This is a genomic window from Candidatus Sneabacter namystus (genome assembly GCF_008189685.1).
In the GTDB taxonomy this organism is placed as follows: domain Bacteria; phylum Pseudomonadota; class Alphaproteobacteria; order Rickettsiales; family Rickettsiaceae; genus Sneabacter; species Sneabacter namystus.
The window spans coordinates 173,015-403,700 of the sequence record NZ_CP043312.1 but is presented as its reverse complement, the minus strand read 5'-3'; the positions used below and the strand labels follow the sequence as shown (position 1 = coordinate 403,700).

At 34.4% G+C, this 230,686-nt stretch carries 230 protein-coding genes, 9 tRNA genes, 1 rRNA gene, 1 other RNA gene and 2 pseudogenes (2 of these 243 cut by a window edge); 100 read left to right on the top strand and 143 right to left on the bottom strand.

Annotation, left to right across the window (positions count from 1 at the left end; genetic code table 11):
* On the top strand, positions 1-240 hold the 3' end of the coding sequence (locus FZC37_RS01925; protein WP_216363366.1) for an ABC transporter permease. 483 nt of this gene lie to the left of the window's left edge; only the last 240 of its 723 coding nucleotides appear in the window; its start codon lies off the left edge, out of view; it ends in the stop codon at positions 238-240.
* Positions 241-358: 118 nt separating this feature from the next.
* On the opposite strand, the gene FZC37_RS01920 is transcribed toward FZC37_RS01925, so the two are convergent.
* The 4 genes from FZC37_RS01920 to FZC37_RS01905 form a co-directional block, all read right to left on the bottom strand.
* Positions 359-919, bottom strand: a complete 561-nt coding sequence (locus FZC37_RS01920; RefSeq protein ID WP_148952043.1) for a GNAT family N-acetyltransferase — start codon at positions 917-919, stop codon at positions 359-361.
* Between the two features lie 33 nt (positions 920-952).
* Positions 953-1,870, bottom strand: a complete 918-nt coding sequence (gene mraY / locus FZC37_RS01915; RefSeq protein WP_216363363.1) for a phospho-N-acetylmuramoyl-pentapeptide-transferase — start codon at positions 1,868-1,870, stop codon at positions 953-955.
* 63 nt (positions 1,871-1,933) lie between these two features.
* The gene (locus tag FZC37_RS01910; RefSeq protein WP_148952041.1) at positions 1,934-3,313 is read right to left on the bottom strand and encodes a UDP-N-acetylmuramoyl-tripeptide--D-alanyl-D-alanine ligase; all 1,380 of its coding nucleotides are present in this window, start codon (positions 3,311-3,313) and stop codon (positions 1,934-1,936) included.
* Between the two features lie 7 nt (positions 3,314-3,320).
* Entirely contained in the window at positions 3,321-4,088 is a 768-nt protein-coding gene (locus FZC37_RS01905) for a lysophospholipid acyltransferase family protein (RefSeq protein ID WP_246120972.1), read from the bottom strand.
* A gap of 269 nt (positions 4,089-4,357) precedes the next feature.
* Here FZC37_RS01905 and dnaE point away from each other — a divergent pair, with 269 nt between their 5' ends.
* Both dnaE and FZC37_RS01895 read left to right on the top strand, forming a co-directional pair.
* Entirely contained in the window at positions 4,358-7,789 is a 3,432-nt protein-coding gene (gene dnaE, locus FZC37_RS01900; RefSeq protein ID WP_216363360.1) for a DNA polymerase III subunit alpha, read from the top strand.
* Positions 7,786-8,115: a frataxin domain-containing protein gene (locus tag FZC37_RS01895; protein WP_148952039.1), complete on the top strand. Its 330-nt coding sequence runs from the start codon at positions 7,786-7,788 to the stop codon at positions 8,113-8,115. The genes dnaE and FZC37_RS01895 overlap by 4 nt, the downstream gene beginning before the upstream one ends.
* Positions 8,116-8,142: 27 nt before the next feature.
* Here the strand turns inward: FZC37_RS01895 and ssb are convergent, their stop codons facing one another.
* Complete coding sequence (ssb, locus tag FZC37_RS01890; RefSeq protein WP_148952038.1) at positions 8,143-8,586, bottom strand: single-stranded DNA-binding protein; 444 nt, start codon at positions 8,584-8,586, stop codon at positions 8,143-8,145.
* Positions 8,587-8,781: 195 nt separating this feature from the next.
* Between ssb and uvrA the strand changes: the two genes are divergently transcribed.
* From uvrA to FZC37_RS01860, 6 genes are read left to right on the top strand one after another with little or no spacing between them, the layout of a single operon-like run.
* Positions 8,782-11,598 (top strand): excinuclease ABC subunit UvrA, encoded by a 2,817-nt coding sequence (uvrA, locus tag FZC37_RS01885; protein ID WP_148952245.1) that lies wholly within the window; start codon positions 8,782-8,784, stop codon positions 11,596-11,598.
* 29 nt (positions 11,599-11,627) lie between these two features.
* Positions 11,628-11,933, top strand: coding sequence for an AtpZ/AtpI family protein (locus FZC37_RS01880; protein ID WP_148952037.1), 306 nt, complete (start codon positions 11,628-11,630; stop codon positions 11,931-11,933).
* Positions 11,914-12,642, top strand: a complete 729-nt coding sequence (locus tag FZC37_RS01875; RefSeq protein ID WP_148952036.1) for a F0F1 ATP synthase subunit A — start codon at positions 11,914-11,916, stop codon at positions 12,640-12,642. The genes FZC37_RS01880 and FZC37_RS01875 overlap by 20 nt, the downstream gene beginning before the upstream one ends.
* Before the next feature lie 33 nt (positions 12,643-12,675).
* Complete coding sequence (locus tag FZC37_RS01870; RefSeq protein WP_148952035.1) at positions 12,676-12,900, top strand: F0F1 ATP synthase subunit C; 225 nt, start codon at positions 12,676-12,678, stop codon at positions 12,898-12,900.
* A gap of 32 nt (positions 12,901-12,932) precedes the next feature.
* Positions 12,933-13,370, top strand: coding sequence for an ATP synthase F0 subunit B (locus FZC37_RS01865; RefSeq protein WP_148952034.1), 438 nt, complete (start codon positions 12,933-12,935; stop codon positions 13,368-13,370).
* A 14-nt stretch (positions 13,371-13,384) separates the two neighbouring features.
* Positions 13,385-13,852, top strand: coding sequence for a F0F1 ATP synthase subunit B family protein (locus FZC37_RS01860; protein ID WP_148952033.1), 468 nt, complete (start codon positions 13,385-13,387; stop codon positions 13,850-13,852).
* Positions 13,853-13,864: 12 nt separating this feature from the next.
* On the opposite strand, the gene rnpB is transcribed toward FZC37_RS01860, so the two are convergent.
* From rnpB to FZC37_RS01825, 7 genes are all read right to left on the bottom strand, one after another.
* An RNA gene (gene rnpB / locus FZC37_RS01855) (RNase P RNA component class A) lies at positions 13,865-14,258 on the bottom strand.
* A 60-nt stretch (positions 14,259-14,318) separates the two neighbouring features.
* Positions 14,319-14,930: an ATP-dependent Clp protease proteolytic subunit gene (locus tag FZC37_RS01850; protein WP_148952032.1), complete on the bottom strand. Its 612-nt coding sequence runs from the start codon at positions 14,928-14,930 to the stop codon at positions 14,319-14,321.
* A 53-nt stretch (positions 14,931-14,983) separates the two neighbouring features.
* Positions 14,984-15,571 carry an OmpH/Skp family outer membrane protein gene (locus FZC37_RS01845; RefSeq protein ID WP_148952031.1) on the bottom strand — a complete coding sequence of 196 codons (588 nt, stop codon included), beginning with the start codon at positions 15,569-15,571 and terminating at the stop codon, positions 14,984-14,986.
* An 8-nt stretch (positions 15,572-15,579) separates the two neighbouring features.
* Positions 15,580-16,086, bottom strand: a complete 507-nt coding sequence (locus FZC37_RS01840; protein ID WP_216363359.1) for a MotE family protein — start codon at positions 16,084-16,086, stop codon at positions 15,580-15,582.
* Positions 16,079-16,507, bottom strand: coding sequence for a hypothetical protein (locus FZC37_RS01835; protein ID WP_148952029.1), 429 nt, complete (start codon positions 16,505-16,507; stop codon positions 16,079-16,081). The genes FZC37_RS01840 and FZC37_RS01835 overlap by 8 nt, the downstream gene beginning before the upstream one ends.
* 26 nt (positions 16,508-16,533) lie before the next feature.
* Entirely contained in the window at positions 16,534-17,481 is a 948-nt protein-coding gene (locus tag FZC37_RS01830; RefSeq protein ID WP_148952028.1) for a FliM/FliN family flagellar motor switch protein, read from the bottom strand.
* A 12-nt stretch (positions 17,482-17,493) separates the two neighbouring features.
* Positions 17,494-17,988, bottom strand: a complete 495-nt coding sequence (locus FZC37_RS01825; protein WP_148952027.1) for a flagellar basal body-associated FliL family protein — start codon at positions 17,986-17,988, stop codon at positions 17,494-17,496.
* Positions 17,989-18,123: 135 nt separating this feature from the next.
* On the opposite strand from FZC37_RS01825, the gene FZC37_RS01820 reads away from it, so the two are divergent.
* From FZC37_RS01820 to FZC37_RS01795, 6 genes are all read left to right on the top strand, one after another.
* On the top strand, positions 18,124-18,921 hold the full coding sequence (locus FZC37_RS01820) for a flagellar hook-basal body protein (protein WP_148952026.1): 798 nt from the start codon (positions 18,124-18,126) through the stop codon (positions 18,919-18,921).
* A 72-nt stretch (positions 18,922-18,993) separates the two neighbouring features.
* Positions 18,994-19,794 (top strand): flagellar hook-basal body protein, encoded by an 801-nt coding sequence (locus FZC37_RS01815; protein WP_148952025.1) that lies wholly within the window; start codon positions 18,994-18,996, stop codon positions 19,792-19,794.
* Positions 19,795-19,837: 43 nt separating this feature from the next.
* The gene (gene flgA / locus FZC37_RS01810; RefSeq protein ID WP_172619335.1) at positions 19,838-20,524 is read left to right on the top strand and encodes a flagellar basal body P-ring formation chaperone FlgA; all 687 of its coding nucleotides are present in this window, start codon (positions 19,838-19,840) and stop codon (positions 20,522-20,524) included.
* Positions 20,525-20,631: 107 nt separating this feature from the next.
* Complete coding sequence (locus FZC37_RS01805) at positions 20,632-21,312, top strand: flagellar basal body L-ring protein FlgH (protein WP_148952023.1); 681 nt, start codon at positions 20,632-20,634, stop codon at positions 21,310-21,312.
* Positions 21,313-21,435: 123 nt separating this feature from the next.
* A complete protein-coding gene (locus tag FZC37_RS01800; protein ID WP_148952022.1) occupies positions 21,436-22,689 on the top strand; it encodes a hypothetical protein in 1,254 nt (417 codons plus the stop codon).
* A 107-nt stretch (positions 22,690-22,796) separates the two neighbouring features.
* Positions 22,797-23,357, top strand: a complete 561-nt coding sequence (locus FZC37_RS01795; RefSeq protein WP_148952021.1) for a 50S ribosomal protein L25/general stress protein Ctc — start codon at positions 22,797-22,799, stop codon at positions 23,355-23,357.
* Positions 23,358-23,408: 51 nt separating this feature from the next.
* Here FZC37_RS01795 and FZC37_RS01790 read toward each other — a convergent pair whose 3' ends face one another.
* Together FZC37_RS01790 and FZC37_RS01785 are read right to left on the bottom strand one after the other, a co-directional pair.
* Positions 23,409-23,846: an NUDIX hydrolase gene (locus FZC37_RS01790; protein ID WP_148952020.1), complete on the bottom strand. Its 438-nt coding sequence runs from the start codon at positions 23,844-23,846 to the stop codon at positions 23,409-23,411.
* Between the two features lie 35 nt (positions 23,847-23,881).
* Positions 23,882-25,060, bottom strand: a complete 1,179-nt coding sequence (locus FZC37_RS01785) for a hypothetical protein (RefSeq protein ID WP_148952019.1) — start codon at positions 25,058-25,060, stop codon at positions 23,882-23,884.
* Between the two features lie 81 nt (positions 25,061-25,141).
* Between FZC37_RS01785 and FZC37_RS01780 the strand changes: the two genes are divergently transcribed.
* From FZC37_RS01780 to FZC37_RS01760, 5 genes are all read left to right on the top strand, one after another.
* On the top strand, positions 25,142-25,867 hold the full coding sequence (locus FZC37_RS01780) for a nucleoside monophosphate kinase (protein ID WP_148952018.1): 726 nt from the start codon (positions 25,142-25,144) through the stop codon (positions 25,865-25,867).
* A gap of 5 nt (positions 25,868-25,872) precedes the next feature.
* The gene (locus tag FZC37_RS01775) at positions 25,873-26,478 is read left to right on the top strand and encodes an HIT family protein (RefSeq protein ID WP_148952017.1); all 606 of its coding nucleotides are present in this window, start codon (positions 25,873-25,875) and stop codon (positions 26,476-26,478) included.
* On the top strand, positions 26,475-27,614 hold the full coding sequence (locus tag FZC37_RS01770; protein ID WP_281286386.1) for an aminotransferase class V-fold PLP-dependent enzyme: 1,140 nt from the start codon (positions 26,475-26,477) through the stop codon (positions 27,612-27,614). Before FZC37_RS01775 ends, FZC37_RS01770 begins: the two co-directional genes overlap by 4 nt.
* Before the next feature lie 76 nt (positions 27,615-27,690).
* Positions 27,691-28,152, top strand: coding sequence for an AraC family transcriptional regulator (locus FZC37_RS01765; RefSeq protein WP_148952015.1), 462 nt, complete (start codon positions 27,691-27,693; stop codon positions 28,150-28,152).
* Positions 28,153-28,743: 591 nt separating this feature from the next.
* Positions 28,744-29,517 carry a hypothetical protein gene (locus FZC37_RS01760; protein ID WP_148952014.1) on the top strand — a complete coding sequence of 258 codons (774 nt, stop codon included), beginning with the start codon at positions 28,744-28,746 and terminating at the stop codon, positions 29,515-29,517.
* A 94-nt stretch (positions 29,518-29,611) separates the two neighbouring features.
* Here the strand turns inward: FZC37_RS01760 and FZC37_RS01755 are convergent.
* Positions 29,612-31,118, bottom strand: a 16S ribosomal RNA gene (locus tag FZC37_RS01755).
* Positions 31,119-31,559: 441 nt separating this feature from the next.
* Between FZC37_RS01755 and FZC37_RS01750 the strand changes: the two genes are divergently transcribed.
* On the top strand, positions 31,560-33,167 hold the full coding sequence (locus FZC37_RS01750) for a hypothetical protein (protein ID WP_148952013.1): 1,608 nt from the start codon (positions 31,560-31,562) through the stop codon (positions 33,165-33,167).
* A gap of 59 nt (positions 33,168-33,226) precedes the next feature.
* Here FZC37_RS01750 and trxB read toward each other — a convergent pair whose 3' ends face one another.
* The 12 genes and pseudogenes from trxB to def form a co-directional block, all read right to left on the bottom strand.
* Positions 33,227-34,153 carry a thioredoxin-disulfide reductase gene (gene trxB, locus FZC37_RS01745; RefSeq protein WP_216363379.1) on the bottom strand — a complete coding sequence of 309 codons (927 nt, stop codon included), beginning with the start codon at positions 34,151-34,153 and terminating at the stop codon, positions 33,227-33,229.
* 38 nt (positions 34,154-34,191) lie between these two features.
* Positions 34,192-35,067, bottom strand: a complete 876-nt coding sequence (locus tag FZC37_RS01740; RefSeq protein ID WP_148952011.1) for an alpha/beta fold hydrolase — start codon at positions 35,065-35,067, stop codon at positions 34,192-34,194.
* Positions 35,048-35,626 (bottom strand): inner membrane-spanning protein YciB, encoded by a 579-nt coding sequence (locus FZC37_RS01735; RefSeq protein ID WP_148952010.1) that lies wholly within the window; start codon positions 35,624-35,626, stop codon positions 35,048-35,050. The genes FZC37_RS01740 and FZC37_RS01735 overlap by 20 nt, the downstream gene beginning before the upstream one ends.
* Before the next feature lie 56 nt (positions 35,627-35,682).
* Positions 35,683-36,846, bottom strand: a complete 1,164-nt coding sequence (dnaN, locus tag FZC37_RS01730; protein WP_148952009.1) for a DNA polymerase III subunit beta — start codon at positions 36,844-36,846, stop codon at positions 35,683-35,685.
* A gap of 47 nt (positions 36,847-36,893) precedes the next feature.
* Positions 36,894-38,255, bottom strand: coding sequence for a chromosomal replication initiator protein DnaA (gene dnaA, locus FZC37_RS01725; protein ID WP_148952008.1), 1,362 nt, complete (start codon positions 38,253-38,255; stop codon positions 36,894-36,896).
* Positions 38,256-38,412: 157 nt separating this feature from the next.
* Positions 38,413-40,404, bottom strand: a pseudogene (locus FZC37_RS01720) (FtsK/SpoIIIE family DNA translocase); the annotation flags it as partial.
* 57 nt (positions 40,405-40,461) lie between these two features.
* The gene (gene radA / locus FZC37_RS01715) at positions 40,462-41,814 is read right to left on the bottom strand and encodes a DNA repair protein RadA (RefSeq protein ID WP_148952006.1); all 1,353 of its coding nucleotides are present in this window, start codon (positions 41,812-41,814) and stop codon (positions 40,462-40,464) included.
* An 80-nt stretch (positions 41,815-41,894) separates the two neighbouring features.
* Positions 41,895-41,968: transfer RNA gene (locus FZC37_RS01710), tRNA-Arg, on the bottom strand.
* Between the two features lie 2 nt (positions 41,969-41,970).
* Positions 41,971-42,058, bottom strand: a tRNA-Ser gene (locus FZC37_RS01705).
* A gap of 104 nt (positions 42,059-42,162) precedes the next feature.
* Positions 42,163-43,062, bottom strand: coding sequence for a protein translocase subunit SecF (secF, locus tag FZC37_RS01700; protein ID WP_172619333.1), 900 nt, complete (start codon positions 43,060-43,062; stop codon positions 42,163-42,165).
* A 50-nt stretch (positions 43,063-43,112) separates the two neighbouring features.
* The gene (fmt, locus tag FZC37_RS01695; RefSeq protein WP_148952004.1) at positions 43,113-44,033 is read right to left on the bottom strand and encodes a methionyl-tRNA formyltransferase; all 921 of its coding nucleotides are present in this window, start codon (positions 44,031-44,033) and stop codon (positions 43,113-43,115) included.
* Positions 44,034-44,041: 8 nt separating this feature from the next.
* Positions 44,042-44,533 carry a peptide deformylase gene (gene def / locus FZC37_RS01690; protein WP_148952003.1) on the bottom strand — a complete coding sequence of 164 codons (492 nt, stop codon included), beginning with the start codon at positions 44,531-44,533 and terminating at the stop codon, positions 44,042-44,044.
* Between the two features lie 169 nt (positions 44,534-44,702).
* Here def and xth point away from each other — a divergent pair, with 169 nt between their 5' ends.
* Entirely contained in the window at positions 44,703-45,494 is a 792-nt protein-coding gene (xth, locus tag FZC37_RS01685) for an exodeoxyribonuclease III (protein ID WP_148952002.1), read from the top strand.
* Here the strand turns inward: xth and FZC37_RS01680 are convergent.
* From FZC37_RS01680 to fliF, 8 genes are all read right to left on the bottom strand, one after another.
* Entirely contained in the window at positions 45,469-46,275 is an 807-nt protein-coding gene (locus tag FZC37_RS01680) for a metal ABC transporter permease (RefSeq protein ID WP_148952001.1), read from the bottom strand. The genes xth and FZC37_RS01680 overlap by 26 nt on opposite strands.
* The gene (locus FZC37_RS01675; protein ID WP_172619332.1) at positions 46,265-46,930 is read right to left on the bottom strand and encodes a metal ABC transporter ATP-binding protein; all 666 of its coding nucleotides are present in this window, start codon (positions 46,928-46,930) and stop codon (positions 46,265-46,267) included. Before FZC37_RS01675 ends, FZC37_RS01680 begins: the two co-directional genes overlap by 11 nt.
* A 121-nt stretch (positions 46,931-47,051) precedes the next feature.
* Positions 47,052-47,399: a 50S ribosomal protein L20 gene (gene rplT / locus FZC37_RS01670; RefSeq protein ID WP_148951999.1), complete on the bottom strand. Its 348-nt coding sequence runs from the start codon at positions 47,397-47,399 to the stop codon at positions 47,052-47,054.
* A 36-nt stretch (positions 47,400-47,435) separates the two neighbouring features.
* A complete protein-coding gene (gene rpmI, locus FZC37_RS01665) occupies positions 47,436-47,636 on the bottom strand; it encodes a 50S ribosomal protein L35 (RefSeq protein WP_148952244.1) in 201 nt (66 codons plus the stop codon).
* A gap of 90 nt (positions 47,637-47,726) precedes the next feature.
* Positions 47,727-47,981 carry a FliM/FliN family flagellar motor switch protein gene (locus tag FZC37_RS01660; protein WP_148951998.1) on the bottom strand — a complete coding sequence of 85 codons (255 nt, stop codon included), beginning with the start codon at positions 47,979-47,981 and terminating at the stop codon, positions 47,727-47,729.
* Between the two features lie 12 nt (positions 47,982-47,993).
* Positions 47,994-48,593 carry a FliH/SctL family protein gene (locus FZC37_RS01655; RefSeq protein ID WP_148951997.1) on the bottom strand — a complete coding sequence of 200 codons (600 nt, stop codon included), beginning with the start codon at positions 48,591-48,593 and terminating at the stop codon, positions 47,994-47,996.
* 36 nt (positions 48,594-48,629) lie between these two features.
* Complete coding sequence (locus FZC37_RS01650; RefSeq protein WP_148951996.1) at positions 48,630-49,637, bottom strand: flagellar motor switch protein FliG; 1,008 nt, start codon at positions 49,635-49,637, stop codon at positions 48,630-48,632.
* Between the two features lie 3 nt (positions 49,638-49,640).
* Positions 49,641-51,209, bottom strand: coding sequence for a flagellar basal-body MS-ring/collar protein FliF (gene fliF, locus FZC37_RS01645; RefSeq protein WP_148951995.1), 1,569 nt, complete (start codon positions 51,207-51,209; stop codon positions 49,641-49,643).
* Between the two features lie 194 nt (positions 51,210-51,403).
* Between fliF and FZC37_RS01640 the strand changes: the two genes are divergently transcribed.
* Entirely contained in the window at positions 51,404-52,273 is an 870-nt protein-coding gene (locus FZC37_RS01640; RefSeq protein WP_148951994.1) for a ParB/RepB/Spo0J family partition protein, read from the top strand.
* Between the two features lie 18 nt (positions 52,274-52,291).
* Here FZC37_RS01640 and FZC37_RS01635 read toward each other — a convergent pair whose 3' ends face one another.
* The 4 genes from FZC37_RS01635 to trmD are packed head-to-tail and all read right to left on the bottom strand — an operon-like array spanning position 52,292 to position 54,608.
* Positions 52,292-52,954 (bottom strand): hypothetical protein, encoded by a 663-nt coding sequence (locus FZC37_RS01635; RefSeq protein ID WP_148951993.1) that lies wholly within the window; start codon positions 52,952-52,954, stop codon positions 52,292-52,294.
* Positions 52,955-52,976: 22 nt separating this feature from the next.
* Entirely contained in the window at positions 52,977-53,492 is a 516-nt protein-coding gene (gene ppa, locus FZC37_RS01630) for an inorganic diphosphatase (protein ID WP_281286404.1), read from the bottom strand.
* Entirely contained in the window at positions 53,485-53,856 is a 372-nt protein-coding gene (rplS, locus tag FZC37_RS01625) for a 50S ribosomal protein L19 (RefSeq protein ID WP_148951991.1), read from the bottom strand. The genes ppa and rplS overlap by 8 nt, the downstream gene beginning before the upstream one ends.
* Before the next feature lie 56 nt (positions 53,857-53,912).
* A complete protein-coding gene (gene trmD, locus FZC37_RS01620) occupies positions 53,913-54,608 on the bottom strand; it encodes a tRNA (guanosine(37)-N1)-methyltransferase TrmD (protein ID WP_148951990.1) in 696 nt (231 codons plus the stop codon).
* Positions 54,609-54,659: 51 nt separating this feature from the next.
* Between trmD and lgt the strand changes: the two genes are divergently transcribed.
* Complete coding sequence (gene lgt, locus FZC37_RS01615; RefSeq protein WP_148951989.1) at positions 54,660-55,451, top strand: prolipoprotein diacylglyceryl transferase; 792 nt, start codon at positions 54,660-54,662, stop codon at positions 55,449-55,451.
* Positions 55,452-55,470: 19 nt separating this feature from the next.
* On the opposite strand, the gene FZC37_RS01610 is transcribed toward lgt, so the two are convergent.
* The 7 genes from FZC37_RS01610 to pdhA are packed head-to-tail and all read right to left on the bottom strand — an operon-like array spanning position 55,471 to position 62,028.
* Positions 55,471-56,232 carry a hypothetical protein gene (locus FZC37_RS01610; protein WP_148951988.1) on the bottom strand — a complete coding sequence of 254 codons (762 nt, stop codon included), beginning with the start codon at positions 56,230-56,232 and terminating at the stop codon, positions 55,471-55,473.
* A 10-nt stretch (positions 56,233-56,242) separates the two neighbouring features.
* On the bottom strand, positions 56,243-56,659 hold the full coding sequence (locus FZC37_RS01605) for an ExbD/TolR family protein (protein ID WP_148951987.1): 417 nt from the start codon (positions 56,657-56,659) through the stop codon (positions 56,243-56,245).
* A 3-nt stretch (positions 56,660-56,662) separates the two neighbouring features.
* Complete coding sequence (gene tolQ / locus FZC37_RS01600; RefSeq protein WP_148951986.1) at positions 56,663-57,337, bottom strand: protein TolQ; 675 nt, start codon at positions 57,335-57,337, stop codon at positions 56,663-56,665.
* Positions 57,338-57,374: 37 nt separating this feature from the next.
* Positions 57,375-58,760, bottom strand: a complete 1,386-nt coding sequence (gene lpdA, locus FZC37_RS01595) for a dihydrolipoyl dehydrogenase (RefSeq protein ID WP_148952243.1) — start codon at positions 58,758-58,760, stop codon at positions 57,375-57,377.
* Positions 58,761-58,778: 18 nt separating this feature from the next.
* Entirely contained in the window at positions 58,779-59,981 is a 1,203-nt protein-coding gene (locus FZC37_RS01590; RefSeq protein ID WP_148951985.1) for a 2-oxo acid dehydrogenase subunit E2, read from the bottom strand.
* A 42-nt stretch (positions 59,982-60,023) separates the two neighbouring features.
* Positions 60,024-61,010: a pyruvate dehydrogenase complex E1 component subunit beta gene (locus FZC37_RS01585; protein WP_148951984.1), complete on the bottom strand. Its 987-nt coding sequence runs from the start codon at positions 61,008-61,010 to the stop codon at positions 60,024-60,026.
* 46 nt (positions 61,011-61,056) lie between these two features.
* Positions 61,057-62,028, bottom strand: coding sequence for a pyruvate dehydrogenase (acetyl-transferring) E1 component subunit alpha (gene pdhA, locus FZC37_RS01580; RefSeq protein ID WP_148951983.1), 972 nt, complete (start codon positions 62,026-62,028; stop codon positions 61,057-61,059).
* A 113-nt stretch (positions 62,029-62,141) separates the two neighbouring features.
* Between pdhA and FZC37_RS01575 the strand changes: the two genes are divergently transcribed.
* The 3 genes from FZC37_RS01575 (at position 62,142) to FZC37_RS01565 (ending at position 64,703) form a co-directional block, all read left to right on the top strand.
* Entirely contained in the window at positions 62,142-62,426 is a 285-nt protein-coding gene (locus tag FZC37_RS01575; protein ID WP_148951982.1) for a hypothetical protein, read from the top strand.
* 156 nt (positions 62,427-62,582) lie between these two features.
* Positions 62,583-63,089 (top strand): OmpA family protein, encoded by a 507-nt coding sequence (locus tag FZC37_RS01570; RefSeq protein ID WP_148951981.1) that lies wholly within the window; start codon positions 62,583-62,585, stop codon positions 63,087-63,089.
* A gap of 213 nt (positions 63,090-63,302) precedes the next feature.
* Positions 63,303-64,703: a hypothetical protein gene (locus FZC37_RS01565; RefSeq protein ID WP_148951980.1), complete on the top strand. Its 1,401-nt coding sequence runs from the start codon at positions 63,303-63,305 to the stop codon at positions 64,701-64,703.
* A 136-nt stretch (positions 64,704-64,839) separates the two neighbouring features.
* Here the strand turns inward: FZC37_RS01565 and FZC37_RS01560 are convergent, their stop codons facing one another.
* The 4 genes from FZC37_RS01560 to argS all read right to left on the bottom strand — a co-directional run bounded on the left by FZC37_RS01560 (position 64,840) and on the right by argS (position 67,603).
* A complete protein-coding gene (locus FZC37_RS01560; RefSeq protein ID WP_148951979.1) occupies positions 64,840-65,652 on the bottom strand; it encodes a biotin--[acetyl-CoA-carboxylase] ligase in 813 nt (270 codons plus the stop codon).
* A gap of 37 nt (positions 65,653-65,689) precedes the next feature.
* Positions 65,690-65,764, bottom strand: a tRNA-Val gene (locus FZC37_RS01555).
* 5 nt (positions 65,765-65,769) lie between these two features.
* A tRNA-Pro gene (locus FZC37_RS01550) sits at positions 65,770-65,846 on the bottom strand.
* 44 nt (positions 65,847-65,890) lie between these two features.
* Entirely contained in the window at positions 65,891-67,603 is a 1,713-nt protein-coding gene (gene argS, locus FZC37_RS01545; protein ID WP_148951978.1) for an arginine--tRNA ligase, read from the bottom strand.
* A 91-nt stretch (positions 67,604-67,694) separates the two neighbouring features.
* Between argS and erpA the strand changes: the two genes are divergently transcribed.
* Entirely contained in the window at positions 67,695-68,015 is a 321-nt protein-coding gene (gene erpA, locus FZC37_RS01540) for an iron-sulfur cluster insertion protein ErpA (RefSeq protein ID WP_148951977.1), read from the top strand.
* Between the two features lie 11 nt (positions 68,016-68,026).
* Here erpA and tsaD read toward each other — a convergent pair whose 3' ends face one another.
* The 4 genes from tsaD to yajC form a co-directional block, all read right to left on the bottom strand.
* Positions 68,027-69,061, bottom strand: coding sequence for a tRNA (adenosine(37)-N6)-threonylcarbamoyltransferase complex transferase subunit TsaD (gene tsaD / locus FZC37_RS01535; RefSeq protein WP_148951976.1), 1,035 nt, complete (start codon positions 69,059-69,061; stop codon positions 68,027-68,029).
* A 57-nt stretch (positions 69,062-69,118) separates the two neighbouring features.
* Entirely contained in the window at positions 69,119-69,409 is a 291-nt protein-coding gene (locus FZC37_RS01530) for a hypothetical protein (protein ID WP_148951975.1), read from the bottom strand.
* 210 nt (positions 69,410-69,619) lie between these two features.
* Positions 69,620-71,035 carry a protein translocase subunit SecD gene (gene secD, locus FZC37_RS01525; RefSeq protein WP_148951974.1) on the bottom strand — a complete coding sequence of 472 codons (1,416 nt, stop codon included), beginning with the start codon at positions 71,033-71,035 and terminating at the stop codon, positions 69,620-69,622.
* 99 nt (positions 71,036-71,134) lie between these two features.
* The gene (gene yajC, locus FZC37_RS01520) at positions 71,135-71,557 is read right to left on the bottom strand and encodes a preprotein translocase subunit YajC (protein ID WP_148951973.1); all 423 of its coding nucleotides are present in this window, start codon (positions 71,555-71,557) and stop codon (positions 71,135-71,137) included.
* A 281-nt stretch (positions 71,558-71,838) separates the two neighbouring features.
* On the opposite strand from yajC, the gene FZC37_RS01515 reads away from it, so the two are divergent.
* The 3 genes from FZC37_RS01515 (at position 71,839) to yidD (ending at position 74,315) form a co-directional block, all read left to right on the top strand.
* A complete protein-coding gene (locus tag FZC37_RS01515) occupies positions 71,839-73,269 on the top strand; it encodes a TolC family protein (RefSeq protein ID WP_172619331.1) in 1,431 nt (476 codons plus the stop codon).
* Positions 73,270-73,327: 58 nt separating this feature from the next.
* Entirely contained in the window at positions 73,328-73,948 is a 621-nt protein-coding gene (rpsD, locus tag FZC37_RS01510) for a 30S ribosomal protein S4 (protein WP_148951971.1), read from the top strand.
* Between the two features lie 106 nt (positions 73,949-74,054).
* Complete coding sequence (yidD, locus tag FZC37_RS03165) at positions 74,055-74,315, top strand: membrane protein insertion efficiency factor YidD (RefSeq protein ID WP_148951970.1); 261 nt, start codon at positions 74,055-74,057, stop codon at positions 74,313-74,315.
* Between the two features lie 25 nt (positions 74,316-74,340).
* Here yidD and rpsP read toward each other — a convergent pair whose 3' ends face one another.
* The 9 genes from rpsP to xseB form a co-directional block, all read right to left on the bottom strand.
* On the bottom strand, positions 74,341-74,673 hold the full coding sequence (gene rpsP, locus FZC37_RS01500; protein WP_148951969.1) for a 30S ribosomal protein S16: 333 nt from the start codon (positions 74,671-74,673) through the stop codon (positions 74,341-74,343).
* Positions 74,674-74,684: 11 nt separating this feature from the next.
* Positions 74,685-74,855 carry a 50S ribosomal protein L33 gene (rpmG, locus tag FZC37_RS01495; RefSeq protein WP_148951968.1) on the bottom strand — a complete coding sequence of 57 codons (171 nt, stop codon included), beginning with the start codon at positions 74,853-74,855 and terminating at the stop codon, positions 74,685-74,687.
* A gap of 83 nt (positions 74,856-74,938) precedes the next feature.
* Positions 74,939-75,871, bottom strand: coding sequence for a S49 family peptidase (locus FZC37_RS01490; protein WP_148951967.1), 933 nt, complete (start codon positions 75,869-75,871; stop codon positions 74,939-74,941).
* A 63-nt stretch (positions 75,872-75,934) separates the two neighbouring features.
* Positions 75,935-76,768: a rod shape-determining protein MreC gene (locus FZC37_RS01485; RefSeq protein ID WP_148951966.1), complete on the bottom strand. Its 834-nt coding sequence runs from the start codon at positions 76,766-76,768 to the stop codon at positions 75,935-75,937.
* A gap of 8 nt (positions 76,769-76,776) precedes the next feature.
* Positions 76,777-77,817 (bottom strand): rod shape-determining protein, encoded by a 1,041-nt coding sequence (locus FZC37_RS01480; protein WP_148951965.1) that lies wholly within the window; start codon positions 77,815-77,817, stop codon positions 76,777-76,779.
* A gap of 131 nt (positions 77,818-77,948) precedes the next feature.
* On the bottom strand, positions 77,949-78,641 hold the full coding sequence (locus tag FZC37_RS01475) for a flagellar motor protein MotB (RefSeq protein WP_148951964.1): 693 nt from the start codon (positions 78,639-78,641) through the stop codon (positions 77,949-77,951).
* A gap of 34 nt (positions 78,642-78,675) precedes the next feature.
* On the bottom strand, positions 78,676-79,542 hold the full coding sequence (locus FZC37_RS01470) for a motility-associated protein (RefSeq protein ID WP_148951963.1): 867 nt from the start codon (positions 79,540-79,542) through the stop codon (positions 78,676-78,678).
* A gap of 29 nt (positions 79,543-79,571) precedes the next feature.
* A complete protein-coding gene (locus tag FZC37_RS01465; protein ID WP_216363358.1) occupies positions 79,572-80,021 on the bottom strand; it encodes a nucleoside deaminase in 450 nt (149 codons plus the stop codon).
* A 29-nt stretch (positions 80,022-80,050) separates the two neighbouring features.
* Positions 80,051-80,308 (bottom strand): exodeoxyribonuclease VII small subunit, encoded by a 258-nt coding sequence (xseB, locus tag FZC37_RS01460; RefSeq protein ID WP_148951962.1) that lies wholly within the window; start codon positions 80,306-80,308, stop codon positions 80,051-80,053.
* A 306-nt stretch (positions 80,309-80,614) separates the two neighbouring features.
* Here xseB and FZC37_RS01450 point away from each other — a divergent pair, with 306 nt between their 5' ends.
* On the top strand, positions 80,615-81,631 hold the full coding sequence (locus tag FZC37_RS01450) for a hypothetical protein (protein WP_172619330.1): 1,017 nt from the start codon (positions 80,615-80,617) through the stop codon (positions 81,629-81,631).
* A 12-nt stretch (positions 81,632-81,643) separates the two neighbouring features.
* Here FZC37_RS01450 and FZC37_RS01445 read toward each other — a convergent pair whose 3' ends face one another.
* From FZC37_RS01445 to dksA, 3 genes are all read right to left on the bottom strand, one after another.
* Positions 81,644-82,288 (bottom strand): phosphatase PAP2 family protein, encoded by a 645-nt coding sequence (locus FZC37_RS01445; protein ID WP_148951959.1) that lies wholly within the window; start codon positions 82,286-82,288, stop codon positions 81,644-81,646.
* A gap of 21 nt (positions 82,289-82,309) precedes the next feature.
* On the bottom strand, positions 82,310-83,023 hold the full coding sequence (locus FZC37_RS01440; RefSeq protein WP_148951958.1) for a flagellar biosynthetic protein FliR: 714 nt from the start codon (positions 83,021-83,023) through the stop codon (positions 82,310-82,312).
* 64 nt (positions 83,024-83,087) lie between these two features.
* Positions 83,088-83,522: an RNA polymerase-binding protein DksA gene (dksA, locus tag FZC37_RS01435; RefSeq protein ID WP_148951957.1), complete on the bottom strand. Its 435-nt coding sequence runs from the start codon at positions 83,520-83,522 to the stop codon at positions 83,088-83,090.
* Between the two features lie 173 nt (positions 83,523-83,695).
* Here dksA and rimM point away from each other — a divergent pair, with 173 nt between their 5' ends.
* Positions 83,696-84,199 (top strand): ribosome maturation factor RimM, encoded by a 504-nt coding sequence (rimM, locus tag FZC37_RS01430; RefSeq protein WP_148951956.1) that lies wholly within the window; start codon positions 83,696-83,698, stop codon positions 84,197-84,199.
* A 24-nt stretch (positions 84,200-84,223) separates the two neighbouring features.
* Here the strand turns inward: rimM and FZC37_RS01425 are convergent.
* A tRNA-Arg gene (locus FZC37_RS01425) sits at positions 84,224-84,298 on the bottom strand.
* Between the two features lie 258 nt (positions 84,299-84,556).
* On the opposite strand from FZC37_RS01425, the gene FZC37_RS01420 reads away from it, so the two are divergent.
* Genes FZC37_RS01420 through lepA form a run of 3 tightly spaced genes read left to right on the top strand, consistent with a single transcriptional unit; the run spans position 84,557 to position 89,922 of the window.
* Positions 84,557-86,077: an acyl-CoA carboxylase subunit beta gene (locus tag FZC37_RS01420; RefSeq protein ID WP_246120992.1), complete on the top strand. Its 1,521-nt coding sequence runs from the start codon at positions 84,557-84,559 to the stop codon at positions 86,075-86,077.
* Between the two features lie 26 nt (positions 86,078-86,103).
* A complete protein-coding gene (locus FZC37_RS01415) occupies positions 86,104-88,098 on the top strand; it encodes an acetyl-CoA carboxylase biotin carboxylase subunit (RefSeq protein ID WP_148951954.1) in 1,995 nt (664 codons plus the stop codon).
* Positions 88,099-88,128: 30 nt separating this feature from the next.
* A complete protein-coding gene (lepA, locus tag FZC37_RS01410) occupies positions 88,129-89,922 on the top strand; it encodes a translation elongation factor 4 (RefSeq protein WP_148951953.1) in 1,794 nt (597 codons plus the stop codon).
* On the opposite strand, the gene tsaB is transcribed toward lepA, so the two are convergent.
* The gene (gene tsaB / locus FZC37_RS01405; protein WP_148951952.1) at positions 89,923-90,597 is read right to left on the bottom strand and encodes a tRNA (adenosine(37)-N6)-threonylcarbamoyltransferase complex dimerization subunit type 1 TsaB; all 675 of its coding nucleotides are present in this window, start codon (positions 90,595-90,597) and stop codon (positions 89,923-89,925) included.
* Between the two features lie 22 nt (positions 90,598-90,619).
* Positions 90,620-91,945, bottom strand: coding sequence for a signal recognition particle protein (locus FZC37_RS01400; protein WP_172619329.1), 1,326 nt, complete (start codon positions 91,943-91,945; stop codon positions 90,620-90,622).
* A 182-nt stretch (positions 91,946-92,127) separates the two neighbouring features.
* Here FZC37_RS01400 and FZC37_RS01395 point away from each other — a divergent pair, with 182 nt between their 5' ends.
* Positions 92,128-93,345, top strand: a complete 1,218-nt coding sequence (locus FZC37_RS01395; RefSeq protein ID WP_148951950.1) for an aspartate kinase — start codon at positions 92,128-92,130, stop codon at positions 93,343-93,345.
* A gap of 37 nt (positions 93,346-93,382) precedes the next feature.
* Here FZC37_RS01395 and FZC37_RS01390 read toward each other — a convergent pair whose 3' ends face one another.
* A complete protein-coding gene (locus FZC37_RS01390) occupies positions 93,383-94,510 on the bottom strand; it encodes an acyl-CoA desaturase (RefSeq protein WP_216363356.1) in 1,128 nt (375 codons plus the stop codon).
* A gap of 464 nt (positions 94,511-94,974) precedes the next feature.
* Between FZC37_RS01390 and rnhA the strand changes: the two genes are divergently transcribed.
* Together rnhA and rmuC are read left to right on the top strand one after the other, a co-directional pair.
* Positions 94,975-95,403 (top strand): ribonuclease HI, encoded by a 429-nt coding sequence (gene rnhA / locus FZC37_RS01385; protein ID WP_148951948.1) that lies wholly within the window; start codon positions 94,975-94,977, stop codon positions 95,401-95,403.
* A gap of 28 nt (positions 95,404-95,431) precedes the next feature.
* Positions 95,432-96,688: a DNA recombination protein RmuC gene (gene rmuC / locus FZC37_RS01380; protein WP_148951947.1), complete on the top strand. Its 1,257-nt coding sequence runs from the start codon at positions 95,432-95,434 to the stop codon at positions 96,686-96,688.
* Here rmuC and FZC37_RS01375 read toward each other — a convergent pair.
* Both FZC37_RS01375 and FZC37_RS01370 read right to left on the bottom strand, forming a co-directional pair.
* Positions 96,685-97,122 (bottom strand): hypothetical protein, encoded by a 438-nt coding sequence (locus FZC37_RS01375; protein WP_148951946.1) that lies wholly within the window; start codon positions 97,120-97,122, stop codon positions 96,685-96,687. The genes rmuC and FZC37_RS01375 overlap by 4 nt on opposite strands.
* 86 nt (positions 97,123-97,208) lie before the next feature.
* A complete protein-coding gene (locus FZC37_RS01370) occupies positions 97,209-99,722 on the bottom strand; it encodes a baseplate megatron protein TIM-barrel domain-containing protein (protein ID WP_148951945.1) in 2,514 nt (837 codons plus the stop codon).
* A gap of 116 nt (positions 99,723-99,838) precedes the next feature.
* On the opposite strand from FZC37_RS01370, the gene FZC37_RS01365 reads away from it, so the two are divergent.
* The 4 genes from FZC37_RS01365 to FZC37_RS01350 all read left to right on the top strand — a co-directional run bounded on the left by FZC37_RS01365 (position 99,839) and on the right by FZC37_RS01350 (position 104,520).
* The gene (locus tag FZC37_RS01365) at positions 99,839-100,378 is read left to right on the top strand and encodes an RsmD family RNA methyltransferase (protein WP_148951944.1); all 540 of its coding nucleotides are present in this window, start codon (positions 99,839-99,841) and stop codon (positions 100,376-100,378) included.
* Positions 100,379-100,519: 141 nt separating this feature from the next.
* On the top strand, positions 100,520-102,403 hold the full coding sequence (gene dnaK / locus FZC37_RS01360) for a molecular chaperone DnaK (RefSeq protein ID WP_148951943.1): 1,884 nt from the start codon (positions 100,520-100,522) through the stop codon (positions 102,401-102,403).
* A gap of 133 nt (positions 102,404-102,536) precedes the next feature.
* Positions 102,537-103,649, top strand: a complete 1,113-nt coding sequence (gene dnaJ / locus FZC37_RS01355; protein WP_148951942.1) for a molecular chaperone DnaJ — start codon at positions 102,537-102,539, stop codon at positions 103,647-103,649.
* Between the two features lie 4 nt (positions 103,650-103,653).
* Positions 103,654-104,520 (top strand): uracil-DNA glycosylase, encoded by an 867-nt coding sequence (locus tag FZC37_RS01350; protein WP_246120986.1) that lies wholly within the window; start codon positions 103,654-103,656, stop codon positions 104,518-104,520.
* Positions 104,521-104,536: 16 nt separating this feature from the next.
* Here the strand turns inward: FZC37_RS01350 and der are convergent, their stop codons facing one another.
* The 10 genes from der to FZC37_RS01300 all read right to left on the bottom strand — a co-directional run bounded on the left by der (position 104,537) and on the right by FZC37_RS01300 (position 113,663).
* Positions 104,537-105,835 (bottom strand): ribosome biogenesis GTPase Der, encoded by a 1,299-nt coding sequence (gene der, locus FZC37_RS01345; RefSeq protein ID WP_148951941.1) that lies wholly within the window; start codon positions 105,833-105,835, stop codon positions 104,537-104,539.
* A gap of 25 nt (positions 105,836-105,860) precedes the next feature.
* Positions 105,861-105,932: transfer RNA gene (locus tag FZC37_RS01340), tRNA-Lys, on the bottom strand.
* An 80-nt stretch (positions 105,933-106,012) separates the two neighbouring features.
* On the bottom strand, positions 106,013-107,371 hold the full coding sequence (locus FZC37_RS01335; RefSeq protein WP_148951940.1) for a magnesium transporter: 1,359 nt from the start codon (positions 107,369-107,371) through the stop codon (positions 106,013-106,015).
* 109 nt (positions 107,372-107,480) lie between these two features.
* Positions 107,481-108,944 carry an Asp-tRNA(Asn)/Glu-tRNA(Gln) amidotransferase subunit GatB gene (gene gatB / locus FZC37_RS01330; protein ID WP_148951939.1) on the bottom strand — a complete coding sequence of 488 codons (1,464 nt, stop codon included), beginning with the start codon at positions 108,942-108,944 and terminating at the stop codon, positions 107,481-107,483.
* Between the two features lie 12 nt (positions 108,945-108,956).
* Positions 108,957-110,408, bottom strand: coding sequence for an Asp-tRNA(Asn)/Glu-tRNA(Gln) amidotransferase subunit GatA (gatA, locus tag FZC37_RS01325; RefSeq protein WP_148951938.1), 1,452 nt, complete (start codon positions 110,406-110,408; stop codon positions 108,957-108,959).
* A gap of 56 nt (positions 110,409-110,464) precedes the next feature.
* Entirely contained in the window at positions 110,465-110,776 is a 312-nt protein-coding gene (locus FZC37_RS01320) for an Asp-tRNA(Asn)/Glu-tRNA(Gln) amidotransferase subunit GatC (protein ID WP_148951937.1), read from the bottom strand.
* A gap of 31 nt (positions 110,777-110,807) precedes the next feature.
* Positions 110,808-111,455 (bottom strand): hypothetical protein, encoded by a 648-nt coding sequence (locus tag FZC37_RS01315; protein WP_148951936.1) that lies wholly within the window; start codon positions 111,453-111,455, stop codon positions 110,808-110,810.
* 3 nt (positions 111,456-111,458) lie between these two features.
* Positions 111,459-111,908 carry an SsrA-binding protein SmpB gene (smpB, locus tag FZC37_RS01310; protein WP_148951935.1) on the bottom strand — a complete coding sequence of 150 codons (450 nt, stop codon included), beginning with the start codon at positions 111,906-111,908 and terminating at the stop codon, positions 111,459-111,461.
* Positions 111,886-112,806, bottom strand: coding sequence for a 4-hydroxy-tetrahydrodipicolinate synthase (gene dapA, locus FZC37_RS01305; protein ID WP_148951934.1), 921 nt, complete (start codon positions 112,804-112,806; stop codon positions 111,886-111,888). The genes smpB and dapA overlap by 23 nt, the downstream gene beginning before the upstream one ends.
* A gap of 23 nt (positions 112,807-112,829) precedes the next feature.
* Positions 112,830-113,663 carry an aminotransferase class IV gene (locus FZC37_RS01300; RefSeq protein ID WP_172619328.1) on the bottom strand — a complete coding sequence of 278 codons (834 nt, stop codon included), beginning with the start codon at positions 113,661-113,663 and terminating at the stop codon, positions 112,830-112,832.
* Between the two features lie 247 nt (positions 113,664-113,910).
* On the opposite strand from FZC37_RS01300, the gene uppS reads away from it, so the two are divergent.
* The 4 genes from uppS to FZC37_RS01280 are packed head-to-tail and all read left to right on the top strand — an operon-like array spanning position 113,911 to position 116,313.
* Positions 113,911-114,660, top strand: a complete 750-nt coding sequence (gene uppS, locus FZC37_RS01295) for a polyprenyl diphosphate synthase (RefSeq protein ID WP_148951932.1) — start codon at positions 113,911-113,913, stop codon at positions 114,658-114,660.
* A complete protein-coding gene (locus FZC37_RS01290; RefSeq protein ID WP_148951931.1) occupies positions 114,648-115,319 on the top strand; it encodes a phosphatidate cytidylyltransferase in 672 nt (223 codons plus the stop codon). Before uppS ends, FZC37_RS01290 begins: the two co-directional genes overlap by 13 nt.
* Complete coding sequence (locus FZC37_RS01285) at positions 115,316-115,657, top strand: FtsB family cell division protein (RefSeq protein WP_148951930.1); 342 nt, start codon at positions 115,316-115,318, stop codon at positions 115,655-115,657. The genes FZC37_RS01290 and FZC37_RS01285 overlap by 4 nt, the downstream gene beginning before the upstream one ends.
* Complete coding sequence (locus tag FZC37_RS01280) at positions 115,654-116,313, top strand: ribonuclease D (RefSeq protein WP_148951929.1); 660 nt, start codon at positions 115,654-115,656, stop codon at positions 116,311-116,313. Before FZC37_RS01285 ends, FZC37_RS01280 begins: the two co-directional genes overlap by 4 nt.
* On the opposite strand, the gene hscB is transcribed toward FZC37_RS01280, so the two are convergent.
* The 5 genes from hscB to FZC37_RS01255 form a co-directional block, all read right to left on the bottom strand.
* The gene (gene hscB / locus FZC37_RS01275; protein WP_148951928.1) at positions 116,310-116,822 is read right to left on the bottom strand and encodes a Fe-S protein assembly co-chaperone HscB; all 513 of its coding nucleotides are present in this window, start codon (positions 116,820-116,822) and stop codon (positions 116,310-116,312) included. The genes FZC37_RS01280 and hscB overlap by 4 nt on opposite strands.
* 51 nt (positions 116,823-116,873) lie before the next feature.
* Positions 116,874-117,221: a HesB/IscA family protein gene (locus tag FZC37_RS01270; protein WP_148951927.1), complete on the bottom strand. Its 348-nt coding sequence runs from the start codon at positions 117,219-117,221 to the stop codon at positions 116,874-116,876.
* Positions 117,202-117,597, bottom strand: coding sequence for a Fe-S cluster assembly scaffold IscU (gene iscU / locus FZC37_RS01265; protein ID WP_148951926.1), 396 nt, complete (start codon positions 117,595-117,597; stop codon positions 117,202-117,204). The genes FZC37_RS01270 and iscU overlap by 20 nt, the downstream gene beginning before the upstream one ends.
* A gap of 77 nt (positions 117,598-117,674) precedes the next feature.
* On the bottom strand, positions 117,675-118,886 hold the full coding sequence (locus FZC37_RS01260; RefSeq protein ID WP_281286403.1) for an IscS subfamily cysteine desulfurase: 1,212 nt from the start codon (positions 118,884-118,886) through the stop codon (positions 117,675-117,677).
* Between the two features lie 69 nt (positions 118,887-118,955).
* Positions 118,956-120,062 carry a cysteine desulfurase family protein gene (locus FZC37_RS01255; RefSeq protein WP_148951925.1) on the bottom strand — a complete coding sequence of 369 codons (1,107 nt, stop codon included), beginning with the start codon at positions 120,060-120,062 and terminating at the stop codon, positions 118,956-118,958.
* A gap of 229 nt (positions 120,063-120,291) precedes the next feature.
* On the opposite strand from FZC37_RS01255, the gene FZC37_RS01250 reads away from it, so the two are divergent.
* The 4 genes from FZC37_RS01250 (at position 120,292) to FZC37_RS01235 (ending at position 122,760) form a co-directional block, all read left to right on the top strand.
* Positions 120,292-120,993 (top strand): alpha/beta hydrolase, encoded by a 702-nt coding sequence (locus FZC37_RS01250; protein ID WP_148951924.1) that lies wholly within the window; start codon positions 120,292-120,294, stop codon positions 120,991-120,993.
* A 40-nt stretch (positions 120,994-121,033) separates the two neighbouring features.
* Positions 121,034-121,615: a nucleotide exchange factor GrpE gene (locus FZC37_RS01245; protein WP_148951923.1), complete on the top strand. Its 582-nt coding sequence runs from the start codon at positions 121,034-121,036 to the stop codon at positions 121,613-121,615.
* Between the two features lie 2 nt (positions 121,616-121,617).
* Positions 121,618-122,646, top strand: a complete 1,029-nt coding sequence (locus tag FZC37_RS01240) for a hypothetical protein (protein ID WP_148951922.1) — start codon at positions 121,618-121,620, stop codon at positions 122,644-122,646.
* Positions 122,647-122,669: 23 nt separating this feature from the next.
* Positions 122,670-122,760 (top strand) — tRNA-Ser (locus tag FZC37_RS01235).
* 17 nt (positions 122,761-122,777) lie between these two features.
* On the opposite strand, the gene FZC37_RS01230 is transcribed toward FZC37_RS01235, so the two are convergent.
* Both FZC37_RS01230 and FZC37_RS01225 read right to left on the bottom strand, forming a co-directional pair.
* Entirely contained in the window at positions 122,778-123,578 is an 801-nt protein-coding gene (locus FZC37_RS01230; protein WP_148951921.1) for a glycosyltransferase family protein, read from the bottom strand.
* A 24-nt stretch (positions 123,579-123,602) separates the two neighbouring features.
* Positions 123,603-125,666, bottom strand: coding sequence for a S9 family peptidase (locus FZC37_RS01225; protein ID WP_148951920.1), 2,064 nt, complete (start codon positions 125,664-125,666; stop codon positions 123,603-123,605).
* 245 nt (positions 125,667-125,911) lie between these two features.
* On the opposite strand from FZC37_RS01225, the gene FZC37_RS01220 reads away from it, so the two are divergent.
* Positions 125,912-126,502 carry a hypothetical protein gene (locus FZC37_RS01220; RefSeq protein ID WP_148951919.1) on the top strand — a complete coding sequence of 197 codons (591 nt, stop codon included), beginning with the start codon at positions 125,912-125,914 and terminating at the stop codon, positions 126,500-126,502.
* Here FZC37_RS01220 and FZC37_RS01215 read toward each other — a convergent pair.
* From FZC37_RS01215 to rpoZ, 4 genes are read right to left on the bottom strand one after another with little or no spacing between them, the layout of a single operon-like run.
* The gene (locus FZC37_RS01215; protein WP_148951918.1) at positions 126,494-128,011 is read right to left on the bottom strand and encodes a UDP-N-acetylmuramate--L-alanine ligase; all 1,518 of its coding nucleotides are present in this window, start codon (positions 128,009-128,011) and stop codon (positions 126,494-126,496) included. The genes FZC37_RS01220 and FZC37_RS01215 overlap by 9 nt on opposite strands.
* Before the next feature lie 34 nt (positions 128,012-128,045).
* Positions 128,046-128,432: a holo-ACP synthase gene (gene acpS / locus FZC37_RS01210; RefSeq protein ID WP_148951917.1), complete on the bottom strand. Its 387-nt coding sequence runs from the start codon at positions 128,430-128,432 to the stop codon at positions 128,046-128,048.
* Positions 128,401-130,533, bottom strand: coding sequence for a TGS domain-containing protein (locus FZC37_RS01205; RefSeq protein WP_148951916.1), 2,133 nt, complete (start codon positions 130,531-130,533; stop codon positions 128,401-128,403). The genes acpS and FZC37_RS01205 overlap by 32 nt, the downstream gene beginning before the upstream one ends.
* Positions 130,534-130,541: 8 nt before the next feature.
* Positions 130,542-130,955 (bottom strand): DNA-directed RNA polymerase subunit omega, encoded by a 414-nt coding sequence (rpoZ, locus tag FZC37_RS01200; protein ID WP_148951915.1) that lies wholly within the window; start codon positions 130,953-130,955, stop codon positions 130,542-130,544.
* A gap of 172 nt (positions 130,956-131,127) precedes the next feature.
* Between rpoZ and polA the strand changes: the two genes are divergently transcribed.
* The 3 genes from polA (at position 131,128) to murA (ending at position 136,144) form a co-directional block, all read left to right on the top strand.
* Complete coding sequence (gene polA / locus FZC37_RS01195; RefSeq protein WP_148951914.1) at positions 131,128-133,749, top strand: DNA polymerase I; 2,622 nt, start codon at positions 131,128-131,130, stop codon at positions 133,747-133,749.
* A gap of 130 nt (positions 133,750-133,879) precedes the next feature.
* Complete coding sequence (locus FZC37_RS01190; protein ID WP_148951913.1) at positions 133,880-134,704, top strand: substrate-binding periplasmic protein; 825 nt, start codon at positions 133,880-133,882, stop codon at positions 134,702-134,704.
* A 105-nt stretch (positions 134,705-134,809) separates the two neighbouring features.
* Positions 134,810-136,144, top strand: a complete 1,335-nt coding sequence (gene murA, locus FZC37_RS01185) for a UDP-N-acetylglucosamine 1-carboxyvinyltransferase (protein ID WP_148951912.1) — start codon at positions 134,810-134,812, stop codon at positions 136,142-136,144.
* A gap of 21 nt (positions 136,145-136,165) precedes the next feature.
* On the opposite strand, the gene FZC37_RS01180 is transcribed toward murA, so the two are convergent.
* Genes FZC37_RS01180 through rpsF form a run of 6 tightly spaced genes read right to left on the bottom strand, consistent with a single transcriptional unit; the run spans position 136,166 to position 138,721 of the window.
* Positions 136,166-136,561, bottom strand: coding sequence for a hypothetical protein (locus tag FZC37_RS01180; RefSeq protein WP_148951911.1), 396 nt, complete (start codon positions 136,559-136,561; stop codon positions 136,166-136,168).
* On the bottom strand, positions 136,558-137,028 hold the full coding sequence (locus FZC37_RS01175) for a flagellar basal body rod protein FlgC (protein WP_148951910.1): 471 nt from the start codon (positions 137,026-137,028) through the stop codon (positions 136,558-136,560). Before FZC37_RS01175 ends, FZC37_RS01180 begins: the two co-directional genes overlap by 4 nt.
* Entirely contained in the window at positions 137,018-137,416 is a 399-nt protein-coding gene (locus FZC37_RS01170; protein ID WP_148951909.1) for a flagellar basal body rod protein FlgB, read from the bottom strand. Before FZC37_RS01170 ends, FZC37_RS01175 begins: the two co-directional genes overlap by 11 nt.
* Entirely contained in the window at positions 137,413-137,973 is a 561-nt protein-coding gene (gene rplI, locus FZC37_RS01165) for a 50S ribosomal protein L9 (protein WP_148951908.1), read from the bottom strand. The genes FZC37_RS01170 and rplI overlap by 4 nt, the downstream gene beginning before the upstream one ends.
* 37 nt (positions 137,974-138,010) lie before the next feature.
* Positions 138,011-138,280, bottom strand: a complete 270-nt coding sequence (gene rpsR, locus FZC37_RS01160) for a 30S ribosomal protein S18 (protein WP_148951907.1) — start codon at positions 138,278-138,280, stop codon at positions 138,011-138,013.
* Between the two features lie 33 nt (positions 138,281-138,313).
* Positions 138,314-138,721: a 30S ribosomal protein S6 gene (gene rpsF, locus FZC37_RS01155; protein WP_246120991.1), complete on the bottom strand. Its 408-nt coding sequence runs from the start codon at positions 138,719-138,721 to the stop codon at positions 138,314-138,316.
* A gap of 289 nt (positions 138,722-139,010) precedes the next feature.
* Between rpsF and FZC37_RS01150 the strand changes: the two genes are divergently transcribed.
* From FZC37_RS01150 to FZC37_RS01135, 4 genes are read left to right on the top strand one after another with little or no spacing between them, the layout of a single operon-like run.
* Entirely contained in the window at positions 139,011-139,991 is a 981-nt protein-coding gene (locus FZC37_RS01150) for a hypothetical protein (protein ID WP_148951905.1), read from the top strand.
* Positions 139,988-140,809, top strand: a complete 822-nt coding sequence (gene rsmA / locus FZC37_RS01145) for a 16S rRNA (adenine(1518)-N(6)/adenine(1519)-N(6))-dimethyltransferase RsmA (protein WP_172619326.1) — start codon at positions 139,988-139,990, stop codon at positions 140,807-140,809. The genes FZC37_RS01150 and rsmA overlap by 4 nt, the downstream gene beginning before the upstream one ends.
* Positions 140,806-141,186 carry an HIT domain-containing protein gene (locus tag FZC37_RS01140; RefSeq protein WP_148951903.1) on the top strand — a complete coding sequence of 127 codons (381 nt, stop codon included), beginning with the start codon at positions 140,806-140,808 and terminating at the stop codon, positions 141,184-141,186. Before rsmA ends, FZC37_RS01140 begins: the two co-directional genes overlap by 4 nt.
* A 7-nt stretch (positions 141,187-141,193) precedes the next feature.
* Entirely contained in the window at positions 141,194-142,177 is a 984-nt protein-coding gene (locus FZC37_RS01135) for an aspartate-semialdehyde dehydrogenase (RefSeq protein ID WP_148951902.1), read from the top strand.
* Positions 142,178-142,204: 27 nt separating this feature from the next.
* Here FZC37_RS01135 and FZC37_RS01130 read toward each other — a convergent pair whose 3' ends face one another.
* Positions 142,205-143,581 (bottom strand): peptidylprolyl isomerase, encoded by a 1,377-nt coding sequence (locus FZC37_RS01130; RefSeq protein WP_148951901.1) that lies wholly within the window; start codon positions 143,579-143,581, stop codon positions 142,205-142,207.
* Positions 143,582-143,764: 183 nt separating this feature from the next.
* On the opposite strand from FZC37_RS01130, the gene secG reads away from it, so the two are divergent.
* Complete coding sequence (secG, locus tag FZC37_RS01125; RefSeq protein WP_148951900.1) at positions 143,765-144,046, top strand: preprotein translocase subunit SecG; 282 nt, start codon at positions 143,765-143,767, stop codon at positions 144,044-144,046.
* Here secG and terL read toward each other — a convergent pair whose 3' ends face one another.
* The 5 genes from terL to FZC37_RS01100 all read right to left on the bottom strand — a co-directional run bounded on the left by terL (position 144,047) and on the right by FZC37_RS01100 (position 150,234).
* Entirely contained in the window at positions 144,047-145,453 is a 1,407-nt protein-coding gene (gene terL / locus FZC37_RS01120; RefSeq protein ID WP_148951899.1) for a phage terminase large subunit, read from the bottom strand.
* A complete protein-coding gene (locus tag FZC37_RS01115; RefSeq protein WP_148951898.1) occupies positions 145,434-145,703 on the bottom strand; it encodes a hypothetical protein in 270 nt (89 codons plus the stop codon). The genes terL and FZC37_RS01115 overlap by 20 nt, the downstream gene beginning before the upstream one ends.
* Positions 145,704-145,710: 7 nt before the next feature.
* Entirely contained in the window at positions 145,711-146,874 is a 1,164-nt protein-coding gene (locus tag FZC37_RS01110) for a phage portal protein (protein WP_246120985.1), read from the bottom strand.
* A 102-nt stretch (positions 146,875-146,976) separates the two neighbouring features.
* Entirely contained in the window at positions 146,977-148,359 is a 1,383-nt protein-coding gene (locus FZC37_RS01105) for a sigma-54-dependent transcriptional regulator (protein WP_148951897.1), read from the bottom strand.
* Positions 148,360-148,392: 33 nt separating this feature from the next.
* On the bottom strand, positions 148,393-150,234 hold the full coding sequence (locus FZC37_RS01100; protein WP_148951896.1) for a sensor histidine kinase NtrY-like: 1,842 nt from the start codon (positions 150,232-150,234) through the stop codon (positions 148,393-148,395).
* A 224-nt stretch (positions 150,235-150,458) separates the two neighbouring features.
* Here FZC37_RS01100 and bamA point away from each other — a divergent pair, with 224 nt between their 5' ends.
* From bamA to FZC37_RS01080, 4 genes are all read left to right on the top strand, one after another.
* Positions 150,459-152,843: an outer membrane protein assembly factor BamA gene (bamA, locus tag FZC37_RS01095; RefSeq protein ID WP_148951895.1), complete on the top strand. Its 2,385-nt coding sequence runs from the start codon at positions 150,459-150,461 to the stop codon at positions 152,841-152,843.
* 51 nt (positions 152,844-152,894) lie between these two features.
* Positions 152,895-153,308, top strand: a complete 414-nt coding sequence (locus tag FZC37_RS01090) for an SH3 domain-containing protein (RefSeq protein WP_148951894.1) — start codon at positions 152,895-152,897, stop codon at positions 153,306-153,308.
* A 41-nt stretch (positions 153,309-153,349) separates the two neighbouring features.
* Positions 153,350-153,937 (top strand): hypothetical protein, encoded by a 588-nt coding sequence (locus tag FZC37_RS01085; protein WP_148951893.1) that lies wholly within the window; start codon positions 153,350-153,352, stop codon positions 153,935-153,937.
* Positions 153,938-154,011: 74 nt separating this feature from the next.
* Positions 154,012-154,473 carry a lysozyme gene (locus FZC37_RS01080; protein ID WP_148951892.1) on the top strand — a complete coding sequence of 154 codons (462 nt, stop codon included), beginning with the start codon at positions 154,012-154,014 and terminating at the stop codon, positions 154,471-154,473.
* Between the two features lie 42 nt (positions 154,474-154,515).
* On the opposite strand, the gene FZC37_RS01075 is transcribed toward FZC37_RS01080, so the two are convergent.
* Positions 154,516-154,590 (bottom strand) — tRNA-Asn (locus FZC37_RS01075).
* Positions 154,591-154,666: 76 nt separating this feature from the next.
* Positions 154,667-155,989 (bottom strand): cell division protein FtsZ, encoded by a 1,323-nt coding sequence (gene ftsZ / locus FZC37_RS01070; protein ID WP_148951891.1) that lies wholly within the window; start codon positions 155,987-155,989, stop codon positions 154,667-154,669.
* Positions 155,990-156,289: 300 nt separating this feature from the next.
* On the opposite strand from ftsZ, the gene FZC37_RS01065 reads away from it, so the two are divergent.
* Entirely contained in the window at positions 156,290-156,961 is a 672-nt protein-coding gene (locus FZC37_RS01065; protein WP_148951890.1) for a superoxide dismutase, read from the top strand.
* Positions 156,962-157,007: 46 nt separating this feature from the next.
* Here the strand turns inward: FZC37_RS01065 and FZC37_RS01060 are convergent, their stop codons facing one another.
* The 3 genes from FZC37_RS01060 to rpmF are packed head-to-tail and all read right to left on the bottom strand — an operon-like array spanning position 157,008 to position 159,022.
* Positions 157,008-157,817 carry a 2,3,4,5-tetrahydropyridine-2,6-dicarboxylate N-succinyltransferase gene (locus FZC37_RS01060; protein ID WP_148951889.1) on the bottom strand — a complete coding sequence of 270 codons (810 nt, stop codon included), beginning with the start codon at positions 157,815-157,817 and terminating at the stop codon, positions 157,008-157,010.
* A 55-nt stretch (positions 157,818-157,872) separates the two neighbouring features.
* A complete protein-coding gene (locus tag FZC37_RS01055; protein ID WP_281286402.1) occupies positions 157,873-158,811 on the bottom strand; it encodes a beta-ketoacyl-ACP synthase III in 939 nt (312 codons plus the stop codon).
* Between the two features lie 22 nt (positions 158,812-158,833).
* Complete coding sequence (gene rpmF / locus FZC37_RS01050; RefSeq protein WP_148951887.1) at positions 158,834-159,022, bottom strand: 50S ribosomal protein L32; 189 nt, start codon at positions 159,020-159,022, stop codon at positions 158,834-158,836.
* A gap of 101 nt (positions 159,023-159,123) precedes the next feature.
* Between rpmF and FZC37_RS01045 the strand changes: the two genes are divergently transcribed.
* Both FZC37_RS01045 and tsf read left to right on the top strand, forming a co-directional pair.
* Positions 159,124-159,597 carry a hypothetical protein gene (locus FZC37_RS01045; RefSeq protein WP_148951886.1) on the top strand — a complete coding sequence of 158 codons (474 nt, stop codon included), beginning with the start codon at positions 159,124-159,126 and terminating at the stop codon, positions 159,595-159,597.
* Positions 159,598-159,660: 63 nt separating this feature from the next.
* Positions 159,661-160,527 (top strand): translation elongation factor Ts, encoded by an 867-nt coding sequence (gene tsf / locus FZC37_RS01040; RefSeq protein ID WP_148951885.1) that lies wholly within the window; start codon positions 159,661-159,663, stop codon positions 160,525-160,527.
* A gap of 19 nt (positions 160,528-160,546) precedes the next feature.
* Here the strand turns inward: tsf and FZC37_RS01035 are convergent, their stop codons facing one another.
* From FZC37_RS01035 to rpmH, 6 genes are all read right to left on the bottom strand, one after another.
* Positions 160,547-161,149, bottom strand: a complete 603-nt coding sequence (locus FZC37_RS01035; RefSeq protein WP_148951884.1) for a ribonuclease HII — start codon at positions 161,147-161,149, stop codon at positions 160,547-160,549.
* A gap of 14 nt (positions 161,150-161,163) precedes the next feature.
* Positions 161,164-161,877 (bottom strand): RsmE family RNA methyltransferase, encoded by a 714-nt coding sequence (locus FZC37_RS01030; protein WP_148951883.1) that lies wholly within the window; start codon positions 161,875-161,877, stop codon positions 161,164-161,166.
* Positions 161,878-161,882: 5 nt separating this feature from the next.
* Complete coding sequence (murJ, locus tag FZC37_RS01025; protein WP_148951882.1) at positions 161,883-163,424, bottom strand: murein biosynthesis integral membrane protein MurJ; 1,542 nt, start codon at positions 163,422-163,424, stop codon at positions 161,883-161,885.
* A 92-nt stretch (positions 163,425-163,516) separates the two neighbouring features.
* A complete protein-coding gene (rpsB, locus tag FZC37_RS01020; protein WP_148951881.1) occupies positions 163,517-164,218 on the bottom strand; it encodes a 30S ribosomal protein S2 in 702 nt (233 codons plus the stop codon).
* 207 nt (positions 164,219-164,425) lie between these two features.
* Entirely contained in the window at positions 164,426-164,779 is a 354-nt protein-coding gene (gene rnpA / locus FZC37_RS01015; RefSeq protein WP_172619325.1) for a ribonuclease P protein component, read from the bottom strand.
* Between the two features lie 5 nt (positions 164,780-164,784).
* Complete coding sequence (gene rpmH / locus FZC37_RS01010; RefSeq protein WP_148951879.1) at positions 164,785-164,919, bottom strand: 50S ribosomal protein L34; 135 nt, start codon at positions 164,917-164,919, stop codon at positions 164,785-164,787.
* 309 nt (positions 164,920-165,228) lie between these two features.
* Here rpmH and dnaG point away from each other — a divergent pair, with 309 nt between their 5' ends.
* Both dnaG and rpoD read left to right on the top strand, forming a co-directional pair.
* On the top strand, positions 165,229-166,977 hold the full coding sequence (gene dnaG / locus FZC37_RS01005) for a DNA primase (RefSeq protein ID WP_148951878.1): 1,749 nt from the start codon (positions 165,229-165,231) through the stop codon (positions 166,975-166,977).
* Between the two features lie 21 nt (positions 166,978-166,998).
* The gene (gene rpoD / locus FZC37_RS01000; protein ID WP_148951877.1) at positions 166,999-168,846 is read left to right on the top strand and encodes an RNA polymerase sigma factor RpoD; all 1,848 of its coding nucleotides are present in this window, start codon (positions 166,999-167,001) and stop codon (positions 168,844-168,846) included.
* A 14-nt stretch (positions 168,847-168,860) separates the two neighbouring features.
* Here rpoD and FZC37_RS00995 read toward each other — a convergent pair whose 3' ends face one another.
* From FZC37_RS00995 to FZC37_RS00980, 4 genes and pseudogenes are all read right to left on the bottom strand, one after another.
* Positions 168,861-168,989: a ribosomal protein bL36 gene (locus FZC37_RS00995; protein ID WP_148951876.1), complete on the bottom strand. Its 129-nt coding sequence runs from the start codon at positions 168,987-168,989 to the stop codon at positions 168,861-168,863.
* A 252-nt stretch (positions 168,990-169,241) separates the two neighbouring features.
* A pseudogene (gene ftsH, locus FZC37_RS00990) lies at positions 169,242-171,020 on the bottom strand (ATP-dependent zinc metalloprotease FtsH); the annotation flags it as partial.
* A gap of 56 nt (positions 171,021-171,076) precedes the next feature.
* On the bottom strand, positions 171,077-172,420 hold the full coding sequence (tilS, locus tag FZC37_RS00985) for a tRNA lysidine(34) synthetase TilS (protein ID WP_148951874.1): 1,344 nt from the start codon (positions 172,418-172,420) through the stop codon (positions 171,077-171,079).
* Between the two features lie 24 nt (positions 172,421-172,444).
* The gene (locus tag FZC37_RS00980) at positions 172,445-174,502 is read right to left on the bottom strand and encodes a ComEC/Rec2 family competence protein (RefSeq protein ID WP_148951873.1); all 2,058 of its coding nucleotides are present in this window, start codon (positions 174,500-174,502) and stop codon (positions 172,445-172,447) included.
* A 160-nt stretch (positions 174,503-174,662) separates the two neighbouring features.
* On the opposite strand from FZC37_RS00980, the gene FZC37_RS00975 reads away from it, so the two are divergent.
* From FZC37_RS00975 to rpsT, 13 genes are all read left to right on the top strand, one after another.
* The gene (locus FZC37_RS00975) at positions 174,663-175,004 is read left to right on the top strand and encodes a hypothetical protein (RefSeq protein WP_148951872.1); all 342 of its coding nucleotides are present in this window, start codon (positions 174,663-174,665) and stop codon (positions 175,002-175,004) included.
* Complete coding sequence (atpH, locus tag FZC37_RS00970; RefSeq protein ID WP_148951871.1) at positions 175,001-175,537, top strand: ATP synthase F1 subunit delta; 537 nt, start codon at positions 175,001-175,003, stop codon at positions 175,535-175,537. Before FZC37_RS00975 ends, atpH begins: the two co-directional genes overlap by 4 nt.
* Before the next feature lie 12 nt (positions 175,538-175,549).
* Positions 175,550-177,079, top strand: a complete 1,530-nt coding sequence (gene atpA, locus FZC37_RS00965) for a F0F1 ATP synthase subunit alpha (RefSeq protein ID WP_148951870.1) — start codon at positions 175,550-175,552, stop codon at positions 177,077-177,079.
* A 17-nt stretch (positions 177,080-177,096) separates the two neighbouring features.
* The gene (locus FZC37_RS00960; RefSeq protein WP_148951869.1) at positions 177,097-177,915 is read left to right on the top strand and encodes a F0F1 ATP synthase subunit gamma; all 819 of its coding nucleotides are present in this window, start codon (positions 177,097-177,099) and stop codon (positions 177,913-177,915) included.
* Between the two features lie 19 nt (positions 177,916-177,934).
* On the top strand, positions 177,935-179,347 hold the full coding sequence (gene atpD, locus FZC37_RS00955) for a F0F1 ATP synthase subunit beta (protein ID WP_148951868.1): 1,413 nt from the start codon (positions 177,935-177,937) through the stop codon (positions 179,345-179,347).
* 19 nt (positions 179,348-179,366) lie between these two features.
* Positions 179,367-179,756: a hypothetical protein gene (locus tag FZC37_RS00950; RefSeq protein ID WP_148951867.1), complete on the top strand. Its 390-nt coding sequence runs from the start codon at positions 179,367-179,369 to the stop codon at positions 179,754-179,756.
* 127 nt (positions 179,757-179,883) lie between these two features.
* A complete protein-coding gene (gene secY / locus FZC37_RS00945; protein ID WP_148951866.1) occupies positions 179,884-181,161 on the top strand; it encodes a preprotein translocase subunit SecY in 1,278 nt (425 codons plus the stop codon).
* A 1-nt stretch (position 181,162) separates the two neighbouring features.
* On the top strand, positions 181,163-181,795 hold the full coding sequence (locus tag FZC37_RS00940) for an adenylate kinase family protein (RefSeq protein ID WP_148951865.1): 633 nt from the start codon (positions 181,163-181,165) through the stop codon (positions 181,793-181,795).
* 166 nt (positions 181,796-181,961) lie between these two features.
* Complete coding sequence (gene rpsM, locus FZC37_RS00935) at positions 181,962-182,345, top strand: 30S ribosomal protein S13 (protein WP_148951864.1); 384 nt, start codon at positions 181,962-181,964, stop codon at positions 182,343-182,345.
* A 43-nt stretch (positions 182,346-182,388) separates the two neighbouring features.
* Positions 182,389-182,781 carry a 30S ribosomal protein S11 gene (gene rpsK / locus FZC37_RS00930; RefSeq protein WP_148951863.1) on the top strand — a complete coding sequence of 131 codons (393 nt, stop codon included), beginning with the start codon at positions 182,389-182,391 and terminating at the stop codon, positions 182,779-182,781.
* A gap of 33 nt (positions 182,782-182,814) precedes the next feature.
* Positions 182,815-183,834 (top strand): DNA-directed RNA polymerase subunit alpha, encoded by a 1,020-nt coding sequence (locus tag FZC37_RS00925; RefSeq protein WP_148951862.1) that lies wholly within the window; start codon positions 182,815-182,817, stop codon positions 183,832-183,834.
* 8 nt (positions 183,835-183,842) lie between these two features.
* Positions 183,843-184,262, top strand: coding sequence for a 50S ribosomal protein L17 (rplQ, locus tag FZC37_RS00920; RefSeq protein WP_148951861.1), 420 nt, complete (start codon positions 183,843-183,845; stop codon positions 184,260-184,262).
* A gap of 21 nt (positions 184,263-184,283) precedes the next feature.
* Entirely contained in the window at positions 184,284-184,589 is a 306-nt protein-coding gene (gene rpsT, locus FZC37_RS00915) for a 30S ribosomal protein S20 (protein ID WP_148951860.1), read from the top strand.
* Between the two features lie 49 nt (positions 184,590-184,638).
* Here rpsT and FZC37_RS00910 read toward each other — a convergent pair whose 3' ends face one another.
* Positions 184,639-185,616 (bottom strand): ABC transporter ATP-binding protein, encoded by a 978-nt coding sequence (locus FZC37_RS00910; protein WP_148951859.1) that lies wholly within the window; start codon positions 185,614-185,616, stop codon positions 184,639-184,641.
* A 69-nt stretch (positions 185,617-185,685) separates the two neighbouring features.
* Between FZC37_RS00910 and obgE the strand changes: the two genes are divergently transcribed.
* Positions 185,686-186,678, top strand: a complete 993-nt coding sequence (obgE, locus tag FZC37_RS00905) for a GTPase ObgE (RefSeq protein WP_148951858.1) — start codon at positions 185,686-185,688, stop codon at positions 186,676-186,678.
* Here obgE and FZC37_RS00900 read toward each other — a convergent pair.
* The 3 genes from FZC37_RS00900 to FZC37_RS00890 form a co-directional block, all read right to left on the bottom strand.
* Positions 186,665-187,312 (bottom strand): cell division protein FtsQ/DivIB, encoded by a 648-nt coding sequence (locus FZC37_RS00900; RefSeq protein WP_148951857.1) that lies wholly within the window; start codon positions 187,310-187,312, stop codon positions 186,665-186,667. The genes obgE and FZC37_RS00900 overlap by 14 nt on opposite strands.
* Positions 187,313-187,452: 140 nt before the next feature.
* Positions 187,453-188,445 carry a D-alanine--D-alanine ligase gene (locus FZC37_RS00895; protein WP_148951856.1) on the bottom strand — a complete coding sequence of 331 codons (993 nt, stop codon included), beginning with the start codon at positions 188,443-188,445 and terminating at the stop codon, positions 187,453-187,455.
* Positions 188,435-189,919 carry an Npt1/Npt2 family nucleotide transporter gene (locus FZC37_RS00890; RefSeq protein WP_148951855.1) on the bottom strand — a complete coding sequence of 495 codons (1,485 nt, stop codon included), beginning with the start codon at positions 189,917-189,919 and terminating at the stop codon, positions 188,435-188,437. The genes FZC37_RS00895 and FZC37_RS00890 overlap by 11 nt, the downstream gene beginning before the upstream one ends.
* 170 nt (positions 189,920-190,089) lie before the next feature.
* Between FZC37_RS00890 and FZC37_RS00885 the strand changes: the two genes are divergently transcribed.
* Positions 190,090-191,607 (top strand): YifB family Mg chelatase-like AAA ATPase, encoded by a 1,518-nt coding sequence (locus FZC37_RS00885; RefSeq protein WP_172619324.1) that lies wholly within the window; start codon positions 190,090-190,092, stop codon positions 191,605-191,607.
* Here FZC37_RS00885 and FZC37_RS00880 read toward each other — a convergent pair.
* The 8 genes from FZC37_RS00880 to nth all read right to left on the bottom strand — a co-directional run bounded on the left by FZC37_RS00880 (position 191,604) and on the right by nth (position 200,927).
* Entirely contained in the window at positions 191,604-192,065 is a 462-nt protein-coding gene (locus FZC37_RS00880) for an NrdR family transcriptional regulator (RefSeq protein ID WP_148951854.1), read from the bottom strand. The two genes, FZC37_RS00885 and FZC37_RS00880, sit on opposite strands and share 4 nt — an antisense overlap.
* An 11-nt stretch (positions 192,066-192,076) precedes the next feature.
* The gene (gene pnp / locus FZC37_RS00875) at positions 192,077-194,323 is read right to left on the bottom strand and encodes a polyribonucleotide nucleotidyltransferase (RefSeq protein WP_148951853.1); all 2,247 of its coding nucleotides are present in this window, start codon (positions 194,321-194,323) and stop codon (positions 192,077-192,079) included.
* A 156-nt stretch (positions 194,324-194,479) separates the two neighbouring features.
* On the bottom strand, positions 194,480-195,715 hold the full coding sequence (gene hisS / locus FZC37_RS00870) for a histidine--tRNA ligase (RefSeq protein WP_216363376.1): 1,236 nt from the start codon (positions 195,713-195,715) through the stop codon (positions 194,480-194,482).
* Positions 195,716-195,729: 14 nt separating this feature from the next.
* Entirely contained in the window at positions 195,730-197,100 is a 1,371-nt protein-coding gene (locus FZC37_RS00865) for an APC family permease (protein WP_148951851.1), read from the bottom strand.
* Positions 197,101-197,295: 195 nt separating this feature from the next.
* Positions 197,296-198,411: a tRNA 2-thiouridine(34) synthase MnmA gene (gene mnmA / locus FZC37_RS00860; RefSeq protein WP_148951850.1), complete on the bottom strand. Its 1,116-nt coding sequence runs from the start codon at positions 198,409-198,411 to the stop codon at positions 197,296-197,298.
* 12 nt (positions 198,412-198,423) lie between these two features.
* Positions 198,424-199,653: a serine hydroxymethyltransferase gene (glyA, locus tag FZC37_RS00855; protein ID WP_148952237.1), complete on the bottom strand. Its 1,230-nt coding sequence runs from the start codon at positions 199,651-199,653 to the stop codon at positions 198,424-198,426.
* Positions 199,654-199,657: 4 nt separating this feature from the next.
* Complete coding sequence (locus tag FZC37_RS00850) at positions 199,658-200,305, bottom strand: alpha/beta hydrolase (RefSeq protein WP_148951849.1); 648 nt, start codon at positions 200,303-200,305, stop codon at positions 199,658-199,660.
* Entirely contained in the window at positions 200,292-200,927 is a 636-nt protein-coding gene (gene nth / locus FZC37_RS00845; RefSeq protein ID WP_148951848.1) for an endonuclease III, read from the bottom strand. The genes FZC37_RS00850 and nth overlap by 14 nt, the downstream gene beginning before the upstream one ends.
* Positions 200,928-201,037: 110 nt before the next feature.
* Between nth and grxD the strand changes: the two genes are divergently transcribed.
* From grxD to FZC37_RS00825, 4 genes are all read left to right on the top strand, one after another.
* Positions 201,038-201,394 carry a Grx4 family monothiol glutaredoxin gene (gene grxD, locus FZC37_RS00840; RefSeq protein WP_148951847.1) on the top strand — a complete coding sequence of 119 codons (357 nt, stop codon included), beginning with the start codon at positions 201,038-201,040 and terminating at the stop codon, positions 201,392-201,394.
* A 115-nt stretch (positions 201,395-201,509) separates the two neighbouring features.
* A complete protein-coding gene (dapF, locus tag FZC37_RS00835) occupies positions 201,510-203,039 on the top strand; it encodes a diaminopimelate epimerase (protein ID WP_148951846.1) in 1,530 nt (509 codons plus the stop codon).
* A 6-nt stretch (positions 203,040-203,045) separates the two neighbouring features.
* Positions 203,046-204,317 carry a tRNA (N(6)-L-threonylcarbamoyladenosine(37)-C(2))-methylthiotransferase MtaB gene (gene mtaB / locus FZC37_RS00830; RefSeq protein ID WP_148951845.1) on the top strand — a complete coding sequence of 424 codons (1,272 nt, stop codon included), beginning with the start codon at positions 203,046-203,048 and terminating at the stop codon, positions 204,315-204,317.
* On the top strand, positions 204,314-205,318 hold the full coding sequence (locus FZC37_RS00825; protein ID WP_148951844.1) for an NAD(P)H-dependent glycerol-3-phosphate dehydrogenase: 1,005 nt from the start codon (positions 204,314-204,316) through the stop codon (positions 205,316-205,318). The genes mtaB and FZC37_RS00825 overlap by 4 nt, the downstream gene beginning before the upstream one ends.
* 1 nt (position 205,319) lies before the next feature.
* On the opposite strand, the gene FZC37_RS00820 is transcribed toward FZC37_RS00825, so the two are convergent.
* The 5 genes from FZC37_RS00820 to pth are packed head-to-tail and all read right to left on the bottom strand — an operon-like array spanning position 205,320 to position 210,478.
* Positions 205,320-205,790: a transcription antitermination factor NusB gene (locus FZC37_RS00820; RefSeq protein ID WP_148951843.1), complete on the bottom strand. Its 471-nt coding sequence runs from the start codon at positions 205,788-205,790 to the stop codon at positions 205,320-205,322.
* Between the two features lie 2 nt (positions 205,791-205,792).
* Positions 205,793-207,910: a glycine--tRNA ligase subunit beta gene (glyS, locus tag FZC37_RS00815; protein WP_148951842.1), complete on the bottom strand. Its 2,118-nt coding sequence runs from the start codon at positions 207,908-207,910 to the stop codon at positions 205,793-205,795.
* The gene (locus FZC37_RS00810) at positions 207,903-208,781 is read right to left on the bottom strand and encodes a glycine--tRNA ligase subunit alpha (RefSeq protein ID WP_148951841.1); all 879 of its coding nucleotides are present in this window, start codon (positions 208,779-208,781) and stop codon (positions 207,903-207,905) included. Before FZC37_RS00810 ends, glyS begins: the two co-directional genes overlap by 8 nt.
* Positions 208,782-208,827: 46 nt before the next feature.
* Positions 208,828-209,913: a redox-regulated ATPase YchF gene (ychF, locus tag FZC37_RS00805; RefSeq protein WP_148951840.1), complete on the bottom strand. Its 1,086-nt coding sequence runs from the start codon at positions 209,911-209,913 to the stop codon at positions 208,828-208,830.
* Complete coding sequence (gene pth, locus FZC37_RS00800) at positions 209,903-210,478, bottom strand: aminoacyl-tRNA hydrolase (protein WP_148951839.1); 576 nt, start codon at positions 210,476-210,478, stop codon at positions 209,903-209,905. Before pth ends, ychF begins: the two co-directional genes overlap by 11 nt.
* An 85-nt stretch (positions 210,479-210,563) precedes the next feature.
* Here pth and thrS point away from each other — a divergent pair, with 85 nt between their 5' ends.
* The 7 genes from thrS to gltX all read left to right on the top strand — a co-directional run bounded on the left by thrS (position 210,564) and on the right by gltX (position 218,573).
* Positions 210,564-212,450, top strand: a complete 1,887-nt coding sequence (thrS, locus tag FZC37_RS00795; RefSeq protein ID WP_148951838.1) for a threonine--tRNA ligase — start codon at positions 210,564-210,566, stop codon at positions 212,448-212,450.
* An 84-nt stretch (positions 212,451-212,534) separates the two neighbouring features.
* On the top strand, positions 212,535-213,089 hold the full coding sequence (gene infC, locus FZC37_RS00790; RefSeq protein ID WP_148951837.1) for a translation initiation factor IF-3: 555 nt from the start codon (positions 212,535-212,537) through the stop codon (positions 213,087-213,089).
* A gap of 180 nt (positions 213,090-213,269) precedes the next feature.
* Positions 213,270-215,135: a tRNA uridine-5-carboxymethylaminomethyl(34) synthesis enzyme MnmG gene (mnmG, locus tag FZC37_RS00785; protein ID WP_148951836.1), complete on the top strand. Its 1,866-nt coding sequence runs from the start codon at positions 213,270-213,272 to the stop codon at positions 215,133-215,135.
* Positions 215,125-215,802, top strand: a complete 678-nt coding sequence (locus FZC37_RS00780) for a 4-hydroxy-tetrahydrodipicolinate reductase (RefSeq protein ID WP_148951835.1) — start codon at positions 215,125-215,127, stop codon at positions 215,800-215,802. Before mnmG ends, FZC37_RS00780 begins: the two co-directional genes overlap by 11 nt.
* A 155-nt stretch (positions 215,803-215,957) precedes the next feature.
* Positions 215,958-216,524, top strand: a complete 567-nt coding sequence (gene efp, locus FZC37_RS00775; protein WP_216363374.1) for an elongation factor P — start codon at positions 215,958-215,960, stop codon at positions 216,522-216,524.
* The gene (locus FZC37_RS00770) at positions 216,525-217,211 is read left to right on the top strand and encodes an FIG domain-containing protein (protein WP_148951833.1); all 687 of its coding nucleotides are present in this window, start codon (positions 216,525-216,527) and stop codon (positions 217,209-217,211) included.
* Between the two features lie 9 nt (positions 217,212-217,220).
* Entirely contained in the window at positions 217,221-218,573 is a 1,353-nt protein-coding gene (gene gltX, locus FZC37_RS00765) for a glutamate--tRNA ligase (RefSeq protein ID WP_148951832.1), read from the top strand.
* Here gltX and FZC37_RS00760 read toward each other — a convergent pair.
* The 4 genes from FZC37_RS00760 to FZC37_RS00745 form a co-directional block, all read right to left on the bottom strand.
* A tRNA-Met gene (locus tag FZC37_RS00760) sits at positions 218,571-218,642 on the bottom strand. The genes gltX and FZC37_RS00760 overlap by 3 nt on opposite strands.
* Before the next feature lie 49 nt (positions 218,643-218,691).
* A complete protein-coding gene (gene rpsI, locus FZC37_RS00755; RefSeq protein WP_148951831.1) occupies positions 218,692-219,093 on the bottom strand; it encodes a 30S ribosomal protein S9 in 402 nt (133 codons plus the stop codon).
* 3 nt (positions 219,094-219,096) lie between these two features.
* Positions 219,097-219,567 carry a 50S ribosomal protein L13 gene (gene rplM, locus FZC37_RS00750; RefSeq protein ID WP_148951830.1) on the bottom strand — a complete coding sequence of 157 codons (471 nt, stop codon included), beginning with the start codon at positions 219,565-219,567 and terminating at the stop codon, positions 219,097-219,099.
* A gap of 290 nt (positions 219,568-219,857) precedes the next feature.
* Positions 219,858-221,318, bottom strand: a complete 1,461-nt coding sequence (locus tag FZC37_RS00745; protein ID WP_148951829.1) for a POT-type proton-dependent oligopeptide transporter — start codon at positions 221,316-221,318, stop codon at positions 219,858-219,860.
* A 143-nt stretch (positions 221,319-221,461) separates the two neighbouring features.
* Between FZC37_RS00745 and FZC37_RS00740 the strand changes: the two genes are divergently transcribed.
* From FZC37_RS00740 to aspS, 5 genes are all read left to right on the top strand, one after another.
* A complete protein-coding gene (locus FZC37_RS00740) occupies positions 221,462-222,325 on the top strand; it encodes a YgfZ family protein (protein ID WP_148951828.1) in 864 nt (287 codons plus the stop codon).
* Between the two features lie 18 nt (positions 222,326-222,343).
* Positions 222,344-223,777 (top strand): replicative DNA helicase, encoded by a 1,434-nt coding sequence (locus tag FZC37_RS00735; protein WP_148951827.1) that lies wholly within the window; start codon positions 222,344-222,346, stop codon positions 223,775-223,777.
* A gap of 126 nt (positions 223,778-223,903) precedes the next feature.
* Positions 223,904-225,121, top strand: coding sequence for an MFS transporter (locus tag FZC37_RS00730; RefSeq protein WP_148951826.1), 1,218 nt, complete (start codon positions 223,904-223,906; stop codon positions 225,119-225,121).
* A complete protein-coding gene (locus FZC37_RS00725) occupies positions 225,115-226,464 on the top strand; it encodes a sodium:solute symporter family protein (protein ID WP_148951825.1) in 1,350 nt (449 codons plus the stop codon). The genes FZC37_RS00730 and FZC37_RS00725 overlap by 7 nt, the downstream gene beginning before the upstream one ends.
* Before the next feature lie 6 nt (positions 226,465-226,470).
* Positions 226,471-228,231 carry an aspartate--tRNA ligase gene (gene aspS, locus FZC37_RS00720; protein WP_148951824.1) on the top strand — a complete coding sequence of 587 codons (1,761 nt, stop codon included), beginning with the start codon at positions 226,471-226,473 and terminating at the stop codon, positions 228,229-228,231.
* 9 nt (positions 228,232-228,240) lie between these two features.
* Here the strand turns inward: aspS and FZC37_RS00715 are convergent, their stop codons facing one another.
* Positions 228,241-228,747: a DUF2155 domain-containing protein gene (locus FZC37_RS00715; protein WP_148951823.1), complete on the bottom strand. Its 507-nt coding sequence runs from the start codon at positions 228,745-228,747 to the stop codon at positions 228,241-228,243.
* Between the two features lie 4 nt (positions 228,748-228,751).
* Positions 228,752-230,686, bottom strand: the 3' portion of a protein-coding gene (locus tag FZC37_RS00710; RefSeq protein ID WP_148951822.1) for a hypothetical protein. The gene runs 450 nt beyond the window's last position; only the last 1,935 of its 2,385 coding nucleotides appear in the window; its start codon lies beyond the right edge, outside the window; the stop codon is at positions 228,752-228,754.

The window sequence follows — 230,686 nt, the reverse complement described above, 5'->3', positions numbered from 1 at the left end:
TTATGGTTTTTGGGAGGTTTTCAATTCTCATGGGAAGCAATACTTAAGACTTCAAAGTGGTTCGCATATATTAACCTGCTTAACCCATATTTTCACGAAGCTGAAATGTTTCGCTCCAGCCTATTAGAAGGAAAATTTGTACCATTTTCACTTTCTATTTCAGTAACAGTGATATACTCCATTTTGTTTTGGTATATAGCCAAAAGGCAATTTAAGAAAAAACTAGATTTGCCGCACTAAGTCTAAAAACCAAAATTAATCTTAAAACGCTACAACCAAAAATAAGTCGTGATCTTAAACTTACGCACCGCGCATATACTCAAACGATAAAATGCTAAATTCTAAAAATATATCGTTTTTAATTCAGTATTATAGCGTACGTATGAGAATCTTTGTGTTCTCCTTGAACTAACTCACTTTTCCTATGAGTTCCCTCTTTTTCAAAGCCAAATTTTTCCAGAATTTTGATCGCCCTATCGTTACCAGAAACAACAGAGGCCTGTACACGCACCAATTCCATTTGGTGAGCGAATTCTAATACGTGTTTAAATGCAGTTCTTATAAAACCTTGTCCCCAGAGTGACTTATCAAGGTCAAAATGCACTATTCCTATTCTATTTATGAATGATATATAAGAAAAACCAATAGTGCCTATAAGTTTGTCTGTATCCTTAAGGCTAATACCCCAAGTACAGCCCTTTTTTTTCAAAAATAGATCTCTCAAGTAAGACAACGTAGAATGAGAAGCAGCTAATGATTCTGGTATCAAATAAGTAGGAAGATACTTCATTACCTCATCATTTGTCATATATCTTAAATATGACAATGCATCGTTATCTCTCAAATCCCTTAGAAAAAATTTCTCCTCCTCATAAAAAGGAACATTGCCTCTAGAAAACACATCTTTTGCTGCATCCATACTTACAAACCTATTCGAGCTAATATAAAGAACCTACATTGTAACAGAAGCGCCAAAAACTGCAAATACGAAGGCGGCAATCCAAAAGCCTATTACAATTTTTCTTTCTTCGATGCCCTTTTTTTCAAAATGATGATGCAAAGGAGACATCAAGAATATCCTCTTACCCGTATACCTGAAATATATAATCTGTATTATCACAGAGGCAGTCTCAATAACAAATATGCCACATACGATTATCATAGCAAGCTGATTTTGAGTAATTATACTAAGAGCCGCTATCCCACCACCAAGTGACAAGCTTCCACAATCACCTAAAAATATTTTTGCAGGGCTGTAATTAAACACTAAAAAGCCAAAACAACTACCTATATAAGAGGAAAATATAATAGCCTCTTCCCTACTTATAAAATTTATTCCGTGGTGGCTACATGCTATTACTATTAGCGATGAGAAAGAAAAAATCACAGGGAGTGTAGCAAGGCCATCTAACCCGTCAGTAATATTTACAGCATTTGCAGAAGATACAATAGCTCCAATAGACAAAAACAACGTCATAACGCCAAAATCAACAGAGCAGCCTAAAAAAGGAACATAACAAAATGTGCTAAAAGCATCATCATATACTCTTAGCAAAATACAAAACGTAAAAGCAACTACTATCTGTATAACAAATTTAGATCTTGCAGAAAGACCAGCAGCTCCACGAGTGTAATACTTTCTTACATCATCATACAACCCTAATAAAAACAGAGTAAAAAATATCCCTAATACAAAAAATACCCTTACGTTGTAATGTTTGCATAAAAATGCATATACAATGAAAGCAGATAAAAAAACTATAACACCACCTAAATTAGGAACAGCCGACTTGCTGCGATGATGTTCTAAATAATTTCTTACATTAGGATAAAACTTAAGCCTGCGCAAAAGAAGTATCCAAGGATACATTAAACACACGCATAGCAAAAAACTTATGACAATTGATGTAAAAAATTTTGTCATACTAATTTGTTACAAAATAGAATCTCCAGATCGATTCAAATATAGTACAACTTTTTCCATCTGAAGTTTTCTTGAACCTTGTACTAATACCAAATCACCATCTTGCAAAAAGTTTTCAATTAACTCTAGATGGCTACTAAAATCGTCCAGATATAGCAATCTCAAATCTTCTGGTAAAGCCTCATACAAAACTTTAGCATATTTACCAATAACTATAACCTTGTTTATTTCTGCGTTTAAAATTTCTTTTTGCAAGCCAAGATGATAAGTATCTGTATGCTTTCCTAATTCTAACATATGTCCTAATATGAGTACTTTTCTTGAAACAGAAGTAAAATGTGACAATGACAACAAATTGGCCTTAACAGATAAAGGACTAGCATTATATGATTTATCCATCAAAAAGAAGCTTTTATGATTTCTTTTTACTAAAAGTACTTTGCCTCTTTTTTCTGGAACCTGAAAATTTTCTATAGCATCAACAGCTTTTGTCATATTAGAGCCTTCCAATTTTGCACATAAAAGTGCGGCTAATGCGTTATATACTTGAAATTCTCCATATAGTGGTATATTTATTTCAAATGTATCTTCTAGTACCCTAATTTTTACTACGGATCCTTGATTGTTTATTTTTGCGTCGATAATTTGTGCATCAGCATTTTTAGATTTTCCAAACCTAAATATTTGCAATTTTTTGTACAACGCTCTTTCTTCCAACTGTTGTATACACTCAGATTTCACAGGCAAAATAGCTTGGTCATGTGGAGACATATAATCAAAGATTTCTGATTTTGCCTCTGCAATATCTTTTATATTACAGAAATTACCTATATGGCATGGACCAATATTTGTAATAATGGAAATGTTAGGTTTTACATAAGAAGACAGATTATGTATCTCTCCCTTATTATTCATACCTAATTCAAAAACTGCTTTTTGTGCTTTCAATGATAATGAAGCAAGATTAATTTTAACGCCCAAAGCATTGTTGAAATTTTTATGTGAAATGAAAGAAAAAAACTCTTTTTGAAAAATCTCTCCTATCATGTCCTTTACTGTTGTTTTTCCACAACTACCAGTAACCGCAATTACTCGCCCCGTATAGCAATTTCTCTTATACTCAGCCATTTTTGTAAGTGCTTCATAAGAATCATCTACAAAAATAATTTTCTCTTGTGGTAAGTCTAGAGAATATTTCCTCTCTACTATACAACCACTAGCACCTTTTATAAGAGCATCTTTAGCATGCAAATATCCTGGAGAAGTGCCTGTTGACAAAGCAATAAAAAGATCTCCTGATTCAATATCTTTGCTATTAAATTTTATACAATTACCTTGTACTGATGTACGTACTCCTAGCGCTTTATAAAAATCATCCTGAGACCACATGCTACCCCTAACAAAACTTTTTTGATGATTCTTGCTTTTCTACTAATAGATTTTTGTGATAGCTCATAGATTCAAAAATTCTATCTGTCACAGTACGTACATCTAACCCTTGAGTCTGCTCTGGGTATATTACATCTACAATTCTCACCTCAATTGTCCCAGGACGTTTTATTGATATACCAGGCGGCCAATATAACCCTGCATTATGAACCATAATTACAATAGGGACCTTTGCTGACAATGCCACCTTAACACCACTTGGTTTAATTTTTACCGTTCTATATGGAGAAATTCTACCAGCTTCAGGAAAAATAACTAACCATAGACCCTGTTGAATTTTTTTTAGCCCACCCTCCAGAATGCTTTTAACAGAGCTAGAGGTTTTTCTATCAATTGCTATAGGGTCTAACATCTTAAGGCTAAAACCAAAAAAAGGAATTTTAAATAATTCTTTTTTTATAACCCAAGAATGTTTTGGAATAATCACCTGCATGAACAAATTTTCCCAAAAAGACTGGTGATTCGATAATACGACAGATGGAACCTTTGGCAGTTTCTCTAAACCATAAACACTGTAGTTCAACCCACATATCCATTTGGCAGAAGCTATAAATATACGAGAAAAAGCTTCAGCCATAGCATACCTTACCCCATAACTACTTCCACATAACTTAGCGGGTATGGCAACTAATACCAAAATTACGTTGCTCACTACCACAACGCAATAAAAGAAAAACACCCTGATATTCCAGAAGACTTTTTTGATCAAACTCACTTAAATAATGACCATACTGTACTTAACTACTTATCTCTAAACACGTTAACACATCTTCATAACGCGCATAAACAAAAACACAACAAACCGGATTCTATACTTGTATAAGATCTTGGTCAAGAACATCAAAACAATCTATTCTTTCTCTAATAACACTTTTCAAGAGACAAAACTACTACTAGCGCTTACTCATTACTTAGTTAGTTACGAATTCTGTAATAAGTGTTAAGTTATAAATCTGTAATAACATGAGTGATTATAGATATAAAATGAAAAAATTTATACATCTTAAAGTTCAAAGTGGTTATTCATTACTTGAAAGTATCGTAAGAATCGACGACTTAGTAGATCTTGCATGTTTAAATAAGATGCCAGCCCTCGGATTGGTTGATAAAGGAAACATGTTTGGAGCTTTGGAATTTTCAGAAAAGGCAAGCAAAAAAGGTATTCAACCAATACACGGAACCATTGTAAAAGTACATTTTTTGAACAACAAAAAACACATATCAGAACTTGTATTGATAGCTAAAAATGATATTGGATATCAAAATTTACTACATTTAGTAAGTGAATTTTGTGTAACAGAAAATCACACCTCATTACCTTTTAGTGAAATAGAAAAATGTAAAAGCGGGCTAATCATATTATCAGGATACACCAAAGGGTTAATAGGAAAGCTAGTATTAGAAAACAGATATTCTCTTGCTATCGAATTAGCATCTAAGATGCAATCTACCTTTGGTGATAACTTTTATTTTGAAATTTCACGTCATGGCTTCAAAGATGAATGCATAGAAACTCAATATCTGCAAATAGCACGTGATCTACAAATACCGGTAGTTGCTACAAATGAGGTACTTTTTCTACACAAAGATATGCATGATATACACGAAATCTTCCTACGTATTCAACATTTTTCCCCTGACGAAAAAAAGGTTTTATACGCCAAAAATTCTTACTTCAAAACAGAAGAGGAAATGGAAAAGCTCTTTTATGATTTACCAGAAGCCCTAGAAAATTCTGTACTAATTGCAAAACGTTGCAGTGTTAGAGCAACAACAAGAGACCCAATATTACCATCTTTTCAAGATAACGTTGACGAAAAAGAGATAATAAAAACATTATCTAGAGATGGACTTGTACACAGGTTATCAAAAATCACTCCTGACAAAGCAAACTTGTTATCAGATAACAAACAATATTTTGAAAGGCTGGAATATGAGCTTTCTGTTATTTGTGAAATGGGATTTGCCGGATATTTTTTAATAATATCTGATCTTGTTCAATGGGCCAAAAAGGAAGGTATTCCTGTAGGTATAGGTAGAGGATCTGGAGTTGGTTCTGTTGTTGCATGGAGTTTATTAATAACAGACCTAGATCCGATTGAATTTGGCCTGATATTTGAACGGTTCTTAAACCCTCATAGAATCTCTATGCCTGATTTTGACATAGATTTTTGTCAAAATAAAAGAGAGAAAGTAATACAATACGTACAAAATAAATACGGAAAAAAAAGAGTAGCTCACATAATCACGTTTGGAAGCTTACAGGCAAAGGCTGCAATAAAAGACATCGCAAGAGTGTTGGGATTAGACTTTCACATAGCAAATAAAATAACTGAATTTATACCATTTAGTGCTGTTAATCCTGTTACTTTAAAAAAAGCTATAGAGAAAATCCCCCAGCTACAGTCATTGTATAAAGGAAAAATCGTAAAAGAAATAAACATCGAAGATGATGAGGCACATGAAGTCAGTGAACTAATTGAAAAAACATTAAAAATATCTCTAGCTATAGAAGGACTGCCGAGACACATCTCCACACATGCAGCAGGCATAATAATTGCTGGGATAGATTTAGTACAAATAGTTCCATTATACAAATCTCCACATGATGATGCGATTTTAGTACAATATTCAATGAAATACGCAGAATTATCAGGGTTGGTAAAATTTGATTTCCTAGGGCTACAGACCCTAACCATGATATCAGACTGCTGCAAACTTTTAGAAACAAGGGGCGTTGAAATAGATATCTCATCTATTAATCTAAAAGATAAAAAAACGTACGACATGCTTTCCAAAGGAAAAAGTATGGGAGTATTCCAATTTGAAAGTTTTGGTATGAGGGATAATTTGACAAAACTGATACCAGATAAAGTAGAGGATCTGATGGCTTTATCGTCATTGTACAGACCTGGCCCTATGGAGCATATAGCAACTTATATTGCTTGCAAATTTGGTAATCAAAAACCTTCATATATGCACCCTTTATTAAAGCCTATATTAGAACCCACATACGGTGTAATAATTTACCAAGAGCAAGTAATAGAGATAGCAAAAGCATTCGCTGGTTATACAGCTGCAAAAGCCGATTTGTTAAGACGCGCTATCGGGAAAAAAATAGCATCAGAAATGAAAAAGCAGGAAAAAGAGTTTACTCAAGGAGCTGTAAAAAATGGAATCGATATATCTATTGCAAATGATGTATTTTCTTTGATAGTTAAATTTGCCGGATATGGATTTAATAAATCTCATGCTGCAGCATACTCTGTAATGTCTTATCAAACAGCTTATTTGAAAGCACATTATCCTAGAGAGTTTTTTGTTTCCTTTCTAAACCTAGAATTACGAGATTTCGTTAAGGTAAACCTTCTTATTAGCGAATTCAAAGAGATAGGATACAATGTCATTAAACCTGACATAAACTCAAGTGTTGCGTATTTCTCCCTTTCTGAAAAAGACGATAAATCAATAATCACCGGGCTAGGATTAGTCAAAGGTACAGGCATAGGTATAGTACAAAAAATAGTCAGTGAACGTCAAAAATCAGGACAATTTACCTCTATTTCTGACTTTGTGTATAGAATGTCAGATAAAGATTTATCAAAAAAAGCAATTGAAGGATTAATCCTTTCAGGGTGTTTTGACTCTTTGCACCCTGACAGATATCAGCTATATCATAATCTAGACAGAATTATGTCTCATATGTACTCTATGTACAACAAAAAATCAGGTATACAAACAAGTTTTAACGCCCTAGACACTAAAATACTTACATTAGAAAAACAGCGAATAACGGAAGACATATTCAGTCGTCTGTACGACGAGTTAGAGTACACCGGAATATTTTTATCAGGACATCCTGCATCAGAATACTTTTCATTTTTAGAAGAAAAACGAATACGCCCTTTTACTTTTGTTAAAACATTGCAAGATGGAATTCATTACGTCAATTTAGCTGTTGTGATACTAAAAAAAGATGTGCGTAGCTCTAATCGAGGCGTTTTTGCAAACTTAATTGTATCTGATCCTACTTCTACATTTGAGGTGAGTATATTTAACGAAAATTTACTAAGAGACGTAAGCCATAAACTGCAACTAAAAACAGCAGTTATATTAAAATGTGAAATCTATAAATCAGATAATAGCATGCGTATTACAGTCGCAGGTGTAGAACTATGTGACGATATATTGCAAACGCGACAACATACTATTAACCTTAGCGTAAACAATACTGAAGAGTTGCTAAACTGCATAAATCTTTTAAAAAATTGTCCTTACAAAGAACAAGGCAATGTACAGGTAGTCTTTTTCTTGAAAACTGAATTTGGTTTAGACGCTAAAGTGGCCTTGCCTATGCTTTTTGAAATGAAGTATGCTAACATACGTGCTTTGCAACCTTTTTCTATCAAACGATGAACTACTCTAATGATGTCGACATTATCAGTATAGGTAAAAAAACACTAGATTACATAGAAGATGTGCTAATAAAAGAAGATGTGCAATGTCAGTTAGACATAGACAGGCTTGGAGATTTAGCTCTCAAAATATCATCCACAGTAGGAACTCATCTTATCAACGTGCACAGCGATGCAAAAGAATTATGGTTGTCCTCCACAATAAGCGGAGCATATCACTTCAGCTACATAAAAAATACATGGAAAGACAAAAACTCCTCCACTATATTCTCTCTCTTGAAGAAAGAACTAGAACCGGTTGTAACATTACACTTTACCCCACTATAAGTTGAAGCTCTGATTTACTGAAAAACCTTAAAATGGTACCTCATCATCTATGGAGTTTTGCGTAGGTCCATTAGAAGTAGGACTAGAAGCATTTTCACTGAATCCAAGATCCTTCTTTTTACTATCTAAAAGTATTAGAACACTATGACCCTGCAACACAACCTCTGTACTATGCCTTTCTTGCCCTGTTGCAGCATCTGTAAATTTACGAGTTCTTAAAGAACCTTCAAGATACAACTTTGTACCTTTTTTAGTGTAATTACGCACTATCTCTACTAAACCTTCTCCAAAAACAGCGATCCTGTGCCACTCTGTATTTTCTCTTTTTTCCCCCGTGTTTTTATCTCTCCACGTTTCAGTAGTAGCAAACCAAAAAGTAGCAAATTCTCTATTGTCTTGCTGGGTGACTCTGATTTCTGGATCATGTCCTACATTTCCTATTAAAGAAACTTTATTTAGTCCTAGTGCCATTATCTGTTACCTATTCTTAATAATTACGTTACACTCTTACCCTAGGCTGTCAATATAGACTAAAAAACTTTTATATTCCAGCAAATTTTGTTAAGCCAAGCCAATAAAGATATATTTGTTTATACACTAATAAGCATATATAAAAGGTAATGTACAAAATCAAATAAGACATATATTTAAGTCACAAAGTAAATGATAAAAGATTTTTTTATTAAGATAAGAGGTGCAAGAGAGCATATTTTAAAAAATATTGATCTTGACATACCAAGAAATGAGTTAGTAATCATTACAGGAGTAAGCGGATCTGGAAAATCCTCTTTAGCATTTGATACTATATACGCAGAGGGTCAAAGAAGGTATGTAGAAAGTCTTTCTGCGTATGCTAGGCAGTTTTTGCAATTGCAAAAAAAGCCAGAACTTACTTCAATTACAGGATTATCTCCAGCTATTGCTATAGATCAGAAAACTACCTCTAGAAATCCAAGATCTACCGTAGGAACAGTAACAGAAATTAGTGACTATCTCAGATTACTTTTCGCTAGGGTAGGGGTACCATTTTCACCAGTGACAGGTTTACCTATAAAAGGTCAAAGTGTTGCCGATATGTCTTGCAAAATTTACGAATCTGCTCTGGGTAAAAAAATCAGAATTTTATCTCCCTTTATAAAAGGGAAGAAAGGTGCATTTGAAAAAGAGATTGATTTTCTAAAAAGAAAAGGTCTGCTGCAAGTAATTATAGATGATGATCTAATTAAATTAGACGAAAAAATAATACATTTATCCAAAACTAAAAGTCACACAATAAATGTCATAATAGATTCTTTTAGACTCATTGAAGAAAGTAAGCAGAGATTGGTGGACGCTCTAGAATTATCGTTAAAATTGTCTGATGGACTAGTTACGATACATATTTTCGATACAAACGATGATAAAAAATATGATCAAATGGTATTATCCGAAAAATATGCTTGCCCTGTATCAGGATTTCAAGTGCCAGATATAGAACCGCGCCTATTTTCCTTTAACAGCCCTTATGGCATATGTGTATCTTGCCATGGCTTAGGAGAATTATCATTATTTTCCCCTCACTTAATTATTTCAGATCCACAATTAAGTATACAAGAAGGTGCATTGAAGAAATTTGCTAATCTGGATAGTGTAGTCATTGAAAAAGCTTTTGAAAAAGCGCTAAATGTGTTCGGGTACGATATTCACACGCCATTATGCGATATTTCCGAGGAGGCAAAACATGTATTGTTTTATGGTAACAACTCGCAAGATACCAAAAAGAAATCTAGTGAAATGTTTCTTGGGATAATACCGTATCTTGAAAGAAAAATGTCAGAATCTTCCGACGCACACAATGAAATACATTTATCTAAGTATCAAAGTAAAAAGATTTGCGAAAGTTGTAACGGATATAGATTAAAAAAAGAAGCATTGTCGGTAAAAGTGCTGGGCCTACACATAGGAGAAATATCACAAATGAATATAAGTACTTTGTCTCAGTGGTTATCTCAATTGCCAGACAAGTTATCTAGAAAAGATAACACTATTGCAACACCTATAGTAAAAGAAATAAAACACAAGTTAAATTTTTTAGAAAAAATAGGACTCAATTACCTTTCTCTTTCCAGGTCAACATCTACATTATCTGGAGGAGAAGGACAAAGAATTAGACTTGCATCTCAAATTGGGTCTGGTTTAAGCGGAGTATTATACGTGCTTGACGAGCCGTCAATAGCTTTACATCATAGAGACAATATAAAATTAATAGAAACATTAAAAGATCTAAGAGACTTAGGTAATTCTGTCATAGTTGTAGAGCACGATGAATCAACAATATTAGCTGCTGATTATGTCATAGATTTAGGACCAGGTGCTGGTAAATGTGGAGGAGAAGTTGTTGCACAAGGTACTGTTAAAGAAATTTTAGAAAATAAAAATAGTATTACAGCTAAATTTTTAAACACAGAAAAAGAAATTTCTAGAAAAAAACCTCCTTCTCAACCTTTTGCTTCCTGGATAGAAATACGTGGGGCTAATTCTAGAAATCTTAAAAATGTAGATGTCAAAATTCCAATAGGAGCGTTGACAGTAATAAGTGGAGTTTCTGGCAGCGGAAAATCAACGCTTATAATGGAAACTTTACTACCAGCTGTACGTGAATACATAGAGAATCATAATTCTACACAGATACCAAATTTGAAACATATTACTGGCTGTGAAACTTTTAATAGAGTTGTAGAAGTAGACCAATCTCCCATTGGAAGAACCCCTAGATCCACTCCAGCAACATATATTGGTCTATTCTCTCTAATAAGAGACTTATTCGCCAATCTTACTGAAGCAAAAGCAAGAGGATATAAAGCTAATAGATTTTCCTTTAACGTAAAAGGAGGTAGATGTGAAAATTGCAAAGGAGACGGGGCAATAAAAGTCGAAATGCACTTCTTAAGTGATATGTATGTGCAATGTGACATATGTAATGGAGAAAGATACAATGAACAAACGCTGGAAATACTATATAGAAAAAAATCAATATCAGACGTCCTAAACATGACGGTAGATGAAGCATTGAAATTTTTTCACAACATCCACATAATACAAAGCAAAATTCAAGTTTTACACGATGTAGGACTAGGGTATCTTAGCCTTGGTCAATCTTCTACTACCCTTTCAGGAGGAGAAGCACAAAGGGTAAAATTAGCAAAAGAATTGTCTAGAAAATTTATTGGAAACACTTTGTACATACTAGATGAACCTACCACGGGATTACACTTTCAAGATGTAGATAAATTGATGAAAATTGTATATAATCTGGTGGAAAGTGGATGCACTGTTGTGATGATAGAGCATAATATGGATGTTATCAGCAGAGCTGATTATGTTGTTGATATAGGACCAGAAGGAGGAGAAGAAGGGGGCGAAGTTGTAGCGTGTGGAGTGCCAAAAGATATAGTAAAATATGAGAGGAGTGTAACAGGTAGGTTTTTAAAGGAATATTTGTAAATTTTGTTTTTTGTATTTAAAGGTACAACATGAAACACATAAGACATTTAGAAGAAATAGACAAAAAAATTGCAGTTTATAAGGCTAGTTTTGCTCCTTCTAAGATTGAACATTTTAATCATAACAGGGGTAAATGCTCTGCGAACTATATAGTGTGCAGTACCATAATACAGCTTATATCTTTCATTGGAACTGGCTTCTTTTTAGGAAGGGTGCTGGACAGATGTTTCGGGACTTTTCCTGTTTGTTTTACATTGTCAATGCTGCTTAGCGTCATTGCTTGGTTATACAATTTAGTAAAAATGCAGGTTAGAAATGGATCACAGTCCTCTTGAGCAGTTTAAAGTTATCCAATTAATGAAGTTAAGTGCCTTTGGGTTAGACTTCAGTTTAACCAATGCTGCTGCATTCTTGATTTTAGCTACTGTATCTTGGACAATGTTGTTGCTTTTTGCCATGAGAAAGGCCTCTTTGATACCGTCCAACAAACAAGTGTTAGTCGAACTAGTGTACAATTTTGTGTGTGATATGTTACAAAGCACTGCGGGCCATAAGGGTAAAAAATTTGTACCTCTCATATTTAGCATTTTTGCATTTGTTCTTGCATGTAACAGTATCGGTATGATTCCTTGTAGTTTCGCTACAACAAGTCATATAGCTATAACTTTTACTATGGCTAGCATAATTTTTATTATCGTAAGTGCAGTTGGTATTTTTTCGCATGGTTGGAAGTTTTTTAAGCTCTTTTTACCATCTGGTTGCCCTTGGTGGATATCTCCTATACTAATAGTAATAGAGCTGTTTTCATTTTTGTCGAGACCTTTTAGTTTGGCCTTACGATTAGCGGCTAACGTAACCTCAGGTCACGTTTTATTGCACATAGTTGCATGGGGCACCGCAAATGTATTAATAGCTATAAAATTTTTTCCGTTCTTATTGCTAGCTTTCTTAATGTGCTTAGAATTCGGGGTGGCAATTTTACAGGCGTATATTTTTTCTGTTTTGTCTTGTGTATATCTAGGAGATGTTCTAAATTTACACTGATTTCTTTAATTTATAAAATCTTTATTTTGGACTATGGATTCTTCTGTTTACAAGTTTATAGGTGTTGGACTAATGGCAATGGGTATGTTAGGTGCAGCCATTGGTGTTGGAAATATTTTCGCAGCATTGATGAATGGTATTGCTCGCAACCCATCTGCTACTGGAAAGATGCAATTAAGTGCTTATGTAGGAGCCGCCCTTGTTGAAGCAATGGGTTTGTTTGCCTTTGTTATAGCAATGTTACTGATTTTTCTGTAAAACAAAGAAAATAACTAGTTTTATACAGTTTTATGCTACCACAACTAGATTTATCGCATTATCTGTCTTCTGTTGTATGGCTAATCATTAGCTTTGGCTCATTTTTTCTCTTTGTCAACTTTTGGTTAGTTCCTCGATTGAATTCTATCTCTAAAAAGAGAAAAGTTTACATTGACAAACACATGCAGCAGATCGATGAAATGCGCAATGAAATTGCAAAAATAGAGCAACAAAACGAAGAAAAATTGATGCTTGCACAAGAAGAAGCAGAACGGATAAAAGCTGAGGCTTTAAATGAATTTACACGTGAAGCAAATGCGATTATAGATTCTGCAAATAAAGAGTGCGCAAACTTGTTAGCAAAAGAAATGTCTATCATTGAGAAAAATGTTAACTCTCTACTTGCAAAAAAAGAGCAAATTGCAGAGACAGTTGCAATATCAATACTAGATAGAATTAAAACAGATTAGTTGTTACAAGGCATATGGTAGAAGTTATAATTATATCCATAGCTTTTGGTTTATTAGTATTTTTTGGCTACATAAAAGGAAGAAAGCTTGTCATTGATTTTTTAGTGGGAAAAGTAAATAGCATAAAAGAAGAGTTCGATTCCTTACAACATTTACAGTTTGAAGTAGAACAATTGTACAAAAAGACCTTGAATTCTAAAAGCGCCATAGAAAAAGATGCGAAGAAGATAAAAGATGATGCTTTACTGTGTACAAAAAACATCATCGCAGAAAAAAAGAAGGCATTGGATAAGGTATTGTGCTTAAAGAAAGAAAACTTACAAAACAGCATAATCACACTAAGAACAGCAGAAGAGAACAAATTGAAAGGGGAGATAGTTAAAGACTCCGTGAAAATAGTGGAAAGACAGCTTAAATCCCTTTCCAACGATAAAAAGCTATATGCTTTGCTCGGTAAATGTATAAAAAAAATAGGATATTAGCTTTTTTAAGATAAAAGGAGGTGAATCATAAGCCGGGTTCTGTAGGCTTTTTTAAAAAAGCCTGGTAGCAATCCATCTTGGCTACGCATTACTACGCAGCTCACGCGACCTACCCGCCTGATGCATATAGAGAGATAGGGAGAATCTTGAGTACAAGACTCACCAGGCATGTTTGGTCTTGCTTTCGACAGGGTTTACCATGCGTGCCTTGTTACCAAAGCACCGGTGAGCTCTTACCACACCTTTTCACCCTTACTAAAATATTTAGCGGTATATTTTCTGTGGCACTTTCCCTCTTCTTGAACAAACAAGAAGGCTGGACATTATCCAGTGTCGCCTCCCTTAAAGCCCGGACTTTCCTCAGGTGTCTAATTAATAACACACCCGCTGCTACCGAATCACCTCCTTAGGTGGATGGTAAAAGAAAAAAATATCTAAGTAAACCAAAAAATAATAAATTATCTTTCTAGGATTTTGTAGCAAGATTTACGCCAAGTGACCTATTCTCCATTACTTGGTCTATTAAACCAAACTGTATACTTTCCTCAGGAGACATAAAATTATCCCTTTCCATTGCCTTCCTTACAACATTAACACGCTTTCCAGTATGTTTGGCATAGATAGCATCCAATTTACCTCTTAATTTTAAGGTCTCTTTAGCGTGAATCTCAATATCTGTTGCTTGACCATGATATCCTCCAGACGGCTGATGTATCATAATTCTGCTATTGGGAAGAGAATATCTCATATTTTTCTGACCAGATGCAAGCAACAAGGAACCCATAGAGCATGCTTGCCCTACACACAATGTTGCAATTTTCGGAGCTATATACTGCATAGTATCGTAAATAGCCAACCCGGAAGTCACAATACCACCAGGAGAATTGATGTACATGTATATGTTTTTTTTAGGATCCTCAGCTTCTAAAAATAATAACTGAGCAACTATTAAATTTGCCATATGATCTTCTATAGGACCACATACGAACACTATTCGCTCTTTTAATAATCTAGAATATATGTCATAGGCTCTCTCTCCTCTTGCTGTATTTTCTACTACTATTGGTACAAAAGTCATTTTAATGTCTTAACACAATATTATTTATTTCCGTTAATAAGCTGATTAATATCTTATTTATTTCCGTTAATAAACTGATTAATATCCACAGTTGGACAACTCTGATCTAAAGCTTGTATCACTTCGTCCGTTATAAAAACAGAATGATCTGCAAATAATACATGACTTAATGGCAGCACAAGCATAAAGCGCTTTTCCTTCGATATCTGATGCACTATACGAATGATCTCTCCATAAATATGCTGAGACATCTTAAAAGCTACATGATTTAGCTTTGATTTCTCTTGCTCAACATATTGCCTATGCTCTGCAACAGATTTTTTTAACTCAGACATCCTTTTTGTTATATCTTTTCTTCTGGAAGACGACCTCTTAGAAAGCAAAACCTTCTCTTCTTTACTTAATTGGTCTTCCTTGTTTTTTAGTTTTTGACGCAAATCTTTCTCTAAAACACTCAACTTATTTTTCATATCGATTGATATCAAAGATCTAGAAAAAACATCTTCTAAATTTATTACGCCTATTCTTTGTGCCCTATATACTATTCTGCCTTGTACAGTAGACTGCTTAGAAGAAGCATAACTACAAAATGTAATAAAAAACAACAAAGATGCTACTATTCTCAAGTATATTCGTCCCATCAAACTAATCAGTCAATTTTTTTTGTTAAAGATACAGACAATTCTTTCGCTTTTTGCAATTCCATAAAAGATAAAATGGGAGCAACTTTCACTTCTTTCATTTGAGATACGAGTTTTACCAATATGCTGAGATCCAACTCGTTAAATATTTGCGCAGCGCGCTTAGGATTCATCCCTTCATAAACTTTCGCTAAACTACGCATCTTTTTATCTTCCTGAATTTGTACAGTGTCCTGATATTTTTTTATACACTTTTGTAATTCATGTAACTCTTCTACCTTTTTTGCTATATTACATTCAACAGCTTGCAAAAAGGCCTTCTTTTTCTCTATATCTTCCTCGTATCTATTCAATTGTTTTCTTCTATCAGAAAGTTGAGTAAAAAGTTTAACCTCGTGTTTACTTGTAATAGAGGCACTTTTCTCCCCTTGTGCAACACAAATGTGACCAATAACCATAAAAAATAAAGTTAGTGTATAAACCAATACCTTTCTTGACATTAGATATCTACTCATGCAGTTTAACTTTTTTTACCGAATTGTAATAGTTTTGTGAAATTTTCATAACGGAACAATGACCTGCCCGTACTAAACCGCCAGATCCTAACATTAGCAAATTTGTTTTACAAGCAAAATCGCTTTGATCATCTACGTCTGTAACCTGAGTAACATAATTAGAAACTTTTACATCATGTTCGTATTCATTTCTTGATTTTTGGCAATCATTTTTTACCACTTCAAGACCCATATTTCTGTCACGAAAACTCATCATTACAACTTTTAACTCATCTTGCAATGCTAAAATAGACTCACATACCTGCTCTTGTATTATAGTGAGTGCCTTAATATCTTTTCTCATACCAAGCATAATCATGGTACAGTAAAGCATAACAAAAACACATCCGCTTAAAATTATAGCCAGATAAATTGTATCCATAATAATTTTGAAAAAATAAGTTATTTTTATACTTCAGTTAAATGCAAAGATACTTGGTTGTCTAATTCCCCTATAGTGCCTTTGGCAATTTTTGTATTTTTACAACTTAAAGTAATATCATATTGTGAACATCTAGCCAACAATATAGTATCTCCGACTTTAATATTTATCACCTCAGACAATTTCCATAGCTTTTTATCCTCCATATTAGCAGAAATTCTCAAAGGAATTCTTCCTATAGACTTAAATAATTGAGCTTTCCAACTGACAGAATCGTTACTTTCATCGTTATTGAAGCCATTATAAATGCTATCAAACATAATTCGGGGTAATGCCAAAAACAGCTCTCCTGAAAACGATTCAGAATGTATCAAAAATGATGAAATAACTAAGCTGCCATTATCAACTTGCATATGTAAATCTTGTATTACATCTTTTTCTGTTTCTCTCAAAGAAACTACTTTTTCGGAATAAGTTTGTACAGAATCGTATGAAGCAGAAGCAGCGTTAAAAATAGCTGATGTTACCTTCTTAAGAATTGATTTCCCTATCAAAGTATCAGATTTAGAGACATTATCCCTTTCTGCCTTACCACTGCCCCCTAGCAATATGTCTAAAAATGTACAAGTAAAGTCATGAGAAAAGACAATCACTCCACACATAGATTTTTCTTCATCTACGCAAAAAGCAGATTTGGTAGCATCTGGTGCAAAAATCGATAATAAGGACTCCTTATCAGGCACAACATATCGTTGAGAAATTTTACACCTTATCGAAAAAAGAAATATTTTCTTCAATTCCTGTTCTACAACATGGCAAAATTTTTCCAAAAAGCTATCGTGAACAGTAGAAAATTGTCTACCATATGCTCCTGAATATTCATGTAAAATTTCTAACAAGCCTTGTTTTTGGGTCTTTATAACATTTTTAGAAGAAGTGTTAATGTTTGAATCAGTTTGTTTACTTGAGCTCATTTTGCCTAAATTTCACTTAGATGTTACCAATATTTCTTCTATAAGAACTTTGTCTACAGCTCCTGGCATTATAGCATTAATCCTTTTTTCTAACTCTTTTTGAATCATAGAAAGAGATATATTATTTTCCAAATCTTCCCTACTTAAACAACTTAAAAAAAAAGTAATTGTATTATTAATGTTTGGCGTGGCATTTTTTACAACTTTTAAAACTCCTTTGTTTTTCAGTTGCAGTGTTATCTTTACTTTTAAGCCGCAATACCCATCGTGTTCTTCAGTAGATCTTAGCATAACCTCTAATCGAGGTACCTCGTAATAAGTTATCGAAGTATCAAAATAGTTATAATAAATTTTAGGCCACAAAATGACAATTAAGCCAACAATACATGAAACCAACACACTGAAAATAAGAGCCTTTCGAAAATAAGGCTCTCTTGTGTCTGATCCTACTTTGCTGCTTTGATTTGCCAGTACCGCATGAAAACTTCTCTCTCCCTTATCATCCATAAAAAATTTAAATTAATAGTATATAAACAAAACCACTTACTAATAGACTTCACTCACCTGCTCATATAAAATCTCTCGAGGATTGGTTATTTCATTAACGCCAACCTGTAGATAATTAAGTAACATAAGACACAGATGATATCAAAAAATACCATAAACATCGTCCTCCCAATTACCTCCCTCTTGATTATCTCTATTATACATTACTCATGTAAAGCTAACAATGCCGGATATTGCGCTCTTTCCAGACAGATCGTAAGTAAGAAATGTGTGGAAACAGCAGCAAATAACATAGCAAATAAAAATACCTATGGATTTATTAGCCTTGATCCAGTACTAAAATCCAAGAATTTAAAGAGAAGAAAAGGCGCAGTTTTACCTTATATAAAAAGTACAATAGCAGTAGAAAAAAAGAGGCAATTTAGAAAAACTAACAGAAATTTGGATATAGCTGCAGAACAAGGATGGTTCAAGTTGATTGCAAAAGGTAAGTATTTTTACACACTCAATGGACACATAGGAATAGATGCAGAAGGGATGTTAATAGATTGTAGCGGCAATTATTTCTTGGATGTAAACAACCAACCTATAAGTCTACCTGAGTCATATGACTCAATTTATGTAAATACATCAGGTGATGTTGTTGCAAATATCGGTACAAAACAGGAAATAATAGCAAGAATTGGAATTTTCCTTCTAGATGAAAAAAATCTTCAGCCAATAGGAAAAAGTTTGTATAAAGGAAAAGAATTACAGTCTATGGAAGATGTAGCAATAATGTCCGGAACCTTAATACAGTCTAATGTTGACTGTTTCAAAGAAATGACAATTGCCTCTGAGAAAAAGCTGGAGTACGAATGCAGCACCGATGTACTATCTACTACATTTAGAATAGAAAAATCGACTATTGATTGCTTGCCTAACTTAAGATAGACTGGATCCAGTGTGTCTATGATACTTTATTAAATAAACAGAGTAGATGATAACAAAAAATCAGGCAAATAGATGAGTACAGCTCTTGGCGTTGCCATTTCTGCTGTTCGTGCAGCTAAAGCTCAGTTGGATGCAGTGTCACATAACTTAGCAAATCAGAGTACAGCCGGATATAAGGCTGTTGACGTGCAGACTTTGGATTCTTTTTATACGAACGTACAAAAAAGTGCTATTCATAAGGCAGATAATGGACATGTACCATCATCTGTGTATGTAGGTCATGGATCTGAAATTGCATCCTCCACTAGAAATTTAGAAGAAGGATCGCACAAAGCAACAAACATTCCGTCTGATTTTTTAATTTCAGGAAATGGATACTTCAATGTTGCATTACCAGGAGGAAATGTTGGGTATACGCGTAATGGATCTTTCTCTTTGGATAATGAAGGATATTTAATTACCAAATCAGGAGCCAAGGTACTAGGACAAGATGGAGAAATAATGATAGGTAGCCAGAATTTATCAAAACTGGAAGTATCAGAAGATGGAACTATCTTCGTCAAGGTAAATGGCGAAAAGCAGGTCTTAAACAAGTTTGCCATATCTAGATTCGTTAACGAAAATGGTATGCAACCAGAGAAAAACGGCATATTTTTAGAAACTGAAACTTCTGGTGCAGCGGTGGCTGCTGTTCCAGGAGAAATGGGAGAATGTAAAATTTTTAACAATAGGTTTGAAAATTCTAACGTAGACCTCTCAGATACAATTAACAGTTTCATGGACATTCAACTTCTCTATGAATGGGCTTTAAGAGTAGTAGAATATGTAAATAAAATGGAGAAAAAGTCTAACGAGATACTTTCTGATAGGTAGTTGATAGATGTTATTGAGCATCAATTTGCTATATACCAGAAAAATGATCCATTTTATAAAAGTTATTCTTTTTTGCAATCTATTTCTACAAGTAGGAATAGCATCTGCTAGCAATTCCATCACCAAAAATATTCAGCACAAAATCACTGAATTAATAGATGACAGTGTAACTGGAAAGGCGATAGTAAAATTTGATAAACCTGATCTATTAGACGAAATAGAAAAATTTAGCCAAGAAATAGAGACGATATCTCTTTCTTATATTGATAAAAGAAACAGCACCTTTGAAGTACTCATAAAAACAAAAGAAAAGGATACAATAAGCGTTTGTGGCACGTATCAAAAATCAGTTAGTCTACCAACACTAAGATTCAGTGTACCGGCTGGTCATATAATACAAGCACAAGATTTAAAAAGAATTTTTGTGCCTCATTCACATACATTATTTCAAAAATTCGTTAAGCATGAAAATGATGTGATAGGTATGCAAACAAGTAAAAACATTCAATCTGGAGTACCAATATCCAAACTTTGCGTAACTAATCCTATACTCATAAAGGCCGGAGATCAGGTAAGTATTGTATATGCCAAAAATTCAGTTCATATAAAAACTTTAGGCAAAGCGCTTGCTTCTGGTGCTTTAAACGATATGGTCAAGGTGCAAAATATATCCAGTAAAAAAATCATAATAGCGAAAGTGATAAATTCTGACACTGTTCTTATTAACTAAGTTTTTACTTTCCACAAAAGAATTTATTTTCTATCATAAGTAAGTTAATTGCTGGGTTTTTGTTATTGAAAACACTGTCTAGACAAAAAAGAATCCAAAGAAATTGTATGTACATAAAGAAAAATGTATACCTGGTGTTGTTGCTATTACTGTCAGGTTGCTCATCAAAAAATAGCAACAATACTATTAATTTTAGTAAAATGAACTTAGAAAATATAGTCTCTGATGATAAAAAAGAAGGAGATGTAAGAAGTAAAAAAAACACAGCTAGCTTAAACTCTTTATGGCATGGTAAATGCAGAAATTTCTTGCAAGATACTAGCAACGTAAGTGTGGGTAGCGTTATTAAAGTTGTAGTAAAATTCGATGAGAGCGCAAAATTAGAAAGCTCAACTGATAAACAAAAAAAGACAGAGTTACAAGATCCACTCCTCAATATTTTCGGAGGATTATTAGATGGTGTTCAAGCTTTTAAAGGTTCTAATGTTGGTGGAGCTTTTAAAAATATTACTAACAAACGCTCTTATCAAGGAGGAGGAAAAGTAAAAAGAATGGAGTCAGTAAAATTTTCTATTGCATCGGTTGTGAGAAAAATTTTGCCAAATGGACTACTGTTAATAGAAGGCTCGCAAGAAGTGCGTATAAATTATGAAATCAGAAGACTTTATGTTACAGGTCTTGTAAAACCATCCGACATATCCGCAGATGGAACTGTGGAATCTGATAAAATAGCAGAAGCTAGAATTTCATATGGAGGAAGAGGATTTATAGATGAAGTGCAACACTAAACATGTGAACTGCAGCAAGAAATACGCATTTTGACTTTCCTGTTGCATCATGCGCTCTACAAGTGTAGAATCCGGTGGTGTATTGGTTTTAACCTTATTTTTAGAGTTTTAGTATAAAATATCATGCGAAACGAAAGTAAATTGTTGTTATTAGATTTGGTTATTAGGCCTTTAGCCTTGATTACCCTTTTTTCTTCTTGTTTTTTTTCTGCATCTGCAGCGGAAAATTTGTGTTTCAAGGATAATGTTTCTAGTTCTTCTTCTACAAAATTAACAATGGGAGGAGAATTTGATGTATTTTCTGGGTTTAACAATAAAGGAAAATTGATGAGAGAAAGTTTTGATTTTACATTCTCTCCTAATGTTAAATTAGAAATATCAAACCCAGATCAAGAATGTTCTCTTGGGGGATACATGGAGTTTTTCAAATCAATGAAAGGACTTCCTTTAGTTGGGTATGCTTTTTTCAATGTAGGTAATTTTGAAATTAGAGCTGGATGTCCAAAATCTGCTTCTGCCTTGTTGGTAAAAAAAGCAAATGTACTTTTTTCAGGTAACAGTGGAGAGTTAGTAGGAACATCTAAGATTTATCCTTCCTCTCATCAATATTTGTTGGATGGATTATTAAAACCAAGTGGTTCTGATTTTGTTTCTCCTAAAGTATACTTATCATACAAGAGAAAGGGTGTAACATTGGCTGCATCTTACGCTCCTGAGGTAAATTGCAGTAAAGTTAGAAGTACATTAGTGGTATGTAATAAAGATGGTAAACTACTCGCATCTGGTAAGTTGTTCAAAGCATCAAGAGATGTTTTATCTGCTGATGGAGTACTTTCTTTTGCTCAATCTATTACCTCTAAATCAAAAGAGGGGCATTCGTTTACAGCCGCTTTTGGTCAAGATTACGCAAAAGTAAGAACGATAGATTACTCTAAACTAAAAGTGGATAATAAAAAGGAAGTAGAAAATAGGTTTAACTATTTGCCACTAATAGAAAAAAATATTTTTTCATTGTGTGTGAGTGGATCTGCTACAATAAACGATCTAACTCTCAGAGCTACTCTTTCTCATATACATGATCCTGATAAAGATTACTCTGATTTATCAAATAATGTATTGTCTTGTGCTGCTTTGCTAAAGTGCGGTGAATCTGATATTGGAATAAAAGGTTTGATGTCTAAAGCTGTGTGGAACCCGGATTATTACTCTGAAGAGGTGACAAAGTTTAAGTCTGTCGCGCTTTATTTAGGTCATCGTATTCATGAAAATGTTACTTTATACGGTGAACTACAAGGTTATGCTACTAGTAATGGACAAAGCGATAATAGTAGTAAGAGAGGATGGGCGTTAACATTTGGTACTACGATGAGCATCTAGATCTTGTGATAGAGATAAAGAAATAGTTAGAGGGAGGAGGTTATTTACTCTTCCCTCTTTTTTTTGTACCATTTTCGTATTGTGTAAATCTTTATAAAAAAAGTGATATGACAGAGATATTGGCTAGTACAAGGAATGTTTTAGGTACTGGTTCGTCTAGAGCATCTAGGAAAGCAGGATTCATACCGGCTGTAGGATATGGAGGAAAAAGAGTTGAAACATTTCACGTAGAAGTGGATAGAAAAAGTATAGAAGCCCTTTACGCAAAGGGTGCTTTGTTCAACACAAAAATCTCACTCAAGATAGATGAAGTAGATCCAGTACATGTGGTAGTAAAAGATGTAGCATTACACCCTGTACAAGACAGCATTACACATGTAGATTTTTATGTTCTAAAAAACGAGGGTAATTGTGTTAAAGTACCGGTCCGTTTTGTTGGAACTGCAAAATGTGTAGGTTTAAAAAGGGCTGGGTTTTTACATGTTGCTACTAGGTATCTTACTGTAAATTGTAATGTAGATAACATACCTACAAGCATAGATATAGATATTTCTGACACTCAAATAGGAGATGTAATAAAGGCATCCAATATATCTCTACCTAACGGATGTGATATTGCACCATCTTCAAGAAATAAGGTAATAGCTTCTATTTTAGGAAAAGGCTAACGGCACTAGAGTAAGACTTACAATCATCACAACAAGATCTCTACAGTTTGTCTAACTCCATCCAAATGTAGAAAATACTGTACCATTAAGGCAGCAGTTGATGCCGTGCCTTACAGCAGGGACTACATTGTCTGGAAGGCTGTTAATGTCAAAAAATTTCAATTCTTTGCATTTGTTAGGTTCCATATTACGTATCTCATTCTGCCATTTGTTTGCTAACATAAAATAGTCTATAGCTTCGACGCCATTTTCTATCCTATGCATAACACAAGAAATTTTTAAATCGCTTACATCAATAACAATACCAGCTTCTTCCTGTGCTTCTCTTACCATAGCATCTGTAACTTTCTCTCCTCCATCCACATGACCAGCTACAAGACCATATAATCCATCACCATATCCTGTATTACATCTTAAGTGGAGTAATACACTGTCACCTTTCATAAGTAGCAAATATACAGCTACTCTCATTTTAAATCTTTGTTTCATAACACACACAAAACTCTCAAAATTATATTTTTATTTCATACATATGTACTTTCCAAATACAGCATAAAGTAATTCAATACTTTCTCAAGCATGAGGTTCTTTCGGCTTAAAGCAGATTTATCTCTATTATTACTTAGGTCATGTTCTATTTTAAGATTCATTTCATCTGATTTTCTAAGATAATCAGAAGCAAAATGCAGACTACTAAACGATACTTTCTGCATATTTTGTTTGTTATAGTTAGATATGGCAAATGCAATTTGAGATATTTCATTGTCGACAGATTTGGCCCCCAGATTATCTAATACTTGCCTTTGTTTCAAATCTTCTCCTATAACTGTTGGAACAGAAGCATGCAAAGATGTATCAATATTAGGGAAGATTTCTGCTAAATTATTTTTAACATCACACGTATGATTTTTTACGTTTAGATAATCTAGAGTAACGTATTCTGTAGGAGAAAAAATAGTATTATAAATGTCATGAGGTGATCTCAAAGAGCCTAACTTTCCTATATAAATTATTTCTTTTACCTTTAAATCACATAGTTTTTTTGTGATCTTAGCACTTATATCACCCCAAAAACTATATTTCACCCCCAAAAAGATTAATTTTTGTCCTGATGGTAAAATATAATGATCTGAGACGTAATACTCACTTTCTTTTTTACTAACATTAACAAAATTTGCAAAATTCTGTTTTAAGTATGCTATTGCCTCTTTAACAAAACCTAATACAACTATAGAATCCGGTTCAACAAATGTAGATAAATTGGTCCATTTAGTTATGTACTCTTCAACATAAGAGCAATTATATACTGAGAGCAATCTCTCCTCTCCATTAAGATGCAGACAGTGCCTTATTATACCAGAATAATGTTGTAAATAATCATTTCCAGGTGTAACTTTAACCAGCATAGTTACCCTGCCCTCCTTTTTAACAAAGGAAAATTGAGGACGGACGTAATTGAGTTGCTTTGCGCTAGTAGGCGTAAAATCCACAACTTCATAATCATGATACTCATAACCAGGTACTACAAAAGAAGTAGATGGATATATTCCATACACTTCAATCGGAATCTTATTTCCTAAGGCATACTCAATGCTTTTTCTAGGAATTTTACCCCAGGCCCATTTATGCAAATTGCTCCCCATTGTATGAGATTTATCACAAGAGACAGGAAAATTAAGCTGTAAAGGTTTATATTTAATCATATGTTAATATTTTCGTTGCTTTTTAGTGAAATTATGATAGGTTTATAATTAATAAAAGTAAATTATTTACTTGCTAAAAATATGATTTTATTAGATATCGCAAAATTCAAATTAATTGCTTTTACTTGCCTATGTGCAATGTTTTGTACAATAAGTGAAGCTAAAAATGAAAATGCAACCTTAGTACTATTAGTAGGATTACCAGGATCTGGAAAAGGTACAATAGGACAACTTTATGAAAAACATGGATGGAAGCATTTCTCTTTAGGAGATGAGCTAAGAGAAGCATTAAAAAATCAAAATCCGATCGCGCTAAAATATGAAAGACAGATAAAAGATGGAGCATTTCTTCCAGATCACGTGATCAATGATCTTATTTGGAGCAAAATACTTCATCAAGATAATCTGCAACATAAAATCATTCTAGATGGATATCCAAGAAACGTATCACAAGCCGAACTATTTTTAAAAAAGCTAGATGAAACAGGAATGTACAACAAAACAAAGGTATTGTTCTTTGACGTTGGAATAATGAAGAGTATAGATAGAATTTGTACAAGAAGAGTGTGTACGAATTGCAAAAAAATCGATACATCAAACGTAAAGATATGTAAAAATTGCTTTACACCTCTTAGCACAAGAGAGAGTGATAGTATGAATAAAATTACTACCAGATTTGGTAATTTTATTCATAACACCTTGCCATCTTTTTTCTTACTCAAAGATAAATGCAAACATGTCTATATAATTGACGCAAATGCAAAAACTAAAAAAGTATACTTTCAAATTCGCAAACTACTAAAATAAAAATTATGTGTAACATTTTCAATTGCTTATTCTTTGAATTAAAAGAAAATCTCATATTAAAAAAAACTGATAATTTTTTGGTTATCTCTGATCCGTATCCTATAACGGACGAACACATTATGATTATCTCTAAAAAACATTATGGCTGCATAGGAGAACTAGATAAACAACAACTACATGAGCTGAGTGAAATATTTAAAGATCTTAAGTCAGAGTACTTAAACCGTCACGATGACTTTGTGTTTTATGAACATGGGCGAGCAGGTACATGTGGTATAAAAATGGCTAACCAAGAATGCCATCATTTACACTTACATATCTTACCTATAGCCTCATATGTAACTTTAAATATTAACAAAGATTTAAACAGAAATAGTGCCACTTTAGATGCGATACCTGATCTATATAACTCTCATGGACAATATCTATTATTAGGAAGAGCTAGTCAGTGCAACTTTATGCCTGTATACAATACTCAAATACCTTCGCACTATCTAAGAAGCGTAATATGTCATGCAATAGGTAGTCCTGAAAAATCTAATTGGCAAACAATAGCTGAACATCAAAACCTTATGCAAGATTCAAATCAACATATTCGCTACAGAGCGTGACAATATACCTAGATCATGCGAGTACAAGCATGCCAAAACCTGATATTGCCTTACATGCAATACAATCCCTAAACGAACAATGTGTGGGTAATCCTTACAGGTCTATTACTCATTTAAGCCAGAATAACTCATTCATAGAAGAAGCAAGACAAAAAATATCATCTTTCTTGGGAATCAAGAATTACAAAAAATTATCTTTCACTTTTAACGCTACTCACTCAATTAATATAGTAATTCAAGGAGCTTTGAAAAAAGGAGATCATGTTATTTTTTCTTGCATAGAACATAACGCAGTTATACGCACAATCAGATACCTAGCAGACAAAGGAGAAATCCAATACTCTACTATCAACTCTAAAGATGATGGAAAATTTAATCTAGATGATATAACTGCCGCAATACAAAAAAATACTAAACTTATAGTATGGAATCATGCATCTAACGTTACAGGCACAATAAGTCCAATACATGATATTGCAAAGATAGCACAACAAAATAATATACTACTACTAGTAGATTGTGCACAAACAGCAGGAATTTTAGATGTAGGTGTAGTAAGTAAAAATGCAGACTTTACAGCCTATACTTGTCATAAAAGCCTCTTGTCTTTTCCTGGACTTGGACTCTTATATGTCAAAAATGAAAAAACATTAAAACCTCTTTTACATGGAGGAGGAGGATTTAATTCAGGTTTTCCGATACATCCAAGTACATCACCTCTAAAATTCGAAGCAGGTACTCTAAATTATTTTGCAATAGCAGCGCTAAATAAAACTACAGAATATTTATCACAAGAAAGACAAAATCTATTTATTCACCATACAGAATTAAATCAATTGCTTCGTAAAGAATTGCGTAATATAGATGAAGTGCAATTATACGGAACTGATAATAATACAGTACCTATAACAAGTTTTAATATAAAAGGAGTTGAATCTCAGTTTGTTTCCTCTTCTCTATACCAAAACCACAAGATAGTAACTCGTCCAGGGCTTCATTGTGCCCCTCTAATTCACAAAGTTATAGGCACCAATCCTGTAGGATGTGTAAGAGTGAGCATAGGATATAAAAATACGGAAAAGGAAATTGAGACGTTGATAAAATCTATAAAAGAAATTATTAGAAAAATTGTCTAAATTTTTTACTAATACGCTTACCAAAACGTAACTTTTCATTTACGATGGTCTATAATTTAACTTAAGGGTAACAGCAATGATAGATATTATCACTATGCCGAAAATAAAGTGTGCAACTGTGGAACATATTGGGGATTTTAGTCTAATAGGCGAAGCTTTTGACAAAATGAAAAAGTTAGGAGATAAGGCAAAGTTGTTAAATATGAATTGTAAAATTTTCGGATTCTATACTTCAAGGCCTTGCGATATGCCAGTTTCTCAGCTTCGATCTATGGCAGGTTTTTCTATAGAAGAAAACGTTAGTTTGGAAGGTAGTGATCTGGAACCGTATGTATTCGAAGGAGGTAAATACGCTACTGTATTACACAAAGGACCGTACGACACCCTAAGAAAAACATACGAAAAACTTTTTGGAGAGTTATTGCCTGCAAGCAAATTAAAACTAACCTCAAAGCATTCTTTTGAAGAGTACCTAAATAATCCACATGTTACCGAACCATCACAGTTACTGACAAAAATAGGGATTTCTGTGGAATAGAATCCACTTTTGCGAAGTTAAAGGATGTATTCTTGGAATTACAATACAAGAATACTTTCTTCCCTATCATTTGAAGATAAAATTAGAAAAACATGTGCGAATCGAAGAAACATATATGCACATCCAAAAGGCGTATACAACGATCATACAAAACAATGAGATAACATCCATCCAGCGCAGAAGATATGTATTCATATGCAAAAAGTATCCAAAAGTAACACCAGTATATGTTATAGGCAGTTAACAAAAAATTACGACTCAGAAGAAAAAAATACAGAAAGTAGTACTACCAAATCTAGAAATATAATCAATTTTCATTTCTGTAAATGTCTTAACAACACGCTTATTAAACATCTTGCATTAGGTGTTAAGCGTAAAATGTCTGTGTACTATATCATTTAGGTGAAGGGAAAAAATTATCCAAAAACTTGAAAAAACTTTTCAACTGAAAAAGACTTTTGCACACAAATTCTAATATCCTTGTATCAAAAAATAATTTGTTTAAAATATACAACTTTTAGTTGTTTGTTGAGGTAAAACCTCATAGCCTCAAGAAAAAAATCCTACAACAAATTTATACAACAAATTATTATGCCAAAAGAAATAACATGGACTATCCATACTCCATATAATCAAAGTAAAACTATTAAAGAGAAATTGTATGCAGCTGATCAAGGCGGAATATGCTGGGGATTGTGTAAAATAGTCGAGATGTTTTACCTTGATAACATTAATAAACACGCTGGTACAAAAAGGGAATTAATTAAACTTGCAGTACAATTTCTCAAAAAAGGCGGAAGTGGGGCTTCCAATGCAGAAATAGCAGCTAATACAATTTTTGAACTATGCGAACAAGAGGATAAATCTTTATCTGAATTTAAACGTCTGGATACAATAATTCAAAAATCTGCAACATACATCAACCCCACTATACAAACAATAGAAACAATGGAAGGAATAGCAACGTTAGGTGTTACAGTATACAAACCAGTAGTAGTGGTAGTAGAAGAATCTACATGGTTCTTTACAAAACGACAAAAAGAAGAACTGAGATGGAAATCCGTAGGATTGCATGCAATAACCATATTAATAGATTCAGAGGAAGTGATAATGTTCGATCCAAATATAGGATATCTTTCTACTCCAAAAGTTATTAAAACAACAAAATTAACAGACTATGTTAACGCTTTTTCGGAACAACACTACAAACCAAACTATAAAATTGAATTTTTTGACCTATTTTGTTCAAAACAATCAGCAAAGGCTTATCGAAAGAAACACAAAGTTATAAATAGCATGATGCATGCACTACAATGCGAATTTTTCAAAGACAAAAAACTCACAGACAACAGCAAAATAGACTAATACAATAGAACTATAAAACAGAACCAACACACACAAGATATACTAACAAACGTGTACGTTATTAAGTGAATAAGTGAAGGTAGTAGTTTTTGCTTCTTTAGGTAATCCAGCCGCAGGTTCCCCTACAGCTACCTTGTTACGACTTAGCCCCAGTCGCTAATTCTACTGTTGTTGGCTGCCTCTTGCGTTAGCTCACCAGCTTAAAGTAAAATTAACTCCCATGGCTTGACGGGCAGTGTGTACAAGGCCCGAGAACGTATTCACCGCGGCATGCTGATCCGCGATTACTAGCGATTCCGACTTCATGCACTCGAGTTGCAGAGTGCAATCCGAACTGAGATACTCTTTTGGGATTTGCTCAACGTCGCCGTTTTGCATCCTTCTGTAAGCACCATTGTAGCACGCGTGTAGCCCAACCCATAAGGGCCATGATGACTTGACCTCATCCCCACCTTCCTCTCGCTTGTTGCGAGCAGTTTCCTTATAGTCCCCGACATAACTCGCTGGCAAATAAGGATAGGGGTTGCGCTCGTTACGGGACTTAACCCAACATCTCACGACACGAGCTGACGACAGCCATGCAACACCTGTGCAAAATCCGGCCGAACCGAGAAAGATGTCTCCATCAATCGTAATAATGCACTTCAAGGGTTGGTAAGGTTTTTCGCGTAGCATCGAATTAAACCGCATGCTCCACCGCTTGTGCGGGCCCCCGTCAATTCCTTTAAATTTCGGTCTTGCGACTATACTATCCAGGCGGAGTGCTTAACGCGTTAGCTACGGGACTAAAGAACGAATTCTTCAACCCCTAGCACTCATCGTTTACAGCGTGGACTACCAGGGTATCTAATCCTGTTTGCTCCCCACGCTTTCGTGTCTCAGCGTCAGTGACAGCCCAGGTAACCGCTTTCGCCATCGGTGTTCCTCCTAATATCTAAGGATTCTACCCCTACACTAGGAATTCCGTTACCCCATACTGTACTCTAGCCTGGCAGTTTTAAAAGCCATTCCGAAGTTGAGCCTCGGGATTTCACTTCTAACTTACCAAACCGCCTACACACCCTTTACGCCCAATAATTCCGAACAACGCTAGCCCCCCCCGTATTACCGCGGCTGCTGGCACGGAGTTAGCCGGGACTTATTACAACAGGTACAGTCATCATCTTCCCTGTTAAAAGGGCTTTACAACCAAAAGGCCTTCATCACCCACGCGGTATTGCTGGGTCAGGCTTGCGCCCATTGCCCAATATTCCCCACTACTGCCTTCCGTAGAAGTCTGGGCCGTGTCTCAGTCCCAGTGTGGCTGATCATCCTCTCAGACCAGCTATAGATCGCAGGCTTGGTGAGCCATTACCTCACCAACTACCTAGTCTAGCGCGGGCTCATCTATCAGCGATAAATCTTTCCTCCTTAGAGTAATATAGGGTATTAGCTCCTGTTTCCAGAAGTTATTCCCCACTGATAGGCAGATTCCCACGTGTTACGCACCCGTTCGCCACTAACTTAGTAAACCCGAAAGCCTACCAAATCCGTTCGACTTGAAATATGTGTAAAGCATACCGCCAGCGTTCGTTCTGAGCCAGGATCAAGCTCTAAAGTTCAACTGACATTTTTTTTATATAAAACAAATTGACGCAGATATTTAAATACCTTACGTACTACTACCTTCACTTATTCACTTAAAAAACAACTCCCTAGTCTCTTAAAATACATCATTGTAAAAAACTGGGTAAAAGGATTATCTAGGAACTCAAAACATAAGTCAACTCCGATACAGTACTAAATAGTAAAATATTTCATTGAATATCATTAATTATGTTAAATCAGAGCTTTAAGCTGAAAAACATATGGATAAAACATAAGTTTTCCTTACAGAATAAGCGATAAAGTAATTTAAGGTTAAATGAGGTGTTTTTTTATTGACTTAGGGTAGAATATTCAATAGTTTAGGTACGCAAAAATCAAAGACAAGCAAAAGTGTCTTCATTATGCATTACGTAGCACATGTGCTCACAAAAAGATAATACTAATATTATAAAACTATGGATCAAGAACAATTAAAACAGCTATTTTTAAAAACATTTTTTCAGCATAGCAAACACCCCTTATGTATAAGATACGATATTTCATATGACGAAGGAACAATAAGGAGTTGTATAAACAAAAACGCAGTACAAGAAAGATTTAATGATACGACAGCAAAGCAAATTTGCAACGAGACTCAAGACTCAGATAAATCAAAAGTAAAATGGATGATCAAAATATGGAATAAAATAATACCAGAGTCACGTATAATACAGAAATTTGTAGAAGAGGGCTTTATAGAAAGAGTTTATAAAACTAAAATAGGAAAAGGTCGAAAACATGAAAAAATACCAGTATTACAAGTCAATACTAATTTCAAAGACCTATCTATGCGCAACGACGATATTTTGTTGCAATTGGTATTACGGGTAAAAGCTTTTATAAGAAAAGATTTAAATACATCTAAAAATTTGGCTTTATCAGATACACAGGTAAGGGCTATGCTAAAGTTTTTCAGTAGACATAATAATGAAGCAAGGGTGTTAATAACACGAGCATTAAGCCTGTATAACATTTCCTGTCATTATTCTGACTATGTTGAAGAAGCTAGAGTAATAGTAGATAAAAATTCACGTAAAGTGTGTGAAATTTATTCAGAAATGTCAGAACTATTATCACAAAAAACACAATCTAGAGAAGCTAAAGATGCATCTATGAAAGCAGGATTAGCGTATCTTTCTATTATATTAAAAGCATATTTAACAAAAAATCTGGGAGATAAATTTGCTCAAGATGAAGCATGTATAACATTAGCATGCGATAAAGATGTGCCACACAAACTATTCTACACTTCAAACGCAAAACACGATGGACGTGATAAAAATAATACTGATAGACAAAATGTACTTAATCAATTTGCTATCACAATTTCTGATATTGTATACAAAAAGCAGTTGTTTCAAGTCGCTGACAAACTAGGTATTCCACAAGACGTATCAGACATAGGTACAGAAAAAGCTTTCTTCTGTTTTATAGATGCCTTTTCCGAGGTATTTATAACCCCAACAAAATTTGGAAAAACACAATTCTTTGAGCCAAAATTTTCTCACAACAGACAAAAAATTTCTATACAAGCACTATCTCCCCCAGCAAGTAAAGGTGTAGTGCATTGTGAAATGGCCATGATATATCATATAGGCTTATTACCAGGATCGCACAACACACTAGGTGTAAACCCTAATAACTTCATAATGGGAATAGAAAAGCCCTGCTGCCCTCGTTGCTCTGGAGTGTTCTGCGGGTTAAAACTACACGATAGATTCGCTTTAGGTTCGCATTCTATTAATATTGGAACAACTTTCAACTATGGAAAAGATCCGCAACTGGGTGATACAATGGAAATTAAAAATATAGAATCCAAACGTAAATGGTGTTTACCTTCAGGAACCTTCGTAGATGAAAGAATACTTGGACAAAAGGCTTTCCAAAGCTTAAAGGAATATGTTGACTCAAGAGTAGATCGAAGTGAAGATCCAAGAACTCCTACAGAATATACAAACACAGAAGATCTGTTAAAGCACCTATCACATGAGATAATCAACTTAGAACCTGCACCACTTGAGTAAGTAGCAATATTTCTCAAGCACTCTAAAGCTATTGCATCATGATAAGCACTGCAATAGCTTTAGCTTGACAGAAATTTCTCTGCCTCAATTGCTGCCATACAACCAGTTCCAGCAGCCGTTACAGCTTGCCTGAATATCTTATCTTGAACATCTCCGGCTGCAAAAACACCTGGAATATTGGTTTGAGTAGAATTTGCTTTTGTTAATATGTATCCTTCACTATCACAGTTTATTTGCCCTTTCACTAGACTAGTATTCGGACTATGCCCTATTGCAATAAAAATACCTTGAACATTTATTTCTCTTTCATCGCCTGATGTAACATCTGCAATTCTTGCTCCTGTGACAGATTTGCCGTCTCCTATTACCTCTTTTAGAACGCTATTCCATAAAATTCGTACTTTTTTTTCACGAAATAATCTTTCTTGCATTATTTTCTCTGCTCTTAAAGTATTTCTTCTATGAATCAATGTTACAGAACGTACTAATCCGTTTAAATATAAAGCCTCTTCTACCGCTGTATTTCCTCCTCCTACAACAATCACATCTTGATCTTTGAAAAAAAAGCCATCACAAGTGGCACACGATGATACACCAAAACCTAAATATCTTTTCTCTGATTCTAATCCTAACCATTTTGCTTGAGCACCAGTTGTTATAATTATGCTCTGTGCACTATGTTTTTCATCCGTATCATCTATAACTGCAAAAGGTCTTTTATCAACACATATTTTTTTGATATCACGCGCTATAGTTTTAGTTCCAAATCTTTGAGCTTGCTTGATCATGTTAGACATAAGGTCTGGGCCCAAAACGCCATCTATAAAACCTGGATAATTTTCCACATCAGTGGTAATGCTTAACTGTCCTCCTTCTTGTCTACCCAAAAACATTAGCGGTTCCAATCCAAATCTTGCACAATACAAGGCAGCAGTACAACCAGCAGGACCTGAGCCAATAATTAAGACTTTTTGTTCCATATACAATAAAAACATTAATATTAAAAGATAGAACCACCTGATTCTTAACTGACAGAAATAATCCAAGACAATACTGTATCTATAAGCTCACCAGAAATAAATGCAGGAGCATGACCAGCACCTTGTACACAGTACGTTTTCATATCTGGTCTATCTTGAAGCATACGTAATTCGATTGCTTCAGTAACCATAGCAGAATCTGATCCTCTAATTAAATGTACAGGGCAAATAACTTTACGCCACCATCTACGCAAAGAAATATTACTACCTGTACCTGTGACATAATCTTTCACTATACAAGGGTCATATAACAGCTTATATTGATTATTCTCATCTCGGTATACAGTATGCTGAGCACAATGTTCCCAATGTTGCTCTTCTTTAATTCCATAACCACTGTATGCCATTTTACAATAACTTATAACGTCTTCAAAAGAATTAAAGCTAGGATCTAAAGCAGCATACTTTCTCATTTTTTTAACATCAGAAGCTGCTATTGATATACCTATATCATTTAAAGTAAGACTTTTTATCTTACTAGGGAACAAAGCAGCTATCACCATACCAATTATCCCTCCCATAGATGTACCAATCCAATGCACTTTCTTAAGTTTAAGCAAAGAAAGCAACCTTATACTATCTTGTACATAAGAGTGATAATTGTAGCATTGCTTTTTTTCAAACCACTGACTATGCCCTCTACCCACAACGTCAAAAGCAACAACTTTAAAAAATCTGCTTAAAACACGAGCTATATAATCAAAATCATGAGAATTTCTTAAGGATCCATGAAGACAAACTACAGCATTAACATGATCTTCCCCCCACATCTGGTAATGAATTTGATGCTTTGGAACAATCTGTAGCTTACTCCAATTAAAATATGTTGGGATGGTAATATTACCTTTTGAGCTTTCCAAAACCTTGAATACTATTTTTCTCTATAAAATTCAACTGAGTAATGGCAAACATTATAAATGTCGTTGTAATACCAAAAATTTTAAAATTCACCCAAGCATTCTCACTCATTAATCTCCATGATACCTCATTAAGAATAGCTAAAAAAATGCAGTAATATACTATCCGCAGAGAAAGAGTTTTCCAGTGTTTTTCTTGCATATGAATTTTATGACCCATGACATCCTTAACAAAAAATTTGTTAAACATAACACCGATATAAGTCACAAAACCAAAAAGTGCGAAAACAATAGTAGGCTTCATTTTTACATATTTGGTATTACCAGTAGCTAACATAATGCTACCAGCAACCCACAATATACCTCCAGAAATAAGCATCGGAAGAGATATTTTTTTCGTAAAAACGTATTTAAGTAAACAACAAAGAGCAGTCGTAATCATTATCCAAATTGTTGCCAATCTAAGATCTGACTTCGATAATTTGTATGTTGCGAAAAAGGCTATAAGAGGGCCAAATTCCAACAAAAATTCTAAGTTAAATATCAAAAATAACCTATTCATAATAGGCAAGAAAATTTAGTTAAAAAGTCAAACAACAAAAACAAAACACAAGCTAATTAAGAATTCAAACTCATGTCAACACTTTTTACTTTGACAGGCATAACAACAAAAACACTATCTTTACAAGCAGAATCGGTAATAACTACAGGGGCAACAGAACTACCAAATAACAGATCAACACTAGATTTACCAAGCACCCTTAATACATCAAGTAAATACTTGGGACTAAAACCTATAATCAAATCTTCACCTTGATAGCTTGCCTGAGTGTCACTAAAACTTATAACCTCCTTCGCAAAAGTATAAGAATGTCCGTAGGCGCTTATCTCAACTTGTCTTGCTGTTATATCAAACTTTACCGTTCTAAGCTTATCCAAAGCGTTACTCGTTACCGTTGATACTCTAGAAATTGCATCAGACAGATACTCAGAACCTATGGTGAGTGTATTACTATTATTGTCAGGTATCAACCCCTCATAATCTGGAAATTTACTATCTACTAATTTAGAAACTATCCAAGTATTTGAACTCTCCAAAGATACTAACCTTTCTCCTACACAAAATTTTAAATTTTCCGAAACGGAAGCTTTAGCGAAACGTAAAAACTCCTCCGTTGATTTTTTAGGTAAAATAATTTCAAAAGGATCACATGCCTTCTTTATACGTAGTATAGATGTAGACAATCTATGACAGTCAGTTGAAGCGGCCCTTAAAATATTTTTATTACCTTCTTCTATCTTAATACATACACCATTTAAGCTATACCTTGTCTCTTCAGATGAAATAGAAAAGGACGTACTTTCCAAAAGTTTGGATAATTCATAAGAAGATATCTCAAACTCAATTTTTTCATTTATGTTATCAAAGCTGGGGAACTGATTTACAGGAAATGTCGATAAAGTAAATTGGCAATTACGCCCCTGTACTCTTACTTGCTCTGTTTCATGCAAACTTTCAATTATAACCTCTTCATCCTGAATTTTTCTCAAGATATCATGTAGCATCCTAGCAGATATAATTGCGGATCCATCTCTTCTAACTTTCACGTCTATAGATTTAGACATAAATATATCCATATCAGTTGCACACAATTTGGCACAACCATCACAAACCTGAATCAATAGACCAGACAAAACAGGTTTTATATTAGCTTTCTCTACAATCGAAAGAAGACTTCCTATACCAGTAGCAAATTTTTTTGTATCAGCAACTATCTTCATTAAAACACCAATTATATTTCGACAACACAACCATTAACGTAGTTGTACTAAGCTTTTACATTACGAGTCAAAGTTTCCACCTCTTTAGCAAACTCTACATCACTTTTACATAACGCTTCAATCTTTCTTATAGCATGCATAACCGTAGTGTGATCTTTATTACCAAATTGTTTACCTATCTCTGCTAGGCTTTTTGGTGTGAGTAATTTACACAAATACATAGCAATTTGTCTGGGGCGCGAAACACTTCTAGCCCTTACACTAGATGTCATATCAGAAAAACTCACAGCATAATGGCCTGCAACTTTTTTTTGTATATCAGGTATCATTACAGATTTTTGAGTGAATTTCAGCAAGTCTTTTAATATAGATTTAGTGTTATCTAAATTAATAGACTTTTTCATTAAATTAGAATGGGCAACCACTTTATTCAATGCTCCTTCTAACTCTCTTACATTAGATGTTACACTATTTGCAAGAAATTCCACAACATCTGAAGGCACATGCACTCTCATCTGCTCTATTTTAGATTCCAGTATACCTATACGTAACTCATAAGTAGTACTATGAACATCTGCAACTAACCCCCAACCTAACCTAGATTTTATTCTGTCTTCTACATTGTCAAGATCTGATGGAGATCTATCACACGATATAACGATTTGTCTATGGTTATCAATCAATGTGTTAAAAGTGTGAAAAAACTCTTCTTGCGTACTATCTTTGCCACAAATAAATTGTATGTCATCTATCATGAGAACATCAACAGATCTAAATTGCTCCTTAAAAGACAAAAGACTTTTGTTACGTAACGCGCTAACAAACTGATACATAAATTTTTCTGCTGACAAATAGATAAATCTCCTACCAAAATTATGAGATAACATGTACCAAGCTATAGAGTGCATAAGATGAGTTTTACCAAGCCCTACACCACCATACAAAAATAACGGATTTGATTCTGGTATAGCTTTTTTAGCTTCAGAAATAGCTCTTGAAGCTGAGTAAGCCAATTCATTGGGAGATCCTACCACAAAGTTTTCGAAAGTGAATCGTTTGTCTAAATTTGTAGCAAATGCTCCTGCTTGTATACCGCTACCATAAATGGAATATGGATTACGTACTGAAACAACGCCTTTATTTTCAGCAAGAACAACTTTGAATGACAAATCTTGAACAGAAGAGTCGTAATGCTGCCACAAACTTAGTATTAGATCAAAATAATTTTCTGTAATCCATTCTTTCATAAATTGAGATGGCAAACTTAACACCACCTCTCCATTTGCTCTTTTTAAAAAATTTATTTTACTAAACCAGCTTTGGAACAATTTATCGCCATACTGCTGATGCAAATCTCTTTGAATAGTAGACCACAAGACCACGTCCTGCTCGAGGTCTTTCTGTATCATAGACACCCCACAAGTAAAAATTGCATTAAAAAATAAATATAAGAATTTGACAAGAAATTTTTCAATTTCACTAAACTTATAACCTCAATATATCATCAACGCAATGAAAATTGATATCCTTTAATAAATACTATTAATAACAAGCCAATACACGCAATTACTTTAATACCTCTCGTTTACCAGATACATTAGGCATAGACACAACACCTTCTTCTTCCATGCGTTCTATCAAAGATGCAGCTTTGTTATAACCTATATGTAACCTTCTTTGAATGTAACTAATAGACGCTTTATTATCTTTTTTTACGATTGTAACAGCTCTATCATATAAGTCATCTGATACAGCACTAGGTGAATTCTCTACTGAATCAAGGCAGTCAGTAATATCTTGTACATACTCCGGCGTACCAATACCTTTTAAGTAAGTAGCTACAGATTCAATTTCTTGTTCACTAACAAAAGGACCATGAGCTCTGCAGATACCTCCACCAAGTCCAGTAAACAACATATCACCAGCACTAGTAAGTTGTTCTGCACCAGAATCTCCTAATATTGTGCGAGAGTCTATTTTAGATGCTACTTTAAAACTAACTCTGCTAGGGAAATTAGCCTTTATAACACCAGTAATCACATCAACAGAAGGACGTTGAGTTGCCATAATGATGTGTATTCCTGCCGCCCTTGCCATCTGCGCCAATCTTTGTATGCTAATTTCAACATCTCTACCAGCTACTAGCATTAGATCTGCCATTTCATCTACAATTAGAACAATATATGGCAATGCTTCTGCTTCTACCTTAACTGTATCATATTCAGGTTCACCAGATGCATTAAATCCAACGTATAACTTTTTCTCTACAAGACCTTTAGATACTGAACTAATACGACATTTTGCATTAAAACTTTCTACATTTTTCACTCCCAATAGCGACATAATTCTATAGCGCCGTTCCATTTCTTTTACAGCCCATTTTAACGCTGATACAGCTTTCAAAGAATCGGTTACTACAGGAGAAAGTAAGTGTGGAATCCCATCATAAACAGACAATTCCAGCATTTTTGGATCCACCATAATAAACTTACATTGATCAGGGGTATATCTATATAAAAGAGACAAAATGATTGCGTTTAACGATACAGATTTTCCTGAACCTGTAGTGCCAGCCATTAACAAATGTGGCATTTTAGCAAGATCCACCACACATGGATTACCATCTAGAAATTTGCCTAATACTATAGGTAATTTCATACTACCAGTGTCACATTTGCTTGATTCCAAAATTTCTCTTAAACCAAAAGAAGTAGGATGTAAATTAGGTAATTCTATACCTAAAACTTTACGACCTGAGATATTAGATATCCTTGCAGCATTAGCTCCAAGAGATCTTGCTATATCATCTGCTAAGCCTATCACTCTAGCAGATTTTGTCCCAGCCACTGGTTCAAATTCATACAAAGTGGCAATAGGACCCTTAATCACAGAAATAATCTTACCACCAACGCCAAAGTCTTTCAGTACAGCAAGCAATCTGTCTTGACTAACATCTACTTCACCTATACTGATATTACGTTCCTCATGAACATCACTACTTAAAAGAGACAAAGGAGGTAAAAGTGTATTTGTGCTTTCTTTTTTTTCTACAATAACAGATGCTTTCTTGCCCTTGAAAAGGCATATCACATATCTATACAACAAAATTGCACAGCTAAAAATCGTGCCTCTTGTCAAACATAAAGCAAAAAAACCTGATACAAAAGCAACAGCAAATAGAACATAGCTGTGATATTGACACTGTGTGCAATTATTCAAAATAGCTCCGATAACACCCCCTGATAAAGAAGAAAAAAGAGGAAATTTTGTAAAAATTACAGAGAAAGAAAATATCAATATCATACATGCAGGATATCTCAACATAAAATGTGATAGACTAGAGAGTCTTGATATAGAAAGAAAGGCCCAATAACCAGTTATAATAGATAACAAATAAGAAGAATGTCCAAAAGTTTGCATTAACAAATCTGCATAAATTGCTCCAAAGTTACTTAATATGTTAGATACAATGTAACTATTACTTACATTAAGACACTTATCATCAGGACTATAAGTTAGCAAAGCAACTAAAGTAACTAAGCTGAATATGAGTAATGCTAAAGACGAAATAGCAGATCTAAAATTTGAGAAAAATTTCATCATTATACCTTTACATTACAACGATAAATCTTTTACAGTTTTCACAATTTCTCCTATATGTTTCATATAACAAATCTGTAAAGCATCATGTAAAGGACAATTACTTACCACAGTAGAAAATCCCATCTTTTTAGCCTCATTTAACCTTTTTTCCACATTCACGACCTTTTTTACATCTCCAGACAAACTTATTTCACCAAACCATACATACTGCTGAGGTAACGGTATGCAAAGATACGCCGACACAAGAGCAGCAGCAACAGCCATATCCGCAGCAGGTTCAGTAATTTTTAAACCACCTGCCACACTAAGATAGATATCGTAGGAATTTAAATTTACACCACACCTTACAGATAAAACCGCAATTAACATAGACAATCTATTAGTATCCCAACCTATACAAGTTCGCTTAGGAATAGGTAAATTAGAGGAAGCAATTAATACCTGTATCTCAACTAATAAAGGTCTAGACCCTTCTATTCCAACAAAAATACTTGTACCACTTGATAATGAATCAGATTCTGTAAGAAATACTTTTGATGGATTTTTCACCTCCGTAAGTCCAGATTGTTGCATTTCAAATACCCCTATCTCATTTACAGGGCCAAACCTATTTTTTATACTTCGTAAAATACGCAAATGAGAATTTTTTTCTCCTTCAAAATATAAAACTGTATCTACCATATGTTCCAAAATTTTAGGACCTGCGATCTGACCATCCTTTGTAACATGACCGACAAAAAACACTCCTACTCCTGTCTTTTTAGCATAATCAATCATTTTTTGAGCAGAACACCTGACCTGACTAGATGTACCCGCTGCAGAAAGAACTTCACTTGATGATAATGTTTGTACAGAATCTAAGATTAGCAAGCTTAAATTTGGTATTGAATCTGCTGATGCAATGATATTTTCTACACTACTTTCAGCAATAACATGAGCCTTTTTTACCAATTCGCTCACACCAATACGTTTTGCCCTCATCTGCATTTGAGGAACAGATTCTTCTCCTGAGATATAAAGACTTTCATTACCACCCTCTGCCATTTTTAACACTAATTGAAGCAACAAAGTAGATTTACCTATACCAGGATCACCCCCTAATAATATAGTTGCACCCTTGACTAATTTTCCACCCAAAACATAAGACAATTCACTTATAGGAATATCGATACCAAGATCAACGTTTAATAACTTGCCAGAAAATTTCTCTATAGATGAAACTCTGCCATTTGTTACAACATTCCCTTTAGCGACACAATCCTCACTAACACTACCCCATTCATGACATTGAGTACATTGTCCACACCATTTAAAAAACGTAGCAGAGCAATTTTTACACTTATACTGCCCTTTTGTATGCTTCATTTTAATCGCATAAACTACTTAAATTATTTAACAGCGCAAAATTTAAAAAAACTGTGCAATGACCCTTCTCTTAAAAAAAGCGCATCCGATTGGATTTGAACCAACGACCTTTGCCTTCGGAGGGCAACGCTCTATCCAGCTGAGCTACGAATGCATTGGCAGATGGGGTGGGATTCGAACCCACGGTACGTTGCCGCACGGCGGTTTTCAAGACCGCTGCTTTAGTCCACTCAGCCACCCATCCTCAGCAGGATAATACTACTATCAATATTTCTATAAATCAAAGAACAAAACTTAACATAGTATAATACGTTATCTTTATTTACTTTTTAGCATAGACATAAAAGCTTACCTCATTTTACCAACAATACATCGTGATAACACAAGTAACAAAGGACCAGACAACATGATAGACGCATACGTTCCGATCATAATTCCACTAAACACAAGAACACTAAAGCTAAAAATAGAGTGAGAGCCAAACACTATCAAAGACACATTTGCCAATAAAGTCGTTATAGAAGTTAGAAATGTTCTAGATAAAGTTTGATTTATACTAGAATTGATAACTGAGCTGTCGATCTTATTATTGATCTTCATATTAAAAACAATTCTGTCATATATCACTATAGAATCATTAACACAATACCCTATTATTATAAGCAAAGCTGCAACAGTACTTTGATTAAAATCAAGATTAATAGAGCTTGCAACACCCAATGTGATCAGTACATTATGTACCAAAGTAAGAAGTATGCCTATGGCAAAACTCAATTTAAATCTCAGCCACACATATAATGCAACACCAAGAAGAGCAAAAATAATTGCTTTTATCCCAGACTTAATCAAATACGAGTTAATTTGAGGACCCACAAACTCAGAACTGAGATACTTTAAATTATCATTGGGGAAATTTTCTAGTAAAGATTTCTTTATAACCGAAGTTACATCATTAAGTTTACCTTTATTATTTTTTGCAACTTTTATTGTTATATTTTTAGAATGTTCTAAACCAGATGAATATACAGATACATCACCACACTCTAAAGAGATAAGAACTTTCCTCATCTGTACAACATCACAATTTTTACTTGCTGATACTTCTAAAACAGCACCACCAACAAAATCTATTCCAAAATTAAAACCTTTGAGCAAAATAAACAACACACTTAATGCCAGCAATGACAACGAAATCGAGTAAGAAAGAAACGATGAACGAACAAAATCGACGTTTATATCACAAGACATAAAACGCAAAGGATACAACCTCATCACAAAACCATAATTATATGTTATCTCTAAGAAGACAAAATGCTGCCTGACTTAATGCGAAAACCTTTCTTAAATTCTTCAATTGATAAAGGCTTTCTACCCTCTCTTTGCAAAATTAAAGGCTTAAATATTCCCTTCCTAGTTGCTATTTCACAATTGTCATTAATAACAGTTCCTTCCACAAATGATGTGGATACATCTTCATATTGAGCCTTTAAGACTTTTATCTGCATACTATCATAAAAAAAGTATGCACCTGGCCATTTTACGAAAGCTTTTACTTTCCTGCATATTGAAGCAGCATCACAACTCCAATCTATAAGACCATCTGCTTTATTGATTTTACTTGCATAAGAAGGAGAAACATCTAAAGAATCTTGAGCAACAGGGACAAGAGAATCAATTTCATCTAAAGCTTTTAATAAAAGCTTAGGTCCAATATCGACGCAAAAATCGAATAATTCAATATAATCCATATCACCTACATCAAATTCTTCTTTCAACAAAATATCTCCCGTATCTAACCCCTTATCCATCTGCATTATACACACAGCACTTTTTTCATCTCCAGAGAGTATAGTATGTTGCATAGGTGCCGCACCTCTAAATTTTGGTAATGCTGAAGGATGTACATTAATAGCACCGTACTTTTTACTTAAAAGAACATACTCTGGTAATAAAAAACCATATGAACAAACAACGACAACATCTGCCGATGTATCTTCTACGATACTACGCACCTCATCCTTCTTAAAAGATGTAGGCGTGTGAAAAGTGATATTATTCTTCTCGGCTAAAGCCAATATTTTACTTTTTGAAATTTCAAGACCTCTGCCTGAAGGTTTTTCAGGAGAAGTGAAAATACACGAAACATCATGATGAGAAGCAAGAAGAGCCTTGAGAAACATGAAAGCAAAATTGCCACTGCCCATAAAAATAATTTTCATAGCGGAACTTATCGCAATTCACTTTCTTGTACGGGCTTTTGACGATTGTCAGCAACAACATGATCCAACAACAACTTTCCTTCTAAATGATCAAACTCGTGCTGAATAACCCTTGCGAGTATACCAGAAGCATCACAAGTTACTTTTTCACCTGACAATGTAGTATATTCCAATACAACCTCAGATGGCCTCACCATATTCACAACACATTCTGGAATAGACAAACATCCCTCCTGCATAGTGTTAGTATTGTCACCAAATCTCAATATCACAGGATTAATGATACAAATAGGCTCAGAGTTATCTTCTCTTACATCTATCACCATCAACCTCTTAGGTATACCAACTTGTATTGCGGCAAGACCAATACCACCCACACGATGCATTGTGTAAATCATATCATCTACCAAAGGTTTCAAACTATTATCAACACAATCTATCGGAGAAGACTTTTGTCTCAATCGCTCATCTGGCACCTTAACAATTTCCATTAATTTCATATTATATCATCATATAGACATGTTATTCTTACACAGATTTTAACAGCAAAATCAAATTACGTAATCAAATAATAAATACCTTTTGTAGCAGGAAACAAAATTTAAACTTACAGTCTTTATACAGCCAAAAAAAAGGAAAAATAAAACCAATAGAATATTTATCATGAAAATGACGCTTTCCACATGGAATATCAACTCAATAAGGGTAAGACTACCATTAGTATTACAATTCATACAAGAAAGGCAGCCTCACATCCTATTATTACAAGAAATAAAATGTACAAATGATCAATTTCCAAAATCAGAATTTGAAGATCAAGGATACAATGTGGAAGTACATGGAGAAAAATCCTACAACGGAGTAGCCATACTTAGCAAATTTCCAATAGAAAAAGTAGACACAACATTTTCTGGTAATACTTTGGAAGATCAAGCACGATTTTTATCAATAGAAGCAAAATTACCAATAGGATATAGCAATATTATTTCTCTTTATGCGCCAAACGGAGGACAAGTAAATAGCAAAAAATACGATGAAAAATTAAACTTCTTTCAATCTTTAAAAGAATATATAAGTGCTACCTTAAGGTACGATTTATCACTAATAATAGGAGGAGATTTTAACATAGCTGCAGAAAATTTGGATGTATATGATCATGTGCAATGCTCTAACAATATATGCTTTACAATACAAGAACGTCAAAAATTAAGAGCACTGATAAATGCAGGGTTATGCGATTTATACAGAATTAAAAACCCAGATAAACAAGAATGGAGTTGGTGGGATTACAAAGGTAGATTTTTTGACATGGATCATGGAATGAGAATAGATACTATAATGAGCTCATATAATGTAGCACAAAGTCTTAACGATTGTGTAATAGAAAAAGCTTGGAGAAGAAAGAAAAGCACCTCAGATCATGCACCTGTCACTGCTATATTTTCTGATGAAAAATCTTAAAATAAGAAAAAGTGTAGAGAGTAAGTAACAAAACAAAAGATGTTAAAGTAATAGATACAGTTAAAGAAAAACATGTGTAACTAGACACTATGACACCTAAAAAACAGCTTGAAATTGCAATAGCAATAGACACAATCACACTCATATAAGGTCCTTTGCAGACAATATTTGCAGTGGCAGATGGCATAAGCAATAAAGCGGTAGTTAGTAACATTCCAGAAGATTGAATAGAAAAGTTTATTACAAGAGCTAATAAAGTAAAAAATACTATATCCAATAGTCCAACCCTTATACCAGAAATCTTAGCTAAATCTTTACTAAAAGCCATAAGTACCAATTGCCTAAAAAATACATAAACAAAGCACATACTCGCAATTGCTAAACTAAGCCCATAGTACAAATTTGACTTACCAATCAAAGTCATACCACATGTGCAACCAAATACTAAATTTGAAATATCAACCTTACCTTCAAAAATTTGAGACAGGGCTAAAGCCAATGCAACAGAGACGGTCGATACAATATTTGTAGAAACGTACATATTATTAACAACTTTTTTCAGCAGATAGATCCCCCACATCACAAAAACAGATATAACCGCAGATGCAGGTAATACCTTGTTAGCACAATACAAGCTTGCTATCACTACTGACAAAACTCCAGCATGAGATAAACCATCACTCAAGTACGTTGCTTTCTTCCAGAAAGATACAATTCCCAAACAACCAAGTACACATCCCAAAACACAACATTTGACACAAGTCACAAAATCAATGGTCATGCTTGTAGATATTTAACTTTTTAGAATCAAAATTTTTATCTTGTAATTCTCTTTGATCGTAGCAACAAAGGCGCTTGTTCAAACACAAAACCTGATCAGCATAACCTGCCACAACATGTAAATCATGAGACGTAATGAAAATTGACATCTTAGAAGACTTTTTCAGGTCTTGTATTATATCATGCATATCCGCTTGCGATTCAATGTCCAAATCACTGAAAGGTTCATCTAAAATTAGCACATTAGGATCACGCATAATTGCTGCAGCTATAAGCAATTTTTGCAACTGCCCACCTGATAATTCTTTTACCTGATCTGTTAAAAACGCGTGAACTCCCAACTTTTTAACAATACTATAATCAATATCTTGTAAGCCACTTACAAACTTTATAACGCACTCGCTACTCATTGAAATAGAGGTGTTTAGATGAATTCTTTGCGGCAAGTAGCCAAACACAACATCTGAAGCATTAACATAGCCAGACGTAGGCTTTTCTATGCCTAGTACTATTCTAGATAAAGTACTTTTACCAGCTCCATTTGGTCCAATTAGCAAAGACACCTGACCAATTTTCAAAGAAAAAGTCACATCCTCAAGAACCAATTTCCCCCCATATACCTTTTTGATGGAAGAAACATTAGCTATAGATTTCACAAACAAAAGAGAAAACTAGTTTATAAAGTCACAAAAGAAAAAGCTGCAAAAATACCAAAAGGAAAATTTTACACACAAAACGGGAAAGCAGTTAATCCGCAAAGATCCACTTTCTTCTATCCTATTTAGTCACGTGTTCCAATACAGCCTTAAAACATTCAGGCTTATAGTTCGCCATATAAGCGAGGATCTTCCTATCTAGCTCTACGCTAGCTTTTTTTAGACAATCAACAAATTTTGAGTACACTAATCCATCTTGTCTCACAGCGGCATTAAGTTGCTGTATCCACAACCCCCTTAGATCTCTCTTTTTTCTACGTCTATCCTTATAAGCATCTCTTAGAGCATTTTCAACTCTCTGAAGAGCAATTCTGTAGCAAGTGCTAGCTCTTCCTCTATAGCCTTTGGCAAGCTTTAATATCTTCTTATGCTTCTTTTTAGTAACAACACTCGATATAGCCCTTGTCATCGGTACACATTTAAATAAATTTTCAAATAGAGCGTTTTACACTCCAGACATAAAAAATCTTTTCAAGTTTTTCACTTGATTTCCTTCCAAAATAGTTGTTCCCCTCTGATTCCTCAACTGAGATTTTGTTCTTCTACGCATAAAATGCTTCTTATTAGCTTGTGTGGCTTTTATTTTGCCACTAGCAGTAAGATTAAATCTTTTCTTGACAGACGAGCTATTTTTTAATTTAGGCATCATTCCTCATATAAACCAAACATCACACAGCGTGGATTGTATCATCAAATATTCTAAAAGCAAAGCAAAACAAGATATAACTATACCCTGTTAATCTTGTATAACCTCCTTAATACTAATTCCAACTTTACTTCCAACGACAACTACTTCACCCTTTGCAAACAATTTACCATTTATATGTAACTCAGCAAAATCACTAACATCTCTGTCTAACTGTATCACTTCTCCTGGATTCAACTCTAACAAATCCTTTAACTCCATCTCTGTATGACCTAGCACAACCGAGATGCGCACCAACATATCAGAAAACGCCCCTAATGAGACAGCATCACTTTTCTTATTCATATATAAAACTATTTACTCTAGATCTCTATTTTTCACTCCTTCCATAACCACATCATACACTTTTTTCATAATATCTTCTCTGTCATACTCAAAAACAGTACCAGAACATAATACCTTACAAAAATCCTCCTGCACAGCATCAACACCAATGCAAGTTATACTACCACCCATCTCTTCATCACTAAGAGACACATTTTTAATTATTTGCTTACACAAATCTAACCTTTTTTTACATACCTGTATCTCAATATTACCTATCTTATGTACAAGACGTACCCTAGACAAAATATCAAGTACAATTTTTTCAAAATTGCTAGGTAAAACAGCATATAACACATTCGCAATAGTGCACAACAATCTTACATTTGCAGCATGCAACTCTTCAAAAAAATCATCTGGCAAAGAAACAGACTGTAATGCCTTAGATAAATTTTGCAAAATAGCATCTTGCAGTCTCAATTCTTCTTCTTGTGCCTTAAATTTTTCTAATGCATCACTATGACCTTGATCGTAGGCCTCTTGCACAGCATTTTCCACCTGAATTTCTGCTTCCTTGCCAGACTTTGATAAAAGAGACTTAAAATTTGGCAAAGGCAATTTAGAATAAGTCATACAAAGCACAAGAAGAGAAAATAGCGTATAGGTGCATTATATATAATCCTCATCATCTTGACCACAAGCCCTCACTACACCTTCTTTAATTAAACCTTGAGCTACTACAGATATTCTTTTCTGAGCATCACGTACATCAGAAATTCTAACCTTCCCAATAGTCTCCCACTCTTCTTTGATAACTGAAATAAAACGACTAGGTAAATTATCAAAAAACAAGTTTTTTAATTGCTCTGAAGCACTTTTTAAGGCCAAAACCAGATCTTTCTGATCAATGTTCTTGACAACTTTTACCACATCACTGGGTTCTAAAGAAATCAGGTCTTCAAACGTAAACATCAAATCTTTAATTTCCTTAGCCAATTCTGCATCGTGAGTATCTAGTATAGAAATATATCTTTCCTTTTCATCAGAAGCCATAGATCTTAGAACCTTAGCTAAATGTCTTGAAACACTTTCTCTTTTTGGAGATTTTTTGTCTTGACCTTGGAACATTATACCGCTAAGCAGTTCTACCTTTAAACATTTTTCTATTTGCGCTGCTATATCAACAGGAACATCACTCATGTTAACCATCCTAACCATCAAACTAGCTGCCAAATTAGAATCCATAGATTCTAATACTTTAGCCATATAATTAGGGGACAATTTAGATAATACAAAAGTAATAGTCTGTGGATGCTCTTCTGCAATATACTTCGCAAAAGCATTAGCATCAAGAATCTCAATAGCACTCCAAACATCGCCATGAACTTTTGTTAATACAGTCTCTATCTCGTTTGATGTTAAAAATGTTCCTAGCAGATCAGATATTACTTTCTTTCCTCCTAAAACTGATTTGTCCTTAGAAAAATTATTTAAAAATTCATCTGAAACTAAAGATACTGTCTCATTGCTGATTTCTCCAAGGTCATAAATAGCTTCAGTAACTTTAATTACCTCATCTTCGTCAAATTGAGCAATTAAAGAAGAGGCATCACTTTTACTTAAACTAAGTAACACGATAGCTGCCTTTTCCTTGCCCGTTAAATGTTCGTAAGACATAAATTACTCTTGTAACCAGCGTTTAATAGTAGAGAGAAATCTTTCTTTATCAGTGGTAAGAGCATCTTTCAATGCTTCATCTTTTGGATTGCGTATATGACGTTCATCACCCAATTGAACATTATCTACGACATTTTTAACATTTATATGTTGTAGATCTTGATACTGTGCAGAAGACGTAATTTTAATAAGCCAAGGTTTAATGACCCAAAATACAGAAGCCAAAAATGCTATTAACAAAGACAAAATACCTACAAACAATACGACATTTCTTTCTTTCCACCAAGCACTAATAGATTTCTCTTCCGATTCGTTATTATAGTCTTCCTTAAAAAAGGGCATATGTATCACTCTAACATTATCTTCTCTTGATTCTTTATATCCAACAGCAGATTTAACTAATTCTTCTATTTTATCTATATCCTCCTGAGATCTTGGAGAAAATGTATTAGAAGTTTTATCATATAAATCATTTACTAAAACAGATACAGAAATACGTTTTATAGTACCTACCTCTCCTATAATATTTTTTGTAGTTTTGGAGATCTCGTAGTTTACTACATCTTCTCTTCTCTCCACTGTAGAATATTGTGTTCCTGATGCAGAATCATTCACATTATCTGGCATATTTTCAGCAACAGAAACATCTCCACCATCATTATCACCAACGGGCGTACGTTCTTGTTCTTCTTTTACATGACTTGAACGTACAGCTGTCTTGTCGGGATCATATTCTTCAGAACTAGTAACTATTCTGTCAAAATCCATATCAACACTAACACGCACATCGCAATTATCTCTACCAACAACTTTAACAAGTAAAGCTTCTATCTTTGCTCTTAATCTTTTCTCATAATCTGTGCTACGTTGCGCAGAAGAACCAATTAATAAAGTATCTTCATCATTACCAGACTGCAGAATATTACCAGCAGTGTCCACTATGGTAACGTCTTTTTCTTGTAAATCACCTACAGATTTTGCAACAAGATGACTAATTGCTTTTACCTCTATAGGACTAAGCGATGCATTTTTAGCCAAAGAAAGCATAACAGAGGCAGTAGCTTTCTTTTGTTCTTGAGAAAATAATTCTTTTTGAGGAATAGCCAAATGTACTCTCGCCTTAAGGACGCGATCAAATGACTGAATAGTACGAACCAATTCTCCTTGCAATGCCCTAACATTTTTTATATTTTGCATAAAGTTAGTGGTACCGATTGATTCTCCGGTATCGAATATCTCATACCCCTTCACATCTGCACACGGCAAACCATCTTTTGCCAATTGAGCTCTAGCTTTATACACATCTCGCTTTGGTACTTTTATGACTTTACCGCTCTGGTCATTACTTACAATATCGTGTGCAACACCGTATTCAGAAAGCTTCTGAGAAATAGCTGCAACATCCCCCTTATCTAATTCATGATACAAAACAACCATATCATCGTCCTTGTACAACTTGTACACTCCATAAGCGCTCAACAGCAGACCAAAAACAACGGCAGCTACTATAAATAAACCTTTTGTATTAGTCCTGAATTTTTCTATAAATTCGTTTAATATATTCGTTACCACAGGTAGATTTAAATTAAATTTTCAACTTCAGTTCACTAAGACACACAATGCATGATATTCTAAACTATACATGCTCTACGTACAACATAAGCAATATCAAATACTTTAAGCTATTAATCTCATTAGTTTAATGACAAAAGCACTGTTCAATTTTATAATCTACTTTATATTGAGTTTCTCAGCAGAGTCAGAAAATGAACGAAAGCAAAACTACTAGATTAGCCAACATATTAGGAGAACAAATAGGCATTGTATCAGAAAATCCACTACAATATATTTCAATATCGCTTATCTCCCCAAATCCAGATCAGCCAAGAAAGATTTTTTCAGAAGAACAAATCAAAGAATTGGCTCAGTCTATAAAGCAATATGGGGTTCTTCAGCCAATCATTGTGCATAAAGAAAAAGAAGATGTTTATACAATCATAGCAGGAGAAAGAAGGTGGAGAGCTTGCAAAATAGCAGGTGTAAAAACTATACCAGCAATAGTAAAAAGTGACTGTGCAAATAGAGATTTGGATTCCATAGCACTTATAGAAAATATACAAAGACAAAACTTAAAAACAACTGAAGAAGCCAAAAGTTATGCTAGCTTAATGGAAAAGTATGGATATACACAAGAACAATTAAGTTACATAGTAGGTAAAAGTAGAAGCCATATAGCAAATGTTTTACGTATTTCAAATTTATCCTCTAAAGTAAAAGAACATTTAGATAAAAAGGAAATATCCTTAGGACATGCAAAGGCAATAGCAGGTAGAAAAGATTCAGATGATCTCGTACAAGAAATAATCCAAAAAAAGCTATCGGTAAGAGAAACAGAGGCACTTGTCGGAAATAAAAAAGCATCAGAAAAGAAAGCAGGGCAAAAACATGCAGACAACAACAGTGATCAAAAGGTAAACGAAGAGAAGGAAAAAGAAAATATAGAATACATGCTGAAAAGCAAAATTGGCTTAAAAGCAGAACTTGATGTGAAAAATAAAACCGTTACCTTCCATTACCACAATCTAGACGAATTGGATCTATTATTAGCAAAAATAGACACCTTAGGAAGTGATTAAATCTGATATCATTTTTCATCACACATTCACCCTACAGCTTTCAAACACTCGGCTTTCTAATATCTTATCCTCAAATTTGTCACACAAGTGAAAATCTAAAACAAAATCATGCGCACTATGACGCATTAGTATTTCTTTTACATATCCCACATTACGCTTTAAAGCATCAAAATACGATTTGCTTTTTATAAAAATAGATAGGCGAGGATTGCAATTGTCTTCGGAAAAAAACACAGCAAATGCAGGAAATGTCAAAACATTAGCAGGCTTATCAAAAATCACTCGATTAAAATTACTGAATCTCAAATTATCAAAACAATCATATAGATAACGTGCCAAGACTTTCGTAACCTCTTGTTCTTTTTTTATATCAGAAAGGTAACAAGCTAACAAATGTGATAAATCTTGCACATAATCAATCCATTTCTCTTGTATCGCAAAGGAGGCATTTCTCATAACATTATAAGATCGAAAAAGAGTATCAGAAGATATTTGACAATCACCTTTTCTAGAGAAATTATTCGACCCTTCTGCCTTATAATTATAGTGGCTATTGCGTCTAACCGCATTTTGTAAAGCCCTAGTAAACATCTTGCAATCAGAACCCTTACCATCATACTTATTCGTATTTTGGCTTAAAGGCGTACTACAACTTACATCAGAAAAAAATTTAACAGACATCTAAAAAGACAACATATGTAACTTAAACGTTAAGCAAAGACTTACTTATTATAGTTTTTGCCTCCTCAGCCCCATACCACTTACCAACTTTAACCCACTTACCTGAATCTAAATCTTTGTAACATTCAAAAAAATGTTGAATCGAACTTTTCATGTGGCAAGACATCTGGGTAATATCTTCTATATTGGAAGAGGCCAAATCAACTTTTTTATCAGGAACAGCAATAATTTTCTCATCTTGCCCGGCTTCGTCTTCCATAGCAAGAACGCCTATAGGTCTACTTTTTATTACAGTGTTTGGTAACAAAACTTGTTCTATAACGAGTAAAACGTCTAAAGGGTCACCATCACCGCCTAATGTTCCAGGAATATATCCATAATTAAAAGGATATACCATAGACACATTAAGAAAACGATCTACCCTAACTCTCTGCTGCTCCTTGTCATATTCATACTTAATCGCAGAACCTTTGGGAATTTCAATTACAACGTCAAATACATCAGACATTTTATTGGAACACCTAAAATGATTAATTATTAGTCCTGAAATCTTCCTTAACTCTAGACGCCTTTCCTACTCTTTGTCTCAAGTAATATAGCTTAGCTCTTCTGACAATTCCTCTTTTGGTCACCTTTACATCTTTAACTAAAGGAGAATAAAAAGGAAATAAGCGTTCAACAGAACTTGCACCGTTACCTCTACGAACCAAAAAAGAAGCAGCTATACCTTTGTTGTAAATCGCTATTACAATACCAGCAAAAACCTGCACTCTTTCTACCATACCATCTACAACTCTTACAGAAACTTGAACAGTATCTCCAACACGAAATTTATCAAACTTTTGACCAGCTTTAGCCTTTTCTATTTGTTCACTTTCTATTTGCTGCAATATATTGACCATTTTAACTACATACGTACTATAATTAACTAACTAACGAACGTGCATATAAGAAAACATCATTCCTCTATTAAATCAGGCCTTGAATTCAAAGTAGATTGAAAGGAAGCCGACATTTTCCACTTTTCCACCTCCATTTTATCTCCAGATATCAAAACATCTGGCACGCTTCTACCAGCCCAAACAACAGGCCTAGTATATAAGGGATGCTCCAACATACCAGAAAAGCCCTCACTAAACGACTCATTTTTCCGATTAGCATACTTAGGCAGAGCACCAGGTAGCAAACGCACACAACACTCAAGAAAAACCATAGCAGCCAACTCACCACCCGCTAAGATAAAATCTCCAATGCTGATACGTTCCACATTGTACTCTTGCAACACTCTCTCGTCAACGCCCTCAAATCTTCCACAAATCAGCATAATACAACCAGTTTCCAATGATGTCTTAGCAATGGATTGATTCAACTTTTTACCTTTTGGAGAAAAATATATAATTTTCTCAACATTGTTTTTATGCGCATCGATAGCTTTACCTAAAACATCTGGTCTTATCACCATTCCGCCTAAGCCACCATAATGCACATCATCAACTTTTTTTCGTTTTCCTATACCAAATTTCCTAATATCTATTACCTCATAAGACCATAATTGCTTATTTAAAGCATTTTTCATTATAGAAATTCCTAACGGGCCAGGAAATATCTCAGGAAATATAGATAAAATCTTGACATGAAAATTTGACCTGTGCATCTTGCAACTTGTATCATTAAAAAAAGTTCAGTGTACACACAAAACTAGCCTATGTCTTTTCACGCACCTAACATAGATCCGGTAATTTTACAACTAGGACCACTGACCGTAAAGTGGTATTCGATGGCGTATTTAATAGGAATACTGGCTATATTAAAAAACTCAAAAACAATAGTGAAAAACTTCTCTCTTTCTGACAAATACTTACGTATAGAAGAATTGTTATTACCAATCATAGTAGGAATGATACTAGGAGGAAGAATTTTTTATGTACTTATATATAACTTGGATTTTTACATGCAATATCCTGCCGAAATATTATACATTCACAAAGGAGGGATGTCGTTTTTTGGAGGATTGACAGGAGCAGTTGTAACAATATTTGCATTCTCTAATAAACATAATCTAAGCACTAGAAGGATTTGCGATATAATATCTCTAAATGTACCAATAGGAATATTTTTCGGCAGAATAGCAAACTTCATCAATAAAGAACTGTATGGTAAAGTTACAGACCTTCCTTGGGGAGTAGTGTTTTTTCAAGATCAGCCAAGACATCCTTCGCAATTATACGAAGCTTTTTTAGAAGGCATAGTGTTGTTCTTCATATTAAGATATTTTGCTTACAAGAAAAAAAGCATGCTCTATAAAGGCAAAACAACGGGAATCGCTCTTATCGTATACTCAATTGCAAGGTTTATTGCAGAATTATTCAGGGAAATAGATATAGAATTTATCTATGGAAATTTACATGTAACAGCAGGACAGTTATTTACAATACTTACTTTATGCATTGGTTGCATATTAATAGCAAAATCTTGCAATAAGAAAGACAAAATGTAATTTAACAATGGACATCTATTTAGCTTTTGTGTGTAAATTTCATTCTAACACACTTCCACCTATCAAAATTTGCGGGGTCTAACTTATCAAACGGAGCTGATAGAGTTATAGCTCTTAAATTTTGATTGTAAAGCGTATTTTTAGTTTTTTCAGTGATAAGTCCTGTAGCATTATCAGCAATATATTTTACATAATTAACGCTTCCATTTTTATTAAGCCCTATCTCAAATACCATCTCCACTTCTTCTATACCTTTTGCAAATAAACCAACACAGCTGCGGTGCAACTCCACTTTACTTTTGATATAATCTATCTCTGCAAGGCTATCTGCATCTTCAATATCATACTCTGGGACATCAAAAACATTACCTTCCTCTACTACAGAGGCATTTTGTCTCGTATTCTTTAAAATAATTTTCTTTGCAGAAGAAACTTTTTTATTGTCTTCTTTCTTTGCTATATCTTCCTTTTTCACATTCCAAGTCTTATCTTTTGTATCACTTACAACCTTTTTCCCTGGCTTAATGTCTTTCGTAATACCTGGTTTGTCAGTAGCTTTACCTACTGCACTAGCAACTCTACTACCCTTTTTACTTACTTGTTCCGTATAAGATAGAATTTCTACCACATTATCATGGAAAATAGGTACATCAGCACCTTTTACTGACGCTATAAGACATAAAACAATCAGATGCAGAGCAGTGGATAAACAAGTAAAAAAAACGAACTTTTTCTTCTCTTTACTGCTATCATCTTTGCACTTACGTATATATAGATTCACAGATAGTTACCTATCTTACCTTCTCTTTTACAACTAAGCCTACTTTAGTAAAACCAGCCAATTTAACACTTTCCACAACCGATACCATTTTTCCATAAGGAACCAATTCGTCACAAGAAATTAGCACCTTTTTACTTGTATTCCTACCAGAAATAGCCTTTAGCTTGTCAGCAAGATGCACTTTTTCAACCTCAGAATCTAAAACGTATATTTTATTATCTTTTGTAATACTAATTTCTATCGCATTGTTAGAATCTTGTGTTGCCGTAATATCCGACTGTGGTAAATTGAGATCCACGTGAGAAACTAACATAGGAGAGACAAGCATAAATACTACCAACAACACCAACATAACATCCACAAGAGGAGTAACGTTAATGTCATGTATAAGAGTTAACTTTCTTCTACGCATCGATTCTGGAATCATTTTTCAAATATTTTGTTCGTCTAAAATTCTAGAAAATAAATTATAAAGATCAGAGAGAAAATTTTGCATTTCAGACTCTAATTTATTAACACGCATACTAAAAATATTATAAGATATGACAGCCGGTATCGACACAAATAATCCGACAGCTGTCGCAAATAACGCTTCCGCTATACCAGGCGCTACAACAGCTAAACTAGTATTTTTAGATATAGCTATAGACTGAAAACTTCTCATAATTCCCCATACAGTACCAAGCAAACCAACAAAAGGAGCTTTAGTACCTAAAGTTGCCAAAATTGCTAAGTATTTTTCAGCATCCAAAATAGATAAATTTTTAACAGAAGTAATAGCATAAAGAATACGTTCTTTAATAGCGGTACGCATTAAAGAAGGTTTTTTCGCCCCCTTGCATTCCTCCATAGATACTACAAACATGCGAGCGAGAGGGTTGCTAACATTACTTTTAACAGAACCATACAATGAATCCAAAGATTTCGCCTCCCAAAAAGTTTTATCAAACTTATGCATCTTATACGCAAGACGTTTATAGAATATATATCTTTCCAAAATTATAGCCCAAGAACAAATAGAACTAGCTACCAAAGTAAGCAAAATTATCTGACTGATAAAATCAGCAGAAATTATCAAATTAAAAAAAGATAAACCACTCTTCATACTACGTTTCTGTACTATTGAAAATTTAAACTAACAACTAAATATGGATAGCTCTACCCAAAGAATGCAGCACCGATTCATATATAGACTCAGAAAGTGTAGGATGAGGAAAAATAGCTTCGGCTATATCTAAATCTATTGTCTCAAGCTTTTTAGCTAAAGAGGCAGAATGTATCAACTCACTCACATCTGCTCCAATCATGTGAACACCCAACAACTCTCGTGTTTGTTTATGCCATATAACCTTTACAAATCCCTCTTCTTCTCCTATAGCTAAAGCTTTGCCATTTGCATGTAAAGGAAATTTTCCAACGTCAATTGGATATCCCCTTTCTTCAGCAAAAGCCTCAGTAAGACCAATACTCGCAACCTGAGGATTGCTATAAACACACGAAGGAATATCACTAACATTGATAGAAGACGATGAAACCCCTGCTATCTTATTTACAGCAATGATAGCCTCATGACTTGCCTTATGAGCTACCCATGGCCCAGATACGATATCTCCTATAGCATATATATCATCGTCTGTAGTTTGCAAAAATGAATTAGTCTTCACAACGTCATCATTCAACATCACTTTTGTTTTCTCTAAGCCTATGCCCACTACATTTGGTTTCACTCCCACAGCAACTAACAATTTTTCTGATTCTATCAGTCTACCATCTGCTAAAGTGACAATTACACGTCCTTTTTCCACTTTTACAGATTTCACAGAAGCATCACATATCACATCAACGCCTTTTCCTTTCAAAGATTTTTCCATGCAGTTACTAACATCTAAATCTTCTCTAGGTAAAACATTTTCCATTTGCTCTATTATTGTAACTTTACTTCCCAAAGCACTGTACATAGAGGCAAATTCCACACCAATGGCACCACTACCAATTATCATAATAGATTGAGGAAGTGATGCAGGAGTCATAGCATCTTTGTAACTCCAAATACAAGATCCATCAAATTCCACGCCAGGAATACAACGAGAACTAGCACCTGTTGCCAAAATAATTTTTTTAGCCCTGACGTTAACATCTGTACCATCTTTTTTACAAACTAAAATTTCGTTAGAACTGACTAGTGTTCCTTTGCCATATAGTACCTCTACCTTATTTTTTTTCAGCAAATGTTCAACTCCTTTATTTAATCTATCTGCTATCTTTCTAGAACGATCAACCATATAGGATAAATCACATTTTACCCCATCTACTTGCACTCCGTAAGATTTAGCTTTTTTTATCAAAGAGAATACATCTGCAGACTTTAGTAGCGATTTTGTAGGAATGCATCCCCAATTTAGACAAACACCACCTAATCTCTCCTTCTCTATTATCATAACTTTCATCTTAAGTTGCGCAGCCCTAATAGCAGCAACGTACCCACCAGGACCTGCACCCAAGACTAATAAATCAAAATCCTCATTCATAACATCTACCATATAATTTTATAACAACAAAACAGATGGATGTTCTATTATATTCTTAAATTCAGATAACCATTTTGCAGCCACCGCCCCATCTAGAACTCTGTGATCACACGACAATGTCACTTTTATGACATTTTTTACAGAAAATGCACCACTGCTGTCTTTATAGACAACCTCATTTAGAGATCCAACAGATAAAACAGCACTTTGAGACGGGAGAATAATTGCACTAAACTCTTCTATACCGTACATACCTAGATTTGATACAGTAAAAGTACCTCCTTGATTTTCTTCTGGTGTAATACTACCACTACGAGCGCGATTAACACAGTCTTTTACTGCGGTAGATAACTGCTTCAACGTCATGTTATTTACATCTCTTACAACAGGCGCAACAACGCCAGACTCCAATGCAACTGCTATACATATATTGACCGTATTGTACTGAATTATACACTCTTCAGTCCATTGAGAATTAACCTGAGGAACGTTTTTCATAGCGAACGCCGCAGCCTTTAATATGAAATCATTTATAGAAAATTTCACATCCAAAGAAAAGTTTAAATCTTGCTTCAACCTTATAATTTCATCAGCATTACAGCTAATGGTTAAATAAAAATGAGGAATGTTTTTCTTAGATTCAGAAAGTTTAGTAGCAATACTACGACGCATTGAACTTATGTCTATTTTGTGCATTGATACATTATTTGTTAACACAGGTGTACAAAAAGACAAAACGTCTCTTTTTATTATTCTACCACCAGGGCCAGTTCCAACAACTTTTCTAAGATCTATTTTATTTTGAGCAGCTATACTCCTAGCCAAAGGAGATGCAAAAATACGCTCCCGATTTTTATCTTCAACTGCAATCCCATTATGCTTCTTTACTTGTAGCATTTGGTTATCTTTCTCATCACTAACGACTTTTTCTTCTTTTTTCTCCAAAGGTGCAACTTGCTTTACCGAGCTTTCATCTTCTCCTTCTTCTAGTAAAACAGCTATTTTTGTATTTACCTCAACATTATCTGTACCAGATTGGACTAAAATTTTGAATAAAGTACCTTCATCTACAGATTCAAGCTCCATAATAGCTTTATCCGTTTCAATTTCGGCAATGACATCACCACACTTTACCTCTTCCCCTTCTTTTTTTGTCCACTTTACCAACTTTCCTGTACGCATAGTAGGTGATAAAGCTGGCATTAAAACGTCGATTGGCATATCAAAAATGCATTTATTGAAATATTACTTATGGTCAAAAACTTACTCTACATTCATTACCCTTTTTACTGCGGTCACAATATCACAAACATCTGGTAAAGCAGCTTGCTCTAGATTTTTTGCATAAGGCAGAGGAACAGAAACACCAGATACGATTTCAACTGGTGCATCCAAATAATCGAATACATTTTGCATTAAAATGCTTGCAATAGTAGCTCCTACTCCTGAGGTAAACCACCCTTCCTCTACTACCACAACTCGACCTGTATTTTTTACAGAAGAACAAATATTATCTTCATCAAGGGGCACTATTGTACGTAAATCTATTACTTCTGCAGATATACCAAGAGATCGCAACTCCTCTGCTGCTTTTAACACAATGCCTACATGTCTAGAAAATGTAATAATAGTGACATCATTTCCTTGAGCTCGTATTCTTGCCACTCCAGGATCTAAATCTTTAAAATTAGACTCATTATCAAAAGCAACACCATACATAAGCTCATTTTCTAAAAAAACCACAGGATTTGGATCTTTGATAGCGGTTTTTAACAAACTTTTAGAGTCATGGGCACAATAAGGAGAAAAAACTTTTAACCCAGGAATATGCGAAAACCATGATGTATAATTTTGGCTATGTTGAGCACCAACGCTGGCAGCAGCGCCATTAGGTCCTCTAAACACTATAGGACAATTAAGAGTTCCACCAGACATATACAAAGTCTTTGCAGCAGAATTCACTATGTGATCTATTGCCTGCATAGCAAAGTTAAACGTCATAAATTCCACGATAGGCTTCAAGCCTGCAAACGCAGCTCCAACACCAACACCAGCAAATGCATGCTCAGAAATTGGAGTATCTATAACTCTCTTAGGACCAAAACGTTGCAGCAGCCCTTGAGTTGCTTTATAGGCTCCCTGATATTCCCCAACTTCCTCTCCCATAATAAAAACTCTGTCATCCAGTTCCATTTCCTCTGCTATAGCGTCTCTTATAGCTTCCCTTACAGTAATAGAGTTCACGACCATACCTATTTGCAATAAAATGACAGATCAAATAACGATATCCAATCTTCTAACATATTTTCTTGGTAAACACATCTTCTCTTAAATTAAGAATATTAGGAAATTCAGAATTTTCAGCAAAATCAACAGCAGCTTTTATACGATCTTTTATAGATTTTTCAATTTCTTTAAGCTGAGATTCAGTTTTTATTCCCATCTCTAATATCTTCTCTTTTGCATACGCAATTGGATCACTTTCTTTATATTGAGCCACTTCTTCTTTTGATCGATAAAAACCAGGATCTGACATAGAATGACCTTTGTACCTGTAAGTCTCTGCTTCCAACAGATATGGGCAGTTGTCATTTCGCACTTTATGCGATAGTTCACAGAAAGCTTCGTATAAAACATCTATTTTCATGCCATCTACTCTCATGCCTTCTATCCCTAAAGACTCCCCTCTTTTATATAAATCTGTCATACCAGTAGATCTTTCAACGGAGGTACCCATAGCGTAGCCATTGTTTTCTATAATATATAGTACTGGCAAATTCCATAACTTAGCCATGTTAAAAGACTCAAATGTTTGTCCCTGATTAGCTGCACCATCTCCGAAAAAGGTATAAGACATTCCACCATCCTGTTTGTATTTATGAGCAAATGCAATACCTGTACCAAGAGATACACAAGCACCCACGATACCATGTCCGCCATAAAACCCTTTATCAATATCAAAAATATGCATAGAGCCACCTTTTCCCTTCGAAGAACCAGTAACCTTGCCCATTAACTCAGCCAATACGATACCGGGATCCATACCACACACTAAAGCATGCCCATGATCTCTGTAAGCCGTAATCATAGTATCTTGTGAAGATTTGCTCAAATAAGCAGAAACAGCTACTGCCTCTTGTCCTATGTATAGATGACAAAATCCAGAAATTTTCCCCATACCATAAAATTGAGCACACTTTTCTTCAAATCTACGAATAAGAAGCATTTTTTCAAAAGCTTCAATCCATAACTCTTCTGAAAGCAACATAGTTTTATTTGAAAAAAATCATTAGTAACGCAAAAACAGGAAATGATAATATAATACGAATAGTGCAAAAGCAATAAATGCTAATTTAAGCATCTGGAAAGGATATACATAAAATGAAACAGTATTACATAACAGGCAATATCAACAAAGATATTGAAAATTTAGAAAAAATTTTAAAAAGCACCAACCAACAGGTAATAGTATCAAATTTGCCAGAAGCGATGTATTTTCTGGGAGTTATGGTGATAGATCAATGCTTTGGAAAATTAAAAAAACTATATCAAAATAAAATAGACATAGAAATAAATACAGGAGATAGTCTACCTGCCTTTTTTACAGCTAAAAAGCTAGGTTATACAAATATACAACATTCAATAAAGACATCTTCAGTCACCTAAAAAAACACATACAAGTATATCGTTTATCTTTTTTAACCTGTAATTATCAATATCCAAAAATGTTTACTGAAAAATATGTTAAAGTAGGCATTGATAAAAGGTAGCAATATTGTTAGAATTCAATGGCTAGCGTAAGATAATAAAGTAATAATAAAAATGGTAAAGAACGTCGTAAAAGCAATATCTTTGGTGATGTTATTGTCACTTTCTGCTTGTAAATGCTCTAAAAAATCTTGTAATGACAACATGATTGCACCAGAATTCGGGGCAACTGGGGCAACTTTGGAAAAATCTGCAGAAAAAGCTCTAAGGGAATTTGAAACACAGGTTGGAGATATTGTTTATTTTGCATTTGATAGCAGTGAACTTTCTTCTACAGCAAAAAATTTATTGGATAAAGTAGCTGAGTGGTTAGCACAACACAATAATTTTTCATACAATGTCATAGAAGGGCATTGCGATGTTATTGGAACAAGAGAATATAACTTAGCTTTAGGAGAAAGAAGGGCTGAACAAGTAAAAAGATATTTGGTAAGCTGTGGTATAGCTCCAGAAAGATTAGTTGTAGTATCGTACGGAAAAGAAAAACTAGCACGACTAGGTTCATCTCCTGAAGATCACAGTGCTAACAGACGAGGTATTGTCGTACCTGGAGTAAAGTAAGCATAATTTTATTTGAGAAAGCGTTTTTCTACGCTGCTCTTTCTATTGCATATTAAAAGACCTTATAGGGAGTATGGCTTCTTGTAGGGTCTTTTTTATGTATAAATCCCCATTTTGTTTTTGTGAAATGGTTTTCAACTTTTAGTTGCATCGTGATGGAAAGTTCATATACTCCATGATGATAACTCTAAACCATCTAAGTAAATAAAAATTATGCCACCATATAAAGACCTAAAAGATATGGGGTTTTTTTTCTCAACATCTACAATAGAAAATTTTATACCCAATTCTAGTAACGACCAAGCAGTTGTGGAAAAAATAAATGAAGCATTAAAAAGCCTTAGGATACACAACATACAAGCTATGAGTAAAAATCTGAATGGCAAGCCTATAGAATATAGCGAAAAAAACGGCATACAGAAACATATCGCACACGCAAAAAATCATCTATCTTTTTGTGTTGTAGCTCTACCTTCTCCACGACCAAAAGAAAACAAAATAACATGCTCTAATTTAAACGAAGTAGCAAAGGAACTAAAAATATCGAGCAACTTAACCCAAGAGATTTTAGACGCACAAGGGCTAAATACAACACTAAATGACGCGAAATTAGCAGCAATTACTGCTCAAAAATCCTCAAATGCGGGATCGGATATAAACACCAATACACAAGAAAGTAAAATTCATACTAGCGATATCATATACAAAACATCTACCCTGAAAGACAGTGAGAGCAAAAAGCTAAATGATGTCGAATATGCTAACAGAATGGATATATTTTTTGAAAAACTAAATGAGCATGTAGACAAAGCACAACATTTACATTACAAACCCGAGGCACATGGACAGCAATACCATCACAGTGAATTAACAATGCTTGTAGAAATGAGCAAGGAGGTGATAGACCAGACTATCGAAACAGCAAAAAAGGTAGATGGAAAAGCACAAGTATTTATTATATTTGATAGCTACCCAAACACCATGTGTGGTAACTTATGTAGACAAGCCATTTTATGCTTAGGTAGGGTAATTGCAGCAAATTTAGGAGATAAAATTGTGCATCGTCCACATGTAATAGTCAATTCAAGACAGTTTTATCATCATAAAAAAAAGATAGAAGCCATCAATCCTATGGAGACAAATATATATTTACCTTATTTCATAGAGGTCTTGCCATCAAAATTAATACGCAATAGCGACGAGGAAGAAATATTGCCTAATGATAACAATATAGGACAAGGAACTACTGCTTTCCAGAGCATGTATAGCAAAGAACAGACTAATGAACAACAAGGACCAAGTAAGAAAAAAATAGATGGTGGTGGAAACTCAATATTGAACAGCTGCTTTAACAATAATAACAATTCTTCAAAAAAAGAAAAAATAGATGATGATGACATAGACTTAAAAGATTCTTATAAATCACAAAGCAACAATAATCTCACTTCTTCATTAAAAGGTAAAAACAAAAAAAGAACAAATAGGCCATTTGATGACAAAAATGGAGAACCAAAACAATGTTCAGAATCAGATACACAACTTGAACCACCATCAAGAAAAAAATTCAAAGGTAATTCGTACAATATGCCACAAGAGAAAGAAGACGACTGCTAAAAGAAAAAAACAAAATACTAGAACAATTTAAAAAGAAACCCTAATAGATAACAACAGAAAAACAGCTCTCAATCTTTCTATAAGTGAGCTGTTTTCTTATTAGACAATATTCTCATATAGACAATAACCTGTTTACTTACACATTGGTCTTTATTATCCTACCGCTGATATACTTAGTTATGCTCCCGTCTTTCAAACGCAAAATTAAAGCACCACATTTGGGATCTAAACCCACAATTTTGCCTTCAACGCACCTATTTTCACACTCTTCAAATACAATTATTTGATTGTTAAACTTTTCTAATCTAGGAAATAAAGAATTTCGTATACTAGAAAATCCATCTTGAAACAAAATGTTCATACCATTACACACCTCTACACTTAGAGTCTGAAGCACTGATTCCAACGATACATTCCCAATTTCATGTGCTATAGATGTTACTGGCTGATCTACAACATCTAAAACATCTAATGTCACGTTAACATTGATACCAATACCTATGAGAATAAAATACAGAGGTAATTTTTCTGACTGAATAGATTCTACTAGAATACCAGAAATTTTTTTCCTGTTTACATATACATCATTTACCCACTTAAATGTACCTTTAATACCAAATTTATCTAAGGTATGTAAAATAGACAAAGCTATAGTGTGAGGAATGCAAAAAAAGTTATCCTTTTGCTCAGATGAATAAGTAAAACCAAAAGTTGCATATATGTTACCAGTAGGAGAATACCATTTGTTAACTCGTTGCCCTATACCTGCACTTTGAGAATCTGCTGTCACAAGATATACCTTTCCAGGATGAAAACTTTGTACAACCTGCTTTAGAAGCGTCTGTGTAGAATTTACGGTATGATAATGATAACGTTCTATGAAAGCGCTAGTATAACGCCTGTTATATGAAAACCCATCTGGAAGCATATGTGCAATATCATCTTTCATAAAATCTTACACCTTGAAATGCTTAGAAGAAACGATATGGTGGGCAGTAGTGGCATCGAACCACTGACCCCTACGATGTCAACGTAGTGCTCTACCACTGAGCTAACTGCCCTATTTTGGTCGGGGCAGAGAGATTTGAACTCCCGACCCTCTGGTCCCAAACCAGATGCGCTACCAGACTGCGCTATACCCCGATATGCTAAAGATGGTAAATCCTATAACCTACATTACATTAATATCACATTCTTTCCATAGGAGTAACTCCCATCACATTACATCCATCTTTTATTACATTTTTTACCCCATTTAGCAAATAAGATCTTGCGCACGTTAGACTTAAATCTTCATGCACTATAAATCTGTAACTTTGGCCTTTGTCATCTCTTAGATTCCATAAAGCATGAAACTCTTTAGCAAGAGTATATAAATAAGACACTATTTTATGAGGTTCTTTTTTTAATACAACATTTTCAAGAACTTGAGGCCAAGAAGAAAGCTTTCTTATAAGAAGTATTTCTTCAGAAAGAATGAGTCTACCTAAGCTTTCGTCCATTTCGCTGTACAACTGCCTCTCTTTTTTAATTTTACCTAACACAGAACATGATCTTGCATACGCATAATTAATGTAAAAAACTGGATTGTCACTTGAATATTCATTCACTTTTTCTATGTCAAAAGTCAATTCAACATCATGCCTTATGCTAAGCATCATGAATCTTATAGCATCTTTCCCGACTAACTTAACCAATTCTCCAACACTTGCAAATACGCCTTGTCTTTTAGACATAGGCATTAATACACCGTTTTTGAGATATTTGACCATCTGTGTAAGAGCAACATCTATTTTCGCCTTTCCTTCGCCTAAGGCCGTAACAGCACCTTTCATTCTTTTAACATATCCAACATGATCAGCTCCTAACACTACGACCAAATCATTAAAACCTTCGGATACTTTCTTCTTTATATAAGCCAATTCAGATCCAAAATATGTAAAATCTCCATTAGATTTCTTCACCGTTCTATCTTGAGAATCGCCAAATTTACTACTAGCAAAAAGTAATTGAGGCTGATTTTGTTCATAATCTTCATCTACAACATGTCCCTTGGGCTTATTTAACGATCCAACATATACCAAACTTTTTTCTACCAAATAAGAAATCAAATCGTCTGTAACATGAGCTTTATGTAAAGAACTCTCGAAAAAAAATACATCATGCTTCACGCCTAAAGAATGCAAATCATTTTTAATGATGCGTAACATTTCATCAATGCACAAACGTTTCACATCATCTGGTATATCTGCTAAATCTAAAAGCTTGTCTCCGTAAATATCATACAAAGATTGTGCTACAGGTATCAAATATTCACCTGGATATAACCCCTCTCCTATAGGATCATTTGTAGATAAAGCAATATTTTTATACCTAGACAATATAGAAGAAACCAAAATATTAACCTGATTTCCAAAATCGTTGACATAATATTCCCTTGTAACTGCAAAACCACATACTTTCATTGCATTTGATAAAACGTCACCATACACAGCCCCTCTAGCATGACCTACATGTAAAGGACCAGTGGGGTTAGCTGAAACATACTCAACATTGACCTTATTGCCTTGGGATAACACAGGATGCAGATAAGACAAATCATTTGTAGCAATATTTTTTAATTCCTTATGCCAAGAATCTATTTTAATGGTAATGTTGATGAATCCTTTGTCGGAAACAATAACATTTTCCACATCTTGTAAAGTACGTACATGATCAGATATAACATCGGCACATGCCTTTACGGACTGATTTAGTTGCTTTGCGCACAAAAAAGCAGCCGTAGTAGAAATATCAGAGTGGATACTATCCAAATTTACAGGAATATCTCGAAGATCTACTTCAAAATTTGAAACTAAAAATTGTAAAATCTCTTTTTTTATTTTAGAAAAAATATTCATAGCCTATAATGCCCATATAGAAAGCGCCAGGACCATTGTATCAGAAGTTTGCCAATTTATAACAGACAACTAAATTAATAACATAGACAACATGTTAATAACTCAACAAGCTATAGAAAGAATAAAAAAATTACTAGAATTAGAAAATGAAAAAGACCTAAAATTACGTATATCAGTAGACAGCGGAGGATGCGCCGGCCTTCAATATAGTTTTGAGTTCACGCAACTGTCAACATCAGATGACGTAGTTGTTTCAAAAGATAACATAACAGTAATAATAGATTCAATATCCTACAAATTTATTCAGGGCAGTACTCTAGATTTTATAAAAAACGTCAAAGGAGCATTCTTTAAAATAGTAAATCCAAATGCTCAATCTGGTTGCGGTTGTGGTAATTCTTTTTCAATATAACTAAGTGAAATTCAAATATAGCAGGTATGTAAATCACTCAATGACCATCTTGAACGTGCACAAAAATCCAACTTAGTAGTATGTCCCATCGTAAAATGTTCTTGAGCAGCCCAGGCTATCATAGCTGCATTATCAGTACATAATTTCGGAGAAGGAGTAAAAAAAGCAAATCCTTCTTCTTCAGCTATTTTTTTTAATAAATTTCTTAAATAATTATTAGAAGCAACTCCACCTACTATTACAAGAGTGCTTGTATCAACTGAATGAAGTCTTTTAAACTTTGCTATTGCGTTTTTACATCTACCAGAAAGAAAAACCCCAACCGTATACTCAAAAGAAGCACATAAGTCATTTTTCACACTATCAGATACAACCTTTAACTTCTGAATAAGATATCTCATATGAGTTTTTAACCCAGAAAACGAAAGATCACATCCATCTCTACCAGAAAGTGGAATGGGTAGTGAAAATGCTTTTCTATTACCAGAAAGGGCATATCGCTCTACAATAGGACCTCCTGGATATCCTAATTCCAACATTTTTGCTAACTTATCAAAAGTCTCACCTAAAGAATCATCCAAAGTTTCCCCTAAAACACGATACTTGCCAACGTCTTCAACTGATACAAATTGACAGTGCCCTCCAGAAATTAACAATGCCAAATAAGGAAATTCAACATCTGACTCTAATCTAGCACTTAAGATATGACCCTCTAGATGGTTTATTGCTATAAAAGGCTTTTGAAAACATAAAGACAAAGATTTAGCAAATGTAACACCTGTTATTACTCCACCTATTAAACCTGGCCCACCAGTTGCCGCAATTGCCGATAAAGAATTAAAATCACTTTTTTGTTGAGCAAGCTGTGTTAACTCACCAATTTTACTCAAATGAAGCCGCGCAGCCACTTCGGGAACAACACCAGAATATTTACTATGCTGAGTAGCTTGACTGTAAATTAAGTTACTTACTATATTTTTTTGACAATCCACCACAGACAAACACGTTTCATCACAACTGGTCTCCACTGCTAAAATATATCTCATACATCAAATACAAACCCTAATAAAATACAGCAAAATTATAAAACTAATAAGAAAAAACTACTTGTCGGAAGGTACCCTATTTATTTTTATCATCTGCTTTGCAATATCCCTCACGAAGTCTACCTCTAATTCTGCTCCCATGCAAATATCAAAAAAATTTCTGGAATCTGTAAAGAGCCAGTAGTAAGCCTCCTTTTGTAATTTTGCAGACTGTTTACTACAGCAAGACGAATATTCTGACGCATCTATTATAGCTTGCAAAATAACAGCCCGACACAACGCTTGTTGAGGATCATCATTAGCAGATTTAAGTCTTTCAAAAGGCGCTTGAATCTTTAATACAGACATCTAGATAACCAAATAAATTCCTAATTAGCAACATCACGATACAATGCACGTGAATATACACTAATTAAAATACTAGAAGATAAACTATAAAAAGTGGTAAAGAACTAAAAAGAAAATTTGATTTAATCCAATATTTTTTAGGTAACACAACCAACACGATGCACAACTCAGTGGTTTAATTAGGGTAATGAAATACTATAAAAATGGTATTTATTCAAAACTTAATAGTTTAGGTTGCATAAATTTTAGATACAAAAAAGCAACAGGTTTACTAAACCAGAAGCATGCAAACATAGAAGCTGCGATACCTACACCGAATGTTACAGCAAATCCCTTAACGCTTCCTACACCAAAAATATACAAAAGTACAGCTGCTATAACACTAGTCAAATTAGAATCCACAATAGTAGTATAGGATGTATCAAAACCTTTATTAACAGACAATAATACATCACCATTCTTCTTATACACCTCTCGAATATGTTCATATATTATGATGTTTGCATCTACTGCCATTCCTAAGGTCAGTATTATACCCGCTATTCCAGGCAATGTAAGAGTGATATTAAATACGACTAAAGAAGCAAGTATTATAGATAACGCACAACATAATGCTAGATTAGAAAATATTCCGTATATACCATATCGCCAAAACATTAAAATAATTACGAGTAAAAATGCTACAACTCCAGCTATTTTGCTACTTTCAACAGATTCTTTTCCTAAACTTGGCCCAATAAGCGATTCTTGTATTACTTTTAAAGGCACTGGTAAAGAACCTGATTTCAGTAGCAAGACAAGCTGTTGAGCAGACTCTATGGTAAAATTTCCTGTTATTACTCCTTTTCCGCCAGGAATATGTTGCTCAATAACCGGAGCGCTTAACACCTTGTCATCTAAAAGAATAGCAAGTCTTTTACCTACATGGTTACTTGTAATTTCAGAAAAAATTCTGGCTCCAAAATCATTAAAACTGAAACCAACAACAGGAACATTATCAGAAAAAACAACGTTGGATTCTACCAAAGAATCTCCACTTAAAACTGGGGCCGATAAAGAATATCTATCTTGGCTTTTATCTTGCACCAAATGAAAAGACAACTTGGCAGTTTTACCTAAAAGTGTTTTCAAAGACTCTATATTATTCTCACCGGGTAATTGAACAGTAATACAGTCATCTCCTTGAGCCTGTATAGTAGGCTCTCGCGTTCCAAAACCATCCACTCGCTTACGTACAACTTCCATAGATTGAGCTATAAGATCCTTACCCAATGTATCTAAATATTTCTTGTCATAAGATACTTTCAATCCTTCTGATACCTCCTCTATGCTAAAGTTTTTATCAACATCTTTTAAGAGAGCTAATACTTTTTTTCTCTGTTCTTTGATCTGTGTAACAAAAATGCTTCCTTCTTTCAGATTTACAAGGCAAGACACAGTGCCATCTGTTCTAAAAGATTTTTTCACTTGATTACACAGAAAAGATAATTTCTCACTAGAATAAGAATCAAGATCAGCCTTAAGAACAATTTGCACTCCTCCTTGCAGATCCAAACCAAAATTCACCTTTTTAGTAAAAAGGCCATAAAAGAACGGCTTAGCATAAAATGTAGGCAATATAATCACAAAACATAATAGTGATAGAACCAGGCTAAAAAGAAATCGTAATGTATAAATTCTCAAAATAATTTAAGTAAATTTGATGTTTTAATTAAACGACGATCACTATTGAGGCGATTCACCAACTTTGGCTATAGCACTTCTCAAAATTTTTACTTTAACGTTCTTAGAAATTTCTAGCAAAATATACCGCTCTTTATGATCATTCTCAGTAACAGTTCCTATCATTCCACCATTTGTGATTACACAATCCCCCTCTTTCATACTATGTATCATTTCTTCCAAAGCCTTACGTTTTTTATTTTGTGGACGTATAACTAAAAAATAAAATACTGTAAAAACTAGTACTATCGGAACATATCCCATCCAGTCTCTATTAAAGAAAGATCCACCTGCTTTTGAAGCAACATTCTGCTGATCGGCATAACAATCTGCAAAACTCATTACAAAAAATAATCCGAAAATAGATACAGTAACAATATCCTTAATCACCGACATCCAACTTTTAGAAAATTTGGTATTCATCATTTTTTTTAACTTATCTTTAATACAAAAAATCGTACAGATATTAACCCAAACAACACGACTAAGCCAGACTTTAATTTACAAATTAATGGAAAAACATGCATTAGTAAGCTTGATCTTATTGGAGTTACCGTTGACGGAAAGGTGCGTATCGCTTATTATTTAAGCCTTGAAAAATGATTTGATAAATATGTCTACAAAAGCCCTCAATGTATAAATCAAACAGCTCTGTGTACGTAATTCCCTTAAATATTGCTAAAGCCATCTGTTGCCTATTTGCGTTGATGTCTTTTGGATTATCTGATGCATATTCACTACAAGAGGCAATGAAAGAAGCGTTGAAAAATAACATTCAGTTAAAAATTCTTCACTTAGATAAGAAAGAATCAGATACCTCATGTGCCAAAGCATTTACTAAATTTTTACCAGACATTAGAATCGAGAAAAAATGGAATAAAAAAGAGTCTAATGAGGATATAGTCTCAGCTATAACTGATTTACAACGCAATCAGCATGCTATATGGAACAATATTAGAAGTTTTAAGACCTCATTACCAGGTTTACAAAGATCAAAAGATTTAGAAAATGCTCCAGCATCAGAAAATAGCGTCTTATCAGTAAGACAAAATATATTCTCTGGAGGTGCAGACGTGTTAAATCTCATGTCAAAAGATTTAGAAAAAAAGTCAGTAATATACTCTTTGATGGACAAAAGTGACGATGTACTTCTAGATGGTATAAATACATACCTTAACCTATGCTATGCCAGAGAGTTAAACTCTTTAGCACTGAAAAAGTATAATATAGCTGTGCAGTTGTTGAAATTTACTCAAAAAAGATTTGAGTTAGGCAACGAAACAAGAACAAATCTTGCATACGCCCAGGTAAATTTACTCAAAGCGGAATCGGAAAAAGAAAAAATTCTTTCAGATTTACAAGCATACGAAATGTCGTTTGAAAATTTTTTCGGAATATCTGCCAAATGTAAACTAGAGATTCCGACATTTAATAAATTAGAAGAAGAATCTCTTAACACCGTTATTGAAGTTGTAATGAGAGAAAATAACTTGATCAGAAGTAGCAATACAAAAATAAAAGCCTTAAAAGCAAGCAATGTTTCTAATATAGCGCACCTATTTCCATCAATAGATCTTTTGACAAGCTTCTTTAAAGATACAGATAAAAAAACAAAATGGAAAAAGGATTGGGTCGTATCTGTAAATATACCAATATTCACATCAGGGGGATATCAATTGCTAGAAGCACGAGAAGCACGTAGAGCCACGAAAAGAGCAAATTTAGAAAATGCTTTACAAAAACAAAATGTAACACAATCAGCTGCTGTGACATGGCAAGAATACATGTCTTCTAAGTATCTATTGTCAGCAGACTTAAAAGCAGTTGAAGCAAGTCAATTAATGTTGCAATCTACATTGCAGGAACTAAGCCTTGGCAAAATATCATTAATAGAAGCTTATAAAGCAGAACAACAGCTTCAAGAAAGTAAGCTGGAACATATGAAATCTGAAATGAGTCATCTAAAATCTAGATACAAGCTTATGAAAATATGTGGTAGACTAACAGAGTGTATAGAAGGTGTAACTCAAAAATTTGAAACACCGTCTAAACAAAACTCGTTTAATAAAAAAAGGCCGCATTCGGCAAAACGTGCTAGAAAACATAAGGCAATACTTGACAAGCAATGCGCCCGTTGACACAATCCTTAATCAAAGTTCATCGTAATTTAACTAATTAGATTTTTATATATAGACTGTGACAAACATTTTAAAATCCAAATATAAAGCTTGCAGAAGATTATCTGTTAGTATATGGGGAGATGCCAAAGATCCTTTTTTAAAGGGAAAGAACACTAAACCAGGACAGCATGGATCAGGTTCTTACTCAAAATCTTCATACTTTGGTGCCAAATTAAAAGCAAAGCAGCAAATTAAGGCCCATTATGGCAGAGTGTCAGAGAAACAAATGCGTAAAACATTTGAAAAAGCAAAAAGAATGAAAGGTAACTCTGCTCAAAATTTCCTTGCATTGATGGAAAGAAGATTAGATATGGTAGTTTACAGATTAAATTTAGCCCCTACTATCTTTGCCGCAAGACAATTAGTAAGCCATAAACATATCATGGTAAATGATCAGATAGTAAATATAGCGAGTTTTAAAGTTAAAGCAGGAGATGTAGTATCGCTGTCAAAAAAATCAATTCTACTAAAAGAGATTAAAGCAGGGGTAGAGAGTTCAGCCAGGACAGTACCAGGATATCTTACAAATGATACTAAAAACTTCAGAGGTACTGTAGTTAGCGTTCCGCATGATATATCAGAAATACCTATACCGTTTGAAGCTAACATAAACTTGTTGGTGGAACAATATTCTTAGACAAGAACAAACCTGTATATTTGCTTAAACAAAAAGGTAGTGAAGTAACGGTAGGAGTGTCCGATAAAAGTAGTATTTAAACTACTAAAGTTGAGATGTCAAAAGTATGAAGAATGTGTTCAAGAGCCTTGCAGCAATAGAAATTCCTCTAAAATATGCGTTTGTTATATGCATAAAGGCGTATCAGTACCTTATATCTCCTGTGTTGTTCCGTAACTGTTGTATATTTCATATTAGTTGCTCTAGTTACGCACTAAGAGCCCTAAGAAAATATCGAATAGAAAAGGCTATACTATTAACCACAATTCGAATTGCAAGATGCAATACATTTCTCCCTCCAAAAAGAAGCACAACAAGAAACAAATAGGATAAAAGAAAAAATTTACAAATATTTATGCTGTTTTCTCTTTTTTCTTAGGCTTGTTAGTCTTTTTTGTCATCTTAAGATTCCATTTTTTCTGAATCTTCTCCGGAAGAGCAAATTTTGCGTTCAAAAGCAACTTTATTACTCTATCCGTGGGCTGAGCCCCACAACTAAACCAATGTAGCACACGTGCTTCATCCACAACAAAGCGCTTCTCATTCTCACTTTTTAACATAGGATGATAAACCCCTAATTTCTCAAAAAACTTCCCATCTCTAGGAGAGCTAGAAGCAGCAGCTACAATAGAGTAGCAGGGAGAACCTTTTCTACCACCACGCAACAATCTAACTTTTACAGCCATATTTTTATACCCTATTTTATCTTAGCTTCTTTAAAGAGCACATGCTTCCTTACTCTAGGATCATATTTGCGAAAAGAAAGCTTTTCGGTCTGAGTCTTGGGATTTCTTTTTTTTACAAAAAACACACCCGTCCCAGCTGTACTAAGCAACTTAACTAAAAATGTTTTATTCTTTTTTGCCATTTTTCTAATAATCTGTACAAAAACTCCTTACAGTCTACACCAAATTCAACAATATTAATAGTAGCCACTACCACAACAACAAATTAATTGTAACATCCAACCTCTTGTTCTAATAACTTCTTTAACTCAAGACGAAAAGAAGAACATATAAGATGAGTAATAGCATCAAGAGGCATGCCCATAAAAGACTTTTTCTTAACAAAAGGCCATTTAATAGCAACATCTTTGCCATAATGTTCATTTACAAAATCTTGCATGTCCTTTACATCATCTATGAGACCTAAAGATAAAGCGTGTTCCGCACACCAAATACGACCAGAAAATAGCTCTGCTGAATCAGACTTCAGTCTTTTACCTCTTTCTCGCTTTACAAACGACACAAAATTCTTGTAAGCAACATCCATTATTTCATTCTTATACCATTTTTCGTCATGCTCATTTACAGGCGAATACGGGTCAAGAAAATTCTTAGATTTATGTGATGCTATTATTCTTCTCTCAATTCCCAACTTTTTTGCAATATCTACATACCCAAATCCTCTGTATATCACTCCTATGCCACCTACAACAGAACCATCTGTACAAGCTATTATTTTATCCCCTACACAAGCAATTTTATACGCAGCAGAACAGGCACAATCTTCAACAAAACTATATACAGAAACTTTCTTTTTCTTAGCTAACCGTCTAATACCATTAAACACAATCCTTGCTTGAACACCACTACCTCCACCAGAATTAATCAGCAAACATACAGCCTTTAAGCCTTTATGAGCAAAAGCCTTTTCTACATCTGCACGAATATTATTCCAACTAGGACAACCTGGCGAGTCAAGTATCTCTCCTTCTAGCCTAATAACCGATACAACATTTTTTGGTTTGTCTACTAAACAGCGAAATCCGTCTACAATTGCGCAACGAAAAACTAAAGACAAAATAAGGGCTGCTACAACCGAATAAATAATGTATTTTTTGCGTAGTTCCATTATAACACCTAAGCCAAAACCTTTAAACACCGGTGGATTTTACGCATATCCAACAGACATGTCAACGAACAAAAACAGCCTAACAGCCATACCCTAATCTATGTTACCTAACATAGAACTCATTTTATTATTTTGAAGTATGCCAACCAATCTATTTGTAGAAAAGTTAGCTATCGGCTTCCAACATAAATTATTATACGAATCTCTTGTCAATTGAGCAATCGGGATACCAGATAAACTATTAGAATTATCTTTAGCAGAAAAAACCACACTACCTTCCACACACTGTATATCTTTTCCAGTTTTATCTATAACTTTCACATATCCATTTCCACATCCTTCCACTACACATTCGCATTGCAGATCTGGCAAATAAGAGATCATTTTAAATCCTATGTCTGAAACAAGTAGCACAACCGCATAATGCTTATATAGACCTTCTACTTTACCTACAACTGCATGCTGTAGATCCACTACTAATTGCCCAATTGCTATACTACTGTCAGAATCTACACTTATAAGAGCACAATGATGACCTGAAGAGGAAGTAACAAAAAATATCTTACTAGCAAGGTAATATGCACTGTCTTGTTCCATAATGCCTGCAAAATGTCTCAACATTCTATTTTCCTGAGATAATTGCCTCACCTGAAATTTATATCTGTTTGCTTGCTGCAATTCTTTTGTAAGGGCAACATTATGTCTAAATACCGAGAGGAAATTTTTTACGCAATAATGACAATAGACAAAATTATCCTTACCTTTTTCTATAAGTGTATTAACCGGTCCTACAATATAAAAAGAAACAACATAAGAACTGTTGTTACTATACAAAAACGTATTCTTTTGTAAAAAGAATAGAGCTAAAGAAAACAGAAAAAGAAAACATGCAAGAAATTTTTCATCATATCGAATTTTAAAATGCATAGATATTACTAGCTTTGCTTAAATAACAAATGCTTTAACTTATCAAACTGATCTAATACCTTTCCAGTTCCAAGTGCCACACATAATTTTGGAGATGCCGCAGACAAGATAGGCAACTGAACTTCTTGCCTCAATACTCTATCCAATCCTTCTAACAATGCCCCCCCTCCAGTCAGTACAATACCTCTATCTGCAATATCAGATGCAAGTTCAGGAGGTGTGCTTTCCAATGCATCTTTCACTGCGTTAACAATCTGCTTAATAGAATCACTAAGACTGTCATATAAATCTCTATTAGTTATAGATATTTCTCTTGGTATACCATTCATGACATCTCTTCCTCTAATTTCCATAGAAACAGTTTTTGCACCTTTAGGAATATGAACATTTCCAATAGTAATCTTGGCTTTTTCTGCTGTAGATTCCCCTATAAGTAGCTGATATTGCTTTTTCACAAAAGACACTATGCTCTCATCCATATGATCTCCACCAATTTTTATAGATCTAGAATATACAACGCCCCCTAAAGATAAAATGGCTACTTCTGTTGTTCCACCACCTATGTCTAACACCATTGCTCCTTTTGCTTCTTCAACATCAATTTCAGCACCAATAGCAGCTGCCATAGGCTCTTCGATTAAAAACACATCTCTCGCTCCAGCACATTCTGCAGCTTCCTGTATAGCCTTACATTCAACAGGCGTAGCACCAGATGGCACACACACGACAATTATAGGACTAACCCAACTGTTCTTCTCTCGAACTCTATAAATAAAATGCTTCAGCATCTCTTGAGCACAATGAAAGTCTGCTATCACACCATCTTTTAAAGGCCTTATTACTTCTATATCGTGAGGAGTACGACCCATCATCTCTTTTGCATATTTTCCAAATACCTTGGCTCTTTTAGACTTACCCACACCTCTTGCAACAACTGAAGGTTCATCTAACACTATTCCTTTATTTTTCATATAAATCAAAGTATTAGCAGTACCTAAATCAATAGCCAAATCATGAGAGAGGTTTTTAAAGAAATTAAAAAAAAACATGAGAAAATATAAAATCTTAAAAATATTAGTATATGTAACCAGAAGTTCAAATTCATTATAACAAACTTTTTAAGTTTGCCAAAAATTTTTAACAAAATTTATAATTTTATTTACAAAAAGAACTGATGCAATTAAATACCAGGGGGCATGCTAGCATGGCGTTTATTAATACTTAACTCGTCTAACACTATAAGAGAAACTCTGGTATTTATAGGATTTAACACATCATGAGGATCAAGTAAATCTTTATCACCGTTACCAACAACCTTCAAAACCTGTCCTTTATTCACCCTAGACAATAACACTTCCCTCACTTTATTAGCCCTTCTAAATGATAAATCCCAAGCATCATAATCACTATGAGAAGCGGCATTACCTTCTATCACAAAGTACTTACCATGATCTTTAACCAAACTCGCAACTTTATATATCACATCAATAGCACAAGGATATAACTTATCGTTTTTGGCAAAAAATAATGGCCTTTTTTTAGAATTCTTGAGATCTATGACAACTCCATTATTCCAATATATCTCTATGTTATCGGAAAATTCTTTAGCCAAATCACTAGATTGCAAGCTTTGTAGTAAAATTCTCAGCGATTTAGTACTACCATGATTATCACGCACAGATTGTTCACTTAATAATTCCTTATTATCTGCAGATGCAGCACTTTCATCTTGCTGCTGAGAAAAGTACTCCGACACCTTTTTCAAATCTTCCTTACCAATATTACTCACGAGCCACATTAAAAGGAAAAAAATCATCATTGCAGTCACAAAGTCTGCATAAGCAACCTTCCATGTCCCTTTATTCTTTCTCATATTTGACCTATTTGTATTTATATAAAAGTAATTACTATGAAATTTTCACTGAATTTTCTTGAATATACTTTTCCGACTGAGAAAAAGTAGGACGAACATTATCTGCCATAGAACCTCTAACTAATTCAGCTATAACAACAGGTGCGTGACCTTCTAGGTAAAGTACTACACCTTTTAATATCAATTGAAAAAATCTAACCCGTAATGTAGCTCTAGAATGCAAAAAATGCCCAACAGGTGCAACTATAATGTACGATAAAAATATCCCCAAAAAAGTTCCAACAAGCGCAGCTGCAATTTTACCACCTAAAATCTCGGGGGACGCTCCAACGTGTTTCATAGCAATAATCACTCCAAGAACTGCAGCTATGATACCGATAGCAGGCAAAGCATCTGCCAACTGCAGATAAAAATCCGCACTAGACCTTTCTTCTTCATCATATACCGATATTTGCTTAGATATAGCAGCTTCCACAACATCAGCCTGAGTAATACCGAACGTTAGTAATCTCAATCCATCACATATAACTTCAAGACCACGTTTATCAGATAATAAAAATGGTGCCTTTTGAAAAATAGGACTCATTTCGGGAGCATCTATGTGTTTTTCGATACTAGACACACCTTTTGCTCTCAATAATTTTGATAAATTAAACATCAAACCTACTATTTCTAGACTAGCACGTTTACCCGGCAACGAAGGATGAACAAGAGCCATGATAGAACGCAAGGCCTTGAAACAAACCTTCATAGGAAAACTTACGATAACAGAACCTATACCAGATCCAGCAATAATCACAAATTCATAAGGCTGCCACAATAAACGTGGCTCTCCTCCAGCAAAATAATATCCAAATAAAACAGAGCATAAAGCAAGCAATAAGCCAAAAGGTAACAACATTATGTTTTTTATGTGAAATTTAAAATATTCTATCGTTTTAGTTGAAAAAACTTTTTCAACAAGGCACGAGAGTCCTTTTCAAAGATGCCTCCAAAAAGATCATTTGGCCTATGGTAAGCAGCCTGGGCACGAAAAAAAAACTCTACGCCATAATTAAGTGCCCCATATTTCTCATCACAGGCTCCATATATAACCTTCCTTATTCTGGAAGACGATATCAAAGATACACACATACAGCAAGGCTCTAATGTAACGTACAAATCACATTGTCTCAAATATTTAGAATTCATTATCTTATTTGCCTTCATAATGGCCAAAACTTCAGCATGAGCAAAGCAAGAACCACGCTTTTCTACCTCGTTGTGAGCCTTAGATATTATCGAACCCTCATTTACAATTACAGCACCAACCGGAACCTCATTTAATACAAAAGCACGGCGTGCCTCTTTCAACGCAGCTTTCATGTATTTTTCTTCCACGTTTTAACAAAAAAATTTTAACAGTTTAGCTATCCATCATCGCATGACATACTTTCAACCTCCACTTTCTTATCCTGCACGTTAACCACTTTTTCTATCTTCATCCTTGCTTGTTCTAACTTCATAGTACAATGTCTATGAAGTTTTACAGCAATCTCAAAAGAAGACACCATCTCCTCTAGACTACCTTCACCACTATCAATCTTTGCTACAATTTTCTCCAAAGCCTTCATCGAATCTTCAAAGGACAGTTGAGAAATATCGTTAGAATCATTATTCTGAACCATCACACCTATTATCTAAATCTTGTTAGAGTACCACTTCTTGACACAATATACATGATGACATAGAGTCACGCACCAATTTCAACAAGAAACAAAATGCTAACTTTATCAGGAAGGCAAAACACCAAAATCTTACAAATATTCAATAGCCTAACTCATTACTCCTCTTTCGTATACAGTTTCTCCATCCCTATAATCAGTCCATTATGTTTTCCGGAGCATACCTGCAGTTCCGCAATAGCAAAAGGATATCTACTATACCTATTTGGATCATTGGCAAAACCGCTAGGGATTATATGTTTTTCAAATATGTCCGATAAGAAAAACATCCAAAATGCAGTACGATACGCAATACTCGGCGCAAGTGTATCATCTATACTTACGGTAAGTGTAATATACTGTTCTATTCTGCAAATTTTACTTGTTCCAGTTTTATATACAGCACACTCATTCTTCGGATCTGGAGCAAAGATTTTGATCAAAACGTACAATCTTTCAACAAAAACAGACAAGTTCAACACAACTCACTTATTATCGTACCAAATATACTCATTAGTAGGAATAATAGCCGCAACATTTTGCGTAATGTATACAGACAATATACACAGGGATGTATTACTAAAATTTTGGCCACTGTTATTACTTCCGGAAGGTCTAGGAGTGCTTTTAGCAGCATTGATTAAAAAAGAACCAGAGAATCAACGTCAAAACACAGGAAGTTTATTTTTGGTATTACAAAAGATAAAAAAGAATTTCACTTTATTCATTCAGATATGCATACTGCACAGTTTCGACCACTTTACTTACTATTTTGCATTTGTCTTCATTAATAGTTTTATACCAATGCTCACAGGTAAAATAACATACTCTTGTATGCTGAAATACAATGCAGCCTTTATGATATTTGATCTACTGCTCTCTATAGCGTTAATACAGTACAAAAAAAGCATAACACTTGTAAAAAAAATATCCGCAATACTACCTTTCTGTATCTGTATCTGCTGCATTGCCTTAGTACCATTAACAATGGCAACACACAGCATTTTTATTGTATTAGTAATAAGAATGCTTATAGTCTTTATGGGGACCATCTGTTCATGCATGTTTTGCAATTTGGCTTTTCAGAAATCAAAAAAAATTTCAGAAGATACTACTTTCGTAGGATTTAGTTTCTCCTACTTGATAGGAAGTACACTAGGTAAAAACTTCACTCCTGCAGCCTTTTTTTTGTTTGAAACAACACAAAATCCTTACTCTCCTATAATGTTGTCATGCTTGATATGTGTGATATCAGGCATTTGCGCTTTCTATCTAAATAAAAAATGATTTACAATGTAATTAAAATACAAGGTCATACACTATGATTCTAATCCTGTTACATAGCGGCAACAAATGTTTCTGCACAACTCTACCCAAAAAGTAACACAAAATCGCCAAAACAGCTCCAGCTATAACGTCAATAGGGTAATGCATGCAAAGTGCTATTCTAGATATAGCCACGATTAATATAACCAAAATAACAAAAACAGCAGATAAAGAAGAACGTAACAGTCGAAAATGTAAAGCTAATAAAGTAACAAGACCAACATGAGCACTAGGAAAAGATGACATACTATGAAAATTACCTTCAGTAAGAGTAGAAGAGACGTATGGCCTTGGTACAGCTGCAAAATACTTCACACAATAAAACACAGCAAAAAAAATAGTAAAATTAACGCCAAGGTTCCAAAAAAAGTTGAAAAATTGGATGTAGACATTTTTACGTTTAGGCTCGATACAAATCTGAAACTTAAAAAACAATATAGAGAAGATCGCAGCAAGAAAAAAAAGACAAACAAATGTTTTCACACAAAACACAACAGCTAACGTCTTACTAAAAATAATAAAAGTGCGACTCTCACAGAGAAAGCCGTTTATAAAGGAAAATATCTTCAAATTGTATTGCAATACATAGTAGATAAAACTTTCTTTAATATTGAGCATATTCGAATTTAAAACTAAAACTTAAACAAAATTTATATCTCGAATAAAACTTACTATCTGAGAAAAAATATTTCTAAAAGATACGCTCAAAATCAGGAACATAACACAAGTTTGAGCAGGTGTTAAAATTAAAAACACGTGAAATGTAGGTATCAACCTCGCGACAATGCCACTAAATGACATCATAAGAATATTGGCTACTAAAAAAGAAGAAGATATTTTAAATGCAACAATAAAACTATTACTCAAGCACTTTAATAAAACCTCTGAGTATTGGCCAAGATTAACCACAGCTCCAACCGCTAAACTGTTATAACTATCCAAAAAAACCTTTAAAAAAGAAAAATGTAAATTTGAATCAAAAATCCCTAGTATACTGCCAAGGAAAAGGCAATTATACAAAACATTCATTTGTTCAGACAGACCATAACTGAATAAGTAAGCGTTAGACAATCCAGCGCAACTCGAAATTATAGAGGAAATAACACTTATTGACTCAAAACATACCATAAATATAGTGCCAAGAAAAATTCCTATAAAAAACTCACATACAAGCGTTACAGGAAAATTGACAACCTTTATCTGAAGTAAAGAATAAGAAATAACCGACACAAAAAATGCAATAGATACTTTTACTACACCAGGAACAGAGCGCCCTCCAAGAGCAGGTAGCAAAAGTATCATACCAAAAATGCGAGCAAAGATGACAATGAATACATCAATCGAAAAGCTCATGCAAGATAGCTAAACTAGTTTGACTTATTATCATGTAAAAACAATAGAGCATCGCACTCTAACTTTATCTTTTCTCATCTTTTTCTCGTCTCTCTTGAGCTTCTATAGACAAAGTAGCAACAGGCCTGGCCTTCAACCTTTCAAGGCCTATTTCCTCTCCTGTCTTTGCGCAATAGCCGTAAGATCCATTCTCTATTCTTTCAATAGCATAGTCTATTTTCTTAATCAGCTTTCTATACCTTTGAGCTTGACGCAACCTGAAGTATGTCTGAGCCTCACCACTCACTCTATCTCCTAATTCTGCATCTGCAAATCTAACGTTAGTCAAATCTCCTACAATGCCTTCTGATTCAGAGTAAAGATCCTTTTTCCATTGCTGTAATTTTCTAAAAAAATATTCCTTCTGCATATCGTTCATGTACTCCTCTAATTCAGAAGGCTCATACCCTTCTGGCAAATTAATAGGAACATAACCTTTTTTTTCTGCTTTTTCTGTCATATTCAAATACTCCTAACAAATTAAGATTGTTACAAAATAAAACAAAGTGTACTGCAATTAATTCTTCAGTATAACTTTTATCAATCAACAAGAAATACTATTATGTATAAAATTACAGTTCTGTGAAGACCCCTTTTCAACATAAATGAAGAGTAATCTCAAACCAAACAAATATGACAACGATCAATAATACGCTTTTACATGTAGCATACATATCAAATACACACGGAATACAAGGACATGTACTAGTGCGCGTTATATCAAATCTTACTAGTGACATTTTTGCTTTCAATTTATACACAGAATCTGGAACTCAAATATTATTAAAAAAAATTGCTGATCGAAAAGGAGCTCATCTATGCAAAATAGATGCTGTCAAAACAAAAAATGACGCAATACCATTTAAAGGAATAAAGATTTATATAAAAGAAAGAGAAATACCAAAACTTGAAGAAAACGAGTTCTATGTAAAAGATTTGCTTTCAAAATCTGTTACCACTCCATCGGGTAACATAACAGGCAGTGTTGTATCAGTACACAATTTCGGAGCTGGTGACATACTAGAACTGTCACTCAATAACAAGACAATTATGTGCCCACTTTCAAACATATTTATTCTAGAAATAAAAGATGGAATTATTACGCTACACGAAGAAAATATAATTTCTTTGACATAAAGAGTTAATTACCTTGCAAAAAAGCGCGCTCGAGAGGACTTGAACCCCTAAACCTCATGATCCGTAGTCATGTGCTCTATCCAATTGAGCTACGAGCGCACAGCTTAAGGATAAATCAAAAAACATCTTCCGTCACTAAATGGTTAACAGAACAACCTTCCATCACTAAATGTTAATGGAACAACATGTTAAATATAATTTACAACAATAACATTTGAGTTGAAAAATATAATGACAAAAGCCTTAATCTTTGCAAATGTTGCTAAACCTATCTGTCACTGATACAATTGCCATCTCGCAGTAAACAGCATAAAAAATGACAGTTTAAATCTAGATAAGTTCTTAAGAAAAATGACAATGCCTCCTCGTGATACCTTTATCAATAAGCATTCAGTCAATTCTGAAATACAAGCGAAAATTATATCTCAACATGCAAAAGGTAAATTAACCGCTAGAGAAAGACTGGATATTTTACTTGATAATGAATCATTTGAAGAAACGGGAACTTTCGTCCGTCATAGGTGCAATAATTTTGGCATGGATAAAACAATTCATCAAGGCGATGGAGTAATTACAGGACATGGGACTATTTATGGCAGATCTGTCTTTGTTTACAGTCAAGATTTTACAGTGTTAGGAGGATCACTAGGAGAAATGCACGGAAAGAAAATTTGTTCTCTTATAGAAAGTGCAATTAAAGCAAGGGCCCCTGTTATAGGATTAAATGATTCTGGTGGAGCAAGAATACAAGAAGGCGTAGATGCGCTTGCTAGCTATGGAGATATTTTTCAGCAAAACGTTATAGCATCTGGTCTAATACCTCAAATTTCTCTAATTTTAGGCCCCTGTGCTGGAGGAGCTGTGTATTCACCAGCAATTACAGATTTTACGTTCATGGTTAAAAAAACATCTTACATGTTCGTAACAGGACCTGAAGTTGTAAAAGCAGTATCAAATGAAGATACATCAGCAGAAGAACTAGGAGGTAGCAAAATACAGTCAGCTAACGGAGTATCAGATATGGCTTTTGAAAACGATATAGAAGCTTTGCTAGAAATAAGACGTTTTATGACTTTTTTGCCATTATCCGCAAATAATCAGCCGCCTCAAAGACCATGTCACGATCCAGCAGACAGAATAGACATGTCACTCAATACCTTAATTCCTCAAGATTCGAGCAAAGGATACAACATGAAAGAACTTATCGCACGCATAGTAGATGAAGGGGATTTTTTTGAACTACAAGAAAATTTTGCTAAAAATATTATTGTCGGGTTTGGATGCATGGAAGGGAAAACTGTGGGCTGTATAGCAAATCAGCCGTTAGAAGCCGCAGGTTGTCTTGATATACATGCCTCAAGAAAAGCAGCAAGATTTATCAGATTTTGCGACTCTTTCAATATTCCTATTATAACATTGGTAGATGTCCCTGGGTTTTTGCCTGGAGTAACACAAGAAAAAAATGGTATTATAAAACACGGAGCAAAATTGCTGTTTGCATACGCCGAAGCAACAGTTCCAAAAATAACTGTTATCACACGAAAGGCATATGGAGGAGCGTACATAGTTATGGGCTCCAAACACCTAAAAGGAGATATAAACTACGCATGGGATAATGCAGAAATTGCAGTTATGGGAGCAGAAGGTGCAGCGAAAATCATCTTTAGAAAATATGCTAATAATCCAGATGAATTAAAGAAAAAAATATCTGAATACAAAGACATGTTCACATCTCCGATTATAGCAGCATCAAGAGGATATCTAGATGACATCATATCTCCTTCTCATACAAGACTAAAGATTTGTAAAGCATTGAACTTTTTAAGGAACAAACATGTTACACTTCCTAAAAAAAAGCACAGTAACATACCTTTGTAATACAGTAGATTTTACATAGTACCAATATGCCATATTTTGAAAAGGTTTTAGTCGCAAATAGAGGAGAAGTTGCTCTGCGTATAATGAAAACACTAAAAAAAATGGATATCAAATCCGTTACTGTCTACTCTGAAGCAGATGATAACGCCATGCACGTCAAATATGCTGATGAAGCTATATTTGTAGGAAACTCCCCACCAACAGAAAGTTATTTATCTATACCCAACATATTATCTGCAGTTAGAGTCAGCGGAGCACAAGCCGTGCATCCAGGATATGGATTCTTATCAGAAAATGCTAAATTTGCGCAACAATTACAACAAGAGGGAGTAACTCTCATAGGACCTAGCGCTTCTGCGATACTAAAAATGGGAGATAAAATATCCGCTAAAAAAATAGCTTCTTTAGCTAAAGTGAATACAGTACCAGGATATATAGGTACTATAGCAACAGAAAAGGAAGCAATAAAAATAGCAAAAAAAATAGGATTTCCTGTTATAGTAAAAGCAGTGGCAGGAGGAGGAGGTAGAGGTATGAGAATAATAAATAACGAGCAACAAATGCTATCTGCTTTTGAGGCTGCAAAAATTGAGGCTAATAATAGCTTTAATGATAACAGGGTGTTTATAGAAAAACTCATACACGAGCAACCTAGACACATAGAGATACAAGTATTAGCTGATATGCACGGCAATACAGTATGCCTGGGTGAAAGAGAATGTTCTATTCAAAGACATCATCAAAAAGTAATAGAAGAAGCTCCAAGTACATTTATAGACGAAAGCATAAGGAAAAAAATGTACAAACAAGTCATATCATTAGTAAAAAAAGTCGGATATTACTCTGCAGGAACTGTAGAATTTATGGTGGACAAGAATAAACAGTTCTACTTTTTAGAAATGAATACAAGACTCCAGGTTGAGCATCCTGTAACAGAACTTGTCACCGGTATCGATATAGTAGAAGAAATGATCAAAATTGCAGCCGGAAAAAAATTATCTTTTTCGCAAAAAGATATTGCAATACAAGGACATGCAATAGAATGCAGGGTATGCGCAGAAGATCCTGAAAGAGGATTTTTACCATCTAGTGGAAGAGTAACAGAATACACCCCCCCACCTACCTCGCCGAGTATTAGATTAGATTCGTGTATAAAAGCGGGTGAAGAAGTAAGTATGTACTATGATACTTTAGTAGCAAAATTGTGTGCTTTTGGTAATACCAGGAAGGATGCCATAACCAAAATGCAGCAAGCATTAAGCTCCTTTGTGATAAGTGGGATAAGTCACAATTTAAGTTTTCTAGAAGCGTTAATTTCTCACCCTAGATTCCAAAGTGGCCATATACATACAAACTTTATAGAGGAAGAATATCCTAAAGGATTTTCTGGAGCAAACCTGACTTCAGAAATTTTCCAAGTTTTTGTTGCAGCCACTATACATATATTCATCACCGAACAAAAAAGGATGTGCTTAATCAGCGAAAGACTAGAAGATCAATCACATAACATACTAACTAGATGGGTAGTGAGTGTAGATGATGTTTTGTTCCCTGTTATAATAAAATCTGTATATAAAGGCTATAACATAAGACAAGACTCCAATAAGATTACAGTAAGAGGTAATTGGCAAATAGGAAGTGGTCTTTTTAGTTGCGAAGTAAATGGAAAAAAAGTACACGTAAAAGTAGAAAAAACAAGAGTAGGATATATACTTAAACATGCTGGTGTAACTGCTACCACATATGTATGCTCCCCTAGAGTATCAGAACTAAGTAGACACATAATAAAGCATACAGATAAAGAGAAAGAAGGTACAATAGTAGCTCCTCTAAGCGGTCAAATTGTAGATGTGAAAATTAAAGCAGGACAAAAAGTCAAGAAAGGGCAAGACCTAATTACCTCTTTATCAATGAAAATGGAGAACATAATAAAGGCGCCACATGATGGCACTATAAAAAAAGTACATGTTAATTCAAAAGATCAAATGAATTGCGGTATGGTACTGGTAGAATACGAATAAAATTTAAAAATTGGATCACTAACTACTATTATGCAAGACGGTTTTCTAATAAGAAATTTTGCAATAATAGCTCACATAGATCACGGTAAATCAACACTTGCAGATAGGCTCATCAGCATGTGTGAAGGGCTTAGTGAAAGAGAGATGACAGCGCAAGTGCTAGACTCTATGCCTCTTGAGAAAGAAAAAGGAATAACAATAAAGGCCCAAACAGTAAGACTAAATTACACTCACACAGATAAAACAATCTATCAACTAAATCTTATTGACACACCAGGACATGTAGATTTTTCGTATGAGGTTAGCAGATCTCTTAAGGCATGCGAAGGATCAATATTGCTAGTAGATGCCTCACAGGGTATTCAAGCTCAAACTTTAGCACATTTATACAGCGCTATAGAAAGTAATCACGAGATTTTGCCAATTTTAAACAAAATAGATTTAGCATCTGCAGAACCAGAACAAGTCAAAGAACAAATACAAGATGTGATAGGAATTGATACTTCACATGCTTTAAACATATCAGCAAAAACAGGAGAAGGAATAGATAAATTATTACAGCATATAGTAGAATTTTTACCATCTCCAAAATTTCAAGATGGACCGCTAAAAGCCTTGATAATAGATAGCTGGTATGATCAGTATCTTGGAGTTGTAACATTGGTAAGAATTTTTCAAGGTGCTTTAACAACAGGTGCAAAAATCAAAGTACTGGCTTCAGGTAAGGAATACGTAGTAGAAAAGGTAGGCTTCTTCTCTCCAAAAAAACATTATACAAACAGTCTTAATGCTGGAGAAATAGGCTTTTTAATAGCAAAGATAAAACAAGTCTCTGAATGCAAAGTAGGAGATACAATATGCGATGCCAACTATCCAAACATTATTCCTTTAGAAGGATTTAAAAGGCAACGTCCAGTAGTATTTTGTGGTATCTACCCTCATACAAAACAGATGTTTGCAAAATTACAAGAATCATTAGAAAAACTGTCACTAAACGATTCTAGCCTAGAATTTGAAAAACAAACTTCCTCTGCCTTAGGCATGGGGTTTAGATGCGGATTTCTAGGCTTTCTACATTTAGAAGTTATTCAAGATAGATTGCAAAGAGAATTTGACATCGATATTATCACCACAGCTCCTAACGTTGTATACAAGGTGATGCTCAAAGATAAATCTTACAAAGATGTACATGAACCAGCAGCAATGCCAGATACATCCATAATAGAAAATATACATGAACCTTGGGTGAAAGCTACGATTATAACACCTGGAGAATTTGTCGGAAAAATAATACAAATATGCGAAGAAAAAAGAGGTAGGCAAATTACAACATCATGTATTGGTAAACGTACTATGATAGAATATGAACTGCCTCTAGGAGAGATTATAGTTAATTTCTATGGAAAAATTAAGGCCCTATCAAGAGGATATGCAAGCCTAGATTGGGAAAGCACAGACTATAAGATAGGAAATTTGGTAAAGCTAAATATCTTACTAAACGGAGAAAATGTAGATGCGCTATGCACAATAGTACACAAGAGCAACGCAGAAAGTAAAGGTAGAGAACTTTGTTTAAAATTAAAGGAACTTGTACCTCAACATCTTTTTCCAATAGCAATACAAGCATCAATAGGAAGTAGAATAGTAGCAAGAGAAACAGTAAAACCGTTACGCAAAAATGTTTTAGCAAAATGTTATGGAGGGGATATATCTAGAAAACGAAAACTGTTAGAAAAACAAAAGGAAGGTAAAAAGAAAATGAAACTCGTAGGAAATGTAAATCTTCCAAAATCTGTATTTATAGATGCATTGAAAATCGAGTAGCTATACTAATCCTTTTTTGTTATTGATACTTGGCTCCTGGATATACAAAGGAGATAGGTTTTTCTCAAAACCCCCTTTAGATATTTTTTCAAATGCCAATTCAGCTAATAACCTTGAATGAATGTATCTAGGCAAAAATACATATTTTTCTAACAAAAAAAGTTGTTGAAAGTAAGATAGTCCAGTACCAGAAACAGCTGTAATGCCTCTTTGCTTTAATAATAACGTTTGCACCTCATCAATATCCAAAAGCATATAGCTTGATTTCGTGCATTTCAGATAGTCAAAAACTTGTACGTAAAAACGCTTCGAATAAGCAAGTAGTACAACAATACCACAATGAACACCATCACCTACCTGAGATGCTATCCTGTAGTTGTATAATTCGAAAGTATTTATAACGCAAGGAATAACATTATAGCTTACACAAAATGCCTGAGCTGCAGATAATCCAACCCGTATACCTGTAAAACTACCTGGTCCATTTGTAACAGCAACATAATGTAAATCTTTAATTGATAGCCCTACTTTACTTAAAATCCTTTGTATCATAGGAATGAGACTCTCAGATTGAGATCCCGAAACAATATTATACTCAGAGGCTAAGACTGTTTTATTTTTATATAAAGCAACAGAACAAAAACTTCCTGTGGTATCAAAACTTAATATATACATCTAAACCAAAGTTGAAGAACAACTACTTTTTTCCTAAAAAACTTTGCACGTTTTTTAAAAAATGAGCAGGGTTAGAAGATATGTTTTTAATCAAGCTAGACATATGAGAAAATTTTTCTAGCAACTGATTAACATCACGTACAGATACACCAGCACCTTCTGCTATACGCCTTTTTCTAGAAGCATTCAAAATAGCCGGAGATACTCTTTCTTTCTTAGTCATAGACGATACAATGGCGGTATGTTTGGATAATATACCTTCTTCAAGAGATACCTCAGCAGCTCTACTACTTGCTCCTGGAAGAAAACTAGCCAGCTTTTTCGCACCACCCATTTTTTTGATATTTGCTATATGTTCTACATAATCTTCCAAAGTAAACACACCAGATAGCAATTTTTTTGTTCCCTTTTCTATTGCATTGTTTCCAAGAGTATTTTGAGCTTTTTGCCACAATGAATCAATATCTCCCATATCTAAAATACGCGCAGCAACACTATCAGCATTAAATTTCTCTAAATCTTGCAGCTTTTCTCCTGTACCAAAAAATAACAATGGTTTACCGGTTGTATATCTAATACTAAGGATAGCACCACCTCTCGTATCACTATCAGATTTGGTTAAAATACTACCAGTAATGTTCATATAGTCTAAAAAACCTTTACTTACCTTCACAGCACTCTGACCCATCATAGAATCAGCAACAAAAATAATATCTGTTGGACAAACGCGCCTGCATAACTTTTGTATTTCGTTCATCATATCTATATCTGACGAACTACATCCAGCAGTATCATATAAGACTACATCATAACCCTTAGATTTTTCTGTAGCATTATTTTCAATATCGTGGATATATCTGCCTTTATACTCAAAGCAGTCTACAGATATGTCTTTCGCTAATAAATTAAGTTGCTCTCTGGCAGCAGGTCTGTAAACATCAAGTGATACTAATAACACACTTTTTCCTAAATTTTTCAAATACAAAGCCAACTTCGCTGCTGTTGTTGTCTTTCCAGAGCCCTGCGGTCCAACTAAAAAAATTGACATTTTTCCGACTCTTTGCCCCCATTTCCTTTCTTCACCGTCTGATAAAAGTAAAATCAATTCTTCACGAAAAATTTTTCTTAATTCGGTAGCAATATCACTCTTTTTCAATAAATTGCTCTCAAGACATTTATTTTTTATTTGTGCAATAAGATATTCGGCAACATCTAAGGCAACATCACATTCGAGTAAGATATTTTCAATATCGAGTAATAAGACATCTAAATCACCTTGAGAAACTTTGCCGCGCTTGATAAAACTAGCTATTGAGCTGACTAATTGTGTAGTGAGAAATTTAAACACGAACAATAAAAACCTTATAAGTCAAAACAATGGAAAGATATCATAATTTATTTTTTTAGTCACCACTTATAAGTAAATGTAAAAAACACCTGACCATAATATAAAAAACTGCTATGATCTAACGGCTGTTTATTCATGTCTTTCGTCGTAAATTCGCAAAATAAATGTATCGATACGAGTAGATGAAAAAGACTTTAATAATACAAAAGTTTGGAGGAACGTCACTATCTACATTGACTAGAATTAAACGAGTAGCAAAAAAAATAGCAACAAGTCTCCAAAACAGCAATGTAGTAGTTGTAGTATCTGCAATGGGAGGCTCAACAAATGACACAATTTTAAAGTGCAATGCCTTTGGAACTGTTTCAAACAACTTGCAAATGCAAGCATATGATGTAGCACTTAGCAGTTGTGAAACTTTGTCTGCTGCAATGCTGGCTATGGCCTTAAATCAGCAACAAAAAAAAGCAATTACACTACAAGGATGGCAAGTAGCTATAAAAACTACAGAAGATTACAATAACGCCAAAATTATAGCAGTAGACACAAATAAACTGATCAGTCTATTACAACAAGGTATCGTCCCAATTGTGACAGGATTTCAAGGTATCACTAATAACAACATAGTTACAACCTTAGGAAGAGGAGGATCAGACACGACAGCAGTAGCAATAGCAGCAGCCTTACAAGCCAATGTATGTGAAATATATACAGACGTACAAGGTGTGTTTTCCGCAGACCCAAGATTGGTAAAATCTGCTCAACATATCGATGTAATAACACATGAAATGATGCTAGATATAGCTCAATCAGGGGCAAAGGTATTAGATAGCAAGTCTATTAAAATATCTGAAAAATATAAAGTACCGCTAAGAATTTTACACTCACATAAAAATGCGGAGCAATGGACAAACATAATAGAAACAAAAACAAAAAATAAGAGAATGGAAAATCCAGAAGCACTATGTGTAATATTAAAAAATGATATTGTGTCCTACTCTGTCCACTTAGATAACTTTGATGTAGTAACAAAACTCTTTGTCAAACTAAAAAGCATTGCTTTAACAAATTTAGAAATAGACGCACAGTGCTTTATATGTAAATTTGATGCTCCCATAACCTCAAAAACACAGATCGACAGATCGATAAAAACCTTTGCAAAAAAGTACGAATCCATCTCAGATTTTGCTCAGATTACCATAATAGGATGGTACTTAGATAACCACACCTTCTGCAATAAAGTTATAGTAATACTAAAAAATTTACAAATTACACCCCAAAAGTTCACTATAGAGACAAGGAAAATCCGTATCACAGTACCATTGGCAAAAGCCAACTCTGTAACAAAAAAATTACACCAAGAACTTATAGAAAAGGGAAACAAAAAAATTGATACGTGAAGGATACATTAAAGTCACAAATACAACACCCTATTGATTAAATAAGCGTATCTGTAACGCAAATTGTACTCACATTCCTTCTTAAAATTTCAAACTCTTTTTCAAAAATGTCTAAAAGATGACTCATTTCTTGAACAACCTTCTTGGATAATTCTTGAGATTCCATCATATTTTTTATCTTAAAAGACAACGAAGCTAAGCGTGAATTGTAAAAATCGTAACTTTCAAAAACCTTTTTCCTAGCCTTATCTGAGGCTACATTCTTCCAAGACTCCACTGCATCTTGCAAAGATTTCCAATCTTTCAATTTATTCTCAAGATAAGATGACATAATAGCTTTTCTTTTGGCGAAAATACGCACATCCGAAGCTCTACTCAAATTTCTAGCCAAACCAATCTTACATAAGGACCAAATAATCCACTTATGAACATCAAAATGATACCACTTTACTCCATTTCGATAATCTGAAGGGAAGGCATGATGAAAATTATGCCAATTCTCACCTAAAAGAAAGATAGCCATGAATGGCATATCTCCGGCAGTACTGTCGTCATACGTTTTATCCCCAAAGTAATGCAAGGCAGAATTTACACAAAAAGTAGCATGCTGCTGTAAAGCTCTACCTATACCACAAAATATGAAACCAGCAAGTACGCCTTTTATCGACATATCACTTAAAAAACCTAACATAGCAGGAAAAACGCTATTCGTGAACACTGCTAAACTAAGATAGTGCTTAAACTGAAAAACGACAATTTTATTACGCCCTAATCTTTTCAAGACTCCTTTATCAAAACTTGCATTCACACTATCTTTCACAAGCATCCAGCCTATATGAGACCATAAAAACCCTCTAACACCTCCACCAAAGTTACTAGGAGAATGAGGATCTTTGTCTGTGTCAGTATAGGCATGATGTTTAGCGTGATCAGAAGACCATTTCAATATAGGGCCTTGTAGGGTTGCTGAAGCAAAAAAAGCCAGAATGTATTCTACTACTTTGTTGACAGTATAAGTATTATGAGCCCACAGTCTATGCAAACCAATTCCAACAGTAATATTGATAACATAATAACTGCAAATAGCGAGCAGACACTCAAACAGTCCAAAACCAAAAGACTTGATATAAAAAAAAGCGGCAAAAAAAAGCAAAACTGGATACACGAGCAATATAAACACAGCAGGAATATACAAATCCTTTATGTACGCTTTAATTCTGGAATAAATGTTTAACATTACCGTCTATTTTCTTGGTTATTAGCCCCTCATTCTAGCATAACACAACACTCTCTACAACTACCAGATTATACGTCTATAAGAATAAAAATTGTATATAAATATACAAACAAAACAGTAAAGATACAAAATTAGTTTTACCAAAATTTTTATCTAAAAAACCTGTACAATAGGCTTTTTTGATGCAAAAATTCAACAATAAGAAATCAATATGGTGAGCTTCACTTTTTCTTACAAAACGTTGATGCCATAGAAACATATTATCCCAACCTAGGATTGAAGAAACAATACTCATTTCAGTAAAGAAAAAGTAAATAATACAAAAAATATAATTCCGTACAAAGATATCGTATTATCATTAGAAAAATTCAGAAATAGAAAATGTAATAAGAATGGATGAAATAATAGCTTATACAGACGGAGCTTGTTCTCATAATCCTGGGCCAGGAGGATGGGGGGTTTTTATCTTATTTGGAACAATAGGCAAATTCCTAAAAGGCTCTCACCCTCATACAACAAACAATCAAATGGAAATGATGGCAGCAATAAAGACACTGAGATTGCTAAAAACACCATCTACCATAACAATTTATACAGACAGTCAATATTTGCAGCTTGGTGCCTCACAATGGATTTACAAATGGGAAAAATCTAACTGGAAAACTAGTAACAAGGCTATTATAAAAAATTTAGATATGTGGAAGGAAATTTATGAGTACATAAAAATACATAAAATAACCTGGAAGCTCGTTAAAGCGCATGCAGGCAATGTAGGAAACGAAATAGCAGATTCGCTAGCAACATTGGCAAAACGAATTTAAACCTCCAGATTAGTTACATATTTTCCTGATGACATACATATTATCCCCTTCTTTATTTTTATTATCAATTACAACAGTGGCATTGATAATTGCGTTGTTATACTCGAGAGCTTCTATCAAATCACTTTCTTCGGACACGTCAAAATATCAAGAAAGGATTGAAATTTTGAATACAGAAAAATTAGAAAATCTAGAAAAAATTCAGCATCTTTCCACAACATTACAACTTTATAAAGAGAAATTTTCCTCCGAAGCTGAAGTAAGCAAAGCTTTATTACAATCCACAGAAAATACATTAGCAGAGTTATGCACAAAACTGACAACGAAATTATTAAGCGCACATCAACACGAAACAAAAACTTCTCAAATACAGTATGATCAAAAAATCTCCAAAACGACACAAGAGCTAAAAAATGAAGTCCAAAAACTTCTAGGGCATATCTCAACTCTTGAAAAAGAAGTAGAAAAATCAGGAACCTTTATAGAAGATTTGAAACTTTCCTTATTATCTCCCACATATTCCTGCAATCTAACAGAAATAACATTATTAAACATATTATCATCTTCTGGACTGAATCCTGATATAGATTTCAAAACTCAATATACTCTAAAAGATGCTGATAAAATCTATAGACCAGACGTTGTAATATTTTTGCCAAATAACAATTTTATGATAGTAGACGCAAAAGCCTCAAAGTTACTTAACTTAAATAAACAAGATAATGAAACAGATAATAAAGACGAACTATTGGTTAAATCATTAAATAGACACCTAAAATCATTGTCTGGAAAAGGGTACGACAAAGCATTGCGTAACAATATGACAGACGACAAAATATCTTGCAAAAACGTAATAACGCTAATGTTTTTACACACAGAATCTCTTGTGGAAAGAATAAATTCTTTAGATAACAGCTTTTTACCACGTGCTTGGAATGCAAATATCTTTCCGGTTGGCCCCACCGGACTGATGAATATGTTGTACATAGTAAAACGCCAAATAGCAGAAAATAAACAAATCTTGAGCTATAACGCGATACTGAATGAAGTTAGCACAATGCTCAATTCCATCTCTGATGTAGCTGAACAGGGAAACAAAATAGGAAGTAACATTAGCAATTTATGCAATAATTACGATAGACTATCTTCCATCTTTAACAAAAACTTATCCAAGTCTGTAGAAAGACTCGCACAATTTGGAATACAGTCTAAAAAACCAAGCGCTATAACAAAAACCACGCCAACGCGCTACCTTCCTGTTAATATAAACAATTTGCACAGTTAAAAAGATTTACGAAGCTTGCTGAAGGTCCTTTGTCCAAAATAAAAGCTTATAATACCTGCAAAGATAGCTTGATCGTTCTCAGTCCACAAAAGACCAACTTGCCCTAAGAGGGAAAGATGTGATGCTATTACACTTTGTCGTATCTTCATCCACGCATAGATAATAAAAAAACCGTAAGCAAGTACTGGTCTTACTGTTCCATTCAAAGCATCTATCCACAATATATTTGTTTTGTACGTCTTGTACAAAATATTGTTGCTCGCAATATCACTTTCTATCTCTGCCAAATGAGCAATGGACATATTATTATATTCCATTTGCTTCTCTAAAATTTTCAACTCATGCGCTTTGTCTGACTTTTCGCGAAAAAGTTTTATTATTTCTGGAAAGATAGATCCAAAAAAACCTATAAGAGAAGCAAATAACGTTAACATAAAAATACCTTTATTGTTTAGCAATTATGTATAAGCAGACTACAACAATTGGCTTCTTGCACTAATAGCTTCTAGTTACAAATCTTTCAACTATAAACAATTAGTGCTGATATTTTAGATACTTGATCGCTTGTCACACATTTTAGTACCTTAGCTAGTATATCCATATCACCTTCAACTACACGAACCACATCACCAGATCTAATTCCAAAAAATGCTGGCACCCTAAATTGTATAACAGCATTAGAAGCTTGCCTGGCATCTATAAAATCTTCGATGATGTATGGTACTTTTTGTCTATCAAAGCAAAATGGTAAGAAAATAACATCAAAATGGCCATGCGTATGCAAATATTTATATTCGACATCACGCCTTAATTTTTTTACAGGAATTTTATTTGCAGAAAATGATGGAAATTCATAGTATTGCAAAGCAAAATTACCTGTCAATCCAAGTATAGAAGTTGTATCGGTTTTGATTAATTCACCATCTATCGGTATCAAATCTTCACCTTTGATTACCTTTTTATCTTCACCTATACTATGTAGCCTTCTCACCTCGATAACTCCTTTTTCGTTTATGCAAATAGTAAGAGAGTAAAGCTTACTAACACGATCAAGCAACTGCTCACAAGACAGATTATAATCAAGAACAATGCCAGGCACGATCATCTTTACATCATCATGTATTTCAAAATTCTTCACACCGCAACGTAGAAATAATTCCGCTATAATGTCACCAACGCATACTCCAGACAGTTTACCATTAACCCAATGACCAAGTTTCCAATTTGCACCATCTTTCCATATGGTACTCTTTGGCCAAACTGGATATCTCATATCCCAACACCATAGAAATAAATTTTCTACAAATGGCCTTTTATGCCAAAAATCTAAAGTCGCCCTAATAGCATCTTCTTGTATTGCAAAATCTACAAATTTTTTAGAATGTTGCGGGATATTAGAAGTTTCGCACAACCCACTTATGTCAAAAAAAACGTTTGGCTGATTTGTAGTTTTATCAATAGATGCAAATCCATACTCAGTAAACCATATTTTTTTACTACGAGGCACCCAGGATGTTTTTACCCCCTCTTCATCAAAATGATCATTTTCCCACCAATACTCAATATTTTTCAAAGCATATTTATCGGATTTATACGCATGTCTGACTCCTTTATCATCAACAAAATAGTCAAATTGATTACCACATTGCCATCCTCGTACTATATCTTGATAAGTAATATTACCTTCAACACAATCGGTTAAAGGAAAATAAGCATCAATACCCACTACATCTATATTTTCATCGGACCACAAAGAGTCTAGATGATGCATAGAGCGGTCTAAATGATAGTATTCTGACCAGTCCGCTGCATAAGTAACCACTACATTTCCTTCTTTTTTTCGAGCAGAAAAAATGCTTTTTACTTCCTTCGCTAATTCTTTTAGATTATTCACAGCAGGAAAAATATTTTTACCTGCAACACGATCACGTATTGAAGTTACTTCAACCATCTCGGAACCTATGATAAAAGCATCAATATGCTCAGCACACATCTTGGCGTAATGTATAATAAAATCAAAATAACCTTGTTTTTTGAAAAAATTGTTCACGCTGTCTGTTATGCTGTCTACTTGACTAATGAGCTTTACTTGCCCTCTCCACTTTTTCCCTTCAACATCCATCATAATCATAGGATATAACATCACTTGATATCCTCGTTTTTTTAACTCGATGATATACCGCAATAAACTATCATCATTCATTGTTCCACCGTAACGCAACACGTCTTTATCTACGCCAACTTTTTTACACGTTTTACGATCCCAATTAGCAACTTTCCATTCTATGCTGTAGGATCCGCCATCCAGATCCTCAACACTATTTTCCACTCGAGGTGCAATATTACACTTCGTGATACACATATCATCACCATACCAACACACCACTACAGATACCCATTCAACTCGTTTCAACTCATTTTTTAGATATTGTAAATTTTCTACAGCATACGTAGTTACTTCAGTGGTACGAGAGTCAGACAAAGAATAATTTACAGGCTTTTCTATTTCATAATCTTTACGCAAATCAACACGCATTGTATCGCACACAAACTCTCCAGATCCAGGAATGATATTTATCCCCCTGATTTTTTCTATGCGCTCCTTATGACCATGTGAACCATTTTGCACTAAAAACGAGAAAGTAGATAAACCGTCTTTTAAATGCATAAAATCAGACCTCATAAATACTATATATACCCAAAGACGAATAAAGTTCCTGTATTTTATAAGGTGTGCCCTTTCTTCAAAACTAAGATGCGGAGATTCCTTCAATACATCTTGATCATAAAATAACATGTACTTATAAGTATCAAGAGGGATTGTTTGATGATTTATAAAGAATGATTTTATATCATCTACAGGACCTTCACATATACCTATAACAAACACATGCTCATCTAAATATAAATAAATTCCATCAATTAAACCTATACCCAAAACAAAAGGCATATGAGTAATATAATCTGATGAAGAAGTAACAGAAAATTCAAACTTCTGCTCGAGCTGAGCAAGACATTTTCGATTTTTACTCACGACCAAATTTACTATCTAATTAGAAAGAATAAAGATCGTATAACACATCATTATGTCGGCACTAATACTTTAACAAAATGCTACAATGAAAAACTATCTGATCTATAGAGCCGAAAATGAAAATATTAAAAGGATATTTAAAAAATAAATCTTTACCATATGTAAAAGGGCACTTATACAGACCTATGACCAGCGTTATAAGAGAAGCAATTTTCAATACTATGGAACATAATTCTGAACTGCATTTTTACAACGCAAATATACTTGATTTATTTGCAGGTAGCGGAAGTTTCGCCTTTGAAGCACTGTCAAGAGGAGCAAAACACGCAACATTAATAGACCTCAACGTTAAATGTGTGAAATACGGAAAAATTTTTATAAAGGAAAATTGTATAAATGCATCATTTATTCAGCTAAACGCCTTAGCATTACCTAAAGCAAGATTAGTATATGATATTGTGTTTCTCGATCCTCCATATCATGCTTCAAATGCTATAAAGGCAGCTATAACATCCCTGATTAGAAACAATTGGATAAATGAATCATCTATAATAGTTTGCAAAACAGATCTAAAAGAGCAGAATTACCCATCCTTAAACGAAATTAAATCAACTATACTTAGAAAAACCAAAATCACATTCTATAAATTATGCTAACAAGATACATGTTTCTTAAAATGAATTTTTCAAACGAATCTTGAAAAATATAACCTCATCACTATATGTAACCGGTGAAGTCAGAATGCTCACTTTAACAAATCTGACATATACAAACTTATTAATGTAAAAAAGCGCTCTATGGGAAAAATTATAGGAATTGATTTAGGAACTACCAACTCTTGTGTAGCTGTGCTAGATGGAAGCAGCCCTACAGTATTAGAAAATATTGAAGGAGAACGTACCACACCATCTGTAGTAGCATGCACAGAAAATAAGAAAATGCTTGTTGGGAGTAGTGCAAAGCGTCAGGCTGTCACCAACCCTAAAAATACTATCTATGCTATAAAAAGATTGATTGGTAGAAGATTCGATGATCCAACTATAAAAAAAGATCAAGAATTACTGCCGTACAACATTGTAAAAGCACCAAATGGAGATGCCTGGGTAGAAATAGCAGGAGAAAAAAAATCCCCTTCTGAAATCAGTGCACACATACTGAGAAAAATGAAAGAAACCGCAGAAGCTAAACTACACGAAAAAGTAGATAAAGCTGTAATCACGGTACCTGCTTACTTTAATGATGCTCAAAGACAAGCAACCAAAGATGCAGGAAAAATCGCAGGGTTGGAAGTTTTAAGAATTATTAACGAGCCCACTGCGGCAGCACTATCTTACGGATTTGACAAAACAGGAGCTAAAACAATAGTAGTATACGATCTTGGAGGAGGAACATTTGATGTTTCAGTATTAGAAATAGGAGATGGTGTTTTTGAAGTCAAATCAACAAATGGAGATACATTTTTAGGGGGAGAAGATTTTGATACTAGATTATTAGACTTTGTAATAGACGAATTTAAGACATCATCTGGCATGGATCTTAGAAATGATCAATTAGCCTTACAAAGATTGAAAGAAGCGGTAGAAAAAACAAAAAAAGAATTATCTACCATGCAAGAAACAGAAATCAACTTGCCGTACATAACAGCAGATAATTCAGGCCCAAAACATCTGTACCAAAAAATTACTAGGTCAAAATTAGAATCTTTAGTAGATGATCTGATAGACAAAACTATTACACCTTGTAAAAACGCTCTTAAAGACGCACAAATTACAACCAAAGATGTAGATGAGGTCATACTCGTAGGGGGAATGACAAGAATGCCAAAAATTATACAAAAAGTTAAAGAGTTTTTTGGCAAAGAGCCACATAAAGGGGTTAATCCAGACGAAGTTGTAGCACTTGGTGCGGCTGTACAGGGAGGTATTTTAGGAGGAAATGTAAAAGACCTAGTATTATTAGATGTAACACCTATGTCCCTAGGTATAGAAACTTTAGGAGGAGTGTTTACTAAACTTATAGAAAAAAATACCACAGTACCAACAGAAAAAAGCCAAATATTTTCCACAGCAGAAGATAATCAACCATCTGTCACAATAAGAGTATTTCAAGGAGAAAGAGAACAGGCCTCTTTGAACAAGTTATTAGGAGAATTTAACCTAGAAGGGATTACACCAGCTCCACGAGGAGTACCACAAATAGAAGTAAAATTTGATATAGACTCCAATGGTATAGTACATGTATCTGCTTTGGATAAGGCAACATCTAAACGACAAAGTATAACAATCACCGGAGCAGGAGGTCTAAGCAAAGAAGAGATTGAAAAAATGCTAAAAGATGCAGAATTACATGCAGAGGAAGATAAAAAATATAAAGAAAAAGTTGAAACGCAAAATGAAGCAAATAGTTTAATCCACAGAGCAGAAAAAGAACTTTCTGAACATGGAGATAAAATTCCCGATAATGAAAAGGAAACGATACAAAATGATATAAAGAATTTAAAGGCAGAATTAGAAAAAGGTGATGTAAGCACTATGAAAGATTCTGTAAATAGTTTAAGAAATAACATGATGAAAATCGGTGAGGCGCTTAATAAACATGCGCAATCTCAACAAGAAGAGACAAAACAAGATAATAAGACAGAAGCAGAAGAAAAACCTGAACAGGAAAACAAAGATACGTAGAAAAAGCCCCCAAAAGCCTTTTATGCGCTTGTTATAAATACTATAATTCCATGGATATGAAAACCACATGTGGAATTATAGTATTTTTCCTGGTACAACCTTTATAGTCAATTACCCTCATAATATGTGTTAAATGAAAGACTACTACTCAATATTAGGAGTCTCTAAAACTGCTAGCAAGAAAGACATTACAGAAGCCTACAGAAAGTTAGCAAGAAAACATCATCCAGATGTCTGTAGCGATAAAACCGCAGGCAAGGAGAAAATGAAAGAGATAAATGAAGCCTATGAGATTTTGAAAGATGACACTAAAAGAGCTCAGTACGATAGGTATGGGTCATATCAAGGAGGTGCTACTGGAAATCCAAAAGGAGATTTTGGATTCGGAAGTACAGGTGGTAGCAGCTCGTTTGATTTTGACATATTTGATATGTTTGATGACCTTATGGGCATGGGAAAAACTCCCAACAATAAACCATCTAGAGGAGCTGACATAAAATACAATATGCAGATATCTCTTGAAGATGCTTTTACAGGAATAACAACTGAAGTTTCTTTTTCGTCCTTAGTAAGATGCACAGATTGTAATGCTACGGGTAGCAAATCAAGTAGCATGAAGGAATGCCCACATTGTAGAGGTAAAGGTACAATAACCCTTCAACAGGGTTTTTTGCACATGAAACAGACATGTCCTCACTGTGCAGGACAAGGAACAATAATAAAAGATATGTGCACCTCCTGTTCTGGCAGCGGCAGAAAAAATGGTACATGTACAGTAAGTGTTACCATTCCACGGGGTATACAAGATGGACACCATATTAAATTTTCTAGCAAAGGAGAAGCCGGAATAAGAGGAGCCCCTAATGGAGACTTATTTATAGCAATAAGTATAAAAACTCATCCTATTTTTAAAGTTAAAGGACATGATCTGTACTGCAGGCTACCTGTGCCATTTCCTACAGCGGCCTTAGGAGGAAAAGTCATACTGCCAGGTATAGACAATCATGATATAGAAGTAAAAATACCAAAAGGGACACAAAGTGAGCGAGACATTCTGATAAAAGGGATGGGAATGCCCCATATTAACTCCTCTGTTAGAGGTAATATAATAGCAAAAATTTGTGTAGAGGTACCAAAGAATTTATCTTCTAAAGAACAAAAAATCATAGAACAGCTACAAAATGAACAGTCCGAGAAGGGCGCAGATAAAGAAAGTTTCTTTGAAAAGGTAAAAAATCTTTGGTAGCCTCATGAGTAACAATAATAGATTGTGGCTTAAGATTATGGGCATTGATACAAAGATCTATAAGTATGTAAACAATCTCACTAGTAAAATAAATACACCCCAATTCACAGACACTTTATCGTGTGGCAAAAGTGTGAATTTAATAGATAAAAATGACACTGCCCTTGAATCTTCAGAGAGAAATAATAGAAAGTACATAAAAATATCTGCAAAAAAAAGTGAAGAAAAGTTCACGATAAAGACAAATGTAGTAGATCCTACAAAAGATAAAACGATAAGCAAGGCATATAAAGCCGCAGATGCAGTACATTCTCTAGAGGAGTTATACATAGCGATAAAAGATTTCGAAGACTGTCAACTAAAAAAATTTGCTACAAATACTGTTATTTGTGATGGAGTAATACCGGCAACGGTAATGATTATTGGCGAAGCTCCCGGAACAAATGAAGACGCTCAAGGAATACCTTTTTGCGGAGATAGTGGGAAATTGCTTGATCTTATGCTAAGCACTATTGGTTTGTCTAGAAAATCAAATGTCTATATCACTAACACTGTTTTTTGGAGACCACCTGCAAACAGAAAACCAACAAATATGGAGATAGAATCATGTAAACCTTTCTTAGAAAAACACATAGCATTAATCAAACCAAAACTACTGTTGCTAGCGGGCAGCACGGCAATATCTAGCATACTAGGGTACGATAAAACAATATCAACAATAAGAGGAAAATATTTCAAATATATAAACAAATATTGTAAAGAATCAATAGATACGACAGCAATCTTCCATCCTGCTTATTTGCTAAGGCAACCGGCAAGAAAAAAAGATTCATGGTTTGATCTGTTAAAAATAAAAAATTTTCTCAAATAACTTAATGTAAAATCAATTATGCTTTGTATGGATTATTTGACTTAGAAAAGATAAATTTTACCGGCATTCCCTTTATTGCAAAAGCGGTACTCAGACTGTTATGCAAATATCTTTTATAATTTTCACCTACAGAATGAGGGAAATTACAAAATAGCCTTATAGTTAAAGGGTTAGTTTTTACACATACACCATACTTAAATTTTATTGATTTGCCGTTATATATCCCAGGAAGGTTTTTCTCCACAGCAGAACGAAGCCAATTATTTAACTTACTAGTAGAAATAAAAGATCTAGACTTCTCATATAAATCACAGCACGTTTTTAATAAATGAGCTATTCCCACAGAATTTAAAGCAGAAATGTATAAAACACTTGCTTTAGTAATCTTTGCAACAGTAGGATCAAAATACTTTTTGACCTTATTCAAGTCTCGTTTAACTAAATCTATCTTATTAACAACAACTACAATAGATTTATCGTTTTGCACTGCAATATCAAGAACTCTTATATCTTGCCTGCTTAACTCTTCTTGAGCATCTACTACAAGTACGACAACGTCACTCATAGATATTGCATATACTGTGCTATTAAAAGACAAATAATCTAATTTATCTCTAGATGCTCTTTTTTTTATGCCCGCTGTATCTATTATAGAAAGCGTTTTATCACAAAAATTAATAGATACTTTAATAGCATCTCTTGTAGTACCGGCTTTATTATCTACTGTAACGATTTGTCGCCTCGCCACAGAATTTACAAGCGTAGACTTACCCGTATTGGGCCTTCCTATTACAGATAAAAAAATGTCATTATTATCTATAGTAGAGTCTACCTCATTAGACTCTTTTGCGATATTTAAACAGCCATATAGATCTTCAAAACCATGTTTTTGTACAGAAGAAACATAAATAGGATCTCCAAAACCTAACCCATATAACTCTTCATAATCACAAACACCTTTGTCACTCTTGTTTACTACAAGCACTGTTGTTTTATGCAACGGTCTTATAAAATCTGCAACTTTAAGATCTTTTGGAGTAACACCTTGTGAACCGTCCACAACCATAAATAATACATCGCATTCTTCACAACGTTTTCTTATATAATTGTCTTGGTTATCACATTCCAAAATACCAGGTGTATCAGTCAACAAAAAGTTTAGATCACTTAATAAAGCTAATGCAACATTACAATCCCGTGTGACGCCATGCCTATCAAAAGAAATTGAAGGAAGAGATTTAGTTTTAAACCTTAAAGAATTAAAGAGAGTAGATTTACCAACATTAGTACGTCCAATTAAAATAGCCTTAAGCACACGAAAAAATGAAAATAAAAAAAAGTGAGCCCGCTAGGAATCGAACCTAGGACACTCTGATTAAAAGTCAGATGCTCTACCTCTGAGCTACGGGCCCTTTGCAAATACATAAGTTAAGAGAGACTATATGATAGATAGCAAGGCGTCAAGCGTCATGAAAAACCCCAAACAAAACAACTAAAAAAGGAAATAGTATACTAAAAGTAACATTGATAAATGACTAAGCCAATCTGTTAAATTCGTTACAACAACGCCAGAAGAAGCAGCAGGATCTATTTTAAACATTTTGAACATGATAGGTACAGAAAAACCTAAAATACCAGCTAAAAAAGAACTAATAGCCAAAGATAAACCAAACAGCAAACTAAGCTTTACCTTGCGATACAACAACCAAAGAAAGAGAGAACCAATAGGAGCTAAAGCTATGCTATTAAAAAAAGCAACGCTAAGCTCTTTGCTAATTACTCTACTAAAAAAATATTTCTTCACACTACCTATTGACGCTAAACTTCTTACAGTAATAGTCATCACTTGAGTGCCAGCATTACCAGACATTGAAGCTATAACTGGTAAAATAGCTGAAATAATCACGGTACGCTCTATGGTATCAACAAAACTGCCAACCACTAAAGTGTACCCTACACCTGAAATTACAAGATTCAATATCAACCAAAATAACCTACCTTTCACAATATCAACAAAACCAGCAAATCTATCAAGTTGGTGAACTCCACCAAGATGCATGACGTCTTCTTCTACCTCTTGAGCAACTATCTTTATCATGTCATCAATAGATACCATACCTACAACTTTCCCTAATTTGTTCACGACAGGTATAACATCTAAGCCGTATTGCTTAAAAAGATATGATAGTCTATCCAAATCAGTATTAGTAGTGACTACCTGTATTGCTGTGTCTGCTATCTCAGAAACAGCTTTATTTTTATTAGAAGCACGGATTAAGTTAATTAGACTAACGCTTGCTACAGGCTTATATTTTGCATCTACAACTATCACAGCATACATCCTCTTTTTGAGTTTTTGCTTTACTAAAACATCTAGAGTATCTTTAATAGACGTGTCTGCAAAAACAAACACTGCTCTATCCATCACTCTTCCGACTGTTTTATCTAAATAAGATAATCCTAATGCTATATCTTTTGGCCTCTCTCCACTACAATACCCTATAATTTCTTCTCTCATCTTCGGATCATTAAACCTACTAACTATCTCTATAGCATCAGCAAGATCCAATTTATCCAATAAACTGGCAACCTTATGAGGACCAATTAAATCAAGAAAAATGGTGAAAGTGTGACGATCCAAACACGCTATTGTATCAGGCGAAAGACCGTATACAACAGATCGCAAAAACTCTTCTACTTCATCTTCCTCACATACTTGATCTAACACAGCAGCAATATCTGCATAATGCAAAGTAAGTAAAATTTCCCTTGCCTCGTTATATCTACCGCTTTTTAGTAGAAAAAAAACTCTACGTATAGACTCATCAGCATTGTATTTTTCTATATTCATACATCTAGACCGAAATTTGATATATCTCTTACGTGGTAAGAAACACTATAGAGTAATAACTAAGAAAGCAAGGTATTTTACTACAAATATTAATACCTAATAATAAAAACTAAATTTTTATATTTTTTAGCTCCTCTAGCAATACAGATTGAACTAGCGAAGGACTAGCACGCCCTTTGCTTTCTTTAAAAACTTGAGAAACAAGAAAATTAAATACCTTATGCCTACCGTTATTGTAAGCAACTGCTGTATCGTGTTCTCTAATCAACACGCATTTGACCCATTTGCGTATAAGGTCAACATCAATCACCTGAGCTAAGTTCAGTTTATCAACAACATCTTTGGGATTTCCTCCATGAACAAAAATATGCCCCAGTACTGTTTTTGCAGATTTACTAGATATATATTCCTGTTGTAACAATGATATTACTTCAGCTAAACTAGAAGGGGTAACTTTACTGTTGGATATCTCTATATCAGCTTCATTACACAAGCTGAACAAATAGCTAATTATCCAATTAGATGCTATCTTTGGAGGGGCATTTTGCCTTACAACAGATTCAAAATAATTAGCAACATAGATATCAGAAGACAGTATCTCAGCATCAGTTTCGCAAAGACCGAAATCGCTCATATACCTTTTAGATTTTTCATGCGGCAGCTCTGGAACAGATGCCTTCACGCCTTCTATATAATCCAGTGACAATAACACAGGCGGTAAGTCAGGATCCGGAAAATACTTGTAATCTTGTGAATCTTCTTTATACCTCATAACCTTTGTTTGACATGTATCGGGCAAAAATAACATAGTAGACTGCCTAACTTTTTGCCCTTCTTCAATACAGCGCACCTGTGCCTTTCCTTCATACTCAAGTGCTTTTACTACATGCTTTATAGAATTAAGATTTTTTATCTCACATTTTACTCCAAGAGTTTCATCTCCAACACGTTTCACTGAAACATTTGCATCGCATCTCATCGCTCCTTTTTCCATATCACCACTAGAAGAACCAACGCATCTTAATATACTTCGTAGCTTTTTTAAATATTCTCCAGCTTCAAAAGGAGATCTTATGTCATGGTTAGATACTATCTCCATTAATGCTACACCAGCACGATTTAAATCTATACAAGTATCAAATTCTTCCATATCATGAACGTTCTTTCCAGCATCTTGTTCTAAATGCAGCCTATCTATTGTAATGCGTCGCACATTACCTTTTTGAGATTTAATATCGATCCAGCCATCCCTTCCTATTGGATAATAAAACTGAGAAATTTGGTACCCTCTTGGCAAATCTGGATAAAAATAGTGCTTCCTATCAAAAGACGATACTAAACTTACATTAGCATTAATACCAAAACATGCTCTAACAGCCTTCTCCACACAAACCATATTCAAAACAGGAAGTGTACCAGGAAAAGCAGCATCTATGAGAGATACCTGACTATTAGGCACCGCACCAAACGTTGTACCAGAAGAAGAGAAAAGTTTTGTTTTCGACTCAATTTGAGCATGCACTTCAAGACCAATAACATATTCCCACAGTCCTGATGTTCCTTCTATATACACAACCTTACAACCTTATTTATGTGAACAAACACTGACGTTTCGCTCTATAGAACGTGCCAACTGAATTATTACCTTCTCATCATATTTTTTCCCCATCAACTGCATACCTATAGGTAATTTTCCATCAGGTAAAAGAGGTACAGATATACTAGGTAAACCAGCAAGATTAGCAAACACGGTAAATATATCGTTCTTGTACATATCGGTAGGATTATCTGTAATGTCATCAACGGAAAAAGCAGGGGTAGGAGCTGTAGGAAAAAGAATGGCGTCAACGTTTGTGAAAATCTGTTCAAAAGCTCTGCAAATTATATCACGCATTTTTCGAGCCTTAAGATAATATTTATCCATAAATCCAGCAGATAACAGATAATTTCCTATTAAAATTCTACGTTTTACTTCGTCACCAAAAGCCTCAGATCTACTTTTACTAACCATATCATTAAAAGACTTGTATTCTTTTGTCCTATAACCATAACGTACACCGTCATACATAGCTAAATTCGAAGAAGCTTCCGCAAAAGATACAATAGCATAAACAGCTAATGCCTCTTGGGCATAAGGCAAAGATATATCTTGAAAATGCACACCTTCTTTTTCTAACACTTTCATAGCAACCTGCCAGCCATGAGATACAGATGAATGTAAATCAAATTTCATTAGCTCTCTTGGAATACCAACTCTCAAACCTTTTACGTTTTTATCGACCTCATCTAAAAGATGAGGTACTGGAATATCAGTACTAGTAGCATCTTTTTCATCAAAACCCATGATGCACGAAAGTATAAGAGCAGCGTCCCGTACAGACCTAGCTAACACACCCGCTTGATCTAATGAGCTAGCAAAAGGCATTATCCCCCATCTTGAAACACGCCCATAGCTAGGTTTTAATCCCACTATTCCAGTAAAAGCAGCAGGTTGTCTCACTGAACCACCAGTATCTGTACCTACAGATGCCATAGCCATATTGGCGGCTACAGATACTGCAGAACCACCAGAAGAACCACCAGGTACCAACACATTATCAGAAGACCAGGGGTTGATAACTTTGCCAAAATAACTAGTAACGTTACTAGATCCCATAGCAAATTCATCCATGTTTGCCTTACCTAAACATATAAATCCTGCTTGAGTTAACTTGGTAGTTACAGTGGAATCATAACTCGGCACAAAATGCTCTAACATTTTAGAGCCACAGGTTGTACGAACACCTGACGTGCAAAAATTGTCCTTAATGGACATAGGTATACCATCTAATGCCAACGTTTCTCCTTTCGCGCGTCGTGCATCAGATTCTTGAGCATGCTTTAAAGCTATCTCTTTGGTTTCTGTAATATATGCTGATAAATGTCTATTTCGTTCTATGCTATCCAAATGGCTTTTTGTGAGCTCTGTGGAAGAAAATTTTCCTTTATTTAGCCCATGTAAAGCTTCACTTATAGAAAGCTTACATAAAGAACTCATACCAACCAATACCTTGATAGTTTAAAAAAAATGAACTTTTTGACACAACTTCTACCTTATCCCACATCTATTACTTTTGGGACATGATAATATCCTGTCTTCATAGATTTCTTGCGATCATTATCTGCAAGGTTACAAAACAATTCATTATAAGATGCTCCGTCTACTGCAACATCTTCCCTAAAATGCTGTGTTACATTGGTATCAACGTGCAAAGCATCTTCCGTGTTACACTCTACATTTAAAGTACAATCTATCAAATCTAAAATGTTTGAGATACTTTTATGAACATCATCTAAAGAATCATCATCTATATCAATCTTAGAAAGACGACACAGCTTTTTAACGTCACTAATATTTAAAGACATAATAACCAACTACCTAAATTACAAAAACACTCTACTCTTTTATAAAACATACTTTACAGTCATGACTACAGGCTCTTAACTTCCTAGACATTTTAACAGCACGTGCCTTTGTGTTATATTCACCCATTGATAAATAATACAAATGTTTACCATATCCAACATTGACTTTCTCTATCAAAAAAGAATCATAGCAAAAAAGTAAAGGTTGTTGTGCAACAATATGCCTTTTTAATAACTGAGAATGCTCGTGAGAACGAATACAACTAATACGCACTCTATAGCACCTTTTTGTTAAATTAGTACCTAGATGAGACTGGTTAACACACGTGGAATTGACAATCTTCATTGGAACAAAGTGCCCAGTATAAGTCTCGCTTACATCAGTATCAGTTTCACTACTACAGTTGATTTGTATAGCCACAGGCTTTTCATTGGCATTGGACACCTGTGCATCTTCTATGTGATCAATACCACCACCAGTAAAACATTTGTATAAAGAATACCCACAATTTTCTATATCCTCAGATTGTCGACAATGACTATACATCACTTTATATGGGGTAGCATCTGGCTCTATTACAGGAATCGCATTATCACAAGACTCTTTTTTAGTAGTTGCACAAAACAGCAAAACTACACAAGAAAAGAAAATAAAACAAGAAAATATAACCTTACGCATTATTCAATTACATTTTAATATTCTGGCCTTATCTCTACTCCATTCTCTTTGCTTAATGGCTTCCCTTTTATCATGGGATTTTTTTCCACGCACCAATGCTATTTCAACCTTTACTTTGTTACGATCATTAAAATATATAACACAAGGAATGACTGAATATCCCTTTGTTTTTACTTTACCAAACAGCTTTCTTATTTCCCTTTTGTTAAGCAACAACTTCCTAACACGATAAGGATCAGGAGCAAATGCACTAGAATGACTATAAGAACCTATGTACGCCCCTGTCAAACACGGCTCACCCTTATTAAAAAAAACATACGACTTTTCTATATTAACCTTACCGGATCTTATAGATTTAACTTCCGCACCTTCCAGAATTATACCAGATTCATATTTTTCTTCTATATGGTAGTGATACTTGGCACTTTTATTAATAGCTGCAACCTTTCTCATACTTAGACATTACTAATCTGAACATTTTATCATTATTAAGTCGGATAAATTCTTTAGATTTATTCGACAGCTGACAGAGAGGTTCTCTTACCTCTTCTTTACATATACCTAAAACGGACAAACAATATTTTATAGCAGCAGGATTATTCTCTAGAGTAACTAAATCAAACAAATCAGATAATGCCTCGTTTAATCTATCAGCCTCTTTGATAGCCCCTGTCTGAACAAGATTGTATAAATGTACAACAGCGCGTGGCACCATATTGGAAACAACGCTAACACAACCAGACGCACCTTTAAGTAAAGAATCTAATGTAAGTCTATCTTCTCCACATAAAAAGTTAATCTTATCAGATAATTCACAACCTAGTTTTTGGATAACAGAGGCAGGTTCATTGCCACATTTTATAGCAAGAATTTTAGCATTTTTTGAAAGTTGTGTCAGACACAAATCTGAAAAATCATATCCAACACGCTGCGGTACAGAGTAAAGCATGACAGGAATATCTACGTTATTGCTTATAGTATTAAAATATTCAATTATACCCTTTTCCGATAGTCGTAAATATGGAGGTGGGGCACACATAATACCATCTAAGCCCTTACATTGACTTAGTTGAGCCATAGCAACAGTATCCTTGATATGTAAAGATGTACAAGAAGCAACAATTTTTGCCTTACCTTTGGTAAAATTTACTACAAACTCTAACAAAGAATCGTATTCCTCTTTCGAAAGCAATAACCCCTCTCCGGTAGAACCTGCAATAACAACCCCATTGACTTTAGCTTCTATCTGAGAAACTAAAATTTTTTCCAAAGACAAATAATCTATAGCATCATTACAAAAGGGAGTTACTAAAGCAGTAAATACGCCTTTAAAAAAATTTTCCTGAACCATGAAAAAATTAAATCACATAGAAATTAAATCAACATAGATATGTAAATGTCATAGATCTTCTTTATGAGATCATGTTTTGCATTTAATTCGATATTAATCCCACTACTAGGCAAATAAATGCTAGAAATAGGCTTGATTGCAAGAGAAGTCCCAGTTAAAAATGCTGCTTCATAAGAACCTATTTCTTCTTCCTTTATGTTTAACTGTGTGGCTGATATCTTTTCATTTAGCGCTATCTCTAACACAGTTTGCCTCGTAATACCATTAAGACAGCAGTTAGCATTAGGGGTGAAAATAGCCCCATCTCGTATGAAGAAAATGTTGGAAGTACTTGCCTCGCTAACATATCCAAGACTATCTAGTAAAACAGCATCGTCAAATCCAGATAATACCGCCTCTCTAGCACTTAAAAAAGATACATTATACCCACCAGCACTTTTACATTGATACAATGTGAAGTTTGCATGAGGACGCTGCCAAGAACTTACAGTCAATTTGACTGAAGATTGTACCCCAGAAGGAGTATGCTCCTTAAGAACAATAGCACAACTACACATATCATCATTACTACTATTGACTTTCAAAGAATTGTCAGAACGCCACACAAACGGCCTTACATAGCAATTCTTTTCCATGTAACCATTTCTTTCTATTAAGGAATATGTGGCATCTTTTATCTGTTGCTTTGTAAATGGGATATTCATTAATAATGTAGAAGCTGAAGAAAATAATCTATCTGTATGATCATCTATCTTAAAAACCTTACCATTGTAAGAAATCTCTCCTTCAAAAACACCACTACCATAATGCAAGCTATGATGAAACATACAAGAAATATCAACCTCTTCCTGTCTCATAATTGAACCATTTAACCAAATAAATGGAAGTATCGCACTGCCCATGAATACCATCTTGTAATTGTAAAATTATTTAAGCAAATCAAAGCCGACCTACTTAATACTGTGAAAAAAGATGATATCATAAAATAATACTCTTAAATACAAGAGAAGTTTGCATAGCAGAAAAGCAAAATGTATAATGACCTTCTCTACACTGATTATTAAGTAGATTACTGATAACACACTTGGTTCTGTCAAAACAGTTATGTCCGAAGAAAAAAATCCCCTAAATCACTTAGGAATAATAATGGACGGAAACAGAAGATGGGCGAAAAAAAATGGTCTGTCGATAGAAAAAGGCTACTCTAAAGGAGCAATTGTAGCAGAAACGATATTAGAAGAGGCTTTTAAGAATGGAATTCGTAACGTGTCTATATATCTACTTTCTTCAGAAAATCTCCATAGGCCAACTTCACAAATAAATTTTCTGTTCTCTTTAGTACAGTCATACATTGAAAGAAAAATACAAAAGTCATTGAGGCAAGGGGTAAAAATAAAATTTATAGGAGATTTATGCACATTGCCAAACTCGCTACAAAAAAGTATACAAAAAGCAGAAGATGAAACTAAACTGAATACCAAATTTAATCTGTACGTAGCATTTAATTACGGAGGGCAACAAGAAATATTAAACTGCTTCAAAACAATGTTAAGTAATGCGCACTTAAATAAAGTAAGCTTTGAAACACTATCTTCGCAAATAAGTGTAGACTACTTTAACAAACACTTGTACGCTCCGGAAATGCCTAACCTAGATTTTGTCATCCGTACAGGAGGAGATATGAGAATTAGCAATTTTTTGCTGTGGAAAATTGCATATGCTGAGTTATTTTTTTCTGATATGTTATGGCCGGAATTTACATTGGAGCATTTTCACGCAGCAATGAAGCATTTCTTTTCAAGAGAAAGAACATTTGGAAGATATATAAGTAAAACAATAGCATGCAACAACTAATTTTAAGATCTGTTTCAGCTGCCGTTATCGTGGTAACTATTCTGTCTTTGATATTTTCAAAAATTTTGTATTGCCTATTATTAGCATTTATTTTTACGGGAATGATAACTGAATGGCAAAATATCACAAAAAAAAAGCTTCTTCATTTGGGTGTTGCTACATGCTTATTGCCTACAATTTCTCTTGGCATTTTAAGATTTTATTCACTTCCTTTGTCTATACTGTACTTTGTAACACTGTGGTCAGTAGATACTTCAGCAATGCTGGGAGGTATGTATTTTAAAGGACCAAAACTTGCAGTACGTATAACGCCCAAGAAAACATGGTCAGGTTTTTGCGTAGGAATTGTAACATGTTGCGTAATTTTACTTTACGTATTCAGTTATAATGTTCCTATAGTTAGGATGAATGTAAGAAATTGTGCTATAGCATTATCTATATTTGCCTCTTTTGCTGTGATAGCACAAATAGGAGATTTAGCTATGTCGGCATTTAAAAGAAAGTTTGGAGTAAAAGATAGTGGCGATTTTATACCAGGACATGGAGGATTCTTAGATAGATTTGATAGCTCTATTTTATCTGCACCGTTTGTTCTACTATGCTGCTACATAATTGGGTCTTTTGATTTTCAAACACTTTCTCAATACATAAAAACATGAAAAATACTACCAAGACAAAATTAGCAGTAATAATAACAATTGCTATGTCTTTTTTTCTTATATTTTTTCATCTTATGTATTGTAAAAGAGGATTAGTATCTTATGTGCAATTACACAAAGAAATAGATAAAAATTCTGAGTATTTAGAAATGCTGAAAATGAAACGCATATCTCTAGAGAATAAAATTGAGCTACTGCAAACATCATCCCTAGATTTAGATTTTTTGGAAGAACAAGCAAGGAAAATTCTTGACATGTCCAAAAATGATGAAGTCATTGTCATCCCTAGTAAAACTATCAATGGCAAAGTAAGTAAGAACTTGAAAAATGTACAATGAATTACATAAGACATAAAGGTCATTCAATCCTATTAGTAAAAAATGATATCCCAGAAGATTTGCAAATGACAGGGGATATAGCAATAGATACAGAGGCAATGGGTTTATCTTTTGCACGAGATAGACTATGTGTTGTGCAACTCTGCGATGAAAATAGGCAGATATGCCTCATACAATTTGACAAAGATCAAAACTATGAAGCACCAAATTTAAAGAAACTTTTATGCGATACCAACAGAACGATGATATTCCACTTCGCAAGATTTGATTTAGCAATTATACAGCACTATCTTGGAATAAATATTAAACAAGTTTTCTGCACTAAAATAGCATCTAGAATGGCAAGAACGTACACGGAATCTCATTCACTAAGAGAATTATGTAGAGAATTACTGGGAATACAAATTTCAAAACAGCAACAGACATCTGATTGGGGTAAAGATAATCTTTCAAAAGAACAAATAGCCTATGCTGCAAATGATGTTCTCTATTTGCATGAAATTCGAAAGATATTATCTGAAATGCTGATAAGAGAAAATAGAACTGACCTTACGCACGATATCTTTCAATCTCTAAAATGGAGAATAAAGTTAGATTTGATGGGGTGGCATAATAACGACATCTTTGCTTACTCAGAAAAAAATAAACAAATCTAATCAGAAGAAATTGAGAGAAGAGATTGCTTTTTATCAGACAATGATAAAATATTCGTTAAATAATTAAAGTGCGCTGTATAAACAGCAAATAAGTCTATATCATCCTCTTCAAATGCACGCGCCATGCAACTTAACACATTGATTTTCTCTTCCTTTTTCTCTTTTATAAAAATTTTCAACGAATCTATGTCGTGTATTTTTTCCATTTCCAGATTATCATTTAGCATGTCTTCCAACAAATTACACATACGGCTAGAGCTATAATGTGCCATATCTACACCTTTTAATTGTAATATATGCCGTGCTCTTGAAAATATATCCTTAAGATTACGATACGCAGTATTGACACTTAAGGACATGCTAAGAAAAGCTCTTCTCTCTTGCGCAGTAGTAGCCTTATCTGGATGAAATTGTTCTTGCAGTTTCATGTAACGCTCTTCCAATTCATCATCATCAATACCAAACCTTATAGAAAAACCAAGCACTTCAAAGTAATTCATATCTTTCATACTTAAACACCCTACCAAACGTCCATCAAACACACACCATTTGACCGATTTTTAAACTGAAAATGACCTCCCACACCCACACTTTATCTTTTCTTTTGGATTCATAAAAATAAAGCTAGAGCTAAATTTATGCTGCACATAGTCCATAACAGCACCTAAAAGAAAAAAAATAGCCTTCTTATCAATAAAAACACTCACATCACCTGCCAAAACAACCTCATCAAAATCACTTTTAGAATAAGCATAATCAACAGAATAAGAAAAACCTGAACATCCACCACGCTGTACTCCAACCCTTACTCCACAAGCCATATCATCTTGCAATAATAATTCTTTTATTCGATTAACAGCCCTTTCACTTACGTGCAATATTGGCCCTTTACTTATCACTTCCTTCATTTTTCTGTTTTGACATATAGTCGTCAACAGCAGCTTTAATGGCTTCCTCAGCTAATAAAGAACAGTGTAATTTCACAGGCGGAAGAGAAAGATCTTGAGCTATTTGAGTATTTTTTATCGCATTTGCATCATCTACAGTAGCGCCAATCAACCATTCTGTTACCAAAGAACTAGCAGCTATTGCTGATCCACAACCAAAAGTTTTAAATTTAGCATCAACGATGATACCTTCTTTCACCTTTATCTGTAACTGTAAAACATCACCACACACGGGAGCTCCAACTAATCCTGTACCAACATCTTTGAGACTTTTATCCAAAGAACCAACATTTTTCGGATTATCGTAGTGCTCCAAAATATTCTTGCTATATGCCATAATGCTACACGGAAACGAGTTAATATGGGAGATTATATCACCACATATACACATTAGCAAAAAATACAGCGCACTAATTAATGAGAAGACCACTGAACTGTGTTCAAATCCACACCTTCTTTCACCATCTCCCATAAAGGACTCATCTGTCTAAGTCTCTCCACTTCTGGAATAAGTTTTTTCGCTACGTATTCCACCTCTTCCAAAGATGTGTATCTACCAAATCCAAAACGTATAGATGTGTGAGCTAAATCTTCTCTCACGCCCATAGCTCGTAATACATAAGAAGACTCCAAAGAACCTGAAGTACATGCAGAACCAGAAGAGACAGCCACACAATTTCTCATAGCAAGTATAAGCGACTCACCTTCAACGTATGCAAAACTCACATTAGCATTTCCGTAATATCTCGAATGCAAGTCACCATTGATTACAACCTCAGGAATGTTAGATGTTACAATGTCGGTGAATGTCTTGTATAGCAGTTTTACGTGCTCTGAATCTTGGTACATATTAGCAAGAGCAATCCTTGCAGCTTCACCAAAACCTACAACAAGCGCAGGAGACAACGTTCCTGATCGCATCCCATACTCCTGACCACCACCATGAATCACTGGAACAATCCTTACTCTAGGAGCCCTTCTTCTAACATACAAAGCTCCTATACCTTTTGGTCCATAAATTTTATGAGAAGAAATGCTAGCCAAATCTAAGTTCAATTTTTCGACATCAATAGGTATTTTTCCAAAAGCTTGAGCAATATCAGAATGAAAAAATGTACCTTTACGTCTACAAATTTTCCCTATTTCCTCTAGCGGTTGGATTACTCCTGTTTCGTTATTAATAGCCATAACAGAAACGATTACTGTATCTTGCCTGATAGAAGATTCCAAAACATTTAAATCAACTAGACCGTTTGTTTGAACTGGGACATAACTAACCTCCCATCCTTCATGTTCTAAAAATCTGCAAGTTTCCATAACGCACTTGTGCTCCGTTTGCAAAACAACTATATGGTTCTTTTTCCCACGATAAAAATAAGCAACACCTTTTATTGCCATGTTATTTGCCTCCGTTGCGCCCGAAGTAAAAACTATTTCTTTTGACCTTGCTCCTATAACATCTGCCACTGCTGTTCTTGCAGGTTCTATCACATTTTCTGCTGCATGACCAAAAACATGTGTCTTAGAATGAGGATTACCAAATTTACCAACAAAAAAAGGCATCATAACATCCAGTACTCCTGGAGCTAAAGGAGTAGTAGACTGATAATCCATATATATAGGCAACCTATTAGCCCTTGTTAGACGATCTTCCAACTCTTCAAGAATCACGAAATAAACCTAAAATAGGTGACTTCAACCACGCTGATTGTATACGACTTCCCAGGCTTTTACAAACTCAACAATATGCTCTTCTGTGGTATCGTATCCAAGACTCACTCTAATCGAACTACGGATTTCATCCTCGCTCAATTGCATAGCCTTCAATACATGTGAATATGTCATACTGCCAGAAGAACAAGCAGAACCCATGCTTACCGCAAAACCAAGCATATCAAATCTCATAACTTGAATTTTAGCGTCCACATATGGCATCATAATGCAAGAAGTATTAGGTAATCTTTCCATATCTTGACACCAAAATTTTACATTTTCACACACCTGAGAAATCAAATTTTCCATAATATCTCTCAATTTACTTACATGCTGCATGTAATTGCGTACATTATTCACAGCTTTACTCAAGGCCTGAGAAAAAATTGCAGCATGTAAAACGCTTTCTGTACCGGATCTAATACCAAATTCTTGTCCACCACCCTTTGTATAAGTTTTTATAGAAAAATTCTTTCGAAAAATTAGTGCACCAATGCCTGCCATGCCGCCTATTTTATGAGAAGAAATAGACATGCTATCACAATCTAAATCTGAAAATTGTACATTCAGCTTGCCTACACATTGAACACAATCAACATGCACAAGTGCATCATGCGACTTTGCAACGCTTACAATATCTCTTATTGGTTGCACAACACCGGTTTCACTATTTGCTAACGAAACACACACTAGAGGTTTATCACCCCTTCCTTTTAGCAGTATTTTTAACAAATCGAGATCAACGATACCTTTACATGTCACAGGTATAATACGACTTGTATCTTCAATACATCGCAATGTAGAAGCATGATCTGTAGCAAGAGCGTAAGCGTTACTACAACTATTTACAGCAATATTATTTGCTTCCGTCCCAGAACTTGTAAAAACTAAAGAATATTCTCGTATATTCAAACCCAATGTTTGTAATATTTCCCTTCTAGCATTTTCCAACACCCCTTTGGCAAACCTTCCAAAATAATGAATAGATGAGGGATTTAAAGGAAATAGCATGATTTCCTTCATGCTATCATACCAATCAATGCATGGAGAAGTAGAATTGTAATCCAAATATATAACTTTTTTCTTCATAAACTTGTACTAATTTACTCAGATTGCGCTATTTGCCCACTAAATCACAAAGCATTAATTTGATAATAGACAAGATGATAACAATGCTACGCCTTAATATAAAGGTAAAAAGCGAAGCAATTTGAGTTGAGGGTGAGTAAATATTCTGTTAGAATTCTACGCGTCAATTTGGTAAATGTCAGCCAATTTGTAAGTATTATCTGTTTGTCAATTCAAGTGCTTGTATAAGATGTCTGAACTTTTTTTTTATGGGCCTGTAGGAAGAATAGAAGGTAGGCTATACAAGGCTTCCTCAAATACAGAAAAAGTTGCTCTTGTTTTACATTCTCACCCCTTATTTGGAGGATCACTCAACGATCCGGTAGTGCAAACCATGAAAGATGCTTTATTAGAGAATGATTACTCTGTGCTTGCTATCAACTCTAGAGGAGTAGGAAAATCACAAGGTCAATTTGAAGATGGAGTAGGAGAATTAACAGATGCCGCAGCGGCTCTGGATTGGCTAGAAAACCATCATCCTTCTGCTAGTAATATTTGTGTATGCGGTTTTTCATTTGGAAGCTTTATAGCTATGCAATTGACAATGAGAAGACCAGAAGTATCGCATTTTATCTCTATCTCTCCACCAATCACTAAATATGATTTCTCTTTCTTTCCTAGATTTCCAATAACTGGATTGGTTGTACAAGGTACAATGGATAGTGTAACAGAAGAAGAAGAAGTTCGAAAATTCTTCGATCCAATCGTATCAAACGAAGACTCAAATGTGCAATATGTAACAGTTGAAAATGGAGATCATTTTATGCGAGGTAAGCTACCTGAGTTAAAAAATCTGATATTTGAACATTTAAAAAATTTACAAATACACACTTCAATTGTTAGAGATAAAAATTCTTCGGACAAGCATTTACACAAAATACTTAAATCTTAAATGATTATAGACATCTGATAAATAATTATTAAATCTGCGTATGCCAAATATAGACGATAAAGAAGAAAAATCAGAACAAAATAAGAAAAAATTTGACACAAAAGAAAAATCCGATCCAAAAGAGAATTTAGTAGGAAAGAGACATCATGAACCAGATCTTGACAAAAAATTAAGCGAAGAAGAATTAAAATCAGCCTTAGTAAATACGCAAGAACGCTTGTTAGCGGCTCTAGCTGAAAATCAAAATATGCGTCGTAGACACGAAGCACAAGTAGCTGAAATAAAAATGTATGCTACCACAGAAATATTTAAATCTCTTTTACCTATTATGGACGGCCTAAGTAATGCTTTGAATAATACAGAAGAAAATGTGCATTTGATGAAAGAAATTGTACAAGGAGTACAAATGACAAAAGATGAATTGTCTAAGATTTTTTCTAGATTTGGTGTCGAAGTTATAGATCCAAAACCTGGAGACGCGTTTGATTGCGAATTACACAACGCTATATCTAAAGTAAAAAATGAAAATTATCCCAAAAATTCAATAGCATCGCTTATGCAGGTAGGTTACAAATTCAAAGATAGATTATTGAGGGCTGCGTTAGTATCTGTCGTTGAATAGCAATGCGACGAGTATTTTTTGTAATTATTTACGCTTTAACAGTCAATTTTTCAGCATCGGCATCAGAATCATCGACGATAATACTCGACATGGTGCATGTTACAGCAACAGGAAACAATGAACACGAAGCCAAAATAGCTGCTCTACATTACGGAAGACAAAACGCCCTGAAATTAGCACTAAAAACAAAAGAGATTGTTTTATCAGAAAAACAGGTATCACAAGTACCATACCACAAATTACGTGATTGTATTAATATTAAAGAAATAAACAACGAATCATTGTCATCAGTTAGTTATTGTGCAGATGTAACGTTTTCCTGCTTCATGCCTAAGATACTAAATTTAGTATCTTGTTATTTTCCTCAATATAAACATCTTGCACAAACTTATGAGGTACTAATACCATTAGTGAAAAGAAATACTCGCTTATACTCTTCTAATACAAATTGGCACAGTGCCTGGCAACGCAGTAAAAAGGATTTAAAAATTTTAGGTGTCAGTGTAGTACAAGTACCTCTTAGACATACAAAGGCACGCTATGAAGATCTAAGAAAATTATTTCCTACAATGATAAAGGATACAATAACTCTTGCAACAGAAGAGTTATTTTTTATATCAGAGGGTATTTTCAAAGTTGAAGTTCAATATACAGTTCTATCACAAAATACAAAAAAAGAATTTACCAAAACGTACAATGCTGCGTCTGAATATCTAGCATTACAACAAGCTGTAACAGAATTCATAGATGCTTTACGTACTAGAAAACCTTCCAATGTGACTGTTCGATATAAAAATAAAGCTAAAATTATAACTTGCTCTTTCGATAATAAAGAATTTTCGGAACAATTAGCACTGCAATACTCTAAGATATATGGCACAATAGTAAAAATGCAAAATATTAAAGGCACAAGACTTATCACAGTGAAAACGTTGTTAAATGAGAACGAATTAGCAGAGGAAATGTTTATAAGAAAACTTAGTTATTACAAAGAGAAAGATATGTATAGTATAGTACGAAGATGTAACTAAGAGATATATAATACTAAATACTAGGAAAGATGACTGAGAGGCTTAAAGTGCACGCTTGGAAAGCGTGTGTACGGTTTTCCCGTACCGCGGGTTCGAATCCCGCTCTTTCCGCCAATTTTATTAGCAACATATTATCTACCCCTTCTCTTCATTGCTTCTTCACGAATTTTGACTAAGCGTAAAAATTCTTCAAAAGCATAAACAAGAGAATCTACAAAGCCACAAAATCCAAAAATAAAATACCTTCTTACCATATACATAATAAATAGCTTATAAAACATACCAATTATTATTCTACAAATAGAAGGATAACCATCACCATTACGCCAATACGTACCATGGGCATTAATTCCAGAACTAAGATTTGCCTGTTCTACAAGAGCGCCTAAGCTAATACTAGAACGAGAAGTAACAATTCCTTCACATGGATATACAGAGTGTTCTACATCATAGCACTTGTCTGAAACAAAGATAGTCTTGCCATCTTTAACTTCAACACTACTCTTACCTTTGGTAAACAACCGATTATACAGCCTAATAGAGCAAAATGAATATGCTAAACGTCTTATTAAAAAATCCGACCTTCCCATAGTCATGATTTTAAAACTATAGGCCTGATACATATCCTGTATATTACCGTTAAAGATATATCCTACTTCATTTTGTAAATCTAAACTTATCTCTTCATTTGCACGCAAAAGCAAAATCCAATCATTTTTACAGTGACATTCTATTAAACTTCTATCTTCTAACTTAAAGACATCCAGTGCTACAACCTTAACTCCCATAGCATTTGCAAGTGCAACAGTATTATCAGTACTACAAAAATCGAACACGTAAATCTCATCTACAATAGACGGAAGACATCTGATTGCTCTTCGAATAGACCATTCGTGATTTCTAGAAAAAATACATGCGGAAATAAGACCCATACCTGTAATTACCTTAACGTACAGCTAGCTAAATTTATGTAAAAGATGTGAAAATATAAACACTAAAGAGTCCGATACCTCCTGCCAAATTTTGAACCTACCAGATGATCCAAAATGTCCAGCGTCCATATTGCATTTGAGCATAATGATATTATCGGAAGTGTTATACTGTCTTAGTTTTGCCACCCATTTGGCAGCTTCCCAATACCCAACTCTTAAATCCTGCATAGAAGTAATTGCAAAAATGCTAGGGTAGCTTTGTTGAACAACATTTTGAACAGGACAATACGATTTAATATAGTGAAAATATTTTTCCTCTTGTGGATTACCCCATTCTTCATACTCTATCTGCGTCAAAGGCAAAGAGGGATCCAGCATAGTATTTAAAACATCAACAAAAGGAACATTTGCAACAGCGCATTTATACAAATCTGGCCTCATATTTACGACAGCACCTACTAACATGCCACCTGCACTACCACCTTCTATTGCTATACGCCCGATACTGGTATATCTACTCCGTATCATATATTCAGTACAATCTATAAAGTCATAAAAAGTATTGTGCTTCTGCAAAAATCGTCCCTCATTATGCCAATCGTACCCTAATTCCCCCCCTCCTCTCACATGAGCTATAGCATACACAAAGCCACGATCTACAATAGAGATCGCTGTATTACTAAAAGAAGGATCACGAGCGATACCGTAAGAACCATATGCGGTCAAATATAAAGGATATGATCCATCTTTTTCAAAGCCTTTTTTAAAAAATATTGTCATAGGCACAAGCGTGCCATCTCTAACCTTAACCTCTACCCTTTCTATAACATAATTATTAGAGTCAAAACCAGAAGGAGGATTTAACACCTGTAATAGTGTCAATTGATTTTTAGAGAAATCATAAGAAAATGTCGTAGCAGGAGTTGATAAAGAGTTATATGAGACCCTTATATCGTTCAAGAAATAATTAACTGAATAAGCAGAAGCATAATAAGCAGGATCCGGAAAGTTTATAGTGTTAACGGCACCTGAATCACAAGCAACAACCCTAATTAAAGGAACGCCTTTATCCAGGTATTTTAATACAATGAAGCTTTCCGTAACATCAAATTCATCCATATATAAAGACGTATCTTCGATGTAATTGGTCCACATGTCTACATTACACACATCTTCAACAGACACCTGCGCAAGTCGAAAATTTCTATCCTGATCATTGGTACGTATATAAAATTTACCTTTTCTATGATCTACATAGTATTCTACATCCCGCTCCCTTTGTCTTATAAGAACAGGAGCAGTAGTTACATCATCTGATGGAATGAAGTACCATTCATTGCTATTTGCCCCAGAGACAACAAAAAAAATATATTTACGGTCTGATGAATGGGTAACATATACGAAAAATCTGCCATCCAGTTCAGTAAGAAGCAGGTAATCATCCTCATTTTTGAACAAAAAATGATAGTAAATCTTATCACTTTTTGACTGTTCATTTAATTTATCATAACAAAACCCCTTGCTATCAGCACTCCAAACAATATTGCCAGCACTATCATTTATAGTGCAAGATACATGCTCTTGCGTATCTAAGTCTATAACTTCTATAGAATAATGTTCATCTCCTTTGTAATCTACAGAATATGCAAGGTACTTGTGATCAGGAGATACAGTAATGCAACCTACTGAAATAAAGTTATGGTTTTCAGACAACACATTTACGTCCAATAGAACTTCCTCCTTTGTAGGCGAATCAATATGAGAACGCAAAAAAATTTGATAATCTTGCCCTTGTTCATATCTAGTGAAATAATAGTAATTATCCTTTCGTACAGGTGGGGTAGTATACTCCTGCACAATCCTACCTTTAAGCTCAGAAAAGATTGAATTACGCTGCTTTTGCCATTGCGTCAAATACGCTTCACTGTATTCGTTTTCACGATTCAGATGTTCTATTATATCCGGTTCAGTAACAATATTATTGGGCCACGCTTTATCACGCATCCAGCAATATTCATCAAGAATTTCATAACCAAAACATTCTGTTCTTGTTAATTTTTTCATCACAATGGGAAAGTTTTGACTCATAAACACCTATTTAATGCAATAAAATGGCAAATAAACACGTAGTACATTCTACAATAATCATCATTAAAAAACAGTTTAAACAACATAACTATTCAACATATTAATTCAAAAAGAATCACGAAAACGTTAAAAATGTATCAACTATAAGTAATATATTTTATGATTTTTAATTTTTAAGTTGCATAATTTTATTATACACCTTAGAGTGCTATGTAGATGATATAAAAAACTTAAAGTTAAATAATATGTCTGATGTAAAAACAAACATTATAATCATAATGATGCTTATATCTCTATGTGCAATGCTATTTGTTACTCTGTTATACAGAAAAAAATATGTATCTCAAAACATTAGAGTCTTACACCTAATCTTATCCAACTCTTTTGTTACAACTTTATTATCCAAAATCTCTACTTTACATGACACAGATGCTCTACCAACAATTCTCAATAACATAAAAGAATTCTTTCAATTCAAAACTATCTCTCTATACCAGATAAACAATGGACACCTAACGCGAATTATAGAAGACGTAAAAAATTCTCACATAAAACACTATTTAGAAAAAAACTTTGAAGTTATAGAAAAATCTACAATTAATGACACTTACTACAGCTCAATCATAGATGAACAAGCAACAAAGGTTTACATAGTACCTATAACACATAAAGAAAAGAAATTAATCTTGTGTATGTCAGAAACCAAAAACCAAGAATTACTAAGAACAGATTGGGAAATTATCACAAAAACTATAAAACAAATAATAAGGATCTATATAGAAATGCAATCACACGCTTCATCTACAATAGTAACAACGAATCAATCTTCAACTTAAATCAACAAGAGAATGAGCCCAAGAAGAACTATTACCAGCCCCCATAAACACTATAGAAGATCGAGAAACAGAATGAGGTATTTCCGCAAAGTTCATATCTAGTTCTTTTTTTAGCTGTGCAACAGATTGAACATATTTGCAATTATCAAGCTTATCTACCAAATGCATAGAAGTAATATCTTCATCAACTTCTTCCCATGCATCAAACACAGAAGTAACGTACACAGCAGACACACCAGATAGCACGTCAACAAAGTCATTTAACAAGGCCTTTAACCTTGTCTTTCTATGTGGTTCTATCACAACTATCACTCTATCTACGTCCAAACCAGACTTTATTGCACGCAAAACAGCGGCAATTTCTGTAGGATGATGAGCATAGTCATCTATGACTAACGATCCTTGATAATTACCTACTATATTACATCTTCTAGCAACACCTGCGTATTTCTGAAACACATTTTTGTCAAAAGGTATTCTCAAACCTAAAAAGACAGAAAGAACAGCTAAGCAGTTAAGAACATTGAAATCTCCAAAAGCATTAAAAGAAATATCCTTAATTACGTAACAACCAGAATCACTTGTAACTTCAAGATTATGCATATTACGCGACTGTGAATGTGATTTAACATAACTTCTCGCAAATTCCTCAGGACTAAAATTTACATATTTACTCCCCTGTGATATAGCAACGTCAAAAGTAGTAGATCCATCGTTATACCTTATGTTAATAGCTTTAACATCTAAGTCGGAAGACTTAATACCATAACTAATTACCATATTATTATTTTCCAGAGACATATTAATTAAACTTCTAGTGCACATATCATCTCCACATGCAACTACAAACCCATATTTTGGTATATTAGACATAAACTGAAAAAAAGCCTTCTGTATATTGTAAAAACTTCCGTCATAATTACTAAGATGATCTTTATCAATATTTGTTATAATAGCGATATCAGGCTTTAGTTTTAAAAAAGAACCATCAGATTCATCACCCTCTACCACACATACATTATCTTTTCCAATATATGCATTTGTGTTCCCTGACATCATTACCCCACCGTTTATTACAGTAGGAGATATACCACTATATTCTAAAGCTTGAGCAAGAATAGTAGTAGTAATTGTCTTACCGTGAGATCCAGACACTGCAAAACAAAAATTCAACCTAGCAATGAGAGATAAAATCTCTGACCTATGCAAAACTGGAATATCCATCTTTCTTGCATATACAATCTCTGGATTATCTTTAGATATAGCAGAAGAAAAAACAACGCATGAAGCGTGCTCTACATTACTTGCATCATGTTGTGAAAATACCCTTACTCCTAAAGCCTTTAACTGCTGCACAAATTTACCATTACCAATATCAGAACCAGTAACAGTAACATTTGACTCCACTAATACCTTAGCTATGCCACTCATTCCTGCTCCACCTATACCAACAAAATGTACAGAAGAAGAAAAAATAGTAAAAAATCTTTTATCAACGCAAAATGTCATAAGATCACCTAAAATGTATACTTGATAAAAATGTCTAAAACATCACAATGACAACAGAAGATACAACCAATTCTTCATCATCTGATATAGAGAGGCTGATACTATGTCGAGTATAACGACCAACTTTCAACGCAGGCCATTTGCAATCTGGCACAACAACAAAAGGAGCGCCAAATTCATCATGCCGAACAATTATATCATGAAATGATAATATCTTACCAATACCGAAACCAAAAGCCTTAGCTACAGATTCTTTAGCAGAAAATCGCTTAGCTAGGTATCTTGGCTTATTATTGACCACATGAAACAAATTGATTTCTTCTTCATGTAGTATCTTTTGAACGAAACGCTCCCCGAACCTCTCAAATACTCCCTTTATTCTAGACACATTAACGACGTCCACTCCATTCTTCACTATCATTGTACAATCTTTTAACGGAACAAATGCAACTTTGACTATTTAATTTTGAAATAATATTCCTGATTTGAGTAACATTACTAACTTTTATAGAAACAATAACTTCCAAGCTATCTATCTTACCCAAACACGATCTTATATTTTGTACAACAGCACAACATTTACAAAGAATTCGCTCAATAATAGCAAAACTGTCAACATTTTTAAGAGTTAATACTTTTAAGAAAGCCAGATAATTCGATTTTCTTTTTATATTTGCCCACTGTAAAAACACTATATTACAATCGTAAGCCATGTTAGATAAAGTACTACAATTGCTACGATGAATAGTTACACGACCTAAATCATCTTCTTCTCCTAAAATGACATCACCTGGAACTGGGTGACAACACGTAGCAGAGATAACAGCAGAATTTTTAGATTTACCTTTAAGTAAAGTTTTTAAAAACGGTATGTGAGAAAGCAATATTTTTAACTTATTATACAGACCATTATGGTAAATAAATGCCTTATTATTTTTATCAATATATGACATCAATAACCTAGGACTAATTTGCCCTTTACCAACTAAAAAGAGAAACTCTTCTTTATCATTTGCACCATAACTCTGCATAATTTTACTTATAACGCCTTCGTAATCATCTGCCCTTATAATCTCAAACACACGATGCATAACACGATTGCCTTCTTCTATATAATGCTTTTTTTCTTTTTTTAAAAAATAATCTTTTATATATTCTCTCACTCCATAATCGTTGACATAAAACTGAGAAATAAAATCTATTGTATGATTTTTTTCACTATACACTTCAACTAAATCACCATCAGATATTACTTTCATCACAGATGCTGACTTACCGTTAATCTTACCTCCATAACAATGCATACCAATGTCATAAGATAACAAAAATGCCACGTCTAAAAGAGTAGAACCATGGTTAACCATAAGTGTTGTGCCATCAGAAAGAAAACATTTCACTTTATAAAACGAGTGGCTAACATACAAAATATCGCCAAAAGCATTTCTCTCAGATATGTTTAAAATATTAGATTTTGAAGATTTATATATCCAGTGTGCTGCTAAACCATATTCAGCAAAAATATGCATCTGTTGAGTACGAATTTGAACCTCAACTCTTCTTCCAGAAGATTCTATTACCACAGTCTGAAGTGATCTATAACCATTATATTTAGGAGCGCTAATATAATCTTTAAAATATTTGTAATCAGATATGTATTCTTTGTGCACTATACCTAGCACTTTATAACAAGCGTCTATGGAATTTACTATCACTCTAAATGCTATCACATCACATAATTCGTCTATTGACTGATGCTTAGCTAATATTTTTTGCCAAATTGAATACGGAGTTTTTTTTCTGTATTCTAATTTATAAGGAATTTTAGCATTAGATATAGCATTACTTAATCTATCAGATACAGACTTACCAATAGCATCGTACATATCTCCATAATGAGACAAAAAACTAGATATTGAATCCCGAGCATCAGGATATAGAATGCCAAAAGATTTATCTTCTATTGAATCTTTTATACAAAACATACCAACTCTAGATGCAACAGGAGCATATATACGAAGACCATCTAATGCCAAAGCAATCTTTTCATTTTCCCCCAACTTATCTTCCATATCCATCTTGCATACATAAGTTGCTATACCGATAAAAACAGCCTTATCAATTATCCCTTCTAAAACAAAATCACCAGAATATACAATCTCAGATAAAAGCTTTTTATGATCATCTGGAGCGATAATACGAGACATACAAGTCAAGTATTCTTTTTTCAACAAACCGCTTACATCACGATTTGCTAGTACCTTTTCCTTAATTGGATAATAAAGTATAGATAATAAAACAAGATCAAGGTCAAAACCCTTTTTTGCGGCAAACACACCAACATAAAGACTACGCAAATAAGCCTCATAACGCTCTTGCGAAAAACATTTGCTACGAATTAGATCAAACGCAAAATTCAAACAAGAAAGATCTACATTTTTCCTGTCTTGTACTAGATGTACAACTTTTTGCTCCAGAGATGAGATGCCATTAAGCGTACCCCCATATTGATACGAGAGTGACATACAAAATCTTACGTATCATCAGATGATATAGAAAACCCTTCAAGATCACTACTTACATAAAAAGCAGAATTATCATCATTAGAGTCATCATTAAATAATGTATCTTTGCAATACTCATGTAACACAGTCCTATCATCTCGCGCTTTATCAATGTTATCACTCACCTGTCTCATCTTTGCCTTAATTTGCGCAACATTCACTAAACCCTTGCCAATCTCTTTAAGGGCAACTACATGACTTTTACTTACTAAAGCGTTAGAAACTAGACCAATTGAACCGGTGGGCGAACTGACAACATCGTCCAGTTCCGTCTCTTCACCAGATTCTAACTCTCTAGCTCGGTACACCGCTACAAGAACTAAATCAAATTTGTTGTCTATCTCTTTATTTTTTAAACAATCTTCAACAGTTACCCTGGCCATAAATTTTGTACCTGAAATATAAATCGATTAAACAGCCTATCAACAGCAAACTCACGGGCATTTACATATCCAAAAAAAAATGCCAAAATCCCTCCTAACACCTACTAATGTGATGTTAGAACAGTCCCAGGTATTCTATCCCTTATACAATCTCTAGTCAAATTACGAATAAGTGAATAACACAGATAAAGACACATCCCCAATTATCATAACAGATTGCTACGGTTTCATTTTTAGAGCTTATTATTCTCATCCAAAACTTTCTAATCCCTTAGGTGAAGAAGTGGGAGCAATATACGGATTTATGTCAATGCTGCTAAAATTGCTTATTAAGTTCCATCCCTCTAAAGTAATTTCTGTTTTCGACGGAGGAGGTAAAAACTTTAGGCATGAAATATACAGCGAGTATAAAATGCATAGACCAGAGGTGCCAGATGATCTTAAAAATCAATTGATAAATATAGACCAGGTACCTAAAGCGCTCAACATAACAACTTTCAAAAAAGAAGGATACGAAGCAGACGACATAATAGCATCTTTGGTAAAAAAATTTGGCACAAACAATTCGATAATAATAATGTCGTCTGACAAAGATTTAATGCAATTGGTAAATGATAATGTGTCAATGTTTAACCCTACAACAAATCAGCACATTTTTTCAAAAAATGTAGAAGAGAAATTTAAAGTTCCACCACACCAAATAAGAGATTACTTATCAATTGTGGGCGATGCAGCGGACAATATACCAGGAGTAAAGGGTATAGGTCCAAAAGGAGCAGTAAAATTATTGCAGCAATTCCATTCTCTTGCCAATATCTTCGACAATATCAACTCAATTCAAGGAAAAACAAAACAGTTATTACAAACAAGCCAAAATGAGGCCTGGATGTCACAAAAACTTACTACCTTAAAAGATGACATACAATTAGAACTAGAAGAAAAGGATATAACATGGACCATACCAGACAGACAGCAAGTAATGACTTTTGTAGATTTACATGATTTCAGATCTCTTGTACCAAGGATAAACTCTCTATATAACATGAGTTCTTTATATACCTTCGCAGAAAATGAAGTACAAAAAGAAATAAAAGAGTACAAAACAACTATAATACAAACCCCCAAGCAGTTAAAACAATACCTTGAAAAAAGCTTAGAAAACGGCTACTTGTCACTATATGTGAGTGATACTTCACCTCAAAGAATATTTTTTAGCACAGAAGAACAAACTTGCGCTGTGCTAAACATAGAAAGAAAAGTAATACCACAAGAAATGGAAGATGTGTTATTTAATTTCTTAAAAGATGACAGTATATTAAAAATTACATATGACTTAAAAAATCTCTTTACCCTTTATCCATCTTGGGTCAATAACGTTGCCGCTGCAGAAGATTTATTGCTCATGAGGTACGCTATAAATACAAAAAATACTTCAAATATCAGTGTAATAGAAGCAATAAGGCAAACTGTAAACATACAATTACAAGACAGCCATTCACACATGATTACTCTTTTTAAAGAAGCACATAAAATATTGGAACAACAATTATTGTCATTAAACACGTTATTTTTATATCATGAATTAGACTTACCAATGGTGAAAATATTGGGAGAAATGGAACAAAGTGGTATATTAATAGACGTTGCGAAATTACGTAAACTAAGTGAAGAGTTAAAAACAGAAATTCTAAAGCTAGAAAAGTGTATACACGACATATCAGGAGCAGACTTCAACATATCGTCTCCAAAGCAATTATCTCATGTATTGTTTGATGTATTAAAGCTACCAAGAGGTAAAACTTTATCTAAATCACACATAACAAGTACAAACGTCGACACACTCCAAGCACTTAGCAAAGATGGTTTTGTAATAGCGGATCTAATACTAAAACATAGACATTTAACAAAACTGAAAAACACCTATACAGATGCTATACCACAACAAGTAGATCAAAAAACAAGTAGGGTTCATACAACATTTTCCCAAACTATCACTAACACAGGAAGGCTAAACTCAATTAAACCCAATTTACAAAATATACCTATCAAAACGCAACTAGGAAAGAAGATAAGGGAAGCATTCATATCCAATAAAAATCAATACTTAGTCAAGGCAGATTATTCACAAATTGAGCTGAGAATATTAAGCCATATAGCAGATGTAAAAGCAATGAAGGAAGCGTTCAGTAGCAACGTAGATATACATACAAAAACAGCATGTCAAATTTTTAAAGTACAAAAGAATCAGGTGTCAGAAGAATTAAGGAGGAAAGGGAAAATAATAAATTTTAGTATAATATACGGTAGTACAAGCTTTGGATTAGCTAAACAACTGGAAGTTTCTACTACTGCGGCAAAACAATATATCGATCGTTATTTAACAGAGTATCCAGAAATTTCAACTTATTACGAACAGACTATAGCATTTGCAGAACGTAACAAATTTGTTACTTCGATGTTTAATAGAATATGCTCTGTAGAACAAATAAATAGCACTAATCATCATGTAAAAAATTTCGCCAAGAGAGCAGCTATTAACGCCCCTATTCAATCCACTGCTGCAGATATAATGAAACTTGCTACAATAGCTGTATCAAAGAAGCTCAAAAACTTAAATTGCAAACTTCTGCTACAAGTACACGATGAATTAATTTTTGAATGTGATGAAAGTACGCTAGAAGTGTGTGTACCAATTATGAAAAACGAGATGGAAAATATAGTGAAATTAAGTGTACCCATGGTAGTTAATATAAGCTATGGTAATAATTGGAAAGAACATCTGCAAATAATCTAAGAAATGAGCTAACTTGCGATTTTCCCCCTCTATCTAACCTCGAGAAACGGAGCTTATTGTCTTAAAAGACCAATTGAGATACAATCTTGGCACTTTTTGGACAGTAGAATTTATATTAATTTTTTGAATAATGTTTAACATATCAGTGATTAGCGTGCAATTGAAAAAACTCCGCGCATCTTGCCTAAAGATAATACTTGCATTGCTTACCATTACAATAGCATTTACATTATGTAGTTGCTCTAAAAAGAAAAGCGAAGAGATTGTATGCGGAGTAACAACAGACAACTATCCATACACGTATCAAAAAAATAAAGATGCAGAAATAGAAGGGTTAGAAATAGACCTAGTGAAAGAAATTGCTAAACGCATGAATAAGAAGTTAGTATTACGCCCACTGTCAGTACCATCAATATATGAAGAACTAAAGAAAAACAAATTAAGTTGCGCAGTTGCATGTTTGGCTACAACAGAAAAGGATATAAGAAATGTCGAATACTCCATACCATACAGAAATATTAAAATTGTAGTTGTAGCAAGAAAAACAAAAAAAATTAAAACTGTAGACGACTTGTTTAGTAAGATAATATCAGTGCAAGCCTCTTCCATAGGTGAAGAAGTAGCCAAAGCTGTAACATCAAGTATTTTTGGTGTCATTATTAAGCCAGTAAAAGACTGCTCTATGCTAAAAAAAGACTTAAAAAATGATTCTGTAGATGCGGTTATAATAGAATCAGAGCAAGCGAACAACATAATAACAGAGATGCCTGAGACAGAAATTGCATGTAGCCTAGAAAGTGAAACATCAGAATCGTGTAATATAGCTATAGCTTGTGCTAAAAATTCTCTCATAAAAAAAGAGTTTGACGCTGTCTTGACAAAGTTGATAGATGAAGGATTTGTCGCCTCATTACGGCAAAAATGGCTACAGAAAAGGAATTATAAAGAAGATTGATAGATAATAAAAAAACTCATAGCTGCCGTAGAGTTGAATTACAGCTATTTAGAGTATACACTCAAATGAATATTGTACCTGAAAGTTAAAAGTAACATTTTCCAGATGAAAATATTAGGCAAAAATCCTCTAATAGGAACGGTTAGCATTAGCGGAGCAAAAAATGCAGCCTTGCCAATAATAGTTGCAAGTATACTAACAGACGATTCCATTCATCTTTCTAACCTTCCGCATATCTCTGATGTATTTGCACTCATCTCCATGCTAGAACAAATGAATGCGAAAGTGAATATATGCAATTCAAAATACGTAGGCACTATACGCTGCAGCAATTTACAACATACTCCATTGTTCAATTCTGATAAATTACGTGGATCAATATGGTTAATAGCAGCTTTACTGGCCAAGTATAAAAAAGCAGAAATAGCAATACCCGGTGGATGTAATTTAAATAAAGGGGAAAGAAAAATCGAAATGCACCTATCGGTTTTAGCTGCAATGGGAGCAAAAATACACATAAATACAAGAACAATAAAAGCAATTGCACCAAGAAACGGACTCATTGGTACATACTTTAAATTCAGAATCCCCTCAGTGGGAGCAACCATAAGCGCAATATTAGCAGCGACATTAGCGCAAGGTACAACTCATTTAGTAAATTGTGCAATAGAACCAGAAATCTTAGATATGTGCAATATGCTCAAGAAGATGGGAGCAAAAATAACAATGACAAACGAAAGGGAATTCATCATAGAAGGGGTAAAGTCTCTTCATGGAACATCGCATAGAGTTATGGCGGATAGAATAGAGGCATGCACGTACGCTATAGCAGCTGCAATTACAAATGGTAATATAGTGTTGAAAAATATCGAGTATGATGTTATAAAAAATGTCTTTAATAAGATGGAAGAGGCCGGTGTTCAAGTAATAAACTCAGATGAAGGCATTTCTATATCACGAGCTACACAACAGTTTAACTCAATACACATAAAAACTGATCCTTATCCTGGCTTTCCAACCGACGCACAGCCACTGCTTGCTATATTAATGTGCGTTGCTACAGGCAAAAGTACCATAGTAGAAAATATATACGATAATCGATTCTTGTATACGCACGAATTACAGAAAATGGGAGCAAAGATTTCTGTAGACAGCAGTAACACATTTTGCACTATACAAGGCACAAAAAGCTTAAAAGGTGCAAATGTGAAAGCATATGATTTACGCAGCGGAGCAGCTATGATCCTAGCAGGGCTAATGGCGGAGGGAGAAACAATTATAAATGATTCTTTCCTGGTTAACAGAGGATACTACAACATTGTAGAAAAGTTGAGAAAGTGTGGAGCGCAAGTACACTATACAAACCAAGATACAGCAACAAACGTCACACAAGAAATTAAAAGGGATGTAAAAAACGAAAAATTAGCTTTTTCAACCTAGATACATTCTTTTATAGAGGATTTAAGCGTGAAAAGAAAATATTACTTGATCACAAAAACGAATTATCCTATCTCTAATCTTAGTCGCAACATTAACTGTTGTCTGCAGTTCTTTCAATGTTAATACCGCATCTAAATTCGACCCTTTATCAACAGTAACATCGCGAACGACACTCTCAAAATTAAAAACTTTCTTTTCTAAAGGAGCAATACAGCTACCTTTACTGCTGCGCTGAATATCATTGCTGTAAGACGTTGCAACCTTATTATCACAATTACTTTCCAAGCATTCTCTTATTTGTTTATAATCCTTCATGATTCTTTGAAATTCGCCAACAGCATTGTTATACACCTCTTTATCGACAACATTGCTAGGCAGCAATGCAAAAGGACTGATTTTAGAAATATTCACAGTCATTTTAAAATTCCAGTAATATTGTTTAGCATATCATACGATATCTTCATCACCTTAAGATTAGCGTTGTAGTATATCTGAGCTTCAGAGATATCAGCTTTCTCAATATTAGAATCAATATTAGGTAACACTACATAACCATCTGAATTAGCGGAAACATGCTCAGGATCATATACATACCTATACTTGCTTCTCTTTTTATCTAAAGTATACCGGGCAGTTAACATATTCATTTTACGCTTCTTACTATAAGTATTCTTAGCAACTACAACTTTCCTAACGTACAACTTTTTCTTATTAGTAGCCGGAATCGTAGAATTAGCCAAATTTTCTGAAGCTGCTCTAATTCTTTTAGACTGCAACACAGCCCCATTACTTGAGTGCCGAGCTGCCTTTTTCAACTCATCCGCCAAGGTACTATTAAAAAACAGAAAAAGAACCACAAAAGGTACAATTCTTTTAAGCATCATTACCTTTACACACAGAGTTCCTGATATCAAAAATGCCGTTTAATAATGATAGTAACAAAGCATGCTTGGTAGAATTGGAAGAAATAGCAGAATTCTGCTCAAGAAGATTAACATCGTTGCCATTAGGCTTTTGCTCAGAATTCATATTCGTAACAGAAGCAGAATTACCGATTTCGCTGCACACGGAAATATGACGATCATGTGTTTTCGTACAGACAGCGCCAAAAGCTTTGTTTGTTTTATCCAAAGCAAACGGTTGCAAAGTTTTAGCACGAAAACATGGGGTATTAATATTAGCAACATTACGAGATAAAATAGCATGCTGCTCTTCACAATGAGAAATAGCCTTAGTTAGAAACGATTGTAAAAAACTTGGTCCAAAAATCATACATCAACTTTCCTTGAATTTTTATCTTCTTTCACATCGCTAGTAGAAGACTTAAAATCCAACAAGGCGGATTTAGCAAGCTCTTCAGATTTCGCAATATTTACCAAAATCTCAACATCATCTAAATCACTATGCAATGATACAAAAACAGGATGAACGCCCAAATGCCTTATAGGCATAGATAAAACAACATCCCTTACATCAAGAACAAAAGTAAGACCACACTCTGATGCAGAAACGTACTCATTCACAGCATCAGTAATATTTCTCTTTGTAACAGAACCAAAAAGCCTTCCATCATCACCTGCATTTCGTATAAATGTAACATCTTTTCCAGATAACAAATCAAAAACCTTTACAGCAATCTTCTTTGCCTCAGCATTACGTGCAGCTACTTCTTCCTTTTTACTATTAATGCTTTCCAAATTCTCCTTTGTACCTCTCAATGCAATACCAGACAAAACCAAATACCTACCATATCCAGCCTTAACTGAAACAACATCTCCAGGATTCCCCAACTTTCTGACCGACGAAAGTAACACTACATCCATCTTCATAAAAATATCACTCTTCTCCTATTAAAATAGATCACATCTAAAACTGTAACAAAGATAAAAATCTAGCAATTTTCACAGCTCCTTTCAACTTCTTCTGGTTCTTTGCACACACACCAGTAATTCTTCTAGGCAGGATACGCCCTCCATCAGAAGTAAATTTGCTCAATAAATCAGGATTTTTGTAACTCACGTCTTCACGTGCTGCTAACAAAGGACAACCTCGTTTTTTTCTAAACAAGGCCCTTTTAACAATCTTCACCTCCTGATCGGAGCTATTAGAAGAAGAAGAATTTTCTGTACTAAACATAAAACTAACAACTTTACTTGTTCAAATTTTCAGCTAACTTCTTGAAGCAGCCCTACCACTAGTCGTTGCCCCAGATGTAGACTCCTGAGACAAAATAGCAGAAGGCTCACTAGACATATTACTAACTCGCAACACTATATACCTTAGCAAATCACTTGACTTAACCAACTTTCTTTTCAACTTTTGAATAGACTCTGAGTCAGCTTTCAAACCAAAAAATAAATAGTGACCACGTTTAAAGTCTTTTATAGGATACGCCAACTTACGAAAACCCCACACCTCTCTTTTTATAACTGCTTTTTCAACATTTAAAGAAGTGCTCAGAATATCCAAAGCTATCCTATCGGCATCTTCAGAACTCACAGAACCTTTCACAACAAGCACTAACTCATACAATCTGTCAGCCAAGTCAGTAAAGTTCGAACGATTTTCCTCAGGCATATTTTTCACAACACAACTTACTATTTATTATTTAGTTTTTATTTATAAACGAAATGACTCCAACACCAAAGAGCTACGCGACGATATTACCATCAACAGCAAAACACCGCAAGAGCAAAGCGGTACTTTAATTAAACAACACACAAAAGCCAATATCAATGTAATTTCTACACTCTCTAAATATATTCTTGCTTCTACAATCAACATTTTAACTTGCCAATTAACGCACCTCAGCGTAGCATCTACAACTAATAAATTAGATACATAATACTTGTTTATAGTTATTTATATGGATTCTTTTATGAGAATAATTACTACCTTATTCGTATTGCTTACTGCCAGTAATACATTAGCTGCTGCAAACGCAGAGGAAATAAAGATTATCAGAGTAGTAAACTCTTCTCCCATAACAACATACGACCTAGATTTAAGAAAAAAAATAATACGTTTTCTTTATAAAGAAATGTCATATAACCATTCTGCAGTAAATTTAGCGGGGGATATGTACAACGTCAGCTTAGAAGATTTTGCTTTGTCTGACATATCAGAAGATATTATTTTAAAAAAGTATCTAGAGAAGATACCAAAGAATATTCAAAAAATCGCAAAAACGCATACTCTAGAGGCAGAAGTCTTACTGCATCAAATAGTCGATATGAATAATCTATCCGAAGAAAAATTTAGTACGCTACTAAATGATAACTATTTACAAAAAAAAGACATACTAGAATACCTAACAAAAAAAATATCTAGAGCAAAGATGACAGAGTACGTTTTAGAAGGGATAACGGACGTGAAAGAACAAGAGGCAAGAAAAATTCTCTCATTTTCAAATAAAGATAATCCAATCCAAGTAAAATATATTGAGTTTGATGGAACAATAGGAGCAAAAAAACAGTTAGAAAACCTGAGAAACAATAAAAAATTTAAAAAAGTCGCAAATATTGCAAGTAAGAAGGCAATAACAAGTATATATCAAGATAAAATGATATCAGAAATGGAACCAGAAATAAAAAAAGCGATATATACGTTACCAGAACAGGAATATAGCAAAATATGGAAATCTCAGGGATATCAAAAAATGATTTTTTTACAGAAAAAAAGGATGCTTGAATTAGATCAAAAAGATATAGAAGATACAAAAACAGCAATTTCAAGTCTACAAAAGGTAATAGAAGGAAGGGTGCTGTATAATCTTTTATTAGAGCGGTCGCAAATTTACGAAATGAAAGAACCATCTTCAGGCAACAAAACATCACTCACAAAGTGAAAACAAAACACACCTACCTAAAAAAAAGTCTAGGGCAACATTTACTGTTAAGTTACGCTATGTGTGACAAGATAGCACTATCATCTCCTGAGGTGAAAAATTCTTGCATTCTAGAAATAGGCCCAGGAACGGGACATTTAACAAAATCTATTATAAAGCTAGGCCCCTCAAAATTAATAGCTATAGAAAAAGATACACGCATGAAACAGTATCTTACCCCTCTACAAAGCCGTTGCAAAGTATTAGAAGTAATTTATGAAGACATACTTGCGTCAAAATTTTTGCTATCGATATCAGAACCGACAAATATTATTGCCAACATACCTTATAACATTTCCTCTCCGATACTCCTTTTCATAGTACGCAATGCAAAAAAAATCCGTTCCGCGACTATTACTTTACAAAAAGAAGTAGCAGAACGAGTATGTGCTAGCCATAACACGAAAAAATATGGAAGGCTAAGCGTATTATGCCAGTCCATTTTTCATTGCTCTAAATTAATGGATATTCCAAGGCAATTCTTTTATCCAACGCCTTCGGTAGATTCATGTACCATCTTGCTCACACAAAAAGAATATCCCATTCCTACATCGCATCTAACGGCACTAGAAAACATAACTAAAAGTGCCTTTACACAACGTAGAAAAATGATTAAAACCTCCCTTTCCAGAGTCTGGAACAACACTAGTTGTATTTTTAATGCTTTATCCATAAACGGTAACATACGAGCAGAAAACATATCAGTAGACCTGTATGTACAATTAGCAAAACATTGGATAGAATGCGGATGTAAGGAGCTTTTATACAGTGATGCATGACTAATAAATACGATGACAATAATGTTTTCGCAAAAATATTAAGAGGAGACCTACCATCTGATAAAATATATGAAGATGATTTTATTTTGGCATTTAAAGATATACAACCAGTAGCAGAGGTACACTTACTTGCCATACCAAAAAAACCATACATTGACATGCAAGATTTTATACATAGATCTTCAAATGAAGAATTGAGATATTTTTTTAGTACTATAGAGAAAATAGCAACAATATCAAAACTTGATGATGGATACAGAATAGTATCAAACTTTGGAAAACATCAGCTTATTCCTCATTTTCATGTTCACATAATAGGAGGAGAAATAGATGCTATGTCTAAAAAAACTAAAGCACAATTGCTGAAAAAGCTTTAACTATATTATGATACAACCAGAAGACAAAATAGCAGTGTTAGGAGCTACAGGGCTTGTTGGTACGAATTTAATTAATCTATTAATTAACAAAGGAGTATCGCCTAGCAATATATACCCTATAGCATCATCTCAATCGAGTGGTAGAGTTCTAACTTACGGAACGTATAAGTTAAAAGTTTTAGATTTTAACGAAACAGATTTCAGCAAGATAAATATAATTTTTAGCGCCCTTAAAGACGATCTAGCTGCAAGCATATTACCAAACTTGTTAAACGATAAAACTATCATAATAGATAAAAGTTCTCATTTTAGGCTTAAAAATTATACTCCTTTACTCATAGCAGGTGTAAATACAAATAAGAGAGAAAATATGCTAGGTACAATCATATCTACTCCTAATTGCTGCACTATACCGCTTGCACATGTTTTACATGCAATACAACCTTTATCAGCGGTTGTAAAGGCCATTATCTGTACGTATCAATCTATCTCAGGAGCTGGAAGAGAAACACTACAACAATTTGAAGAACAGATACGTAACAGAGATAAGCATAACTATACAAAACAAGATACGTTAGCATTTAATGTGATACCAAACATTGGTAAAAGATGTGAAAATGGCTATACAGAAGAAGAAATAAAAATAGAACAAGAAATAAATAAAATCTTTGATAACCAAAACATTCTAATTTCAGCAACATGTACAAGGGTGCCAGTTATATACGGACACTGCATAGCAGCACACGTAGAATTTGAAGATGAAATAAATCTTCAAGAATTAACATATCTTTTAGATCAAAAAAAACGATACATTGTAAGAACAGACGTTACAACACCAAAAGAAGTGGAAAATACAGATAAGGTGTTCGTATCCAGAATAAAACAACACCCTAGAAATAAAAAAGCAGTTGAACTATGGATAACAGCAAACAATATATTAAGAGGGGCAGCATCAAACGCTGTTGAAGTAGCCGAGTTAATTGCGCGATAACATAACAATTACTAACGACTTATACGTTTAGTGGAATTTCGGCTCCTGTTCCGTAAAAATGCCTTCTATCAACTCCGAAAAGATTTTTCTAGACAAAGTCTGCCTGATTGAATCCTTTTCAACTCCAGAACTTCCAATATATACATCTTTCTTTACCCAACAAACACATATTTTTTCCTCTTTTTTGTCAAAAAAAACTGGAGTGATAGAACCCTTTGGTATATCAACTAAAGAATCAACAATTTCATCTGGTAATTCTTCAGCTCCCCACCTTGGATGTACACCTTCGATGGTGACATATTGGGCACCTGTGTTCACAACATGCTTTAAAAAAGCATTTTCTGAAATCGCTTTTTCTTGTGACAAACGCAGCACCATTGACTCAAATTTCTTCATATTTCCTTTTCTTCTTTCCAGAGCTATGTAACGATCCAATACCTCTTTCTTTGCTTCAGAAAATGGTATAACGCTACCTTTACGGATATCAGACACAACCCATACTAAAAATTGCTTTCCGATAGAGACAGGCAGGCTAACATTAGCTGCTTTGGAAGAAAAAACAGATGATGCAACGTGTTTTAATACAGGATGTTTAAGTAAAGACGAAGAACTGACATTTTTTTCAACTCTGACGGTCGCACCAAAACTTTTAGCTACGTCTTTGATGGTTTCATTTGGCTGCATACCTTCAACCCTATCATAAAGAGCTTTGAGAACATCAAAACCATTTTTACCAGGCAAATCTTTATCCAATACAAAATAAGAAACAGAACGTTTCTCTGGCACTGCAAAACTTTGTTCATATCGATAATAAATTCTTTTCATATCTTCGTCTGTAGCCTTTGGCACAGGAATATAAGCATTCAAGTCCAAATATGCAAATATAACATCTCTACCTAGAGTTAATCTTTTATCTAAAGCTGCAATTAATTTTTCCGGAACATAGGAATTTTGCAAAGTATCTATAACACACCCTGATAACAACCAAGCTTTATATTTTTTCAAATACTCTTTTTCTGTAATACCTAAATTAGCTATGTAACTAGAAAATTTTTCTTCGGAAAATTTACCGTCACCACCACAAAAATCAGGCAGCTTTTTTATTGTTTTCTCTATAGCACCTAAGCTACAATCAACATGATGTTGAAGTACAAACTGTTCTAGCAGATATCCTCTTATAAATTTCCCTAACACTGGTGAATCTATAGAATTGAGATCCGAAGCATACTCTGATTGTGCAATTTTATGCAATGCTGTCTTACGTAAAGGAGGAAAATTTTTAAACTTAACTACAACTGGATCCTTAGTTTTACGTAAAATACCTCCAAGATCTGAAATAAAAAAAGCTGGTACTAATAAACATACTAAACCAACAAACAAATACCTTTTCCTATTACCTAACATGACATCTTTCTTTTTCTATAAATAGCCACATGCATAAGAAGCAATATACAACAAATACAACTGCATATGTCAAAACACATAAAGAAACGTACCTTCACAAAAGCACCTCTGCTTCAGGATAACACAATTGATAAATATATCATATTCTTATAGAATGCATCTCTAACAAATAAGTATCGGTACATGTTTAATTCGTTTCTCATTGTGCAGTGTACACTGTCCGTATTAATTATATTGGCAGTAATATTGCAAAAAAGTAGTAGTGACACTACTGGAGGCCTAGTATCTGATCCATCTGCTACATCAGATCTTACCAACAAATTTTTACTCATCATAACTGCAATTTTAGTAAGTGCTTTCTTCATAAATGCGCTAATTTTGGCGAAACTATCCCACAAAGGAAACAGCGAAAATACTAAATTAACTATATCAAAAGTTGTAACATCTTCGAATAAAAACAAGTAGTTACAGTACTCTTATTTTCATCTCATTGGCACGTCGTGTTGACTTAAAATAGTTAATAGCTTGACTCAAAGAGTCTACTATATCGTCGTACTTAGATTTAGGAAAATTAAGTAATTCAGGAAGTACAAGATCATGAACAAATGTCTTGTTTTTGGGCAATAACACCTTTTGCGACCTAAATAGAGGAAGAGTGGTAATCATTCTATGAACCTTATCTGTTTTACATCTGATAGCTTCTATATTCATTAGACAACAAGATTTTAAGTCTTGAATAATAGATTGGCCGCTACCATGATCTTCAATAAGTACAACATCAGAAGAGAAAGCTTCTTGTAAGGAAATAATAGCCTCCTTGAGTTCTGGATATTCTAACTTATCTCTATATATGTCTACAAGATACATAATTCCATTTCTTATTTTCCATGTACTACAGACAGAAAAATCGCTATCAGCGTTAACTTTTATGGCCGTATCCCAACTTTGAAGCAGTAAATCATATTGTTTAATTTCCTCATCATAAAAAAATATATCAGTTTTATTAATCAATCTAAAAGTATCTTCTACGGGAGATTGCATATATTGAGCAAAAAAAGCATCATTACCAATATCTTTTTGTATCTTACGTATATGATCATAAGACCAATAGTGTTTGTTAATAATCTCGTTTTTTTTAAAAACGTAAGATACTTTACCACGTTGATAGATATAATCTTGATCCGCAACAGACGGAATTTTCAACAAATCCCACATATTACTTTTCATAAGATATCCAGATAAATCTTCTTTATGAAGGCGCTGCATAACAAGCACAATGACTCCTTTTGAAGGATTGTTTAATCTTGTAGCAAACGTATTACGATACCACTGTATCAATTTCCCCCTAGCATGTTCTGAATGAATATATGTAGGATTATGTGGATCATCAATTATTAATACATCTGCCCCCTCACCTGTTAAATAGCCTCCGGTAGATGTGGCCATACGAAATCCGTTTTGAGTTGTCGTAAATTTACGCTTGGTATTTGTACCTCCAAGTACGGTATCCGGAAATGCTTTTTTATACCATGCAGATGACATCACAATTCTACAATCTAATGAATGCTTAACGCTCAATGCATCACAATAACTTGCAATAATAATCCTTTTAGAGGGATCATGGCCTAATAACCAAGCTGGCCACGCAACGCTTATACACACAGACTTCAAACTTCTAGGAGGCACGTTTACGATCAATCTCCTGTTTGTACTGGTAAATAACTGCTCTAGGTATTCAGCAAGAAGAGAAATATGCCAATTAGGAAAAAATTCACTACCAGGATTAATCGTAGTAAAAACTTTATGAATAAAAGAGGATAAATCATTTTTTATAATTGCCTTAAGTAAAGACTTATGTCTTGTTAATTGCATTCTTCTTTTTTCTTAAAAAATTTTCTATCAATTTCTCATCTTCTAAATCTACCTCTTGTCCTTTTTCATCGATTAAAAGTCGCAATTTATTAATTTGAATAAGCAATTGAGCTAATTTATGCAATACGGCTACTGCATCTTTCTTCTTTGTAAAATCTTGCAATGTATCACCCATTATACTATTTTCTAAATCCTCTACAATTTTCACTGCACATGCGTTAATACGTTCTATTTCCAACTTTTTATCCATAATCCATTCACATCAACTTATCGCCATCTTTCACAGGCGGTAAACCCACCATAGCCCTCTTTTCATTTAAGCTAATAAAACTAATATTAGAAATTTTGGCTAACAAATTCTCTCTTTTTTCACTTAAGACTGAGATATCATTTTTGCAAAACACGATACTTATATCTTCTTTCAACCAGTAAGATAACCAATGCCCTAAAGAATCTGTCACCCTTGTCAAAAGTGGTATAACAGTTTCCTCCCATAAAGATATTCTAGCTTCTTGCATATTGTTGTAGGTATTATCACCCTTTATGCCTAATAGCTGAGGAGGAACGCCACAAGACAAAGCTATTTCCCTTGCGGAAGAATCTTTTGATTCGGAAAAATCCATATCTTTAGGTGACATACTCATTTCCTTCCAGTCTAATCCACCTTCTAATAACATTGGCTTTCCAGCATTCATTGAGCTACCATACTTTTCTTCAATTTCACTTTTTAATCTTTGAAATTGTTCATCTCTCAAATGTCTACTACTATCCTTTACGACTATTGCACCACTTGGCCTAGCGCCATTTTTTAGTAGAGAATAATTCCATTGCATTGACATATTATGTACAGCAATAGCTGTACTTGCAGGCACAATACAGGACAAACCATGAGAAGGATTGTTTGGATCATAGTTTTTTATAGATAATACTTTGCTTTGTTGAGTAAAAGAATCAATTGGGTAATAACGAGGAGCATTGTTCACATCGTATACATATGCCATATAACCATCATCAGAGGAGATAATAGAAACATTTTTATTATCTAATAAATACAATTCACAATTAGAATTATCAGCCATAATAAGCAAAATATAAGCTTCTCCAAACAACAACTGATTTGTAATCATAGATGAAAAAAATTCGGCACCACTTTGTTTGGGATTGGGCCTTTTTAATACTTGATTCAAAAAATGTTTTTTATTTTTTACATAACATCCAGCACTTTTACTACAAACAGTAAATGGCACATGACTTGATAGCTCAGCTATCAATCTGACACATCTATGTACTATAGGGTTACTATTGTAGTCAGCAGGACTTGCATGAGAAGGCATGGAATAACTGCCATATACAGAAAATACACCTCCTCCCCTTTTAGGTTTAGAGTGCTTTTTAATAAGAGAACGAAGATAATTGATCATGTTTTTACAAATATGTTTACTAAAACATAAACACATTTACACTAGTACGGCACCTTCGCTAAGCATCTTTTATACAAAGGGCATAAAAATATTTATCAAACATCATTCTTTACAATTTTTTATCCCAACTTTAAAACGCTTCAGTTTTCTATGTAAAGCAGATCTTTCCATACCAATAAAAGTAGCAGTTTTAGAAATATTTTTACCAAATTTATTCATTTGCATTTCAAGGTAATATTTTTCAAAGTAATCTCTTGCAACTTTAAGACTCATAACAGAAATATCTACTCCGTCTTTTTCCAAAATACTGTTAGAAGGGACAGAAATATCATTGGATAACATGCCGACATGAACAATTTTATCATCGGAACCAGACAAGGATATTATGATTTTTTCTACAAAATTACGCAATTGAAGAAGATTCCCTGGCCAGTCATTCTGCATCATGGTAGTAATAGCGCCGTGAGAAAAAATGGGCTTTTTTAATCCATTAGCTTTAGCAAATTGCTCAGCGTAATGATCTACCAAAAAACCTACATCATCTTTTCTGTTAGCAAGAGATGGAATAGATACCTCCATTACCTTCAATCGTTCGTAAAAATCTCTAGAAATAGGGTCATCAGCAACAATATATCTTGACTTACAAGCAACAGAAGCAATTATCCTTACATCCAAACTCTGTTTAACGCCCTGTATCTTGTTACCGTTAAAAAAATTCAGCAATCTACAGTGAACATACGAAGGAAGGTGGTTTACATTTTTTATATACAAAGAACTTCCGTGTGCTACCTCTAGCAAACACATTTTCTTCTTTACCGGCTCACCTTCTTGCTGTTTCACACCTTCTCCAAAAAGTTCTAACAAAATGTTATCCTCAGATACAGCACTCGGATCAAATGTAATAATAGGTCTAGAAGATCTGGATGATTTAGAATGTATTAAATGAGCTACAGTATCGTGCTCACATCCGAACTCCCCATCTATTAAAACTCTACCTGAGTTAGATGCAGCTTTTTCTATAAGAGATCTGAGTTTGTTAACAGCAGCAGATGAACCTAAAACTTCAGACTCTTTTTTAAATCTAGATTTAAAGCTAATATTTTCTTTCCTTAACCTTGCTGCTTCACAAGCTCTTGTAAGAGTTATAAGAAGCTTATCTCTGCTTAAAGGCTTTGGTACGTAATCATACGCACCTAATTTTATTGCAGTAATAGCAGAATCTATAGTTCCGTGCCCACTTATGACAACGACAGGTAATAAACTATACCGCTCTTTTATCTTTTCTAAAATGCCCAAACCATCTAATTCGCTTCCTTTTAACCAAACATCTAATATGATTGCGTTTGGCACCTTGTCTTGAACAGCAAGGAAAGTATCTTTGCTATTCATAGCCATGCGCGTGCTAAAACCCGCTTCTTTTAAAATTTCAGATATAAGATCAGCGATATTTTCCTCATCTTCTACTATAAGAACATCTAAAGCCATAAATTTTTACTTACAATTTTGTGTATTCTAATATCAATCAGAAGATAAAGGCATAGAGCCTTGCTTTAAAGGTATCTTGAATGTTACTACAGCTCCCTTTGGGGATAAATTACTAATTTTCAAAATTCCAGAATGTTCTTCTATTATTTTCGACACTATAGCCAATCCAAGACCTGTACTTCTAGATTTAGTAGAAAAATAAGGCTCTACTGCTCTGGATAACACCTCTTCTTCAAAACCAGACCCATCATCTTGTACAGAAATCGATACATAATCTCCGTCAATACGCATATCAACCGCTATATTACCTGAATTGCTATCCATTTTTATAGCTTCTTCTGAATTTGTTATAAGATTATTTACGACCTGACTAATTTTTCCGCCATCACATAAAATTTTGGAAAAATCATCATTTGATACCGTCAAACTATACTTAATAAGAGATTCAGTACTAATTCTAGTATGCACTACCTGGCTTAATCTTTCCTTCAAGTCACACACGCTTAACTCTGGTTGAGGTAACTTAACAAATTGAGAAAATGCCAAGACAATACTTTTAATCTCATCTACATATTTACTAATGTTATTAGTATATTTCTCAAAATTAGCTTTATCTTCCACATCCTTAGAAAATTTTGATTGTAGCAACTCAGCAGAAAGCTTTATAGGAGTCAGAGGATTGTTTATTTCATGAGCAACTCTTCTTGCTACGTCTGACCAAGCTAAAGATTTCTGCGCAACTATCAATTCCCTTCTTTGACGCTTCAATTGTACTACCATGTCATTGAAAGCCCTACCTAAGCTGGCAATTTCATCTCTACTTGTTAAAACTGGTACGCCAACGCTCAGGTCTCCTTGTTGTACTTTTGATATTGCAGATGCTAAAGTACGTATTGGTAACACTATTCTCACAGCAAAAACTGATACCGTATATATTGCCGAGAAAAGAAAAATCAAAACAATCAGAACAAATATTATTGCAAACCTAATTTGCAGAGAACGCAAATTTTCTTGTAAAGCCTTATAAGACTCCAAAGCTCCATGAGTATAATCGAGGTAATCCACAATCCTCTGATCTAACACCCTACTAACTACAATGTAAATATCTTCGTAGCTTGGTAAACTCGCCAGTACATGTATTCTGTCAGAATCGTATAACATTTCTATCGCCTCTCCCCTTTTTACGTTAGCTAATACCCCAAACGGTATCTCTTTGGGAGAAAAAAAGCTAAGAGTACTTCTTGCTAGGATGTTAGTAGGTTTTACTCTGAATACCACCACCTCAGAGCATACTCCCATATCAACTTTGCTATTCAATAATTCACATAAGGCTTCTCTATTATCCATGACATTTTTGTACTGGGATTCAATTTCCCAAGCCAATTGCCTCGCGGTGTTAAATAAGCCAGTTTTGTGCTCAATAACGTAAGTTTTTGAAATATCTACAGCATTATCTATTGTGCAGGTAATCTTCTCATCAAACCAAGCTCTTAAACTAGAATTAAGAAAAAAAATTGCAAAAACTGAAGTAGTAATAGCTGGAATAATAGCAACACTATTAAGAAAAATGGTTATTTTTTTTCTTAAAGATAGGGTAAACTTATCGCTATAATAGTAATACTTAATGAATGCGTTAAGTAGTCGATGTAACAAAAAAGAACTAGATATAGCAACCAGGAGTAAGTTCTGCATCGAAGATAAAGATAACGCACCAGCACCAAGATTATCAAATATAAGTAACTTGACATCCGGCTTTAATACAAATCTTCCTCCTACATACGCAACACAAGCTAACGCAACAAAATCTAATAGCACAAGCACACTAGCTCCGTATCGACGCAACCACTCAACACTGCTAAACCGTAACAATCGCATCGAAAACCCTTCTGCAAAGTGAAGTTTATTAAAAAATGTATACCTACACAGTAAATACAATCATCAAAGAAGATCTTATACCTTCTTATTCTCTGTAACAAGCCTACTTATAGCATATAAAAACGTGACACGTTGCTGTAAACGCCATAATATGTTATACGATTTAAGCGTTAATTTGTACAAAGCAGCAAGTTTCAAGTACTAAAATTTTTACATCATCATAAATGATCTACATAACAAGAAGCGCTTTTGCCGTTTATTTCCTCTTATGTTTATGCAGTTTTGCTAATACCACAGCACAAATATACACATACTCCACGATAAGCATTGAAGGAAATGAAAGAATATGCAAAGAGGCAATTATAAATAAAATAAAACTTAATTCCGGAAATTGCACACAAGATGAATTAAATGAGATGGTTAAGATACTGTATAATACCGGGTGGTTTGAACATGTTAATGCATCAGTGCAAGATAATTCTATAAAAATCACTTTAAGTGAATGTCCTGTAATAGAAAAAATATCTTATAAAGGTAACAATTCAATTGCGGATTCTGCACTAGATAAACTATTATTAATTGCTAAAGGTTCCTCTCTCAATTCATCAGGTATTAGCGTTGCAGTACAAAAGATACTCGCTGCATACAAGTCAACTGGTATGTTTTATGTGAAAGTAACCCCTAATATTATAAAAACCAAAAACAATTTAGTGGAAGTAGAATTCAACATTCTAGAAGGTCCAAAAATTTTCATCAAGAGAATTAATATAATTGGTAATAAGACATTTAGTGACTCAACAATAAAAGAAATATTGCACACTAAAAGTTCACCTTTGCTGAGATTTTTATCTTTTAATACCACTTATGAACCAGACTCCTTCTCTTTGGATAGATTTTTGTTAGAAAAATTCTATAAATCACAAGGGTTTCTAGACTTTAAAGTAATTTCCATATCTTCTAGAATACTGAATACTTTAGATGGATTTGAGGTAAATTTTGCACTAGATGAAGGCACAAGATACTTCATAGGAAAAGTAGACATTTCTTGCAAAACGACAGAAATACCAATAAATAAATTGAAACATTTGATTAAAGTTTCCAAAAAATCTTATTGTGATACCACGCTATTAGAAAAAACCTCTGCTAGTATAGAAAAAGCTTTGAAGGCGCTTAATTTCCATGATTTTAGAGTACATCACCGTATCCATCCAAGCGGCAACATTGCAAATGTCACTTTTCATTGTACTCGCTACCATACTCAACCTGTGATAAAAAGTATAGAGATAAGCGGTAACACCAATACTAGAGAAGAAACAATCAGGGAACATTTAGAAATAGAGGAGGGTTCTAGATACAAAAACGATGATCTACAACGTAGCAAAAACAATTTACTAGCATCAGGACTTTTCAAACATGATGGAGTAAACATCGATGAAGATATAGATGAGGACGGTAAAGCACTGATCTCAGTGCAATTATCAGAAAGACCTGGAACGAAATGTTCGGCTGGAATAAGATATGCACATAGGAGTGGAATAGGTGGAAATATCAGCTTAAGAGAAAGTAATTTATTTGGAAAAGGTATAGTAGGATTAGTTTCTATAAATAAAGCATCTAATTTTACTGATATAGATGTACTGTCTAGTATCCCTATTAATAGGAATATATCAATTTCTTCTGGTATAGAATTTTCACATATAAGTGCGAAAGAAAGCGCTGAAGATTCAATTTTAGATAATGTTATGGGTAAAGAAGTCCACACCTCATCCCAAAGAAAGGTAAGACTTTTTGCGGCAATTAGTAATAGGATTGCTCAAAATGTTTTCTTCAAAAATTCCATATCTTTTTCAAGTGAAAAAAGCATAGACACAAAATATGACGATAATGATGATGAAAAACAAAAACTACGAGCTAGATCCTCTAAAATAATGCTAGATGATGACTTTGGTGGTTACAAAGCTATATCGTTCAAGACATCTTGCATATATGATACAATGATGGGTCATCTAGATAATAAAAAAGGGTTAACAGCTACGTTAGCTCATACTTATACAAAAACAATAGGATGTGATTACCCAAATCATAGAATGGCCTCCTTCACTGCACAACACGCGGTACAATTAATACCAAATAAAGTAGTGTTAAACACCATACTAGAGGGTAAGATGCTGTTTTCCAATGGCACAATTCGTTCTATTGATTGCTTTTCTCTCGGGGGAGATAATTTAAGAGGATTTGTTGAACATGGCTGCTCCCCGTACAGGTTAAAAACAAAAGAAAGTCGTTGTAGAATTGCCTGTGGAGGAGATAGGTTATACAGACTTTCTAGCGAGTTAAGCGCGATAATATCACAAAATACTGTTCCAGTTTCATGCTTCTGTTTCTTTGATTGTGGTAATATATGGCGTCATAATAAAGGAAATAAAGAAGCTGAAATAATAAGCAACAGAAGCTTACGTAGCTCTTATGGTGTTGGTTTGAAAATTGTCACACCTTTCTTCCCAATTAAAATGTCCTACGTGTTTGGAGCAAAAGGACATCACAAAGATAAAAAAGATACAAGTAATCTTGTCATATCCGTAGAAAAAGAGTTTACAGCAGAAGATTAAATGTACTTATAGATTGTGAAAATATCGTATCTATGTTTTCTCACATATCTAATGACAGTAATAGTCAATATTTATGCAGAAGAAAATAATAACAAGTGTTTTGGTTCTACGAAATTTAGCCAAGTGACAGTAAGAACATCGCCCAATACACAAAGCTATGCTAAATGGTGCTTTTTAAAAAAACATGAGCCAGTGCAAATATTACAAATTTTCGAAAATTGGAGAGAAATACAAGATGTAAACGGAGATACAGGATGGGTGCATCTCAGTTGCTTGTCAAAAAAAAGATTTGTGATTACAACAAAAACAACAAACTTATATAAAACCCCCTCTTCTGCTACAATAATTGCAAACATCAAATCTAATGTAAGGTGCCAGCTAATAAAACAAACAAAAAGTTGGTGTAAAATTTCGGTGAAACAATACACCGGATGGGTGGCAACGGATTCACTGTGGGGAATTTAAATCAATTTTCTGTAAACTAAATTTTTGATACATGATTAATAATGCCAACAATTTCTTGCCCTCGCTGCAAAACATCCTTTAGTTTTGAAAATTCTAGTACTCAAGAACTAGTTTTCAAGTGCAGTCGCTGCTATTGCATTTGGGATGCTACTACCACTGAATTAGATTCAAACAACACGCCTCATACTGAAGATATTCTCTCAGAAACTGAGGCAATTGTGGCAGAAAGCGAAAAGAAAATGACTGTCCAAAAGACAAAAAAAACAAAACTTTATATAGTAAGATGGTTAATAGCCTTTCTTTCAGTATGCACTGTGATATCTGGTATATGGATATACAATTCCTACAATTACGTAGATAAATATATATCAGCTCAAACAATAAAGTTAAGTAAAACTGGAGATAACAAAACTATATGCAGATTTCAAATCCATAACAGTGGCAATAAATTAGTCAATATCAGAAAAGTAGATATTATTCTCACAAATACACAAGATAAAAGTACAATAATAGAATCTCGATTGATTAATACATCGATTGTGCCGTACACAGCTTCACATCACTCAACAACACTAAACTGTACTGTGCAAGATATTAATCAAGTGTCAGTAAAGATAATCGTTAAATAAAATCTATAAAAGTAATTAGCGTCAACCTCCCCTTGGTATATATAAATAAAATTAACGTTAAATACCAATGCCTAATGCTTATTTCAAATTTCGGCTTAAAACTGATAAAAATATTTGAATCATTATCATTAAAACCATATAAATGCTCTGGTGGATATTACACAATAGGCTACGGACATAAAATGCTTCGACCAGATCAATATACATCAATAGACGACAAAATGGCCGAGACTCTTTTAATTAAAGATATCTCAAAAGCAGAAGCTTCGGTAATACGAAATATAAAAGTCGATTTATCACAAGAACAATTGGATGCTTTAGTGTCATTCACATTTAACGTCGGAGGAGCGGCATTACAAAGATCTCAACTCAAGCAAAAAATAAATTCTGATAACAAAGACAATGTGAAAGAAGAATTTCTCAAATGGACTTTCGCAAGAGGAAAGAGAATAACAGGGCTAATAAGAAGGCGTGAAATCGAAGCAGAGGTATTTTTAGGAAGGCAATCAAAAATAAATATCACAGCACTACTATAGCTAGTAGTAAACAGGCGAAAGCTGAACAACGACATGATAAAGTGGCTCCTCGGGCTGGAATCGAACCAGCTACCAAGCGGTTAACAGCCGCTTGCTCTGCCAGTGAGCTACCGAGGAATGCATAATAAGATTCTCTACAAAATTACCTAAATTGTCCAAATATTTTTTACAAAAAAAGAACTCTTACTACAATTTAATCATTTTTACGACGTTTTTTTCTTAAAAAGGCTGGAATTTCATAATTTTGTTCTCCTTCTTGTACAGTATCACTATCATCACTGACGTTATGATCAAAGATTCCAAAATTCAATTTTCCCACCTCGCCTTCATCACCAACGTTTATATCTTCTTCTACTTTATTAGTATTACTAGAGTACGACTTTATCACTCCATCAGAATTGCCTTCAGAATCGTATACCCCTTTTACGTTAAAGTCAGAGGAGAAATTGACATCTGAATCATTTTTAACTCCACTATCTTTTTTACGCGAAGATGCAAAACTATAATTACTACTCTTGTTATCACTCCTTTCACAAAGAGGTTCTTCTTGAATTTCAGATGCTATTCCAGTAGCAATTATAGAAACTCGTACACGGCCGTCTAGCTTAGCATTAAAAGTAGAACCAAATATTATGTTAGCATTTTCATTATCCACAGCCTCTCTTACATGATTTGCGGCGTTATCAACTTCATGCAACGTCATATCCATACCACCAGTAACATTGATAAGAATATTTTGAGCGCCTTTAATAGAAGAATGAGATAATAAAGGATTAGAAATAGCTGCCTCTGCCGCTGTAATAGAGCGCTCTTCCTCGTTTGCAGATTCTCCTGTTCCCATTATCGCAGTGCCCATAGTGGTCATAATTGTTCTAATATCTGCAAAATCCAGATTAATAAGACCTGGCATATTCATTAAATCTGTTATGCTACGCACTCCTCCACTTAACACATCATCAGACATTTTAAAAGCCTCTAAAAAAGTTGTCCTTTCATTAGATAAGCGGAACAGATTTTGATTTGGTATCACAATTAAAGTATCAACATACTGTTGCAATTCTGCTAGTCCTTTCATAGCTATTTGCATACGATAAGCACCTTCAAATTCAAACGGCTTGGTTACTACACCGACAGTCAAAATACCTAACTCTTTTGCAATTTTAGCAATAACGGGAGCAGCGCCAGTACCAGTACCACCGCCCATACCAGCTGCTATAAATATCATATTAGCATCCTCGATGTACTTTCTTATCTCCTCTCTTGACTCATCTGCAGCAGTAGCCCCAACACCAGGAACGGATCCAGCGCCAAGCCCCTTTGTTACACCAACACCCAGCTGGATCTTAATAGAAGCAAGAGAATCATTTAATGATTGAGCATCTGTGTTTGCAGCGATAAATCTGGCTCCTTCTAGTCCTTCATTTATCATATTATTTACAGCATTACACCCAGCACCACCAACACCAAATACTACTATAATTGGCCTTAGCAGAACCTCTGAAGAATCGTGATCCATAACTAATTAACGTGTCTAAATAAAATAATATATTAACCTAAGTATACCCTCTACAATCAGCTAAGCATAAAGGCAAAAGAGGTAATTGTCATCTGTTAATTTAGTAATACCCAATGTTGCGCAATATGTCAACAACATCAATTGTAGGTTGATTAATTGAAGAACCTAAAAAATATGTTAAATATGACTAAAACTTTCACTGTGATTTTTATGGTAGGCGAGAAGTTGTCCATGTTGTAAACTAACTGTCGGATACACCATTAATATATAAATTATACAAAATTTTTTATTTAAGAAAATATGCAAATTTACAAAAACTTAAGGTCTACAATAAACAGGACATTTCCCTTTTCTCTACTACCTCTTCCATATAGAAGAGATGCTTTCGAAAAAGATTTCTGTTCAGAGGAAGTATTTCAATATCACGTTGACAAGCATCATCTAACATACTGCATGAAGCTAAACTCTTTACTCGAGGAAGACAAATATCATGACCTAAAGCAATTAAGTTTGGAATCATTAATATCCCAATCTTTAAAAAAAGACCTTACATTGGTATTTAACAACGCAGCACAATTATGGAATCACGATTTTTTATGGTTTTGTATTACACCGGACAATAAACAAAACAGAGAAAATTACGATATATTTCAGAAAATTGCGCTGCAGTATGGAAGTTGGGAAAAATTCGCAACATTATTCATAGAAAAAAGCTTAGCACAGTTTGGCAGTGGATGGAGTTGGTTAACATTACGAGAAAATACCTTAAGTATAGAAACGACTTCAAATGCCACTACACCTATAGCGCAAAACGCATTTCCCATTTTTACATGCGATTTATGGGAACATGCCTATTATTTGATCTTTAAAAATAATAGAAAAGAATATGTAGAGAAGTTTTTGCAACATCTTAACTGGCAGCAACTAGAGCAAAACTACTTATATTTAAAGAATTTAAGTCATCATAAATAAAAAGATTCTGTATCAAGCGTAAACGAAGTTCCACGTGGAACCTGTTTTAGTTAGATCGTAAAATTTCATTTATGGATAGCACTTCTCTTTCTTGCACGGTTAGTTTTTTTATAATAATAGAGCTTTTAACCATTACATCAGCTCTTGTATTACTTTGCACTACTCCAGAAACTACAACACTAAACGGTGGAACATATCCAGACAAAAATTTTTGATCTACGGAGTCATATATTTTTATACTATTAGTAAGAGTAACACCAGCACCTATTACAGATCCTTCTCCTAGAATCACTCCTTCAGTCACTTGTGACCCGGCCCCTACAAAACAATTGTCTTCTATAATCACAGGACATTCTTGTACTGGCTCTAAAACACCACCTATGACAGCGGAACTAGAAATATGGCATTTATCGCCAATTTGCACACAAGAACCAACGGTAGCATAGCTATCAATCATAGTATTATCACCAACATATGCTCCTATATTTACAAATGATGGCATGATGACAGCATTCGATCCAACAAAAACCCCTTCTCTAATATAGGCAGTTGGAATGACTCTACATTCGTCAGAAAAATTATGTAATGCCCTTATTTTATCTCTATATGTCATAACTTGAGCACTCACTCTACAACTTTTTCTAACACAAAACAAAAGTAATATGCCTTTTTTAACCCAATTGTTTACTATCCACTTATCTTCATTTTTTTCACAAGATCTCACAACGCCAGACTCTAATAAATGCAAGAGTTCATCCACAACAATTTCGACTTGCCCTAACAAATCTAAATTATGACTTAATTCACCTTTTTGTTCCCAAAGCGCCTCTATTCTCTCCTTTAAAACACCATTCATATTCTTGTAACCTACTTAATAAATATGTAATAAGTAATAAATATCAAATATCAAATCACCACTTTAATAATACAGCTCCCCAAGCAAATCCTGCACCAAATGCCACAAGTAGTATCACATCTCCTGATTTCAATTTTCCGCTTTCCTGAAGAAAAGATAGGGCTAAAGGAACAGACCCAGCAGAACAATTTGCATGATCTGCAACAGTACTGACGACTTTAGTTTTATTAATGCCTAATGCATCGGATACAGCTTGTATTATCCTTTGATTAGCTTGATGAGGAACAAAATAATCTACTTCAGAGACAGACACATTATTCTTATTTAAAATTTCATTAGATACTTCTACCATCTTCGCGACAGCATGTTTAAAAACATTTTTACCATCCATCTCTATAACACCGTATTTACCACCTTTATTCAAACCATAACTAGTACGCAACGATGTAGAATAATCTCCGTCTGAATAAATTATGCTATCTATAATATACGAATTATCTTCATAAGAGCTAGTAAGGACTGCAGCGCCTGCGCCATCTCCAAACAATACACATGTGTTGCGATCGCTCCAATCAATAACATTTGACATTTTATCAACCCCAACGACAAGAGCATTTTTATAGGTACCATTATTAATAAAAGCAGAAGCTATATGTAGTCCATAAATAAAACCAGAGCAGACTGCCTGGATATCAAATGCAGGAACACGAGCACTGCTAAAACCAAGCTTAGATTGCAAAATAACCGACATAGCAGGAAAAGTTAAATCAGGAGTAGTAGTAGCAACTATAATCAACTCCGGTATCAACTTACTCTTTTCTATTGCTCCCTGGGAAGCAATCATAGCCAACTCTAAAGCAGACTGCTCCTCTGCGATATGCCTTTTATGTATACCAGTACGCTGCACTATCCAATCGTGAGAAGTATCGACTATTTCCTCTAGCTCAGAATTATACATAACCCTTTCGGGTAAATAACCACAGCAACCCGCTATCTTAACTTTGAAAGATTTCACGCTATTCGGCACGAGAACTCATCTTTACCACGCTTTTACCTTTATATGTACCATCTGACAAATTAATATGGTGAGGCAACACACAGTCGCCAGAATTTTTATTTTGCATAACGTTAACCTTAGACAAAGCGTGATGCGCTCTACGATGATTACGCTTAGATTTTGAGGTTTTTCTTTTAGGTACTGCCATAAGTTCTTAAATAAATATTAAAGTTTACTACTTACTCTCAAAATTGTATTATGTAGCCCGTATAAAATCCACCTACATTTAAAACTAAATAGCACTAAGAAATGTTAAAATTCACATATGCACCGAAAATTCTACAAGGGATAATGCTACTAATAGTATGTTGCTCTTTATCTTCTTGCTCTTTTAATAGAAGAATAAACTCATGCCCCACTCTAGAGAAAAACAGCGATATTGATGGTAAAAACGCGCAAGAAATACTGAACACAATGGGACATCCTTCATTCACAAGCAAAAGCAATTGGTATTACTGCGATATTTTGATAAAAGATTCCTTTGCAGGATCATCGATAAAAAACAGTGTTGTATATAAGTTACCCAATCCTAGTCAAAAAAAAGAAAATTTAAATACAAGAACCACTTTATCAAAAATGAATAATACAACAGGTAAACAAATTAGAATACACAACAAAATTACAAAAGATTCTGAGCTAAACGCCAAAACTAACAATTCCTACATATCAAGTTTTCTAAAAGTAAAAAGGTTAAAAAAAGAGAAAAGTAAAAAAACAGAATGAATGACAAAACTAACAAATTAGGTTAGCATTTGGTCTAGTAAACGTTTTTAAGACTTATTTTTAATGGCAGATCCAAAACTTATAAAACAATTGAGAGAATTAACCGGAGCAGGTATTCTAGAATGCAAAGAGGCACTAGAAAAGAATAATTGGGAAGTACAAGGATCTGTACAGTGGTTACGAAAAAGAGGTACAATCAAAGCAACAAAAAAGCTTTCCAGAGTTTCAAATGACGGTGTAATTTCTTTGGCTGAAAATATAGAAAATAAATCAGTACTATTATTGGAAATAAAAACAGAAACGGATTTTGTTGCAAGAAACGATAAGTTTCATAATTTAGCATCTAAAGTATCTCAATCTCTTTTAAATTGGGATGAAAAAAGCAATGTGGAAGAACACAAAGTCACACAAGATTTGTCAGTGAAAGATATTTTGATAGAAGGAATAGCGACAATTGGAGAAAAGATAGCTTTAGGAAAAATAAGAAAATTTCAAGCTATGGAAAATGAGATAATAGGAATTTATTTACATAACTCAGTTGGAAAAGGATTAGCCAAGATAGGGGCTATGGTGAAAATAAAATCTCAAAGTACTAATATTGACATTTTGAAGGAATTAGCAAACAAACTCAGTGTTCATATAGCAGCAAATTCGCCTTTGTGCATCTCGCCCGAACATATACCAACTGAAATATTGGAGAAGGAACGTTCTATTTTTTTAGAACAAGATTTTGGTAACAAGCCTGCAAATATTATAGATAAAATTATAGAAAACAAGGTAAATGAGTTCAAAAATAGCATTTCATTATTGAAGCAAGGATATGTTTTTGAGCAAAAAAAGACAGTTGAAGACATATTAGAAGAAACATCAAAAGTGTTAGGAACAAAAATTGCTGTTTTGGATTTTGTAAGATTAGCTGTGGGAGAATAAAGTTCCACATGGAACAATATTATTTAATCAAATGGTCTATAAAATATTTTCTATGATATTTAGAAGGGCCGTACAGCTTGATTTTAGAGATATGTTTGTGTGTACCATATCCTTTATTTTCATCCCAATTATATCTAACATCCTCTTCGTGCAAGAAGAGCATTAATCTATCTCTTGTAATTTTTGCAATTATTGAAGCAGCAGCAACAAGTAAGGATTTACTGTCACCCGAAACAACACTTATGTAATTTTCCATTTTAACAAAATTCATATTGCCATCAATAATACAAAAATCTGGCATATGTGTAGAAGAGTATATTGCTCTCATACAAGCAATTTTAGAAGCCTCTCTTATATTAAATCGATCTATCTCCTCGTGAGACACCATACCAACAGACCATTTACCAATAGAAGATATAAGATTATAAACTTGCTCTCTTTTTTTTAATGATAATTTTTTAGAATCGTTGACATAACGAATCGCAGACAAATGCTTAAAATTTCTCTTGTGCATTACAAATGATACAGCAACAACAGGACCGGCAAGCGCTCCACATCCAACTTCATCAACACCAGCTATATAATCACCAAGAACACTATTTTCCAATTCCAAGTTAGGCATAAGTACTACGTATTTCAAATAAATTTAGGTAAGAATAACTTAACTTGAGAAATAAAACATGCAACAGCAGTTTCAGATCGCAAAGTAAGAGACCCAAAATTTACAGATTCTATAGAACTCAAAACCTTTCTGTCAGCAACAGAAAATCCACCTTCTGGCCCTATTAATAAAGATATTGAAACACAGTCAAGCAATTTATCCTTAAAATCACAGACTCTCTCTTTTCCAAGTAAATCTGCGTACAAGATGTAGCTACTGTTATTATAAACAAATGACTCCAAGCTGATAGGAGACATGATTTCAGGCAATGTACATCTACCACTTTGCTCCGCTGCAGCAGTTACAACACGTTGTACACGCTTCATATTAAACTTCTCTCTATTACTACGCTCACACAATATTGGAACTATTCTTGTACAACCTAATTGAGTGGCCATATCTATAGCATCTCTAAACCTGTCCTTGTTTATCAAAGCAATTGCGATACTAAGAGGAAATAACCGCTCTGGAGAACTTAAAAAAGACTCTACAACAACAAAACATCTTTTATTATCTACAACAACAAATTTTGCAAGAAAACTACCACAAGATGCATTAAATACTTCTAAGGTATCATTGTCTTTTAAACGCAAAACAGAAAGCAAATAAAGCACCTGTTCTGGAGTCAATTCAATTTTCAACCCCTCTTGTAATACATAAACTGAAAATATTCTTGGCCGCCTACTCATAAAAGCTACAGTAATACAATACTCCTTTTACCAATAGATATCTTACCGAATAATAACACTCCGCATAAATAGGTAATAATACCCAAAAATAATAAGCCAAATGTCAAAATAAGACGCACAAAAAATGATGCAGAATTAAAATAAGGAGTAAGAATCAAGTATGATACATGAAGCATTCCGCCCATAACACTACTAATAAAAAACACTTCCAGACACCAGATGATAATGTAACGCTTTATGCTCAGGTATTTCTTTTTCACAGAAAGATGCACAAGCCATATTAACTGCACCCAACTTATTAAGCTCGATCCAAGAGATATGCCAAAGTATCCCATATACTGAATGAGAATAATATTCGCTAAAGTATTGATCACAATACTAACACATGTAACTCTAAACAAAGTTTTGGTATCTTGATAAACATAAAATAAATTGTTAAATAGCTTAATCAAAACAAATGCTGGTAATCCCAAAGCAAAAAGAGAAAAAGTAATAGCTACAGATTTGGTACTTTCAAATGAAAAATTACCATGCTGATATATACATTGTACTATTGGAATAGAGATTGCAGCCATACCTATAGCACACGGAAATGAGATCAAACTAACCAATTTTATAGAACGCATCTGCATATGACTTATCTTACTAGAGTCATATTTAACATTAATTTTAGACATAGCGGGCAATAAAACAGAAGAACAAATCACACCTAATAATGACAAAGGAAATTGATAAATTCTCTCAGCATACCCAAGTATTGATATCGCACCGGGGAAAAAGCTCGCTATAGACTGAGATATAATGATCTGTATTTGAGTAGCACCAGAAGCCATGCCGGCAGGTAATAATTTACACAAAAATTTCTTTGTACTATCACTATTTTCAGTTAAAGACACTCGTTTGGGAACGCCAATGTTAACACATCTTACGTTGTACATAACAAAACTCAATTGCAATATACCAGCTATCACTAAACCAAAAGGCACAAATTTAGCCTTAACACTAACATTATCAGTAAAACTCATTGCAGCTATTACACCTATACTCATCAAAGAAGGATTAATAGATGCCGCAAAAAAATATCCGTATGAATTAAGAACACTAGATAAAAAGCCAACTAGTGTGACAAAAAACAGATATGGTATACTCACCCTACACAGTCTGACAGTTGTGCATAACTGATCACTATTTGCAATAAAACCAGGTGCAAGTAAAGATGCAATAACAGGCATAAAGATCTCTACAAGAATAACAAATACTCCAGAGAAAATCAGTAGATAGAAAAAAATTTGATTCGCAAATATGAGAGCATCTTTCTTATTTTCTCTTGATTTAGCGTTAAATACGGGAATAAAGACGCTAGATAAAGCCCCTTCAGAAAAGATACGACGAAAAAAATTAGGAAGGCGTAAAACAACATTAACAACGTCAGCCAGGTTACTGGATCCAAAAGTACTAGCCACGTACAGCTCACGCACCAAACCCAAAATCTTACATAAAACGGTACCTATGACTACTATAACACTAGACTTAACTAAACTACGCACATAGACACACCAATCTAGACTTTTTAATTTTTAATACTTGATAAAGACAACTCAACACCGATCTAATAAACATGTAATTAGAAAATAATACCCTACTCTTCCTCAGACGCTGTTAAAAGAGCTCTAGAAAACAATTCTAAATACAACTTTATAGACCTCAAGGAATCATCATTTCCAGGAACAGGATAATCAACTTTATCTGGATCGGAATTAGTATCAGATATAGCAACAACAGGGATTTTTAACTTGTTAGCCTCTGATATAGCAATACTATCCTTTACAGAATCCAATACTATTAAAAGGTTAGGTAACCTTTTCATATCTCTTATTCCTGACAAAGACAACTGCAATTTTTCTCTCTTTTTCTCTACCTTTAATAGCTCTTTTTTCGTATACGTTTGAAAGCCCTTTTCAGACAGTAAAATCTTATCTAAATTGTCTAACTTCCTAATAGATCTAAGTATTGTCCTCCAATTGGTCAACGTACCACCTAACCACCGATAATTCACATAATGGTGCCCACAAAGCTTTACGTATTCCTCAATGACTTGCCTGCTAGATTGTTTTGTACCAACAAACAATACTTTCCCACCTTTATTAGCAACTTCTTTCACCGCTCGTAATGCCCTACTTAGCAGAAAATAACTTTTGCGCAAATCTATTATATGCGTACCACCTTTGATACCATATATGTAAGACTCCATCTTAGGATTCCATCTAGAAATAGAGTGACCTAAATGAACACCAGCATCAAAAAGATCCTTGACAGAAAAATCCGGTACACCAGTTTGCATAATCAACAAATATTTATTCTTTCTTTATAAAAAACGTCAACAGTCATACACATAGAGCACTAAATTCACTAGCAACTCCCTTTTTTAAGTAGACCACAGGGCTAGATTGTACCCTAAATACACACAACGCTCAAGTATGAATAAGAAACGCAATATCTCAGAGTAGAGAGCGCTTGGCAACCACATTGTTACACGATAAAACAAACACTATTGCTGAGCCTTGGAAAAAAGAATCTTAATACTATACTTCAGATCTTGTTTCAAACGAGAAAAATTACATAAAGCCGCGCCAGGCCTGGCACTAATCAGATAGATACCTTCTCTATAAGAACTGGACAACGCATCCACGACAATAGACCTTATCCTCCTGCGAATAAGATTTCTATGAACAGCGCCCCCAACTTTTCTACTAACTCTAATACCAAATCTCACTCCCTCCTCAGCACACTGGTCAAATAAAGCTCTCACCACAAGAGATTTAGATACAACTTTACTACCATACCCTAAGATAGCACAAAAATGCCTCCTTGATCTGATGCTAGAAAAACCCTTAATAGACACATTAATCAAGCAGAAAGTTTTACCCTGCCCTTTGCTCTACGACGTTGCAAAATTAACATCCCACCTACTGTAGACATCCTAGCCCTAAATCCATGCCTTCTTTTTCTAACTAAATTACTAGGCTGAAAAGTACGCTTCATTATCAACAAACCGTTATTAAACTTTTATTATATAAATCCTCTTAGACTCTCACAATCATACAAAAAGACAAGAAACCATAGACTAATAACAGAAATTGTAACAATTTTCAAGAAAAATCTGTTATACTCCGATATGTGCAGCACACGGCCATACGTGCACTTTTATCATATAACAACTTAATAACGCACCAATTGTCAAAGCAGATAAAGAACTTGCTTGCGACTAAAAATCAAATGAGTTGTGTACTTATATGCAAAACTGTAGAATGCTCGGCTACAATTAAGTATTTAAATATGATCAATAATTAAATGTCTGATTCTATTTTCAAGATAGTAAAAAATACTGTCGACATATTAGAAGTTGTACAAAAAATCGTAAAATTACGAAAAGGGGGGAAATCATATTCTGGATTATGCCCTTTTCATCAAGAAAAAACGCCATCTTTTCACGTAAATACAGAAAACAATTTTTACAAGTGCTTTGGATGTTTGGAAAGTGGAGATGTAATAAAATTCACATCTCAAATTAAGGGAATAACATACTACGAAGCAGCGGTACAATTAGCCCAGGAATATAATATACAATGGCAAAATAAATCCTATTCAGATAAAGAAACAAAGACACGCCAATTACTAGAAGATATCTTGGAACTAGCAAGTGATTTTTTCCAAAAACAAATCAAAAAAAATGTCGTACAGTACCTAAACAATCGAAACGTATCTGATCAATTAATAGAAGATTTTAATATAGGCTATGCTCCTGGACATGATACTTTAATACAATACTTACAAAGTAAAAAATTCACCCTTGATAACATGGCAGATGCTGGGTTGATAGCATTCACCACTAACACTTCTGAGTATTATGAAATCTTTCGTCAAAGGATAATGTTGCCTATTAAAAACTTACGCAACGCAACAATAGGTTTTGGAGGTAGGGGAATATCGCTAAATACTGTACCAAAATACCTAAACTCTCCAGAAACAAAACTATTTAATAAATCCAGAATTCTTTTTGCTCAAGAAAAAGCTTTTCCTATAGGACGAAAAAAAAATAGCATCATTTTGGTAGAAGGGTATTTTGATGTAATAGCAATGCATGCAGCTGGATATACAAATACAGTAGCGGCATTAGGTACCTCTATAACAGAAAAACATTTAAAAACACTTTGGGAATACGCAGATGAAATAGTGTTATGTTTAGATCAAGATACTGCAGGAAAGAAAGCATTAACTCGTATTATGCAGATTGCGTTAGGTGGAATTTCTGAAGTAAAAAAAATAAGTGTTGTATATCTACCTTTTAATTCTGATCCAGATAGTGCAATCAATGACAAGAAAATAGACATAAAAAACCTTGTAGAATCCAGATTAATGCTTTCCGAAGCTATCTGGAAAAATACAGACACAATACCGTCATCTAGAACACCAGAATACATAAGCAAAATAAGAACAGAGCTAAAACTTTTAATACACAGCATAAAAGACTTAACTCTACGTAATGATTATAACGCTTTTTTTAAACAAAAAATCAAAGATAAATTTTATAAGAAAATAGCTAAAAGAAATAAAACGCATACACAAAACACACTACCTCTTAATCACAACATTTGCTCAGATTCAGCAATATTTACAGACATAAGAGACATAGAATTAAGCTTAGCTGCATTATTATTGTTCTACGTGGAACTAAAATCTTCAGAAGAAGAAGTATCACAAGTCAATGAATTAATACTAGATATACATATACAAGATCAAGAAATAGAAACTTTATGTCAAGAAATTCTAACTAAAAAGCTACAAGGGCAATGTAAATACACTGATTTGAAAAAAACTTGTACACAAATATTACAAGAAGTAATACAATATACTCCTCAAAAAATAGAATCAATATCTACTGAAGCTTGTATAGAACAAATGAAGACAATAGCCAATATGCATAAACTCAAAATGTTAGAAATAGAGCTATGTGATACAACGCACTCAGAAGATAAAAATAAAGCATACAGCGAAGAAAGAGAAGAATTGCTAAGTTCTATAAAAAATTCTCCTAATTAAACATAATAATGGTCTAGTCTCATGCAAAATAATGACAACGAAGATAAAATTAAAAAAACTGTAAAATATGAGCAAAAAGATAAAGAACCATTACGCAAGAAAAGTAAAAAATCTGACAACGACAAAGTAGATACAAATCAAGAAAGCATATTAAAAGCAATAGATGAAGTAGCAGAAAAGCCAGAAGAGGCTATATCTCTTTTTACTACAGATACAGGAATACCTGTTAGAGAATCAGGATATAAGGCGTATATACCATCAGACGATCCGGTAAGATTGTACTTTAAAGATATGGGCAAGGTACCTCTCTTATCGAGAGAAGGAGAAATAGCTATAGCAATGTCTATAGAATGTAAAGTTAAAGAAATGCTTAGATTGGCATACAGCCACCCTGTAATATTAGAAGTATTTTCCAAATGGCATAACCAACTACTAGAAGGAACGCTTCCAATAAAAGAGATAGTAGAACTAGATACATCAAATGAAGATGAAGTACTAGGTGATGTTGTAGAAACAAAAGATGCAGATAGCACAGCATTAATAGAAGATAAACTAGAAGAATTAGAAGAAGAATTAAATGATACAGAAGATATTGAACAAAAGGATACACTTGAAGAATACGAAGAAACGCAACAAAACCTCATCTCAGTAGTATCTCAAATAGAGCAAATACAATCTTGCATAGTAGATTTTGAGAAACTTATATCTAATATGCTAGAAAAAAATATAAGTTATGCTGATATCTGTAACGATCCTATATATCAAGAAAAACTACAAGATATTGTAGATCGCATAAACAATATGAAACTTACCAACAAAGCCATAGATAAGATTCTTCATTTCCTGTACAACCTGAACAAAGAGCTAATAAGCAAAGAAAATAAAATTTCTCTTTTGGCAAAAAAGTACAACATCTCAAGAAATGAATTTTTAGAAAATTACAGTTCCGAAAGTGATTGGTTAAATGTAGATCTAAACACAAATACAAAGTGGAAAAATTTTGTGAATCAAGAATATGCTGTTTTAAGTAAAATACAGTCAGAAATTCAGAAACTAGCCTTGAAACTCAAAATCCCATTAGAAGATTTTAAAAATAAAACCTTACATATTAAGGGCAGTGAAAGAAAAATAGCCAATACAAAAAAGGAAATGATAAAAGCAAATTTGAGACTTGTCATTTCCATAGCAAAAAAATATGCAAACAAAGGTCTTAGCTTCTTGGACCTTATACAAGAAGGAAATATAGGTTTGATGAAAGCAGTAGATAAGTTCGAATATAAAAGAGGATACAAATTTTCTACATATGCAACTTGGTGGATAAGACAAGCTATAACACGAGCTATAGCAGACCAAGCAAGAACAATACGTATTCCCGTACACATGATAGAAACAATTAACAAGATCCTAAGAACATCTAAAGAAATGTTCAATGAGTTAGGTTACGAACCAACAGCTACAGAAATAGCAAAAAAGACATCATTATCAGTAGAAAAAGTACACAAAGTACTAAAAGTAGGTAAAGAACCAGTAAGCTTAGAAAATCCAGTAGGAGAACAAGAAGGTAGCTGTCTTAGTGACTTTATAGAGGATAAAAATACTTTATTACCTACAGATGCAGCCATTTCAGCAAACTTAAGAGATATGACAACTCAATCTCTAATAGAACTGACAGCAAAAGAAGAACGAGTGCTACGATTACGCTTTGGAATAGTAGTAGACGAACATACTCTCGAAGAAGTAGGATCGCAATTCAAGGTGACTAGAGAAAGAATCAGACAAATAGAAGCAAAAGCCTTGAGAAAGCTAAGACATCCTAAAAGATCCAGAAAGTTAAGAAGCTTCGCAGATGGGCAAATTATTCAGCAGTAAAATACAAAAAATAACTATCCGCCTTGCCTAGCGTTATATTTACGATTCATCTTGTTGATCACATAGACTCTCTTCCCTCGCCTTACCACCTTGTTGTCAGGGTGACGCACCTTCAAACATCTTAAAGAACTTCTATTTTTCATAACTTATCTTTCTATAACAAAATTTAACACATCAGAAACAAGGCCTCAAACCTTGGCTCATTGTCACGTATACTTCATTTTATCAAAACGTGTCGCTACCTATTTTGACACAAAAACACTACAAGGCCTGGGCATCGTACAACCGGTACAAATCAAAGTCAAGATAACGTTTTCCAACATTACGCAATGAATTTAAAACAATATACATTACCATAAACCTTAAGCTGCGTTAGCATCATTTTTCATTTCCTTGATCACAGACGCAACTTCTTCACCAGTCAAAGTCTCTTTTTCAACTAAAACTTTAGCAACTGCATGTAATTCATCGATATGTTCACGCAAAATAACTTCTGCCTTTGTATACCCTTCTTCTAAAAATCTTTTAACCTCTTGATCGATCAAAGTAGACATATATTCAGAAATCTTACTGCCGCCTTCTTTCACATACATATCTTCGCTATTTGCATAAAAAATAGGCCCCACCTTCTTACTCATACCTAATTCGCTTACCATGGATCTAGCATAGCCAGTAGCAACCTTTAAATCATTTGAAGCGCCAGTAGTAACCTCTGCGTTACCGTATATTATTTCTTCTGCAGCTCTACCACCCATGGCAACTGCAATATCAGACTCCATTTTGCACATACTTCTTAGCACTTTATCATCTTCAGGTAAACGCATAACCATTCCAAGAGCATGTCCACGAGGAATAATCGTAACCTTATGTATCGGATCTTTAGATCGGACATACAAACTCACAAGCGCATGTCCGCTTTCATGATAAGCTATCCTTAATCTTTCTTCTTCTGGTATAACCATAGAGCGACGCTCAGCCCCCATAAGCACTCTATCTCTAGCATTTTCTAAATCACTCATATCAACCATACTCTTACCGTGTTTAGCCGCCAACAATGCCCCTTCATTTACCAAATTTGCCAACTCAGCACCAGAAAATCCTGGTGTACCTCTAGCCAATATCTTAGCATCTACAGAAGTGTCATGCTTCACCTTCTTCAAATGCACATTAATTATCTTCACCCTAGCTTCTATATCGGGATAAGAAATAGCAATCTTTCTATCAAAGCGACCAGGACGCAACAATGCTGGATCCAATACATCTGGCCTATTAGTAGCAGCAATAATCACAACTCCTTCATTAAACTCAAAGCCGTCCATTTCTACTAAAAGCTGATTTAATGTCTGCTCTCTCTCATCATTACCTCCACCAAGTCCTATACCTCTATATCTCCCAACAGCATCTATTTCATCTATAAAAATGATACAAGGAGCATGTTTTTTCCCTTTCTCAAACATATCTCGAACACGACTAGCACCAACACCTACAAACATTTCTACAAAATCAGACCCAGAAATACTAAAAAACGGAGCGTTAGCTTCCCCAGCTATAGCTCTTGCAAGCAAAGTTTTACCTGTTCCTGGAGGTCCTATAAGTAGACAACCTTTTGGAATATTACCCCCAAGATTACGAAACTTGCCAGGATCTCTTAGAAAATCTACCACCTCCATCAATTCTTCTTTCGCCTCATCAATACCAGCCACATCTGCAAAAGTAACCTTATTACCTTTATCAGACATTAGTTTGACTTTAGATTTACCAAATCCCAATGCCTTTCCACCGGCGCCATGCATTTGGCGCATAAAAAATATCCATATGCCAGCCATAACAATCATAGGTACCCAAGATAACAAGATACCAACAATAGTACTCATCCTAGAATGTAATGGTACCACCTCTATCACAACATTATTCTTTTTCATATCACGTACCAAATCCTGATATTCTGGAGAATAAGTACGAAATTTTCTTCCATCTACAAATTGCCCCTCTAAATGCCTGCCTTGAATCTTAACCTTTTTCACTTGCTTAGAATCCAAACATTCCAAAAATTCAGAAAACACTATGTAATTTGCTGAATCGCTACTACCAACTCTTACCAAATTAAATAAGACAATAGTGGCAAATACAACACCAGCCCATACAACTAAATTCTTAATTTGATTATTTTTCATACAATGACACCAACTAACGTTTCAACAAAAGCGAATTCAGATTAAGAAGACGCAAGCTAAAAATGAACCAACTTGGAAGTAAAGTTTGGTAAAAATTTAACCTCTGCGGACACAAAATCCAGTCTATCAGTATCATCTACTGCATTAAGAAAACTGGCCAGCCCGACTATTGTATCGTTTCTACGAATAACAGGCAACGAAGACATTATCCCATCATAGATAGATTTTTTAAGACCGTAGAGTGCTCTCAGATTATCGACACAATAAACCTTACTTAACTCATATTTATATATAAAGTCAACTACACAACCATCCATTTTATCTTTTTCATTGGTAAACACTACAAATCTATCATCCCACACACATGTCCTTTGCACTTGACTTGCACAGGGAAAATTTTTACCAAAATCGCGATATACAAAAATTATTCTTGACTCAAGAACCATACGACAACCATGCAGACTTTTAGCAACACAACAACCACTCATCAAGTCTTTCAAGCACATACTCACCGAAGATGTGCGAGGCATTTTCTTTGTACCTCTTATTATAGTCAGTACATGAGACAATAACAGGCCCTGCATCTCTACATTTTCGCCTTCAAGCAATTGCATATCAATTGTGGCATACCCAATATGAGAAACAAAAACACTGTTAACAAATAGTTCTAAAAATTTAGTTTTGACTGCCTGAAACATTCCATCTAAATGTCGAACTGTACCCGCTATATTTTTTAAAAATACATCTTGTGAGACGAAATGCTTATGTTTACAAAAATTATCTATTGCTACCCGGACAGCATTTCTGGAAAAACTAGTATCAAAATTAGAAGAATCTTCTCTCCACGATACACCAACATCTTCCAAATACTTACGACACGAAGATTTTTGAACAGACAACAAAGGTCTCACTACTCTAATATTATCTAAAAAAGAAACATCTTGCATAATCAATCCAGCAATACTAGCACTACGCCCTAAACGTATGAAAAAATTTTCCGCCACATCGTCTGCATGATGCGCTGTGCACAAGTCAAGAATATCATTCTCTTTACAGAAATTGATCAACAAACGATACCTTGCTTCTCTTGCATAAGCCTGCACACCACCTCTTTTTAAATGTGGCCCTTGAACTTTTAAGGTAAAACATCGAATCTGATTCAAGGCACAAACTGCATGAACAAAATCACAATCCTGATGAGCATCATCACGAAGACCATGATCTACAGTTAAAGCTATAATTTCACAGCCATATCTCTTTGAAAAGCGCTTACTTGCAACAAGTAACGCCATAGAATCACTACCACCTGACACAGCACAAGCCAGGCGAGCTGGTAAGTCTGTACCAAACACACGAAAAAAAGCATTTCTAAGTGCAAAATACAGAAAATCAACAGACATAAAAACAAGACAATAAGCTAAAATTCACCCACGTATTCTAACATGATAAGATCCTCCAATGCCATATATAAACATCTGTCCGCTTCTATAATACAATGCTATACACTCTAACTTATCCAAATCTGCTTTAGAAATTATGTGGCTTGCTTTTAGATTTTCAGTCCCCATTCCAATATTATCTAGAATCAAATCTGCCTCTATCTTTTGATTATCTGCTCTATTTATCACGACAACTTTGACATTATCTCCAACGTCGAATGTCATATTACTCTTTTTCATGCCACCTTTGCATAATACTACAGTCTTTTTTCCAAACCAATCAGCCCAACATCTTCTCGCAAAGGGCGACATCCTATCTGCATGTATACGCAAATCTCCGCTATCATTTATGGCAAATGCACCATTTCTAAAATCTATTATCATTTTCGGCTTATCAGAAAAATAAACGGCAATTACCACCACAACCATAACAATAACACCTAACACTCTCCACACTGACTTAAAAAGCACAAGCCATAAAAACCCCAAAATAAACAAAACTGCGTTAAGCCAGCTAATATGTCCAAAATATACAATAGAGAAGGGCAACGAAGCGATGTAAGATGCCACCTTAGTTACAAAAGTGATACCTTTACCCATGACAAACATAGGATATTTTCCTAATCCTAAAGGAATGCAAAAAAGAGATAACATAGCCATTGGCATCAATAACATTGACACCACAGGTAGCACTGCAACATTACCAAGCATTTGATAAACAGAAAAAATATAAAAGTGATAAATTACAACAGAGGCTGTTGCTATACCCACCGTAACACTTGAGTAAACATTGCTTGCAACAGAATTATATATACTACTTATAACGCCAGTAGCTTTCTTAGCTATATGTGTATGAAAAAATTTCTGGCAACCAATAAGGGCAAAAACGGCTGCAAAAGATAATTGAAAACTTACACTAGTGACATCTAAGGGATTGAATAACAAAACCAATAAAATTGCACAAGATATACTCCGAAAAGAACATATACTCCTATTAAACATAACAGCAATGACTGCAATCGATGTCATAATAAAAGCTCTAGTAGTGGCAACATTCATTCCAGATAAAATCCAATACACAAAGCTAAACAACAGAGAAAAAAGTGCAGAATAAAACTTTGTATTAACAGATAAGGCAATTTGCGGAATAAGATTTAAAATAAACCTAAAGCTAGAAAAACATATCATTGCAACTAAAGAAAGATGTAAACCAGAAACGCAAAGAACATGCGATATACCAGCCGTTCTCATATCTTCCATAATATCTCTAGACAATCCTCGACTTTCTCCTATTATGAGCGCTGCTGCAAAATCCGCACAATCTTTCTCTAATAAACTACTGATTTGTTCATAGTAACTTTGACGAATATTTTTTATAAAACTTATGGGAGAAAATTTTTCATATTTCGATATCAAATAAGGTTTCCCTACAGCGTAACCCACGCAGTCTATTTTTTTCAAATGATTGCCTAAGCGAAAATCATAACTACCAGGTAACAGCTTTGTCTTGCTGTGTGCCAATTGGATTCTTATCGCAACATAGTCACCGACATGCAGATGCTTCACATCTGACATACGAGAACAGACTTGTATTCTTTTGTACTTTAAAAAAGGAATCGCACCATCCTCTGCTTCTAAATCCAAAACATCAGAAATAATGAACGATGCTCCATCATACTTCCCACCACTATTATCAGGGCGCACAATTTCTACGCTACCTTGTATTTTATATAATTTCTTAGCAATAACACCTTCTTGATAAATGTCACGTGGAACATTTACCTTCCCTATAGTTAATCCAAATAAAAAACCAAGGAAAATAGAAAGAAGAATTATACCAAAACATCTAAGCCAAAGTGACATCAAGACTGATAAAGATGTCAACAACAATACAAAATAAATATCCGTACAAGAAAACTTCGCAAAATAAAAAGCACGAAGAAGCCCGAATACATAAGCTACCGCAAACCAAGAAAAAAATTGTCTAACATCCCAGCTAGCCTGTTCTTCAAGCCATAATAATGGTCTTTTCAATAATGTCATATAAATAAAAGCCTAATACGTCTATAATAAAAACTAACTTGGGAGTTGCAAGTAAATAAAATTACAGTAATATCCTTCTTTGATTAACAGATGATTAATTTTAGAAAAATATAGCAAAACTGTATTAGCCTAGAATCTTGTGTACTAAGGTTGTAAATATATGAGATCCATCAGTTTCTCTATCACTAAAGTTACGAAGACAATACTTAAAAAAAGAGGAACTCTTTTTGCTCAAATCTGCTATTTATGGAAAAGTATAGTAAATGAAGAGCAATATAGTAACAATACTTGGCCATGTGGTACAAAATGTTACAAGAAAAAGGTTATATTGTTTGTAAACGCATCTAATGTGGCATCTAGCATGCATGTGATCTACAATAAAGGTGCTATACTGGACAAAGTAACATTGAATCTGGGATACGTTGCTATAGATGACATAAAGGTAAAAGTCGTGGGAAATTTGATCAATAAGAGTAATACAGAAACAACGGATGTCACATGAAAAACAATAAGGTAGACGTTTATTCAGATGCTCTTTTTCTCTTTTCTCAACAGTATGATAAAGAGTGGAACACCCAGAAAGAGTTAGAGCAAATCTCATCAGAGTTACAAGATAAACCTCATTTATCATCTAATTTACACTTACCACACATACATCCTCAATTAAGGTTAAAAATAGCGAGACAAAGCCTGCTAAAATGGAATCAATGTCTTGAAAGTTCAAGAATCTTTTTATTAGCCTTAATATACGAGTGTCAGATTCATTCTTTGCAAAGTATTTTGGATAAAGTATCTTCTGCAAAAATACGTCTTTATGATATAAAAGAGACAATAGTGACATGCGCACAAGCGCCTTCACAAACCTTTCAAGGCCAAATAACTGCTCTGGTAGCAAAAAAAATTGACACAAAGACAACAATATCAATAAAAAAAGACAGTAAAATCCTTGGAGGAATAAAGTTACAAGTAGGTAATACCGTCATTGATCACTCAATAAGGACGTATCTAAACAAAATTTTAAATTCAATACTGTAAAACATAATAGCGATGAAATTAAATATAGAAAGCTTGGTAAAATCACTTAAAGAGCAAATAAAAGATGTTAACTTCGAACCAGAAGTTACGGAAGTAGGATATGTTACAAGCGTAAGTGACGGTATAACAAAAGTGCAAGGACTAAGTTTAGTAGGATTTAACGAAGTCGTAGAGTTTGATTCAGGAGCTATTGGTATCGCAACAAACTTAGAAATGAACAATACAGGAGTGATGCTAATTAGCAAAGAACACAAAGTAAAGCAGGGGGAACAAGTACGTCGTACGAAAACATTCCCAAAAGCTCCAGTAGGGGAACAGCTATTAGGTAGGGTAATAGATCCTTTAGGCAATCCACTCGATGATAAAGGGCCAATAGAAGTACAGGAATACAGAAATATAGAAACTCCGGCACCAGGAATTATACAAAGACAAGGTGTATCTGCACCAATGTACACAGGCATAAAGGCTATCGATACTCTTTTTCCCATAGGAAGAGGGCAAAGAGAACTCATTATAGGAGATAGAAAGACTGGCAAAACTACAATAGCAATAGATTCAATAATAAATCAAAAAAATGTTCAAAACTTAGGAGAAGAACCAATACGCTGTATATATGTAGCCATTGGTCAAAAATGCTCTTCCGTTGCAAGAATAGTGCAACAGTTAAAAGATCATGACGCTATGAATTATACAACCGTAGTATCTGCAACAGAATCTGCAGCGTCGCAATTTTTAGCACCTTATTTCGGATGCGCTCTAGGAGAATTTTTTAGAGATTCTGGCAAACATGCGCTTGTGATATATGATGATTTAAGTAAACATGCAATAGCCTATAGGCAAATATCTTTATTAGCTAGACGTCCACCAGGTAGAGAAGCATATCCAGGAGATATATTCTTTATGCATTCTAAGTTACTAGAAAGAGCAGCTCAACTATCAGAAAAAGAAGGTGGAGGGTCATTAACTGCATTACCAATTGTAGAAACTCAAGCAGGAGATATATCATCGTATATACCAACAAACGTTATATCTATAACAGATGGTCAAATATTTTTGGAAGAAAATCTTTTCAATAGCGGTATAAAACCTGCTATCAATATAGGGTTATCAGTAAGTAGAGTAGGATACGCAGCCAGCATAAAAGCGACAAAACAGGTTGCATCATCCCTAAAGGTAAAACTAGCTCAATATAGGGAAATGGAAAATTTCACCAAATTTGGCTCTGATCTGAATGAAGATACAAAAAATATTCTTTTAAAAGGAAGGAAATTAATAGAATCTCTAAAACAAGATCAGCTGCAACCAATACCAATTCATAAGCAAGTTATAACTCTTTACGCTCACCATAGCGGCTACATAACATCTGTACCAACGGAGGAAATAAGCAATTTCGAAAAAGAATTGCTGCAACATATAGAAGATAAACATGAAAACATAGAGGTGATACTGAAAGAAGAAAAAGAAATATCAAAAAATACAGAAGGGAAATTAGATAAAATCATAAAGAATTTTTTGAAAAGCTTTTTATCGAACAATAATTAAAACCTCTACTTACACTTATGTCCAAGCTAAAACAAATAACAGCCAGAATAAAAAGTATCACGGAGATACGTAATATAACTGACACCGTCAGAATGATAGCGTCAATAGAGTTAGAAAGGTTTAAAAATCAAATTCTTTTGTCAAAAGAGTTCTTCAACAACGCAAAAAAAATAGCCTATAGGCTAGAAGAAAAAATTCTTCAAGCAAATCATAAACAACACAAAAAAAATACAAATTTAGCAATAGTTATAGGTAGCGATAAAGGACTTTGTGGAGGTTTTAATATAAAAACATTACATAATTTAAAGCAATTAAATAAGTCAGTGGAAAATTTACGATGCATATCCGTAGGATCTAAAATTTACTCTAAAACACAAAATATAGGCAGTTTTCTTTCTCCAAATGATCCAGAACAAGTGCTACAAGTAGCTACGTCCCTTACTAACACAATTTTAGATCTTGTAAGTGAAAACAACGTAACATGCTACCTCCTGTACAACGATTTTAAAAATTTTTCCACATCGGTGGCACAAGTACAAACGATCTTTCCGTTTACATTTGAAGAAAGAATAAAAAGTGACATAAAAAAGCTACCACAACTAGACGATAATGTCTTTATAGATAGAATATCTAACATTTACTTACAGTCGCTATTACATTACTCATTAATCTCCAGTAAAACTTCTGAGGTGGCTGCAAGAATGATTGCCATGGATAGTGCTTACAAAAACTCCAAGGATATGATAAAAGAAATGACGTTAAACTCCAATAAAATTAGACAAAAGCAGGTTACTCTTGAATTAATTGAGATTATCTCAGGAGCAATGCATACATGATTTAAAAATAACAGCAACTATGAAAGAGAAAAAAGGAACAATTGTACAAATAATTTCAGCAGTAGTAGACGTAAAGTTCCACGACAATTACTTACCTGAGATATTAACTGCCCTGCACTGTACCAGTAACAGTGGAAAAGTAACTTTAGAAGTAGCACAACACCTGGGAGATAATGTAGTGAGATGCGTGTCTATGCAGCCGACTGACGGTTTGTCCAGAGAAATGGAAGTAACATCCACAGATGAGCCGATCAGAGTTCCAGTAGGGAAACAAACGTTAGGAAGAATAATAAACGTAATAGGTGATCCTATAGATAACAAAGAGCCTTTGTCATTAAAAACTTCCAGCTCAATCTATAACAGCCCCCCGAATTTCTTGGCCCAAAAAACAAAACAAGAAGTCTTGGTAACTGGTATCAAAGCAATAGATTTGCTTGCTCCTTATTGCGTAGGAGGGAAAGTGGGACTATTCGGAGGAGCCGGTGTAGGCAAAACAGTGATAATAATGGAACTTATAAATAATATAGCAAAGTTATATGATGGATATACTGTTTTTGCAGGTGTAGGAGAAAGAACAAGAGAAGGTGCAGATCTATATAAAGAAATGATGGATTCTGGAGTCATAAATAAACAAAAAGTTAACGATTCTAGAGTAGCCTTAGTATATGGACAAATGAATGAGCCACCAGGGGCAAGATCACGCGTAGCTTTAACTGGTCTTACTATAGCAGAAACTTTTAGAGATATGGACGGAGGTCAAAATGTGCTGCTATTCATAGACAATATATTCCGCTTTATTCAAGCAGGAGCAGAAATGTCAACTATGCTCGGAAGAATTCCTTCTGCAGTCGGATATCAACCTACTCTAGCAACAGAAATGAGTTCTTTGCAAGAAAGAATTACCTCAACAAAAAGTGGATCAATTACTTCTATACAGGCTGTATATGTACCAGCTGACGATATAACAGACCCAGCTCCTGCCTCAGCATTTGCACACTTTGATTCATCTACAGTACTAAGTAGGCAAGTGGCAGAATTAGGAGTATATCCAGCAATCGATCCGTTGGCCAGTAGTTCAAGTATGCTTACAAAAGATATAGTAGGAACTGATCATTACGAAACCGCAGAAAGAGTAAGGAATATTCTACACTCTTACAAAGCATTGCAGGATATAATAGCAATACTTGGAGTAGACGAATTATCTGATGAAGATAAAATCACAGTATCGAGAGCAAGAAAGATTCAAAGATTTTTATCTCAACCATTTAGAAGTGCTGAAGTGTTCACAGGTATTGAAGGAAAAGTTGTACCACTGGAAGATACAATTTTTGGCTTTAAACAAATTCTCGATGGTAAATGCGATGATATTGAAGAATCGAAATTTAGCTTTATAGGGGGGATAGAAGAAATTAAAACTACCAAAAATACATAAACTTTAGAGTAGGCAAAACATGCTGCTGAATATATTCTCCTATCATAAATCCATAAATGAAACAAACATCAAACACATTATTGTAAGAGGCGTAGAAGGAGAGTTTTGCGTCATGCAGGAACATGAATCATTTTATGCATCAGTAAAAGACAGCATACTAGACATAAAAAAAGATAATGGCAAGAGTACATCTTACGCTGTAGTAGGATCTTGTCTCTGCGCTGTGGGAGGTAGCAAAGTAACAATTTTTTCTGAACTTTTGTATCCAGTAGATAGCTCCTCTATAATGACGTGCAAAAAAAAATTACAAACCCTTCATGATCAACAAAAAAATGGAAAAGAGGTCAGTCATGCTATAACTCTGCATAAGAACATGCTATTAGTATTGGAGTATAAAAAGTCTCTATAAAATAACTTTACGAAAAACTGACATAAGTGCTATTTCTTCAAATATAGACTTATTTACGCAAAACTTCTACAATAGCTATCCTTCTTAATACAAGAACTACACAAGTTTAAACTCGGTTGATAAAAACATGACAAGAGACAAATCTCAGGAGTTACACAAAAAGGTACTTTTCTCTCTTTTTATATTGTGCGTATGTAGATTGGGATCTCACATTCCTATACCAGGTATAGATGGAATAGCCTTACAAGAATTTACCTCTAAACATCAAGGAGGTATATTAGGAATGTTGGATATTCTATCTGGAGGGTCGTTGAGTAGAATGTCAATATTTGCGTTAGCAATCATACCTTACATTACGGCATCTATAATAACGCAGATACTATCTTTCGCCTATCCCTCCATAAAAGAATTGCAAAAAGAAGGAGAGAGAGGTAGAAAAAAATTAGGGCAAATAACAATAGCTATAACAACGTTAATTGCAACAGGACAAGCATATGCAATAGCAACAGGGTTAGGACACTTAGGAGACATAGTAGTGATACAAAATTCTACAATATTTATTTCCTCCACCATTATCACACTACTAACTGGTACAATGTCGCTGATATGGTTAGCGGACCAAGTGGGCAAATATGGTCTTGGAAACGGATCATCCTTGATTATCTTTACAGGTATAGTCACATCAATACCAGAAGGTACCATCAGAGCATTTGAATTATGCAGAACAGGAGCAGTAGATATAACTGCATTGCTATTTTTAATAATGGCAGTATCAATAGTGTTATCGTTAATTATTTTTGTAGAACAATCATACAGAAAAATACCTATTTATTATCCAAAAAGACAAATGGGTAATAAACTGTATGGAGGTGAAAAAACATACCTACCAATGAAAATCAACGCAGCCGGTGTAATACCTCCAATATTTGCCGGTACAATTTTGTTATCTCCTGTCAGTGTACTCAATTTTACTCAGCCAAGTACAAAATTTGCACAATGGTTACTGGTAAATTTAGGGCATGGTAAACCTCTTTTTACCCTATTGTACATGGCGTTGATAATATGCATGAGCTTTATCTATACATCAGTATCAATTAATTTAGAGGATACCTCAGAAAATTTAAGAAAACATGGAGCATACGTACCAGGTAGACGTCCTGGCAGTAATACAACTGAATTTTTTCTAGATGTTTCACATAAATTAACATTTATAGGGGCAACCTACTTATGCATAATATGCATATTACCAGAAACCATAACGGGCAAAATTGCACCATCTTTGTATTTTAGTGGAACAAGTGTATTGATAGTTGTAAACGTAGTGTTAGATACTATGACTCAAATCCAGACGTTCATGTTCAATAAAAAATATGAATCTGTCGTGAAAAAAATGCGGATAAAATAAAATGATAATAATACTCTTAGGTCCACCTGGTGTTGGTAAAGGAACACAAGCCAGACTCATCAAACAACATTTCTCAATTGAGAATCTATCCGCAGGTGATCTTTTAAGAGATTTTGCCAAAAAAAACAAAGACACCGAGATACAAAAGATACTTGACTCTGGAGAACTACTACCAGCAAGCGTTGTCAATGAAATAATAAAAGACAATTTACAAAAAGTTAATAAAAACGTCATACTAGATGGGTACCCAAGAAGCATGATGCAGGTAAAGTTTCTATTAGAACATTTTGACCAAAAAAACTTATCAGTAATACATTTCTTTACAAATCATCATAACTTAAACGCCAGAATAGAAGGAAGAATAAATTGCACCTATTGTGGAGAAATATACAACAAGTTTACAAACGAGCTTAATGAAGACAAGTGTGTCAAGTGTGGCAAAAAACAACTATCCGCAAGGGCAGATGATAATCAAGTTTCTTTACAAAATCGACTGTCAGCATACACAGAAAATACTTTGCCTGTAATACAATATTTTAGACAAATAGACAAAGTGTACGACATCGATGCTAGCGCAGACATAGAAATAGTTTTTAAAGAAATTTCTAAAATATTAAAAACGATTTTGAGCTAACAATTTTGAGCTAACAAAGTCATGATATACGTCTGAGCACCAATATTGACTACAGCATGTCTCTCTGTTAGAATCATCCGCTGTGGTGGTCTCTCTATAGAGGGGCTAGTTGTATAAATCCTAGTGTTTGGATTGCAAATTAATTTAATTAATAAAGGATAGATGAGTGGCACGGATAGCTAACGTCAATATACCTCATAAAAAAAGAGTAATAATAGCTTTAACATATGTGTACGGCATAGGGTCAACTTTCGCCAGTAAGATATGCGCTGAAGCCAATATACCTCTTGCAAAAAGGGTACATGAACTATCAGAAGACGAGCTTAGTCGTCTAAGACAATTGATAGAGTCACAATACAAAGTTGAAGGGGAGTTGCGTAGAGAGGTCAGCATGAATATAAAGAAGAAAAAAGATATAAAATGCTACCAAGGATTAAGGCATTTAAGAAAACTTCCTGTCAGAGGGCAAAATACCAAATCCAATGCAAGAACATGGAAGGGAAGAGCTGTAGCCATAGCAGGTAAGAAAAAAGCTTCTGCCAAAAAGTAAAAAATTAACAGTGCTTAGACAATATTTATATACGTAATAGCCTATGAATAAACATTCAGGGTCCCAGGCCAAAAAAAAGAAAAAAAGAGGCCCTGCTTTGGGCATAGTTCATATACAAACTACTTTCAACAATACTATAGTCACTTTTTCTGACGTGCAAGGTAATGTGTTGGTTTCCTCTAGCGCAGGAAAAAGTCACTTCAAAGGGACTAAAAAATCCACGCCTTATGCTGCTCAGGTGACAGTAGAGGCGGCTGCAAAAGAAGCGAAAGACATTGGCTTTCAGACTCTCTCTATTCATGTCAATGGCGCAGGATCACAAAGAGAAGCAGCATTAAGGGCAATGTTCAATCAGCCATTTGTAATCACTCAGATAGTCGACACATCTAAGTTACCTCATAATGGTACCAGACCACCCAAAAGAAGAAGAAATTAAAGTATAAAAAGTATAATTTATCGTACAATAAATATGTCACTGAATAAAAATTGGACTGCTCTTATAAAACCAGAAAAGTTTGTACTTGAGAAAGTTTCATGCAATACAGCAAAAGTAGTAATATCTCCGTTAGAGAAAGGGTTTGGTGTCACAATAGGTAATGCACTTAGAAGAGTTTTACTGTCTTCTATACAAGGATACGCTATAGTTGGGGTAAGAATTCCTGGTGCAACGCATGAATTTGCTTCAATACCGGAAATCAAAGAAGATATGATGGAGATAATTCTGAATCTAAAGTCCGTCAATTTATCTATCGAAAATCAAGAGCAATTGTATGTTACATGTACTGTACAAGGTCCTTGTGATGTTAAAGCATCTGTCTTTGAAGAAAATGGTGTTAAGGTCTTCAATCCAGATCAACATATCTGTACCGTAACAGGTAATACAGAAATACAAATTGGGGTTTTATGCCGTAGGGGTCATGGTTATGTACCTGCTGAATCTTTTTACCAGAAAGATATTGAGCTAGCTCAAAAAGTTGTATGGATTGATGCATTGTTTAGTCCAATACACAAAGTTGCTTTTAAGGTATCAAGTGTTCGTGTTGGTCAAAAGATGGATTATGACAAACTTACGCTTGATATAGAATCAGATGGATCAGTAGATCCTGAGATGGCTGTTGGTCTTGCAGCTAAAATTTTACAAGAGCAGTTACAAACTCTTATACCGTTTGATACACAAGATTCTGATAAACAAGAGAAAAGTCAGCAAAAGCTACAATTTAGCCATGCTCTTTTGAAAAAAGTAGAAGAGCTAGATATGTCTGTAAGATCTCATAATTGCCTAAAGAATGCTAATATAGTATACGTAGGTGATCTTGTTACAAAAACAGAGGCAGAGATGTTAAAGACTCCAAATTTTGGCAGAAAGTCTTTAAGCGAAATTAAGGAAATGTTATCAGTGCTAGAATTGGATTTTGGTATGAGTGTGCCTACATGGCCGCCCGCAAACTTAGAGGAATTAGCTAAGAAGCACAAAGAAAATAATTTTTAAGCGGTAGTATGAGACATAAGATAGGATTAAAAAAGCTTAATAGAACAACAAGTCACAGACTTGCTATGCTAACGAACATGGCGGATGCGCTAATAATGAATGAGCAAATTAAGACAACTATTCCTAAAGCCAAAGCTTTAAGACCATATCTAGAAAAATTAGTCACAAAGGCTAAAGTTAACACTCTTCAAATAAGAAGAAAATTACTATCATTGATATCTGAACAATCTACAAATAAGTTGCTTGATGTTTTAGGACCAAGATATGCAAAAAGGCCAGGAGGGTATTTGCAAATTATACGTGCAGGTTTTAGGTACGGTGATAGCGCCGCAATGGCATACATACAGTTTGTTGATAGAGATAAAAAAGAAAAAGGGAAATACAACAACGAGAATCAGAGCCTTGTGCAGAAAAAAGTAAACCAATAAAAGCATTATATAAGTAGAAAAATGGCAAAAGAAGACAAAAAAATTAATTTTGGTGACTATCCTTCATCTAGAAAAGCAGCGCGTAAATCTTTGAGAAAAAATGCCATAAACAAGATGAGAATCAGTAAAATCAAAACGGCTGTAAAGAAAGTACTTAAGGCACATGAAAAAACGAGTAGTATCCGTGAAGATTTTATAAATGCTCAAAAACTTATTATGAGCGGTACTTCAAAAAAAGTTATTAGTATGAATAAGGCATCTAGAACAGTTAGCGCAATGGCAAGGAAGTTAAAGCTACTAAATTCTGCTCAGATGAGCAAATCTTAACGCATATTTGCTCATCATCAATACTTAGCAATCTCTGCTCAATACGTTTTTAGAAAAATCTGTCTTTTTTATCAGTTGTATCTTTTTTACTAAAAAAGATCTTTTTAAAGATATTCTCCAAACTCATGCTATTTATTTCGATAGATTCTATATTAACATCCAAGGAGCTTATATATTTGATAAAAGACGTAACTTCGGATCTACTACACTCTGCAGTCAACAGCTTACCATCATCTTTCAGACAAATATTTTTATAACTAGATAACGTACCATCTAACGTCACTGGAGAATCAAATCTTACAGTTGCTTCACTACAACTTAATTTCCATAACTCCTCCTTTGTATAATGAGTAGCTGGCGTACAGCCATCTTTTATAAAAATAAAACTATCACATAATTCCTGAGCCTCATACAAATAATGCGTGGTTAACAGTACTGTCACTCCCTGAGATTTTAATTGCCTTACGTACTTCCACAACTTTTCTCTTAACTCAACATCTACACCGGCAGTAGGTTCGTCCAACACCAAAATTTTAGGCGAATGTACAAGTGCTTTTGCAACAAGCAAACGTCTTTTCATACCACCAGACAATTGCCTTGCAGTCGAATTTTTTTTATCATACAAATCTAAAACCTGAAGAATGTGATCAGTCTTTCTATCACCACTCTTTATTCCATAGTATCCAGCATATATCTCTAATAATTCTCTTACAGAAAAAAATACGTCCAAATTAAGTTCTTGAGGTACTACACCTATCATTCTTTTTGCAGCAAAAGTCTGTGTATCTATATCAAAACCGAAAATTTTAACAGAACCTGAAGTTTTGACAACGCTACCTGCAAGAATATTAATCAAAGTAGATTTTCCTGCGCCATTAGGTCCTAAAATAGCACAACAGCTGCCCTTTAATATCTCTATATTAACATCCGTAAGCGCATCAACACATCTACCACCTTCACCTTTATATTTTTTACATAAACTACTAATTTGTATCGCAACACGATCATCAAAATTTTGACTTTGCATTTTCTATCATTAACCCTAAACTGAATACCGAACCACGACTATAACATATAAAGCATTACAGAAACATATATGAACTTCTGCGACATTATAACTTTGAAAATAAAAAGTGGTACCGGAGGCAACGGGGTAATACGATTTAGAAGAGAAAAATTCCTTCCTAAAGGAGGTCCAAATGGTGGAAATGGTGGAAAAGGTGGAGATGTAATAATTGTAGCAGATGATAATCTAACATCTTTAGAATATTACAAGTACAATAGAAATCTTAGTGCAAGTAACGGACAAGCTGGTAAATCAAATAACGCAACTGGTAAAAATGGTGCAAATCTTTACCTACATGTACCTTTAGGTACTCAAATATTTGACACAATAACAGATTCTTTGTTATTTGATATTGTTGATATAAAAACACCAATAACAATTTTAAAAGGTGGCAATGGAGGTATAGGTAACTCCTGTTTTAAATCATCAACTAATAAAGCTCCAAGAATCGCAACAGAGGGGCATAAAGGTCAAGAAACAACAATCACACTAAATCTAAAACTTTTGTCAGATATAGCATTAATAGGTCTACCTAATTCTGGAAAATCAACATTTTTAGCTAATATAACATCTGCAAAACCCCGAATTACTAATTACCCCTTTGCAACAGTAATTCCACAAATAGGATGCTTATATAAAAATTATGCAAAGTACGTAATAATAGATATGCCAAGCATCACAGAATCGTTATTAGGCCACCTCCCTGGACATTTAAAACATATAGAGCGCTCTAAAATACTTATCTACGTTATAGATGCCTCTACAACAAACACTTATAATACATACCAAAAAATCCAGAATACATTACAACAGTACTTTAAAAATAAGCCTATACCACCTTGCATATTATGCCTTAGTAAAACTGACTTAATAGATAAAAAAAGTTTAATCGAAGAGTCAGAAAGACTATCTAAATTAACTAAGAAAAAAGTATTTAGTATTAGTACACAAAATACAATAAGTTTTGATGAAGCTACTCTATATGCAATAGATTTAATACAAAACAGTTCTAAGACAAAGTAACATTATTAAATTTTTCTACATAGAATTTGTTTTCATCTCTCATATCTATGACTCTTATACTTTTATCATTTAAAACACCTTCTGAATATAACTGACCAAGATATCGCCATGCATTATCAAATCTTTTTTCCGGCATTTTGACTAAAATGTCCCCTATAAACAAATCCCATCTCCTTTTCCCTTGTATAACTGCATATTTAACTTCATGTAACAATGTAGGATTATTTTCCATATCTTGAATAAGCTGATAAACATAAAAATTGGCACTTTTGCCAACCACATGCAATAAATGACCGTACTTATCGGTAAGTCCATCAATATCAAAAATTCTACCATCCTTATCAACTAAGTAATGCTTATATTGATACTGCCAAATTGCTATTGGCACCCTTTCTACCACTTTAATAACTATGGTATCAGGCAATCTTCTCCGTACACTACACTTTGCCACCCAGCGATTACAAGAAACCTTATCCAAGACTTTTTTTAAGTCAATTCTAAAAATTGGGTACTCTTTGTCATACTCAACAAAAGCCTTTACATCTTTTATAGGTATATTATTTCTACCATAGACAATCACGCCACGTAGTACAAAACCATTATTTATCAAAAAACTTTCACAAAATTTTTGCATATTACCCCTATAACTTCTGCACGATGGCAAAGAAAATAGCGCAATAATACAAATAAAAGAAATAAAAAATGCTAACTTAAAAAAGAGCCTACTATACACATAGACTTTACGTATCCAAAACACAGGCGTCCAAACAAAATTTAGTCAACACCAGCACTATTAAGTATTCTGACAACTAATTCAGAAAAATCTATACCAACCATTTGTGCAATTTCAGGACATATAGATAAAGGTGTCATACCAGGGTGTGTATTACCTTCGAGAAAGTAACTTTTATCTTGAGTACTATTATAGATAAACTCAAACCTTACAATTCCTTTACAATTCATGAAACTGTATATCTTTGTACTTACATCAAAAATATTTGATCTTTCTTTCTCTGTGATGTCAACATCATGAATATGAAGAGCCAAACCATCCGTGTATTTAGTCTCATAATCATAAAATCTTTTTTTTATAGGACGAGTTTCTAAGATCCCTAAAACTTCTCCATCTAAAACAGCAGAATGTATCTCTTGACCTTCAATATATTCTTCCACAAGAGCAACATCGCCATAAAAAAAGTCATAATTTTCTATACTGTAATCATCACCCGAAAACACTACTTCCACCCCTAAACTAGACCCTTGAGCTATAGGTTTGATAACATATGGAAACTGAAAAGATGTACTCTTATTATTAATATCCACCAACTCTGCTTTAGGTGTAATAATTCCAAGTTCGTTACACATAGATTTAGTAACATCTTTATAAAAACCTAAAACAGACGCTCTTACACCAGAATGAGTGTAAGGCAAATCTATAGAATTTAATATACTAGGAATACAACCGTCTTCTCCATAAGTCCCATGTAAACAATTATATACAACATCATAATTAGAATTTTTTAACAAAAATTCTTGTATATCAATACCTACATCAACTACGGTAACGCCATAACCAAGCTGCACTAGTGCCTCTACCACTCCCTTAGAAGAAATTTTGGAAATATCTCTTTCGAACGACATACCACCATGCAGCACTAACACTTTTGCTTTATCACCTGCATACTTGTCTGTAATAACAGATTTATGCTGTCCTTTTACATTACTATGATATTTCCTTTTTTGATCAGATAAGCTATCAACTTTCATTTTCCTTTTTTATCATACAGTTATAGGCTTTTCCCAAAGTAGATACTCCATACATCCACATACCCACAACAAGCAAAAATAGCATCATCAAAGGTAGCGCAATATCATCGTAGTCAGATCTTGGAAAAAGAGAAAACAAAGAAAATTGCACACCAGAACCAAAAGCTCTGCCTAACTTAGGACCAAACATGTCAACAGAAGCCTTGCCTTTTGTTTTCCATTCGTCACAAAGAGGCACATACGCCATCTCTTTTGTTGCATCAAAAAGAGAATATTTTACAGCTTTACTTAAAATATTCTGAAAAGCTCCTACGATAACTATAAAGCCTAAAGTAGATAATCCCAATACAGCAAAAGAAATACCGAAATAATACTGCAACAATACGGAACAGAAAAAAATACTTCCCATAATTGCAAAAATTCCAGGAGTGATGATCGCAGAATAAAACCATCCCAATCCTCGTATCATGTATCCCCCAGCAATAGAGCAAATAAACGTGAATATACCAGTACAGAATGATACCATCGCGTTGTATCTCATAACCTCTGTAGCAGTGTGATAATACTTTCGAATTTTAAACAAAAGTATCCCTTCAGTTAAATTAATTGCCAAACTATACGATATTACAATTATACATAAGGCACGCAGATATTTTGAATTGAATAACATTTTTATACTATCTCTTAACCCTAATCTAAAATACTCTTTCGCACCTCCAACACAGATATATAGGCAAGGATTTTTGGTAATATCCTTCTCTATCATTTTGTGCAGTAAAGCGCTTGTTATTCCGCATATAACTACAAATGATAACAACACGTTGAGTCGTGATTCGAAATTATTACCTATAACTAAACTAGATAAGAACGTATTATCCTTCGTCACATACTCTATTATCAAAAATGCAACAAGTAGATTTGTCTGTCCTATTAGACTTAGACTTGGATAAAATCTATAAGATTGCTCAGTAAGCGTAGTACTGTTCACCAACTGCCAAAATAGAAGAGAAAATACAATTACTGGCCACAATTCACCAACTACGTAAAATGAAACTATAATCCAATTAGACCATAAAGCTATAAACCATTTCCAATGCGGGTGTATGGAAACATAATGCTCAGTAACCAATTGAGATGGCTGTAATAACTCCAAATGAGGAAACAATAAAACCAAAAATAAGAAAAAATATAGTATAAATATATACAATACTATTCTGAAAGTTTTATGTGGACCAAAATAATTGCATAACCTCGTATATAAAAATACAAAAACCACGCTACAAGGCAATTCAACCCATAACTTAATAAAACTGATAGCTTCAGCGCCTATATACGTGACAGTAATGGCATCTTTGATATTGCGTACTATATTTTGATTCAGAAGTATAGTAAACATCAGGGAAGACATCATAATAAACTTTTTCTTTTCTTCAGCCTTAATAGGAAAAAAAGCTTTAGAAAAAAAATTGTTCATAATAAGAGAAGTGAAACGTAGAGATTAAAGAAATTTAGCACAGTACACCCTGGTGATTATCTCATAAAAGTACTAACAAAATGTTTATACAAATATAATTTTTGTTGTAAAACTTTCCTTTTATCAGGAGTAGAATCGTTAATGTATCATATTTTATTCATAAACAACAGTTGTCAAATTTAACAGACGCATATAGCCTGACTTTAAAAGGTGTGGAAACTATAAAAGTTAAGGTGCAAGTTCAAATCACTCCGGGCATTCCTACATTCACAATAGTTGGACTTGCAGATAAAACTATCGCCGAATCAAAAGAACGAGTAAGAGGCGCCCTTACATCTATAGGATTAGCACTACCAGCAAAACGTATCCTTATAAATCTTTCGCCAGCAGACTTAAACAAAGAAGGAAGTCATTTTGATCTACCAATTGCATGTGCTATTTTGTCAAACTTAGGAGTATTGCCAGAAGAAGCAGTACATGAATACATCATCCTTGGAGAACTAGATTTAAGCGGTCATATTTTACAAGTACCTGGTGTATTGCCAGCAGCTATGTGCGCAATGTCAAATAATATGGGTATCATATGTCCTAACGAAAATGGACCAGAAGCTATATGGTCTGGAAACGAAGATATAATTGCAGCACAAAATCTTTTATCATTGCTAAATCACTTTAAAGGGAAATTAACAATACCACAACCTATTCCATCTATCCTTGCCATCAACGATCAAGAATTAGATTTTAAAGATGTAAAAGGACATATATTCGCCAAAAGAGCAACAGAAGTTGCAGCTGCAGGAGGACACAGCATGCTCATGTTTGGACCACCAGGAGCAGGTAAATCAATGTTAGCAGAGCGCATACCTGGAATTATGCCACAGCTTTCAAAAGAAGAAATTCTAGAATCCAGCATGATATATAGTGTGGCTGGCCTAATTAAAAATGGAAAATTAACAACTAACAGACCCTTTCGATCTCCTCATCAATCAGCTTCAATGGCATCTATTGTAGGTGGCGGTATAGGAAATAAAATAAAGCCAGGAGAAATATCTTTAGCTCACAACGGAATACTGTTTTTAGATGAATTGCCAGAATTTCCTCAAACTACTATAGACGCCCTAAGACAACCACTTGAGAAAAAAGAAATTTTGATCTCACGTGCTAGCTTTCATGTTACATATCCTGCCAATTTTCAACTCATTGCAGCCATGAATCCGTGTAAATGCGGATACCTAGGTGATATTGCAAAGCAATGTACACGAGCGCCTACATGCGGCAAAACTTACATGTCTAAAATATCAGGCCCTATTTTAGATAGATTTCACATACACATAGAAGTCTGTGAGCCAGAATATGAAGACACACCACAAAAAGTAGAAACTTCTGAAACAATAAAAAAAAGAGTTTTAAAAGCAAGGGCTATACAAAATACACGATACAACGAATGCCAATTCTCAACTAATGCAAATGCAAAAAATATAGAACAATACACTCAATTAGACGAAGAAGGGGCAGCTATATTAAAACAAGCTGTAAAAAACTTTAGACTTTCTGTAAGAGCCCATCACACAATCCTAAAGATAGCAAGAACTATAGCAGACTTAGAAGAATCTGAGCACATATCTAAAGTACATCTCTCTGAAGCCTTAAGTTACAGGCTAAAAGAATATTCTAACTTCAATAATTAAAGATTATCTGCATGCCCAGCTGCCAACGATTGCACAAAAGACAAAAAATCTGATACATTATCAAAACTTTTATAAAGAGCAGCAAAACGTATGCTGGCTAAAACATCATGCGATACAAGAATCTTCAACATTCCAGAAACAATTTGCTGAGTACTGATCTCTTGCCAAGAGAATAAAGAAACAAAGTCTACAAAAGAATCTATAATTCTATCTATATAAGGCTGTGAAACAGAGCCATCTTTGAAGACATTAAGTACAGAATCACGAAGAATGCTTCTATTAAAGGGCTCTTTAATACCGGAAGATTTAATAACGTACACACACTCACTGACGACCCTTTCAAGGGTGGTAAATTTTTTATTACATTTACCACACCATCTGCGTCGCTTCACCGAATACTTTAAACACCTTGAATCTTTAACCCCAGTATCAAAACCTTCGCAAAAAGGACACAGCATCTATAACTAAATTACCTATTCTTAAATTTTTCCTCAGCTTTATCTCTTTTCCAATGTTCATTCCTCATACGCTTTCTACTTCTTTCAAACTTTCCACTTTGATCGTTCTTCCCATGCTCGCTATTCCTACTTCTTTTCCTTTTATTCTTTTCTATTAAAACGCTAACCTCTACATCGTAGTCTTTGATAGAAAAACGCACTCTCCCTCTATCTTCTCCTATGACAACCATATTAACCTTCTCTCCTTCTGAAAAACAGTCTCGAAGATCATTAACTGTAGAATGAGATACTTCACTAATATGCACAAAGGCATCTTTCCCCATTCCGCAGTCTACAAAAATACCAGAATCTATAATTTTAACTATTCGACCTTCAAATTTAGTACCTATTTCAGCTGAGGCCCCAGTAACACCACGAATCATGAGTATCGCTTTTTCCACAGCAGCAGCATCTACAGCTGCAACAGTCACTACACCGTCATCATTAACATTTATTTTTGCACCAGTCTTTTCGCAAATATCCCGTATTACCTTACCTCCAGGACCAATAAGATCTTTTATGGAATCCTTTGCTATGTTTAGTGTATGAAAAGATGGAGCATATCGACTCAACTTTTCCCTAGGAACTGATATCGTATTTTTCATTTTAGACAATATATGCAACCTACCGTCTTTTGCCTGAGATAAAGCAGTTATCAATGTATCCAGAGTTAAGCAAGGTAATTTACTATCGAGCTGTAAAGCTGTTACCCCTTCTACAGAACCAGCAACTTTGAAATCTATATCACCAAAACTATCTTCTTCATGAGCAATGTCAGATAATATAGCAAGCTTGTCTTTTTCTTGAACCATACCCATAGCAATACCTGCAATCATACTCTTTATAGGCACTCCTGCATCCATTAAACTAAGTATTCCAGCACAAATAGTAGCTTGAGAACTGGAACCATCTGACTCTGTCACATCTGCACATACCCTTACAGTATAAGGAAATTGTTCTTTAGAAGGCATAACGGCATTGATGGCCTTGCGAGCCAACTGACCATGCCCTATCTCCCTTCTACCAGGAGCTCTAAGCGCTCCGCACTCACCAGCTGCAAACGGAGGAAAAGAATAATGCAACATAAAGCTTTCCCTATAATCATCAATAACATTACCGATAATTTGCCCATCATCTTCTGTTCCAAGCGTAACAGTAGCAATAACTTGCGTATCACCCCTTGTAAATAGGGCAGATCCGTGAGTACGAGGAAAGATACCTGATTCACATTCTATCTCTCTTATTTCCGTATTATTTCTACCACCGATTCGACCTCTACCTTCGATAACATTGTCACGCATTATACTCTTTAAAAGCTTTTCCACATCTTTTTTTACATCAGACAACGATACATCATCATCTTGACATTTTTCTAATATTTCTCTACTTAATAACTCAAAGTATCCAACTCTTTCATACTTGCAAGAAATGTTCAAACCTTCTTGCACTCTATGTTCAAATGCTTGAGCAAGATTCACACGCTCTACATCTTGTACTGTATTAGAGCGCCAAATAAACTCCTTACCTATCTCTTTCTTCATTTCTTCCATACAATCCACAATATGAGCAATGGAATCCATAGCAGTCTTTAATAAACTAGACAAATCGTCCTCTTTAACCTCTTTTGCCTCAGACTCAATCATCACAATCTCACGATGCGTTGCACTAACAACTAAATTTACATCGCTAGCTTTGATTTGCTGTATTGAAGGATTAACAATAACTTCTTTGTCTAGTTTGGCAACTCGCACAGCTCCAGATATACCAACTAACGGAGCTCCAGAAATAGAAAGAGCAGCAGAGGCTCCGACCATAGCTATCATCGCAGGATCAAAATTTGGATCATAAGACAAAACATGAGAAATAATCTGTACCTCATGAAAAAAGTGATCTTCAAACATGGGACGCAAAGCCCTATCTATCAACCTTGAGATTAAAACCTCTCTATCTGAAATCTTACCCTCTCTTTTTAAAAATCCACCAGGAAACTTACCAGCAGCAGAAAACATCTCTCTATAATGCACTGATAAAGGAAGAAAATTACACGATGCCAACGGCTCTTTGCCAAGTACCACAGTATTCAGAACCACGGTATCCCCAACTGTTGCAAGGATAGCACCATCCGATTGTTTAGCAATTTTTCCAGATTGCAACACTAAAGTACCAGAACCAAATTGCAGCGATTTTTCATACAACCCAGTCTTCTTAAATCTCTCCATTCTTTAATAACACCTAAAAACTTTATAAAAATTCAAAAAATAAACATCTGTTTTACACAAACAGATTGAAACAAAAATTATTACACACAAAACACATTGCATTTTATACATTATGTCTGCAGTCACGATATAATGAAACAAGAAAATAACAAAACGTTAACTTTCAACAAAAAATTCACATAATTTATCAAACGTTACCTCTTTTTCTACTCCAGTCACAAAATCTCTAACACGTACGACGTTAGATGCTAACTCTTGATCACCTAATACAATCACATATTGAGCCTCGCAATTATCAGCATTTTTCATACGTCTTTTAACAGTTCCTTCCACATCTACTACAATGCGATAATGGGAATTTAATTCACGCCTAAGTTTATCAGCCAAAATCAATGCATATCCAGTAGCAGAATCAGTTGGAATAATAAAAATGATGGGAGTTTTTTTAAAGTACAAATTCTTGATCATAAGGCATATACGATCTAAGCCCAAAGCAGCTCCAACAGAACAACGATAGGAAAATCCCATATTTTCCGACAAACCATCGTACCTGCCTCCACCACACACAGCAGCTTGAGCTCCTATCTCGTCACTAACAAATTCAAACACTGAATGATTATAGTAATCAAGACCCCTGACCAAAGTTTCATCTAACTCATACTTCACTCCTAATTTTGTCAAACTAGATAATAATTCCTCAAGAAATTGTTTCGATGAAATTGTGTAATAACTCGAAATAGAAGGAGCAGATCGTCCTATTTCTATATCTTTTTCGTCCTTAGAATCAAGTATTCTAAGAGGATTTTTTTCCAACCTAACTTTACTATACTCTGATAAATCGTCTTTAAATCGTTCAAAATATTGACTTATAGCATTTTTGTATCGAAAACGGGATTCGGAACAACCAAGTGAGTTAATCTTCAATTTAATGGCATGATCCAAATTTAAAATTTTCAATATATTGTCTATCATACATATCAACTCTGCATCTGCATAAGAAGAACTAGTTCCTATGTGTTCCCAGTTCATTTGATATAATTGACGCTGTCTACCCATTTGAGGTCTCTCGTAACGAAAAAGTGGACCATGAGAAAACAGTCTTAAAGGCATACGCATGTCCTCTGAACATACGGCTCTCATTATCCCCGCAGTAAACTCAGGTCTCAACGTTAGAACCTCTCCTCCTTTATCTTCAAAGGAATACATTTCTTTACTTACAATATCAGACCATTCTCCCAAAGTCCTTTTATAAGTATCCTCATATTCTAAAACAGGAACCTCTACAGGCTCAAAACCATAACTCTCAGAAACACTCCAACACCTTTCTATTATCTCTTTCCTCAATCTACATTTATCAAAAAAAATATCCTTGGTACCCCTAACTTTCCGCATAGCCATATAAACCTTTATACTTTTCTAAAAGAAAACAAATAAGCAAAATAAACACCAAGCCACACTGTAATCCAACCAAAGACAAATTTTGCAACAACTAAAGATTCAAGCAATTGCTTTACTATCATGTACAGCAAAATCATAGAAGCAGTAGTGGATAAAACATATAACGCAGGACAAACAAAAGACCTTTTTACATTAGAAAACTTTACACGCAATGCACATGCTAACACCATCATGACAAGGTATTCCCCAGACGTACCAATACTTGTTACTTTTGCTATTTGGTTGTAAGGAGTTAAACCTCCTATTAAAGATACTAACACTATACAAAACAATAAACCAAAAATAGGCGTACCTCTTTTATCTACAATGCTAAACCACTTAGGCAACATACCATCTCTACTAACAACAGCAAAAACTTTCGACTTGGAATTTAGCAACACTATCACAACAGAAGAAATAGAAAAAACTATAACAGCTCCAACCATTTGACTAAGAGCGCTATATCCGCAGGCGTCCATAACTTTCAAAGATATGTCAGGAAAGCCAAGGTTAGTGTAATGTACAGCCCCTACTATAAAAAACGATACAATAAAATATATCAAAGCTGTAATTAATATCGAAGACAACATGCCAATCACAACGTCCCGAGAGGGGTTGTGACACTCATCTGCCATAGTAGGAATGACACTAAATCCAGCAAAAGCTCCAAACAGTATAGCAGACCCTATTAAAGCGCTATCAAAACCAAAGGGTATAAATTCCTTCACATTACTAACTTTGAAATAAGGCACTATAAGAATCACAAAAGCCACAATAATAAAGAATTTAAGATACACAAAAAAATTGCTCATTCCTTTACTACCTTTACTCCCCATACAAGATACTCCTCCCAAAATACAAGTCACAATAATACTAGGTACATTGATAATTCCACCTTCTAAAGGCGTCATAAGAAACTTTTGTGGAATTATAAAGCCAAAATCTCTAAATAAAGTGACGCAGTACGTCGCCATGCATGAAGAAGCCAACGCTGCACCACTCGCTAACTCCATCATTAATATAGATAAAGCAAGCCAGGCACCAATATCTCCAACAACAGCACCAGCATAACTATAAATACTACCAGAGGTGGGAAAAGTAGATGTTACTTCCGCATAAGGAAATGCAATAAGTACAGAACATAAACCAGCTATGACATAACATATAGCAACAGAAGGCCCACAATATGCAGCAGCTATCACACCTGTCAAAGAAAAAATAGCAGAACCTACCATTGCCCCTAAACCCACTAGCGTCAAATCAAATGCTCCAAGATGTTTCACAACATTGGATCTTTTTTTTACGTTATCAATAGGAAGTTTTTTGAAAATTTGTATCATGATATTCTGATATGTTATGACGAAACTTAACTAATCTTGTGTGAAATACTTCAATGCAACTACGCGGTATAAGATACAAAAAGATCCAATGAAAAGGATTTCAAACAATTCAACCAAGTTAAATTCTTAAAGGGTGGTATTGTATCCTTAAAGCTACATTTTTTCAAGTAAGGCAAAATTAAGAATAACAAAACACTATTTCTTACTTACATTTGATGTATTTTCTATCCATCCACCTCCCAATACTTTTACTCCATCATAAAAAACACATACTTGGCCAGGAGCAATGGCTTTTTGCGCCGTCAGTAAACATACACAGACCTTTGTTATGTCAGATGTTGGATATATCTTGGCATCTACAGCACAAAACATAGATCTAACCTTGACCTGCACCTCCAACCCGTCAACACAATCTAAACCGCAACCGAGAAAATTCACATCCTTTACTATAAATTTTACTTTATACAAAGCTGACTCGGGCCCAACGTATATTACATTATTTACAGCATCTATCTTAATTACATAGAGTGGCTCATGAAAAGAGATTCCTATACCCTTCCTTTGTCCTATTGTGTATTTCATCACTCCCTCATGCTCTCCAACTTTATAACCATCTACATGCATGATATCGCCTTTTTTTATGGCATCTGGCCTGATCTTTTTCACAAAATCAACATACGAACCATGAACAAAGCAAATATCTTGACTATCAGGTTTATCAGACACTAGCAGCCCTAGTCTCTGCGCATGTTTGCGAGTCTCCTCTTTGCTCATATTGCCTAAAGGAAACTCTAGATACTCTAATTGCTCTTGAGTAGTAGCAAAAAGAAAATAACTTTGATCTTTAGAAAGATCATAAGCTTTATGCATTTCAGCAACTCCATTATGTATAACTTTAGAAACATAATGACCTGTCGCCAAACGATCAGCTTTTAATTCTTTAGCAACTTTCAATAGATCAGAAAATTTCACAGTTTGATTGCATCTAACACACGGAGTAGGCGTTTCTCCAGCAAGATACGTGTCAACAAAATCATCTATAACGGATTGACGAAACCTACTTTCATAATTCAATACATAGTGAGGTATACCCAAATTATCCGCAACAAGCTTAGCATCATAAATATCAATCCCAGCACAACATGCTCCTTCTTTCTTAGGGGTATTACCAGCGTTATATAGCTGTAAAGTAACACCTATAACATTATACCCAGCCTCATGCAAAAGAGCTGCCGTCGTCGAACTATCCACTCCACCTGACATAGCAACTGCAACGGTGCTATTTTTAGGATCTAAACCATCAATTAACATACTCTCTCAAAATTAGCAATTAATAGGAAATTTATCACACAAACTCTTAACAATCGCCTTCTTTTTATCAATGATATCTTCTACATTTTCCCAATTTTTGACATCAAGAACGTCCGCTATACAATTACCTATGATCTCAAACTCAGTTTCTGACATACCACGAGTAGTACAAGCAGGGCTACCAAGCCTTATACCAGAAGAAATAGCAGGAGGTCTAACATCAAACGGAACACTGTTTTTATTACACACAATACCTATAGATGCTAGTCTAAAAGCAGCCTCTTTGCCACTTAACATATCTAATTTTAAAATTATAACATGATTATCAGTCCCACCAGTCAAAACACTGTAACCCCTTTCTTGTAATACACGTGCCAAAGTTTTAGCATTCGTTATAACTTGCTTTGAATACTCTTTAAAAGCAGGTTGCAATGCCTCAAAAAACGCAGCTGCTTTCGCTCCAATAGTATGCATAAACGGACCTCCCTGTATTCCAGGAAATACTGCTGAATTAACCTTTTTTGCTATATCTGCATGATTAGTCATTATTATACCTCCTCTAGGACCACGTAGAGTTTTGTGTGTAGTAGATGTCACAACATCCGCATATCCCAATGGATTTGGATGTAATCCAGATGCAATCAAACCGGCGATATGAGCAACATCAGCAAGAAGATAGGCCCCAACCAGCTGAGCAATATGAGCAAATTTAGAAAAATCTATAACCCTAGAATATGCAGAGCAGCCACATATAATTAGTTTTGGCTTATATTGTATAGCCAATTTATGAACTTGTTCATAATCTATCAAATAGCTGATCTCATTAACACCATACGATACAGCGTTAAACCACTTTCCCGACATTGTAACTTTAAATCCATGAGTCAAATGCCCACCACAATCTAAAGACATGCCCAAAATAGTATCTCCAGGTTTAAGTAAAGCAAGTAAGACAGCCTGATTGGCCTGAGATCCAGAATGTGGCTGCACGTTAGCATATTTTGCACCAAACAACTCACACAGCCTCTGCTGAGCAAGATTCTCCACCTGATCTATTATATCGCATCCTTCATAATAACGCTTACTACTATATCCTTCAGCATACTTGTTAGTCAAAACCGATCCCTGGAACTTTGATACGTTAGAACTAACCAAATTTTCCGATGCTATCAAGTCTATGCTTTCTTGTTGTCTTTTTACTTCCTTATCAAGTAAAGCATTTAATTTCTCATCTTTTATCATCACATCATTTACCGTAAATACTTTCTTTTTCTGTTAGCCTATTAATGAAATTTGTAGCCAAATTTATTCCTCTGACATCTATAGAATGGGCTAAGTGCATTAATTTATGAGATGATACATCACATCCATTATCCTCTAAAAACTTCTTGGCACTTACAAGATAATCTACAGGTACAACATTGTCATCAGAACCATGAATCATGCAAATGGGTGCTTTATTATTCATCACTTCTCTGCCTAAAAATGCACCTGAAAAACTAATAGCCCCTAACAAATTTTCTGAAAAACTTGTTACAAAGTCCAGCGCTACCATACCCCCTTGAGAAAAACCAATCAATAAAACCTTAGACCACTTTAAGTTAACAGACTGACGCTTAGTATCTATAATATCTAATATACGTCTTCTGTTACGACATAACTCTTCAAAACACGAGTCCAGCCCTACGTAATGAAACCAACTATATCCAAATCCTTCACATTGTTCCACACCATTAGGAGCAAACCAATATATTTTCTGCAAAGTAGTAGAAATGTAAGGAACAAGGCTAATTAAATCCTCAGAAGAGGAACCATATCCATGCAAAAGAACTGCTAAAACCTCTGCATCTTCACAGGCAATTTCATGTCCTATATTTGTTCTACTTACTTTCATTGTAATACTTGCAATACTTATTTATCAGACATTTTGTACAATTAGGTTTACGTGCTTTACACACATATCTACCATGAAGAACAAGCCAATTGTTTGCGTGATTCAAACACTTTTTAGGTAATATTGCAACTAAATCTCTTTCCACACCAAGTACGGTGGTAGCATCACTCCAACCTATTCTTCTTGCAACACGAAAAACGTGTGTATCAACCGGCATCGTTTGAGCTCCATATGCATTGTTTAAAAAAACGTTGGCACTCTTTCTTCCAACTCCAGGCAACTGAACTAAATCTTCAAAATTAGACGGAACTTGTCCATCATACTTGCTTTCTAAAATATGTGACATCTTTAATATGTTTTTTGCCTTTGTTCGATATAAACCTATAGTCTTTACGTAGAACGATAAATTTTCTTCTCCCAATTTTATAAATTCCCTGGGAGTACTGTACATTTCAAAAAGACTATGAGTTGCCTTATTTACACCTACATCAGTAGCGCGAGCCGATAGCACGATAGCAACTAATAAGGTAAAATGGTTTTTATAATCTAATTCAATTGTAGGGTTAGCACACCAAGAACGCCAGGCGTCCAATATCTTCGTTACAAATAACCTATCATTCATATACACTAACCAATATCATCTGTTTATACTTTTATACAACATTTGCATAGATAAAAAACAACCTATAAACTCGCTAACATAGACTTTATCTATTTACAAAGATACATACAATGAAAGAAAATGAAGATGAAAATCAATTAAGAAAAACAGCTATCGATTTTATCCAAAAAACAATAAAAGAAAAAACTATTGTTGTGTTCATGAAAGGTACACACAACTTTCCTCAATGCGGCTTTTCAGCGCAAGTGGTCAACATCTTAAGAAAAAACAAATTTACGTTTTGTGATGTCAACATATTTTCTATTCCGTATCTTAGAGAAGAAATAAAACAATTTAGCAATTGGCCAACAATACCTCAATTGTATGTGAAACAAGTATTTGTAGGCGGATCTGATATAGTGTCCGAAATGGAGTCTAAAGGAATTTTTTTTCAGGAAATAAACAACTTGATCGAAAGTCACAAATAAAATATATCAATAATAAAACGTAGCTTATAAACACAAGATCTAACTAAAACACTCCCTTGCACTGAGACACTGTGTTAAGTAATATGTTTGAGTAGTCTATTAATTGAATTTACGTATGCACAAATTTTACTCAATAATGTTATTAAAAGAACAGCTTACCTTAATATCATCGAAATTAAGGCATTTGCTACCAATTTTGCCAGCTTTGTTCCTATGTAGTTGCACCAGTACAGATTTGGTGAATTTAGCATCTGGGAAAGGTTTAGGAACTGTATCGAAAATTCCACGACCTGAAAAAATAATCTCTTCCGTAATAGATAAAAATATAGCGGCTACTAGGCAGTACAGCATGCCAAAAGAAATTTATGAAGAAAAGCTAACAGATGAAAAATTATTCTTTGAACAAGATCTAAAAAATGACGACCAGAGTAAGAAAAAAATTCATGACAATAAAGGAAAACTTATAACACTATCGTGGCCAATAAAAGGCAAAGTAGTCAACAAATTTAAAGAAACAGTAAACGGAAAATCGATATCAGGAATCCATATATCAGCCAAGAAAAATCAAGAAGTGTACTGTGCATTACAAGGTAAAGTAACATACGTAGGCCCGCATTCACAATTTGGCAAAACGATAATAATACGATCAGAAAATGGAATAAAGATTGCGTATGCATATCTATCTAAAACATTTCCTAAATTAGGGGATCAAGTCAAACAAAAACAATTGCTAGGCTTGGCATGCGGAACAAAAGAACATCCTGTATTGTATTTTGCTATGCAAAAAGGCACAATATCCGTCAATCCAATGCAATATCTAGAACGAATAAATTATATGCCTAAAGAAGTACCTTTCGTAAAAATGCATGGTTTGGGAAACGACTTTGTAATAGTAGAAGATAAGTTCTTCAACTACCAAAACGCAAAGCATGAAGTAAAGTTGGTATGCGATAGAAGACTAGGAGTTGGATGTGACCAAATGATCGTTTTTTCCAAAACTCTACCAGACGAATACGGCATGGTTGTTTTTAACCAGGATGGTTCAAAAGGAGAAGTTTGCGGCAATGCTACAAGATGCTTAGCCTGGTTGTGTTTTCAAGACACAGGCAAACAGAACTGCTCCATTCGTGTTCTAGATAAAGTTATACCGTGCTTTGTATCAGGAAAAGATAAAATCAGTGTCAATATGGGAACACCAAAGTTTCAAGCAGAATGGATGCCATCATCTGATATCATGTGGAAACTAGCTAAAAATTATTCCTTAAACGCCAGAGAGATGATGTGCGTTGATATGGGTAACCCGCACTTGGTAATTCTCAACCAAAATATCACAGAGAATTTTATGTCAAAAGTAGGAGCCTGTCTTTCGTCTCATCACTCTTTTCCAAAGGGAGTAAATGTCAATTTCGCAAAAATAAAAAACGATGCTATCCATCTTAAAGTATGGGAACGAGGCACTGGACTTACTTTAGCATGTGGTAGCGGTGCATGTGCGACATTTTCTGCAATAAACAAAATGGGGTTCGTGAACGATGAGGTAACAGTAAAATTTGCAGTAGGAGATTTACAATTATCTTTGCAAGATAGCAATGTTATAATGGAAGGTCCTGTAGAAAAAACAATAGAAGGTACGTTTACCTTATAAAGTAACATGGCAGAAAAAATAAAAACAGCTGGTAATCAAGTCATAAATTTGGGATGCAGACTCAATATTTACGAAGGAGAGGTAATAAAGAAACATTTAATTGACACAAGTAGTACAGAGTGCATAGTAATAAACACATGTTCAGTCACTCAAGAAGCGCTCAGAAAATCAAAACAAGCAGTACACTCTGCCTGTAAAACACATCCAAACAAAAAAATCATAGTCACAGGCTGTGCGGCACAAATTAAACCGCATGATTTTTCTCAAATGCACGGTGTTAATTTAGTGCTTGGAAACGAAGAAAAAATGAATCAACAAAGCTACGTTGATCTGAATCTGAAAGATAAGATACAAGTAGGAGACATATTGTCCTCTAAACATACTAATAAAAATATAATTCAGCACTTCGAAAATCATACTAGAGCTTTTTTAGAAGTACAAAATGGTTGCAATCACAGATGCACTTTTTGTACCATACCATTTGGAAGAGGTAATAGTAGGTCAACTCCAATAGGATCTCTAGTACAACAAATTAAAACCTTGGTATCAAAAGGATATCAAGAGGTTGTACTTACTGGAGTAGATATTACTGATTATGGAAAAGACTTACCAGGCGAACCCACGTTGGGGCAAATGGTAAAGAGAATTTTAAACTTAGTTCCTGACCTTCCTAGATTAAGATTATCTTCTGTAGATGTAGCAGAAATCAATAAAGATTTGTTAGATGTGATACAATCGCAACCAAGATTCATGCCGCATATACATCTTAGCCTACAGTCTGGAGATAACATGATTTTAAAACGAATGAAACGTAGGCATACAAGAGAACAAGTATTAAAATTTTGTAGCTTTGTGAGAACTTTAAGACCAGAAATAGCGTTCGGAGCTGACATAATAGCAGGATTTCCTACCGAAACAGAAGAAATGTTCCAAAATACAATAGATCTGGTTAGAGAGGCAAAAATTCAATTTTTGCATGTATTCCCATTTTCACCTCATGAAAATACACCAGCGTCTAGAATGCCTCAGGTAGCTTTCGAAAAACGAAAAATACGTGCAAATATTTTAATTAAAGAAGGAAAACAACAACAACAGGAATTCTTTTCTAAACATCTAAATACACATCATATAACTTTAATAGAAAAGAATAATAAAGGTTACACGGAAAACTACATACCAATCAAAGTAGAAGGAGGCGTTATCTCACCGAATACATTGATTAAGGTTAGGCTAAAACACGCCAATACTGATCATGTTTTATCACAAAAAGTTACATGAATGCTTCTTTATATGAAATTACAAAAAAAATATCAATAATAGGAGCAGGTGCGTGGGGAACGGCAATAGCAATTCAGTTATGTAAAAATGTTGATGAGCTGGTAATTGTTACACGCCGCTTAAATGTTGCAAATGCAATCAATACGCATAAAAAAAATATCTCTTTACCAAGCTTTCCTTTATTACCAAAAAATTTAATATCGTCTACAAACATTCAAGATATACAAGATTCTCAGTGCATAGTCATTTCCATTGCCTCACAGGACTTTAAAGACACACTATTACAATTACGTTCTCTTAAAATTAGCAAAGAAGTTATCATAGTAATAGCAACAAAAGGATTACTAACAGACGGATCTCTTCTCTCCTCAATAACAAGCAAAATATTAGGGAATAGGTGCGCTATACTAGCAGGACCTAATCTAGCAATAGAAGTTGCATGCGATATGCCATCTCATACTGTCGTAGGGGCGGACACAATGCCTTTTGCCCTTGAAGTATCTAAATTGATCAGTACAGACAGTTTTGTTGCTCACCCAACAACAGATATAGTGTCTTTACAAATTGCAAGCTGTGTAAAAAATGTGGCTGCTATATTATCAGGTATGTCTGACGGGCTAGAATACGGAGCAAATAATAAATCATGGATAGTGGCTTTAGCGCTAGAAGAAATAGAAATATTCTCAAAACAACTATCATCTCAATGTAAAGTTATACAATCTAAAGTTGTAGGAGACTTGTCACTGTGTTGCAATAACTCAGGATCAAGAAACAACACTTTTGGCAATAAGTTGGCACAAACTCCTAAAGAGAAGAGAATGGACTTTATCAATGACTACCCAATATTAACGGAAGGAAGAAACAATTTATTACAATTAACAGCGTTAGCAAATAGGCTAAATCTAAAATCAAATCTCTGCTCTGTATTAAGTAACATTCTGGAAGAGCCAGAAAATTTAGAATCGCATTTTAACGCTATAACAAGATTAAAGGATCAATAATTTAATCTTTTTTTGCATTATCCTGATCAAGATTGAGACTAGACGCCACAACATGAAGAACAGAGTTAACAAATCCAGCATTGCATGCAAAACTAGCTGTTATGTTAGTAAACTCATTTAAAACCACTACCACAGGAACATCTTTACCACCAGAGCACATTAATTCTGCAACGCCAGCTCGTAACAAAGACAAATGTAATATATCAGTTTTACAAGAAGCATGCTTAATAATATGCTCATCCAATATATCCAGCTTATTTATTGCAAACTCAGATAATCGCAAGAAGTACCTATTATGCAACTTGATATTGTAAGCAGAGTCAAAATCTTCCAGATAGTCTTTTTTTAGATAATATTCTGAGATAAACCGCATTATATCTGTTACCGGAGCAGACCTCCCACTAAATTCATGTAAAAACAACACCTGAGTCAAAGCAAGACGTGCAACAGTCCTAGAATGTAGCAAAACCATAGCTATTTTTGTAAGTACTCAAAATTTATTACCCTGCTGTACCGTTCTAAAACAGCTCCAAGTAAAACTTTCAATACAGTACTGTCTGCAATTGTTACATTTTCCAAAAAAGTGTTCAGAGGTAAAGATATAGCATATAGGCCTACAAGTGCGCTTTTATAATCCCAACTAATACTAAATGAATCATAAGAAGACATGCCTTCTAAAACACCACGTGCATATTCTTCATACAATTCTGGAGCCCCCTTTTTTCTAAATTCTGAAAGTAAGGCAGAAAAATGCTCTCCTCTACGAAGTACATGTAAAATTCTACTTTCTTTGTTTACGTCATTCATCACTTTACTAGCAAATTCAGCTGTCACGCCATTTGAACGCGCTAAATTGTGTACTCTTTTGAACACCTGAACGATAAATTCATACCGCGTATGCTTAACAAAGTCCTCCAAGGCATGTAGCTTAGAAGATACTTTTGATATGTCATAATCATTTGCCTCCATCACCGCTTCTATATAAGACAATGATCCAACATTACTCTCCAGTAAAAAGTTTTTATGACGATGTTTAATAAAATTCACTATTTCTCGCATAATATTGTCTTTATTAGAGATTTTATCAGAATAAAAGCCCAAGCATCTTGCTATTATGGTCATTAAATCTCCCACCCCTACATCTAAAATAATTCTGATAATACCTATAGCCAATCTTCTCAAACCATAAGGATCCTTGTTTCCAGTAGCTCTTTCCCCTACAACATATAATCCGACCAAACTATCGACTTTATCTATCAAAGATAACTGCTTAGCAATATTATGAGTAGGCAAACTATCATGTAATCCTTGAGGCTTGTAGTGCTCTAAAATAGCTTTTGCAACATCATCATTTAAACCAGCATTCAACGAGTAATGGTATCCCATAACACCTTGTAAAGAAGATAAATCTGATACAACATCTCCGACTAAATCACATTTACAAAATTTAGCAGCCTCTGACAAAACTCTCTTGTCATAAGCATTCAGTGCCATAATTTCAACAATATCTTGCAATCTGCGCGTCTTATCTTGTATAGAGCCTAAAGATCGATGAAATAACACATGTGCCAACTGTTCATATCGCACATCAAGTGGTACTTTCAAATCTTTCTCATAGAGAAATTTTGCATCTTCTAGCCTAGCTTTGGCAACTCTTTCATTATCACGCAAGATAGCTCCACGAGGGTCTGTAAACATATTAGTCACAAACAAAAAATATGGCGCTAAATTACCATCGTCAAAATATGTTGGTATATATTTTTGATGTTCATTGATTACTACAGTCACTAATTCAGAAGGCAAAGAAGCATAAGCCTCATCTATCTTACCGCATAAAACATTTGGATATTCGACACTACACGCAACTTCATCTAGTAATTTGCCACATAATTTATTGCGCAAAGATTTATCTTTAAAATACTGCTCTGCTTGTTCTTTAATAGATGCTACTTTGTCTTTGTGATCTAAAATCACAAAATTATTTTGCAAACCTTCTAAATATTCAGACCAAGAGTGCACCTGTATATAATTTTTGGAGAGAAACTTATGACCAAACGTAACATCACTGGCCTGCAGGTGATAATACTCTATTGGAACAACAGTATCATCAAACAAGCATAATATACTTCTAAGCGGTCGAGGCCAAATGCAATCGTTATCAATCCATCTCATACTCTTCTCCCAACTAATAGTACCTATAGCTTTTGGAAGCATGGACTTCAACACCTCAACACTAGAAACTTTTTCAACAGGCTTCATATAATAATAGTACCGATAACACCCAGAAGTCACAACTTGCAACAAATCACTCTGTGGAGTTATGCCGTATTTACTACAAAAACCTAATAAAGCGCTTCCTCCAGCATCTACCCTAGGACCTTTAATATCTTGACTTGCATGCTCCACTTCTTTAAGCATACCAGAGACATGAAGTGTAATACGACAAGGGCCAACAAATACTTCTAGTGCATCATAGACAAAATTATATTCCGATAACATCTTAGCAAAAATATCAGGGTAGTCTTTCTTAGCCTGATTTTGAGCAGAAAACGGTAACTCCTCAGAGTATAACTCTAATATCAGTTCAGACATTTTCTACCTTTTGCTTTTTTAATAATCCTTCACAACAAATTTTCGCCAAGTACTTTATTTTAGATAAATTCGATTCCCTTTCTATCACACTAAGCGCTCCCCTAGAATCCAACAAATTAAACATATGGCTTGCTTTTGCACAAAAATCATAAGCTACAATGGGCAAATGTGCTTTTACCATCAATTCACATTGATCATAATAATCCTGAAAATGTCTCTTCAGCAAGGTCACATCAGCATATTCCACATTAAATGCTGAAAATTCGCGCTCAGCGGGAAAGTCTATATCTTCGTACAAAACAGGCAATTCGGCATTGTTCCAAACAATTTTACCAAATGACTCCACTCCTTGAACATACATAGCCACTCTTTCTAACCCATAGGTAATTTCCAATACTGGCGGACTACATATCTTGCCAGCTATTTGCTGCATATACGTAAATTGAGAAATCTCCATACCATTACATTGAATCTCCCATCCGAGCCCCCAGGCACCAAGTGCAGGGGATTTCCAATCATCTTCTATAAATCTTATATCATTTAAACTATCTATACCGATAAAAGCCAAACTATCCAAATAAGTAGACTGTATATCTACAGGTGCTGGTTTCATCAATACCTGAAACTGATAATAATGCTGAGTGCGATTAGGATGGTTAGCAAATCTGCTATCTGCCGGTCTACGAGTAGGTTGAACATAAGCTACGTTCCAATCACTACGACTAGATACGGCATATAAAGCAGTAGCAGGATGAAAAGTACCAGCCCCCATTTCTAAATCGTATGGTTGTAATATGGTACATCCATGCTCAGACCAAAATTTCTGCAAATTAAGGATGATATCTTGAAAAGATAAAGGTTTATCGCTCATCTGATAAAATTAATTAGTAGGTTATCTTATTTGAGTATCGCAGGATCTACGTCTTATTAAAGAGAAAATGTATTACATCTCCGTCTTGCACAATATACTCTTTACCTTCAATACGCATGTTCACCTTCTTGCCTGTGTTTAAATAATCTTCACAAGAAATAACTTCAGCTTTAATAAATCCATCTCTAAAGTCTGAATGTATCACTCCACCTGCATCAGGGGCTTTAGTACCTTTACTAATAGTCCACATTCTAGTTTCTTGAGGACCAACCGTAAAATAACTTTCAAGATTTAACAGTGAATATGCTGCTCGTGCAACTCTTTCCACGCCACTTTCTTTGAGGCCCAAAGTATCCAAAAATTGCCTCTTTTCAGCGTCAGATTGTAATAACGACACCTCATACTCTATTTGAGCAGAAAACGATAACGGTATATCATTTCTTTCTTTCAGGTAAGCATAAACAGAACGTAAATATTCATTACCGTCATTGATACACATATCCGGAATGTTACATAGGTATATACAAGGCTTACTGGTAATAAGATTTAAAGATAGAATGACATTTTTTTGAACATCAAAAATATCAGATTTAGTTATTTTTATACCTTTTTCTAAAAGCGCAATAAGGTCTAAAATGACTTTTTCTTTATTTTGCGCGTAAGAATCTCCAGATTTAGCTTGTCTACGCCAAGTGGTTAATTGTTTTTCCAATGATTGCAAATCTGCTAGCATAAGCTCTGTCTCTATGACTTGAATATCACGCACAGGATCTACTGTATCAGACACATGTAATATGCTTCTATCGTCAAAACACCTTACTACATGCATAATAGCATCTACCTCTCTTATATGAGAAAGAAACTTATTTCCTAACCCTTCACCTTTACTGGCGCCGGAAACCAATCCAGCAATATCAACAAATTCCACGTAAGCAGGGATGATAGAATCAGACTTAGCATGAGCAGCTAATTGTTGCAAACGTATGTCAGGAACAGGAACCTTAGCAGAGTTAGGCTCTATCGTACAAAAAGGATAATTAGCTGCCTCAGCTTTGCTAGAACCAGTAAGAGCATTAAACAAGGTAGACTTGCCAACATTAGGTAACCCTACAATACCGCATTTAAGACTCATGTTGCTTCTTTATTAAACGTTCGTTTATATATTTCCTTATATCTTTCCATTCACCTAAATCAAAACTTTGCGCTATAAATTTAGTAATTTCTTTAATTACAGTAAGTTCGTCACCACTAAACCGAGACAACACATAATTACTCACATCACCAAAATCAGGACGCCCTATACCAATTCTTATTCGCCAATATTCATTTCCCAAAAAGGTATCTATAGATTTAATTCCGTTATGCCCTCCGGCACTACCAGCTTTTTTAAGCTTAACTCTACCTAATGCCAAATCAATATCATCATGTATTACTATAACTTTATCCGGGTCAACCTTGTAATAATGCACTACCTTACCTAAAGAAACACCAGAATTATTCATCAACAAAGATGGTTTTACCAAAGTTACATGACACGCATTGATAGATAATTTTGCAACAAAGGCGTCAAATTTACTACAGAAAGTAAATTCCTCACAGTACTGCTTTGCTATCATATCTACCACAAAAAACCCAACATTGTGACGTGTACAACGATATGTCGTTCCAACATTGCCAAGCCCACACACAAGAATCATATATACATGAATCAAGAAAGTCTTTAAAAAAAAGTAACTCAATTATACACTTAAGGCACTTATACAAAACGTTTAGAATTTTAGCATGATTTCAATATCTTTACCCAACGGAAAAACAACTCAAGTGGCCTTAGGCTCTTCTGGTATACAAATAGCACGTACTTTAAACATTGAAAATGCTGTAGCAGTGTTAATAGAAGATAAATTATATGATTTGCGCGACATCTTTGACTCTCAATGCACAATGCGCATTATTACTACACAAGATTCTGAATCTGTGGAGGTGTTAAGACACGATGCAGCCCATATATTAGCTCAAGCGATAAAAAATCTTTACCCAGAAGCAAAAATTGCTACAGGACCTGTAATAGAAGACGGCTTTTTCTACGATATAGACCTAGAATATAAAATAACAGAACGTGATTTTCAGAACATAGAAAAAGAAATGAAAAATATTGCTAAGTCTAACTGTGAAATAACGAGAATAAACATGTCACGAGAAGAAGCAATAGATTTTTTCTCTCAGCAACAAGAAATGTACAAGGTAGATATTATAAAAAACAATATACCAGAATCGGAACAAATAACTTGTTATAAACAGGGGAATTTTACAGATCTGTGTAAGGGTCCTCACGGATTAAATACATCATTTGTACAACACGTAAAATTAATGAAGGTATCAGGATCATACTGGCGGGCAGATAAAAACAATAAAATGTTGCAAAGAATCTATGGAACAGCATGGAGTTCAAAGCAACAATTAAAGGATTATTTGCTTATGTTGGAATCTGCAAAAAAACGTGACCATAGAAAAATCGGATCGTACTTAGATCTGTTTCATTGGCAAACAGAAGCTCCAGGTATGGTATTCTGGCACCCGAACGGTTTCGCAATACTAGATGTCATACAACAATACATAAAAAAGAAACTACAGAGAAACAATTACGTACAAGTACAAACTCCAATATTATGTTCAAATGATCTGTGGCGCACCTCAGGACATTTGGATAAATTTTCAGAAAACATGTTTATCTTAAGTAAAGAAGATATGTCTCTTAAACCTATGAATTGCCCATGCCATGTAGAAATATTTAAACAAGGGCTAAAAAGCTACAAAGAATTACCAATAAGAATGTCAGAATTTGGAATCTGTCATAGAAACGAAGCGTCAGGAGCATTACATGGATTAATGAGAGTGCAAAGCTTTTCTATAGATGATGCTCATATTTTTTGCTCTGAGGAGCAAATAACAGAAGAAACAATTAATTTTTGCACACTGTTACAAGAAACGTACAAAGATTTTGGTTTTACCAACATAACAATGAAATTTGCAGACAGACCAAAAGAACGAGTAGGAAATGATAGTACCTGGGACCATGCAGAACAATCGCTACTAAAAGCAATAGAAAAAACTAATATCCCTTATTCTTACGAAAAAGGAGAAGGAGCATTTTATGGACCTAAAATAGAATTTCATCTGCAAGATGCCATAAAAAGAAACTGGCAATGCGGCACATTACAATTGGACTTTATACTTCCTAAGAGACTCTCGGCAACGTACATAGACTCTAGTGGGGAAAAATGCTACCCAGTTATGATTCACAGAGCTATATTAGGATCTTTTGAAAGATTTATAGGTATTCTAATAGAACATTATGAAGGCAAGTTGCCAGTATGGTTATCACCTGTACAAGTTAGCATAGCCACCGTTGTTTCTGCATGTACAGATTATGCCACCTCGGCACACAAAATCCTTGTGCAAAACGGTGTTCGCGCTGCTCTTAATATAAAAAATGACACCATAGGGTATAAAATAAGAGAAATAACAAAACAAAAAATTCCTTTTATCGCAATAATAGGAAACAATGAAATGAATGAGCGAAATATCAGCGTACGTGATAGAGAAGGTGTAACAACCACAATGCAAATAGAGCAACTTATCAACTTGATCAAATCTTCTTACCCTATTTAATTTCCAAGGGTGTTGAGCTTTGTATCAGAAAAACTTATACTTGCTCAGTCGTGATATTATGTTTTAGTACCAAGTGGTACTGACATTGTAAATTATATATGTAGGTATTTTATACAGAAGTTTATAGGTAAGTCTTTCAAGGCAAATAACCAAATTGTAGCTAAAGAAATTAGGCTGATTGACGTCAATGGACACATGGTAGGCGTATGTCCTTTAGAAAAAGGGTTAAGTATGGCTGCAGAACAAAACCTTGATTTAATTGAAATTTCTGCAACAGCATCACCTCCTGTATGCAGAATAGCAGATTTAGGAAAGCTCAAATATCAAGCGAAAAAAAAGCTGCAACTTGCAAAAAAGAAACAAAAAAAGGTTGAACTGAAGGAGGTGAAAATGAAGCCATCAATAGAAGCTCATGACCTTGACGTCAAAATAAAACAAGTTACCAAATTTATACAAGATGGAGCCCAAGTGAAAATATACATGAAATTCAAAGGCAGGGAGGTATTATTCTCAGAACAAGGAAGAAAAGTGTTAGATAAAATTTGGGATAGTGTCTCATCTATAGCAACAAAAGACTATGAACCAAAATTCGAAGGAAGAAATATGGTGATGCAAATATCTCAAGCCAAAAATAGATAACCATCAATAGACATCTTCATTGCCATTTTATCCTCACCATGTGATAAGGTAGATTTATTAAAGGATAATTGAGTTAGTGCAAAAATGCCTTTTACATTTAAGCTGAAAAGTTGTCATTATGAAATACTACCTGAAAGATAGTATCAAAGTCTCTGTTAATAATCTGTTTTAAATTCTTCTATGATAGAAAGTGATTTTGACGTAATTGTTATAGGAGCAGGTCATGCAGGATGTGAAGCTGCAGCTGCGGCTGCCAGAATAGGAGCTAATACTTTACTTATTACACCACGTCAATCTGATTTAGGGCAAATGTCATGCAACCCATCGATAGGCGGCATAGGGAAGGGAACCATAGTCAAAGAGGTAGATGCATTAGACGGTATTATGGGAGTTGCAATAGATCAAGCTGGCATTCATTATAAAATGCTTAACGAAAGTAGAGGCCCTGCAGTGTGGGGCCCAAGAGCACAAGCAGACAGACAATTATATGCACATGCCGTCACCAAACTATTAAAACAACAAAAAGGTCTAAAAATCCTTTTCTCAAAAGTAGAAGATATCATAGTAAAAAATGACACTGTAAAAGCAGTAAAATTATTTGACAACAGTGTAATTAATGCAAAATCAGTAGTTTTATGTACAGGGACATTTTTATCAGGAGTAGTGTGTATAGGCAAACAATCCAAACCCTTGGGAAGAATAAACGAAGAAGCTACTTATGGGCTATCAAAAACACTGAAAGAGTACAATTTTGCTTTAGGAAGATTGTTTACCGGCACTCCACCCAGATTAGATAAAAATACTATAAATTATGACAAAATTACCCCCCAACAAGGTGACGAAATTCCAAGACCATTCTCATACTTAAACAACGTGATACATGTGCCACAGATAGATTGTCATATTACACACACTAATGAAAAAACTCATGAAATAATAAAAAATAACATACAAAAATCTGGGGTAAGGCTTTATAAAATAGACAGTATAGCTCCTAGATATTGCCCATCAATTCAAGAAAAAGTTGTAAGGTTTGCAAATAAAACAGCACATCAAATCTTCCTAGAACCAGAAGGACTGTCAACAAATGTAGTATATCCAAACGGAATAAGTAACTCCCTACCAGAAGAGATACAACTCCTGTTTTTAAGAACAATAAAGGGATTAGAAAATGTGTCAATGATCACACCAGGATACGCTGTAGAATACGACTTTGTGAATCCAACAGAACTGAGACAATCTCTCGAAACAAAAAAAATTAGTAGGCTCTTTTTCGCAGGACAAATTAATGGCACAACAGGTTATGAAGAAGCTGCAGGACAAGGGATAATAGCAGGAATTAACGCAGCTTTAATAGTAAAAAATCAACCACCTTTCATAATAGATAGAACACAAGCATATATAGGAGTAATGATAGACGACCTTGTAACACAGGGTGTACAAGAACCATATAGAATGTTTACTTCTCGCTCGGAATATCGTATCAGCATAAGACAAGACAATGCAGATGCAAGGTTGTCGCCTCTAGCAGATGCAATAAAGTGTATAGGAAAGGAAAGAAAGCAGCATTTCGAAAGAAAAATGAAAACCATGAATACGCTAAGGCAGTTACTCTCTCAAACCACTGTAAAATGCACAACAGATTCTGCATTACAAAATCACGCTCCTACCTCAGCTTATACGATGCTTTCTCGCTCTCATTATCATGCAGAAGACGTTCTTGCCGTAATGCCACAATTAGATAAAAATGACTTAAGCATCGTGAAATCTCTAGAAATAGAGGCAAAATATGAACCATATCTTAAGAGACAAAATCAAGAAATAGAAATGCTAAGAAAAGAAGATTTATGCAAGATACCACATGATATAGATTTTCTCTCTCTAGAAAGTATATCTACAGAAATAAAAGAAAAGCTTTCTATACATAAACCTAACACCATAAAAGAAGCAAAAATGATAGAAGGGATCACTCCCTCTGCCATTATAGCTCTTATACTTCACATAAAGCAGCTAAGTAAAAAAAGTAAAAATTCTTATGTCTGCTAAAAATATTCCAGTTGGGATTAACGGATCGTCTGGAAAAATGGGAAAAATGCTAAGAAAAGCTATCCTACAAGATGGCACATTTTATCTATCTGCAGCAAGAAACACAAATTCCGACACCACATTACAAACGCTATGTAAAATGGCAAAAATAATATTTGATTTTTCTAGCCCTAAAGGAACAATTGCTCTTCTAGAAGAAACTACGAAACATTCCACAAAGGTAATAATAGGAACAACAGGATTTAATGACAAACAAATGTTGTATTTAAAAAAGATGGCAAAGAAGAATGCTATTTTGTATGCTCCTAATACAACCATAGGAGCAACAGCGTTAGCGTTAGCATCTAAAGCAATAGAGCAAATACTACCATCTTCTTTTGACACCACAATCTTGGATATACATCACAAAGATAAAAAAGATGCACCTTCTGGAACAGCTTTAATGATTTCTCAACAGATATCTCGTACACACGATCATACAACAATAAGAGCCGGTAAAAGCATAGGCGAACACCAAGTCATGTTTTTTGGAGAAGATGAAGAAATAACATTATCACATAAAGTAACCAGCAGAAAACCGTTTGCATTAGGTGCTATAAAAGCAGCAAAGTGGCTATTAAATAAAGAGTCAGGTAGTTTATATTCTATGCAAGATGTTTTTCTTTAAAGATATTCTATACACATTTTTGACACGAGAGCTAGTTGCCCCGTTGCCAAAATATTGTTACATTCTTGTAAATGCAAATCCCTATAGATAAAACAATTTTTTATTTAAAACGTTTTTCTGTAAAATATAACAAACTACAATTACGGCCCTATTTTATGAAAGTCAATGCTAATGACATAAGAGCAGGTAATGTGCTTGTAATGGACAATTGTCTATTCTCGGTCACAAAGCAGCCAGAGCATATAAAACCTGGAAAAGGACCTGCGTATGTACAAGTAGAAATGAAAAATTTAACTTCAAATACAAAAGTTCAAAAGAGATTTCGTTCCGCCGACGTAGTAGAAAAGGCTCATATAGAAGAAAAGAAATGTCAATTTCTCTACCAAAATGAGAACAGTTTTTTCTTTATGGACTTAGAGAGTTTTGAGCAATTTGAACTTAATGAAGATAAAATAGGAACAGAAAAAAAATTCCTTTTAGATGGGATAAAAGTAGCAATACTGTTCTACATGGATAATCCCATTCTCATAGTATTACCAAATGAAATAGTAGCAACAATACAAGACACACCGCCCAGCATTAAAGGCGCAACGGCCAAAGCATCATATAAAAAAGCAATCATTTCAGAATCTTTAACAGTATCTGTTCCACCATATTTAAACAATGGTGATGACATATTAATAAAGACATCAGATGGTTCTTTTGTAGAAAAAGTAAAATAAATGTCTCTAATATTAGCACGCCTGCTACATAAAGGCGCAGAAAAGCCAAGTATGCTACTACGCAGAGATTATCTAGAGTTATGTTTGCTACAAAATGGAAAAAGTAATACAACCAAATTTGTTCAAGGAGCTATAAAAAAAATAAAAAAAGACATAATATTTTTTTTTAACGAGCAACAACAAACCAAAGTTATTTTTTCAGACGAAGTAGATGAACAGCAAAATATAACAGAGGATAATGTATGTTTTGTTACCCCAATAGAAGGAGTAACAAATTTTTCTCGAGCTTTACCGTTCTTTGCCTTTGTAATATTTTTACAAAAAATTTCACCTAAGGGTGAAAATGTGCAGGCGTGCTTGATCGACTTTCCTGCCTTAAATCATACGTGCTACGCAGTGTCAAGAGAAGGTACATGGATAAAAGATACAGCTCATGACTGCTTTACACGTGTATATTGTCCTCAATTTACCAAAATAGATACACCAATCTCATGCACTAATGAATATAAAATGCCACCTAAAGGCATAACAGAATTAAATGTCGGATCTGCAACATATTGTATCTGGGCGCTAATATCAAACAAAGTAGATATGATACATACAAAAAATATGGACTTAGCAACAAAAAAAAGTGCACAACTACTCATACAAGAGTATAAAAAACAATACACACGAGAAAACGACTAAAGCACTTTAATGGAAATTACTAGATTTGCTCCGTCTCCTTCAGGCTTATTACATGTTGGTAACGCAAGAACAGCACTAATCAATTTCTTATATGCCAAAAAGCACAAAGGAAATTTTCTTTTAAGAATCGACGATACAAACGCAAGCAATACGAGTAAAGAATTTTGTAATGCAATATTCTCTGATCTAAGATGGTTAAGTATAGAATGGAAGGATCTTATTTTTCAATCTAAAAGAACACAGATATACAAACATTTTGCGCAATATCTTATTTCCATAGGCAAAGCATACCCATGCTATGAAACAAAAGAAGAATTAGAACAGCATAGACAACTCTGCTTGGTAAATAAATTGCCACCAAAATATAATAGAGCTAGTCTAAAAATCAGCCAAGATAAAATAAAACAATATGAAAAAGAGGGACGTAATCCGTATTACAGGTTTAAATTAGACAATGTCAAACTAGAATGGAATGACCTTGTAAGAGGAAATGTATCTATAGATACAACATCTTTAAGCGATCCTGTGATAATAAAAGAAGATGGTAGCATCACTTACCTTATAAGTTCTGTAATAGATGATATAGAGTATTCTATCTCAACTATAATTCGTGGTGAAGATCATATAACGAATACAGCTATACAAATTCAAATGATGCAAGCCATAGGCAAACAAATACCACAATTTGCTCATATTAGTTTGCTGCGCTTTCAAGATAGTAAAATTTCAAAACGAGTAGGAGGGCACGACATTCAGTCATTAAAAAATAAGATCACTCCTTTAGTATTGACAAATTTCTTGTCTCAAATAGGTACTTCGGACAACGTTACTCTATATGATTCTGTAGATCAGTTAACCCAACATTTTGACCTACGTAAACTGTCTACAAGCAATACTCAATACGATTCAACCACCTTAGCAAGACTAAATAAACAACATCTAAAGCTTCTCAGCTATTCTCAAGTGCAATCTCTGTTAAATAATAAACTCAATATCTCTGAGAAATTTTGGGATTGCATTAGTGGAAATGTAAGTTATATAAATGACATATACTTATGGCATGACATAATATATGTTAAGCCAGTTCAACACAGTATTACTTTGGATCAACACTACCTAAAACAAACAGTAGAGTTACTACCAGAAAAAATAACAGAAACAACGTGGAAAGAGTGGTCAGAAAATATCTCTAAGGTAGCAAATCAAAATGGTAAAGAGTTAATTTTACCAATAAGAGTAGCACTTACAGGACTTACACATGGACCAAGTATTGCAAAATTACTCCAACTCATGACAAGAGATGAGATTGTAGACAGAATTCAGATACAGATCGCAGTAACACAAAATAAAACGGAAGGGTAGCGAAGGGGGGGATCGAACCCCCGACCAATAGATTATGATCCTACTGCTCTACCACTGAGCTACCTCGCCAATCATACTGATTACTCAAATCAAGTAAGTATAAATCCCCAAAAAATTCTCAACGCTTAGAAAATTGCGTCCTCTTTCTAGCCTTATGGAAACCATATTTCTTTCTTTCTACCTCACGAGAATCTCTAGTTAAAAAACCATTTTTACGCATTATGCCGCGCAGAGATACATCATACTTCTCAAGTGCTCTTGCCACGGCGTGTCGCATTGCTTCAGCTTGGCCAGTTCTACCACCACCAGAAACAGTACAAGAAAAACTAAATTGCCCTTCTTTATCAGAAGCGACAAAGGGTTCTAACACTTTTTTAGACTTGAGCGAACCAATGCCAGTACCAAAATATTCAGAAATACACTGTCCATTAACCGTATAAACACCAGAACCGACAGATAACCTCAATCGAGCCACAGAAGTTTTTCTACGTCCTACGGTGCAAACACTATTACTACTCATAGCCTAACTTTTTATAAAATTCTTACTATTACAGCTTAAGTCCAAAATTCTAGGATTTTGTGCCTTATGAACATGCTCTTCGCCTTTAAACAACTTCAAATTTTTCATAAGAGTACTTCTTCTAGCATTTTTCTTCAGCATCCTTAAAACAGCCATTTGCAAAACACGTTCTGGAAATGGACCTGACAATATCTGTGAGGCTGAACATTGCTTAATTCCACCAACATAACCAGTGTGACGATAGTACACCTTACCATGCTTTTTAGCAGCCTTACGACCGGAAAACGCAACCTTGTCGGCATTCACCACTACAACATTGTCACCACAATCTAAGTAAGGCACATAACCAGGCTTATGCTTTCCCATTAAAATTTTAGCAATCTGACTAGCAAGTCTGCCAACTACAGCATCCTTTGCGTCTATCAACAACCACTCTTTTTTTATGTCTTTTTTTCTATATAATCCAGTCTGCACAAATCATCCAATACTTTGATAAAACAAATCACACTACATATTCTACAGTAGTGAACATCACTCTAAACCAAAATTCTAGACAATTCTACAATCATGTCAACTCCAAAAGACAATCATGTGTTGCCACTGCTTGTTTTAAAGCCACCTATATCGCCTGACAAATGATGCAATCATTCCAAAGCGACAGGAAACAGAGTGTTTACGTCTTACAATATCACCAAACAACTCAGCAGCAGCAACAATCTCAGCACATCTAGCGTGAACATATCACACACAACAACTACCACTAATCACTTATCTAGCTTAATTGATTCAACAATTCCAGATATATGTTTTAAGAACAAAAAACATAAAACAAAAAAGATTCCAGAGGCTATTATTTGTACTATTGCAACGTTAATAAAGCCCGCCTGATACAAAGATACGGCATATAATTTATCCGTAATAGAATTGTCTACAGTAAACCAAATCTTTTCTATAAATACGCTAAACGTGCTTGCAAATGCGATACAAAGCATCATAACGGATATTACGTAACTCTTCATGTGATAAGGGGCCAATAAGGAAACATAGTTTATAACAGTAGTGGCAAGATATGCCTCGGATATCCCTAAAATCACTAAACCAAATATGGGGAACAAGACATTCACCATACCATCTATCGAAAGCCGACATCCTAAATAAAAAACAAAAAAACTAACAGCAGAGCCAAATACCCCAAACGCTATAGAGAAAAGTGCCTCGCAAGGCTTATAGCTCTTATTCTTCATCAGAGAAGCTCTGATTAATCCCACTATTACTATTGAAATAATAGGAATACTTCTTAGCATAGATGCTGATACAGTCCAATCACAGAAAGTCTTATTTACATTACTTTCAAAAAATAAAGCTATAGTAGAAAAGGTCTGTAACTCTAAAGCAAAAAACGCCGTAAAAAACACCAAAATGAATACTATTATCATCAGCCTTAGTACTTCATGCTTGCTGACACGTACGATACATAACATTAAAGAAACAAAAACCGCAATACCAATAAACACTATTATAGAAGGAGAAAATTTACCTAAAGAAAATACAGCAGTTGACAAAATAATTAAAAATGCCGTGATCAGTAAAACATAATTTTTCGCTTTCCAGCCCATAACATTTTCGCACACAGTGCCAGAATTAGGCAGAAATCCAACATCTTTTATATACTTTTTTCCCTTGATCCAAAGTAATAAACTTATAAATGCACCAATACAAGACATGCAAAAGCAAACACTCACACCATATGACGTAAAGATACGCTCACAAAACGTGTACGCAAAAAAAGTTCCCAGATTACCAAGCGAATATAGCAAAATAAATGCTTTTGACCTATCTGAGTTATTTTTTATATAAGACAAACTTACACAAGTTAAAAGCGCAGGTTTAAAAACACCAACACCAACAGCAACACATGCAAGACCAAAAAAAAGATAAGCACCATGTAACGCATACAAGGCCATCACTCCGTACCCTACTGTCATAAGAATGCAGCCGAGAGTTATAAAAAATCTAGAACCTATCACACGGTCAGATAACAATCCAGACACCAAAGGTATGATATAACACACTGCACAATATCGAGCCCATAAAACATATGCATCAGCATCAGGAATATCTGCTTTGTAAATGGCCAAAAAGACAACTACAAGACTTAGCCAATGATAGCTAAATCTTTCGAACAAAAGAACAACTGATAAAAACAAGTCTTTATTGAATCTCATATATGTTTAAACATTATTTTCGGTACTTTTTCGAAATTACCGCAGTTAACAACTAGACAATTACAATAAACATACGGTATTGTACTTTTCGCTACTTTACAAGATCAAATTCAAAGAGAAAACATAGATAAATAGAGTAAAAAATGACCATAAACGGCAATGACAAGTCTTTACAAATTCAAAATATTTATTCCGTAATACACAATAGATATGTCATAATTTGCCAAGGGGAAAAAATATCATATTTTTTGAGCGGCTTACTTACAAATGATGCAAGTAAAAGCTGCTACACTCTACTATTATCAGCTTCTGGTAGATATATATCAGATGTATTTCTTCACGTGATAGATGATAAAACCACAATAATAGATGCCAGTAACAGCAAAGTACTAGATTTACTCAGTTTTTATAAATTACGTAATAATATTACACTTGAAGATATAAGTAACAAATGCAAAGTGATTTTCTCAAATAATAAACTGGCGATACCAGGTACAATATGCAGTATGAGCGATCCAAGAATTAGTAACTTCGGAATAAGGACCATAATAACAGAAAACAACTGCTTAGATGATAGTACATCACCAAACCTATACCTTTCCCAAAAATATTCTTTTTGCATACCAGACGGAGAAACAGATATGGTAAGTTCAAAATCTGTACCAATGGAGTTTGGAATAAATCATTTACACGGAATAAATTTATCAAAAGGATGTTACTTAGGCCAAGAAGCAATTATGCGAACCTTTACTCAAGGAGTAATAAGAAAACACCTGTACCAAATGTGCAGTGTAAATAAATCAATCGCTCTAGATAACATTGACAACGGAAGTAAAATTTTAAATGACAAAAATGAGCCAGTAGGAACGTGGTGCTCAGGGTGGCAAAATTTAGGTATAGCTCTGCTAAGATCAGAGAAAATACAAAGAAAAACGCAATTAACAGTAAATAATATACAAGTTACAGAAAAAATAGCCCCATGGTATCCTCGAAAGATTCTTACATAAACATATGAATAAATCATCATGAAAGAAAATTCTACAGAGAACATCTCACCTCCCTCTAGTATTACCACTGAAGCTGCCCTATTAGGCGCCATTATACATAACAACGAAGTGCTATGCTCTGTTGAAGAATTTCTCAAACCAGAACATTTTATAGATCCTTTACATAGCAGAATATATGCAGTGATGCAAAAGATGTCAGGAAAATCTCTTCCTATTTCTATAGCTAGCCTGGAGGGGACAATGTTTGAAGAAGAATTGTTCGTTCAGCGTGGTAAAACCAAAGTTTTGAAAACTTTAGTTGTACACGGTATGACTTTGATAAATCCTTATCAACACGCAAGACTAATATATGACCTTGCCATAAAAAGAAGCCTCATTCAAATAGGTTCAGAACTAATACACGATTCTTACTCGTCCAACTTAACGGAATCACCAGAAGCGCAAATATCAAAAGTTGAAGATAAGTTATTTAAACTATCTGAACAAGGTACATTAGGGAAAAATTTCTCCTCTTTATCATCTTTACTTGACGCATCGATGATAGCTATAGATCATGCCATGACTGACCCGAAACATATCACGGGTATCTCTTCAGGCTTTTTGGAAATGGACAAAAAACTCGCAGGATTTCAAGATTCAGATCTAGTTATAATAGCGGCTCGCCCATCTATGGGAAAAACAGCTTTGGCAATAAATATTGCGCTAAATGCCGCAAAAACTATGAAGAAAAACAATCAATATAATAATGTTGGGTTCTTTTCTCTAGAAATGTCAGAAGAACAATTAGCAACAAGAATATTATCTGTAAAAAGTGCTATAAGCCCCTCGCTTCTCCGAACCGGCAAAATAAAAGAAGAGCAATATAACCTACTGCGGAGAAAAGCTGAAGAAATAACCGCCAATACAAGACTGTTTATAGACGACACTCCAGCACTTTCTATAGCAGCATTAAGAAGTAGAGCAAGAAGACTAAAAAGACAACACGGATTAGATATACTATTTGTCGATTATCTACAACTTATTCACCTTGATAAAAATGTAGAAAATAGAGCTTTAGAAATATCAACCATTACACAGGGACTTAAAGCCTTAGCAAAAGAATTAAATATACCAGTCATAGCATTATCTCAACTGTCTCGTGCTGTAGAACATAGACAAGACAAAAAACCAATTCTATCGGATTTAAGAGAATCAGGCACCATTGAGCAAGATGCAGACATAGTAATATTTATATATAGAGAAGAGTACTACCTTTCAAGATCAACACCATCAGAAAATGCATCAGACAATGAATTTGAGATGTGGCAAGCTAAACTCGAATACGCGAAAAACAAAGCCGAAATTATGTTAGCAAAACATAGAAATGGACCAATAGGAAATTTCTTGCTACACTACGACACTAGCACTACAGCTTTTTCTAATCTGCAAACTCTGCCCACAAGAAATACATAACCTGGTATATTGTGGAACGATGCTGAATCTTAATCTTAATGCATAAAATATAGACAACTTAACATCGCCTTACATTTAAATATGTAAAAACAACATGTCTTTGTATTTTCACATGATAGCACCGAAATGAAAAGTTTATCTCTATATTATGCTCCAATATTACTAGGTTTTTCTTGCGGTTGCGTTATGCCATTGAGCAGCAGCACCCTTAATTTTTGGTTAGCACAAAATAATATTAGTTTAGCCATGCTAGGCGCCATGTCATTTGCTACAATGCCCTATGCATTTAGTTTTCTTATATCACCTTACATACAACCTCTAAAAGTCCCTTTGTTACATAGCATACTGGGACGTGATAAGTCTCTAGTTGTACTGTTGCAGTTAATCATCAGTATCACAATATATCAATTAAGCACTCATTCTCCGAAAACGTCATTACACTGGATCTTTATACTAACGGCAACATTAGCATGCTCAGGAGCGATATTAGAAGTAGTAATAGGGTCAATTAGAGCCCACATACTAGATGATAAACTTCAACAAACAATGTCAGGATTACATGTTACAGGATATAGGCTAGGTATGATAGTAACAGGACCATGCGTAGCGTTTCTATCCAATTTTTACAAATGGGAGCGTCTTTTTGGTATTTTATCGATAATGACATGCATCTTTTCAGTTATTTCCGTTCATTGTATTACTATTTACAAAAGAAATGCGTCGCATCAAGACAATACGCATACAACAAAACATAATATTAAATCTCTGTTCTCAATAATATTGAATACATCTCCTTACGTTATATGTTTTCTCGTCTTTTATAGAATGTCTAATCATATGATGGTGCCAATGCTAAACCCATTTTTGCTTAATAAGGGATTCACATCGCTAGAAGTAGCAACATTTGGAAAGATGTGCGGACATGTAGGTTCTTTATTAGGAAGCAGTATAGCAGCATATCTATTAGGAAAAATAAAACTTATACGAGGTCTATTTTGGTGTGGAATGATAAATGCGATTGCACATCTAGGTTTTGTTTTTATAGCTTACATGCCACATAACAGCACTAAAACGTTAACTATCGTTAGCCTTGCAGAAAGCATAACAGGAGGAATGGCATTAGCTATGTTCGTAGCCACCATCACAAAAATGTGTCGATCAACAGAAAAAGTAAAACAATATGCAACTTATGAGAGCATTTTGGGATTAGCACGAACATTTTTACCTTGTATGTCAGGGCTATTGGTACTGATGCTAAATTGGGGTACATTTTTTATATTACTTACATCAATAGGAATAGCTAGCTTGCTTACAATACATTTAGCAAAAAAACATCTATGTTAGCTAACAAGCAATGTATCATTTTCGTTACACTTTATTTTGCCTATTTACTAACGGTCAGCTGGTATAACAAAGGCAAAGGTAATGCAGAACGCTTACCACGAAACAATAGCATACCTCTGCTTACAGCTGCCATATTCCTCAGCTCAGTAGGAGGAGGTACAATAATTGGAATAGCAGAAAAAGCTACTATGGGGAAATTTGAGTATCCATGTGGCCTACTGTATGCTGTGTTAGCAGACATAGCGGTAGGGTTGTTTGTATCTTCTAAAATTGCAAACAAAAAAGCTTTTTCCAGCGCAGGAGAGTTAATAGAATATTTTTATGGAACAAGAGCTAAAACTTACGTAGGTATATGTGCTACTTTGTTCGCCATAGGGCAACTAGGCTTACAAATACACGTAGGAGGAAAAATTTTACAAAACTTACTAAATATTCATTACACTTATGGAGCTTTAATAAGCTACTTTGTTTCGTTAACTTTTACCTTGTCCGGAGGACTGAAAACCATCACAAGTAGTAGCTACGTACAACAAACCATTTTGTCAATTTCAATAGTGCTGATCGGTGCATCCGCAATTATATTTATGCATAAACACAACATATCTACACTAAATTTGATTCCACTAGAAAGTTTCTATTCTAAAGACACATTTATTATAGCCCTAACATTTGCATGCATGGGTATCGATCCATCATTTATAACAAGAAATCTTATCGCAACTAATGCAAATGCCATTAGAACCGCTGTTATCATCAAGTCAGTGTTCTACTTGATATCTATTGTCTTAATAGCAAGTCTAGGAGTTATAGCGCATCTAGCTTTTCCAAACTATATACCATCACAAGCATTTCAGCGCGTAATTATGTCATCTCTACCATCAACACTAGGTGGCCTTGCAATATTAGGGATACTAGTAGCCACCATATCATCAGCAGAAGCCTCAATACATGTAGCGCTCTACAGCATAAGAAAAGATGTTTTAGATACAATGCCAAGATTTAAAAACAAATTAAAATTTGGCCCAAAGATTATTACTTTCCTTTTAAGTACTATATCCATTATACTAGCACTAAGATTTGATTTTGCCGTAGACTTAGCTTTGTTTGTGGGAGGTTTTTGGTTCCCAATATTCGTAGTGCCTTTTGTTGCTGCTTTATATAATATACATATACCAAAGACTGCCTTGTTTACTATTGCTTCTATAACATTTTGTTTATTTATTGCAATTTCAGCGTTCCATTTGCTAAAAGGAATGTATGGGCTTTTAATCTCTACAGCATTTCACTTTACAGCTTTTACGATAGTAAGAATAATATTCAAAAAACGTTTGCAATCTGCTTAATAAAATATGACGACTTATAGAACACATAATTGCTCTGAATTATCCACAAACAACACAGGAGAGACAGTAAAATTAGCAGGGTGGTTACACAATAAGAGAGATCATGGAGGACTCCTGTTTTTGGATATAAGAGACCATTACGGGATAACACAAGTGGTATGTCAAAAAAAAGATGCAGAAAAATATAAAGGCATCAATCTGGAAAGCATCTTGCTTATATTAGGAAAAGTCGTACAAAGACCAAAAGACTCTATTAACGCTGATATATCTACAGGAGAAATAGAAGTAGAGTTATTATCGCTTCATATAGATAATGAGTCTAAACCTTTGCCGTTTGCTGTAAACATACAAGAAGATATTAACGAAGAATTACGCTTAACTTATAGATTTTTAGATCTAAGAAAGAAAACAATGCACAATAATATCACACTTAGATCTAACATAGTAAAAGAGATTAGAAGTTCTTTACATAATGCAGGATTCACAGAGTATCAAACTCCTATACTTACAGCATCTTCTCCTGAGGGGGCACGAGATTTTCTTGTACCTAGTAGACTACATCCAGGACAATTTTATGCATTACCACAAGCACCTCAACAATTTAAACAGATGCTTATGGCATCAGGTTTTGATAAATACTTCCAAATTGCCCCATGCTTTCGGGATGAAGATGCAAGAGCCGACAGATCACCTGGAGAGTTTTACCAAGTAGATATGGAAATGTCGTTTGTAACACAAGACACAATATTTTCCGTGACCGAACAGTTATTATATGACGTATTTCGTAAATTCTCCTCGTCAAATATTAGCAATCCACCTTTCCGCCGAATACCTTATTCAGATGCAATGCTTCATTACGGGTCAGACAAACCGGACTTAAGAAACCCGCTTATAATACAAGATGTGACATCAATACTATCTAAATGCCCTATTTTTGAAAAAATAGTAAAACAAAGTGGGCAAGTAAGGTGCATATGTGTGAATAACAGTTCTACTTTGTCTAGAAAATTCTTTAATGAAGCAACAGAATTTATGACACAAAATGGAGCTAAAGGCCTGGCGTACATAACATATGAAAACGAAGATATAAAAGGACCAATCGTAAAATTTATAAATGATGAGCAAGTAAATAAGCTTCGTTCTACTTTCTCCTTAGACAAGAACAAAGCGACTATATTCTTTTTATGCGATCTACAAGAGCAAGTGACTCACTTAAGCGCCAAATTAAGAGATTTTCTTGGAAATAAATTACAGCTAATCAACAAAGAGTCTTATGAATTTTGTTGGATAACAGACTTTCCATTCTATGAGTTAAATAAAACAACCAATAAATTAGACTTTAGTCACAACCCATTTTCCATGCCACAAGGTGGTATGCAGACTTTATCGCAATCGACCTCTATAAAAGATTACCTCGATATCAAAGCCTATCAATACGACATAGTATGCAACGGTATTGAACTGTCTAGCGGAGCTATACGTAATCACAAATTAGAGGTATTATACAAAGCCTTTGCGATAGTAGGACATTCTAAGGAATACGTAGACAAAAAGTTTTCAGGCTTAGTAAAAGCATTGCAATTTGGCATACCTCCACATGGAGGGGTAGCGCCAGGTTTAGATAGAATAGTGATGCTACTATCTAAATCTCCCAGCTTAAGGGAGGTAATAGCATTTCCGTTAAACCAACAAGCACAAGACCTGTTAATGAATGCTCCATCTCAAGTAGAAGAAGCGCATTTGAAAGAATTAAATTTGATTAAATAGAGAAAAGTACTAAGGACAACATTCCCGTAGTGCTATTACATAATTTGGGTGTTGTAAATTCGATAGTCCTGGATACATTTGAGAAACCCATCCTTGAAACACCAGTTTATCGTAGTTTTCATCTCTACAAGACGCTTCATAAATTTCCAAGGTTGCTATATTATCTGCCCTAGTAGGGTCTAACACTTGCCAGCATTGCACAAGTTTTATCATTAAATTATTAATCCTTACACTTTCACCAACACGCAAGTGTATTGTTTCTCTTTTTGCTGTCACTTTATTCAGAATCAACAATGTGGCGCTAGCACAAGGTAAACACGAGCTATCCACAGCCTCATTATCAGCATCTTCATCGGAACTCTTAGCACAATCCTCTTCACTATCTCCCTCATGTTGATATTGTGACTGTTCTTCTTGCTCACTATCTTCATTTTCTTGAGCTAAACAAAAAAATGGCGACATCAATAGCACTGTAACCAGCGTCAAATGTCTTAATTTTTTGCAACACATCCACATATTGTTAGTAATCTAATTTCAAGGAGTAAGGAATCCACACTCCAGGTAAGCCAACATAATCTATCACTTTACCTATAACGGGCACACTGCGAATAACATTACCAACACCATACCAAGACGGGGCAACCAATATCTGACCCCTAGCTGACTTGTCAGTGATGGTACAATTGTATAATTTCCAATGACTAATAAATCCCTTAGCATCCAGTTTTGAAATATAAATACCATCACTCGAGATGGAAAAATCACTTTTCAAAAAATTGAAGACATTGTAAGACCTTTTAACAAAGGGTCTTAATACATTGGACGCACATGTCATTTTTAAAAAAAACGGCAATTTATACGCCCTAAAATCAAAGACAAATAAATCTCCATTAATTATAGGGAAGGGAGTCTTAGCGGTCACAGTTGAACGATCTACAAGGTAATCAATGTACAAAACCCCCTTATCCACATCGTCATAAATGCCTAAAGCTTTCATAACATCTCCACTATTATCACTTTGAAATCTCCATACCTCAGTTTTGTCATGTATATCCGCATCTCTTAGTATCACATGCACAAAATTATCTATTAACCTACAATCAAATTCACCCTTTGAATACATGCCAGACTCATAAACAGAATTTAATTGCACCTGCTGCAATGTCCTATCACCTTTCATAAAAATTTGATCAAGACAAATATCTAACTCTTTACGATATGTTGTATAAGTAGGAGATATCCATACCTTTAAATCAGATTGAGACAAATCCAAAGCATCGCCACTGATCTTAGTTTCAACATAGTCTTTACCAGATATAATACGACAACTATAGTCACTATTACTATATCGCACCTTGGATAGGATTAAATCAGATTTACCATTTAAATAAGTGTAATTCCCTTCTATTAACAGGCCATTATCACCATTACACAGAATATCCAAATGACATAGTTGAGAAAAATATAATCCATCAAAATTAGCACTTACACGCTGGTCTTTCATGATATGCAAACCAAATTGATGCACATCTAAAGCAATATTATTCATGTTCACCTTTACAGAAAAGGCACTCTCTTTGTTCGCCTTCGTTGACACCTTTGTGCTAACATCGCACTCACCAGGATGAATGACAAAATCACCAATTTTTACCATTTTGCTTAATACAATATTGCCATCGTGAGTATGAGAATTGTCAGTAAAACTATGTTTACACCGAAGCTGCAGCGTTTTATCTTCACTTATAATGTTCGTATTGGCAGATTTTCCAAAGACAGTAATATCTGCAACATAAGACGAAGGGCATAAGACAGAGTCATATCCATATTTTGTTGTATCAATAGAAAAAGGTATACTCAATGATGCGATATTACGGCACTCGCCACCAAATAACACTTGCCATTTCAATTCCCCAGAAGGCTTAACATTAACTACCCATTGTGGCAACAGACCCTTTAAACGACAAAATCGCATTACTAAATCCATGTACTTTGCATCAATTAATCCACCACCTTCCCATGCATTTTCTGTTCTGCGAAACGAATAATTACATACTTGATCTGGAGCAATACTCATTAACACAGCAGATACATCGCATTCATTTTTTCTGGAAGAAAGTGATAACGATATCTTGCCAATATCAGAGTCATAAAGCACACAATCATCTAATACAACGTTTATCATACGCTTTCCTGACAATTGCGTATGTGTAGTATTAACTTTCTTCTTTCTAATGGCAATCGAACTAGAGATGCTATCATGTACATCCCATTTTAACTTACATAAAGTACCTTTAACTGCTGCATTGGCACATCCTACCCTTTCTAAGAGCCACATGAGAGGAATATTGCCAGAAAAGTCACCTGTACTGGCAATAATAGTATCACCAGATTGCTTTTCCTTTGTTATCTCTATCTGACATTTGACAGAAAAACCCTCTGGGTCTGCATAATCTAT

Excerpts from the sequence above, each read along its gene's own strand:
- mtaB (WP_148951845.1), top strand. The coding sequence starts at position 203,046 with ATGGCAGAAAAAATAAAAACAGCTGGTAATCAAGTCATAAATTTGGGA.
- FZC37_RS01655 (WP_148951997.1), bottom strand. The coding sequence starts at position 48,593 with ATGACTTATTCTAAATTGCCTTTGCCAAATTTTAAGTCTCTTTTATCA.
- FZC37_RS01650 (WP_148951996.1), bottom strand. The coding sequence starts at position 49,637 with ATGTCTTACGAACATTTAACGGGCAAGGAAAAGGCAGCTATCGTGTTA.
- FZC37_RS01565 (WP_148951980.1), top strand. The coding sequence starts at position 63,303 with ATGCCACCATATAAAGACCTAAAAGATATGGGGTTTTTTTTCTCAACA.
- FZC37_RS01130 (WP_148951901.1), bottom strand. The coding sequence starts at position 143,581 with ATGTTAGGTAATAGGAAAAGGTATTTGTTTGTTGGTTTAGTATGTTTA.
- FZC37_RS01590 (WP_148951985.1), bottom strand. The coding sequence starts at position 59,981 with ATGCCAATCGACGTTTTAATGCCAGCTTTATCACCTACTATGCGTACA.
- FZC37_RS01780 (WP_148952018.1), top strand. The coding sequence starts at position 25,142 with ATGATTTTATTAGATATCGCAAAATTCAAATTAATTGCTTTTACTTGC.
- FZC37_RS00890 (WP_148951855.1), bottom strand. The coding sequence starts at position 189,919 with ATGAACAATTTTTTTTCTAAAGCTTTTTTTCCTATTAAGGCTGAAGAA.
- FZC37_RS00770 (WP_148951833.1), top strand. The coding sequence starts at position 216,525 with ATGTCTCTAATATTAGCACGCCTGCTACATAAAGGCGCAGAAAAGCCA.
- tsf (WP_148951885.1), top strand. The coding sequence starts at position 159,661 with ATGGCAGATCCAAAACTTATAAAACAATTGAGAGAATTAACCGGAGCA.
- bamA (WP_148951895.1), top strand. The coding sequence starts at position 150,459 with ATGATCTACATAACAAGAAGCGCTTTTGCCGTTTATTTCCTCTTATGT.
- FZC37_RS01290 (WP_148951931.1), top strand. The coding sequence starts at position 114,648 with ATGCAACAACTAATTTTAAGATCTGTTTCAGCTGCCGTTATCGTGGTA.
- pth (WP_148951839.1), bottom strand. The coding sequence starts at position 210,478 with ATGATTCTTGTGTGTGGGCTTGGCAATGTTGGAACGACATATCGTTGT.
- tsaD (WP_148951976.1), bottom strand. The coding sequence starts at position 69,061 with ATGAGATATATTTTAGCAGTGGAGACCAGTTGTGATGAAACGTGTTTG.
- FZC37_RS01775 (WP_148952017.1), top strand. The coding sequence starts at position 25,873 with ATGTGTAACATTTTCAATTGCTTATTCTTTGAATTAAAAGAAAATCTC.
- terL (WP_148951899.1), bottom strand. The coding sequence starts at position 145,453 with ATGCAATTAACAAGACATAAGTCTTTACTTAAGGCAATTATAAAAAAT.
- rpmH (WP_148951879.1), bottom strand. The coding sequence starts at position 164,919 with ATGAAGCGTACTTTTCAGCCTAGTAATTTAGTTAGAAAAAGAAGGCAT.
- FZC37_RS01470 (WP_148951963.1), bottom strand. The coding sequence starts at position 79,542 with ATGTTGTTACCTTTTGGCTTATTGCTTGCTTTATGCTCTGTTTTATTT.
- FZC37_RS00900 (WP_148951857.1), bottom strand. The coding sequence starts at position 187,312 with ATGCAAAAATTTTGTGAAAGTTTTTTGATAAATAATGGTTTTGTACTA.
- FZC37_RS01515 (WP_172619331.1), top strand. The coding sequence starts at position 71,839 with ATGTCTTTTGGATTATCTGATGCATATTCACTACAAGAGGCAATGAAA.
- ssb (WP_148952038.1), bottom strand. The coding sequence starts at position 8,586 with ATGGCACTAGGACTAAATAAAGTTTCTTTAATAGGAAATGTAGGACAT.
- FZC37_RS01255 (WP_148951925.1), bottom strand. The coding sequence starts at position 120,062 with ATGAAGAAAAAAGTTATATATTTGGATTACAATTCTACTTCTCCATGC.
- dnaN (WP_148952009.1), bottom strand. The coding sequence starts at position 36,846 with ATGAAGATAGTTGCTGATACAAAAAAATTTGCTACTGGTATAGGAAGT.
- secG (WP_148951900.1), top strand. The coding sequence starts at position 143,765 with ATGTTTAATTCGTTTCTCATTGTGCAGTGTACACTGTCCGTATTAATT.
- yidD (WP_148951970.1), top strand. The coding sequence starts at position 74,055 with ATGAAGAATGTGTTCAAGAGCCTTGCAGCAATAGAAATTCCTCTAAAA.
- FZC37_RS01450 (WP_172619330.1), top strand. The coding sequence starts at position 80,615 with ATGTCCGATAAGAAAAACATCCAAAATGCAGTACGATACGCAATACTC.
- FZC37_RS01420 (WP_246120992.1), top strand. The coding sequence starts at position 84,557 with ATGCCTCCTCGTGATACCTTTATCAATAAGCATTCAGTCAATTCTGAA.
- FZC37_RS01080 (WP_148951892.1), top strand. The coding sequence starts at position 154,012 with ATGCTTATTTCAAATTTCGGCTTAAAACTGATAAAAATATTTGAATCA.
- FZC37_RS01800 (WP_148952022.1), top strand. The coding sequence starts at position 21,436 with ATGCGAAACGAAAGTAAATTGTTGTTATTAGATTTGGTTATTAGGCCT.
- hscB (WP_148951928.1), bottom strand. The coding sequence starts at position 116,822 with ATGAAAGATATGAATTACTTTGAAGTGCTTGGTTTTTCTATAAGGTTT.
- gatA (WP_148951938.1), bottom strand. The coding sequence starts at position 110,408 with ATGAGTTCTTTATGTAAGCTTTCTATAAGTGAAGCTTTACATGGGCTA.
- FZC37_RS01180 (WP_148951911.1), bottom strand. The coding sequence starts at position 136,561 with ATGACTGTGAATATTTCTAAAATCAGTCCTTTTGCATTGCTGCCTAGC.
- dnaA (WP_148952008.1), bottom strand. The coding sequence starts at position 38,255 with ATGATACAGAAAGACCTCGAGCAGGACGTGGTCTTGTGGTCTACTATT.
- FZC37_RS00960 (WP_148951869.1), top strand. The coding sequence starts at position 177,097 with ATGTCCAAGCTAAAACAAATAACAGCCAGAATAAAAAGTATCACGGAG.
- FZC37_RS01135 (WP_148951902.1), top strand. The coding sequence starts at position 141,194 with ATGATACAACCAGAAGACAAAATAGCAGTGTTAGGAGCTACAGGGCTT.
- FZC37_RS01840 (WP_216363359.1), bottom strand. The coding sequence starts at position 16,086 with ATGAGTAGATATCTAATGTCAAGAAAGGTATTGGTTTATACACTAACT.
- dnaG (WP_148951878.1), top strand. The coding sequence starts at position 165,229 with ATGTCTGATTCTATTTTCAAGATAGTAAAAAATACTGTCGACATATTA.
- lepA (WP_148951953.1), top strand. The coding sequence starts at position 88,129 with ATGCAAGACGGTTTTCTAATAAGAAATTTTGCAATAATAGCTCACATA.
- FZC37_RS00980 (WP_148951873.1), bottom strand. The coding sequence starts at position 174,502 with ATGACATTATTGAAAAGACCATTATTATGGCTTGAAGAACAGGCTAGC.
- FZC37_RS01815 (WP_148952025.1), top strand. The coding sequence starts at position 18,994 with ATGAGTACAGCTCTTGGCGTTGCCATTTCTGCTGTTCGTGCAGCTAAA.
- FZC37_RS01035 (WP_148951884.1), bottom strand. The coding sequence starts at position 161,149 with ATGCCTAACTTGGAATTGGAAAATAGTGTTCTTGGTGATTATATAGCT.
- FZC37_RS01065 (WP_148951890.1), top strand. The coding sequence starts at position 156,290 with ATGCAAATTTACAAAAACTTAAGGTCTACAATAAACAGGACATTTCCC.
- FZC37_RS01850 (WP_148952032.1), bottom strand. The coding sequence starts at position 14,930 with ATGACTTTTGTACCAATAGTAGTAGAAAATACAGCAAGAGGAGAGAGA.
- FZC37_RS01880 (WP_148952037.1), top strand. The coding sequence starts at position 11,628 with ATGAAACACATAAGACATTTAGAAGAAATAGACAAAAAAATTGCAGTT.
- dnaK (WP_148951943.1), top strand. The coding sequence starts at position 100,520 with ATGGGAAAAATTATAGGAATTGATTTAGGAACTACCAACTCTTGTGTA.
- secF (WP_172619333.1), bottom strand. The coding sequence starts at position 43,062 with ATGTCTTGTGATATAAACGTCGATTTTGTTCGTTCATCGTTTCTTTCT.
- FZC37_RS01175 (WP_148951910.1), bottom strand. The coding sequence starts at position 137,028 with ATGATGCTTAAAAGAATTGTACCTTTTGTGGTTCTTTTTCTGTTTTTT.
- FZC37_RS01795 (WP_148952021.1), top strand. The coding sequence starts at position 22,797 with ATGACAGAGATATTGGCTAGTACAAGGAATGTTTTAGGTACTGGTTCG.
- argS (WP_148951978.1), bottom strand. The coding sequence starts at position 67,603 with ATGAATATTTTTTCTAAAATAAAAAAAGAGATTTTACAATTTTTAGTT.
- FZC37_RS01860 (WP_148952033.1), top strand. The coding sequence starts at position 13,385 with ATGGTAGAAGTTATAATTATATCCATAGCTTTTGGTTTATTAGTATTT.
- FZC37_RS01100 (WP_148951896.1), bottom strand. The coding sequence starts at position 150,234 with ATGCGATTGTTACGGTTTAGCAGTGTTGAGTGGTTGCGTCGATACGGA.
- secY (WP_148951866.1), top strand. The coding sequence starts at position 179,884 with ATGACAAGAGACAAATCTCAGGAGTTACACAAAAAGGTACTTTTCTCT.
- rpsR (WP_148951907.1), bottom strand. The coding sequence starts at position 138,280 with ATGTTTAGTACAGAAAATTCTTCTTCTTCTAATAGCTCCGATCAGGAG.
- tolQ (WP_148951986.1), bottom strand. The coding sequence starts at position 57,337 with ATGAAGAGTGGTTTATCTTTTTTTAATTTGATAATTTCTGCTGATTTT.
- rpsT (WP_148951860.1), top strand. The coding sequence starts at position 184,284 with ATGGCAAAAGAAGACAAAAAAATTAATTTTGGTGACTATCCTTCATCT.
- FZC37_RS01765 (WP_148952015.1), top strand. The coding sequence starts at position 27,691 with ATGATAGATATTATCACTATGCCGAAAATAAAGTGTGCAACTGTGGAA.
- FZC37_RS01735 (WP_148952010.1), bottom strand. The coding sequence starts at position 35,626 with ATGAATAGGTTATTTTTGATATTTAACTTAGAATTTTTGTTGGAATTT.
- FZC37_RS01865 (WP_148952034.1), top strand. The coding sequence starts at position 12,933 with ATGCTACCACAACTAGATTTATCGCATTATCTGTCTTCTGTTGTATGG.
- FZC37_RS01205 (WP_148951916.1), bottom strand. The coding sequence starts at position 130,533 with ATGTCACTCTCGTATCAATATGGGGGTACGCTTAATGGCATCTCATCT.
- FZC37_RS00975 (WP_148951872.1), top strand. The coding sequence starts at position 174,663 with ATGAGATCCATCAGTTTCTCTATCACTAAAGTTACGAAGACAATACTT.
- FZC37_RS01605 (WP_148951987.1), bottom strand. The coding sequence starts at position 56,659 with ATGATTCCAGAATCGATGCGTAGAAGAAAGTTAACTCTTATACATGAC.
- FZC37_RS01760 (WP_148952014.1), top strand. The coding sequence starts at position 28,744 with ATGCCAAAAGAAATAACATGGACTATCCATACTCCATATAATCAAAGT.
- FZC37_RS01375 (WP_148951946.1), bottom strand. The coding sequence starts at position 97,122 with ATGTTAACGTTATTTGCTTCTCTTATAGGTTTTTTTGGATCTATCTTT.
- nth (WP_148951848.1), bottom strand. The coding sequence starts at position 200,927 with ATGAATGATAGGTTATTTGTAACGAAGATATTGGACGCCTGGCGTTCT.
- tsaB (WP_148951952.1), bottom strand. The coding sequence starts at position 90,597 with ATGTATATATTAAGTTTTGATACCACAGGAAGTTTTTGTTCTGTTGCT.
- dnaE (WP_216363360.1), top strand. The coding sequence starts at position 4,358 with ATGAAAAAATTTATACATCTTAAAGTTCAAAGTGGTTATTCATTACTT.
- FZC37_RS01835 (WP_148952029.1), bottom strand. The coding sequence starts at position 16,507 with ATGGATACAATTTATCTGGCTATAATTTTAAGCGGATGTGTTTTTGTT.
- FZC37_RS00745 (WP_148951829.1), bottom strand. The coding sequence starts at position 221,318 with ATGAGATTCAATAAAGACTTGTTTTTATCAGTTGTTCTTTTGTTCGAA.
- rpmI (WP_148952244.1), bottom strand. The coding sequence starts at position 47,636 with ATGCCTAAATTAAAAAATAGCTCGTCTGTCAAGAAAAGATTTAATCTT.
- FZC37_RS01105 (WP_148951897.1), bottom strand. The coding sequence starts at position 148,359 with ATGGCTTTAGATGTTCTTATAGTAGAAGATGAGGAAAATATCGCTGAT.
- FZC37_RS01680 (WP_148952001.1), bottom strand. The coding sequence starts at position 46,275 with ATGACCATTGATTTTGTGACTTGTGTCAAATGTTGTGTTTTGGGATGT.
- smpB (WP_148951935.1), bottom strand. The coding sequence starts at position 111,908 with ATGAGAAAGGTTGCAGCTATTAATAAAAGTGCCAAGTATCACTACCAT.
- FZC37_RS01895 (WP_148952039.1), top strand. The coding sequence starts at position 7,786 with ATGAACTACTCTAATGATGTCGACATTATCAGTATAGGTAAAAAAACA.
- xseB (WP_148951962.1), bottom strand. The coding sequence starts at position 80,308 with ATGGTTCAGAATAATGATTCTAACGATATTTCTCAACTGTCCTTTGAA.
- FZC37_RS00950 (WP_148951867.1), top strand. The coding sequence starts at position 179,367 with ATGCTGCTGAATATATTCTCCTATCATAAATCCATAAATGAAACAAAC.
- def (WP_148952003.1), bottom strand. The coding sequence starts at position 44,533 with ATGAAATTAATGGAAATTGTTAAGGTGCCAGATGAGCGATTGAGACAA.
- FZC37_RS01530 (WP_148951975.1), bottom strand. The coding sequence starts at position 69,409 with ATGTCTGTATTAAAGATTCAAGCGCCTTTTGAAAGACTTAAATCTGCT.
- rmuC (WP_148951947.1), top strand. The coding sequence starts at position 95,432 with ATGACATACATATTATCCCCTTCTTTATTTTTATTATCAATTACAACA.
- rpsF (WP_246120991.1), bottom strand. The coding sequence starts at position 138,721 with ATGCCTGAGGAAAATCGTTCGAACTTTACTGACTTGGCTGACAGATTG.
- FZC37_RS01845 (WP_148952031.1), bottom strand. The coding sequence starts at position 15,571 with ATGGGACGAATATACTTGAGAATAGTAGCATCTTTGTTGTTTTTTATT.
- FZC37_RS00925 (WP_148951862.1), top strand. The coding sequence starts at position 182,815 with ATGTCACTGAATAAAAATTGGACTGCTCTTATAAAACCAGAAAAGTTT.
- FZC37_RS01640 (WP_148951994.1), top strand. The coding sequence starts at position 51,404 with ATGAACGAAAGCAAAACTACTAGATTAGCCAACATATTAGGAGAACAA.
- rpsK (WP_148951863.1), top strand. The coding sequence starts at position 182,389 with ATGAATAAACATTCAGGGTCCCAGGCCAAAAAAAAGAAAAAAAGAGGC.
- FZC37_RS01910 (WP_148952041.1), bottom strand. The coding sequence starts at position 3,313 with ATGTGGTCTCAGGATGATTTTTATAAAGCGCTAGGAGTACGTACATCA.
- FZC37_RS01270 (WP_148951927.1), bottom strand. The coding sequence starts at position 117,221 with ATGAAGGAAGTGATAAGTAAAGGGCCAATATTGCACGTAAGTGAAAGG.
- FZC37_RS01240 (WP_148951922.1), top strand. The coding sequence starts at position 121,618 with ATGCGACGAGTATTTTTTGTAATTATTTACGCTTTAACAGTCAATTTT.
- murA (WP_148951912.1), top strand. The coding sequence starts at position 134,810 with ATGAAAATATTAGGCAAAAATCCTCTAATAGGAACGGTTAGCATTAGC.
- FZC37_RS01440 (WP_148951958.1), bottom strand. The coding sequence starts at position 83,023 with ATGAGCTTTTCGATTGATGTATTCATTGTCATCTTTGCTCGCATTTTT.
- FZC37_RS01335 (WP_148951940.1), bottom strand. The coding sequence starts at position 107,371 with ATGAATATAGAAAAATACAATGCTGATGAGTCTATACGTAGAGTTTTT.
- efp (WP_216363374.1), top strand. The coding sequence starts at position 215,958 with ATGAAAGTCAATGCTAATGACATAAGAGCAGGTAATGTGCTTGTAATG.
- glyS (WP_148951842.1), bottom strand. The coding sequence starts at position 207,910 with ATGTCTGAACTGATATTAGAGTTATACTCTGAGGAGTTACCGTTTTCT.
- rpmF (WP_148951887.1), bottom strand. The coding sequence starts at position 159,022 with ATGGCAGTACCTAAAAGAAAAACCTCAAAATCTAAGCGTAATCATCGT.
- rplI (WP_148951908.1), bottom strand. The coding sequence starts at position 137,973 with ATGAAGATGGATGTAGTGTTACTTTCGTCGGTCAGAAAGTTGGGGAAT.
- trmD (WP_148951990.1), bottom strand. The coding sequence starts at position 54,608 with ATGCACAGGTCAAATTTTCATGTCAAGATTTTATCTATATTTCCTGAG.
- FZC37_RS00995 (WP_148951876.1), bottom strand. The coding sequence starts at position 168,989 with ATGAAAAATAGAAGTTCTTTAAGATGTTTGAAGGTGCGTCACCCTGAC.
- dksA (WP_148951957.1), bottom strand. The coding sequence starts at position 83,522 with ATGACAGAAAAAGCAGAAAAAAAAGGTTATGTTCCTATTAATTTGCCA.
- flgA (WP_172619335.1), top strand. The coding sequence starts at position 19,838 with ATGATCCATTTTATAAAAGTTATTCTTTTTTGCAATCTATTTCTACAA.
- FZC37_RS01060 (WP_148951889.1), bottom strand. The coding sequence starts at position 157,817 with ATGAATGGTGTTTTAAAGGAGAGAATAGAGGCGCTTTGGGAACAAAAA.
- rpsB (WP_148951881.1), bottom strand. The coding sequence starts at position 164,218 with ATGCAAACTGGTGTACCGGATTTTTCTGTCAAGGATCTTTTTGATGCT.
- FZC37_RS00865 (WP_148951851.1), bottom strand. The coding sequence starts at position 197,100 with ATGATACAAATTTTCAAAAAACTTCCTATTGATAACGTAAAAAAAAGA.
- FZC37_RS01350 (WP_246120986.1), top strand. The coding sequence starts at position 103,654 with ATGAGTAACAATAATAGATTGTGGCTTAAGATTATGGGCATTGATACA.
- FZC37_RS01870 (WP_148952035.1), top strand. The coding sequence starts at position 12,676 with ATGGATTCTTCTGTTTACAAGTTTATAGGTGTTGGACTAATGGCAATG.
- FZC37_RS00810 (WP_148951841.1), bottom strand. The coding sequence starts at position 208,781 with ATGAGCGATAAACCTTTATCTTTTCAAGATATCATCCTTAATTTGCAG.
- FZC37_RS01190 (WP_148951913.1), top strand. The coding sequence starts at position 133,880 with ATGTTTAACATATCAGTGATTAGCGTGCAATTGAAAAAACTCCGCGCA.
- FZC37_RS01115 (WP_148951898.1), bottom strand. The coding sequence starts at position 145,703 with ATGGATAAAAAGTTGGAAATAGAACGTATTAACGCATGTGCAGTGAAA.
- rpmG (WP_148951968.1), bottom strand. The coding sequence starts at position 74,855 with ATGGCAAAAAAGAATAAAACATTTTTAGTTAAGTTGCTTAGTACAGCT.
- xth (WP_148952002.1), top strand. The coding sequence starts at position 44,703 with ATGACGCTTTCCACATGGAATATCAACTCAATAAGGGTAAGACTACCA.
- FZC37_RS01805 (WP_148952023.1), top strand. The coding sequence starts at position 20,632 with ATGTACATAAAGAAAAATGTATACCTGGTGTTGTTGCTATTACTGTCA.
- thrS (WP_148951838.1), top strand. The coding sequence starts at position 210,564 with ATGATTTCAATATCTTTACCCAACGGAAAAACAACTCAAGTGGCCTTA.
- FZC37_RS00735 (WP_148951827.1), top strand. The coding sequence starts at position 222,344 with ATGAAAGAAAATTCTACAGAGAACATCTCACCTCCCTCTAGTATTACC.
- mnmG (WP_148951836.1), top strand. The coding sequence starts at position 213,270 with ATGATAGAAAGTGATTTTGACGTAATTGTTATAGGAGCAGGTCATGCA.
- dnaJ (WP_148951942.1), top strand. The coding sequence starts at position 102,537 with ATGAAAGACTACTACTCAATATTAGGAGTCTCTAAAACTGCTAGCAAG.
- radA (WP_148952006.1), bottom strand. The coding sequence starts at position 41,814 with ATGAAGCATACAAAAGGGCAGTATAAGTGTAAAAATTGCTCTGCTACG.
- lgt (WP_148951989.1), top strand. The coding sequence starts at position 54,660 with ATGTCTTTTCACGCACCTAACATAGATCCGGTAATTTTACAACTAGGA.
- rpoZ (WP_148951915.1), bottom strand. The coding sequence starts at position 130,955 with ATGGCCAGGGTAACTGTTGAAGATTGTTTAAAAAATAAAGAGATAGAC.
- rpsI (WP_148951831.1), bottom strand. The coding sequence starts at position 219,093 with ATGAGTAGTAATAGTGTTTGCACCGTAGGACGTAGAAAAACTTCTGTG.
- dapF (WP_148951846.1), top strand. The coding sequence starts at position 201,510 with ATGCACAAATTTTACTCAATAATGTTATTAAAAGAACAGCTTACCTTA.
- rplQ (WP_148951861.1), top strand. The coding sequence starts at position 183,843 with ATGAGACATAAGATAGGATTAAAAAAGCTTAATAGAACAACAAGTCAC.
- gltX (WP_148951832.1), top strand. The coding sequence starts at position 217,221 with ATGGAAATTACTAGATTTGCTCCGTCTCCTTCAGGCTTATTACATGTT.
- FZC37_RS01485 (WP_148951966.1), bottom strand. The coding sequence starts at position 76,768 with ATGCATTTTAAAATTCGATATGATGAAAAATTTCTTGCATGTTTTCTT.
- hisS (WP_216363376.1), bottom strand. The coding sequence starts at position 195,715 with ATGCGGAAAGTTAGGGGTACCAAGGATATTTTTTTTGATAAATGTAGA.
- FZC37_RS01150 (WP_148951905.1), top strand. The coding sequence starts at position 139,011 with ATGGATTCTTTTATGAGAATAATTACTACCTTATTCGTATTGCTTACT.
- FZC37_RS01585 (WP_148951984.1), bottom strand. The coding sequence starts at position 61,010 with ATGGTCGTGAACTCTATTACTGTAAGGGAAGCTATAAGAGACGCTATA.
- dapA (WP_148951934.1), bottom strand. The coding sequence starts at position 112,806 with ATGGTTCAGGAAAATTTTTTTAAAGGCGTATTTACTGCTTTAGTAACT.
- FZC37_RS00895 (WP_148951856.1), bottom strand. The coding sequence starts at position 188,445 with ATGAAAGTTGATAGCTTATCTGATCAAAAAAGGAAATATCATAGTAAT.
- FZC37_RS01225 (WP_148951920.1), bottom strand. The coding sequence starts at position 125,666 with ATGAGTCAAAACTTTCCCATTGTGATGAAAAAATTAACAAGAACAGAA.
- FZC37_RS01030 (WP_148951883.1), bottom strand. The coding sequence starts at position 161,877 with ATGAGTAGGCGGCCAAGAATATTTTCAGTTTATGTATTACAAGAGGGG.
- FZC37_RS01635 (WP_148951993.1), bottom strand. The coding sequence starts at position 52,954 with ATGTCTGTTAAATTTTTTTCTGATGTAAGTTGTAGTACGCCTTTAAGC.
- pdhA (WP_148951983.1), bottom strand. The coding sequence starts at position 62,028 with ATGTTGCTTTCAGAAGAGTTATGGATTGAAGCTTTTGAAAAAATGCTT.
- FZC37_RS01110 (WP_246120985.1), bottom strand. The coding sequence starts at position 146,874 with ATGATCAATTATCTTCGTTCTCTTATTAAAAAGCACTCTAAACCTAAA.
- FZC37_RS01170 (WP_148951909.1), bottom strand. The coding sequence starts at position 137,416 with ATGATTTTTGGACCAAGTTTTTTACAATCGTTTCTAACTAAGGCTATT.
- FZC37_RS01300 (WP_172619328.1), bottom strand. The coding sequence starts at position 113,663 with ATGAGACAGGAAGAGGTTGATATTTCTTGTATGTTTCATCATAGCTTG.
- FZC37_RS01830 (WP_148952028.1), bottom strand. The coding sequence starts at position 17,481 with ATGAGCTCAAGTAAACAAACTGATTCAAACATTAACACTTCTTCTAAA.
- ftsZ (WP_148951891.1), bottom strand. The coding sequence starts at position 155,989 with ATGGATCACGATTCTTCAGAGGTTCTGCTAAGGCCAATTATAGTAGTA.
- FZC37_RS01045 (WP_148951886.1), top strand. The coding sequence starts at position 159,124 with ATGTTAAAATTCACATATGCACCGAAAATTCTACAAGGGATAATGCTA.
- erpA (WP_148951977.1), top strand. The coding sequence starts at position 67,695 with ATGTTAATAACTCAACAAGCTATAGAAAGAATAAAAAAATTACTAGAA.
- rplS (WP_148951991.1), bottom strand. The coding sequence starts at position 53,856 with ATGGTCAATATATTGCAGCAAATAGAAAGTGAACAAATAGAAAAGGCT.
- FZC37_RS01785 (WP_148952019.1), bottom strand. The coding sequence starts at position 25,060 with ATGATTAAATATAAACCTTTACAGCTTAATTTTCCTGTCTCTTGTGAT.
- ychF (WP_148951840.1), bottom strand. The coding sequence starts at position 209,913 with ATGAGTCTTAAATGCGGTATTGTAGGGTTACCTAATGTTGGCAAGTCT.
- yajC (WP_148951973.1), bottom strand. The coding sequence starts at position 71,557 with ATGATGAATACCAAATTTTCTAAAAGTTGGATGTCGGTGATTAAGGAT.
- FZC37_RS00780 (WP_148951835.1), top strand. The coding sequence starts at position 215,125 with ATGTCTGCTAAAAATATTCCAGTTGGGATTAACGGATCGTCTGGAAAA.
- grxD (WP_148951847.1), top strand. The coding sequence starts at position 201,038 with ATGAAAGAAAATGAAGATGAAAATCAATTAAGAAAAACAGCTATCGAT.
- FZC37_RS01280 (WP_148951929.1), top strand. The coding sequence starts at position 115,654 with ATGAATTACATAAGACATAAAGGTCATTCAATCCTATTAGTAAAAAAT.
- FZC37_RS00715 (WP_148951823.1), bottom strand. The coding sequence starts at position 228,747 with ATGTGGATGTGTTGCAAAAAATTAAGACATTTGACGCTGGTTACAGTG.
- FZC37_RS01750 (WP_148952013.1), top strand. The coding sequence starts at position 31,560 with ATGGATCAAGAACAATTAAAACAGCTATTTTTAAAAACATTTTTTCAG.
- FZC37_RS00825 (WP_148951844.1), top strand. The coding sequence starts at position 204,314 with ATGAATGCTTCTTTATATGAAATTACAAAAAAAATATCAATAATAGGA.
- FZC37_RS01215 (WP_148951918.1), bottom strand. The coding sequence starts at position 128,011 with ATGACATTTTGCGTTGATAAAAGATTTTTTACTATTTTTTCTTCTTCT.
- FZC37_RS01575 (WP_148951982.1), top strand. The coding sequence starts at position 62,142 with ATGAAACAGTATTACATAACAGGCAATATCAACAAAGATATTGAAAAT.
- FZC37_RS01415 (WP_148951954.1), top strand. The coding sequence starts at position 86,104 with ATGCCATATTTTGAAAAGGTTTTAGTCGCAAATAGAGGAGAAGTTGCT.
- FZC37_RS01875 (WP_148952036.1), top strand. The coding sequence starts at position 11,914 with ATGGATCACAGTCCTCTTGAGCAGTTTAAAGTTATCCAATTAATGAAG.
- FZC37_RS01920 (WP_148952043.1), bottom strand. The coding sequence starts at position 919 with ATGGATGCAGCAAAAGATGTGTTTTCTAGAGGCAATGTTCCTTTTTAT.
- FZC37_RS00820 (WP_148951843.1), bottom strand. The coding sequence starts at position 205,790 with ATGGTTTTGCTACATTCTAGGACTGTTGCACGTCTTGCTTTGACTCAG.
- FZC37_RS01570 (WP_148951981.1), top strand. The coding sequence starts at position 62,583 with ATGGTAAAGAACGTCGTAAAAGCAATATCTTTGGTGATGTTATTGTCA.
- rplT (WP_148951999.1), bottom strand. The coding sequence starts at position 47,399 with ATGACAAGGGCTATATCGAGTGTTGTTACTAAAAAGAAGCATAAGAAG.
- acpS (WP_148951917.1), bottom strand. The coding sequence starts at position 128,432 with ATGATAGTGAAGAATGGAGTGGACGTCGTTAATGTGTCTAGAATAAAG.
- FZC37_RS00730 (WP_148951826.1), top strand. The coding sequence starts at position 223,904 with ATGAAAAGTTTATCTCTATATTATGCTCCAATATTACTAGGTTTTTCT.
- atpA (WP_148951870.1), top strand. The coding sequence starts at position 175,550 with ATGAAATTAAATATAGAAAGCTTGGTAAAATCACTTAAAGAGCAAATA.
- FZC37_RS01315 (WP_148951936.1), bottom strand. The coding sequence starts at position 111,455 with ATGCGTAAGGTTATATTTTCTTGTTTTATTTTCTTTTCTTGTGTAGTT.
- mnmA (WP_148951850.1), bottom strand. The coding sequence starts at position 198,411 with ATGTTAATTGATGGTTTAGATCCTAAAAATAGCACCGTTGCAGTTGCT.
- rpoD (WP_148951877.1), top strand. The coding sequence starts at position 166,999 with ATGCAAAATAATGACAACGAAGATAAAATTAAAAAAACTGTAAAATAT.
- mraY (WP_216363363.1), bottom strand. The coding sequence starts at position 1,870 with ATGTATCCTTGGATACTTCTTTTGCGCAGGCTTAAGTTTTATCCTAAT.
- FZC37_RS01660 (WP_148951998.1), bottom strand. The coding sequence starts at position 47,981 with ATGAATAAGAAAAGTGATGCTGTCTCATTAGGGGCGTTTTCTGATATG.
- uppS (WP_148951932.1), top strand. The coding sequence starts at position 113,911 with ATGTCCGAAGAAAAAAATCCCCTAAATCACTTAGGAATAATAATGGAC.
- FZC37_RS01445 (WP_148951959.1), bottom strand. The coding sequence starts at position 82,288 with ATGCTCAATATTAAAGAAAGTTTTATCTACTATGTATTGCAATACAAT.
- FZC37_RS01825 (WP_148952027.1), bottom strand. The coding sequence starts at position 17,988 with ATGGATGATAAGGGAGAGAGAAGTTTTCATGCGGTACTGGCAAATCAA.
- FZC37_RS01245 (WP_148951923.1), top strand. The coding sequence starts at position 121,034 with ATGCCAAATATAGACGATAAAGAAGAAAAATCAGAACAAAATAAGAAA.
- FZC37_RS01320 (WP_148951937.1), bottom strand. The coding sequence starts at position 110,776 with ATGTCTTTAAATATTAGTGACGTTAAAAAGCTGTGTCGTCTTTCTAAG.
- aspS (WP_148951824.1), top strand. The coding sequence starts at position 226,471 with ATGACGACTTATAGAACACATAATTGCTCTGAATTATCCACAAACAAC.
- FZC37_RS01250 (WP_148951924.1), top strand. The coding sequence starts at position 120,292 with ATGTCTGAACTTTTTTTTTATGGGCCTGTAGGAAGAATAGAAGGTAGG.
- FZC37_RS01140 (WP_148951903.1), top strand. The coding sequence starts at position 140,806 with ATGACTAATAAATACGATGACAATAATGTTTTCGCAAAAATATTAAGA.
- FZC37_RS01790 (WP_148952020.1), bottom strand. The coding sequence starts at position 23,846 with ATGAAACAAAGATTTAAAATGAGAGTAGCTGTATATTTGCTACTTATG.
- FZC37_RS00940 (WP_148951865.1), top strand. The coding sequence starts at position 181,163 with ATGATAATAATACTCTTAGGTCCACCTGGTGTTGGTAAAGGAACACAA.
- FZC37_RS01230 (WP_148951921.1), bottom strand. The coding sequence starts at position 123,578 with ATGGGTCTTATTTCCGCATGTATTTTTTCTAGAAATCACGAATGGTCT.
- FZC37_RS00850 (WP_148951849.1), bottom strand. The coding sequence starts at position 200,305 with ATGAAAGTAAGTAGAACAAATATAGGACATGAAATTGCCTGTGAAGAT.
- rnhA (WP_148951948.1), top strand. The coding sequence starts at position 94,975 with ATGGATGAAATAATAGCTTATACAGACGGAGCTTGTTCTCATAATCCT.
- FZC37_RS01090 (WP_148951894.1), top strand. The coding sequence starts at position 152,895 with ATGACAGTAATAGTCAATATTTATGCAGAAGAAAATAATAACAAGTGT.
- FZC37_RS01365 (WP_148951944.1), top strand. The coding sequence starts at position 99,839 with ATGAAAATATTAAAAGGATATTTAAAAAATAAATCTTTACCATATGTA.
- FZC37_RS01480 (WP_148951965.1), bottom strand. The coding sequence starts at position 77,817 with ATGTTTTTTTTTAATTTCTTTAAAAACCTCTCTCATGATTTGGCTATT.
- fmt (WP_148952004.1), bottom strand. The coding sequence starts at position 44,033 with ATGAAAATTATTTTTATGGGCAGTGGCAATTTTGCTTTCATGTTTCTC.
- rpsP (WP_148951969.1), bottom strand. The coding sequence starts at position 74,673 with ATGGCTGTAAAAGTTAGATTGTTGCGTGGTGGTAGAAAAGGTTCTCCC.
- rimM (WP_148951956.1), top strand. The coding sequence starts at position 83,696 with ATGACAACGATCAATAATACGCTTTTACATGTAGCATACATATCAAAT.
- atpD (WP_148951868.1), top strand. The coding sequence starts at position 177,935 with ATGAAAGAGAAAAAAGGAACAATTGTACAAATAATTTCAGCAGTAGTA.
- FZC37_RS01820 (WP_148952026.1), top strand. The coding sequence starts at position 18,124 with ATGATATCAAAAAATACCATAAACATCGTCCTCCCAATTACCTCCCTC.
- FZC37_RS01220 (WP_148951919.1), top strand. The coding sequence starts at position 125,912 with ATGTCTGATGTAAAAACAAACATTATAATCATAATGATGCTTATATCT.
- pnp (WP_148951853.1), bottom strand. The coding sequence starts at position 194,323 with ATGGAGAGATTTAAGAAGACTGGGTTGTATGAAAAATCGCTGCAATTT.
- FZC37_RS00725 (WP_148951825.1), top strand. The coding sequence starts at position 225,115 with ATGTTAGCTAACAAGCAATGTATCATTTTCGTTACACTTTATTTTGCC.
- glyA (WP_148952237.1), bottom strand. The coding sequence starts at position 199,653 with ATGATAAAAGATGAGAAATTAAATGCTTTACTTGATAAGGAAGTAAAA.
- FZC37_RS01285 (WP_148951930.1), top strand. The coding sequence starts at position 115,316 with ATGAAAAATACTACCAAGACAAAATTAGCAGTAATAATAACAATTGCT.
- FZC37_RS01395 (WP_148951950.1), top strand. The coding sequence starts at position 92,128 with ATGAAAAAGACTTTAATAATACAAAAGTTTGGAGGAACGTCACTATCT.
- obgE (WP_148951858.1), top strand. The coding sequence starts at position 185,686 with ATGAACTTCTGCGACATTATAACTTTGAAAATAAAAAGTGGTACCGGA.
- FZC37_RS01560 (WP_148951979.1), bottom strand. The coding sequence starts at position 65,652 with ATGAAAGATGATATTGCACATATGCTTCCAGATGGGTTTTCATATAAC.
- FZC37_RS00740 (WP_148951828.1), top strand. The coding sequence starts at position 221,462 with ATGACCATAAACGGCAATGACAAGTCTTTACAAATTCAAAATATTTAT.
- FZC37_RS00910 (WP_148951859.1), bottom strand. The coding sequence starts at position 185,616 with ATGCAAAGTCAAAATTTTGATGATCGTGTTGCGATACAAATTAGTAGT.
- lpdA (WP_148952243.1), bottom strand. The coding sequence starts at position 58,760 with ATGAATGAGGATTTTGATTTATTAGTCTTGGGTGCAGGTCCTGGTGGG.
- iscU (WP_148951926.1), bottom strand. The coding sequence starts at position 117,597 with ATGGCATATAGCAAGAATATTTTGGAGCACTACGATAATCCGAAAAAT.
- FZC37_RS01475 (WP_148951964.1), bottom strand. The coding sequence starts at position 78,641 with ATGAGAAAGAATAAAGGGACATGGAAGGTTGCTTATGCAGACTTTGTG.
- FZC37_RS01085 (WP_148951893.1), top strand. The coding sequence starts at position 153,350 with ATGCCAACAATTTCTTGCCCTCGCTGCAAAACATCCTTTAGTTTTGAA.
- FZC37_RS00880 (WP_148951854.1), bottom strand. The coding sequence starts at position 192,065 with ATGCTGTGTCCTTTTTGCGAAGGTTTTGATACTGGGGTTAAAGATTCA.
- tilS (WP_148951874.1), bottom strand. The coding sequence starts at position 172,420 with ATGTCTGTTGATTTTCTGTATTTTGCACTTAGAAATGCTTTTTTTCGT.
- atpH (WP_148951871.1), top strand. The coding sequence starts at position 175,001 with ATGAAAAACAATAAGGTAGACGTTTATTCAGATGCTCTTTTTCTCTTT.